This window comes from Armatimonadota bacterium (assembly GCA_017303935.1).
In the GTDB taxonomy this organism is placed as follows: Bacteria; Armatimonadota; Fimbriimonadia; order Fimbriimonadales; family Fimbriimonadaceae; genus JAFLBD01.
Genome location: JAFLBD010000002.1, coordinates 1 through 230,686 on the forward strand (window position 1 = coordinate 1; position 230,686 = coordinate 230,686).

225 protein-coding genes, 7 tRNA genes, 1 rRNA gene and 1 pseudogene (1 of these 234 cut by a window edge) are annotated in these 230,686 nt (G+C 52.7%); 127 read left to right on the top strand and 107 right to left on the bottom strand.

The genetic code is table 11. The annotated features are described in order from the left end of the window. The 5 genes from J0L72_04560 to J0L72_04580 all read right to left on the bottom strand — a co-directional run. Window positions 1–168 (bottom strand): S-layer homology domain-containing protein (locus tag J0L72_04560; GenBank protein ID MBN8690050.1); only part of this gene is annotated, 168 nt, incomplete at its 3' end. Window positions 169–414: 246 nt separating this feature from the next. Next, window positions 415–1,653, bottom strand: coding sequence for a DNA polymerase (locus tag J0L72_04565; protein ID MBN8690051.1), 1,239 nt, complete (start codon window positions 1,651–1,653; stop codon window positions 415–417). A 39-nt stretch (window positions 1,654–1,692) separates the two neighbouring features. Next, window positions 1,693–3,963, bottom strand: a complete 2,271-nt coding sequence (locus J0L72_04570; protein MBN8690052.1) for a hypothetical protein — start codon at window positions 3,961–3,963, stop codon at window positions 1,693–1,695. A gap of 33 nt (window positions 3,964–3,996) precedes the next feature. Next, window positions 3,997–4,806, bottom strand: a complete 810-nt coding sequence (locus tag J0L72_04575) for a GTP cyclohydrolase I FolE2 (protein ID MBN8690053.1) — start codon at window positions 4,804–4,806, stop codon at window positions 3,997–3,999. Window positions 4,807–4,940: 134 nt separating this feature from the next. Then, complete coding sequence (locus tag J0L72_04580) at window positions 4,941–5,084, bottom strand: hypothetical protein (GenBank protein MBN8690054.1); 144 nt, start codon at window positions 5,082–5,084, stop codon at window positions 4,941–4,943. Between the two features lie 164 nt (window positions 5,085–5,248). On the opposite strand from J0L72_04580, the gene J0L72_04585 reads away from it, so the two are divergent. From J0L72_04585 to J0L72_04605, 5 genes are read left to right on the top strand one after another with little or no spacing between them, the layout of a single operon-like run. After that, the gene (locus J0L72_04585) at window positions 5,249–5,956 is read left to right on the top strand and encodes a M50 family metallopeptidase (GenBank protein ID MBN8690055.1); all 708 of its coding nucleotides are present in this window, start codon (window positions 5,249–5,251) and stop codon (window positions 5,954–5,956) included. Window positions 5,957–5,970: 14 nt separating this feature from the next. Continuing rightward, complete coding sequence (locus J0L72_04590; GenBank protein MBN8690056.1) at window positions 5,971–6,909, top strand: ABC transporter ATP-binding protein; 939 nt, start codon at window positions 5,971–5,973, stop codon at window positions 6,907–6,909. Then, complete coding sequence (locus J0L72_04595) at window positions 6,906–7,910, top strand: ABC transporter permease subunit (GenBank protein ID MBN8690057.1); 1,005 nt, start codon at window positions 6,906–6,908, stop codon at window positions 7,908–7,910. Before J0L72_04590 ends, J0L72_04595 begins: the two co-directional genes overlap by 4 nt. Then, on the top strand, window positions 7,907–8,818 hold the full coding sequence (locus J0L72_04600; GenBank protein MBN8690058.1) for an ABC transporter ATP-binding protein: 912 nt from the start codon (window positions 7,907–7,909) through the stop codon (window positions 8,816–8,818). The genes J0L72_04595 and J0L72_04600 overlap by 4 nt, the downstream gene beginning before the upstream one ends. A 5-nt stretch (window positions 8,819–8,823) precedes the next feature. Further along, on the top strand, window positions 8,824–9,585 hold the full coding sequence (locus tag J0L72_04605; GenBank protein ID MBN8690059.1) for an ABC transporter permease subunit: 762 nt from the start codon (window positions 8,824–8,826) through the stop codon (window positions 9,583–9,585). Between the two features lie 8 nt (window positions 9,586–9,593). On the opposite strand, the gene J0L72_04610 is transcribed toward J0L72_04605, so the two are convergent. The 3 genes from J0L72_04610 to J0L72_04620 form a co-directional block, all read right to left on the bottom strand. Continuing rightward, on the bottom strand, window positions 9,594–10,250 hold the full coding sequence (locus J0L72_04610; GenBank protein ID MBN8690060.1) for a CoA transferase subunit B: 657 nt from the start codon (window positions 10,248–10,250) through the stop codon (window positions 9,594–9,596). A 94-nt stretch (window positions 10,251–10,344) separates the two neighbouring features. Continuing rightward, complete coding sequence (locus tag J0L72_04615; GenBank protein ID MBN8690061.1) at window positions 10,345–11,067, bottom strand: 50S ribosomal protein L1; 723 nt, start codon at window positions 11,065–11,067, stop codon at window positions 10,345–10,347. Window positions 11,068–11,129: 62 nt separating this feature from the next. After that, on the bottom strand, window positions 11,130–11,291 hold the full coding sequence (locus tag J0L72_04620) for a hypothetical protein (protein MBN8690062.1): 162 nt from the start codon (window positions 11,289–11,291) through the stop codon (window positions 11,130–11,132). A gap of 150 nt (window positions 11,292–11,441) precedes the next feature. Here J0L72_04620 and J0L72_04625 point away from each other — a divergent pair, with 150 nt between their 5' ends. Further along, window positions 11,442–12,617 (top strand): saccharopine dehydrogenase NADP-binding domain-containing protein, encoded by a 1,176-nt coding sequence (locus J0L72_04625; GenBank protein MBN8690063.1) that lies wholly within the window; start codon window positions 11,442–11,444, stop codon window positions 12,615–12,617. Between the two features lie 56 nt (window positions 12,618–12,673). On the opposite strand, the gene J0L72_04630 is transcribed toward J0L72_04625, so the two are convergent. The 3 genes from J0L72_04630 to mtnA all read right to left on the bottom strand — a co-directional run bounded on the left by J0L72_04630 (window position 12,674) and on the right by mtnA (window position 16,257). Continuing rightward, a complete protein-coding gene (locus J0L72_04630; protein ID MBN8690064.1) occupies window positions 12,674–13,324 on the bottom strand; it encodes a hypothetical protein in 651 nt (216 codons plus the stop codon). Beyond that, window positions 13,321–15,213, bottom strand: coding sequence for a hypothetical protein (locus J0L72_04635; protein MBN8690065.1), 1,893 nt, complete (start codon window positions 15,211–15,213; stop codon window positions 13,321–13,323). The genes J0L72_04630 and J0L72_04635 overlap by 4 nt, the downstream gene beginning before the upstream one ends. Before the next feature lie 81 nt (window positions 15,214–15,294). Further along, window positions 15,295–16,257: an S-methyl-5-thioribose-1-phosphate isomerase gene (gene mtnA, locus J0L72_04640; protein ID MBN8690066.1), complete on the bottom strand. Its 963-nt coding sequence runs from the start codon at window positions 16,255–16,257 to the stop codon at window positions 15,295–15,297. 66 nt (window positions 16,258–16,323) lie between these two features. Here mtnA and J0L72_04645 point away from each other — a divergent pair, with 66 nt between their 5' ends. Then, complete coding sequence (locus J0L72_04645) at window positions 16,324–16,668, top strand: hypothetical protein (GenBank protein MBN8690067.1); 345 nt, start codon at window positions 16,324–16,326, stop codon at window positions 16,666–16,668. 176 nt (window positions 16,669–16,844) lie between these two features. Further along, a complete protein-coding gene (locus J0L72_04650; GenBank protein ID MBN8690068.1) occupies window positions 16,845–17,546 on the top strand; it encodes a CoA transferase subunit A in 702 nt (233 codons plus the stop codon). A 62-nt stretch (window positions 17,547–17,608) separates the two neighbouring features. Here the strand turns inward: J0L72_04650 and J0L72_04655 are convergent, their stop codons facing one another. Together J0L72_04655 and J0L72_04660 are read right to left on the bottom strand one after the other, a co-directional pair. Continuing rightward, on the bottom strand, window positions 17,609–18,148 hold the full coding sequence (locus J0L72_04655) for a peptidylprolyl isomerase (GenBank protein ID MBN8690069.1): 540 nt from the start codon (window positions 18,146–18,148) through the stop codon (window positions 17,609–17,611). Between the two features lie 210 nt (window positions 18,149–18,358). Then, complete coding sequence (locus J0L72_04660) at window positions 18,359–19,648, bottom strand: hypothetical protein (GenBank protein ID MBN8690070.1); 1,290 nt, start codon at window positions 19,646–19,648, stop codon at window positions 18,359–18,361. Between the two features lie 219 nt (window positions 19,649–19,867). Here J0L72_04660 and J0L72_04665 point away from each other — a divergent pair, with 219 nt between their 5' ends. Further along, entirely contained in the window at window positions 19,868–21,472 is a 1,605-nt protein-coding gene (locus tag J0L72_04665; GenBank protein ID MBN8690071.1) for a menaquinone biosynthesis decarboxylase, read from the top strand. Here the strand turns inward: J0L72_04665 and J0L72_04670 are convergent. The 3 genes from J0L72_04670 to J0L72_04680 all read right to left on the bottom strand — a co-directional run bounded on the left by J0L72_04670 (window position 21,469) and on the right by J0L72_04680 (window position 23,867). Next, window positions 21,469–21,831 (bottom strand): hypothetical protein, encoded by a 363-nt coding sequence (locus J0L72_04670; GenBank protein MBN8690072.1) that lies wholly within the window; start codon window positions 21,829–21,831, stop codon window positions 21,469–21,471. The two genes, J0L72_04665 and J0L72_04670, sit on opposite strands and share 4 nt — an antisense overlap. A 143-nt stretch (window positions 21,832–21,974) precedes the next feature. Next, on the bottom strand, window positions 21,975–22,814 hold the full coding sequence (locus tag J0L72_04675; protein ID MBN8690073.1) for a hypothetical protein: 840 nt from the start codon (window positions 22,812–22,814) through the stop codon (window positions 21,975–21,977). Between the two features lie 27 nt (window positions 22,815–22,841). Next, window positions 22,842–23,867, bottom strand: a complete 1,026-nt coding sequence (locus tag J0L72_04680) for a hypothetical protein (protein MBN8690074.1) — start codon at window positions 23,865–23,867, stop codon at window positions 22,842–22,844. Between the two features lie 132 nt (window positions 23,868–23,999). Here J0L72_04680 and prfA point away from each other — a divergent pair, with 132 nt between their 5' ends. Together prfA and maf are read left to right on the top strand one after the other, a co-directional pair. Further along, entirely contained in the window at window positions 24,000–25,064 is a 1,065-nt protein-coding gene (gene prfA, locus J0L72_04685) for a peptide chain release factor 1 (GenBank protein ID MBN8690075.1), read from the top strand. Then, on the top strand, window positions 25,054–25,620 hold the full coding sequence (maf, locus tag J0L72_04690; GenBank protein ID MBN8690076.1) for a septum formation protein Maf: 567 nt from the start codon (window positions 25,054–25,056) through the stop codon (window positions 25,618–25,620). The genes prfA and maf overlap by 11 nt, the downstream gene beginning before the upstream one ends. A 6-nt stretch (window positions 25,621–25,626) precedes the next feature. On the opposite strand, the gene sdhA is transcribed toward maf, so the two are convergent. Continuing rightward, complete coding sequence (sdhA, locus tag J0L72_04695) at window positions 25,627–27,573, bottom strand: succinate dehydrogenase (quinone) flavoprotein subunit (protein MBN8690077.1); 1,947 nt, start codon at window positions 27,571–27,573, stop codon at window positions 25,627–25,629. A gap of 80 nt (window positions 27,574–27,653) precedes the next feature. Between sdhA and J0L72_04700 the strand changes: the two genes are divergently transcribed. Beyond that, window positions 27,654–28,280: a GNAT family N-acetyltransferase gene (locus J0L72_04700; protein MBN8690078.1), complete on the top strand. Its 627-nt coding sequence runs from the start codon at window positions 27,654–27,656 to the stop codon at window positions 28,278–28,280. On the opposite strand, the gene J0L72_04705 is transcribed toward J0L72_04700, so the two are convergent. Next, entirely contained in the window at window positions 28,277–29,041 is a 765-nt protein-coding gene (locus J0L72_04705) for a Bax inhibitor-1/YccA family protein (GenBank protein MBN8690079.1), read from the bottom strand. The genes J0L72_04700 and J0L72_04705 overlap by 4 nt on opposite strands. A gap of 77 nt (window positions 29,042–29,118) precedes the next feature. Here J0L72_04705 and J0L72_04710 point away from each other — a divergent pair, with 77 nt between their 5' ends. Continuing rightward, window positions 29,119–29,859 carry a methyltransferase domain-containing protein gene (locus J0L72_04710; protein MBN8690080.1) on the top strand — a complete coding sequence of 247 codons (741 nt, stop codon included), beginning with the start codon at window positions 29,119–29,121 and terminating at the stop codon, window positions 29,857–29,859. On the opposite strand, the gene J0L72_04715 is transcribed toward J0L72_04710, so the two are convergent. Both J0L72_04715 and J0L72_04720 read right to left on the bottom strand, forming a co-directional pair. Further along, window positions 29,834–30,613 (bottom strand): NTP transferase domain-containing protein, encoded by a 780-nt coding sequence (locus J0L72_04715; GenBank protein ID MBN8690081.1) that lies wholly within the window; start codon window positions 30,611–30,613, stop codon window positions 29,834–29,836. The two genes, J0L72_04710 and J0L72_04715, sit on opposite strands and share 26 nt — an antisense overlap. An 11-nt stretch (window positions 30,614–30,624) precedes the next feature. Then, window positions 30,625–31,089, bottom strand: coding sequence for a 6,7-dimethyl-8-ribityllumazine synthase (locus J0L72_04720; protein ID MBN8690082.1), 465 nt, complete (start codon window positions 31,087–31,089; stop codon window positions 30,625–30,627). Window positions 31,090–31,123: 34 nt separating this feature from the next. Here J0L72_04720 and J0L72_04725 point away from each other — a divergent pair, with 34 nt between their 5' ends. The 20 genes from J0L72_04725 to rpsI all read left to right on the top strand — a co-directional run bounded on the left by J0L72_04725 (window position 31,124) and on the right by rpsI (window position 43,104). Continuing rightward, window positions 31,124–32,722 carry a transporter gene (locus J0L72_04725; GenBank protein ID MBN8690083.1) on the top strand — a complete coding sequence of 533 codons (1,599 nt, stop codon included), beginning with the start codon at window positions 31,124–31,126 and terminating at the stop codon, window positions 32,720–32,722. Between the two features lie 165 nt (window positions 32,723–32,887). Further along, window positions 32,888–33,181 carry a 30S ribosomal protein S14 gene (gene rpsN, locus J0L72_04730; protein MBN8690084.1) on the top strand — a complete coding sequence of 98 codons (294 nt, stop codon included), beginning with the start codon at window positions 32,888–32,890 and terminating at the stop codon, window positions 33,179–33,181. 22 nt (window positions 33,182–33,203) lie between these two features. Next, a complete protein-coding gene (gene rpsH, locus J0L72_04735) occupies window positions 33,204–33,599 on the top strand; it encodes a 30S ribosomal protein S8 (protein MBN8690085.1) in 396 nt (131 codons plus the stop codon). Between the two features lie 3 nt (window positions 33,600–33,602). Continuing rightward, on the top strand, window positions 33,603–34,166 hold the full coding sequence (gene rplF, locus J0L72_04740; protein MBN8690086.1) for a 50S ribosomal protein L6: 564 nt from the start codon (window positions 33,603–33,605) through the stop codon (window positions 34,164–34,166). Window positions 34,167–34,182: 16 nt separating this feature from the next. Next, a complete protein-coding gene (gene rplR / locus J0L72_04745) occupies window positions 34,183–34,536 on the top strand; it encodes a 50S ribosomal protein L18 (GenBank protein ID MBN8690087.1) in 354 nt (117 codons plus the stop codon). Between the two features lie 5 nt (window positions 34,537–34,541). Then, window positions 34,542–35,117, top strand: coding sequence for a 30S ribosomal protein S5 (rpsE, locus tag J0L72_04750; GenBank protein MBN8690088.1), 576 nt, complete (start codon window positions 34,542–34,544; stop codon window positions 35,115–35,117). Beyond that, window positions 35,104–35,286, top strand: coding sequence for a 50S ribosomal protein L30 (rpmD, locus tag J0L72_04755; GenBank protein MBN8690089.1), 183 nt, complete (start codon window positions 35,104–35,106; stop codon window positions 35,284–35,286). Before rpsE ends, rpmD begins: the two co-directional genes overlap by 14 nt. Further along, the gene (gene rplO / locus J0L72_04760) at window positions 35,286–35,726 is read left to right on the top strand and encodes a 50S ribosomal protein L15 (GenBank protein MBN8690090.1); all 441 of its coding nucleotides are present in this window, start codon (window positions 35,286–35,288) and stop codon (window positions 35,724–35,726) included. Before rpmD ends, rplO begins: the two co-directional genes overlap by 1 nt. Beyond that, window positions 35,723–37,090 carry a preprotein translocase subunit SecY gene (gene secY, locus J0L72_04765; protein MBN8690091.1) on the top strand — a complete coding sequence of 456 codons (1,368 nt, stop codon included), beginning with the start codon at window positions 35,723–35,725 and terminating at the stop codon, window positions 37,088–37,090. Before rplO ends, secY begins: the two co-directional genes overlap by 4 nt. 35 nt (window positions 37,091–37,125) lie before the next feature. Next, window positions 37,126–37,776 (top strand): adenylate kinase, encoded by a 651-nt coding sequence (locus tag J0L72_04770; GenBank protein MBN8690092.1) that lies wholly within the window; start codon window positions 37,126–37,128, stop codon window positions 37,774–37,776. Beyond that, window positions 37,773–38,519 (top strand): type I methionyl aminopeptidase, encoded by a 747-nt coding sequence (gene map / locus J0L72_04775; protein ID MBN8690093.1) that lies wholly within the window; start codon window positions 37,773–37,775, stop codon window positions 38,517–38,519. The genes J0L72_04770 and map overlap by 4 nt, the downstream gene beginning before the upstream one ends. Window positions 38,520–38,574: 55 nt before the next feature. After that, window positions 38,575–38,835, top strand: a complete 261-nt coding sequence (gene infA / locus J0L72_04780; GenBank protein ID MBN8690094.1) for a translation initiation factor IF-1 — start codon at window positions 38,575–38,577, stop codon at window positions 38,833–38,835. 243 nt (window positions 38,836–39,078) lie between these two features. Next, on the top strand, window positions 39,079–39,192 hold the full coding sequence (gene rpmJ / locus J0L72_04785) for a 50S ribosomal protein L36 (protein ID MBN8690095.1): 114 nt from the start codon (window positions 39,079–39,081) through the stop codon (window positions 39,190–39,192). Window positions 39,193–39,208: 16 nt separating this feature from the next. Continuing rightward, window positions 39,209–39,586, top strand: coding sequence for a 30S ribosomal protein S13 (gene rpsM, locus J0L72_04790; GenBank protein MBN8690096.1), 378 nt, complete (start codon window positions 39,209–39,211; stop codon window positions 39,584–39,586). Window positions 39,587–39,596: 10 nt separating this feature from the next. Then, window positions 39,597–39,989, top strand: coding sequence for a 30S ribosomal protein S11 (rpsK, locus tag J0L72_04795; protein MBN8690097.1), 393 nt, complete (start codon window positions 39,597–39,599; stop codon window positions 39,987–39,989). An 18-nt stretch (window positions 39,990–40,007) separates the two neighbouring features. Further along, entirely contained in the window at window positions 40,008–40,997 is a 990-nt protein-coding gene (locus J0L72_04800; protein ID MBN8690098.1) for a DNA-directed RNA polymerase subunit alpha, read from the top strand. Window positions 40,998–41,008: 11 nt separating this feature from the next. Next, window positions 41,009–41,458: a 50S ribosomal protein L17 gene (rplQ, locus tag J0L72_04805; GenBank protein MBN8690099.1), complete on the top strand. Its 450-nt coding sequence runs from the start codon at window positions 41,009–41,011 to the stop codon at window positions 41,456–41,458. Between the two features lie 7 nt (window positions 41,459–41,465). Continuing rightward, window positions 41,466–42,281: a tRNA pseudouridine(38-40) synthase TruA gene (gene truA / locus J0L72_04810; protein MBN8690100.1), complete on the top strand. Its 816-nt coding sequence runs from the start codon at window positions 41,466–41,468 to the stop codon at window positions 42,279–42,281. Next, window positions 42,278–42,715: a 50S ribosomal protein L13 gene (gene rplM, locus J0L72_04815; protein ID MBN8690101.1), complete on the top strand. Its 438-nt coding sequence runs from the start codon at window positions 42,278–42,280 to the stop codon at window positions 42,713–42,715. The genes truA and rplM overlap by 4 nt, the downstream gene beginning before the upstream one ends. Beyond that, window positions 42,715–43,104, top strand: coding sequence for a 30S ribosomal protein S9 (gene rpsI / locus J0L72_04820; protein MBN8690102.1), 390 nt, complete (start codon window positions 42,715–42,717; stop codon window positions 43,102–43,104). Before rplM ends, rpsI begins: the two co-directional genes overlap by 1 nt. An 85-nt stretch (window positions 43,105–43,189) precedes the next feature. On the opposite strand, the gene J0L72_04825 is transcribed toward rpsI, so the two are convergent. The 3 genes from J0L72_04825 to J0L72_04835 form a co-directional block, all read right to left on the bottom strand. Next, window positions 43,190–43,275: transfer RNA gene (locus J0L72_04825), tRNA-Leu, on the bottom strand. An 11-nt stretch (window positions 43,276–43,286) separates the two neighbouring features. Continuing rightward, complete coding sequence (locus J0L72_04830; protein MBN8690103.1) at window positions 43,287–44,252, bottom strand: polysaccharide deacetylase family protein; 966 nt, start codon at window positions 44,250–44,252, stop codon at window positions 43,287–43,289. A 22-nt stretch (window positions 44,253–44,274) separates the two neighbouring features. Next, window positions 44,275–46,779: an NTP transferase domain-containing protein gene (locus J0L72_04835; protein ID MBN8690104.1), complete on the bottom strand. Its 2,505-nt coding sequence runs from the start codon at window positions 46,777–46,779 to the stop codon at window positions 44,275–44,277. Window positions 46,780–47,048: 269 nt separating this feature from the next. Here J0L72_04835 and J0L72_04840 point away from each other — a divergent pair, with 269 nt between their 5' ends. From J0L72_04840 to J0L72_04850, 3 genes are all read left to right on the top strand, one after another. Beyond that, a complete protein-coding gene (locus J0L72_04840; GenBank protein MBN8690105.1) occupies window positions 47,049–47,693 on the top strand; it encodes a PEP-CTERM sorting domain-containing protein in 645 nt (214 codons plus the stop codon). 243 nt (window positions 47,694–47,936) lie between these two features. Then, window positions 47,937–48,551, top strand: a complete 615-nt coding sequence (locus J0L72_04845) for a PEP-CTERM sorting domain-containing protein (GenBank protein MBN8690106.1) — start codon at window positions 47,937–47,939, stop codon at window positions 48,549–48,551. Window positions 48,552–48,728: 177 nt separating this feature from the next. Then, entirely contained in the window at window positions 48,729–49,352 is a 624-nt protein-coding gene (locus J0L72_04850; GenBank protein MBN8690107.1) for a PEP-CTERM sorting domain-containing protein, read from the top strand. 67 nt (window positions 49,353–49,419) lie between these two features. On the opposite strand, the gene J0L72_04855 is transcribed toward J0L72_04850, so the two are convergent. Next, the gene (locus J0L72_04855; GenBank protein MBN8690108.1) at window positions 49,420–50,811 is read right to left on the bottom strand and encodes a DUF1800 domain-containing protein; all 1,392 of its coding nucleotides are present in this window, start codon (window positions 50,809–50,811) and stop codon (window positions 49,420–49,422) included. 114 nt (window positions 50,812–50,925) lie between these two features. Beyond that, window positions 50,926–51,150, bottom strand: a complete 225-nt coding sequence (locus J0L72_04860; protein ID MBN8690109.1) for a hypothetical protein — start codon at window positions 51,148–51,150, stop codon at window positions 50,926–50,928. 176 nt (window positions 51,151–51,326) lie between these two features. Here J0L72_04860 and J0L72_04865 point away from each other — a divergent pair, with 176 nt between their 5' ends. Further along, window positions 51,327–51,770: a transcriptional repressor gene (locus J0L72_04865; protein ID MBN8690110.1), complete on the top strand. Its 444-nt coding sequence runs from the start codon at window positions 51,327–51,329 to the stop codon at window positions 51,768–51,770. 60 nt (window positions 51,771–51,830) lie between these two features. Here the strand turns inward: J0L72_04865 and J0L72_04870 are convergent, their stop codons facing one another. The 10 genes from J0L72_04870 to J0L72_04915 form a co-directional block, all read right to left on the bottom strand. After that, on the bottom strand, window positions 51,831–53,444 hold the full coding sequence (locus J0L72_04870; GenBank protein MBN8690111.1) for a PDZ domain-containing protein: 1,614 nt from the start codon (window positions 53,442–53,444) through the stop codon (window positions 51,831–51,833). A gap of 94 nt (window positions 53,445–53,538) precedes the next feature. Continuing rightward, a complete protein-coding gene (locus tag J0L72_04875) occupies window positions 53,539–54,480 on the bottom strand; it encodes a hypothetical protein (protein ID MBN8690112.1) in 942 nt (313 codons plus the stop codon). Beyond that, the gene (locus tag J0L72_04880) at window positions 54,470–54,928 is read right to left on the bottom strand and encodes a zf-HC2 domain-containing protein (protein MBN8690113.1); all 459 of its coding nucleotides are present in this window, start codon (window positions 54,926–54,928) and stop codon (window positions 54,470–54,472) included. The genes J0L72_04875 and J0L72_04880 overlap by 11 nt, the downstream gene beginning before the upstream one ends. After that, window positions 54,925–55,446 carry a sigma-70 family RNA polymerase sigma factor gene (locus J0L72_04885; protein MBN8690114.1) on the bottom strand — a complete coding sequence of 174 codons (522 nt, stop codon included), beginning with the start codon at window positions 55,444–55,446 and terminating at the stop codon, window positions 54,925–54,927. The genes J0L72_04880 and J0L72_04885 overlap by 4 nt, the downstream gene beginning before the upstream one ends. A 92-nt stretch (window positions 55,447–55,538) precedes the next feature. Beyond that, window positions 55,539–56,516 (bottom strand): hypothetical protein, encoded by a 978-nt coding sequence (locus J0L72_04890; protein ID MBN8690115.1) that lies wholly within the window; start codon window positions 56,514–56,516, stop codon window positions 55,539–55,541. Next, a complete protein-coding gene (locus J0L72_04895; GenBank protein ID MBN8690116.1) occupies window positions 56,503–56,832 on the bottom strand; it encodes a cyclic-di-AMP receptor in 330 nt (109 codons plus the stop codon). The genes J0L72_04890 and J0L72_04895 overlap by 14 nt, the downstream gene beginning before the upstream one ends. Before the next feature lie 80 nt (window positions 56,833–56,912). After that, a complete protein-coding gene (locus J0L72_04900; GenBank protein ID MBN8690117.1) occupies window positions 56,913–57,092 on the bottom strand; it encodes a hypothetical protein in 180 nt (59 codons plus the stop codon). Beyond that, window positions 57,089–58,030 carry a prepilin-type N-terminal cleavage/methylation domain-containing protein gene (locus tag J0L72_04905; protein MBN8690118.1) on the bottom strand — a complete coding sequence of 314 codons (942 nt, stop codon included), beginning with the start codon at window positions 58,028–58,030 and terminating at the stop codon, window positions 57,089–57,091. The genes J0L72_04900 and J0L72_04905 overlap by 4 nt, the downstream gene beginning before the upstream one ends. Window positions 58,031–58,155: 125 nt before the next feature. Beyond that, complete coding sequence (locus tag J0L72_04910; protein MBN8690119.1) at window positions 58,156–59,334, bottom strand: DUF1343 domain-containing protein; 1,179 nt, start codon at window positions 59,332–59,334, stop codon at window positions 58,156–58,158. Window positions 59,335–59,356: 22 nt separating this feature from the next. Further along, a complete protein-coding gene (locus J0L72_04915) occupies window positions 59,357–60,112 on the bottom strand; it encodes a PIG-L family deacetylase (GenBank protein ID MBN8690120.1) in 756 nt (251 codons plus the stop codon). Between J0L72_04915 and waaF the strand changes: the two genes are divergently transcribed. The 3 genes from waaF to J0L72_04930 all read left to right on the top strand — a co-directional run bounded on the left by waaF (window position 60,099) and on the right by J0L72_04930 (window position 62,663). Continuing rightward, on the top strand, window positions 60,099–61,109 hold the full coding sequence (gene waaF / locus J0L72_04920; protein MBN8690121.1) for a lipopolysaccharide heptosyltransferase II: 1,011 nt from the start codon (window positions 60,099–60,101) through the stop codon (window positions 61,107–61,109). The two genes, J0L72_04915 and waaF, sit on opposite strands and share 14 nt — an antisense overlap. Beyond that, window positions 61,109–61,786, top strand: a complete 678-nt coding sequence (locus J0L72_04925) for a prepilin-type N-terminal cleavage/methylation domain-containing protein (GenBank protein ID MBN8690122.1) — start codon at window positions 61,109–61,111, stop codon at window positions 61,784–61,786. The genes waaF and J0L72_04925 overlap by 1 nt, the downstream gene beginning before the upstream one ends. Window positions 61,787–61,883: 97 nt before the next feature. Beyond that, entirely contained in the window at window positions 61,884–62,663 is a 780-nt protein-coding gene (locus tag J0L72_04930; protein MBN8690123.1) for a prepilin-type cleavage/methylation domain-containing protein, read from the top strand. Window positions 62,664–62,736: 73 nt separating this feature from the next. On the opposite strand, the gene J0L72_04935 is transcribed toward J0L72_04930, so the two are convergent. The 7 genes from J0L72_04935 to J0L72_04965 form a co-directional block, all read right to left on the bottom strand. Continuing rightward, window positions 62,737–63,513: a hypothetical protein gene (locus tag J0L72_04935; GenBank protein MBN8690124.1), complete on the bottom strand. Its 777-nt coding sequence runs from the start codon at window positions 63,511–63,513 to the stop codon at window positions 62,737–62,739. Window positions 63,514–63,601: 88 nt separating this feature from the next. Further along, window positions 63,602–64,147, bottom strand: coding sequence for a DinB family protein (locus tag J0L72_04940; protein ID MBN8690125.1), 546 nt, complete (start codon window positions 64,145–64,147; stop codon window positions 63,602–63,604). 1 nt (window position 64,148) lies between these two features. Continuing rightward, entirely contained in the window at window positions 64,149–65,639 is a 1,491-nt protein-coding gene (locus J0L72_04945) for a cysteine--tRNA ligase (protein ID MBN8690126.1), read from the bottom strand. A 47-nt stretch (window positions 65,640–65,686) separates the two neighbouring features. Next, window positions 65,687–66,697, bottom strand: coding sequence for a type I glyceraldehyde-3-phosphate dehydrogenase (gap, locus tag J0L72_04950; protein MBN8690127.1), 1,011 nt, complete (start codon window positions 66,695–66,697; stop codon window positions 65,687–65,689). A 103-nt stretch (window positions 66,698–66,800) separates the two neighbouring features. Further along, window positions 66,801–67,961 carry a homogentisate 1,2-dioxygenase gene (locus tag J0L72_04955; protein MBN8690128.1) on the bottom strand — a complete coding sequence of 387 codons (1,161 nt, stop codon included), beginning with the start codon at window positions 67,959–67,961 and terminating at the stop codon, window positions 66,801–66,803. A gap of 47 nt (window positions 67,962–68,008) precedes the next feature. Beyond that, window positions 68,009–70,018, bottom strand: a complete 2,010-nt coding sequence (locus tag J0L72_04960) for a S9 family peptidase (GenBank protein MBN8690129.1) — start codon at window positions 70,016–70,018, stop codon at window positions 68,009–68,011. 24 nt (window positions 70,019–70,042) lie between these two features. Further along, window positions 70,043–71,341 (bottom strand): GGDEF domain-containing protein, encoded by a 1,299-nt coding sequence (locus J0L72_04965; protein MBN8690130.1) that lies wholly within the window; start codon window positions 71,339–71,341, stop codon window positions 70,043–70,045. A 133-nt stretch (window positions 71,342–71,474) separates the two neighbouring features. Between J0L72_04965 and lepA the strand changes: the two genes are divergently transcribed. Continuing rightward, the gene (gene lepA / locus J0L72_04970) at window positions 71,475–73,271 is read left to right on the top strand and encodes an elongation factor 4 (protein MBN8690131.1); all 1,797 of its coding nucleotides are present in this window, start codon (window positions 71,475–71,477) and stop codon (window positions 73,269–73,271) included. A gap of 33 nt (window positions 73,272–73,304) precedes the next feature. On the opposite strand, the gene J0L72_04975 is transcribed toward lepA, so the two are convergent. The 3 genes from J0L72_04975 to J0L72_04985 are packed head-to-tail and all read right to left on the bottom strand — an operon-like array spanning window position 73,305 to window position 76,985. Beyond that, window positions 73,305–74,273: a hypothetical protein gene (locus J0L72_04975; GenBank protein ID MBN8690132.1), complete on the bottom strand. Its 969-nt coding sequence runs from the start codon at window positions 74,271–74,273 to the stop codon at window positions 73,305–73,307. 58 nt (window positions 74,274–74,331) lie between these two features. After that, entirely contained in the window at window positions 74,332–75,273 is a 942-nt protein-coding gene (locus tag J0L72_04980; protein MBN8690133.1) for a hypothetical protein, read from the bottom strand. Next, window positions 75,270–76,985 (bottom strand): DUF1957 domain-containing protein, encoded by a 1,716-nt coding sequence (locus tag J0L72_04985; GenBank protein MBN8690134.1) that lies wholly within the window; start codon window positions 76,983–76,985, stop codon window positions 75,270–75,272. Before J0L72_04985 ends, J0L72_04980 begins: the two co-directional genes overlap by 4 nt. A gap of 144 nt (window positions 76,986–77,129) precedes the next feature. Here J0L72_04985 and J0L72_04990 point away from each other — a divergent pair, with 144 nt between their 5' ends. The 15 genes from J0L72_04990 to J0L72_05060 all read left to right on the top strand — a co-directional run bounded on the left by J0L72_04990 (window position 77,130) and on the right by J0L72_05060 (window position 96,400). Further along, window positions 77,130–78,371 (top strand): HD domain-containing protein, encoded by a 1,242-nt coding sequence (locus J0L72_04990; protein ID MBN8690135.1) that lies wholly within the window; start codon window positions 77,130–77,132, stop codon window positions 78,369–78,371. Further along, entirely contained in the window at window positions 78,368–79,498 is a 1,131-nt protein-coding gene (gene pilM, locus J0L72_04995) for a pilus assembly protein PilM (protein MBN8690136.1), read from the top strand. The genes J0L72_04990 and pilM (J0L72_04995) overlap by 4 nt, the downstream gene beginning before the upstream one ends. Then, window positions 79,464–80,117, top strand: coding sequence for a hypothetical protein (locus J0L72_05000; GenBank protein ID MBN8690137.1), 654 nt, complete (start codon window positions 79,464–79,466; stop codon window positions 80,115–80,117). The genes pilM (J0L72_04995) and J0L72_05000 overlap by 35 nt, the downstream gene beginning before the upstream one ends. Beyond that, complete coding sequence (locus tag J0L72_05005; protein MBN8690138.1) at window positions 80,098–80,646, top strand: hypothetical protein; 549 nt, start codon at window positions 80,098–80,100, stop codon at window positions 80,644–80,646. Before J0L72_05000 ends, J0L72_05005 begins: the two co-directional genes overlap by 20 nt. Next, a complete protein-coding gene (locus tag J0L72_05010; protein MBN8690139.1) occupies window positions 80,643–81,293 on the top strand; it encodes a hypothetical protein in 651 nt (216 codons plus the stop codon). Before J0L72_05005 ends, J0L72_05010 begins: the two co-directional genes overlap by 4 nt. Then, complete coding sequence (locus J0L72_05015; GenBank protein ID MBN8690140.1) at window positions 81,290–83,032, top strand: hypothetical protein; 1,743 nt, start codon at window positions 81,290–81,292, stop codon at window positions 83,030–83,032. The genes J0L72_05010 and J0L72_05015 overlap by 4 nt, the downstream gene beginning before the upstream one ends. A 6-nt stretch (window positions 83,033–83,038) precedes the next feature. After that, window positions 83,039–84,751, top strand: a complete 1,713-nt coding sequence (locus tag J0L72_05020) for a type II/IV secretion system protein (GenBank protein MBN8690141.1) — start codon at window positions 83,039–83,041, stop codon at window positions 84,749–84,751. Between the two features lie 4 nt (window positions 84,752–84,755). After that, window positions 84,756–86,003, top strand: a complete 1,248-nt coding sequence (locus J0L72_05025) for a type II secretion system F family protein (protein MBN8690142.1) — start codon at window positions 84,756–84,758, stop codon at window positions 86,001–86,003. Between the two features lie 4 nt (window positions 86,004–86,007). Beyond that, entirely contained in the window at window positions 86,008–86,436 is a 429-nt protein-coding gene (locus J0L72_05030) for a type II secretion system protein GspG (protein MBN8690143.1), read from the top strand. Window positions 86,437–86,503: 67 nt separating this feature from the next. Next, the gene (locus tag J0L72_05035; protein MBN8690144.1) at window positions 86,504–91,021 is read left to right on the top strand and encodes a hypothetical protein; all 4,518 of its coding nucleotides are present in this window, start codon (window positions 86,504–86,506) and stop codon (window positions 91,019–91,021) included. Window positions 91,022–91,174: 153 nt separating this feature from the next. Then, window positions 91,175–92,881: a BamA/TamA family outer membrane protein gene (locus tag J0L72_05040; GenBank protein MBN8690145.1), complete on the top strand. Its 1,707-nt coding sequence runs from the start codon at window positions 91,175–91,177 to the stop codon at window positions 92,879–92,881. A gap of 10 nt (window positions 92,882–92,891) precedes the next feature. After that, window positions 92,892–93,536, top strand: a complete 645-nt coding sequence (locus tag J0L72_05045; GenBank protein ID MBN8690146.1) for an OmpH family outer membrane protein — start codon at window positions 92,892–92,894, stop codon at window positions 93,534–93,536. A 52-nt stretch (window positions 93,537–93,588) separates the two neighbouring features. Continuing rightward, window positions 93,589–94,575, top strand: coding sequence for a hypothetical protein (locus tag J0L72_05050; GenBank protein MBN8690147.1), 987 nt, complete (start codon window positions 93,589–93,591; stop codon window positions 94,573–94,575). Then, on the top strand, window positions 94,545–95,582 hold the full coding sequence (lpxD, locus tag J0L72_05055) for a UDP-3-O-(3-hydroxymyristoyl)glucosamine N-acyltransferase (GenBank protein ID MBN8690148.1): 1,038 nt from the start codon (window positions 94,545–94,547) through the stop codon (window positions 95,580–95,582). The genes J0L72_05050 and lpxD overlap by 31 nt, the downstream gene beginning before the upstream one ends. Then, complete coding sequence (locus J0L72_05060) at window positions 95,579–96,400, top strand: UDP-3-O-acyl-N-acetylglucosamine deacetylase (GenBank protein ID MBN8690149.1); 822 nt, start codon at window positions 95,579–95,581, stop codon at window positions 96,398–96,400. The genes lpxD and J0L72_05060 overlap by 4 nt, the downstream gene beginning before the upstream one ends. Here J0L72_05060 and J0L72_05065 read toward each other — a convergent pair. The 7 genes from J0L72_05065 to pilM (J0L72_05095) form a co-directional block, all read right to left on the bottom strand. After that, complete coding sequence (locus tag J0L72_05065) at window positions 96,397–97,059, bottom strand: nitroreductase family protein (GenBank protein ID MBN8690150.1); 663 nt, start codon at window positions 97,057–97,059, stop codon at window positions 96,397–96,399. The two genes, J0L72_05060 and J0L72_05065, sit on opposite strands and share 4 nt — an antisense overlap. Before the next feature lie 136 nt (window positions 97,060–97,195). Then, a complete protein-coding gene (locus J0L72_05070) occupies window positions 97,196–97,612 on the bottom strand; it encodes a hypothetical protein (protein ID MBN8690151.1) in 417 nt (138 codons plus the stop codon). Further along, window positions 97,609–100,119 carry an AMIN domain-containing protein gene (locus J0L72_05075; protein MBN8690152.1) on the bottom strand — a complete coding sequence of 837 codons (2,511 nt, stop codon included), beginning with the start codon at window positions 100,117–100,119 and terminating at the stop codon, window positions 97,609–97,611. Before J0L72_05075 ends, J0L72_05070 begins: the two co-directional genes overlap by 4 nt. A gap of 34 nt (window positions 100,120–100,153) precedes the next feature. Continuing rightward, window positions 100,154–100,828, bottom strand: coding sequence for a hypothetical protein (locus J0L72_05080; GenBank protein ID MBN8690153.1), 675 nt, complete (start codon window positions 100,826–100,828; stop codon window positions 100,154–100,156). Continuing rightward, complete coding sequence (gene pilO, locus J0L72_05085) at window positions 100,815–101,474, bottom strand: type 4a pilus biogenesis protein PilO (protein MBN8690154.1); 660 nt, start codon at window positions 101,472–101,474, stop codon at window positions 100,815–100,817. Before pilO ends, J0L72_05080 begins: the two co-directional genes overlap by 14 nt. Beyond that, a complete protein-coding gene (locus J0L72_05090; GenBank protein MBN8690155.1) occupies window positions 101,471–102,085 on the bottom strand; it encodes a PilN domain-containing protein in 615 nt (204 codons plus the stop codon). The genes pilO and J0L72_05090 overlap by 4 nt, the downstream gene beginning before the upstream one ends. Before the next feature lie 11 nt (window positions 102,086–102,096). After that, entirely contained in the window at window positions 102,097–103,173 is a 1,077-nt protein-coding gene (pilM, locus tag J0L72_05095) for a type IV pilus assembly protein PilM (GenBank protein MBN8690156.1), read from the bottom strand. A 324-nt stretch (window positions 103,174–103,497) separates the two neighbouring features. Between pilM (J0L72_05095) and J0L72_05100 the strand changes: the two genes are divergently transcribed. Both J0L72_05100 and mutS read left to right on the top strand, forming a co-directional pair. Next, the gene (locus J0L72_05100) at window positions 103,498–105,423 is read left to right on the top strand and encodes an ABC-F family ATP-binding cassette domain-containing protein (GenBank protein MBN8690157.1); all 1,926 of its coding nucleotides are present in this window, start codon (window positions 103,498–103,500) and stop codon (window positions 105,421–105,423) included. Window positions 105,424–105,434: 11 nt separating this feature from the next. After that, the gene (gene mutS / locus J0L72_05105; GenBank protein MBN8690158.1) at window positions 105,435–108,002 is read left to right on the top strand and encodes a DNA mismatch repair protein MutS; all 2,568 of its coding nucleotides are present in this window, start codon (window positions 105,435–105,437) and stop codon (window positions 108,000–108,002) included. 20 nt (window positions 108,003–108,022) lie between these two features. Here mutS and J0L72_05110 read toward each other — a convergent pair. From J0L72_05110 to J0L72_05120, 3 genes are all read right to left on the bottom strand, one after another. Beyond that, a tRNA-Leu gene (locus J0L72_05110) sits at window positions 108,023–108,108 on the bottom strand. Window positions 108,109–108,137: 29 nt separating this feature from the next. Continuing rightward, the gene (locus tag J0L72_05115; protein MBN8690159.1) at window positions 108,138–111,206 is read right to left on the bottom strand and encodes a hypothetical protein; all 3,069 of its coding nucleotides are present in this window, start codon (window positions 111,204–111,206) and stop codon (window positions 108,138–108,140) included. Between the two features lie 145 nt (window positions 111,207–111,351). Further along, a complete protein-coding gene (locus J0L72_05120; protein MBN8690160.1) occupies window positions 111,352–112,461 on the bottom strand; it encodes a DegT/DnrJ/EryC1/StrS family aminotransferase in 1,110 nt (369 codons plus the stop codon). A gap of 84 nt (window positions 112,462–112,545) precedes the next feature. Between J0L72_05120 and J0L72_05125 the strand changes: the two genes are divergently transcribed. From J0L72_05125 to rimO, 4 genes are read left to right on the top strand one after another with little or no spacing between them, the layout of a single operon-like run. After that, on the top strand, window positions 112,546–114,075 hold the full coding sequence (locus J0L72_05125) for a carbohydrate ABC transporter permease (protein MBN8690161.1): 1,530 nt from the start codon (window positions 112,546–112,548) through the stop codon (window positions 114,073–114,075). A gap of 3 nt (window positions 114,076–114,078) precedes the next feature. Next, a complete protein-coding gene (locus tag J0L72_05130) occupies window positions 114,079–115,413 on the top strand; it encodes a thymidine phosphorylase (protein ID MBN8690162.1) in 1,335 nt (444 codons plus the stop codon). Window positions 115,414–115,420: 7 nt separating this feature from the next. Then, entirely contained in the window at window positions 115,421–116,329 is a 909-nt protein-coding gene (locus J0L72_05135; GenBank protein ID MBN8690163.1) for a glycosyltransferase, read from the top strand. 15 nt (window positions 116,330–116,344) lie between these two features. Then, a complete protein-coding gene (rimO, locus tag J0L72_05140; GenBank protein ID MBN8690164.1) occupies window positions 116,345–117,730 on the top strand; it encodes a 30S ribosomal protein S12 methylthiotransferase RimO in 1,386 nt (461 codons plus the stop codon). Window positions 117,731–117,935: 205 nt separating this feature from the next. Here the strand turns inward: rimO and J0L72_05145 are convergent, their stop codons facing one another. Beyond that, window positions 117,936–119,381, bottom strand: coding sequence for a hypothetical protein (locus J0L72_05145; GenBank protein ID MBN8690165.1), 1,446 nt, complete (start codon window positions 119,379–119,381; stop codon window positions 117,936–117,938). Between the two features lie 340 nt (window positions 119,382–119,721). Between J0L72_05145 and rpmH the strand changes: the two genes are divergently transcribed. Genes rpmH through J0L72_05170 form a run of 5 tightly spaced genes read left to right on the top strand, consistent with a single transcriptional unit; the run spans window position 119,722 to window position 122,575 of the window. Then, on the top strand, window positions 119,722–119,859 hold the full coding sequence (gene rpmH / locus J0L72_05150) for a 50S ribosomal protein L34 (protein ID MBN8690166.1): 138 nt from the start codon (window positions 119,722–119,724) through the stop codon (window positions 119,857–119,859). Between the two features lie 47 nt (window positions 119,860–119,906). After that, on the top strand, window positions 119,907–120,188 hold the full coding sequence (locus J0L72_05155; GenBank protein ID MBN8690167.1) for a ribonuclease P protein component: 282 nt from the start codon (window positions 119,907–119,909) through the stop codon (window positions 120,186–120,188). After that, window positions 120,161–120,370: a membrane protein insertion efficiency factor YidD gene (gene yidD / locus J0L72_05160; protein MBN8690168.1), complete on the top strand. Its 210-nt coding sequence runs from the start codon at window positions 120,161–120,163 to the stop codon at window positions 120,368–120,370. Before J0L72_05155 ends, yidD begins: the two co-directional genes overlap by 28 nt. Window positions 120,371–120,373: 3 nt before the next feature. After that, complete coding sequence (locus tag J0L72_05165; GenBank protein MBN8690169.1) at window positions 120,374–121,696, top strand: membrane protein insertase YidC; 1,323 nt, start codon at window positions 120,374–120,376, stop codon at window positions 121,694–121,696. A gap of 36 nt (window positions 121,697–121,732) precedes the next feature. Beyond that, window positions 121,733–122,575 (top strand): KH domain-containing protein, encoded by an 843-nt coding sequence (locus J0L72_05170; GenBank protein ID MBN8690170.1) that lies wholly within the window; start codon window positions 121,733–121,735, stop codon window positions 122,573–122,575. A gap of 61 nt (window positions 122,576–122,636) precedes the next feature. Here the strand turns inward: J0L72_05170 and J0L72_05175 are convergent, their stop codons facing one another. Both J0L72_05175 and J0L72_05180 read right to left on the bottom strand, forming a co-directional pair. Further along, on the bottom strand, window positions 122,637–123,755 hold the full coding sequence (locus J0L72_05175) for an FAD-binding oxidoreductase (protein MBN8690171.1): 1,119 nt from the start codon (window positions 123,753–123,755) through the stop codon (window positions 122,637–122,639). A 25-nt stretch (window positions 123,756–123,780) separates the two neighbouring features. Continuing rightward, window positions 123,781–123,855 (bottom strand) — tRNA-Gly (locus tag J0L72_05180). 58 nt (window positions 123,856–123,913) lie between these two features. Between J0L72_05180 and J0L72_05185 the strand changes: the two genes are divergently transcribed. After that, entirely contained in the window at window positions 123,914–124,657 is a 744-nt protein-coding gene (locus J0L72_05185) for a 1-acyl-sn-glycerol-3-phosphate acyltransferase (protein MBN8690172.1), read from the top strand. Here J0L72_05185 and J0L72_05190 read toward each other — a convergent pair. Next, the gene (locus J0L72_05190) at window positions 124,554–125,183 is read right to left on the bottom strand and encodes a hypothetical protein (GenBank protein MBN8690173.1); all 630 of its coding nucleotides are present in this window, start codon (window positions 125,181–125,183) and stop codon (window positions 124,554–124,556) included. The two genes, J0L72_05185 and J0L72_05190, sit on opposite strands and share 104 nt — an antisense overlap. Window positions 125,184–125,206: 23 nt before the next feature. Here J0L72_05190 and J0L72_05195 point away from each other — a divergent pair, with 23 nt between their 5' ends. After that, window positions 125,207–126,295, top strand: coding sequence for an acyltransferase (locus tag J0L72_05195; GenBank protein MBN8690174.1), 1,089 nt, complete (start codon window positions 125,207–125,209; stop codon window positions 126,293–126,295). Here the strand turns inward: J0L72_05195 and J0L72_05200 are convergent. After that, window positions 126,209–126,871, bottom strand: a complete 663-nt coding sequence (locus J0L72_05200) for a polysaccharide deacetylase family protein (protein MBN8690175.1) — start codon at window positions 126,869–126,871, stop codon at window positions 126,209–126,211. The two genes, J0L72_05195 and J0L72_05200, sit on opposite strands and share 87 nt — an antisense overlap. Further along, window positions 126,871–127,701 (bottom strand): 7-carboxy-7-deazaguanine synthase QueE, encoded by an 831-nt coding sequence (locus J0L72_05205; GenBank protein MBN8690176.1) that lies wholly within the window; start codon window positions 127,699–127,701, stop codon window positions 126,871–126,873. The genes J0L72_05200 and J0L72_05205 overlap by 1 nt, the downstream gene beginning before the upstream one ends. On the opposite strand from J0L72_05205, the gene J0L72_05210 reads away from it, so the two are divergent. Next, a complete protein-coding gene (locus J0L72_05210; protein MBN8690177.1) occupies window positions 127,700–128,452 on the top strand; it encodes a ChaN family lipoprotein in 753 nt (250 codons plus the stop codon). The genes J0L72_05205 and J0L72_05210 overlap by 2 nt on opposite strands. Here J0L72_05210 and J0L72_05215 read toward each other — a convergent pair. Both J0L72_05215 and queC read right to left on the bottom strand, forming a co-directional pair. Further along, a complete protein-coding gene (locus J0L72_05215; GenBank protein ID MBN8690178.1) occupies window positions 128,449–128,874 on the bottom strand; it encodes a 6-carboxytetrahydropterin synthase in 426 nt (141 codons plus the stop codon). The two genes, J0L72_05210 and J0L72_05215, sit on opposite strands and share 4 nt — an antisense overlap. A 64-nt stretch (window positions 128,875–128,938) precedes the next feature. Beyond that, window positions 128,939–129,628, bottom strand: a complete 690-nt coding sequence (gene queC, locus J0L72_05220) for a 7-cyano-7-deazaguanine synthase QueC (protein ID MBN8690179.1) — start codon at window positions 129,626–129,628, stop codon at window positions 128,939–128,941. Window positions 129,629–129,663: 35 nt separating this feature from the next. Here queC and J0L72_05225 point away from each other — a divergent pair, with 35 nt between their 5' ends. Next, window positions 129,664–129,999, top strand: a complete 336-nt coding sequence (locus tag J0L72_05225) for a hypothetical protein (protein MBN8690180.1) — start codon at window positions 129,664–129,666, stop codon at window positions 129,997–129,999. A gap of 46 nt (window positions 130,000–130,045) precedes the next feature. Here J0L72_05225 and J0L72_05230 read toward each other — a convergent pair whose 3' ends face one another. After that, a complete protein-coding gene (locus J0L72_05230) occupies window positions 130,046–131,515 on the bottom strand; it encodes a hypothetical protein (protein ID MBN8690181.1) in 1,470 nt (489 codons plus the stop codon). Between the two features lie 124 nt (window positions 131,516–131,639). Between J0L72_05230 and uvrA the strand changes: the two genes are divergently transcribed. Then, window positions 131,640–133,508, top strand: a complete 1,869-nt coding sequence (gene uvrA / locus J0L72_05235) for an excinuclease ABC subunit UvrA (protein ID MBN8690182.1) — start codon at window positions 131,640–131,642, stop codon at window positions 133,506–133,508. A gap of 3 nt (window positions 133,509–133,511) precedes the next feature. On the opposite strand, the gene pdxH is transcribed toward uvrA, so the two are convergent. Next, entirely contained in the window at window positions 133,512–134,123 is a 612-nt protein-coding gene (pdxH, locus tag J0L72_05240) for a pyridoxamine 5'-phosphate oxidase (protein MBN8690183.1), read from the bottom strand. Between the two features lie 129 nt (window positions 134,124–134,252). On the opposite strand from pdxH, the pseudogene J0L72_05245 reads away from it, so the two are divergent. Both J0L72_05245 and J0L72_05250 read left to right on the top strand, forming a co-directional pair. Beyond that, window positions 134,253–135,263, top strand: a pseudogene (locus J0L72_05245) (excinuclease ABC subunit UvrA). 104 nt (window positions 135,264–135,367) lie between these two features. Continuing rightward, entirely contained in the window at window positions 135,368–136,999 is a 1,632-nt protein-coding gene (locus tag J0L72_05250; protein MBN8690184.1) for a CTP synthase, read from the top strand. Here J0L72_05250 and J0L72_05255 read toward each other — a convergent pair. After that, window positions 136,985–137,641, bottom strand: a complete 657-nt coding sequence (locus J0L72_05255) for an HAD-IA family hydrolase (protein MBN8690185.1) — start codon at window positions 137,639–137,641, stop codon at window positions 136,985–136,987. The genes J0L72_05250 and J0L72_05255 overlap by 15 nt on opposite strands. Between J0L72_05255 and J0L72_05260 the strand changes: the two genes are divergently transcribed. Continuing rightward, the gene (locus J0L72_05260; GenBank protein MBN8690186.1) at window positions 137,641–139,458 is read left to right on the top strand and encodes a bifunctional homocysteine S-methyltransferase/methylenetetrahydrofolate reductase; all 1,818 of its coding nucleotides are present in this window, start codon (window positions 137,641–137,643) and stop codon (window positions 139,456–139,458) included. The genes J0L72_05255 and J0L72_05260 overlap by 1 nt on opposite strands. A gap of 1 nt (window position 139,459) precedes the next feature. Here J0L72_05260 and J0L72_05265 read toward each other — a convergent pair whose 3' ends face one another. Further along, window positions 139,460–141,082 (bottom strand): family 20 glycosylhydrolase, encoded by a 1,623-nt coding sequence (locus J0L72_05265; protein ID MBN8690187.1) that lies wholly within the window; start codon window positions 141,080–141,082, stop codon window positions 139,460–139,462. 102 nt (window positions 141,083–141,184) lie between these two features. On the opposite strand from J0L72_05265, the gene J0L72_05270 reads away from it, so the two are divergent. The 6 genes from J0L72_05270 (at window position 141,185) to J0L72_05295 (ending at window position 145,771) form a co-directional block, all read left to right on the top strand. Further along, on the top strand, window positions 141,185–141,958 hold the full coding sequence (locus J0L72_05270; protein MBN8690188.1) for a PspA/IM30 family protein: 774 nt from the start codon (window positions 141,185–141,187) through the stop codon (window positions 141,956–141,958). Window positions 141,959–142,008: 50 nt separating this feature from the next. After that, window positions 142,009–142,581 (top strand): response regulator, encoded by a 573-nt coding sequence (locus tag J0L72_05275; protein ID MBN8690189.1) that lies wholly within the window; start codon window positions 142,009–142,011, stop codon window positions 142,579–142,581. Between the two features lie 2 nt (window positions 142,582–142,583). Continuing rightward, entirely contained in the window at window positions 142,584–143,081 is a 498-nt protein-coding gene (locus J0L72_05280; protein ID MBN8690190.1) for an HIT domain-containing protein, read from the top strand. Then, a complete protein-coding gene (locus tag J0L72_05285) occupies window positions 143,078–143,683 on the top strand; it encodes a uracil-DNA glycosylase (GenBank protein ID MBN8690191.1) in 606 nt (201 codons plus the stop codon). The genes J0L72_05280 and J0L72_05285 overlap by 4 nt, the downstream gene beginning before the upstream one ends. Window positions 143,684–143,707: 24 nt before the next feature. Then, window positions 143,708–144,385 carry a hypothetical protein gene (locus J0L72_05290; protein MBN8690192.1) on the top strand — a complete coding sequence of 226 codons (678 nt, stop codon included), beginning with the start codon at window positions 143,708–143,710 and terminating at the stop codon, window positions 144,383–144,385. Window positions 144,386–144,484: 99 nt separating this feature from the next. Then, window positions 144,485–145,771 (top strand): phytase, encoded by a 1,287-nt coding sequence (locus J0L72_05295; protein ID MBN8690193.1) that lies wholly within the window; start codon window positions 144,485–144,487, stop codon window positions 145,769–145,771. Here the strand turns inward: J0L72_05295 and J0L72_05300 are convergent. After that, window positions 145,752–146,015 (bottom strand): DUF1232 domain-containing protein, encoded by a 264-nt coding sequence (locus J0L72_05300; GenBank protein ID MBN8690194.1) that lies wholly within the window; start codon window positions 146,013–146,015, stop codon window positions 145,752–145,754. The genes J0L72_05295 and J0L72_05300 overlap by 20 nt on opposite strands. 73 nt (window positions 146,016–146,088) lie before the next feature. Here J0L72_05300 and J0L72_05305 point away from each other — a divergent pair, with 73 nt between their 5' ends. The 4 genes from J0L72_05305 (at window position 146,089) to prfB (ending at window position 148,472) form a co-directional block, all read left to right on the top strand. After that, window positions 146,089–146,574 (top strand): hypothetical protein, encoded by a 486-nt coding sequence (locus J0L72_05305; GenBank protein ID MBN8690195.1) that lies wholly within the window; start codon window positions 146,089–146,091, stop codon window positions 146,572–146,574. 20 nt (window positions 146,575–146,594) lie between these two features. Further along, window positions 146,595–147,002: a flagellar export chaperone FliS gene (fliS, locus tag J0L72_05310; protein ID MBN8690196.1), complete on the top strand. Its 408-nt coding sequence runs from the start codon at window positions 146,595–146,597 to the stop codon at window positions 147,000–147,002. Continuing rightward, window positions 146,992–147,333, top strand: coding sequence for a hypothetical protein (locus J0L72_05315; protein ID MBN8690197.1), 342 nt, complete (start codon window positions 146,992–146,994; stop codon window positions 147,331–147,333). The genes fliS and J0L72_05315 overlap by 11 nt, the downstream gene beginning before the upstream one ends. Before the next feature lie 92 nt (window positions 147,334–147,425). Beyond that, the gene (prfB, locus tag J0L72_05320; protein ID MBN8690198.1) at window positions 147,426–148,472 is read left to right on the top strand and encodes a peptide chain release factor 2; all 1,047 of its coding nucleotides are present in this window, start codon (window positions 147,426–147,428) and stop codon (window positions 148,470–148,472) included. 8 nt (window positions 148,473–148,480) lie between these two features. Here prfB and J0L72_05325 read toward each other — a convergent pair whose 3' ends face one another. Continuing rightward, window positions 148,481–149,302, bottom strand: a complete 822-nt coding sequence (locus J0L72_05325; GenBank protein MBN8690199.1) for an alpha/beta hydrolase — start codon at window positions 149,300–149,302, stop codon at window positions 148,481–148,483. A 130-nt stretch (window positions 149,303–149,432) separates the two neighbouring features. Here J0L72_05325 and J0L72_05330 point away from each other — a divergent pair, with 130 nt between their 5' ends. Both J0L72_05330 and J0L72_05335 read left to right on the top strand, forming a co-directional pair. Further along, window positions 149,433–150,041: a hypothetical protein gene (locus J0L72_05330; GenBank protein ID MBN8690200.1), complete on the top strand. Its 609-nt coding sequence runs from the start codon at window positions 149,433–149,435 to the stop codon at window positions 150,039–150,041. Window positions 150,042–150,045: 4 nt separating this feature from the next. Further along, window positions 150,046–150,834, top strand: a complete 789-nt coding sequence (locus J0L72_05335; GenBank protein ID MBN8690201.1) for an MBL fold metallo-hydrolase — start codon at window positions 150,046–150,048, stop codon at window positions 150,832–150,834. On the opposite strand, the gene rfbC is transcribed toward J0L72_05335, so the two are convergent. The 7 genes from rfbC to J0L72_05370 form a co-directional block, all read right to left on the bottom strand. Next, complete coding sequence (gene rfbC, locus J0L72_05340; GenBank protein ID MBN8690202.1) at window positions 150,812–151,348, bottom strand: dTDP-4-dehydrorhamnose 3,5-epimerase; 537 nt, start codon at window positions 151,346–151,348, stop codon at window positions 150,812–150,814. The genes J0L72_05335 and rfbC overlap by 23 nt on opposite strands. A 10-nt stretch (window positions 151,349–151,358) precedes the next feature. After that, window positions 151,359–151,958, bottom strand: coding sequence for a nitroreductase family protein (locus tag J0L72_05345; GenBank protein ID MBN8690203.1), 600 nt, complete (start codon window positions 151,956–151,958; stop codon window positions 151,359–151,361). 199 nt (window positions 151,959–152,157) lie between these two features. Then, window positions 152,158–153,669: ribosomal RNA gene (locus J0L72_05350) — 16S ribosomal RNA — on the bottom strand. Window positions 153,670–154,014: 345 nt separating this feature from the next. Beyond that, complete coding sequence (locus tag J0L72_05355; GenBank protein MBN8690204.1) at window positions 154,015–155,676, bottom strand: AAA family ATPase; 1,662 nt, start codon at window positions 155,674–155,676, stop codon at window positions 154,015–154,017. Window positions 155,677–155,735: 59 nt separating this feature from the next. Further along, a complete protein-coding gene (priA, locus tag J0L72_05360) occupies window positions 155,736–158,144 on the bottom strand; it encodes a primosomal protein N' (GenBank protein ID MBN8690205.1) in 2,409 nt (802 codons plus the stop codon). Continuing rightward, window positions 158,145–159,245 (bottom strand): 3-phosphoserine/phosphohydroxythreonine transaminase, encoded by a 1,101-nt coding sequence (serC, locus tag J0L72_05365; protein ID MBN8690206.1) that lies wholly within the window; start codon window positions 159,243–159,245, stop codon window positions 158,145–158,147. Between the two features lie 29 nt (window positions 159,246–159,274). Next, a complete protein-coding gene (locus tag J0L72_05370; protein ID MBN8690207.1) occupies window positions 159,275–160,312 on the bottom strand; it encodes a phosphoribosylformylglycinamidine cyclo-ligase in 1,038 nt (345 codons plus the stop codon). 38 nt (window positions 160,313–160,350) lie between these two features. On the opposite strand from J0L72_05370, the gene J0L72_05375 reads away from it, so the two are divergent. Then, window positions 160,351–160,423, top strand: a tRNA-Lys gene (locus J0L72_05375). Window positions 160,424–160,585: 162 nt separating this feature from the next. Here J0L72_05375 and J0L72_05380 read toward each other — a convergent pair. The 6 genes from J0L72_05380 to motA form a co-directional block, all read right to left on the bottom strand. Then, window positions 160,586–161,215: a hypothetical protein gene (locus J0L72_05380; protein ID MBN8690208.1), complete on the bottom strand. Its 630-nt coding sequence runs from the start codon at window positions 161,213–161,215 to the stop codon at window positions 160,586–160,588. Window positions 161,216–161,275: 60 nt separating this feature from the next. Further along, window positions 161,276–161,569: a hypothetical protein gene (locus tag J0L72_05385; GenBank protein MBN8690209.1), complete on the bottom strand. Its 294-nt coding sequence runs from the start codon at window positions 161,567–161,569 to the stop codon at window positions 161,276–161,278. A 145-nt stretch (window positions 161,570–161,714) separates the two neighbouring features. Further along, window positions 161,715–161,900 carry a hypothetical protein gene (locus tag J0L72_05390; GenBank protein MBN8690210.1) on the bottom strand — a complete coding sequence of 62 codons (186 nt, stop codon included), beginning with the start codon at window positions 161,898–161,900 and terminating at the stop codon, window positions 161,715–161,717. A 6-nt stretch (window positions 161,901–161,906) separates the two neighbouring features. Further along, entirely contained in the window at window positions 161,907–162,890 is a 984-nt protein-coding gene (locus tag J0L72_05395; protein MBN8690211.1) for a prepilin-type N-terminal cleavage/methylation domain-containing protein, read from the bottom strand. 57 nt (window positions 162,891–162,947) lie between these two features. Continuing rightward, the gene (locus J0L72_05400) at window positions 162,948–163,877 is read right to left on the bottom strand and encodes an OmpA family protein (GenBank protein ID MBN8690212.1); all 930 of its coding nucleotides are present in this window, start codon (window positions 163,875–163,877) and stop codon (window positions 162,948–162,950) included. A 16-nt stretch (window positions 163,878–163,893) separates the two neighbouring features. After that, a complete protein-coding gene (motA, locus tag J0L72_05405; GenBank protein MBN8690213.1) occupies window positions 163,894–164,754 on the bottom strand; it encodes a flagellar motor stator protein MotA in 861 nt (286 codons plus the stop codon). A 155-nt stretch (window positions 164,755–164,909) separates the two neighbouring features. Between motA and mutL the strand changes: the two genes are divergently transcribed. From mutL to J0L72_05430, 5 genes are read left to right on the top strand one after another with little or no spacing between them, the layout of a single operon-like run. Then, window positions 164,910–166,676 (top strand): DNA mismatch repair endonuclease MutL, encoded by a 1,767-nt coding sequence (mutL, locus tag J0L72_05410; GenBank protein MBN8690214.1) that lies wholly within the window; start codon window positions 164,910–164,912, stop codon window positions 166,674–166,676. Beyond that, window positions 166,673–167,164: a crossover junction endodeoxyribonuclease RuvC gene (ruvC, locus tag J0L72_05415; GenBank protein ID MBN8690215.1), complete on the top strand. Its 492-nt coding sequence runs from the start codon at window positions 166,673–166,675 to the stop codon at window positions 167,162–167,164. The genes mutL and ruvC overlap by 4 nt, the downstream gene beginning before the upstream one ends. 22 nt (window positions 167,165–167,186) lie before the next feature. Further along, on the top strand, window positions 167,187–168,077 hold the full coding sequence (locus tag J0L72_05420; protein ID MBN8690216.1) for a hypothetical protein: 891 nt from the start codon (window positions 167,187–167,189) through the stop codon (window positions 168,075–168,077). Between the two features lie 2 nt (window positions 168,078–168,079). Next, window positions 168,080–169,342 carry a fumarylacetoacetase gene (gene fahA / locus J0L72_05425; GenBank protein ID MBN8690217.1) on the top strand — a complete coding sequence of 421 codons (1,263 nt, stop codon included), beginning with the start codon at window positions 168,080–168,082 and terminating at the stop codon, window positions 169,340–169,342. A gap of 34 nt (window positions 169,343–169,376) precedes the next feature. Then, complete coding sequence (locus J0L72_05430) at window positions 169,377–169,838, top strand: DUF1579 family protein (protein ID MBN8690218.1); 462 nt, start codon at window positions 169,377–169,379, stop codon at window positions 169,836–169,838. Here the strand turns inward: J0L72_05430 and J0L72_05435 are convergent. Next, window positions 169,835–171,223, bottom strand: coding sequence for a hypothetical protein (locus tag J0L72_05435; GenBank protein ID MBN8690219.1), 1,389 nt, complete (start codon window positions 171,221–171,223; stop codon window positions 169,835–169,837). The genes J0L72_05430 and J0L72_05435 overlap by 4 nt on opposite strands. A gap of 69 nt (window positions 171,224–171,292) precedes the next feature. Then, on the bottom strand, window positions 171,293–171,940 hold the full coding sequence (locus J0L72_05440) for an aquaporin (GenBank protein MBN8690220.1): 648 nt from the start codon (window positions 171,938–171,940) through the stop codon (window positions 171,293–171,295). Between the two features lie 120 nt (window positions 171,941–172,060). Between J0L72_05440 and J0L72_05445 the strand changes: the two genes are divergently transcribed. After that, a complete protein-coding gene (locus J0L72_05445; GenBank protein MBN8690221.1) occupies window positions 172,061–173,281 on the top strand; it encodes an ATP-grasp domain-containing protein in 1,221 nt (406 codons plus the stop codon). Here J0L72_05445 and J0L72_05450 read toward each other — a convergent pair. Beyond that, the gene (locus J0L72_05450) at window positions 173,269–173,916 is read right to left on the bottom strand and encodes an ankyrin repeat domain-containing protein (GenBank protein MBN8690222.1); all 648 of its coding nucleotides are present in this window, start codon (window positions 173,914–173,916) and stop codon (window positions 173,269–173,271) included. The two genes, J0L72_05445 and J0L72_05450, sit on opposite strands and share 13 nt — an antisense overlap. Window positions 173,917–173,996: 80 nt before the next feature. On the opposite strand from J0L72_05450, the gene J0L72_05455 reads away from it, so the two are divergent. Continuing rightward, on the top strand, window positions 173,997–175,733 hold the full coding sequence (locus tag J0L72_05455; GenBank protein MBN8690223.1) for a type II/IV secretion system protein: 1,737 nt from the start codon (window positions 173,997–173,999) through the stop codon (window positions 175,731–175,733). Here the strand turns inward: J0L72_05455 and J0L72_05460 are convergent. Next, entirely contained in the window at window positions 175,730–176,737 is a 1,008-nt protein-coding gene (locus J0L72_05460) for an iron ABC transporter permease (GenBank protein MBN8690224.1), read from the bottom strand. The two genes, J0L72_05455 and J0L72_05460, sit on opposite strands and share 4 nt — an antisense overlap. 51 nt (window positions 176,738–176,788) lie before the next feature. Here J0L72_05460 and J0L72_05465 point away from each other — a divergent pair, with 51 nt between their 5' ends. The 3 genes from J0L72_05465 to J0L72_05475 all read left to right on the top strand — a co-directional run bounded on the left by J0L72_05465 (window position 176,789) and on the right by J0L72_05475 (window position 179,493). Continuing rightward, window positions 176,789–177,946 carry a pyridoxal phosphate-dependent aminotransferase gene (locus J0L72_05465; GenBank protein MBN8690225.1) on the top strand — a complete coding sequence of 386 codons (1,158 nt, stop codon included), beginning with the start codon at window positions 176,789–176,791 and terminating at the stop codon, window positions 177,944–177,946. After that, a complete protein-coding gene (gene rnc, locus J0L72_05470; GenBank protein MBN8690226.1) occupies window positions 177,943–178,644 on the top strand; it encodes a ribonuclease III in 702 nt (233 codons plus the stop codon). Before J0L72_05465 ends, rnc begins: the two co-directional genes overlap by 4 nt. Before the next feature lie 132 nt (window positions 178,645–178,776). After that, the gene (locus J0L72_05475; GenBank protein MBN8690227.1) at window positions 178,777–179,493 is read left to right on the top strand and encodes a PEP-CTERM sorting domain-containing protein; all 717 of its coding nucleotides are present in this window, start codon (window positions 178,777–178,779) and stop codon (window positions 179,491–179,493) included. Window positions 179,494–179,519: 26 nt separating this feature from the next. Here the strand turns inward: J0L72_05475 and J0L72_05480 are convergent, their stop codons facing one another. Continuing rightward, window positions 179,520–180,608, bottom strand: coding sequence for an aminopeptidase P family protein (locus J0L72_05480; protein ID MBN8690228.1), 1,089 nt, complete (start codon window positions 180,606–180,608; stop codon window positions 179,520–179,522). Between the two features lie 52 nt (window positions 180,609–180,660). Between J0L72_05480 and J0L72_05485 the strand changes: the two genes are divergently transcribed. Further along, window positions 180,661–180,734, top strand: a tRNA-Gln gene (locus J0L72_05485). 266 nt (window positions 180,735–181,000) lie between these two features. Then, on the top strand, window positions 181,001–181,804 hold the full coding sequence (locus J0L72_05490) for a WecB/TagA/CpsF family glycosyltransferase (GenBank protein ID MBN8690229.1): 804 nt from the start codon (window positions 181,001–181,003) through the stop codon (window positions 181,802–181,804). Here J0L72_05490 and J0L72_05495 read toward each other — a convergent pair. Genes J0L72_05495 through J0L72_05505 form a run of 3 tightly spaced genes read right to left on the bottom strand, consistent with a single transcriptional unit; the run spans window position 181,794 to window position 184,602 of the window. Then, window positions 181,794–182,990, bottom strand: coding sequence for an HAD-IIIA family hydrolase (locus J0L72_05495; GenBank protein MBN8690230.1), 1,197 nt, complete (start codon window positions 182,988–182,990; stop codon window positions 181,794–181,796). The genes J0L72_05490 and J0L72_05495 overlap by 11 nt on opposite strands. After that, entirely contained in the window at window positions 182,977–183,555 is a 579-nt protein-coding gene (locus J0L72_05500; GenBank protein ID MBN8690231.1) for a D-sedoheptulose 7-phosphate isomerase, read from the bottom strand. The genes J0L72_05495 and J0L72_05500 overlap by 14 nt, the downstream gene beginning before the upstream one ends. 12 nt (window positions 183,556–183,567) lie before the next feature. Continuing rightward, on the bottom strand, window positions 183,568–184,602 hold the full coding sequence (locus J0L72_05505) for a GHMP kinase (GenBank protein MBN8690232.1): 1,035 nt from the start codon (window positions 184,600–184,602) through the stop codon (window positions 183,568–183,570). 180 nt (window positions 184,603–184,782) lie between these two features. Between J0L72_05505 and alaS the strand changes: the two genes are divergently transcribed. Continuing rightward, window positions 184,783–187,587, top strand: a complete 2,805-nt coding sequence (gene alaS, locus J0L72_05510; protein MBN8690233.1) for an alanine--tRNA ligase — start codon at window positions 184,783–184,785, stop codon at window positions 187,585–187,587. On the opposite strand, the gene J0L72_05515 is transcribed toward alaS, so the two are convergent. Next, a complete protein-coding gene (locus tag J0L72_05515) occupies window positions 187,584–188,996 on the bottom strand; it encodes a phosphodiester glycosidase family protein (GenBank protein ID MBN8690234.1) in 1,413 nt (470 codons plus the stop codon). The two genes, alaS and J0L72_05515, sit on opposite strands and share 4 nt — an antisense overlap. Next, the gene (locus J0L72_05520) at window positions 188,984–189,907 is read right to left on the bottom strand and encodes an LD-carboxypeptidase (GenBank protein MBN8690235.1); all 924 of its coding nucleotides are present in this window, start codon (window positions 189,905–189,907) and stop codon (window positions 188,984–188,986) included. The genes J0L72_05515 and J0L72_05520 overlap by 13 nt, the downstream gene beginning before the upstream one ends. A gap of 76 nt (window positions 189,908–189,983) precedes the next feature. Here J0L72_05520 and J0L72_05525 point away from each other — a divergent pair, with 76 nt between their 5' ends. The 3 genes from J0L72_05525 to J0L72_05535 all read left to right on the top strand — a co-directional run bounded on the left by J0L72_05525 (window position 189,984) and on the right by J0L72_05535 (window position 192,143). Beyond that, a complete protein-coding gene (locus tag J0L72_05525; protein ID MBN8690236.1) occupies window positions 189,984–190,793 on the top strand; it encodes a metallophosphoesterase in 810 nt (269 codons plus the stop codon). A gap of 29 nt (window positions 190,794–190,822) precedes the next feature. Further along, window positions 190,823–190,898: transfer RNA gene (locus J0L72_05530), tRNA-Arg, on the top strand. 21 nt (window positions 190,899–190,919) lie between these two features. Then, window positions 190,920–192,143 (top strand): hypothetical protein, encoded by a 1,224-nt coding sequence (locus J0L72_05535; protein MBN8690237.1) that lies wholly within the window; start codon window positions 190,920–190,922, stop codon window positions 192,141–192,143. Here J0L72_05535 and J0L72_05540 read toward each other — a convergent pair. After that, on the bottom strand, window positions 192,105–193,358 hold the full coding sequence (locus J0L72_05540) for a glycosyltransferase (protein MBN8690238.1): 1,254 nt from the start codon (window positions 193,356–193,358) through the stop codon (window positions 192,105–192,107). The genes J0L72_05535 and J0L72_05540 overlap by 39 nt on opposite strands. Before the next feature lie 43 nt (window positions 193,359–193,401). On the opposite strand from J0L72_05540, the gene J0L72_05545 reads away from it, so the two are divergent. The 4 genes from J0L72_05545 to J0L72_05560 all read left to right on the top strand — a co-directional run bounded on the left by J0L72_05545 (window position 193,402) and on the right by J0L72_05560 (window position 196,631). Further along, window positions 193,402–194,109: a sugar transferase gene (locus tag J0L72_05545; protein MBN8690239.1), complete on the top strand. Its 708-nt coding sequence runs from the start codon at window positions 193,402–193,404 to the stop codon at window positions 194,107–194,109. Between the two features lie 27 nt (window positions 194,110–194,136). Next, window positions 194,137–195,249: a histidinol-phosphate transaminase gene (locus tag J0L72_05550; GenBank protein ID MBN8690240.1), complete on the top strand. Its 1,113-nt coding sequence runs from the start codon at window positions 194,137–194,139 to the stop codon at window positions 195,247–195,249. Continuing rightward, window positions 195,246–196,271 (top strand): 3-deoxy-7-phosphoheptulonate synthase, encoded by a 1,026-nt coding sequence (gene aroF, locus J0L72_05555; protein MBN8690241.1) that lies wholly within the window; start codon window positions 195,246–195,248, stop codon window positions 196,269–196,271. The genes J0L72_05550 and aroF overlap by 4 nt, the downstream gene beginning before the upstream one ends. A 72-nt stretch (window positions 196,272–196,343) precedes the next feature. Beyond that, window positions 196,344–196,631, top strand: coding sequence for a hypothetical protein (locus tag J0L72_05560; protein MBN8690242.1), 288 nt, complete (start codon window positions 196,344–196,346; stop codon window positions 196,629–196,631). A 25-nt stretch (window positions 196,632–196,656) separates the two neighbouring features. On the opposite strand, the gene J0L72_05565 is transcribed toward J0L72_05560, so the two are convergent. From J0L72_05565 to J0L72_05580, 4 genes are all read right to left on the bottom strand, one after another. Next, window positions 196,657–197,274 carry an NYN domain-containing protein gene (locus tag J0L72_05565; protein ID MBN8690243.1) on the bottom strand — a complete coding sequence of 206 codons (618 nt, stop codon included), beginning with the start codon at window positions 197,272–197,274 and terminating at the stop codon, window positions 196,657–196,659. A gap of 547 nt (window positions 197,275–197,821) precedes the next feature. Beyond that, a tRNA-Thr gene (locus J0L72_05570) sits at window positions 197,822–197,896 on the bottom strand. A gap of 55 nt (window positions 197,897–197,951) precedes the next feature. Continuing rightward, window positions 197,952–199,256, bottom strand: coding sequence for a family 1 glycosylhydrolase (locus J0L72_05575; GenBank protein ID MBN8690244.1), 1,305 nt, complete (start codon window positions 199,254–199,256; stop codon window positions 197,952–197,954). After that, window positions 199,253–200,482 (bottom strand): hypothetical protein, encoded by a 1,230-nt coding sequence (locus J0L72_05580; protein ID MBN8690245.1) that lies wholly within the window; start codon window positions 200,480–200,482, stop codon window positions 199,253–199,255. The genes J0L72_05575 and J0L72_05580 overlap by 4 nt, the downstream gene beginning before the upstream one ends. A gap of 55 nt (window positions 200,483–200,537) precedes the next feature. Here J0L72_05580 and J0L72_05585 point away from each other — a divergent pair, with 55 nt between their 5' ends. Beyond that, complete coding sequence (locus J0L72_05585) at window positions 200,538–201,470, top strand: NTP transferase domain-containing protein (protein ID MBN8690246.1); 933 nt, start codon at window positions 200,538–200,540, stop codon at window positions 201,468–201,470. Here the strand turns inward: J0L72_05585 and J0L72_05590 are convergent. The 6 genes from J0L72_05590 to J0L72_05615 form a co-directional block, all read right to left on the bottom strand. Then, window positions 201,467–203,497: a prolyl oligopeptidase family serine peptidase gene (locus J0L72_05590; protein MBN8690247.1), complete on the bottom strand. Its 2,031-nt coding sequence runs from the start codon at window positions 203,495–203,497 to the stop codon at window positions 201,467–201,469. The genes J0L72_05585 and J0L72_05590 overlap by 4 nt on opposite strands. Continuing rightward, window positions 203,494–204,561, bottom strand: a complete 1,068-nt coding sequence (locus J0L72_05595; GenBank protein ID MBN8690248.1) for a mechanosensitive ion channel — start codon at window positions 204,559–204,561, stop codon at window positions 203,494–203,496. The genes J0L72_05590 and J0L72_05595 overlap by 4 nt, the downstream gene beginning before the upstream one ends. After that, on the bottom strand, window positions 204,533–205,294 hold the full coding sequence (locus J0L72_05600) for a DUF554 domain-containing protein (GenBank protein MBN8690249.1): 762 nt from the start codon (window positions 205,292–205,294) through the stop codon (window positions 204,533–204,535). The genes J0L72_05595 and J0L72_05600 overlap by 29 nt, the downstream gene beginning before the upstream one ends. Further along, window positions 205,291–207,699, bottom strand: a complete 2,409-nt coding sequence (locus J0L72_05605; protein ID MBN8690250.1) for an extracellular solute-binding protein — start codon at window positions 207,697–207,699, stop codon at window positions 205,291–205,293. Before J0L72_05605 ends, J0L72_05600 begins: the two co-directional genes overlap by 4 nt. Window positions 207,700–207,788: 89 nt before the next feature. Further along, window positions 207,789–208,376 carry a PEP-CTERM sorting domain-containing protein gene (locus J0L72_05610; GenBank protein ID MBN8690251.1) on the bottom strand — a complete coding sequence of 196 codons (588 nt, stop codon included), beginning with the start codon at window positions 208,374–208,376 and terminating at the stop codon, window positions 207,789–207,791. Between the two features lie 4 nt (window positions 208,377–208,380). Further along, complete coding sequence (locus J0L72_05615; GenBank protein MBN8690252.1) at window positions 208,381–208,950, bottom strand: PEP-CTERM sorting domain-containing protein; 570 nt, start codon at window positions 208,948–208,950, stop codon at window positions 208,381–208,383. Between the two features lie 218 nt (window positions 208,951–209,168). On the opposite strand from J0L72_05615, the gene recA reads away from it, so the two are divergent. The 9 genes from recA to J0L72_05660 all read left to right on the top strand — a co-directional run bounded on the left by recA (window position 209,169) and on the right by J0L72_05660 (window position 219,117). Then, complete coding sequence (gene recA / locus J0L72_05620) at window positions 209,169–210,266, top strand: recombinase RecA (protein ID MBN8690253.1); 1,098 nt, start codon at window positions 209,169–209,171, stop codon at window positions 210,264–210,266. Beyond that, a complete protein-coding gene (locus tag J0L72_05625; GenBank protein MBN8690254.1) occupies window positions 210,263–210,721 on the top strand; it encodes a RecX family transcriptional regulator in 459 nt (152 codons plus the stop codon). The genes recA and J0L72_05625 overlap by 4 nt, the downstream gene beginning before the upstream one ends. Beyond that, window positions 210,721–212,025, top strand: a complete 1,305-nt coding sequence (gene rny, locus J0L72_05630; GenBank protein MBN8690255.1) for a ribonuclease Y — start codon at window positions 210,721–210,723, stop codon at window positions 212,023–212,025. The genes J0L72_05625 and rny overlap by 1 nt, the downstream gene beginning before the upstream one ends. Further along, window positions 212,022–212,807 (top strand): TIGR00282 family metallophosphoesterase, encoded by a 786-nt coding sequence (locus J0L72_05635; protein ID MBN8690256.1) that lies wholly within the window; start codon window positions 212,022–212,024, stop codon window positions 212,805–212,807. Before rny ends, J0L72_05635 begins: the two co-directional genes overlap by 4 nt. A 23-nt stretch (window positions 212,808–212,830) precedes the next feature. Next, entirely contained in the window at window positions 212,831–213,814 is a 984-nt protein-coding gene (locus J0L72_05640; GenBank protein ID MBN8690257.1) for a hypothetical protein, read from the top strand. A gap of 151 nt (window positions 213,815–213,965) precedes the next feature. Next, complete coding sequence (gene sigH / locus J0L72_05645; GenBank protein ID MBN8690258.1) at window positions 213,966–214,595, top strand: RNA polymerase sporulation sigma factor SigH; 630 nt, start codon at window positions 213,966–213,968, stop codon at window positions 214,593–214,595. Between the two features lie 57 nt (window positions 214,596–214,652). Next, a complete protein-coding gene (locus J0L72_05650) occupies window positions 214,653–215,456 on the top strand; it encodes a phosphatidate cytidylyltransferase (protein MBN8690259.1) in 804 nt (267 codons plus the stop codon). A 7-nt stretch (window positions 215,457–215,463) separates the two neighbouring features. After that, window positions 215,464–216,483 carry an ATP-binding cassette domain-containing protein gene (locus J0L72_05655; protein MBN8690260.1) on the top strand — a complete coding sequence of 340 codons (1,020 nt, stop codon included), beginning with the start codon at window positions 215,464–215,466 and terminating at the stop codon, window positions 216,481–216,483. 24 nt (window positions 216,484–216,507) lie between these two features. Next, on the top strand, window positions 216,508–219,117 hold the full coding sequence (locus J0L72_05660; GenBank protein MBN8690261.1) for a valine--tRNA ligase: 2,610 nt from the start codon (window positions 216,508–216,510) through the stop codon (window positions 219,115–219,117). On the opposite strand, the gene J0L72_05665 is transcribed toward J0L72_05660, so the two are convergent. The 4 genes from J0L72_05665 to J0L72_05680 form a co-directional block, all read right to left on the bottom strand. Beyond that, on the bottom strand, window positions 219,114–220,538 hold the full coding sequence (locus J0L72_05665; protein ID MBN8690262.1) for a ComEC/Rec2 family competence protein: 1,425 nt from the start codon (window positions 220,536–220,538) through the stop codon (window positions 219,114–219,116). The two genes, J0L72_05660 and J0L72_05665, sit on opposite strands and share 4 nt — an antisense overlap. Window positions 220,539–220,542: 4 nt before the next feature. Beyond that, window positions 220,543–220,857, bottom strand: a complete 315-nt coding sequence (locus J0L72_05670; protein MBN8690263.1) for a DUF721 domain-containing protein — start codon at window positions 220,855–220,857, stop codon at window positions 220,543–220,545. Further along, window positions 220,854–221,924, bottom strand: coding sequence for a DNA replication/repair protein RecF (gene recF, locus J0L72_05675; GenBank protein ID MBN8690264.1), 1,071 nt, complete (start codon window positions 221,922–221,924; stop codon window positions 220,854–220,856). The genes J0L72_05670 and recF overlap by 4 nt, the downstream gene beginning before the upstream one ends. Before the next feature lie 237 nt (window positions 221,925–222,161). Continuing rightward, window positions 222,162–222,905, bottom strand: coding sequence for an RDD family protein (locus tag J0L72_05680; protein MBN8690265.1), 744 nt, complete (start codon window positions 222,903–222,905; stop codon window positions 222,162–222,164). Window positions 222,906–223,007: 102 nt separating this feature from the next. Between J0L72_05680 and J0L72_05685 the strand changes: the two genes are divergently transcribed. The 9 genes in view from J0L72_05685 to J0L72_05725 are tightly spaced (at most 32 nt apart) and all read left to right on the top strand, a layout consistent with a single transcriptional unit that may run on beyond the window. Beyond that, entirely contained in the window at window positions 223,008–224,318 is a 1,311-nt protein-coding gene (locus J0L72_05685) for a DUF58 domain-containing protein (protein ID MBN8690266.1), read from the top strand. Window positions 224,319–224,340: 22 nt separating this feature from the next. Continuing rightward, window positions 224,341–224,718, top strand: coding sequence for a hypothetical protein (locus J0L72_05690; protein MBN8690267.1), 378 nt, complete (start codon window positions 224,341–224,343; stop codon window positions 224,716–224,718). Next, a complete protein-coding gene (locus J0L72_05695; protein ID MBN8690268.1) occupies window positions 224,715–226,442 on the top strand; it encodes a long-chain fatty acid--CoA ligase in 1,728 nt (575 codons plus the stop codon). Before J0L72_05690 ends, J0L72_05695 begins: the two co-directional genes overlap by 4 nt. Window positions 226,443–226,457: 15 nt before the next feature. Continuing rightward, window positions 226,458–227,507 (top strand): dipeptide epimerase, encoded by a 1,050-nt coding sequence (locus tag J0L72_05700; GenBank protein ID MBN8690269.1) that lies wholly within the window; start codon window positions 226,458–226,460, stop codon window positions 227,505–227,507. 22 nt (window positions 227,508–227,529) lie between these two features. Further along, entirely contained in the window at window positions 227,530–228,534 is a 1,005-nt protein-coding gene (locus tag J0L72_05705) for a DUF1611 domain-containing protein (GenBank protein ID MBN8690270.1), read from the top strand. Between the two features lie 3 nt (window positions 228,535–228,537). Further along, entirely contained in the window at window positions 228,538–229,452 is a 915-nt protein-coding gene (locus J0L72_05710; protein ID MBN8690271.1) for a bifunctional riboflavin kinase/FAD synthetase, read from the top strand. Between the two features lie 18 nt (window positions 229,453–229,470). Further along, window positions 229,471–229,704, top strand: coding sequence for a phosphoribosylformylglycinamidine synthase subunit PurS (gene purS / locus J0L72_05715; protein ID MBN8690272.1), 234 nt, complete (start codon window positions 229,471–229,473; stop codon window positions 229,702–229,704). Continuing rightward, window positions 229,701–230,384 (top strand): phosphoribosylformylglycinamidine synthase subunit PurQ, encoded by a 684-nt coding sequence (gene purQ, locus J0L72_05720; GenBank protein ID MBN8690273.1) that lies wholly within the window; start codon window positions 229,701–229,703, stop codon window positions 230,382–230,384. Before purS ends, purQ begins: the two co-directional genes overlap by 4 nt. Before the next feature lie 32 nt (window positions 230,385–230,416). Continuing rightward, window positions 230,417–230,686 carry the 5' end (the start) of a C40 family peptidase gene (locus J0L72_05725; protein ID MBN8690274.1) on the top strand. Its footprint extends 465 nt past the window's final position, so only the first 270 of its 735 coding nucleotides appear in the window; the start codon lies at window positions 230,417–230,419; its stop codon lies off the right edge, out of view.

Below are 230,686 nucleotides of genomic sequence, written 5' to 3' on the forward strand. Positions count from 1 at the left end.
GCCATCTGGGTAACCCACGAGAATTCCTTCTCGCTTCAGGTTCTCAATGGCTTCAAATGCCCAGTGATTTTCCGGTACGTCCGGGAAGTTATCTTGTGCCATTGCAGGTACGACAAACAGTGTCGTCGTGGCAACAGCCAATGCTAGTTTAAGTGTTCGAGTCTTCATTACTGATTTCTCCAGACAACCAGTCTTGGTTCCTGGGAAATCCTTCACACCTGCGCCTTCCGAATGGCTCGCGCTGCAACTTTCCTTAAGTTCCCTACAGCGCGTTTCGCTACTCAAATCACGCGGCCTGAATTCATTCCTTGGTCAAGACCGAGAGCCACCTAGGGTGCCTCTATCTAGTATTATGGCGAGTTCTTGATTTTTTTGCAAGTTTTGCATCAACTGAAGTCAAAAACATGGAACAAATTAGTCCTTTTGTCCCCATTCGTGGTCACCTGAACCCTCAACAAAAAGCTCGGTCTTTTGGAATGCGATCTTTTCGCTAGCCATCCACTTGGCACGCTGAACTCCTGCCAGGTACACCGTTTGCTTGCCGAATTTCTGATTGACTTTATCCAGAGCCTCGCTGAAAGCCACCGTGCTCCGGTCTGTAAACAAACTTGGTGTTGCCATCCCAGCCGGTTCGAGATCGCCGAAATTCACCGCAACCAAATTCGGATTCACAAAGTTGCTGGATTCCCACAGTTTCAGCGCGATGTCTGTCAGGTGAACCGTATCGCTCGTCGAATCGATCCGAAGTGACGCATCCCAAGATCTGGTGCGGCCCTTCACTGAGATAGAAATGTGCCCCGCAACGAGACCCTCTGCACGCAACCGAGAAGCAGCCTTGTGCAATAGCCTAAGCATCACTTGCTTGGCTCCTTGCTCCGTGCGCATTTTGGGCGGCAGAACATGACTATTGCTCATGCCCTTACGTTCAGTCTCTGGAAGTGAGAGCCGTTCGCCCCTAAGCAGATGCCACCATCGCTCACCGACGATGGAGCCCCAAGCTGCTTTTAGCTCCGATGCGGAAGCGCGGCACAAATCTTCGACCGTGAAAATTCCATGAGCTTGCATCCGAGCCAACATCGCGCGATTGATTCCTGGCAGATCGGTGAGTTTTAGCCCGAACAGAGCGTGCGGGAGTTTGTCATCGCTCAGAATGACCAGGCCATCCCGTTTGACGAGTTCCGTACCCACTTTTGCGAGAAAGGAGTTCGGAGCAATTCCAATACTGCACTGCATTTGGCTACCCACCTCGCTCCAAATCGCTTGCTTGATCTCCATAGCCAAGCGCTCGGCTTCTTGCGGCGCGCACTCCTTACCGAACAGATGACATTCAAATTCATCGATACTGTGCACCTTTTCGATCGGAAGCACTTTTTCAGCTGCCGCGATCACGAGTTTATGATAGTGAACATATTTGGCCGGAGTGGCATCCACCAAGGTCAAATTGGGGCATCGGAGCATGGCATCGCTCACGCGCATCACAGTCTTGACACCCGCCGCTTTTGCCTCTGCGCTCGCCGCGATGACGAACGTCGAATCCGCGATCATCGGTACCACCGCGATCGGCTTGTTGCGCAGTTCTGGGCGATCCTGTTGCTCGACCGAAGCGAAAAACGAATTCAGATCAAGAAACAGAACGCGGAGTGGGTGGGCCAATTCCACTCCTCCATAATACAAACTTTAATAGACTTTCGTCTACTGTTTTAGGCCAAAAACTCTAACTTCTCTGATCTGACCAGTGCGCCCCGCCAAAAAGTCGATTCGGATGAATCTCGCTAGCCGTGCGGGTCCGTGATAGGCGATCTCCTCGCCAGTCCCTCGGTTTGCGATCATCCACAATCCGGCTATCTCCGTAGCCCACGGGCGGGCAGAATCGATGCGTTGCCCAGTTTGATAAGTCGAAATCCTGAACTTCTCCGGCAGATTTCCGCCAGCGGCGTTGAGAACGATCTCACCGATGGTTCGGTCTTTTTGAAGATCAATTTCAATCCAACTTCCACTCTCACCAGTGATCGGGACGCTCGTTGAATTGTCCTCGTCGGTCAGAGACGCTAGGAGAGCCGGAGGACGATTGGCACTATCGCTCACAAACCGGCCTTTTGCGATATTGGAATTTCGCAAAATCGGACCATCCGGCAGCGAAACCTTAAGCGCCACCATTGCAGAATCCGTGTTGCCTCTAGCGAAGGCATCGATCAATTGCCATCGCTTAATGAAGGTCACTGCGGATTCGCCGTCGCGGGTGATTTTCACCATCACGACCGGTGAATCCCCGATCAGCGACTTCAATTGTGGCACCTGTGCAACGCCCGCCTTAGCATCGAGCGAAAGTGCCGGTGTCTCCGAGAACTGGCCCGATTCCGACGACGGATAGAGGTCGATCTTGATCGCGCGCAACAGTTGATTGTTCTCGCTTAACACACGGATCATGGCGGAATCCGGAATCATCGACTTATTCGACAGATTTGGATTGACGAGCTTCGCCTGAATAAAACCGAGTTCCGTTGCGGAAAGTAGTCCGGAAGGTTGCGGCATTACTAGGGCAAAGCTTGGATCAAGCCATGGCTCCGCCACCACTCCCAGCACGGTCGGTAATCCGGTCTCATCTCGAGTATCTCCACCACCCATGATTCCGGGGAACGGATCTTTGCTCGACCGTCCGGTGGTGGACGTTCGCGGAATCTGCTGGACGCTGAGGTCTGAACATCCAAGTGAGGATAAGAGCAATCGGCTCGCGGTTCTCAGATCAAATGTACTGATCTTTGGTGCGGAATCAGATTCAATGATGCGTTGCAAGCGGACTGATGTCGTGCAGCCGTCTAAAGCAAAACTGAATCGACTCTGGGGTAATCCGGTGTCATTCAAGAACCGGACCCCTGACGATAGCCAAGCTCCAGCTCCGCCCTGAGAATCGAGCTTTGCCTTGTCTTCTGGCCGCAGAGCGACGGTGATCGGGAAAGACATTTCTGGTCCGGCCCAACTGTTGTTCGCCGGGTTGAGATCGGATGCTGTGCCTTTCGCAACGACTGACACGAGACGCTTTCGAGGATCGGCAACTCGTTCGAAAGCGATGGTTGCGTCTGCGGTGGCGCTTCCCTTTGGCGAGATTGCCGGGACCGATACCACCATCGGAGTTCCCATCACATCAAAGTTCACTTCGACTGGACCGGTTGTCGCATCACCGTGATTCTTGAGTCCGACCGTCCATTTGACGGGTGTGCCGTTCGCCGGGAATCCTGCAGAAAAATCGATATCCGTGCTCAAAGTTTCAATTGCAAGATCTGAGCCTGTTGCTAGCAGATTTTCTGTCGATATTTCGAGCGTCGGTCGTGCGCCCAAAGCTTCTGAACTCGAAAAATCGACTTGGTTCTTGAAGATCACCGCAAAGCCGTAATTCTCCCACGGACGTGAAAGCATTTCCTGAACGGCTTCTCCGAGCCCGGAAATCGCGAATCTTCCGTTCTCATAAGAAGTAGTCACATCTCGAATGAGCGACGTATCTTGAGTTCCTTTTAGCCCAGCAGATTGCCAACGTTGCGGCTTGAGGCCCCCAAGGCGGTCTTCCCAGGTCACGGCAGAAGAAGGCGATTTTGCTCCGGCCTCAATCGGCACAGTGTATAGCCCGACTCCGCGGCGATCTGGCCCTTCGCCCCAGCGCTGATTGATTCGATAGATCCCTTCGAGCCGAGGCTCTTCTCCAATTTCCTGATTGAGCACGAGGCTCGCGTCGGCGACCCTTTTGGCGGCTCCTAATGCTGCTCCCAGACCTGAAAATCGGATCAGGATGACCTTGCCTGGACCTCCAGAGAGCAGTGGGTCTCGGCCAAAGTTTTTGGAAGGAGCCGATGCGTCGACAAATGAATCTGAAACTGCCCAGTATCCAAACTCCGATCCGTCCATCGCCCCGCGAGAAAGCGAGTGTGAACCTGAAAGCGCCAAAAGGGAAACCAAGCTAGCCGAAAGCATATTGGTATTTTAGACGCTCATCTCCCAGTGAATTTACGGAGATTTGGTTCGCTCGATGAACGCATAGGCGTTGTGAGCGTGGATCGACTCATGGTTTTCGACCTCAATCGAGTACCACACGATCCGCTCGTCAGCATCGAATCCGCGCGCGACCTCTCGAATCATGTCTTCAACAAATCTCGGATTATCGTAAGCGAGTTCGGTTACGTGCTTTTCGTCTGGACGCTTCAAAACAGGATACAGAGGTGCCGAGGCTCTCTCTTCAATCATCTGGATCACTTCCTCGATCCAAACATGATTGTTTGTTCGGACGCGAACAGTGACATAACCACGTTGATTGTGCGCGCCGTAAGCGCTGATCTCCTTGCTGCACGGGCAGAGCGTTGTCACCGGCACGACAATCTGCATCACAAAATCAGTCTCTGCGCCACCCACCGATTCGAACCGGCAATCGTAACCCATGACGCCGACCTTCTGAGTGACTGGCGCCGGCTTATTGATAAAGTAAGTGAAATCGACCGTGAGGTGGGACCGCTCCGATTGAAGCCGATGCCGCAAGTCTTCGAGAATCTTCGGGATTCGATGGACGCTGACTTCGCCTCGATGCTCGTTCAGAACCTCGAGGAATCGGCTCATGTGGGTGCCTTTGAAGTGGTGAGGCAGATCAACCGTCAAGGTGAAAACGCCAACGGAATGCTGCATCTGATTCGACCGATCCATCACCTGAATGGGGTACGTGATGTTTCGCACACCGACGCGATCGATCGGGATGTTCCGCTCGTCGCGGCTGTTTTGCATATCCGCCAGGGTCACTGCGCTTGAAGTGCTCTTCTCAGAATCCATATTTCTTCTCGTAATTGCCTTACGATAGTTCGCTTGGAATGGTTCGCTGGACCAAAAACCAGCCGTTCAAACATACCTGCGGCCAACTATCCCCATTTGGAGACAATTGGCCGCGTTTAATTTATTAGTTTGGTTTACTCAGTTTTGGCTTCGCCGCCTTCAGCAGCGCCACCAGCGGTTTCACCCGCAGGCTTTTCCTCTGTAGGAGCCGACGAACAACCTGCCACCACGGCACCCAAAACCAACGAAACCATAAAAATACTCATGAACTTCTTCATATACTTCTAAACACCTCCGGTAATTTTTAGCTCACGAAGCCATCTGACCAAGCGAACTAACAGCATTTAAGCAGATTTCTGCATTTAGTGCTTGAAGTTGATACGAGGGTGACGCACCATTGGATTCAACCAGGACGAAAGTCATAGCTCAAAACCGGCTTTGCTTGACGTCCGTACACCTAGACATGGCCGCCAAAAAGTTGCATCCGGGGACAATCGTGCTGATCACCAGCGCGGTGTCTTTGGCACTTTGGTTTGTGCCGTTCACTCGTCACTTTTTGCTGCCACTGGTCTACCTCAACACACATTTTCACGAGAGTTGTCACGCGCTAGTTTCGATGGCGACTGGCGGTCAAGTTGAACGAATTGAGGTCTATGCGAGCGGTGCCGGAGTCACTCTAAGCCGGGGAGGAATTCTGGCGCTTTCGGCCAGCGCGGGGTATTTCGGTGCATCGGTAATCGGGGGAGTATTAATAGCCTGCGCGAGGTCCGTCAAGGCGAGCCGAATCGCGCTGATGACTTCTGGAATCGGGCTCGCAATCATGCTCGGGCTTTTCATTCGAGCAGATCTCATCGGAATCATTTCTGCTTCCGTTTGGAGCTTCGCTTTGATCTTCTCCAGCCAGAAACTGCCCGAAAAAGCGGTACCGATCTTCACCGGTTTTCTTGGCTTTCAGCAATGCCTCACGAGTATTCAAGCGCTGACAACCCTGTACCTGATCTCTAGCACGACAAACGGACATAGCGATGCCAAGATCATGGAGCAGCTCACATACATTCCGGCCACCGTCTGGTCACTCTTCTGGATTTTGGCCAGCGTTTTTGCCATCGGTTTTGGCTACCGCCATGCATTGCGCGGGAGCTTGAAGTAAAGTCAACAAATCCTATGATTGCCCCACCGAGCCTCGCAGCAGTTGCGTCAGTACAGAATCTCACGGTTCGGTATGGGCGGTTTACCGCTCTTAACGACTTCAGCGTTCAGATTCCAACTGGTTGTGTTGGCCTGCTTGGGCCGAACGGAGCGGGAAAAACCACTCTGATCAAATCTCTGCTCGGATTCTTGACACCGAGTTCAGGCAGCGCAACCGTTCTAGGTTCAAACACTCTGAAAGAAGGGGCAAAAATTCGGCAATTGGTCGGATTGATGCCAGAACAAGACTGCCATCTTCCCGGAATGCCGGCGGTCGCGTTTGTGGCGTATGCCGGAGAACTCGCCGGAATGCCACGCGCTCAGGCTATTCGGCGCGCACACGAAGTGCTCGAATACTCTGGTCTAGGCGAAGCGCGCTACCGAAACATCGAGACATTTTCGACCGGGATGAAGCAGCGAATCAAGCTAGCCCAGGCTCTGGTCCACGGTCCGAAACTGCTGTTCCTGGACGAGCCAACCAACGGCCTTGATCCAAAGGGCCGAGAGGACATGCTCGATCTCATTAGAAGTATCAGCCATGGCAAGGATGTCAACGTCATTGTCAGCAGCCACCTACTCAAAGACATCGAAAGAACCTGCGATCAAGTCGTGGTAGTCGTCGGTGGGCAACTGAAAATGCAAGGTTCGATCAGCGAGCTCACCAAGATAGAAGGTGAACCGGTGGATGTTGAGTTGCTTGAACCCAGCGAGGCATGGGCTCAGCAGATGATCAACCACGGGGCAAAAATCCTCTATGCCGAACGCTATTCTTACCGAATTCAATTGAACAAACCGATGCCTGAAGTTTCAAAAGCCGTTTTCGATGTGGCGAGAGCCACCAATTCTCAAGTTCGGGGCATCCAAGTAGCTCGCCGATCGCTCGAAGAGGCGTTCCTGGAGGTCGTCCAGAAATGAGCCAAATCAACCCGATTGCAGACCTCACGTATCGCAGTTATGACGGACCTCTAAATCCACCAACTCGAATCTGGTGGGTCATTGCGCGGACGATGACCTTGCAGGTTTTCAAGCGAAAACCGTACTGGATCGGCACCGTTCTCAGTGGCTGGTACTTCCTCGTCATGCTGACCATCATTTTTGTGCTCGAAACCTTGGGTGGCACTGCGGGCGAACAGGGTGGTTCAGAGCTGAATCGGTTCATCTCCACCATCAATTGGCGGGACACGATGTTGATCGGCTTCTCGTTTGGGCAGCTGATTTACATGCTGATCGCGCTCCTTATCGGTGCAGGAAGTATCGCCAACGATAACCGTGCAAACGCACTGCTGGTGTACTTGAGCAAGCCGTGTACTCGGCTCGATTACGTTGTTGGGAAGTTTGTCGGCATGCTCATTCCTCTGTTCATCTCGATGGCGCTACCGACGACAATCTTCTTCTTGTACGGTTCGTTGAGTTATCGAGGCTACGGCTTCCTAAAGGAACCCCTCGCCTACCCATCGTTGCTGTTCGGAATCCTGATCAGCGCCATTTTGCATACTGCACTAGTCCTCGGAATCAGCTCGTTGTTTAAGCAAGGCAGACTCGCGGGGGTGCTGTACGCTGGCATTTACCTGGTCGCCAATTTGTTTACCCAGCTGATGAAGGCGGTCTACATCTCGGATCAAAACCTCGTTTATGTGGCTTCCAGAGCGCTCTTTGGTGGAATGATCGAGAGCGAAATCGCAATGCGAAATCCGATTGTCAAGCTCCTCTTCTACGGTTCAATCGACGGGTTGTCGATCGGCATTTCGAAAGCGATCATGGGAACAGATGGGTCAGCACCGTTTGACGGCCAGTCTCGGATTCCGCAAGTCCCCGCACCTCCCACTTTTCCGATGATACTGATCATCGGCGGGCTGGTTGTGGCTGGAGTCGCGATTTTCTATCGCAAGGTCAAAGCAGTGGAGGTGATCGGTTGATCGAACTCACAAATGTTTCGCGGTGGTACGGGCTGGTCATCGGTCTCAACGATATCACGACCACCATTGGGCCTGGAATCACGGCGCTTATCGGCCAGAATGGCGCGGGAAAATCGACGCTACTCAAGATCATCACCGGACAGATCCGCCCAACAACAGGCGATGTCAAAGTGTTTGGGCACGAGCCGTTCGCCAACCCAGAGGTCTACAAACACCTGGGTTACTGCCCAGAGATCGATCAGTTCTACGAACGATCGACCGGGCGAGAATTCGTGACCAAAATGGCGCGGCTTCAAGGACTTGGTGCCGGCGAAGCGAAGCGACGGACCGGTGAAACGCTCGAAATGGTAGGCATGGCGGATCGCTGTGACAAGCCGATCGCCGGGTATTCGAAAGGGATGCGGCAACGGATCAAGCTGGCACAAGCGATGTTGCATGAGCCGGAGATCATCCTACTTGACGAGCCTCTGAACGGTCTGGACCCGGTTGGTCGACACGAGTTTATGGGCGTGATCGGCGATCTTGCCGACCGAGGGAAATCCATCATCGTCAGCAGTCACATTCTTTTCGAGGTGGAGCAAATGACCCGCAACATCCTTTTGCTACATCGCGGACGATTGATGGCGACGGGTAACTTGCGAGCGATTCGTGCGCTAATCGACAAGCATCCACACCGGATAAGGATCGATACTCCAGACCCCAGGAAAGTCTCCTCGCACATGGCATCGCTTGACAACATCATCAGCCTAGATATCGACCGCGACGGGGTGACGATGGAAGTCCGGAATGCGGACACATTCTATTCCGCGTTCGGACAAATCGTTCTCGATCATCAACTAGAGATCACTGGATTTTCGAGTCCAGACAACAACTTGGAAGCTGTGTTTGGCTACCTGGTGGGAGGCTAAGCGCAATGTTGGGATACATCTTTTCGAGCACATTAAAGGAGATGCTCAGCTTCCGCAAGCTCGCGGGCTGGCTCCTCGTTATCTTGATCGTCGGCGGTCTGGGTTATGGCTGGATCACATTGAGGCAGACCCAAGTTAGTCCGCTCGCCACATTCTCCGGCTTGATGGAAATCATGGGATTCCGCCTCGTGGGTCTGTTTGCGGCGGTTTTTAGCACGACGGTGATTGCCGCCGAGGTCGAGCAACGCACCATTGTCTATCTGCTAACACGACCGATTCCAAGGTGGCAATTGCTAGTGGGAAGGACGCTCGCGGCGATGGTTGCCGTAGGCTTGCTCTCCTCTTTACTCGTTCTGGTCATTTATGCCGTTTCGACAAAAGGGGCTTCCAACACAAGTGCGTTGATCCAGGATTTGGGCGTCGTTTGGCTTGGTGGCGCGGCAAACTGCGCCTTGTTCGTGTTCTTCTCGTTGATCCTCAATAGATCGCTGATTTACTGTCTGCTGTTTACATTCGGGTGGGAAGTTTTCGTGCCCAACATGCCCGGCGAGTTGTTCTATGCATCGATCTACAGCCACATGAAGGCGCTATCGGCATACGAAGTTGGCTCATCGGTCGACACCGGAGCGATCGTCAACGCCGCCGCTGCGCCGATTCAACATCCGGTAGCGATCGCCGTACTTTCCGGAATTGCCGTTGTCGGGCTGATTTTGAGCGCGTTTTGGTTCACTCAGTTCGAATACGTTCCGCGCGAAGACGCGGAGTGAAGTATCGCTTAAACTGAAACGGGCTTTACCGACTCCGAAACGGTGAAGCTCGCTTCGGTCTTCTGGCGAATCTCGTCGACATCTACATCGCTCGCGTGTTCAATCAACACGAGACCCGAAGAAGTGACTTCGAACACAGCGAGATCGGTGATAATCATGTTCACGCAGTGCTTACCAGTCAGGGGCAGTTTGCACTCCTTGAGCACTTTGGATTCGCCGGCTTTGTTGGTGTGCTCCATGACGACTACCACGCGCTTTGCTCCCGCTACGAGATCCATGGCACCACCCATGCCTTTCACCATTTTGCCTGGGATCATCCAATTGGCCAAATCGCCATTCTCGCTGACTTCCATCGCCCCAAGAACGGTCAGGTCGATATGCCCGCCTCGGATCATCGCGAAGCTTTCGGCGGAGTTAAAGTAGCTGGATCCCGGGATCTCTGAAATCGTCTGCTTACCTGCATTGATCAAGTCAGCATCGACTTCATCTTCGAACGGAAACGGACCCATTCCCAGCATGCCGTTTTCGCTCTGTAGAAGAACATGCATACCGTCCGGAATATGGTTGGCAACCAGTGTCGGGATACCAATGCCCAAATTAACGTTAAACCCATCTTTGAGTTCGGCAGCGGCGCGCATCGCGAGTTGATCACGGCTCAGTGGCATGGCACTATGATACCGGGCAAATGGGCAACCTGAAAAAAATTCAGCCCCTGGAGCCAAGCCCAGGAGCTGAATTTGGGATGATCGATTACTAAGACTATTCGGAGAACTTGGTTACGTCCGAGACGTCCAGCGGGAAGCCTGGGCCCATCGTGCTCGAGAGAGTGCACGAGACCAAGTATTTGCCCTTGGTGCTCGAAGGCTTTGCCTTGATCACTGCATGAACGGCTGCCTTGAAGTTCTCTTGAATCTGCGCGGAGGTGAAGTTCACCTTGCCAAGAGGCACGCTGACCACGCCGCCCTTGTCAGCTCGGTACTCGATACGAGTTGCAGCTTTGATTTCCTTAACTGCATTGCCGATTTGGTTGGTGACGGTGCCATTTCGCTTGTTCGGAGTCTTGGGGCCGAGGGCCTTACCAATCTTTCCGATCTGTGGCGCCATTTCTTCTGTGGCCAAAATGACGTCGAATTCCTTGAATCCACCTTGAATCTTGGTGATGAGGTCGTCGGAGCCCACGAAGTCGGCGCCGGCATCCTCAGCTTCCTTCACGTGATCGCCCTTTGCCAGAACGGCAACGGTTTTCTTCTTTCCAGTTCCGTGAGGGATGTTTGTGGTACCTCGGACGTTTTGATCGCTCTTCTTAGGATCAATTCCGAGCTTGATGCTGACGTCGATGCTCTCGACAAACTTGGTGCTGGCTGCTGCCTGAACCTTCTCAATCGCCTCTACTACGGAATAGAGCTTGTCGGCTTCGACATGCTGAGCGGCGGAGATGAATCGGTTCGAATGGGGTTGCTTTCTCTTGTTTTTTACTGGCACTGTGTCCTCCGTGGTGATATCGGCTCGCCAACAGGCTCACCTCCCACAAGCGCGGATTGTACCTAGTTCTGACGCGAAACGTCAACTTTGGCGGGCTGAGTTTGTGCCACCACGGACTTGATGATTGATCCAGAAATCACCAAAATCGCCAAGACTCCAAGAAACCATCCTTCCCAAGCCTTTGGTCCTTTACCCTCGGGTTTGTGCCCGCAACAAGACTTCATTGTTGTGAAACATTATGCCAGCAATAAGGCGCATGAATAGACCTCCTCGTATCAATGCTAGGGGAGGAATAAGGGGATGGGCCGGGTAAACTGGCAGATACGGAGTATGGCCATCCTAGATGAGCCGAACCAACGGAGCTTCGATCACCTATGAGTAAAACTTACGCAATTATTGGCTCGGGCATGCAGGGCACTGCTGCTGCCTACGACCTGGCAAAGTTCGCCAACCCAGCCAAAATCTTGATGGGCGATGTCAGCCTAGAACAAGCACAGAAGAACACTGACCGAGTTAACCATTTGGTTAATAGCAATATCTGCCACCCACAAAAGGTCGATGCCTTGAACGAAGCAGAGCTCTTCGCATTTTTGAGCGATGTTGATGTTTTGATCAGCTGCGTTCCTTACTGGATGCATCCGCGAATCGCGAAGGTCGCCATCAAAGCTGGCACCCACATGTGCGATTTGGGTGGTAACACCGAAGTCACCATGGAGACACTCGAGCTCGACTTCGCTGCGAAGGAAGCTGGCGTTTCTCTGGTTCCAGATTGCGGCTTGGCACCAGGACTGGTCAACAGCCTCGGCATGTATCTGATGGAGCAAATGGACGAGCCGGATACTATCAAGATGTATTGCGGTGTCCTGCCCCAAAATCCGAAGCCACCATTCAACTACAAGCTGACCTTCAACGTTGAAGGATTGGTCACCGAATACGACTATGAAGCGGTTGTTCTCAAGGACGGCAAAATCGCCCATGTCGACACCCTCGCTGACCTCGAAGACCTTCAAGTAGATGGTCTTGGCAAGATGGAAGCTTTCAACACATCGGGTGGCACCAGCACTGCGCCGTTCACCTTTGAGGGCAAAGTCAAGAATTACGTTTACAAGACGATTCGCTTCCCAGGCCACTGCGAGCGAATGCGAATCTTTAAGGACTTTGGATTCTGGAACGAAGAAAAGGTCAATGTTCGCGGCACAGAAATCGTGCCTAAGGATGTTTTCAATGCCGTTTTCGGTCCAGCGCTAGACAAGTTTGTGGATCGCGACATGTGCGCAGTTCGAGCTGTCGGTACGGGCACCAAGGGCGGCAAGCCTGTCAGCCTCCAGATCGACATTCTGGATAAGGAAGACGAAGCTACCGGATTCACTAGCATGGAACGATTGACCGGTTTTAGCGTCGCAATCTACGCGATTGAAGCAGCCGAAGGTCGCATTCCAAATGGCGCCATTCGATATGAAGAAGCCGTCACTGGCACCAAGTTCGTCGAAGAGATTCAAAAGCGAGGAATTAATCTCACTTTCTCGGACAACCTGGTCGGCGCAAACTAACCTACTAGTTCCGAAAATAAAGAAGGGCGAACCCATATCGGTTCGCCCTTCTTTTGTCATTTAACTCGAACTCGTATTCGCTCAGAAAGCCCGGTTCCTGCCCCAGTGGTCACTTCGAGGGTGTGTGAACCACGTTCCATATCAATATTGAATCGCCAATAGCCTTCTTCATTCGCGGTGGTCTTGAACGGCCGTCCACCGTCGATCGTCAGGTAGACGCGAACTCCCGGTGGAGCTTGTCCGCGAAGCAAGACAGGTCCCTTTTCCATCTCGCCGCCATCATCGTGCGAGGTGATCTTCAAAGTGGTGTCGTCAAGCTTGGAGAGCACATCTTTTACGGTGAACTTGACTGGCGCCGATTTTGGTCCCGATGCACCAGAATCGAGTTCGTACCGAACCGTCACTTCATGCCGGCCTGGGTCAAAATACGAGGTCAATTTCCAATTGCCTTTCTCATCAGCGATTGCGCGATTGACGAACGTGTCGCCTTCGTACAACAACACGATCCCGTCCTTCTTGGCTGTGCCAGAAAAGGTCACCACCGTATCATCAAACTGTGCGCCGCCTTTCGGGACAGTGATCTTTGGTGAGCCGGATTCTTGTGCAACGGATTGGAGTCCAAGTCCTGCGATCATGCAGAGCATGGCGACCAAGATTCGGACAATCGCCCATCCCTTAAAAATGTCGTTCCGTTCGCCCGGCATCATGATAACTCACCCAGTTCAGACGACCGGATAACGCTTTCGCGCAGATGACTGATCTCGCGGTTCGCCGCGGCAAGGGCTTCTCTAGCCTCCAGTGCGTCCGCCTGAGTCTGGCTCAATTGAACTGTTACTTCGCCGATTCGAGTTCGGAGTTCGTCAACGTTTGCATCACCGCCCCCACGCATGGATCGCAGTCGCTCGTTCTCTTCTCGAATCTGACTCAGCTCAGCGATTTCACCACGCAAGGACCGCAAGTGCTCTGTAGTTTTCTGCAATTCTGTGCGGTTCAATTCGTTTTCGCGCTTGTACTGTTCCATAGCGTGTACAAGGCTTTCGACCTTCTCGCGCAGTGGATCAATTTCGGCCACCGTGTCCTCCTTTCGAGCGATCTCATCGATCAGTCGGAGGTTTTCGGATCGAACTTCTTCCAATTGCTCAGCCGCCACTCGAAGGACTTCAGATTCAGCCTGGACTTTGACCAGCGACTGCCGAATACCTTCAGATTCAGACTTGGACTGATCGAGCTCTCGTCGCATCGAATCCAGTTGTCCTAGGTGGGCTTCTGTTTGAATCAGCTTCGCGCTGAGTGCTTCCACTTCCCCATTCTTCTGGGCGAGCAATTGCTCTAATGCCTCCACCTTTTCGGAGATTGCATTCGAGTTTTCGACCTGCTCCTGCAGACTCAATGCGGCAGACTTGGCTTGGTTGAGTTCCTGAATTCGATTTTCGAGTTCAGATTCGAGCGCTCGGACTTGTTGATTCAACAAATCGACTTGTCCCGATTTGAAATCCGCATCAACCAATTGGTTAGAAAGTCGTTGAAATTCACCGCGCATTTCATCGGCTTCGTTCATCTGAGACTTCAACTCTTCGACATAATTTTGTAACCGGACGAGTTCGCTCTCGGCTGCTCGCCGTGAGTTCTCGGATTGATCCAATTCGGATTGAAGTCGATTGACGTCTTCAGTCGATGAACTAACTGCGAAGTTGACCGCACGGAGCTGCTCCAGCTCCTGCTTTGTCGCATGGAATTGCTGCACATATTCTGCGAGTAGTTCGTTTTCTTTCTTCGAAGTAGCCAGAGCGGAAGCGGTCGTTTCGAGCTGCTTTTGAAGCAATGCGAACTCGCCGATATTAGCCACTGCTCCAGCACCCGACTGCTTGATCTCTTTGAGTTCTTCGCGAAGAGCTGCAATTTCTTCGTCTTTCGACTGGAGCGAAAGTTGCAATTCTTGGGCCGATGTCTGCTTCGATCGCAGTTCGGAAATTTGTTGGTTAAGAAGTTCGTTTTGGAGTCGGAGTTTCTCTTGCGATGCCAATTCGGCATTGACCTGGCTAGCCTGTGAAGATTCTGAAGCCCGGAACCGCTCGTATTCCTCTTTGAGTTCCTTGAGTGCCGATTGAGCTTCTTCATTTTCGGCGTTAGCCGTGTTTAACCGGTTGGTTAAATCGTCGATCTTCGCCAGATAAGGCGATACATCTGGAGCGGCCACAGGAGGAGCCGCTTTGAATTCTTCCATTTCGGACTTTGCCGTTTCCAAGTCCTTTTGCAACTCGCTTCGCTGGTTTGAAACTTTCTCCAGCTCAGCGGCGAGCAACCGGATTTTCTCTTCATATGGGGCAACATCAACTGCACCCGAACTGGCCATTCCATCGCGCTCTCGGGAAACAGTTTCAAGAGAAGATTGCAGTTGAAGGATCGTCTGTTCGGCGTCTTGCAGCTTCACCTGAGTGCTTTCTAACATCCGTGAGCGCTCTTGCAACGACTTGATTGCGCGATCGTCCACGCCGCCCGCCATGATTCGCTTGCGGAAGTAGACCCAGTCAATCCCGAAGGTCAACAGCATGGCACCGGCGATGGCCAGCAACAACGTTCCAATGTTCAGATCCATAGATTACGAAGCTCCGATCATTTCTACAGCGGGACAGTGCCACACGTAAAAATGCTTAGTGGAATTATCGGCACCTAAGTTCTAAAACCTAAAGGGTTTTGTGAAAATTCCCGCTTCGGTGACAATCCCCGAAATGAGATCGCAAGGAGTCACGTCAAACCCTGGATTCCAAACCGGGCAGTTCTCTGGAGCGATTCGCACGCCTTCAATCTCGGTGATCTCGGAGCTCTCACGCTCTTCGATAGGAATATGGCTTCCGTCAGGGATTTGGGCATCAATCGTGCTGCTTGGAGCGGCAACATAGAATGGGATGCCGTAGTGGTTTGCTGCAACTGCAAGGCTTAACGTCCCGATCTTGTTCGCAGAGTCGCCGTTCGCCGCGATCCGGTCTGCTCCGACTATGACCAAGTCGGCCATCCCTTGCGAAAGCAGGCTTGCCGCGGCTCCATCAACGATGGACTTGAACGGAATTCCTTCCTTCATGAGTTCCCAAGCGGTCAGTCGCAAGCCCTGCTGACGGGGCCGTGTTTCGCACGAATACACGAAAATATCGCCGTCATGAGCTTCAAACGCGGTCCGGATGATCCCCAAAGCCGTGCCGTGGCCTGCAGTTGCCAAAGCTCCGGTATTGCAAATGGTGAGGATTCGTGCGCCCTTCTTGATCAAGCTAAGTCCATGGTTTCCCATCGCTTGGTTCATCGCAAGATCTTCTTCGTCAATGGCGATCGCTTCTTTCAGGATGGCCTCGAACGTAAATTCTTGGACATTGGCGATCCTATCGAGCGCCCAAAACAGATTGACTGCGGTGGGTCGGCTCGCGCGCAAGCCAGCATCGGCTTCTGCGCGGTCTGCACCTTGTTTCGCCGCCAGCGCCATTCCATAAGCCGCCACGACTCCGATGGCTGGTGCACCTCGCACGACCATGGTCTTGATGGCATCAACAACATCTCGCCAATCGGTATAGAGAATCCAATTCTCTTGGGCAGGTAACAGCCTCTGGTCCAACAAGTACAACGAATCAGATTTGAACTCGATTGCGCGCAAATTCACGAGTCAAAAGGTACCCGACGCCAAGAATTGCCAATGAATCGCGCTCAGTCCGCGTAAATCATGGTGATCATGAAAGTGCTGGTGTTTGAAGACAATCTGGTATGGAGTAGCAGACTTCTGCAGACTTTGAGGCACCTTGGGCACGAGCCCACTTTAATGAAGTGCGAAGAATTTGAACCTAACGGTGCGGAAGTAGCGATCGTAAACTTAGGTTCAGGAACTCTACCAGCCGCCCAAATCGTGCCGAAGCTGAAAGCGTTTGGGGTTCATGTCATCGGCCATTCGGGTCACAAGGAAAAAGGTCTTCAAGCGTCCGGTGCCGAACTCGGCTGCGATCAAGTGGTTTCGAATAGTCAACTGACATTCAAACTAGATCAACTTCTGGCCAACATTTCCGGCTCATAACCCCGCGTAAATACTAGTTTTTGCAGTCAACGTTGATATTTTCCGGTGCATTTTCCATACTACTCGTGACTGCAATCAAAAAAGGAGAATTTCCTTATCCATTATTCGGGACGCTTTTTCAGCGTCCCATTTCTTTTTGTCCCAAGCGACTTCCGGCTCTCAAGTAAAATAGGCCCATGGCAACCGTATTCGGTTCGGCGAAAGAAGCGCTTGAGGGCCTCTTGTTTGATGAGATGACCATCATGAGTGGCGGCTTTGGCCTCTGCGGTATCCCGGAGCATTTGATTCTGGCGATTCGCGACTCTGGGGTCAAGGACATCACCGTCATCAGCAATAACTGCGGCGTGGATGATTTTGGGCTCGGGCTATTGCTCCAAACCAAGCAGATAAAGAAGATGCTGAGCAGTTATGTTGGCGAAAACGCCGAATTCGAGCGGCAGTACCTCAGTGGCGAATTGGAACTTGAGTTTAATCCGCAAGGCACATTGGCAGAAAGAATCCGCGCCGGTGGTGCTGGGATTCCCGCGTTTTACACTAAGACGGGCTACGGCACGTTGGTCGCCGAAGGCAAAGAAACTAGGCAATTCAATGGCGAATGGTACGTGATGGAAACGGGGCTGGTGGCAGACCTTTCAATCGTCAAGGCGTACAAGGCCGATAAGCTGGGCAACCTTGTCTATCGCAAAACGGCTCGCAACTTTAACCCAATGATGGCGACCGCAGGCAAAGTGACCATCGCTGAGGTCGAGCAGGTTGTCGAAGCTGGAGAACTCGACCCGGACGGCATTCACACCCCCGCGGCGTTTGTCAACCGAATCGTATTAGGCGTTCCGTTTGAAAAGCGAATCGAGCGCGTTACCACGACCAGCCGAGCCTGAGATTCCGGCAAGAAGAAGCCCCCGATCACTTGGTGATCGGGGGCTTTGTTTTTACCAAATGGTTAGTTCTTTGGAGCCTGGTACTTTTCCAGCTTGCAGTCGATGATCCGTGCATCATCGCTATTCTTTGGATTGTCGTTTCGATCTCGATCCAGCATCACAATCTTTTCAATCACTTCCAAGCCCTTGATAACCTGACCGTAGATGGTGTACTGGTTATCGAGGTGTGGAGAAGTCTTGTGCATCAAGAAGAATTGACTTTGCGCCGAGTTCGGGTCAGCGGTTCGAGCTGCGCTCAAAATCCCAGGAACGTGCTTGAGACTGTTGAACTCTTGCTTGAGCATTGATCCATATCCGCCCATGCCGTCGTTGCTCTTGTCGCCATCCTTCGTATTTGGATCGCCGCCCTGAATCATGAATCCAGGAATCACTCGGTGGAAAAACGTCCCCTTGTAGATGCCTTTGGTCACGCACTCTTTGAATCGAGCGACGTGATTTGGAGCGACGTCAGGGAAGAATTGGATTGTAATGTCGCCTTGTGCTGTCTTGAGTACGGCGACTTCTTCCCCATCTTTTGGCACTCGGCCAGTGGGGGTCTGCATTGTTTCGTTCATGGTTTCAGGAGCTGACGACTCCGTGGATGAAGTGTCCTTGCTCTCCTCAGTCTTAGCGACGTCCGACCCTGAAGTCTGGGAAGCTGTGGTGCCGGTATCAGTACTGGCCACCGGAGATGAAGAATCGCTGCAGCCCACCATCAGGAAGGCTGCAACGATTGCGAAGGGCACAAACTTTGCCGTCATAACGGCAATAGTTTACTGCCCGCGACCGGTAAGTGCGTACTTTGAACTTACAATTTTTAGATCTAGGTTCGTTACATAACCATCGCCGTCCAAGTCGGCACGTGCATCCCACGTGGGGAGGGACGCCCAAGTGCCAACTTTTGACTGGACGAGACGGTAGTCGGCAGCATCAATCGTATTGGAGCCATCTGCGTCGCCATTGACGAGAATGAACTCCGCAGTCGATTTGCTCGCATCGCGGGAGTCGATGCGAACGGTGCGCTGCAGGAATGTTCCGATTTTGACCCGAAGGTCATACTCCCCGAGGAACTGTGGAGAGAGCACGCTGAAGGTGCCATCGGAGTTGAGTGGAACGGTACGGCTTTGAATGGTCACTCCAGATCCTGGCCAGCCGATTTCGACGGTGACGCTGGACACTGGAGGCACGGGGTTGGTGCGATCTCCGAACGTGATTTTGCAATCAATGCTCGGATTCACGCGTTCGATATACCAGGGTTGAGTGAGACTCACTGTTGATGGCAAGAGGTTGCCGAGTACGGTTAAGGATGGGACTTGCAGTTTGGCCACATTGGTTTGGGCCCAGACGGTGGAGAGCAGCTCTCCTTTAGAGTTGAATTTGATGCCAAGCGGCTGACCGGGGACAGCTACGAAGCCCAAAAAGTCACCATTTGGTGAATAACGATAGATGCGCTGATTGTTTGAACTGGTGACGTACCAATTGTTATCTGGTCCCCAAGCAAAACCTTGGATGTCCCAAATGCCTCGGCCAGGTGCGATCACATCACCCATCGTGGTGCCAGAAGCAGGATCGAACTCCTCGATTCCGCCTCCGATGTTGGAGTTGAAGCTAGCATATATGCGTCCAGCGCGCACCACGACCGCTTGATAAAGTCGAGCAGTGTTCGGCGGGCTGACCCATGACACGAGTCCAAAACGGCTCAACGTGCCCATGTTTCGATTCGCAACAACAAGGTCGCGATCATAAAAGGCAAGTCCGTGTGGCTTCGGCGTAGTCTGAAAATTGTCGACAAAGACGCCGGCTTCCGTATACCGTTTGATCTGGTTCGTGCCGTAGCTACTTACATAGAGCAGGCCATCAGGGCCATATGAAAAGCCCATCGGGTTGGTGAGACCGCCTCCGCTCGCCATCGTTCCCATAAAGGCCCCCGTCAAGTCATCCGCTAGGATCACACGGTTTCCTGAATAGTCTCCAATAGCAACACGTCCGGCGTGAGCAGAGCCGACTGCGCTCACTAGTAGCGCAACGCTCAAAATCTTGCGAATCTTCCCCAAGTTCGTCATGTTTCCGAGCATCCTCTTCCATCGCTTTCATCAGAATTCACCAGCAATTGGCGTTTTCCTAGCAAGGGTAATGGCTTAATCCCGAATCGTTTCTAGTAGCGATTTCACTGGCTGGTCAGGATGCTGACGGCGAACCTACTGGCGTGAGTTTTGCGGGGACTCTGAACCTCGTCGCCCAAGACATTACGAGGGTTTTAAACGTAGACTAGTCAGAGATTCATGGCATATCAAGATTTCCAGCATTTTCTTGAAGTTCTGACCCAAAAACGAGAGCTGAAAACCGTTTCGCTTCCGATCAGCCCGTATCTGGAGATCACAGAAATCGCTGATCGTGCCATGAAATCCGCAGGCCCCGCGTTGTTTTTCAACAACGTCGTTGGCCCAAAACACCGCATGGGCACTCCGAATCCCAAGAGTGCAGTGATGAATTACCCCTCGATTCACGATTCTGCGTCACAGTTTTTCGGAGCAAGTTTCGTCAGCGGCAATCCGAGCCCTTCTCCAGATTCTGACCAAATGGTGAATTACAAATACCCGGTTGCGATCAACACCATGGGATCTCGAAAGCGCATGAGTCTCGCTCTAAGCTGCGACGATTTTGAGGAGCATGCCGACCGGATTCGCAAGCTTTTGAAGGCGCCCAGCGACATGCCAAAGTCTCTCACAGAGAAGCTGAAAATGGCCTTTGAGCTGGGTGGTGAAGTCAAGACCACTGCCCCCAAGCTGGTCGGCTCCGGACTTTGCCAGGAAGTTGTGATGATGGGGGATGAGGTCGATCTCACCCAGTTCCCAATTCTCACTTGCTGGCCAGAGGATGGCGGCCCTTATGTCACGCTTCCGCTCGTTTTCACTCACGATCCTTCTACCGGCAAGCGAAACGTGGGGATGTACCGAGTGCAGCTTTACGATAAGAACACTTGCGGTATGCACTGGCAGATGCACAAAACCGGCATGCGCCAAATGGAGGATGCGGGCGCGGCTGGTAAGAACAGATTTGAAGTCGCGGTGGTTCTCGGCGGCGATCCTGTTTACAATTTCTGCGCGATCTCCCCGCTTCCCCCTGGGATCGACGAGATGGTTTTTGCCGGATTTTTGCGCCGAGAGAACGTGCGTACGGTCAAATGCAAGACGGTGGATGTCGAAGTCCCTGCCGATGCGGAAATTGTGATCGAAGGGTATGTCGATCCGTCCGAACGGCGTATCGAAGGGCCTTTTGGCGACCATACCGGCTACTACTCTTTGGCAGGCGATTTCCCAGTTTTGCATGTCACAGCGGTCACGATGCGCAAGCAGCCTGTTTGGCCCGCAACGATCGTTGGCATTCCTCCGATGGAAGATGGCTGGATGGGCAAGGCTGTCGAAAGGATCTTCATGCCGATGATTCAACTCACGGTTCCGGAGATTGTAGATATGAACCTACCGGTGGACGCCTGCTTCCACAACGTCGCCTTCATCAGCATCAAAAAGAAGTATCCAGGGCACGCTTATAAGATCATGAATGCGGTTTGGGGCCTCGGGCAGCTTGCGTTCACGAAGATGGTCTTTGTGTTCGACGAAGATACGAACGTGCAAGACATCGGCGAGGTGCTGTTCAGGTTGGGCGCAAACTGCGATCCAATGCGGGACGTGATGATCTCTCGTGGCCCGGTTGATCAACTCGACCACGCCTCTGTGGCTGAAGGATTTGGCGGAAAAATCGGATTCGACTGTACCCACAAGTGGCCAGGCGAGAATGGATTTAGCAGGGATTACCCGAAGCTCATCAAGATGTCCTCTGACGTTAAGTCAAAGATAGATTCGATCTGGGACCAATTGGGGATCTAATCCGGAATCCATTTGACGTGGCCGTCCGCATAGATGATCGCTCGCCCACCTGGACCCTCGACGTATCCCAACCGTGTCTGAGCAGGGTCTTCGATCTCACTCATATTTGCTCGGGGCATCGTTAGAACCAGTCGGCTTGCGATCGACGAGTCTTTGAGATACGGCAGGATCGCCTCCCGAACTCCAGCCGAATCTGGCAAAACATCATCATTGTCGCTGGCATACATGATCAATGCAAGTCCACACTGTTTTGCCTGGTGAATCGCGAGCTTTCGCGCACTGCTCAATTCTGCATATTCCAAGACCTTGATATCGATCGGCACGATTTCAAACCACGAAATCTGGCCACGCCGAATCATCAGTCCAAACGGAAGATCTGGCGCAAGTTGAATCTTATCTACCGATTGAATTCGGGCAACTTTGCTCCTTTTCTGGGGCTCAACATTAGTTTGATAATTGAGAACGGACTCGATCGTAGCATTGCCGTTCAAGTCAGCTCTTGCTAAGAATTCTGCCCTCTGCACATAAAATTGTCCAGGAATGCGAGTTCATAAACACTTTTCTTATCGACGGAACTGTACTTGGCCGAAACTGGATCCCAGACAATCCAGCTTCCTATCGTGTACTGAACGCCCTTAAAGCCCAGGTACCACTCTCCCGTCGCGGGGTCTGGTGATTTAACGCCCAGAATTTGGTTTGTAAGAGATGGGCCAGATGCTTTAACCAATTGGTTAGTTTCAGGGTTTATGCCGTAAAGCTCCTGTTGTAGCCCTGTCGCGATGCTTCCCCTGCCTATGAGCAAACCAACGTATTCGGAACCCGGACCAATCAAGGGTGTCACAAGCTCATCGGGATTTTCGAGACGCAAAATACTGCCGCCGCGCTTCGTATTCCCAAAAATCACTCCAATCGAATTCCCTTCCGGATCGGTAGTGAACGAAATAGCTATCACGGACCCTGACTTGTTTGTTTCAGCGCCCAAAAACAATTGGCCGGGCGCCAAAGTTGAGATTTCCACCAACTTCCTTGTCACTCGATTGAACACAGAAAATGACTCTCGGAGGTTACTTGGTGGCTTTGCTTCACCTACCAAGAATGGAGCCGTTTTTGCACTGAGTTCTGTGTTCAGTTTCCGGACAAAGATCAGATCATCGTTGAGCCAATTGGCATCCAGCACGATCCCGGGCCCGGCATCAATTGAACGGAATTCCGACAGCATCCAAGCTTTTGTGTCGTAGCGAATGAACGCATCCGGGTCATCGAAAGGACTCTGAGCCAAACCAAGCCGAGTGAAGAGGCAAAGGCCTACCGCCATCAAAATCCGAATCGCGCCTACATTCATCTTCCGAATCCTTTTGGCGCCGAGCACTCAGATTTGCCCTGCAGATTTCGCCGCCTCAGCTTGACGACGCTTTTCCACAAAAAACTCGTTCACCCAATGCGCTCGAACGGCATTATTTAGTGTCAATTCGGGCAACAATTCTGCGCGGTAAACCGTGTTCGGCACAAAGCTGCGATAGGCCAAGACCCCACCATGGCAAGACCAAGAACCAAGCATGTGGGTTCGTTTCCAGTTATCGCGCTCGTACTGATTCAGTTCGAGTGCCATGTGTGAGACACGCTCTGGGCTCATGACGAGCGGCACAGAAAGTGTGAAATGCAACCCATTTCCGAGAATCGGATGTGGTTCCCGCGTGGTGACATCAAGCACGATCCCACGCGAAGATTGGCTTGCACTCCAGATGAATTCTGCTTGGAGATGAGTGTGATGATCGCTGGTGAACTTCTCTGATTCACGCTCCACTGCGCGTTCGGTATCCGCCCATTCTGGCGCACCATGCCAACGACTTTGCTGCGCCCCTTGAGGTTTGAAGAATGTCTCCATCGCATGGCACATGTTGTCTGCCTGAGTCCGGATTCCCATTGTCGGATGCGCAGATGATGCAGGAATCGCGCCGAGTGACGACACTAATTTCTGTGCGACCATTTGGGCCTCGACGATCTGCAGAATGACCGCAGAAAAAGCCGTTCTCTTCAAATGGACGATGTTTTCTTCGGTGGCAAAGACGCTTGAATGAAGCTTGTATGTATCGTTCGGAGCGTCGTAAACAAGCGCATTGAGAGTCGTGTGGTCCATTTCCCGCTCGAGCGCCAATTCAAACGCGGTTGCTCTGCCACGCCCTCGGATCAAGTCGGTTTCGCAGTGCATGCGATAAGTCGTCGTCGCGTGCTGATAGATTCCTTCTTCACACCAGACTCTTTGGGCGAGATCATTCGCCCACCAGGTGAACCCCTCGTGATCGTCTTCAACGTACCGTTGATCGCTGATCAGTGTTTTGCTGAGCTCCAGTAGCAACTGGTGCCCAAATTTGTCTCCAAGTCTCCAACTCATCATGGCAAGCCTGACTCCTGCTCAAATCGCTCATAGACTCTTTTCGCCCGCCAGCAGCCGTTTTCCTGCCAACCGGTAAAGATACTTACGTCCCGGTCTATGGGTCGTTGCGGCATAAAGTAAAATGGCCTCTATATGAGGGAGAAGCTGTTAGAGATTCGATCGAAATATGACGCCATCGAAGCTCAATTGATGGACCCCGAAATCACCAAGGATCCCGCAGAAATCCAGCGACTCGGCAAGGCTCGCGCCGAGCTTTCAGATTTTGCAGCTGTTATCTCCGAATACTTCCGTGCTGAGGAAGAACTCAAAGGGGCCGAGCAAATGCTCCAAGACCCTGAAATGAAAGAGCTCGCCTACGAGGAGATTCCTGTCCTCAAGGAGAAGCTGGCTCAGTTCGAAGATCAGCTCAAACTGATGCTGATCCCAAAGGACCCAAACGACTCGAAGGACGTGATCGTCGAAATTCGTCCCGCTGCTGGGGGCGACGAAGCCGGATTGTTTGCAAACGAGATGTTCCGGTTGTACTTGCGCTACGCAGAACGGCGACGATGGAAAACAGAGGTGATCGATCTCGAGGAAGATGGCATGGGTTCCATCAACCGAGTCACGTTCAAAATTGATGGGCAAGGCGCCTACAGCCAACTGAAGTTCGAGAGTGGAGTCCACCGAGTTCAGCGTGTGCCTGCCACCGAATCCAGCGGACGCACGCACACTTCAACAGTCACCGTCGCCGTTTTGCCCGAGGTGGATGATGTCGATGTTGAAGTCCGCGATGAAGACCTCGAGATTTCGACTTTTCGGTCGAGTAGCGCCGGCGGTCAGCACGTTCAAAAGAACGAAACCGCGATCCGTATCATCCACAAGCCTACCGGAGTAGTCGTCACCTGCCAAGACGAGCGCAGTCAGCAGCAAAACAAGCTCCGCGCATTATCCGTGTTGCGCGCCAAGCTTTACCAAGCCGAACAAGAGCGGATCGCAAAAGAACGCGGCGATCTGCGACGAGGGCAAATCGGCTCGGGTGATCGAAGCGAGAAGATTCGGACATACAATTTCAATCAGAACCGAATCACCGATCATCGAATCGGCAAGGACGTTCACAACATGATCGGGTTCATGGACGGCGATATTCAAGACATGCTGGACGCCTTGATCCAGGACGACCAGGCGCGACTGCTCGCTGAAAGCAATGCGAATTAAGTACCCCGTTGTGCTTGCGAGCCAATCTCCCAGGAGGCAGGAACTGCTCAAAGCACTCGTGCCCGAATTCACGATCGATGTCCCGGATGTGGACGAAGACGCTTTGACCCTGAGTGATCCAGCACAAACCGCACAGAGGCTGGCGAAAGAGAAGGCACTCGTCGTCTTTGAGCGGCACCCAGACTCACTCGTCATTGCCGGGGATACCGTTGTTTGTCTGGACAACACACAACTCGCCAAGCCAGTCGATCAGGCGGACGCTTGCCGGATGCTCGGGCTCCTTTCAGGGCGCACCCATACGGTAATCACCGGTTTAGCACTGCGATGGCCAGGCGGTTTGATCGCGATCACCGATTCGACCGAAGTCACTTTTCGCACGCTTTCAGCATCAGAAATCGAGGATTACGTCGCGACGGGAGAACCAATGGACAAAGCTGGCGCGTATGGGATTCAGGCCGGTGGAGGCACATTTATCGAATCTGTCAAAGGCTCGGTCAACAATGTAATCGGGCTCCCCACAGAAAAACTGCAGGAAGCCCTTCAACAGGTTAAATAGCCGAAACTAGACTCCAGCTTTGTCCGCTGGCTGCCCCATTTTTGAGGAGGGCTTGCCTGTTGCTAAGTAATCCTCGCCCATGACTTGATGCACAACCTTGATCTGGTTGATCTTGTACTTTCGTGGCCGCGGATCGATGTAGCTGCATTCGACCTTTTCGCTAAAGTCGAGATTGACTTTGCCGGTGTCGTAAGTTGCTTTGGTAGTCACCAGCCACTTGTTGTCATCGCGCTCTGGCGTATCCATCTTGAAGTGCGCCCCGCGGGATTCCTGTCGGTGAATCGCACCTTCGACGATCGCTTGCGACTGGATGATCATGTGCTTGAGACTCCTTGCAAACGGGATCGCTTGGTTGGACCAACCGGCATCGTCGATCAGGTTGCAGCGAGTCGCGCGATCTGCGATTTCAACCAACTTCTCACGCGCAGATTCCAAGTCCTTTTGAGTTCGCCAGATGCCGCAGTTGTTCCACACGACATCGTTGAGGTCGGCGGCAACCGCATATGCATTCTCTGAGCCATTCGACCGGGCAAAACCATCGTACTCGGCTTGCTTCTCGGCACGGTGCGCCTCAATAACGCTGGAATCTAGATCAGCGTGCGAAACATCCATGCTCTTGAGATAGGCGGAGACGCCGTGAGCTGTGAGTTCACCACCTGTCAAGCAACTCAACAATGCGTTTGCGCCCAATCGGTTTGCGCCGTGGTACTGGTATTCACATTCGCCAGCGGCATAAAGGCCCGGGATATTGGTCATCTGGTTTCGGTGGCTGTTGATATCCAGCGCCCCTTCGTGACCCTTTTCATAGTCGACCCAAAGACCGCCCATCGTGTAGTGCTGCGCCGGGTAGATCTTCATCGGGTTGTTGATCGGGTCCACACGCATGAACTTCTCATAGATTTCCAGCACGCCTTCGAGCTTGTCGTTGATGATCTCGCGCGACCATGGCCCGCCTCGGCTCGTGTGAAGTTGCGTGATGTCCAAATAGACCTGTTCTCGGCCCTGAATTCCCTTTCCGATTCGGCAGATGCAGTAAATGATGAAGCTGACGAGGTCCCGGCTGAGAAGGTTGCCGTAGACCGGATCGAGTTCTTCGCAGAAATACCACCGATCTGGCTCGGGAATGTCGACAGGATTTCTGGCATCCATCGGGTCGCGAGGTACCCATAGCCGGCCGCCTTCACCACGAACCGATTCAGACATCAATCGGCACTTGTCTTCGCCTGGAATGGCCGTCGGGTGAATCTGCACCATTTCCGGATTTCCGTAAACTGCGCCTTGCTGATAGCAAATCGAAACTGGCGAGCCAGTGTTGATCACCGAGTTGGTGGTCTTGCCGAAAATCACACCGTTGCCACCGCTTGCAATCACCACGGCATCAGCTGCGAACGCTTCGACAGCCATGGTTTTCAGATTCTGCGCAGTGATTCCACGGCACTTGCCTTGACCATCCTTGATCACGCCCAGGAATTCGTAGCCCTCGCGCTTTTCGACCAAATTCATGGCCTCGTATCGGCGCACCTGCTCATCCAAGGCGTACAGCAACTGCTGACCCGTCGTCGCGCCTGCGTGCGCCGTGCGGTGCTTCAAGGTGCCGCCGAATCGCCGGAACGAGAGCAGACCCTCAGCCGTACGATTGAATGGAACCCCCATTCGGTCGAGCAAAAAGATGATTGCGGGGGCGCGCTCAGCCATGTACATTACAGGAGGCTGGTGATTCAAAAAGTCGCCGCCGGTGATCGTGTCCTCGAAATGGAGGTAGGGCGAATCGCCTTCTCCGCGAAGGTTCACGGCGCCATTGATACCGCCTTGCGCACAAACGCTATGACTACGTTTTACGGGCACAATAGAAAAAAGCTGGACTTTTACGCCAGCTTCGGCAAGCTTGAGAGTCGTCATCAGGCCTGCAAGCCCTCCGCCAACAACGATGACCTTTCGCGGTGCTCCACTCATGGTTAATCACATTCTACTGAATGTCGCTATCATTAGTCTTAACAGAACTTGGTTTTCATCGACCTTTACCCACTAACCATATGGTCAAACTTCACGAACTCACCAGCAGAAATGATCCTCACGAGGCAGTCGCCTGGAAGATATTGGAATCCAATTTCCCTCGCGAGGAGTTAGAGGAGCGCGATGTAGTGCTGGGTGAGATCGGCACTGCACACGGACATCGAATCTGGTTGGTCCACTCGCTGGAAGGAAAGATTGCTGGGGTCGTTCGAGGCAAGCTGCTTCCCAAATTAGGCTGCGGTTGGATTGTCCATATGGCGCTGACACCCGATTACCGAGGCATGAATCTCGGCACATCGATGGTTCAGGCCGCCATCGATAGCCTAAGGCGACTCGCCGAGAACCAAAATTCTGTTTATGCTGGCACGCTCTTTGAAGTAGAAATCATCGACGACACCATCCCTTTGGCGGTGGTTCCGATCCGTAAAAAGCGCCTTGAGTTCTTTGAGAAGCTCGGTACGACGATCCTCACCGATCATTACTGGCAACCGCCAACACGGCCAGATACCGATTGGATCCGAATGAACCTGATCTTAAAAGCAGAACCGCGCCTCACGCTTTCGCGTGAGACGCTGATTCGGGGATTCTATCAAGAGGCTTTTGCCGTCGCTGAGAATCACCCAAAAGTGATTCAAGCGCTCGCTTAGCGCTTGCTAAGCTTGCTCAGCAGGCGAAGGATTTCGAGGTACAGCCATACGATGGTGACCAGGATTCCGAATCCGGCGTACCATTCGAATTGCTTCGGCATTCCACGTTCGACGCCGCGTTCGATGAAGTCAAAATCCAGCAAAAAGTTGAACGCAGCCAGTCCGATCACGAACACCGAGAAGCCGATGCCGATCGGGCCAGATCCGTGCATCGCCCAAGTCTGCGGTACTCCCGGCATCAACAGCGAAGCAACAAGGCTAATGAGATAGAAAATCGCTACCGCGCACGTCAAACCGATCACGACACCGCGCAGCGTTTCGGTGACCTTGATCACGCGAGTCGTGTACAGCAGCAACATGATGCCCAGAGTGACCATTGTTCCTGCGGACGCGATTGGCACCGCGTTGGCGTACTGTGACTTTGCCATCGCCACGGTGTACATGAACGAGACAGCACCAACGAAATATCCTTCGAGAACAGCATATGCAGGTGCCAAAGAAGGGGCGAGATTTGGCTTGAATGCGATTGCAATCGCCAGTCCAAATGCCACTAAAGCAGCGGCAATCGCGGCCAACATGTTCGGAAAAATGAAGCCGACAACAGCACAAGGAATCAGAAGGGCCAGCAAAATTCCGGTCTTTTGAATCGCGCCTCGAACCGTCATCGGCTCGGAGCTCACAGCCTCCATTCGATCAAAGGCTCGTTCGTTTGTCGTCGGATTGCTACTGCGAATCCAGGGGTTTTGTCGTTGATCGCTCATATCGCTACCTCTAACAATACAACGATTTGACACCCGAATGCGATCCAATTTTAGGTAGTTTCTATGCCATGAACCCCATCGAACCCCGCTCTTGGCGCGAATTCTTCGAGAGCCACGCCCCGCATTACGATCAAAATCCGTTCACAAAGAACACTTTGGTCGAGTGCCAATTCCTCATCGAAAAGATGAAACTGAAGCCAAAAATGCGACTCCTTGATGTCGGATGTGGAACGGGCAGGCACGCGATCGAACTCGCGAAGGCCGGTGTAGAAGTAACTGGGATCGACATTAGTCCGGCGATGCTTTCGGTCGCTCGGGAAAAGGCTGCCGAAGCTGGCGTCAACGTCGAGTGGATTGAAGCCGATGCAACCGCCTGGCAAAGTCCAGGCAGTTTTGACGCCGCGATTTGTCTTTGTGAAGGCGGATTCGGCCTCGTCAACCACAACGAGGATCCAGTCACTCACGATCTCAATATTCTAAGGAACATATCTGCGAGCTTGAAGCCAGGATCGCCGTTCATCCTAACCGCCTTAAACGGATATTCGATCATCCGCCGAGTGACCGATGAGCATGTCGAACAACAGAGCTTTGATCCAGCGACGATGGACATGATCTACATCGACGAAATGAATCTCCCAGAAGGCCCGACCCCCATGCTCATCCGAGAACGACTTTTCATTCCACCTGAAGTCAAGTCCATGATGTTTCACGCCGGATTCGAAGTTTCGAATGTCTGGGGCGGAACGGCAGGAAATTGGGGCGAGAGGCCGTTGTTGATGGATGAAATTGAAGCTATGTACTTTGCGACGAAGCGCTAACCATTTGGTTAAATATCACCTTGATTTCTTCATACTCCTGGATGTTGTCGAAGTCGAGCACGGTACTCGGGTGGCAGTCCGAAATGAGAATACACTGATGCCGCATCAACCGTTCTAAGCGGGATTCGGCCTCGGCAAGGGTTACACGTCTGAAGACAAATCGTATCAAGACATCGAGTCCAACCCTGGCCACCATCTTGATTTGCGACTTGCGGCTCTTTCTGAATTCCGCAACAAGGTTTTCGCAAGAAAAGATGGCTTCTAGCGTCCCAGCGAACAATCCGCCGGAAAGAAAGGCCCCGTCACGGAGGCGTATCGGAGTCGCCGTTGCGGTTGGGTACATCTTTCGGAAATCGGTAAGCCTGGCCAGGCCAGCGGCGTAGAATTCGCCAAGAATCGTTCGAGAATCAAGCCGATCTACGAAATCTCGAATCGCCGCCCCAGTCATCAGCGGCTGATCGGCCGGAAGGATTAATAACCTTGAGACTCCAAACTCAGCTAAGGCACGTGCGCCTGCGACAGCGTTTTTGGCAGCAGTGCCGTGGTCGGGCATGTTTCCAGAAATCTGCAAGTCACATTCACAGCCCACAACTACAATCTGGGTGATTCCGGCGTCTCTGACCGATTCGATGGTCCGCTCCAAACTTGAACGTCCGCCAAATTTCGCAAGGGCCTTTTGCGGTGTGCCGAGCGCTGAGGCCAACGGGTCCTTGACTAACCCGCCTGCCAAGATCACAACACCCCACTGGGTCATATCGCCTCTGCTCAATCTTCTGGGCGGATCATTTCGAGCAACGTTGCCATCTCAATGGTGGACGCTGCTGCTTCTCGACCCTTGTTACCCAGCTTTAGACCTGAACGATCAAGCGCTTGATCTTGATCTTCGGGGGTCAAGATGCCGTATCCAATCGGAATTCCGGTTTGGGTTTGCAAGTTCATCAGTGACTTGCTTACATCCGAAGCAAGCAACTGTGCATGGGTGGTTTGACCTTGCAAAATGCATCCGAGAGCGATTACGCCGCTGATATCGCCGCGCTCGATCAATGCCTGACAAGCGATCGGAATTTCCCAGCTTCCAGGAACTTGGACCACGATCGACTCTTCAGCGCCGGAAGCTTCGAGGGTCTCGAGTGCACCCTCCAGGAGTTGCTTGGTCACAAGCTCATTCCAGCGCCCCACAACAATTCCAAATCGCTTGCCCGAAGCGTCAACCTTCCCAACCAGTTTCATGACTCTAGTATGATTGAATTTGAACAGGCGATTTATGCAATTTGTGATCCAGCTGTTTTCGGCGAACCCTCTGCTTACGCTGTTCTTTGTCGCTGGGGTTGGATTCGTTCTAGGCAAAATCAAACTACTATCGGTCCAATTGGGCGTAGCCGCAGTGCTATTCACCGGACTTGCTGTTGGCGCACTAGATCCTTCCATCAAGCTCCCGGATGTCTTGCAGAACCTAGGCCTTGTGCTGTTTGTGTACACACTCGGCCTGAGTTCTGGACCTGGTTTCTTTCGGTCGTTCAAGCGCAGAGGAATCCAGACGACAGTTCTAACGCTTGGCTCTCTGCTGCTGACCGCCTTCATTTGGGTGGCAATGGCACGAACGCTGAACCTCTCTCCTGGCACCGCCGCTGGAGGATTCACCGGCAGTTTGACCAACACTGCCGCTCTCGCCGCGGTCATGGAAATTTCGGGCGGTAGTTCTGAGCCAGCGGTGGGATATGCCATCACTTATCCGGCTGGCGTGGTCGGATTGATCTTGGTACTGATCGGATTAGCGGCCTGGTCTCGCAAGAAAGGCAATCTCGCACCACCTCCTAAAGAGGATTTGATTAACCGGACTTTGGTTGTCAAGCAACCTGGCGCGATTGGCAAAACTATTTCGGAAGTCGTCGATGAGCACAACCTCACGATCATTTTTGGACGAATTTTGCGTGGTGGCAACCTTCATCTAGCCAATAGCCATGAGAAGCTCGAATTGGGCGACTTGATCACCACCGTGGGCACCCCCGAGGAGACGTTTCGAACCGCAGAAATCCTCGGGGAAGTCAGCAAAGAACGGCTTGAATTTGATCGACGTGAGTTCGACTATCGCCGAATATTCGTCAGCAATCCGGACGTGTTCGGGAAGTCGCTAGCAGAACTTGACCTCCCAACTCGTTTCAACGCAACTGTGACTCGCCTCAGCCGCGGAGATATCGAGATTCTCCCTGACGGTCACACCGTGCTCGAACCTGGCGACCGTGTGCGCGTTTTGACCCGTCGCGAGAACTTGTCACTCATCAGCAAGGAACTCGGAGATTCGTACAAAGCGCTCAGTGAAGTCGATGTAATGAGCTTCGCACTCGGGATCGCGATCGGTCTGTTAATCGGATTAATCGAGGTCCCACTGCCAGGGGGCATCTCGTTCAAATTGGGTGTCGCAGGCGGTCCGCTCGTCGCGTCGCTCGTGCTTGGAGCGCTACACCGCACCGGGCCGATTCATTGGGGCTTGAGCTTCAACGCCAATCTGACGCTGCGGCAGATTGGGCTCATTTTGTTCTTGGCAGGAGTCGGAATCCGTTCCGGCTACGCCTTTCGAGATTCTATGGCGGCCGGCACTGGCCTCCCAGTGTTTTTGGTGGGATGCGCCGCGACAGTCATATCTGCGGCAATCTACCTTTTGATCGCGAACAAACTTTTTGGACTCAGTGGCGCAACGCTCATGGGGATGGCCTCGGCGATTCACACGCAGCCTGCCGCGCTGAGCTTCTCCGCCGAACAAACCAACAGCGACGCTCCTAATGTGGGCTATGCGACGGTTTTTCCGATTGCCAGCGTCAGCAAGATCATCCTTGCTCAGCTCATCTACCAATTCTTGAAGTAGATCTCACGTGACGAAAAACCTGTCAATTTCGATTCATAATGCCTTGAATTTTTTGCCGAGTGCGGGTACCATCCAAGGTTCTGGCGCAGTGCGTCTGAATTCAAAACCAGGCCACGAGTTGTGTGCGGCAAGTTCGCAGACTGGCTCGGGAACGGCGAAAAATCTATGGCAAAAGAATGTCTCATCCAAAAGCAAAAGAAGCTTTCCGCTAAGTGGGAAAAGCTTCATGCGGAAGAAATGCAGATTCTAGCGTTGCCTGCTGATAAGCGTGAAGAAGCGCTGAAGGCATTTAACGAGCGACGAATCAAGAATCGCATGTATCGAACGCGCAACTACAATCGATGCTCAATCACCGGCCGACCAAAGGGGTACTCACGTTATTTCGGCGTGTGCCGCCAGGTCTTGCGAGAAATGGCACACCAGGGCATGTTGCCCGGCGTGACAAAGTCGAGCTGGTAAGCAGGTCTAACAGGAAAGAACTATGCATAGTGATCCCATTGCAGACCTATTGACGCGCATCCGAAACGGCGCGCAGGCACGAAAGCAGTTCGTCGAGATCCCAATGAGCAAGATCAAGGTTGAAATCGTAAAGATCCTTGAGCAAGAAGGCTTCATTTCGGGACACGAAATTACGACGGAATCCAAGTTTCCGAGCCTAAAAATTCATTTGAAATATGACGCAAAGCGAAAGCCGGTGATCCAAGTCATCAAGCGCGTTTCGAAGCCTGGTCTTCGAGTTTATCGCGCAAACGATGATCTTCGACCGATCCGAAGCGGCCTCGCAACGCGGATTTTGACGACCAACCAGGGCGTGATGACCGACCGAGAAGCGCGAAAGCGACACATCGGCGGCGAAGTCCTTTGTGAGGTGTATTAATCCATGTCTCGAATTGGACGACAACCGATTGAAATTCCAGCTGGTGTGGAACTGCAGATTGATGCTGACAATCGCGTGACCGTGAAGGGTCCTAAGGGCACCTTGATGGAGAACATTGCACGCGAATTGGAGATCAAGCAGGAAGGCGCCACGCTGACGATCGAGCGACCGAACAACAGCTACCGAATCCGCGGTCAGCATGGTCTCGCTCGAACCTTGATCAATAATATGGTCGAGGGTGTGACCAAGGGTCACCAAAAGCAACTTGACATCATCGGCGTGGGTTACCGTGTTGCTGCAGACGGCAAGGGTCTTCTGTTCAACATCGGTTATTCGCACCCAGTGAAAGTGGCTGCCATTGACGGCATCGACTTCACACTGTCAGCCGATGAAAAAACTCGTGTCCAGCGCGTCACGGTTCAAGGCATCAACAAGGCTCTGGTGGGCCAGATCGCAGCGGACATCCGCAAGATCCGAAAACCAGATCCGTACAAGGGTAAGGGTATCCGCTACGTGGGCGAAGTCATTCGACTTAAGGCCGGTAAGCGCGCATCCGCTAAGAAGTAAGGAGGACTGATTAAAGATGGCAAACAAATCTCGTTCTGACCTTCGCGTCGTCCGCCATGCGCGGGTGCGTAAGAAGTTGTCGGGAACCGCGGAACGACCGCGACTCGCAGTATTTCGAAGCTTGAAGCACATTAGTGCGCAAGTCATCGACGATCTTTCAGGCAAGACGCTGGCTAGCGCCAGCAGCTTAGAAAAGGATCTCAAGGCCGCTGGCAACATTGATGGTGCCAAGAAAGTCGGTGTTGAGCTCGCTAAGCGCGCCAAGAAAGCAGGCATCGAATCCGTGATCTTTGATCGCGGCGGATTCAAGTATCACGGCCGTGTGGCGAGCCTCGCCGATGGCGCACGTGAAGGAGGTCTTAAGTTCTAATGAGAATGGCTCAAAGACAAACTGGACGACGGGATAACCGCAATCCAGCACAAGAAGGACCTCAATACGACGTCCGCGTGATTCGAACCAACAAGGTTTTCAAGACCCACAAGGGTGGTAAGACCGCTTCTTGGTCCGTCTTGGTCGTTGTTGGAGACAACAAGGGCAAAGTCGGCGTTGGCTTGGGCAAGGCCCGAGGCGTTCCAGACGCTATCCGAAAGGCTGAAGAAACTGCACGAAAGTGCATGATCCGAGTGCCAATGATCGGCGAAACCATTCCACACGAAGTCATTGCCAAGTGCGGCACCGCGCAAGTTATGTTGCGCCCTGCTTCTCCTGGTACTGGCGTCAAGGCTGGTAGCGCTGTTCGAGCTTGCCTCGAAGCGTGCGGAATCCACAACGTGCTTGCAAAGGCGCTTGGTAGCCGAAACCCGGTGAACATGGCCTACGCCACCTTTGAAGCTTTTAAGGCTCTTCAGATTCCAGAAGATCGCGCAGCAACTCGCGGCGCCGATACCAATGAACTGATTCCTTGGCTGGCTAAGGCTCGAAAGGAGGAAGAAGACAATGCTTCGCATTAAGCTCGTCAAGAGCCTGATCGGTCAAAAGCCGACCAACAAGGCTACGCTATTTTCGATGGGACTTCGCCGAGTTGGCGCGTCCGTCGATCTGCCAAACAACGACTGCACCAAGGGCATGATCCACAAGGTCAAGCACATGGTCACCGTCGAAGAGGTGAAATCTAAGTAATGAGTTTGCACAAACTGACCCCAAATGATGGGTCGACGAAGCGACGACGACGCGTTTGCCGAGGTATCGGCAGCGGCCTCGGAAAAACCGGCGGCCGAGGTACCAAAGGCCAAAAGGCTCGTCGACAAATTCCTGCCTGGTTTGAAGGCGGACAAACCCCAATTCATCGCCGACTTCCGGTCAAGAAGGGTTTCCGAAACATCAACCACAAGGAATACGCAATCATCAACCTGGATGACCTCGAAAAGCACTTTAGTGCCGGAGACTCGGTCACCCCAGAAAAGCTGATCAAGCTCGGCGTTATTCCTGGCATCAAGGACGGATTGAAGGTTTTGGCCTTTGGTTCGCTCTCCAAGAAGCTCACTGTCTCGGCACACAAGCTAAGCGCGGTTGCATCTGACAAGATCAAAGCTGCTGGCGGCGAGGTCGTCGTCCTGTGAGCCTCGGCGCAGGGTTCGGGCAAGTTGGACCGGGCGGCGGCGATAAGTCGCTGAAGTTCACGCTGGCGGATACGTTCCGACTCGCGTGGGCGGACCCAGATCTCAAAGCGCGCATTCTCTATATCTTAGGAATGTTCGCCGTCTACGCCCTGTGCGTTCACGTGCCGGTACCCATCCCTGGTGTATCGACCGCAGAGATTGAAGAGTTGGTGAAAAGCAACCAACTCTTCAATCTCCTCAACGTTTTTGGTGGTCGCGCGCTACAACGCATTTCGATCCTGGCACTAGGACTTAACCCCTACATCACTGCCAGCATTATCATGCAGATCATGACCGCGGCTACTCCTGCTTGGAAGAAAGAACTCCAAGAAGGTGGAGAGTACGCTCGAAAAGCTCAAAACAAGCGAACGAGACTGCTTTCTATCGGCCTGTGCATCGCTCAAGGATGGGGCCTGCTCTCCGTCCTGAAGGCAGCTCCGACGATCGCTACTGCGATGACACCGATGGTGCAATTCACGACTATCTTGTTCTGGACCACCGGCTCCATGTTCCTGATGTGGATCGGCGAAAGGCTTAGCGAAAAGGGCATCGGAAACGGTATGTCCTTGTTGATCTTTGCCGGCATCGTCATTGCATTCCCGGGCACGATCCAGCTCGTTTACGAAGCTTCGTTCGTCAACAAGACAAGTAACCCGATCAACCTTTTCTTGGTGCTCGGACTGTTCGTTTTGGCAACCTACTTCGTGACTTACTTCACGATCGCTCAGCGACGTATTCCGATTCAGCACGTTCGACGGCAGTTCGGCACGAAAGCAATGGGAGGCGGCTCGAGCTACCTACCATTTAGCGTGGTGATGGTCGGTGTTATCCCAATCATCTTCGCGTTCTCGCTGCTCACCTTGCCGCAGATGTTTGCGAATATGTTCCCGAAGGATAGTAGCGCACACAATGCACTGCTCAAGGTGTCGGAGTTCATTTATCCGAACTTCCAGAAGCCAGAGGGGTACATCGGCATTGTGTTCTTCATGCTGCTGATCTTCTTCTTCACCTACTTCTACACGGCGATTCAGTTCAACGTGGAAGACATTGCGAACAACCTAAAGAGAGCCGGATCGTTCATCCCTGGTGTACGACCTGGAAAGCAAACGAAGGACTTTTTGGACGCTGTAATTTCGAGGATCACCATTCTCGGCGCATTCTTCCTGTCCGTGGTTTCACTCAGCCAGTTCTTGGTTCCGGTGTTCATTAACGTGGCTAGCGTCGGCTGGCTGTTCGGGACGTCATTGCTCATTATGGTGAGCGTGGCTCTTGAGACCATGCGCCAGATTGAAGCGAATCTCTTGATGAAGCAATACGGTCAATAACAGGATTCGGCACGACATTTGCAGAAATAGTTACTGTGCGAATCGTACTCATCGGACCTCCAGGAGTTGGAAAAGGAACTCAAAGCGAACTGCTCACCGCAAGGCGGGGAGCAGTTCCGCTTTCTTCGGGGGCCATCTTCCGCTCCGAGATTGAAGCGCAAACCGACCTCGGAAATCTCGCCAAGCGCTACATCGACCAAGGTCGCCTCGTTCCAAACGGAGTGACCATCGAAATGATGGCTAAGCGGATGCGCTCACCAGAAGTCATCAAGAAGGGATACATCCTGGACGGATTTCCTCGCACGGTTGATCAGGCCAAGGCGCTCGATCTGATGCTCGAAGAACTTGACCAGCCACTGGATGGAGTGGTGAGTATCGAAGTTGATGACGAAGAAGTAGTCACCAGACTCAGCGGCCGGATGGGATGCACCAAATGTGGCGCGATCTACCACCAGCTTTCGAAACCTCCAAAACGAGACTGGATCTGCGATAACTGCAACAGCCCACTTTTCGTCCGAAACGACGACAAGCCAGAAACCATTCGAGAAAGGCTGAACATCTTCCATGAAAACACTAAGCCCGTGATTGACTACTATGTTGAGCACGGATTAGTGCGCCACATTGACGGCTCTCAAGAACCTGACAAGGTGTATCAAGATATTGAAAAGGCACTTGGGCTCGAATGATCATTCTTAAGACCCGCGCCGAAATCGCGAAAATGCGAGAAGCGGGCCGGATATTGGCGCGTGCGCAACGAATCGCGGGCGAAATGTTGCGTCCCGGCATCACCACAGAAGAACTTGATGCCGAAATCCATCGAGTTATCACCGAAGCTGGCGCAAGTCCGAGCTTCTTGGGCTATAACGGATTCCCAAAGTCGGCATGTATTTCGGTCAACGAAGAGGTTGTGCATGGGATCCCCGGCAAGCGCAAAGTGAAAGAAGGCGACATCGTCGGCATCGATATCGGTGTATATCTCGATGAGTACCACGCCGATGCCGCTCGGACTTTTGCCGTCGGTGAAGTCACGCCAGAAGTCGCGAAGCTCTTGAAGGTAACCGAGGACGCCTTGATGCTCGCGATCAACATGATCAAACCCGGAAAGAGGCTCGGCGATATTTGCGCTGCTATCCAAAAGCATGCCGAAAGTCACGGCTTTTCTGTTGTCCGCGAGTTGTCTGGACATGGGATCGGACAAAGCCTACATGAAGAACCGAGCGTTCCGAATTTTGGCCGCATGGGAACGGGGCCAAAGCTCAAAGAAGGCATGACGCTAGCCATCGAGCCGATGGTCAATATCGGAACTCCAAAAGTAAAGATTTTGAGCGATGATTGGACAGTGGTGACCGCGGACGGTAAATGTTCAGCTCAGTTCGAACACACCATCGCAATCGGCAAGAATTCAGCTGAAATCTTAACTTTGGAATAGCTGGGTTTCGCAGAACTGGCGCAATGGGCTACAATAGCCGCGAGGTAACGAATACTTGCGTAAAGGTTTTCAACCAAGAAAGAAAAAAGAAAATTCAGATAAGGAAGAAGGCATTGAGCTTGATGGCGTGGTCATTGAGAATTTGCCAAATGTGAAGTTTCGGGTTCAGTTGGATGAGGGTGATATGGTCATTCTCGCTCACATTAGCGGCAATATGCGCCGCCACTGGATTCGTATTTTGCCCGGTGATCGTGTAAAAGTTGAAGTATCACCGTACGACCTTACAAAGGGTCGCATCACCTACCGCTACAAGTAAGGTGCATTTTCGTTCTGTCCCGTAACACGCTTGTATTGCGGGGCAGAACTTTTCCACAAAATAGTGCAACAAATCCCGGCAGAAGATCGTCTGGGGCAGTTGCATTTCTCCCGCGCTGGCGGGTATCTTTTCAAATCGCGCTCGGCTTCGCGTGCCTTAATCTGCACGCCTTCGTCGAAGGGACTTTTTTAGAAATGACGAAAGTTCTGGACGGGAAGATGCCGAGACTGACGAGGATTTCAAATGAAAGTCAGGGCTAGTGTAAAGAAGATTTGCGAAAAGTGCAAGATCATCAAGCGTTCCGGTGTGGTGCGCGTGATCTGCGAGAACCCAAAGCACAAGCAGCGACAAGGTTAAGGAGAAACAAAGCAGAGTGGCTCGTATAGCTGGTGTAGATTTACCGCGCGACAAGGCAATTGCCTATGCCTTGCCGTTGATTTATGGTCTTGGAATGAAGACCGCCGCGGAAGTGATTGAAAAGGCGGGACTAGATCCAACTACCCGTGTTCGTGATTTGAACGAGCACGAGATTGGAAAGCTCCGCGAAATCATTGACGCAGATTATCAAGTCGAGGGCGACCTTCGACGAGAGGTCTACGCCAACATTCGCCGACTGATCGAAATCGGTTCCTACCGAGGGCTTCGACACCGACGTGGACTGCCAACTCGGGGCCAACGCACCCGAAGCAATGCCCGAACTCGAAAGGGTAAGGCCAAGACCGTTGCCGGCAAGAAGAAGGTCAAAAAGTAAGGTTTAAGCTATGGCTAGAAAGCAAAACGTACGCGGAAAGGTTAAGGAAAAACGCCAAGTTGCCCAAGGCATGGCCTATATCCAAAGCACTTTCAACAACACCATCGTTTCGATCACTGACCCGCAAGGCAATGTCCTTTGCTGGGCAAGTGCTGGCAATGTTGGATTCAAGGGAAGCCGAAAAGGCACTCCATTCGCCGCTCAAATGGCTGCAGAAACCTGCGCTAAGAAGGCTGCCGAGCACGGCATGCGAAAGGTGGATGTCCGTGTTTGTGGCCCTGGTGGCGGACGCGAAACAGCGATTCGATCACTCCAGGCTAACGGACTCGAAGTCCAAACCATTCAGGATGTCACTCCATTGCCACACAATGGTTGCCGACCTCCAAAGAAGCGACGCGTCTAATTCTCCCTGCATAAACTCATGCCTCACATTACGACACAAGAACTGACAAACGACTACGGAAAGTTCGTTTTTGAACCGCTGGAACGCGGATACGGACACACTGTAGGTAACTCGTTGCGCCGAGTGCTGCTTAGCAGCATTCAAGGTGCAGCCGTGGCTGCAGTCAAGGTCGGCAAGGTCTTCCACGAATTCGCTCCAATTCCAGGAGTGAAAGAAGACACCACCGAGCTCTTGCTGAACCTGAAGGATTTGGCGATTGCCGTCGAATTCGAAGGCGCTGCTCCGGATGAGTTGGTTCTTTCCATCAATGTGAAAGGCCCAGGCCGCGTGACCGGTGCAGATATTGTCTGCCCAGAAGGCGTGACCATCGTTAACCCAGAGGTTTACATTGCGACCGTGAGTGACGCTAAAGTCACCCTCGATATCGAACTGTTTGTGAACTGGGGCAGCGGATACACCCTCCCAGAAAAGCAAGAGCGATACCGAGGCATCATTGGCATCTTGCCGACCGGGTCGCAGTTCACTCCTGTAAAGAAGGTCAATTATACTGTCGAGCCGACTCGTGTAGGAAGCCGAACTGACTTTGAGCGACTCGTCTTGGATGTTTGGACAAACGGTGCTGTACCGCCAAACGATGCTGTCACTCAAGCTGCACAAATTCTTGTTCGATCGTTGCAGATGTTCTTTGAACTTGGCAAGGGCAACTTTGATCTGGACTTCGCTGACGAAGAAAGCGAATTGCCAGAACTCTCAAACGTTCCTGAAATAAAGATCGAAGAGATGGATTTCTCGCAGCGAACCTTCAACTGCTTGCGACGCGCTGGATTGCTGACATTGCGACATCTGGCCGCCACAACCGAGAGCGACCTTACCAGCATTCGTGGCTTCGGTAAGAAATCGCTGAACGAAGTGCGCGACAAACTCGCTGAGCACGGCCTGGCGATCAAGCCACCAAAGGCAGGCTACCGAGTAGTTGATTTTGACGACGACGAAGAAGATTTCGATTAAGGACCAAACCGATGAATCATAAGATTGACCGACGTAAACTTGGACTGCCTAGCGATCAACGCCGCGCGCTGTTGACAAACTTGACGCGCCAGTTCATCCGACATGGCTATGTCCGAACAACCTTGGGCCGAGCAAAGGAACTTCGACGTATCGTCGAAAAGCTCATCACCTTGGCGAAGGATGATTCATTGCAGTCACGACGAGAAGCTCGAAAGATCCTCGTCGGACACAGCAGCAGCTCCAAGAAGCCAGAAAAATTGCTGGCCGGCAAAACCGAGCTCGAAAAGATGCTCATCTTGCAAGAGCGCAGCCTGATCAACGGCGAAGACCTCGTCGCTCACCTGTTCGACGTCGTGGCTCCTCGCTTCCGCGATCGAAAGGGTGGCTACACCAGGCTCACCAAGACCGGTTTGCGACGCGGCGATGCTGCAGTGACTGCCGTTCTCGAACTCGTAGACTAAGTTTGCTCTGAAAAGACTTCAACTCATCGTCGCCTATGATGGCACTGACTTCTGTGGATGGGCCCCGCAGAAAGATCAACGAACGGTCCAAAGTACATTGACAGATATCGTGCGCCAGGTCTCGGGCGAAGATTGCGAGATCATCGGAGCAAGCCGCACCGATTCAGGAGCTCATGCTGATTACCAGGTGTGTCATTTCGACACGAACTGGAAAGCAGATCCTGTTCAGATTCCCAGAATCTTGAACAACATGCTCCCGCAAGATATCGGGATTCAAAAAGCAAAGTTCGTCCCGGACTCGTTCCATTCGAGATTTAGTGCGGTTGATCGAACATATCGCTATCGAATTCGGCAATCTCCTCGAAATCCAAATATCTCGCGGTTTACCCACGACTACTGGAAAAAGCTAGACCTAAAAGCTATGCAGGAAGCATCGAAGTGCTTGGTTGGAGTTCATGACTTCAGAGCATTTAGCGAGGAAGTCGAACCAGAAGCAAACGCAATTCGAGAGATTTTTGAGATCAATGTCCGAGGCGCCGGGAGAGAAATCTGGATCGACATTCGAGGAAACGCATTCATGCGAGGAATGATGCGCAGAATCAGTGGAGGACTCTTCGAAGTCGGCCGAGGTCGACGTCCAGGAAGCGACATCGCAGGATTGCTCGATTTGGAAAGGCGGGAAACCATCCATTGGCCGGTTGTCCTACCCGCGAAAGGACTTTGCCTCAAAAACATCCGCTATGGACGGCATCCTAGAGATTTCCGATCACGATATCAACAAACAGATTTGACGGGAGAAATCCCTCACTTGGAGAACAAATGAACAGAACGTATAGTGCGTCAAAAGAGAATATTGAGCGCAATTGGCACGTGGTTGACGCCACAGGTGTGCCAGTAGGCCGATTGGCCGCGCAAGTTGCTCAAGTGCTTCGCGGTAAGCACAAGGCAACGTTTACTTACAACCAAGATTGTGGCGACTTTGTAGTCATCATCAATGCAGATCGAGCGGTGCTCACCGGTACCAAGGGTGACGAACTCATCTATTGGCACTCGGGATGGCCAGGCGGACTTAAGAATGTTTCGCGCTCGAAGATGCTCGCTGACAACCCAGAAAAGCTCGTCTCGAAGGCTGTTTGGGGCATGTTGCCAAAGACCAAGCTTGGCCACCAGATTTTTACAAAGCTGAAGGTGTACTCCGGGCCAAATCACCCCCACACCGCACAAGATCCTAAGCCATTGGAGATCGGTAAGAACTAATGAAAAACGCTAATTACGGCACTGGCCGACGAAAATGCGCAATCGCTCGAGTTTGGGTCACCAAGGGCGAAGGCAAGATCACCATCAATGGTCGAGAAGCCAGCGAATATTTGGGACGACCTGTTCTGGACATCTTGATTAAGAGCCCAGCTGTCGCTCTCGGAATGGAAAGTCAAATTGACGTCGTTGCGAGCACCAAGGGTGGCGGAATTACCGGTCAAGCCGGCGCCATTCGACTTGGAATTTCACGAGCACTCATCGAAATGGATGAGAATTTGCGAAAGCCGTTGAAGGACGAAGGATTCCTGACTCGAGATTCGCGAGTCAAGGAACGAAAGAAGTACGGTCGAAAGAAGGCACGACGCGGCTTCCAGTTCGTCAAACGATAAGAACCACTATCGTTGTTCATCTCCAAAATGGGGCGAATTCCAAATACGGAATTCGCCCCATTTTTGTGAAAAAAGAAAGAAGGATTGGTGCGCGGGAGAGGACTCGAACCTCCATGCCTTGTGAGCACTACCACCTCAAGGTAGCGTGTATACCAATTTCACCACCCGCGCGTGGAACTCAGTTATACCTTAGGCTTTGCAGGCTCGGCAACCCGAGGCGCAACATACATCTTGACTTCGCCCTTCTTATAAATCTGAAGCCAGTGTCGCAGCCCCCAAGGTAACGAGATTCCTTGAATTCGGCCCAATCCCCAGCGATTGATGTTCTCAGATGAAGGTGATGGCATCGGGACGGCACCCACACGAACCGCACCATCGAGCTTATAGCGCTTTCCATTCCATTTGAATTCTTTCAGCAAGGACTTGTTCTTTGGATAGATTCCGTATGGCATAGCCATTGTTTTGGGTTCAATTCCCCACGATCTCACCCAGTCGATTGAACCACCGATCTCCTTTTTGACTTGCTCATCGGTAAGAGTATCGAGCCGGTGATGACTCAGGGTGTGAACGCCGATTTCGCTACCTTGAGATTTCAAGAAGGCCAACTTTTCTCTTGCCGTATCCATCTTGACAAAGGGAACCGGAGGAAGCACGAAGAAAGTAGCCCTCACAGGGAAGTCCGGTCGAGTTTCTGCAAATTTCTTCCAGATGCCCACCGCGCAATTTGGATCGACTTCCCCGTTCGGAAGAATCCGATATTGGCTTTCGTGGCCATCGTCAAAAGTAAAGACCACCGGCGTGGCACCTGGCGGGACTTCAAATTTATTCTGCAGGTACTGAGATAAGGTAATCGGCCGAAAGCCCACCGCGTACAACAACTCCAAATCTCTGCGAAAACTCGCTGGCGTTCGACCCCACCGCGTCTCTTTCTCCTCAAACTTATGATATTCGAGGATGAAGACCTTCCCGTTTGTATTCGGTTCTCGATTGGTGACCGGCTTGTTACTTTGCTTCTTTGGTGCGGTCACGTTCTGCTTTGGCGGGGGCACCGCGGCAACACCGGAAACCACCCTATTCGCAGGTGCAGATTGGCAACCGATCAGAGGCGCAGACGCAACAAGGCAGAGCAAGAGGAAGGGGGGCTTCACTGCCAAATATTATGAATCAGATTCAGTCATTTTCCAACTGTAATCGGTTGACTTCGTCGGCAAATTCTTGAACCATTTGGCGGCTTACCGCATCGTCGTCCGATTCCGCATGAATATGGAAGGTTGGTTCAACCGAATCGGGGATCACCAACACCCATTTATCACCGTCAAAAATCTTGATTCCGTCCAGAAGTTCAACCTGATCATCACTCTGGTATCGCTCGGCGAGTTTGCGCATCACCGTTCCCTTGATTTCCCACGGGCAGCGCACTGTTTCGCTGGCGATATGGAATTCAGGCAGCGATTCGAGCACCTGGCTGAGCGTCATCTCCTGGAGTTGGAGCATCTTCACCAGCATCGAAAGACCAAACATGGCATCAAATCCGCTGTGGAATTTCGGGAAAACAAAGCCCCCGTTCTGGTCGCCAGCGAGCAGAACTTCTTCTGCGTCCGCGGTCGCCAACAATGATCGAGTGTCAGCTTTCGAGCGCACGATGTTGCCGCCCATGGCTGTCAATGTCCGCTCTAACGCGCTTGGTGCCGTGACCGACAGGGCAATTTTTGCGCCTGGAGAACATTTCTGAACGAGCCAACTCATGGCGGCGAGCAGAACTGTACCGTTGATGATTCGGCCACGTTCATCCACCAGCGCCAGCCTTTCGCCTTCGTTGATGAACAGCACGCCCATCTCGTATCCGAGGGTGCTCACGATCTGAGTGAGCTGACTGAGGTGCCGCGTGATGTCCTCCTCGTTTCGAGGAGCGAGCCTTGCGTCGTTGAAGCTGTTGGTATTGATCGCGTCGATGCCACTGCGCGACATCATCTGAGGAAAGATCGAGCTCATCGAGCTGTAGCCAAAGTCGCAGACCATTTTCGTGCGCTTGGCCTTTGGCAATTCTCCAAGAAATCGGAAGTAATCCGCTTGATATTCCTCGATCGCTCGGCTGGCGAACTCGATGTACCCAAGATCGTCCGGATCGACTCGGTGGAAGTCCTCGCGGAAGAAAGCGGATTCGACTTTGCGCTCCTGATTCCGCCCCATGTACATCCCTTTCTCATCGAAAAATTCGATGAGAGTCACCCGACTATTTCCGGGGAGCTTTCGTACGTTCACCGCGCCCGCTGCTCCGCTAGCCCGTACAAAGTGCCGCATGATTGGGACCGCCGTACTGCGCATGTCGACGACTTCGCAGCCGACGCTGAGCAGCGACGACATGATTGCGCGCTTGATCATTCGACTCGAGCGGCTGCTATCTCGTCCAGTGACCACAGTGGAGCCTTTGCGCAATGTTGTCCCGTAGGCTGAGCCTAATCGAGTCGCGAAGTCCGGAGTGATTTCGATATTCGAAAGTCCTGCAACGCCAAGTTCTCGGAAAAGGGCTCCTCGCCACTTGTTGCCCCAAACCAGAGACATCGTGACCGTCGAGCCGCGCTCGATTACCTTATCTGGCCAGAGTTTGATTCTCGGCCGGATCGTACACCCAACGTCAATCAAGCAACGATCGCCAACAACCGCGTCTTCCCGCACAACGGTATCCCGCTTGATCGTCACCCGCGAACCGAGAATTGCGGAGTGGATTCCGACCCCAGGGCCAATGTAGGCGTTATCCCAAATGACGCTCCGTTCGATGACGGAACCTTCTTCGACCAGCGCATGATCACCGATGACCGTATAAGGTCCGATTCGGGCGCCACGCTTGATTTTGCAATTCCTTCCGATACAGACCGGCGGGATGATCTGGGCGTCGTCCTCGATCGTTGTGCCCTGCCCCAGCCAGATTCCAGGTTGCTCCTGTTCGCCAGGTACATCGAGCGAAGTCCGGCCGCTCAGTAGATGCTCTTGAGCTTCGCGGTACTGCCCCAACGTGCCGACATCGCACCAATACTCTTCCATGATGTAGCCATAAATCGGCTTGCCGTCACGCAGCAGCTGGGGGAAGATGTCTTGCGACCAGTCGTATTGCTTTCCCTGCTCCATAAGATCAAAGATCTCTGGCTCAAGGATGTACATTCCCGTGTTGACCGTATCGCTGAAGACCTCAGACCAGCTCGGCTTTTCGAGAAACCGAATGACTCTGCCGTCTGGGTCTGTGATGACCACGCCGAACTCGAGCGGAGATGGCACTCTATATAGAATAAGTGTTGCCAGCGAACCTTTGGCTTTATGAAATTCGATCGCCTTTGTCAGGTCGCAATCGGTCATAGCATCGCCGCTGACGATGATAAAGGTTCCGTCGTTGAGCTGATCTTCGGCCTTTTTGACGCTACCCGCGGTTCCAAGTGGGGTGTCTTCGATGCTGTATGACATCTCACAACCGAAATCGGAGCCATCATCAAAATAGCTCGTGATTTCGTCGGCGAGGTAGTGCAAGGTTGAGACGACTTCTGTAATTCCGTGTCGCTTGAGGAGCTCAAGAATGTGCTCCATGATCGGGCGGTTGCCCACGGGGACGAGGGGCTTCGGTCGATTTGCCGTAATGGGTCGGAGTCTCGACCCTTCACCACCTGCCATCACCACTGCTTTCATTTTTTAGCCCTTGCCTCGAAACTTCTACACTACTAACATTATGTTCTCAGGAACGAGATTGCGCTTGAACACTGCCCGCAATCTTACTAGGTTGTGCAAGTATTCTGTCCGGTCGTGCCCAAATGGCATGAAAAAAGATTAGGAATTTGCAGGAACCCATGCTATACTCGTAACGGTCCAAGGTGTAGGTTGTGGTGTATGCCCAGCTTACATGAGAGTATTTGGACCGGGCATCCAAAGTCCTAGATGAATAGTTAGAGGTTAGACTTATGAAGAAATTTGCTTTATTGATTGGCGCCTTGGTAGCAGCTGCATCTTCGCAGGCAGTTACTTGGACCATTTTGCAATTCCCAACTGGATCGTATGGTGCAGGTTCCACCGTCACTTCCAGCACTTTGAGTGGTGTGGTCAACATGACTTCGACCAACACTCCTTACGTTGGCAGCAACGCGATCACGATCATGATGCCAAATGCCAACCTTCTCGGTGCTGGCGGTCCTCACTCGATCGTTTTCGAATACGTTGCAAACAACTTCGGCGGAAATGCTGTTGCTGTTGACTGGTCGATCTCCGGCTCGGTCTTCGGTACTGGCATTGTTCAGTTCGTTGAGCAGGTATACGAACAAACCAACACCGGTGAGTTCTTGGTCGGTTCGCTTACTAAGCAGTGGACCACGAGTAACACTCCTGGAAACACCTTCGCAGAAGCTGGCTTGATCAACCTTTCCCGACCTGTCGGACAAATCCGAGTCAAGAAGGAAATCATTCTTGCTGCTGGTACAGGCGGAACCTCGTTTGATGCCGCTGCTGTGAGCATCATGAACCAGAGCGTTCACGTTGTTCCAGAGCCAGGCACCATGACCGCTCTCGGCCTTGGCGTTGCCGCACTGCTGCGACGTCGCCGAAAGAGCTAACTTTAGCTCCAGAACAACTACTCATCTGGACAAACAGGGATGGCAAGTGCAAACTTGCCATCCCTTCTTACTTTTCCACCCGGCTTAAATACCAGGTTGTCTCCGAAATCCTGGTTATTTACAGGTTTTCTTCAACAACTCCTTTGAATTTGGACCGACCTATGCTAGAATGATCGTGTTGACATCCGACCTGGTTGCACTTGAAGGGCAATCACCGATGATGTCGGTTTGAAGAGGTTTACTATGAAGAAAGTATTTTCCGTTCTCGTGATTGCTGTTGCTGCTGTTGCTTCGCAAGCTGTGACGTTCACGAACTTTGTTTACTCTGGCGGTCAATTGGGATCAGGCATCACCTCGACGGTCTTTGGCACAGGCGTTACATTCACTACTCCAAATGCTAAAGTCGGCGACACCGTGATCGTTTCTGGCAACCCATACCGAAGCGGCAACTTCAGCATTCAATACGATGCCGAATCAACCGCGTCGATGACGGCTGACAATGTGAGCATCAACCTTGGTGGTGGACTCTCCGGTAGCGGCACGATCGCTTTCAAGGAGCAGATCTTTAAGCTCGACAGTTTGGGCAATGAAGTCGCTTTCTTGGGTGAAGTCGAGCACGTATTCACTGGCGGCGGCCCAATCAACTGGAGCAACGTCATCAGCTGGTCAGACACTTCGGTTACTCGAATCCGAGCAAAGAAGACGTTCGAAATGTTCGCACCTGATACCGCAGCTCTCGACTTCGCAGTGGTTGGATTTGTGAATCAATCGTTGCAAGTGGTTCCAGAGCCAGGTCCGTTCATCGCTATGGGTCTTGGATTGGTCGGATTGGTCGCTCGACGACGACGCTCGAAGTAATCCCTAATTCCTAGACCTCTTCAACTCAAACCAATAGGGTCGTGCCAATGCACGACCCTATTTTTACTAGTATTGGTTAAATTTGCGTTTTTGTCGCATTTTGCCCTACCAGAATCAGAAATCCTGTTCTATAATTAAAGGACTAGGTTCTGCAGAACCTGGAAAGGACTGGTTATTATGAAATTGAATAGAATTGGAGTTGTAAGTGCTCTGGCTGTCGCAGCGTCGATGGCAAATGCACAGTATTTCGTCAACAACCTTACTGTTAGCGCTTCGGCTAACGTGAGCAGCGGATTGGTTTCCAACGCTACAGGTAACTCGGTTACCGTCGGTACCCCAGGTGCCGTCGTTGGCGACAGCGTCCCAGGACCACGAGTTGGTCAAATCTTCATCACTTACGATGCACAGCCTTTGGGTGGACCAAGCTCGACAGCATTGTTCGGCGGCATTAGCCTCAACATCCGAGGATTCGCTTTCGGCAACGCTTCGGTCACCGTAACTGAAGAAGTTTTTGAACTCAACCAAGCTAACAACGAAATTGGCGGACCATTGACCTCGTTCACCCGAACGTACACCAATGGCGACTTCCTCGATTTCGCTACGATCACTGTCAACCGAGTTGCTTACGGCCTTCGAATCAAGAAGACCGTGTTCCTCGAAGCATTGCCAGATGCCCCAACCGGACTCGACCTCGCTGGTGTTTCGTACATCAACCAGGCCGTCGTTCCAGAGCCAGCTACTATGACAGCACTGGCCCTCGGTGTAGGCGCACTCTTGCGACGACGACGATCAGCTAAGTAATAACCAGTAAGTACAAAATTGCCCAGGTGGTAATCCACCTGGGCAATTTTGTTTCCGAGGCTTGGAATCAGCAGAATTGAAACTCGGGGCTGCTGAAGACGAGTCGGCTGGCGAGAACAACCACCGACTGCTTTGTCTTTGTGAGATCGCGGCCAGCTTGCTTTGTTGCCGCCGCTACAATAGGGTCCATTTTGGAGATTGGCAGCTGAATGTCCAGAATCCGAACGAGTTTGTCGACAATTTGTCGTGCATCCTCACTTTCTCCAAAACTGGCTTCAACCAATGCCTTCCCTTGACCACCAAAGAGCCGATCAGCCCATTTGATCCGCTCGACCATAGTTGCGCTGCTAATCCAGGCGGCGCCCCAATCCCATCCGGCCACATCGGGCGGAAAGAGCACTTCCATCCCCATAGACTTTGTCGCCCGAAGACAATTCAAGATTCCGGCGATTTTGCGGCCGATGTTGTCGCCATCTGTGTCGGCCTCATCAATTCTGGAGCGCAAGATTGCACCCGCCCCAGTTTGCCGAAGCGTGGGGATACAGAAGTCGATCGGGCTCTTGTACAGCTTTCGCATTGCCTTGTCAGAATAGAATTCCGGTGATTCCATGATTGCTCGTAGGAGCACTTTCATTTCGAATCCGTTGGACCTCCAAAGCGTTGCCAACCGCTTGATCAGTGCCTCATCGGGCTTTTCGTAGGCAAAGAACTCCCAAATCTTCTTGGTGATGGCGAGCGCAGTCTGCGGATGCCCGACCAGAATCCCACAAATTTCTTCGCCATTCCAAGGCCCCTTGTTATTCAGCACTACCTTGATCCCGTCATCGTGTTGAGCAGGGTTGAAGAGAAACTTGTTTTGCCGATTTGGGACGCGTTCGACCTGCCGGTTGCCGTTGCCGTATCCCCAGCCAGTAAACGCCCGTGCAGCCTCCTGGACATCCTTTTCGGTGTAGTGGCCAATCCCGAGGGTGAACAACTCCATCACTTCGCGTGCGAAGTTCTCATTCGGCTTCCCTTTCTTGTTCAGCTGATTATCTAGCCAATAGAGCATAGCCGGGTCTTTACTAACGTTCAAGAGCAGAGATTCAAATCGGCCCAATCCCTCGGATAGAAAGATCTCAAGCTGATTTTGCATGGCGGTCGGAGAGTCGACCTTCTGCGCGCTGGTGGCAAAATGATCGTGCCAAAACAGCGCCATTTTCTCTTTCAGCGGGTTCTTTGTGAGCACCATTCGGCAGAGCCAGTACAGTTGCACGCTCTGGAGTTTGATTGCGCCGTTCTTTGAAGCGAACTTTGAGACATCCAAATTGATGCCGTCATCGCGCTGATCATCTAAGAGGAGGTCTATGGCACCTTTGACGCCGTTCTGACCGTAAAACTCCACCTCTTGGACACTGGCACCTAGGCCGAAGCGGCGGAGTAAGTGCGCAACCCGATCAGATTCTTTTAAGGGGCCCATTGGTGTAAAGACGCTCTAGCATGCCAGGGGTTCGCCGGACACTGGTGCTAAATAGCAAAAAACGGCGGGTACAACTTGTGTCCCGCCGCTATGATTGATTATATCAGCCGTTGATTACTTGGCATCAGGAGCATTAGTGCTCTTGTAAACAGCTTCGCTCACGAACTTAAAGAGTTCGCGGCCATCGTGCTTTCCAACGAGGGCGTAGCGGGTTTGCTCACCAGACTTGGTCTTTCGGACCATTTTCTTCTTCATGATGTTGCCTTCGGCGACTTCAACGTGCTGTCGAGTTTTCAGATCGTAGAACTTCATTTTTCCCTCCGTAATCAGGAATTGCATAGGTTAGACAATTTCTCGTAAATCCTATTCAAATGCCTTCGGATATCTAGATTCAAATGAACCTGATGTATCCCTAGACGATTATGCTTCAAAACTTGATTCAAATGAACCTGTTTTTGAGCAAGAAATTTTCGAATAAAATGAAAACGTCCTGATATCGTAACCGAACCGCAGAAATGAAGCCGCTTGAACCTAATTTTGAATCTGTCGCAACCGAGAAGCTGCGTGAAGCGGGATTTCGCATTACCAAGCCTCGTCTATTGGTGGTTCGAGCTCTCAGCGAGTCAAATCGCGCCCTCGGCGCCTATGCCATCCATGAGTTGCTGGTCCAGCAAGGCGATCGCACCGACGTCGTGAGCGTTTACCGCACGCTGTCGGTTTTGGTTGAACTGGGCCTAGCGCACCATCTAGGGATTGTTGACGGATTTCGAGCGTGTTGCTTTAACGGCGATCATGGCACCGTCAGTCAGCATTTCATCTGTAACAAGTGCGGCAACGTGAATGAGATTCATCCCAGTGCGGGCGTCCGTTCACTCACCGATGATGCAGCCGCAGAGATCGGGTTTGAGAGCCAAGAAACCCGGATTGAGGTTCTTGGACATTGCGCCCAGTGCAAGTAAGAAGTAAGCCCGCCGAGGATGGTCGCCTGGCGGGCTTGATCTCGATCACTTTTTCTGGGATTAGAACTCAAAGTCCGTCGTAAACGAAAGCTGTGAGTTCTCACTGAACCTTCGATACGTGATTTGGGACCGATCTCCAGTTTTGAAGTTGTTGACGGCGTCGATAAGATCTTGGCTGGACTTAACCGCTCGATCACCGAGGCGTGTAATCACATCACCCGATTTCAAGCCAAGCTTAGCCGCTGGCGATCCTGGTTGGACGTCCATCACGATCACTCCCGAGACTCCTTCTGGAATCGAATATGCCTTGCGATTTCCGTCATTGATCTCGTTGAAGCTCACGCCTAGTCGGGCCTTTTCGCCCTTGACGGACGGAGTTTCATCAGCTCGTTGGTCCTGTTGACGATTGTTATCGCTTGGCGCCTCGTCGTTAAAGAACTCTCGCCATTGGTCAGGCACTTGGAACCGGAATCCGTTTCGATCTTCTTGACCGTCTGGAATCTGATTTCGTCGCGATTGATCCGGAGCAGGAATACCCATTGTCTTGCTATCCGGCTTGATGTCCACCGTTTTGGCGGCACCGTTGCGGACATAGGTGAGTTCCGTCGTTTCGCCCGGCTTGTAGGTCAATAGAGCATTCAGCAGGTCTTGGTCATTATCCACTGCTTCGCTGCCCAGCCTAGTGATGATATCGCCTTTCTTGAGGCCTGCCTTGGCCGCTGAGCCGCCCGGGAGTACTTCCATGACTCGAACACCACCTGTCAACTTGAGCTCTTCCAGCTCATAAGGCTTCAAGCTCTCCATCTGGACATTGAGATAGCTTCGGGTGATCTTCTTCTCACCGATCAAAATGTTGGAGATCAGTCGTGCCTGATTGCTCGGAATCGCAAAGCCGATTCCCGCATTCGAGCCGCCGCCCATCACGCTCATCCCTGAATAAATCGAAGTGTTAATACCGACCAATTCCCCACGGATGTTCAACAACGGCCCGCCCGAGTTGCCCGGATTGATCGGAGCATCGGTTTGAATCATGTTGTTGTAGGTGCGAATCTCGGTCGCGTCGCCGGCTTGATTCATTCGCCCGACGGCACTAATGTGACCGATTGTCACCGTGTTTTCGAGTCCAAATGGCGCGCCGACAGCGATGGCGTATTGACCAGGTCGCACATGATCGCTATCTGCGAACCGTGCAGCCTGCAAGTTGTTGGCGTCGATCTTGACGACCGCGAGGTCATTGCGATCATCGTTCGACTCGATGACGGTGCCCTTATATTCCTTGCCGTTCCACAAGATAATCGTGACCGTCTTTTGACCGCGCACGACGTGGTCGTTAGTCAGAATCCAACCGTCGTTGCGAATGATCACACCCGATCCCTGGGACATTGGAACGGTGCCATTCGCAGATTCGGTTTCTGTTCGAACGTGAACCACCGATGGAGCAATTTCATCCACGAGGTTGGCGAACGTTTCGTCAGCTGCTTCTAAAGAAAATCCTGTGCCAGTTCCCGTCGAGTTCGATTCAAAACTAGCCGGCTTTGTAATCATCGGTTTGGGCTTTGAAGCAAACATTGGGGCAGCATTCGCCCGGCCCGATTGGAACGCGACGGCGCTCACCACAAGCAAGCCGCAAATCCAAGTTGCGGGATGGCGTACGATTGTGTTGACTTTGTTCATTTCGATCATCTTCTCTCAGTCGAATTTTCTCTTGGTATGCGAAATAACTAATTCAAATGGTTGGATGGTTCCCTGAGGGTCGTTAGTCCCGATTCTATCGACGGATAGCTTCAAAAATACGGGTCCCGATCACTTCTGGAGGCTCGGAAACGACTGCGTAACCGACTCCTTGCCGCTCGCCGGTTTGGACCTCCATGGCTCCAAAGCTAGGCGCACGGCTGCTCGCGCTCCATTGGTACAGCGTGGCTACTGCCAAACCGTCCGAAAGCCGGACTGAAAGCACTTTTTGCCTTCCAATCGTAACGACCTCCACTGCCTCAACGATAAATCCATAAGGCATTTTTGCTGGCTGAAATGGTTCGAAACCGAGCGACTTCTCCGCATCGGAAACGGTTTCAAACTTTGGTGATCCGGAATTGACGACTCGCTTGTAGCCTTCTGGTAGTTCGAGTTGGAAAAGCTCCCGAGGTAGCGACCTTGGAAACTCGACACTCAGCGTATCGAGCAGCACTTCGAATTGAGACCCATTCTGATATTCGGTCCGGAGTGGTAGTGTCGTTTTCTCGTCTAGATACAGCCTTCGTGTCGGAATCCCGCGTGACTTCGCGCGGCAAACAAGGGTGATCGTGTCTCTTCCGGCTATCTTGATGGACTTATCTTCACTTACCCGGTAATTCTTGTTGATGAGTTCAACGCGCACCTTAACCGTCATCGCACGTGTTTGTGGCGAGGGCATCGAGAGCAGAACTTTTTGATCGGGAACTTGTACTTGCCAGGTTCGGCCATCATCGACCGACGTTAACCCTTGCAATCGAAGGGGTTGCATGACTGTCCGGCGGACCTTGCCGTGCCCGTCCATCTCTACTTTGGTGACGACCTTCGTAGGCTCACCAAATGCGGACTGAACAACGAGCAAACTCGCGGGCGTTGTCTTTCGCGATTCGTACGACCTCGTCAGGATCTCCAAAGGAGTCTGAGCCAGCCCAAAGCAACAAAGCGTCGCAAGAGCGATCGTGGAGTAGATCCTACCGGCCATTATCTGTGTTTGAGACGCTAAACACAGGAGCGGTGCCGCCGAACGAGTCGGATGCGGCGATCCTTGCTTGGTCGTCGGCGACGCTCATTGTCGGCGCCTGAACATAAACTTCCTTTGTTTGCGGCTGGTCTGGCTGACCGAAAAAGTAGAGTGCGCCGTAGACAATCGTTGCCGCCACCATTGCGGTAGAAAAACCTAGCAGCCAAGGACGATCCGCTCGCTTGGGCTTTGACGACATCACCGCGCTTACCAACCGATCTTCGAGGCCTTCTGGAATTTCGACATTCATCGGAGAACCCACGATCGCCTTGAGGTCTCGAAGCTCATCAAGCACGACTTGGCATTTCGAGCATCGATCGAGATGGCGACGGATTTCAAGCATTTCGGCGCCCGAAAGCTCACGATCAATGAATTCCGAAAGCCGGGGTTCGACTTGATTGCAGTTCAAACGGTCACCTCTTCTCGGTACTTGTCTGGATTTGCAGCGACCAAGTACTTCCTGAGTTGGTTTCGTCCACGGTGGATTCGAGATCGAACGGTACCGATCGATGTATTCATCAATTCCGCAATCTCTTCGTAAGCCATACCTTCAACATCGGCCAAGACAACCGCGGTTCGGAATTCAGCGCTCATCGCGAGCAGTCCGAGTTGCAGATGCTCATCTAGCAAGTTCTCATTGATCTCACGATCTGGGCTGAGACGCTCGTCGGCGACTTCCCACGAAGTCTCGCCGTCCGCACCGGTGCTGTCCAAACTGAACGATTTGATTTTGATTTTTCGCCTGGAGTCGATATGTACGTTGGTGACAATGCGATACATCCAACTCGTGAACGGTAGTGATCGGTCGTAGCGATAGAAAAATCGAAACGCTCGAACGTAGGCTTCTTGCATCAAGTCTTCTGCATCTGATGCTTGCCCCGTCAGTCGGAGCGCGAGAGCAAAGACTTGCTTATACGATTGACGCATGCATGCTTCAAATTCCTGTTTGGAATTCTCGTTTGCATTCGATGAGGCTCGTGTCCAGACGTTTAGCATGATTTGCAATCAAAGTTGATTACCTATTTTATCGTTAGTCTGGTTCCCGGTCGGTGGATTTGACCAAGAAGTCCCGAAAAAAGTGCATCAAATTCGAGCCCAGCGTTGACGTTGCCTGCAATTCTGCGGTGACACTTGGCGATTCGACTCAGTGTTTCCGGAGAATCTGCGAGCGTAACCCGCGCCCAGGTTCCGATATGCTGGATGAATTCGAGTTGTCCTTGCCGAGCGGGAAAATTGCGGACCTTTCCAATTTCTTCGCCAAACTCCCGCGCTTCTTCGGAGAGCTTGAACGCTTCGATTGCCTTCCGTTTAGGCAAGGAGTTCGCAAAATCCCAGATGCGTCGATATAGGTCTTGATGCTCCAGCATGAAGCTCAACTCGCCTGGAACTCCGGCAGAAAGTACCGCCGCAAACTCCTGCGACGAATCCGAACTGTTTTCGCCTAGTTCGTACCCGCACATTACAACCAGGCAGCGCGACAAGATCGTGGGCAAAATTCTGCTCGGAGAGTCCGTAGTGAGCACAAACTTGGCGTGCAGAGGAGGCTCTTCGATTGTTTTGAGAACTGCGTTCGCACTCGCAGAGTTGAGTTTCTCTGCCTGATCAAAGTGGATCACCTTTACCCTTGCCGCGAGAGGTCTCGTTCGAATGAAAGTGAGTACCGGAATACCTGTGGGAGGGTTCGAACTGTCCGCGGTCTCCAGGATGTCGGCGATTCTAATGGATTGCCCTTTTCCGCTCGGACCGATGGTTTGGAAGTCCGGATTTGTGCCAGATGCGAGCGTGCGGCAAGAATAGCATTCTCCGCAAGGACGAGTAGAGTCCGTTGCTGTACACATCCATCCGGATACCAGCAGTTGCTTGAGTTCAGCGACCCCGCTCCCGCTCGCACCGCATAGAAGTACTGAGTGGAATGCATGATCTGCCGAGATTAGACGTTTAACAGTCTTCAGCGCCGTTGGACTGGCTACTGATTCCGCGAGGTCAGAACCGCTCAAACTGATCGACAGGCATGACAAACATGACTGCGCCTCCAACTGGGACCTTGATCGGGGAAGGCACAAAGGCTCCTTGCGTGCCAGCTTCCATTGAGCCGAAATTGATGACTTGTTCCCTGGCTTGACAATGGTCTTTGAGAACTTGGCGTAGCACGTCGACCTCGGACTCTTCAGTTCCGATTAAAAAAGTCGTGTTGCCTTCTCGGAGGAAGCCGCCAGTAGAGCCGATGATCGTGAACTTAAACCCCGCACGAACAAGCTCGTCGGTTACCCGATTCTTGTCTCGGTTATGAATAATGACGACGCAAAGTTTCACAAACTGGCTCCATTGAAGCGATCAGGGAGCCAAGACGTGGATTCGCCTTGACTCCCTGCATCTTAACCTGATTTTACGCCTTAGCGATCTGGCTGGGTTCCAGCAGTTCCGCCTTCAGCAGGAGTCTGTTGGGTTCCCGCATTTCCAGCAGTTGCTGAAGTATCGTCGAACTTCGCCGCGTCGCTGGCGGACACTTCACCCTGACTGCAACCGGCAAGAACAAGACCTGCGACCACAGTCAAAAGAAGTGCTCGGATCACTGACCAAGCCCCCAGAACGGATAGTTGATGGTGGTGTTAGGCACCGATCCGACAGGCAACAAGTAAGCGTTAGTGGCTACGCGGCAGTTAGAAGCAAATGCGCTTCCTGCAGGGAAAGCCTGAGTCAAGTACTCGTTGTTTCGAGGAGTGAGGCCCAAGAACCGCTCGACAGTGATGAACTTTGCGCTACCGTCAGCCATTCCGCAGACCACACCACCGGCTGGAGCCGCGACCTTTTCGATCGTAAGCGGGGTGGAGTTAGTGCAGTTGTTTCCGCCAGTAGTCTTGTAGAAAATCTTCTCCCAATACTCGCGGATAGCCATGGTGTAGCCAGTCTGCGCGACAGGTGAAGTGGACGACGTGACCTGAGGAACAACCTGAGGTACGGCATAAGTGTTTGGCATTTCCATCAGCAACATGGCGGCCGATGGGTTTGGCAATCCACCTTGGTTACCACCCGTCCATGGAGTAGTCACAAATCCGGTTCCCGATTCAACTGCAGCACCGGTCAATCCGAGATTCATCACGAAGCTGTTCAAGAATTGGCCATTTCGATTCCAATCTGTCTGATCGTTCTGTCGCAATGGGTGCTTGAAGAGATCGATATTCTTGACATAAGGATAAATGTACTTTTGCCAAGATTGCCAAGTCATGCTGTGACCAAAGCCAGTTGCGTTCGAGCACTTAACCACGGCACCAACGTTGAGCGCAGGGTTCAGCGAGGAACCAGCTTCGCAACCGGCGCGCATTGGATAGCGGTCTTCGTTGTCGCCGAGGTACATCATGAAGCCAAGGCTGATCTGCTTTTGATTGCTGATCGCCGCAGTCTTCTTGGCAGCAACGCGAGCTTGCGCAAAGACGGGGAAAAGAATTGCGGCGAGAATCGCAATAATCGCGATTACCACCAATAGTTCTATAAGCGTGAATGCTTTTTTCATTGTTTTCGATCCTGATCCAGCCAACAGGGAAGGAAATTTAGTTTCCTACACATTGTGGACCAATAAGGGCCAAAAAGTGTTAAATTTCAATGGTGATTTGCCGGAAAACTGGTGAATAGCCTTGTTTATCGACTGTAGATCATCGCTGCCCGCCGAGTTGGCTCGAACACGCTGCACTGTGCCTTCATCCGCTCTTGAAGTCGTTCCAAGCTCACTCCTGATTCGAGGTCGGCGCGCAGCCACTCACATCCCGCCAGGATATCAAACGGCAACTTCACATACTCATATTCGTAAGGTGGATCCTGCCATTGGAATTGATCACGCCAATTTTCGAGCACCAATCGCAGCAGGGCGAGTGTAGTCAAAACTGGAAGATAGCTCTTTGGATCGATCACGTGTACTTGGACTCCGTTGCACGGTATTCCAGCGAACTTTTGGAACGTCGGCTGGAAGGAGACTCGCCGAAATTTGACACCAGGCAGCCCGCTTGAATTCAGCTCCCGCGCTAAGAATTCGCCATCGATGTACGGCGCACCGACGATCTCGAATGGACGCGTCGTGCCTCTTCCCTCAGACATCTTGGTGCCTTCCAAAAGGCACATCCCGGGATAAACAATCGCAGTCTGCGGCGTAGGCATGTTTGGCGAGGGCATCACCCACGGCAGCCCAGTTCCGCCCCAGAACTCAGATGGGTTGTAATTAACCATTTGATGAATGGTCAATTTGCAATCAGGATAGAACTTGTTTTTGAGATAGTTTCCGATTTCGCCGATTGTCAGCCCGTGGCGAAGTGGCATCGGACGCAAGCCAACAAAGCTCTCCCAACCTTCTTCAAGCACAGTGCCCTCGACATCGACGCAGTTCACTGGGTTTGGCCGGTCCAGCACCATGATCTCGATCCCGGCTTCTTCTGCGGCCTCCATGCAGTACATCAAGGTCCACATGAAGGTGTAATAGCGCGCTCCGACATCTTGCACGTCAAACAAGATCAAGTCGGTACCTTCAAGCAGGCTCTGTGCAGGTTTTCGATGCGCGCCATACAGCGAGTTGAAGATCAAACCAGTGTCGGGATCGACGTAGTCCTCCCACTCGATCATGTTGTCTTGGGTATGCCCCCAAACGCCGTGTTGTGGTCCGAAAATGCGCGTGATGTTGAACTTTCCGGCAGACGCACTCACCATTAGGTTAATGATGTGTTCGTAGTTCGAGTCAATGGTTGCCTGATTGCAAACGATCGCGACGTTGCGACCATGCAGTTCTTTGAACTGGCTTTGCACCAATCGATCTAGTCCAGAGTTCACCATGAATTTGATTTGCCTACTAATACTATTTTGGTTGGATCGCATCCAGCCAGATCTTCCATTTTGCGGAACGACGCAGCCGAACGCGCCTTTTATCATCGCCAACTGGCTCGGAATAGGAGTGATTCGCGACTCTCAATTTCTCGAAGCGGATCACATCGGAATCGATCCAGCGATCATAGAAGTTCAAGATCTTACCAATTCTTTGGCTTTTGTAGAATTTTAGGACTGCTCGCCTGAGCTTGCGATCTTCCTCTGTAAGTAATCTAGCTTCGCCGCTTAATGGTTCCACAAATCGATTTACTGTTTGCAACTTTCGATCGTAAGAATGGTACATCGGGAATTCGAGAGTGGCGTAATCCCCCACCAGCGATGCCACGTAGTTCGTCGCATCATGGTCCAGGTGGCCCTGCTCGAATGCCGTGGTCACGATCCGGTCTGGCTCAAATTCTGAAACTACATCGGTGATGGAGCTCAACATTTTTGGAATCGCCTTGACGAATCCGCCATCTTCAAAGTTGAGAAAACTGAATTGCTCAACCCCTAACAGCTTCATCGCGGCCTCGCTTTCGGCTCGGCGGACAGGGGTTGAGTGTAGCCATACACACCGCACCGCCACACCAGATTTAACCAAATGGTTAATCCACGCAGCCAGAGCGATTTCGTCATCGGGATGCGGGAACAGAAACAGCCATCGCAAAGCTTGCGAATCATCAAACAACTTCAAGTCAGTTGGGTTGTACCCGGCATCGGCTAAACTACACCCAATGAAGATCCTCATCGTCAAATTGAGCGCGATTGGCGATTGTCTTCATGCAACACCCGTGGCCCGAGCATTGCGCCAGACGTTTCCCGATGCAAAAATTGGATGGGCGGTACATCCCCACTGCGCTCCAATTCTGGAGGGAAACCCGGACCTCGACGAGATCCACCTGATTCCACGAAAAAAGTTCTTCCGGGAATTTCCGCGAGCAATTTTGCCCGTTCGCCGGGAGAAGTACGACATCGCCATCGACTTACAAGGATTGATGAAATCAGGACTGGTCACCAAGCTTTCGAGCGCACCGAAGCGTATTGGGCCGGTTGAAGCTAAAGAGGGCGCACGAATGATGTACAACTTTCGCGTCGCTCGGGACAATGCGAACCTGCATGTGGTCGATGGGTACCTAAAATTGGCCGAAGCCGCTGGAGCAAAAGTTGTCCCAGCACCTCAAATGGTATTGCCGGACCGCACGGAGGACAAGCTTCAAATTGACAATCTCCTATCTGAGATTGGTATCGTCCCTGCCGATCGCTTGATCGTTTTGAATCCTAGCGCGGGCAGAGACATCAAACAGTGGCCGGCAGAGAGATTTGGAGAGCTTGCCCATCAAATTCGGTCCAAATTTGATGCCAAGTTTCTGATCACAGGTGCTCCAGCAGATGCTCATCTCGCAGAGAGAATTCTATCGGCGTTTCCCGATGCCATCAACCTCACTGGCAAAACGAGCCTCACTGGCATGGGTGAATTGCTTCGAAGAGTTGAGCTATTTGTTGGCGGCGACACCGGCCCAATGCACATGGCTCAAGCCGCTAGCACTCGGGTGGTCGCGATTTTTGGGCCAACAAATCCAAAAACGCTTGGTCCGACCTTACCGATTCATCGCGTCGCCTATAACCGACAACCTTGCTCACCTTGCCGACACCGGGAATGCCCGATCGGCCGCCCTTGCCTGAATGATCTGGGCGTACAAGACGTCTATCAGTTGTGCGCCGAGATTTTACAAGAACTGGACTGATGCAGCGGCGCGCATTCACTTTGATCGAGTTGCTTGTGGTCATCGCGATCATCGCGATCTTGGCGGCGATCCTCTTCCCGGTCTTTGCCCGTGCGCGGGAATCAGCAAACAAGACCGTCTGCCTTAGCAACCTACGACAATTTGGACTGGCATTTGCGATGTATCAGGACGATTCAGACGGCAACATGCCAGATCGTCGAGACCTGAAATCGACACTCGGATACCGGCCCTGGACCTCGTGGCCACCAAGCGACCCGAGAGTGGGTTGGGCATGGTCGATTCTCGGCCCCTATGCGAAATGGGGCTATCTCACGTGCCCCGCGTCTCGTTCGCGATTTACCGAAGTACCCCAGGTCAAACAAACCGTGGCTGAAAATGTCTACACCTACTATTGGATGTGGCGATTCGACCGAGTCGACGACCCAGTTCCGCTCGATAACTTTTGGGGGAAAACCGTGGATCAAGCTGTGACGGATTTGCAGGCAAGCGGCAACACGACGGTGGGTAATCCAGACGGCCCTTCGCAAGTCGAACTCGTCGTCGATCCGTATTTCCCAAAGACTATTCCAACCGTGCCAGCAGCATTGAAAGGCAAGACCTCGCATTTGAACGGCAGAAACCGGCTGTTCTTGGACCTTTCGGCAAAGTTCGTCGCCGACTCAAGAACAACAAACTAAGAACCCCTTTGTATTTTACGAACTAGGCGAAGTTCAACAGAGTTTTGGGCGTTCGCCATTTCATCAACGATTCGGAAAGTCGTAGCGTCTAACAGATATGCGCCGCTCCGATTATCTTGATGAAGTAAGTTATCGGCGAAAGATCTCGTTATGGGACGTTGTTGTCGTCACTGCAATCTGCATGGTTTTGGCGGCAGTACTTTCACCTGTATTCCCCATCGAATCTGGACAAGCCCGTAATTCAGTCTGCGTCAGTAACCTCAAGTATTTTGGAACGGCACTTACCATGTATGTCGATGACTGCGACGGTCGAATGCCTGACCGTCGTGACCTAAAAACTGAGCTTGGATTTCGACCGTGGACTTCGTGGCCGCCTACAGACCCAAGGGTTGGTTGGGCGTGGTCGATACTTGGCGTTTATGAACATCGGTACGGCCTCAATTGCATCCTTTCAAGAGAAATGTTCGCCGATGTGCCACAAGTTAAGCAAGCCGTCAAAAAGAGCGAATTCACTTACGATTTGAGGCGGAAGTTGAATGGTGTTAGCTCAATTGGTAAGCCAGTCAGCACTGAAGAATCGTTCACCTATTTTTGGATGTGGGGGTTCGATCGCATCGAGTATCCAGTTCCGAGTAATAATTTTTGGGGGAAAACCATCGACCAAGCCGTGATGGACTTGCAAGCAACCACAAAAATTGGTGTCAATAATTCGGACGCCTTATCACAAGTTGAACTGATTTCAGACCCATACTTTCCATCAGATATCCCGACAGTGCTGCCGGAGCTCAGAGGGAAGACTCCACACACGAAGGGCATAAGCACCTTGTTTCTAGACCTCCGAGCAAAGTTTGTTCCTGTCCCTAAAACAACAAACTAAAATGCCCTGGACCAAAGTCGGCCCAGGGCACTTCGTATTTTGCGAAAGGTTAGTTAGGCTGAGTTCCGCCTGATCACGGGCGTCCGCCGCCTGGTCGACCAGTACCGGTTCCGTTACCTTGACCGTTTGCACCCGCGGTTGCCTTGAAAGGCGCGCCACCGAGCTTCTTGAGGTTTTCGAGGTCAGTTTCTGTCAGAAGTGACTTCAACTTTTCGTCCAGACTCTTGTTCGCGGCCTCCATCTTGGCTTGCATATCTTCTCGGGACATGCCTTGACCACCATTTTGTCGAGCAGCCCGCATTTCGTCCATCATCGCTTGATTTGCGTTCTTGGCATCTCGGAATGCGTTGTTGATCTTCGTTCGAACAGCAGGATCCAGGTTCAACGCCTTTTGAACGTCTGCACTTTGAACCGCTCGGATTCCAGCGATTTGGACTCGGATTTCGAAGAATCGGGATTCTTGTTCGTCAGTCAAGACCTTCTTAATTTCGCTAGCTACTTCTTTGTCGAGTTGAGCAGCGATCTCTTGTGGATTCTCGCCATTTTGACGAGCAGCCATCAATCGCTCGCGCATCACCGACATGTAGTCTTGCTGCAGCTTGTCGAGCTTGCCGATTTGCTCTTCAGTGAGCTTCAGATCAGCGCGAACATCCGCTCGGTTCAGCAGTTGGAAACCACTGCCTTCCATCACGTTGTTCTGCATCATGCCCATTCGACCGCCACCTTGCTGGCGACCGTTCTGGCCATTTCCTCGTTGTGGTGGAGCGGTTTGACCGCTGTCTTGAGCGAATGCCGATCCAACCAAAATCACGCCCATGGCGAGCACGAAAAATGTTCTTAAAGCCTTCATATCTTTATCTACCTCTCCTCAAAACTGGAGAACTGTATGGCTCAGACGCACAACAGTTTCACTTGTTCTGTAAAAAGAACTCGAATTCTTAAACCTTTGTTCCCGAAAGTACTCGGTGAACGGCCTCGGCCTGATTCAAGTGGCGGTTTCCATGCTTACAAACGATCATCAGGACGTCAAATCCATTCCACTTGATGAACTTGGCCCCATCGCTTTGCACGCGGACCTTTGCCAAATCGGCGGTCATCGCTCGTGGCAGCATCGCCTTTACCTTTCGAAGGTTCGCTACATATTGCTCGACCACCGAATGATCGTATTGCCGCTTCTCCGGTTCAAACGCGGGCGGGACCGGAACATTGGGCCGCAACATGCCGCCAAGAATGAACTTCGCCAACATCGTGTGCCGTGCGTCCGAGTCATTAACTCCGCTGCCTGAAGCTAACGCCGTCTCTAGTCGCTGGGTCGCGTTCAAATCAGCTTTAACCAAGTGGTTAAATATCTGTCCGAGGCTCCAATCGTGAGCTGGCGTAACCTTGTTGATCGCAGCCGAATCGAGTCCAACAAACGCCTCAGCGCGGGCGATCAAGTTATCGACTTCTGCGGAAACTTCTTCGAAAAACAACTTCCGATCCATCTTATTGCTTCCTCCAGACGGTGCCCGTTGGCGTGTCGCGGAGTTCGTACCCTTTCGCTTCCCACTTGAGCCGGATTTCGTCCGCTTCAGCGAACTTCTTGTCCTTTTTCAACTGGATTCTGAGTTCGATGTCGGCTTGCAACTCCGCTTCCACCGAACCGCCTTCCTCTTTCTGAAGCTTTGGCGCGATTCCGAGCAGCGCATCGATCTTGTCCAAGAATGCCTTACCAGCTGAGGCGTCTTCTGCCGTCATCTCAGCCGATTTTCGGAAGAGGACCGCCGTGCCTTCTAAAGCTTTCGCCAATGCCACACTTGTGTTCAAGTCTTCGCACATAGCGCCCAAGCATTCGTCGTAGATTCGCTCGAGTTCCTCGGACACATGATCCTCGCCAGAGGGGTACTCGGTTTCTTCCACCAGTCGACGGCATTCTTGTATGCGATCTACGTTCTTTTTAGCATCGTCGAGCCCTTGCAAGGTGAAATTGAGTGGCTTGCCGTAAGGCACCGCAATCAGTGAATACCGCAACGCAGTAGGATCGGCTCCCCTACCCTCGATCAAATCGCGAACGGTGTAGTAATTCCCTTTGCTCTTGCTCATCTTCTCGCCGTTCACCAGCAAGAATCGAACGTGCATCCAGTGATTTGAAAACGCCTTGCCTGTCAAGCATTCGCTCTGAGCGATCTCCGACTCGTGGTGAGGGAACACGAGGTCTTCTCCGCCCGCGTGGAGGTCAATCGTGCTTCCTAGGTATTTCATCGCCATCGCAGAGCATTCGATGTGCCATCCCGGGAAACCCCATCCCCACGGCGAGAACCATTGCATCAAGTGCTTGTCGTCCTTCTTCCAAAGAGCGAAATCTCCAGGATGCTCCTTATTGTCATCCACGACGACGTCTCGGACTGCGACTTGGAGCTGATCCTTATCCCGGTTACCGCTCAATTTTCCGTGCTCGGGGAAGCTGCTCAGACGGAAGTAAACGCCAGTATCGGTGACATAGGCATGCCCCTTTTCGATGAGGTCTTGCACGGCGATGATCTGTTCACGCATGTGCTCAGTCGCACGTGGACGAACCGTCGGCTCGTTGAGATACAGCCTAGCCCAATCTTCCTCAAAGGCATCTCCGTAATATCGGGCCAGATCCCATACGTTCTGGAAATTTGCGCCTTCCTTGCTCTTGAGCGCCTTTTCCATCTTGTCTTCGCCAGCGGCATCAGCAACGTCATCTTGAGTCAAGTGTCCAACGTCGGTGATGTTGCTGACATACATCACCTGCCAACCGAGCGCGGTCGCAGTTCGAACAACCAGATCCGCGCACAAAAACGTTCGGAAGTTGCCAATGTGGGCAAAGCTATAGACCGTCGGTCCGCAGCTATAAAATTTGAGGACCCCAGGCGTTACCGTCTCGATCGGTTTTACTGTTCTCGAGAGGGTGTCATACAGTTTGAACGGTCGATTACTCACTTCGAAGTAAGGATACCCGTCGACAAAAATGGTCCTAGCGAATCGCTCGCCAGGACCATACCGAGGTTTAGTTGAATTTACAGTCCCTTATCAGAAAGGAACTTGACCAAGTCTGCGATTCTGCAGCTGTAGCCCCATTCGTTGTCGTACCAGGCGACGACTTTCATAAGGTTGCCGAGCCCGACTGTGTCGACAGAACTGAAGATTGAACTGTATTCGTTGCCCTTCAGGTCGGTGCTCACCAACGCTTCATCGCTGTACTGCAGAATTCCCTTCATCGGGCCTTCGGCGTATTCCTTCATCGCAGCGTTGACTTCTTCCACGGTTACGTCTCGCGATAGCAAGGCAGTGAAGTCGACTACGGAAACCGTTGGGGTTGGGACTCGGAAGGCCATGCCGGTGAATTTGCCCTTGAGTTCTGGGATGACCAGTCCGACTGCCTTTGCGGCTCCGGTGCTGCTAGGAACGATGTTCTCGGCTGCGGCTCGGCTATCGCGCAAGTCCTTCTTAGCGGTATCGACTGTCGACTGAGAATTCGTGTAGGCGTGGACGGTTGTCAGAAGGCCTTTCTCGATTCCAAATCGCTCGTGAAGAACCTTCGCCACCGGTGCAAGACCGTTTGTGGTGCAGCTCGCGTTCGAAACGATGTGATGCTTGGAAGGGTCGTACATGCCTTCGTTCACACCCAAAACCATCGTCAAGTCTTCATTCTTTGCAGGTGCGCTGATAATGACCTTCTTGGCTCCAGCAGCGCGGTGTGCTGCGGCCAAAGTTGCATCTGTGAATCGGCCCGTAGCTTCAATCACGATATCGCAACCCATGTCTCCCCAAGGAATCAGTGCTGGGTCTGTCTGGGCAAAAACCTTGATCGCATCGCCATCAACAGTGATTTCCGAGTCCGAACTCGTCACCGAACCTTTGAATGGACCGTAAGTAGAGTCGTACTTAAAGAGGTACGCGTTGGTCCTCGTGTCGGTTAAGTCGTTGATCGCAACCACGTCAAATTGACCCTTGTACTTTTCTTGAAGGGTGCGAAGAGAAAGGCGACCAATGCGCCCAAAGCCGTTAATTCCTACGCGTACTGCCATTGATGAATTGCCTCCTAAGCAATATCACTAGTTTACCGGGAAGAAGAAAAACGCCGGGGAAGATTTGATCTCGCCCCGGCGTTCACCATTTGGTTAGGTCGCTTTAGTTACGCGGCTGCCAGGATTTCCAGTAATCGGCGTCTTCGATTTCCAACGCTTCTTTGGTCATAAAGAGCGGCTTCGTCGTGTCTAACATCACTGCAAGCTCCTCGGTCTTTGTGTGACCGAATGAGGCTTCAACTGCGCCTGGCTGTGGTCCGTGCGGAATTCCGAGCGGGTGCATCGTGATCGAACCTTCTTGGATTCCTTTACGCGAGCCAAATTTGTCGTTGCAGTAATACAGCACCTCGTCCGAATCGACGTTTGAGTGGACGTATGGAACCACAACTGCTTCCGGATGGAAGTCAAGCATTCTCGGACAGAACGAGCAGATCACAAAACCGGGCGAATGGAATGTCTGGTGAATCGGCGGCGGCATGTGCAGTTTTCCGACGATTGGGCAGAACGCATGAATGCTAAATGCCCACGGGTAGACATAGCCATCCCAACCTACGATATCGAACGGATGATAATTGTAGGTGTACTTCGTCAGCCGTTCGCGAGCCTTCACGACGACATGATAAGTTCCTTTTTCATCATGAGTCTTGAGCTCGTGTGGCGGGCGAATATCGCGCTCGTGGTACGGCGCGTGCTCTTGGAGCTGGCCAATGTTGTTCTTGTACCGTTTCGGAATCGTGACTTCCCCATGGCTTTCGAACGTGAGCATTCGGACCGGGAACGACTCAAATCGAATCCGCCAAATGGTTCCTCGCGGGACGATGATGTAATCCCCAGGATGGACGTCGATGTCTCCGTACATGGATTCGAAAACGCCTTTGCCGTCATGAACAAACAGAACTTCATCCGCTTCGGCGTTCTTGAAGTAATCCTCCATCTGTTCATTCGCTACGATCGAATTCCAGATGACGTCGGAGTTACCCATAAGCGGCACACGCCCGGTCACCGCATTCCCCTTCGGACTCATTTTCGCAGTCAGAAGATGTCGGTGGCGCAAGGGCTCTTCTGTCAAGAGATTGGGCTTGCATGGCCCCATATCCTCCCAACTGGCCACTTCCGTGGGTTGATTGATGTGATACAGCAAACTCATCGGTCCGCTGAATCCAAAAGTCGAGAACAACTGTTCCGTGTACAGTCCTCCGTCAGGCTTTTGGAATCGAATGTGCCGCTGTGGCGGTAAGTTTCCTAATCGGTGATATCGTGGCATCGTCGCCTATTCCTCTACTCTCGATTTTAGCTGTTTTGGACACCCGACTAGCGCAGGGTTTCCTCCCACCAATCGAGAATTTGTTGCAATCTGTGCCGCTTCATGTCCGCTGGGCCGTTACGGCTCATCCCGTGGCTTGTTGACGCAGGGTACCGAATGAAGCGAGTCTTCACTCCCATATGCTGGAGCGCGGCAAAGACTTGTTCGCTCTGCTCGATATTGCATCGCAAGTCTCCTTCGCTATGGATCACGAGCGTCGGTGTAACCACTTGGTTAAAATAGGCGATCGGCGATTGGTTCCAGAGCACTTTGATGCTATCGAGATCGCCAAACGCTTCCCCAGGCCAGTAACCGTTCGGCCGCCAGATATAGTCGCTATTGCCGGCTTTGCTGACCAGATTGCTCACGCATCGATCCGTAATCGCTGATTTGAACTCCTTAGTGTGGCCTACGGCCCAGTTGGTCATGTAACCGCCATAGCTTCCGCCCATGATCCCGATTCGGCTAGCATCACACCAAGACTGCTGCATGGTCCATTCGAGCACGGTTTGAATATCCTGCCAGTCCTCGACGCCCCACGAGCCGCGGATGGCTTTCGTGTGAGCTTCGCCGTATCCCTTGCTTCCCCTTGGATTGCTGTACACCACGTGATAGCCTGCCGCCGCAAGTAGCTGGAACTCATGCATGAAGGTGTAGCCATACATCATGTGCGGCCCGCCGTGAACCTCGATCACAGTTGGACAGTTCGGCTTGCTGCTCTGGATGTACCACGCCTGAAGTGGAGTACCTTCTTCGGTTTTTAACCAAATGGTTGAAGGCTGAAACACTTCTATTTCACCCAACAATTCATCATTGAAGTGGGATATGACTTTGGGTTGGTGGTTGGCGTCGTCAAGGTCAAGAACGGCTACTTCCATCAGCCTCGTGGAGCTTCCGACAACGCAGGCAAACTTAGATCCATCAGCGGAAATGTTCCCGTTGAGAAGCACTTGTTCGCCTTCGGTCAACAGGTGATACTCCCCAGTTTCAACGTTAACAAACGATAGGTTGACCGCCCCATGCTCGGCGTGCTGGAGATAAATTGCTTTTGAGTCAGGACTCCACATCAATCCACGGCCATCGTCGGATTTGGTGTCGCTATTCACCCCGGTACTGAAGCAAACATCCACGTTTTCGGTGAGACAGCGGACGCCAGAACCATCTTTCTGCATCAAGAACACCCGCCGGTTCAGGTCCCCTCGATCGTCTGAATCGTCGGCATATCCGATGTATGCGATCCACTCACCATTTGGTGAAACTTCAACTTCGTCTTTCGAACCGATCGGTAATGATGTTAACTCGTGGAATTCACCAGTTAGCCTGACCCGCACGGCCACATCGTTAGCAGGCTCTCGCGAATATATTTTCTCGAACTTGGAATGGGTCAGCACGAGCGATTCCGAGCCCGGCTCCCAGCTAAATGCATAGTGTCCGAAAGGACATTGGGTGTAGAGCTCGTTCGTCGATCCGCTTGCCAAATCAACGATCCAAACCGTGTAGCGGTCGTCACAGAAATAGCCATCGCCATCCATGCGAAAGCTGATCGAATTGATCACCTTCGGAGGTTCGCTTTCGCCAGATTCTGCCCTCGCCTTGGCAGCCGCTTGCGTTCGATCTTCGCCTAGTTTTCGGAAAACCACCGCAAGTTTTTGACCATCTGGTGAAAGCTTCACACCACCGATGGAGCCTTCTGGAAAGTTCGATACCTTGCTTGCTTCGCCTCCTAAAAGTGAGAGCTGATAGATTTGGGACGATTCTTCGGGCTCGCGCTTTGAAACAAAGAAGATGCGCTCTCCATCTCTACTCCAGATTGGATTTGAGTTAGAACTCCCTGAACTGGTGATTTGGCGCTGCTCACCAGTCGCCAAATCGGTCAAGTAGAGGTGAGTGATATATTTGTTCTTGGGGCCAAGTTTCTTGGCAGCAAATACTACATGCTCACCATTTGGTGAAATGCGTGGTTGCTGAACAAAAATGAACCGGTCGAGGTCAGAAACAGTGATCGGGCGAGCACTCATGTGCCCAGCTTACCTAGCTCCGGATTACGCGGCTTTAGGCTGATCAGATTCGAGCCCAGGGTGCCAAATGGTGCACTGGTTTCGGCCGTTATGCTTGGAGGCATAAAGCGCCTTATCTGCCTGCTCGATAAGTTCTGCGGTCGTGATTGTGCCCGGAATTGCACTCGATACACCAAAGCTCGCAGTCGCTCCGTGGAGGTCAAGCGTATACGCTTCGATGCACTTTCGAACTTCGTCGGCGAACTCGAATGCCTCTTCTGCATTGTGCTCAGGCAAGAGCATGATGAATTCCTCTCCGCCGTATCGCCCTGGGGTAACGGATTCACCGCAGTTTTGTGAAATCAGTTCACCCACACGTCGCAACAATGCGTCGCCTGCCGGGTGCCCATAAGTGTCGTTATAAACTTTGAACTTGTCGACGTCCATCAGCACCACCGAAATGTTGCTGTCTGGCGTGCAGTCCCATTGGTCTTGAAGTGTGTTCAAGAACGCTCGTTGATTAAAGAGACCGGTCAGTGCGTCTTTGAACGCCATATCGCGCAATCTCAGCTCTTGCTGGACGCGCTCAGTGATGTCAACCGCCGTCATCAAAATGCTGGTGACTTCGCCCTTTGCACTGCGCATCGGCATGACGTTCCATTCAATGGTGACGCGGTTGCCAATCTTGGTTTCGCATGGAAGCGCAAAGGTGTTCGCTTGATCCTCGTAAATCGCTTGTTGCAGACGACTGACGAACTCCTCGCGGTCCTCGAGACCAACGATGAATTCGTGGACGGGCTGCTCAAAAACTTCGAATTGGTTGTAGCCGAAGGTCTTTTGGGCAGCATCATTCCATTCATAAACATTGCCGCTCGTATCCACGCCGATGTATGCGATGGGGATCGTAGAGAGCACTTTTTGAAGCCGAGTCGTGGCGATCTGCAAGTTTTCGGCGATCAGCTGATTATCACGAAGACTGTCTTCAAGCTGAACCTGTTTGGCCTCCAAAACATGCTCACGATCCAAAAATTCAGTTTCCTTTGCACGAAAGGTCTCTTGAATGATCTTGATTCGGGCCTTTTGGTCCGTCACCAAAGTGCGCAGAGGCTTATGGACGAACCGATATTGTAGGAACGAGTTGGTCCACAAACCAAGCAGCGAAAGCCACATGAACGCCGATTTTGCGCTGATCTCTCGGTAATCCGCGACATAAAGCGCTTCAAAACTGAGTGAAATCGAGCAACAAAGGGCTAGGCCTGCCAAAAGAAGCCAGTTTCTAAATGCCGCGTCAGGGCAAATGGTCTTTGCCCTACGCTCTATCTGAGTCGATTCCAATTTCGGCATCCTGCTTAGTTTTCATTGTCGGCAACACGATTCCCGAATCGCAGTTGCCTACGGTGTGATTCCACACTTTTGGATAAAACTCGCTTAATTCTAAGCCAAAAGGGTACATTCTTCAGGTTCCCCAACGGCTCTTATGGATCAATCGCATATCCGAAATTTTTGTATCATTGCCCACATTGATCACGGCAAGTCCACGCTGGCAGACCGGATCATCGAAAAGTGCGGGCTGATTCGTGGCACCGCCCAAGAGCAGATGCTGGACAGCATGGATATCGAACGGGAACGCGGTATCACCATCAAAATGGCCGCTGTTCGGCTGGACTACAAGGCTAAAGATGGTCAGGACTATCAGTTGAACCTGATCGATACTCCGGGCCACGTCGACTTCACTTACGAAGTTTCGAGGGCATTGGCTGCTTGCGAAGGCGCACTCTTGATCGTCGATGCGAGCCAGGGCGTCGAAGCACAGACTATCGCCAATGCCAATATGGCGATGAACCAGAACTTGGAGATCGTCCCGGTGATCAACAAGATCGACCTACCTCACGCCGACGTGACCCGAGCAAGAGAAGAGATCGAATCCTCGGTTGTGATTCCAGCGGACGACGCCGTTCTCGCGAGCGCAAAGTCAGGCATCGGAATTGAGGACATTCTAGAGGCGGTCGTCACCAGAATGCCATCGCCGCGTGGCAACCCGGAAGCTCCGCTCCAAGCTCTGATCTACGACTCTCATTTTGATTCCTACCAAGGCGCCGTAGCTTATATTCGAGTCGTTGATGGTTCCGTCAAGCCGGGAGATCGGATCAAGATGATGTCCACCGGCAACGAATTCGTCGTTGACACGGTCGGGGTTTTTCGCCCGCAATTAGATCGCACACAAGTGCTGAATCCTGGCGAAGTTGGATTCATTACGGCGGCGATGAAGACGATCGGCGACGCGCGCGTTGGCGACACCGTGACCAGCGCGGAAAATCCTGCTCCAACAGCTCTGCCGGGATATCGCGAGGCCAAACCGATGGTTTTCTGCGGTCTTTATCCGAGCGACGGGGATCAATACGAGGAACTTCGCGATGCGATCGAGAAGCTCCGTTTGAACGACGCATCGCTCAGCTTTGAACCTGAAACCTCAGCGGCCCTTGGCTTTGGATTCCGTTGCGGATTCTTAGGGCTACTCCACATGGAAATCGCCCGTGAGCGGCTGGAGCGCGAATTCGGATTGGATCTGATCTTGACTGCTCCGTCGGTAGATTACGTGGTCCACAAGACCAACATGGATGCCGAACACATCAGCAATCCAAGCGAGTTTCCATCACCCAACGAGATTCGGTACATCGAGGAACCAACCGTCAAGGCAACGATCATGGCCCCGCAAGAATACGTCGGCGCGGTGATGACCCTTTGCCAAGAACGCCGCGGAGTTTACGAAAAGAGCGAGTATCCGTCCCAAACGCGCGTCATGTTGCACTACTCGTTGCCGCTGGCAGAGATTCTGCTCGACTTTTTTGACAAGCTCAAGTCTGGCACTCGCGGCTATGCCTCTTTCGATTACGAATTGGGTGAATACGCTCAGTCCGACTTGGTCAAAGTGGATGTGCTGCTCAATGGCGATATCGTCGACGCGCTCTCCTTCATTGTCAACAAACAATTCGCCTACCAACGTGGTCGAGCAATGGTGGAGCAGCTTCGTAAAGTCGTTCCACGGCAACAATACGAAGTCCGTATTCAAGCTGCGATTGGCTCGAAGGTGATTGCCGCCGATACCGTCAAGCCATTCCGAAAGAACGTGATTGCCAAATGCTACGGCGGTGACGTAACCCGAAAGCGAAAGTTGCTTGAAAAGCAGAAAGAAGGCAAGAAGCGAATGAAGCAGATCGGAAGCGTCGAACTTCCGCAAGAGGCCTTCCTTTCCGTGCTGAAAGTTGTGGAGTAACGCAAAGTTAGCGTTACTCCAACATTTGTTGCTTTAGCGTCGGCGAGTAGAAACGACTGCTGCTTGGCTCGGAGTAACCGAGTTGATTTGCAATCCATCGTTGATCGACACGGTGACCACGTATTTTCCATCGCCAGTGAATGCAATCGGCGAACCTATTGCGGACGCATCGTTCAGAATCGCGACCTGTTTGTTAGAATTCAGATCCCAGAAGCGAACGGTACGATCATTGGCGCTACTGGCTGCCAACTTACCATTTGGTGAAATTGCAACTCGCTGAACCCAATCTTGGTGGCCGCCAAGCTTGGCACTTAGCGTCTTCTTCGCGACGTCCCAAACTCCAACAAAGTTATCTCGCCCAGCAGTGATGACCCGTGTTCCTGCTGCGTTTGCAACCAAATCATTGACTCCTGTTCCTCCCGTGAAGTCCTTGCGGAACGAGATCCCGTAACTGGGTAGCCCTCGATAGTGAATTCCCTCGGTGAGGGTAGCAGCGATCAGATTGGATTTTACGAGCACCGCACTGGCGAAGACCACGCCATTTCCTGCGATTCGATATTTGGGCTTCGCGTCCGCGAAATTCCAAACGATGATCACATCATCCTTGCCAGTTGAGTACATCGTTTTACCATCTGGTGAAAAACTGATTGATTGGATGCCGCGGGCGTGGCTTTGGACGCCGCGAGGAAACTCGCGGAGCTTCTTTCCAGTCTTCACGTCCCAAACGTACATCCTTGAAGTTTCATCACCGGAGACGATCTGTTGACCATTTGGTGTAAAACTCAGCGCGTAGCAAGCCTGAGGATGCCCTGTTAGGGTCTGGGTGGTGGCTTTTGTTGCGGCATTCATCAATCGGACTTGTCCGTTTTCTAATGCTGCCGCAAACATTGCTGACTTCGGCCCAGTCGCAAAAGCGACGGGCTTGAGCGAATCAAAAGTCTGAATTCTGGTTACTGCAATAGGTTGTGCGCTGATGACAGCCGCAAGTGCGATCGATAACATGGTTGGTTCTCCTAAAGCTAAGGACGCACCATGCCCTGAAAGAATTACGGTGTAATTTCTATTGCATCAACTCTGCGATCTGTTTTTCATTAACCTTTTGGTCAAATCCCCATAATCCACGCCATTCGGAGCTTCGATTTTGCCCTTTGGAATCAATGCCCGTCGTACGAATCGTCAAGGGGACGAATCGACCGCCATCGATCACGATTTCAAGGCCAGTCAAACCTTTGCCTTTACGAGTGCCAATGATTCGGTAAAACGGCCGCTTTTCTCCCCAAACTTCCATCTCCTTGGTATCGGATTTGAAAGTCATGCCTTCCTTGCTCAAAGCTTGTAGAGCAGGGCTCCAGAATCCTGTTCCGCGATAGAGTGGAGCAAAGATTTCCCGTGAATACACTTCTTCGAAATCGAGTGCGGTCAATTTGGGCTGGGATGGAGTCGCAGCAGGCTCAGATTGACCCCACTTGCCAAGTTCCATCTTGCGTTTCTTATCCCCATAGCGCACAAGACGGCAAATGATCGTCGGATCCGAAGTCAGGAAATAATCCACCGAAAACTTATCCTTCGACAGGATGTTGATCGTACCGTTCGTCATGCCTGAGATCGAGGAGTTTTTAACCAAAAGGTCAAATTTCCCGCCGACCTTCGTCATTTTTGCAATGGACCCGTCGACCTTACTTGCCAGTTCGATGATGTCCTGATCCACGGTTTTCCATCCGTCGGTTCCAGGCTTTCGAATAGCAATGGCTTCGGCCTTTTTGCCCGCTTCCTTTGCGGCATCAAACTGCTTCTTGATCTCGTCCGGGGTAGGGTTCTCTGCGCTCGTCGAAGAGTTCTGTGCCGGATTTTGACCATCTACCTTTGGATCGGCTGCCGGTTTGGACCCATCCACTTTAGTATCGGATGGACGACTGCCGTCTTCGACTTTCGTTTGCTGGGTGCTGTTGCACCCGAGAACGACTAGCCCTGCGGCCAAAACTAACCAATTGGTAAATTTCATTTTTCAGGAATTAGCATTTGCTGTAGCGGATATTCCAACTTCGCCCAGTCCGAAAGGTCGATGGTCTTAGAAAACGGCGCATCCTTTTGCTTGCAATCTTCAAGGTAAGACCGCTCCTCCGCCGTGATCGTTCCCTTGGCCAATGCAGATTCGGCCATTTCTGCGAGCTTGAAAAATCTATCCATATGGTCAGCAATGCGGATTTCAGCGTAGTCTCGTGCGGCCCAAGTAGAGATCAAGAACTGCCAGTCCGACGCTTCAGCCAAAAGCAACTCGCGCGCAGCCTGCTCGGCAATCTCTTTACAAAGCCCTTCTTGGCAAGAGTTTGCAAGCTCGATCATCTTTCGCTGAGCAGGATACAGCCGTTGCCAAGTCCAGAGGTTGTCGTTGTTCAGCCAAATAAAGTGATACCCACCTTCGCCCCACGACCCTTCAGGAAGGTGAATCATGTGCCGGGCAGGTTCCTCGTCAATCACATCGCCCCCAGAAACGGATTCCAATTCAGGTTCTGCGGCCATGGCTCGCCCCATTTCGTAAAGGAATTCCGGACCTTCCCACCACCAATGACCAAAGAGCTCGGTGTCATACATCGCCACAAGCGTTCCTGTTCGACCCGCAACATCCTTATAGTTCTGCATTGTGGATTTAACCAATTGGACAAAATCCTCGGCGTGACTCTGAATGTTTTCGTATGCGTTCCACGGGTTGTACTGTTGTTTCTGCCCGAGGTCCGCCTTATTCGGGCTGATGCGCCAATAGCGCAGCCTGCCTGGATAGAACTGCTTGTGAAACTCTAAGTACCACTCGTTTCCGGGATAACCCACCTCACCGCTCCACACTTTCACCGTCGTGTGCGGATCGCGAGCAAAACAGATCACACCATTGGGCAGAGCGTAATGTTCATACTCGCTCCGATATTCGTCGGGAGGCGTGAACATCTTCTTGGATCGTTCAAAAAGATCGGCGAGTTGTGGAAACTGAGTACCGTAAGTTCCGAGCGGTTCTCCACCTCGAATCATGTGGCTATCGACGAAGAAATACTCGATCCCATTCTCGTACAGAAAGTCTTCTACCGATTTTCGAGGCCACGGCTCGACATCATCCACCGGGCCAACCCAATCATATCCGGGGCGATAGGCGCATTCCGGAAGCCAAATTCCGCGAGGGTTCTTGCCGAATCGCTCAACGTGAGATCGAACGGCTAGCTTAACCTGAGCTTGGATCGAATGATCCGTGTTGGCCAGTGGGAAATAACCATGTGTCGCACCACATGTGATGAGCTCGATTGAGCCTTCATCTTGAAAATAGCGAAATCCCTCGTTGATTGAGCGTCCCCATTGATGCTTAAAAGCAACCAGCGCCCTAGTGTAGTAGCGCTGCCACATGGCAGCAAGACCTTCCATCCCTTCCGGGCCTTCTTTTCGGAACAGCTCGCCATCAGCAATTGCGGCATCGATTTTCTCCTGGCAATACTCCTCAAACCCAGCCTTGAACGACGGATCATCCAGTTGCTCCGCCAAGATCGGAGTCATGTTGATCGTCCAGCGTGGCTTGATTCCTTGACCATTGAGTCGGTCGAGCGCATCCAAGATCGGCAAGTAGCACTCCGCGGCGGATTCATTCAGCCAGTCGGTACCGTGCGGCGATTTTCCGTGCGAGAGCACATACGGCATGTGCGAGTGCAAACAAAGGAGAAATCGGCCAACTGCCATGGCCTTATTATAACGTTGGATTTGACCGTCCCGGATAATCGCTCGATTTGAGGGGGCTAATCTTTTTGTCAATTGCTCCCGAATATTCAATTTGAATACCCGGCAACCTTGCTGGGCATTGCGAATTGAGGATTTATTGAAGCCATGAACACTGGCGAATGGAGTAATTACGGCAATTGGGCGATTTTGGCGACAGGCATTTTGCTTATCGCTTGGTCGGGGATTTTGTTCGCTAAGTCAAAGAATCGTTCAAAGTCTGAATTGATCGACTTTTTGCAAGATGCCGACCACTACACAGAGATTGGTCGTGCTATTGGAAAGGCGATTGAATTTGGATTAAAGGAAACCGGCGCAGATGCAGGTTATCTACTGTTAACAGGCAACCGAAACTCGACCGAACTTGCATTGGTCGCAGATCGTTCGACCGATCCGGGATTTATCGCTCCAACGATGTTGACGATTGGCGACGGAATTTCAGGACGAGCGTTCAATGGGAGGCAACCATTACTAGTCCGATCGAAGAAGCAGGCTGAGGCACTCGCACAAGAGTTTGCGCATCCGCCTCATTCGGTCCTTTCGATCCCAATCGAAGTCGTTGATAGCTCTTCGCCCGAAGGCCATTCGGTACGTCGCCCCGTCGGCGTGCTGACATTTGTGGTGACTAAGCCTAAATCGAGGCTTACAAAGAACGCCATGTCGGTTGGAGCAGCCTATTCCAGCATCGTCTCGCTCTTGGTCAACAATCTCATGATGATGCAGTTTGCCCATGAAACGATCATGGATTCGCTGCAAGAAATTTCTCACCTTATCGAGGCTAAAGATCCGCTTTCTGTGGGCCACGCAAGGCGTACGGGCGAATTGGCCTTGGTGATCGCGGAACACATGGGGCTCGATAACGGAATTCAAAACGACATTCGAAATGCTGCAGCACTGATCGACCTCGGCAAGGTAGCGATTCCAGATTACATCCTGCGAAAGGATGGCCAGCTTACCGATGAAGAACTCGCAGTCGTGAAGGAACACCCGCTGGTTAGCTACAACATCTGCAACAAACTTCGGCTTCCCGAATCTGTTTTGATGCTTGTTCGGAACCACCACGAACGACTTGATGGCAGTGGATATCCAGATGGACTGAAGGCCGGCGAGTTGCCGTTGCCTCTTCGCGTGCTGAGTATCGCCGACACGTTCGATGCGATGAAGTGCAACCGGTATCACCGCCAGGGCATGTCAAACCCCGAAATCATCACGACTCTGGTTCGCGAATCGGGCACCAAATTTGATCCAGCGGTCGTCCAGGCAGTCCAGCAATTGCTTGAGTCCGGCGCAATTGACCAGATTTACAGCGGATTCGCTGAACAGAACGGCACTTTCCTGAGGGCAGCATGAAGAACCAGGTCGTCGGTGTAGAGATTGGTAGCGGAGCGGTACGAATTGTGACCGCGATTCCCGATCGATTCCCGATCGTGACCGGAGTCCATCACTTGCCTTTTCATGGATTGCGGCACGGCGCACTGGAAGAACAGCAGGTTCTTGTCGCGACGTTGCTGAAGGACTTCGTCAAACAGCACGATTTGGTTGGACTGCCCACTGTTTTCAGCGTCCCTTCTGAATTTGCAAGCTTGTATTGGACCAAGCTCCCGAAAGTGCGCCGCGAAGAACTCGCGGAACTTGCGATTTATAAGCTCAAAGACCAGCTGGTCGGTGATTCGTCGGACCTTTCGGTCGGCGTCGTTCCCGTCAGTGTGGACGAGCACGACAACTACGAGTCTTTGGTGATTTCTATCCCCAAGGGCCTCGTACGCGAGCGAGCTGACGCCATCATCGAGTCCGGACTCGTTCCTGCAGGATGCGAGCTTGAAGCACAGTCGCTCCTTCGCCTGATGCAACACGACCTCGAGTCGATGAGCAGCCTGGCACGACAGATGTCCATGACCCTGGTCGATATCGGTTTGGAACGAACTCGATTCTTGGTGATGCAGAACCTCAGGCTGCAATTTGTCCGTGGAATTCGATTTGGCGCACGCCGAGTCCTTGAAGCCATCGCCGAGCAAGGTGGGTTTTCTGAAGTCGAAGCGGCTGAAATTTTGGATTCAGGCAAGGCAAAGTTGACCCTGACTGCTCAGCTTGAAGTCGAGCACAACGGAAACCACGTCACTTATGACCTGAAGGAACCGATGGAATCGCTCATTCGCGAACTCCAAAGACTGTCTAGCTACTTCCGCACGCTGAAGTCCGACCGGAGCTATTCAGGCATTCTTGAGCGCTTGGTTCTAGCCGGAGAATTGGTGTCAGTCGAAGGTTTTGCCGAATTCATTGGCAAGATGATGCACACCCGAATCCAGCTCATCAACCCGTTTGATGCTGCCCGACTGGAAATCGATATTGACCAATTGGACAGCGTGAGCAAGACGCCGCACCGATTCGCCGTTGCCACAGGATTGGCACTTAGCCCCTACACCCTCGAAAAGGAGAATTCTCATGGTCGCCGAGCGACAGACGCAATCGCTGCCTAAACAAGAGATCGTCGATATTTCGGTGAATCTGCTTCACCAGATCTTTTCTGATCAAGCTGCCACGCGCGCGAAGAAGACCCGCGAAACGCTGATTTCGATCGGCGCAATGTTGGTTGCTAGCCTCTTTGTCGGGGGACTCGCGATCGAGTTTTTGGGCGAGCGCGAACATTCTGCTTCATTGGCCACAGAACTCGACAAGGAGAAATCCAAGCTCAAACAGCTCGGAGGCGTCCCCGTCGAAGAGATCAGCGAAGAAGTGAAGCGACTTCCTGGGCAGTACAAGGATCACAACTCCAATCTTGTGCTGTGGATGGGGTCGGTGCTTGCTAATGTCGAAGGCCCGATGAATCTTCTCAACATGAAGTTCTCGACCTCTGAGACAGGCTCCTTGAGCTTGACCGGTTCGGCCAAAACAAACGACATCACAGCGGTTCGAACCATGCTGGACAAAGTTCAAGGAGACGTTCCAACCGTGCTTGGAATGATCTCCGGAGTCACCCACGACTCGACCGAACAAGTCGGGATCGTCACCGTTCAATTTGAGATTCAACAAAAGCCTTCTGAGTTGAAGGCTGCAACACCACCATCGGAGGATACAAATGCCAAAACTACCAACTAACCCTTTGGTTAAATTCGCGTTAGGAATTGGAGTCATCGGCTCGATCGCCCTAGGCGGGTTGATCTACCTCGAGAAGGGTAACCAAGACGGAATTTCTGCCGAGATCGCTAAGAACAAGCTAGCTGTTGATGCTGCTGAGAACCACCAATCAAGCGTGGCCAGCATCGGAATCACACAGCAAGGCCCGAGGATGCGAGTACTCGGAGAATTTGGAACCAAGATCGAATCGACGGTTTTGGATTCCGGCGCGACGCTGACGCAAATGCAGTTTCAGCCGAACGCAGTGCCTCTAACGATCGGGTCGCGACGAAAGAAGACGCCCACCGGCTGGGAGCAAAACTCCCTAGGCTTCGTTGTCGAAGGAACGACGATGCAAGTTTTCCTTGCTCTTCGAGCCATATCACAAATCGATGCCCCGTTCAGAATGAACGAAGTTGGATTTAACCGTTTGGTTAAACCTTCTGGTCAATCGGTTTTGACAGCGAATGTTTCACTCACTCTTCTAGCCCGAAAGGAAGGCTCAGTATGAAGAACAATCAACGCACTCTGCTCATTGCGATGGGCGTAGTTTTTGTTGGAGCGATCGGCTACATGCTCACCACCATGGGCTCTGGTCCGGCTCCGGCCCAATCAGCGACGAAGGATGGAAAAGGATCCGGCAAATCGGCTTCTGGTCATTCTGAGCCGGTCGTTCGGATCGCACCATTCGAGAAAGACCCGTTTGCAGATTGGCAAGCCTCAACGGCTTCGGTCGAGACGGTCACTCAACAGCCTACTGGCGAAATTCAGCAACCTGCACCAAGTGCAAGCGGAGTTTCACCAAATGGTCAATCTGGCCCGGCGAACGAAATCGTGCCGATCTCACCTGGACAAATCCAAGGCAGCTTGCCAAGCAATTTGCCAAATCTGCCCAATGCAACGAACCCCGCAACCGGAGCGCCAAATGGTCCTGACTTAGGGGACTATCCGAAGCTTGCGGTTCGAGGAGTGATGGGCTCAAAGAATGAAACCAAGGTGTACATCAGCATCGACGGTGGAACCGCCGAAGCTTTTGTTCTGAATGCTGCCGTGGAAGACCTCGGAAGAATCGTTGCGATCACCGAAAACGCTATCGAATTTACTTACAAGAATAAGACAATCCGGATCAAGGTTGGTCAGGAGATTGAACTGAAATGAAAAACCTGCGATTATTGATGTTGGCGACCTGGACCTTGCTTTCTGCAACGGCTGCCGTTTCGCAAGCTGACCAAGTTTCAACAAGCACCGGCGAGACGATTCAAACCGTCACGACGGTGACCGCGCTTGAACCAGAAGTGAGCCACACCGTGGTTCGAAAACACTCGACTTCATCGCGACGAACTCGATCTAACCATTCGGTTAAATCGGCTAGCGTGCGAAGTAGTGCTCCACAAGAAGCTGTTGTCAAACCGCTTTCTTATACAAAGGGCGAGCTTGTCGGACCGATTGGCAACTCTAACCAATTGGTTAGCGATGTCGTGAATTCAGCTGTTGTTGAGCTCAACATCGCAGGCGATTCCTCCGAAAAGCCAGCATCAAAATCTGACAACAAGTCCGATGCTGATAAGCCAAAGGAGATCGCAATTCACGTGGTGGATTGGTCGCTGGCAGAGGTCGTCGCAAGCATCACACACGAAACAGGTGTGAATATTGTTTTGGCATCTCCTGCGAATCCGAAGGTCACTCTTCGATTGGAAATGATGCCAGTAGGAGATGTAGTCCGAGTCTTGGCTTCAGTTGCTGCAATGCAAAGTGTGCAACTCAAGAGTGGCGGATATGTAATCGCGCCGACCGAGATTCTGAAGAATTCATTCCCTGCGGAATATGAAGAGCAAATCGGATCGCTAAATCCAACTGCAGCACCCAATGGTGGAACGAAGCCTGCTGTCAAGGCGGAAGATATGGCAATCGAGATCTACGAGGTCCAGCATGTCAAACCTTCCGAATTGGCCGAAGCCATTCAAAGCGTCTTCCCAGATACCGGTCTCATCATCCGCGTCGGGCCAGGCAAGCGATTGCCTTCCGCGATTGATGGAACAAAATCGGGCTCTGGTTCTGGATCAGGCGGTTCGGGTTCTGGCAGCGGCTCTGCACCAACGCCAACCGGAATCACCACTAGCACATCTGGCAATGGTGGACGCACGCTCATCTTCCGAGGTCCAAAAGGGATCGTTCAATCGGCATCTCAGCTTGCCAAACAGCTCGATGTCAAGTTGCCGCAAGTTGGTCTGAAGGTCCAGATCCACGACATTACTGATGACTCTTTACGAGATCTCGGCGTGTCTTGGCAAGATTCGACCGGTACAAAAATCACGGAAGACAACTCGACGCGAAGCGACATCAACTTCGGAAGTTTCGCGCGATCGCCACTCGCTTTCAATGCGACTTTGCGACACCTCGAAAAGACGAACAAGGCCAAGCTTCTTGCCCAACCAAACGTCACCGCTTTGGATGGCGAGAACGCCTACATTCTGATCGGTGATCGACTCAACTATCCAGTTGTGACCAGCTTCACCGATGCCGGACAACCAATTTTTGACGTCCGCGAAGAGCGTGTGGGTATCTACCTTCAGTTCAGCGCGACGGTGAATGACGGTAACTTGATCACTCTCAATCTGTACCCACAGGTTTCGACTGTCACCGGGTTCTTGGAAGTCGGCAATCAAGGCAGCTATCCACAAATCTCAACTCGAGAAGCTAAGACTTCGGTCCGGGTGAAGAACGGTGAAACAGTGGTCATTGGCGGACTCTTGCGCGACGAAGAAATTCGATCAATCGAACGAGTTCCTGTCCTTGGCAAGATTCCAATCTTGGGCGAGCTCTTTACCCGCCGAAAGAACACAAAAGAGAAGTCACAGGTTGTGATCTCGATCACACCGACGATCATCGGAGACTAACAAAAGATGCTCTCAGAGCGAACTCTAGAAGATATCTTGATTGACGAGGGCTTGGTTCAGCCCTCCGAAATCCACTCGCTGCTCGATTCTCGGTTAACCACCGATGAATCGATCATCGATGTACTTGCGCGTACCAACCGCATCACTGATTTTCAACGGATCAAGTGTCTCGGGTTAGCGACGGGCATTCCGGTATGCGATATCAAGAATATCGAGCTTGATTCGGGCCTCGTCAAGATGATTCCAAAGCGGCTGGCGACACGTCGGATGTGCGTCGTCTTGGACGCCACCGATTCGGCAGCAACCGTTGCAATGGCGAATCCGCTTGATTTGAGCGCGATTGACGAACTCAGCAAGGAACTTGATCTCGACGTTGACCCGATGTGGGCGGTCGAGGCCGATTTGTTGGAGATTCTCGCGAATGTCCACGGAGGCACCAGCGACGTTCAAGAGATCATCTTGGAGGCTAGCCGAGACCTAGAAGCGTCCGGCATCGAGCTCAATAAGGGCGAGCAGGAAGAAGAAGCGGTTAACCTGGTTGAGCTGCGCGAGGTGGCCGAAGGTGGCCCTGTCGTCCAGTTGGCCAACGCCCTCTTTGCCCAGGCAATCAAGTACCGCGCTAGCGATATTCATGTGGAACCCTCAAAGGGCAATGTCCGAGTTCGATTCCGAATCGACGGCGTGCTCAAAGAGATCATGGAGTTTCCAAGGGAAGTCCACCGAGCGGTGGTTTCTCGCGTCAAGATCGTAAGCGGCCTCGATATTGCAGAGCGACGCGTGCCACAAGACGGTCGCTGTTCGCTGGTCACTGCAGAAGGCGAGTTCGACTTCCGTGTCGCGACATACCCGAGTGTCAACGGCGAAAAAATTTGTATTCGCGTACTCGATAAGCGAAAGAGCAATCAGGACGTTGAACTATTAGGAATTCACCCGACGGTCGTCCAACAAATCAAGCAATGCGCCGAGTCTTCGCAAGGTTTGATCCTGGTGAACGGCCCGACGGGAAGCGGTAAGACAACCACGCTCTATTCGTTGTTGAATTACCTGAACAACTCTCAGCGGCACATCATCACGGTCGAAGATCCTGTGGAGTACCAACTCGACGGCATCATTCAAGGCAATGTCAACAAGGCGGCCGGGATGACGTTTGCCACCGGACTCAGGGCGATGCTGCGGCAAGACCCAGACGTTATTCTCGTCGGTGAAAGTCGTGACCCCGAAACAGCAAAAACGGCTATCGAAGCCGCGCTCACTGGGCACATGGTTTTGACCAGTCTTCACGCCAACGATTCCGCGGCAGCGGTCACCCGATTGCTAGAAATGGGAATCGAAGACTTTTTGCTGAGCGCTTCACTTACTTGTTCGATGGCACAGCGACTTGTGCGGACTATTTGTCCAAAGTGCACCGCAACTTATAAGCCAGACCCGACTCTGATTTCACGTCTTAAGCTGGACCCTGATCGGGAGCATGTACACGGTGCTGGATGCGATTTCTGCGCTGGAACTGGCTACAAGGGCCGAATGGGTGTCTACGAGCTTTTGATCGCGGACAATGAGGTTCGGCAGATGATCTCTGATCATAAAACCAGCACCGAAATCATGCAACGGATGATTGCCAGGGGCATGAGAACGATGCTGGACGATGCCAAAGACAAACTGCTCCAGGGCAAGACCACTGTCGAAGAAGTTCTGAGAGTTGTCGCGGTGGAGGTCGAGTAAGTCGATGCACGCCTACAAGTACACCGCGATCAACCCTAGCGGCAAGCGAGTCACGGGTGAAATCACCTCGGCTTCATCCGCTGAGGCAGAACGAACTTTGGCTGAGCAACAAGTGTTTGTCACCAAAATTGAACCTGCGGGTCCAAACTTGGTGGTGAAAGAAGGCGGCGCAGACAAAGAACGCTCTGGGATCAATCGTCAAATCGGCAAAACCAAGCCACCGAAAATTGACGACGTGTGCGAGATGCTGCGTGCGCTATCAGTGATGGTCGAATCCGGTGTTCCCGTTGTCGAAGGGCTCCAGTCCATTGTCGAGAATGGCAGCACCAAGGGCATTCAGGATGTCGCGAAAGCGGTTCGATCCGATGTCATGGGCGGTCTAACTCTCAGCCAGGCGCTTTCCAAACACCCGCGTGTGTTTCCGCAAGTTGTGGTGGATATGATCGCCGTTTCGGACGAAAACGGCAAGATGGTCGAAACGTTCAACAACGTGATCGCCTATCTCGACCGCAACAGCGCTGTCAAAAAGAACATCATCGCTTCGTTGACCTACCCAGGAATCTTGATCGGCGCATCCGGCACCGCTTTCATGGTGTTGATCGTGGTCATTTTGCCGACCTTCCATGAGGCATTTGGCTCTCTCGGTGTCCAGCTTCCGTGGTTTACGGTGCGGCTGATGGAACTCGGAATTTTCATCAAGTCCAAGCCATTGTATATCCTTGCTGGGATGGTCGGTGGCTACTTTGGCATCAAAAAAGCGCTACGCGTCCCGAAGGTGGGCCGCTATGTAGCGCTAGTTTTATACAAACTTCCGATCGTTGGCGCAATTATCACTGATATCGCCCGAAATCGATCTCTTCGAACGCTGGGGTCATTGCTATCCACAAGTGTTCCGATTATTGATGCGATTCGATACGCGAGCCGCGTTTCTGGGCACCTGTTGCTGCAGAACGCATGGGACCATGTCGCGATCTCAGTAGGTAATGGCGGAACAGTTTCCGAATCCATGGCGGCCACCAAGATGTTCCCCAAAATGGTGATCCAAATGGTTGCCGTTGGCGAGCGGTCTGGGCGCGTCGCTGAAATGATCACCACCCTCACCGAGCACAGCGAAAATCAAACCGAGCGCAAGATCAAATCTGCAGTTTCAATGCTCGAACCGTTGGTCATCATCGGAATGGGAATTTTGGTCGGAATGATCACGATGTCCATCTTGATGCCACTGTTCTCGATCAGTAACAACGTTCAATAAACTCATGAAACGACTTCGAAAAGGATTTACACTCACCGAAATCATGACCGTCGTGTCGATCATTGGATTGCTTTCTGCGATGGCAGTGCCGCAATACATGACATCAGTTCGACGGTCTCGTGAAAATTCGCTTCGAGCCACCTTGGCCGTCGTTAGGAGCGCTGTAGATGCGTATCGAAACGATACTGGAGCATTCCCAGCCGCGATCTCGGACCTGTCATCGACATCGGCGCCTGCATCAGGTCTCAGCAGCACCGCCGCGACCGTCACGATCACTTCGTCAGACTGGCGCGGGCCGTACCTGCGCGCAGTTCCGACCGATCCCGTTTCTGGAAGCGCATTCACCTACTCGACTACCTCTGGAACCGTCGGGAACGTGAGCTCTTCTGCCAGCGGGAACGATTCGCGGGGTACCGCATTTTCAACGTACTGAACCCGTAAACTCGGAACGAGTCTCGCGAGCCAAACGTCTCTTGTTTGCTCGCGAGATTTGTGCATTTATGGGCCCTCTCAATAGGATCACCAAAAGGCTTGCGGGGCTGAGCGCCAACACACTGGTTCTGCCCCCGCTGCTCCTCGGTGCCTGGGCCGCGATCTACTTTTTCGAAACCTATAACTTCATTTCCGCTCCTGGTTTGGGCGCAAATTTCGAATATGAAAGCGCTAAAGGCAAGGTCAAAGTACGCGCAAAATCCTATTCCTTCGACGCGAAAGCGCAACGGCTAGAGGCTCTGGGGCTGCGAATTGAAGATCCTGCGGGCAAAATTATTGCTTCTGCCAGGCGAGTCGTCGTTTTGCGCGAGACAACAGGGAACGTCCACGTTGAAGCGTTTGGCGTCCTCGGAGACATCACCCGATTCAAAGACGGCAGTTTCTCATTTGACTCAATTCTGCCAAAGCCCACAGAGGAGAAGGGTCCCGAGAATGCGGTTACGGTCGTCGTTCACGAAGCAAATTTAAAGTACACCGACGAATCTAGAAGCAAAGTTCTTCGGATGAATATCAGCGTGGATGAACTCGAGGCTCTTGGTGCGGGCAACAACTGGCTGGCCAAAGGCAAAGTGAGCATCCCAGGGTCAGGTACATTCCCCGCCCGATTCTTAGTGGCCGACGACCAGTCGGCTCAAGCGGACCTGTTTCTCAAAAACACCACCATTGATCCGATCCTTCCATTGATTGAACGATACTTACCAAATGGTGAAACTCTGCCGTTCTCAGGCAAAGGGATCACGGCAAGCGGGAAATTGCAGGTCGACGCGGCAGCCAGGCTTGCCCCGAAGTTCTATGGTTCTATCAGTTTGGTTGCTAACCAATTGGTTAATAATGAGATCATCGCGCAGTCAGTTCGGTCGAATTTGAATCTGTATGGTCAACGAACAGTGTTCCGGGGAGACGCGATCTTGAACCGGGCAAAAGTTCAAGTCGAGCAAGGTTCGCTGGATTGGACAAAGCAAATGCGTGTCGTGGCTCAACTGAAATCAGAGTTCGGTTCCTTAAACGACCTTCCAGAGATTGCTAAGCGAAGAATCCCCAAAGAAGTTAAGGGGAACCGATTTTCTGCTCGCGTACTGGTCGGTTACGACCCAACATCATGGTCCATCGACGGCGATCTTTCCGCCACTGACATCGGTTACGGGACCACAACGATCACTAACCCTTTGGTGAAATTTGCTGGTGGGGCTAGCGGTGTAAGCGCGACACTTATCAAGGGCAAACTGAACAATTCGGCGGTGACGGCCGCCGTACAGTTCGAGCCTAGAACCCAGAAATACAGAGGATTGGCGAACCTCAAGAGAGCAAATTTGCAGCAACTCGCTCGAAATTCCAGGCTACCGTTATCGGGGAGTGGCGACGTCCATCTCATTTTCGAAGGGAGCCCAAAATCAACCCAACTTTGGGCTGGTAGTAACGGCGAAGCACGCTACAAATTGGACAGCGGCAAAACGATTTCAGGCAAGTACATCGCTCGCTTGCAGGGCACCCCGAATCAACTCGACCTCAATCGCCTTGTGATTTCCTCACCAAATGGTGAAATCGCCGCAAAGGGCAAGATCAGCCTCAGTAAGCAGTCGCTCGATTTGACGGTCATTGGAACCGGCATCAACATTGCGGCTTTCGCGCCGGACATTGAGGGCAAGGGCTACCTCTCCGGAGAACTCAAAGGAAAGTTCACCGACCCAACATTTGAGTCCAAAGTCGAGTTGATCAATATACAATCGGGTGAAACGGCGCTACCTTGGGTTCGCTTTGTTGCCTCTGGGAATCAGCACCGGATCGCATTTGAAGGACTTTCCGCGCAATACGGATTCACGCAATTCACTGGCAAAGGCACCTATGATCCAAAGTCGAGCCGGATTGCAGGAACGTTTGAAGCGCCGGCCATCCAAATTGCCGAGTTTTCACAGGGCCAAGCAGCTGGGCTGGTCAAACTTTCGGAAGGCAAGTTCTCGGGAACGCTAAAAAGTCCGTCCGCCACCGCCAAGCTCACGGGTGGCCCACTGGCATTTTACGGCGCGTCGCTACAAGGACTCTCTGCCGACCTCAGCTTCCAAAAAGACACCGTTAGCATCCAGGGAGGGCGAGTGACTGTTGCTGATGGAGACCAGGAAGGTGCCTTGTCCCTCAACGGAAAGTACTCGCTAGCCAATCGAGACGGCAATCTCAACGCTTGGTGGAAAGACATCCCGATTCGCCCAATCGCCCAATTTGATGATCGGTTTGCATTTAAGGGTCAGTCCAGTGGCGAGTCGAAATTGACAATTCAAAACGGCAATATCGCATCCGGCAACGTGAAGACCGGATTCAAAGACCTGTTTGTGAATGGTCAGGCGACTGGCTCTGGAAGCTTCGAGGCGAATGTCAACAACGGTGAGTGGCTCGCAAGCGGTTCGGTGGGCTCGATCGAGCGATTCTTGATGCTCAATCAAGTCCAAGTTGACAAGAATGCAAACGTCAAAGGCAACCTTGTCGCCTTCAACATCGATGGTCGCAACCTCCTTCAATTGGCAAAGCCGCTGTGGGAGGACGCCGATCCAGACGCAAAGCGAATTCTCAACGATCTCAGTGGCAACTTCTCGGGAGGTGGCACATTTGAGTGGAAGAATGACGACCTTGGAATCGCGTTTAACGAAGTCACTTTGAGCGAGATTCAATTAGGCACTCGCGCTGCAGGCCAGATTCAAGGCGACTTTTCTCGGTCGGACAAAGCTTGGCAAATCGCGAACCTCGCTTGGAAAACCGATGAGCAAATCGTGAAGGGCGGAGCGAAGATCGCTGACAATGGCCAGCTCACCGCATCGTTGGAAGCAAGCAATTTTGACCTGAACTGGCTTAATGCGATCAACAGCAAAGTGCCGCCGATCGCTGCAAAATTGGACACATCCATCGAAATCGGTGGTTCGATCGAAAGCCCTACTGGCCGCGGCTCTGCAAAGATCACGAGCATTTTGAAGGGCACAGACACGGCCGAGCCACCGACACTGGATCTGTTCGACGTTTCGCTTGAAAAGGATGCCTTCTCTGTCGAAGGGCGGTTCCAAGCGCGAGGATTCACGGGCCAGATTCGCGGCAGTGGCCCAGTGGAAGCTCTGTCGACTCAAGAGAAAGCGAATTCAAACAACTCGCTTCGGCTACAGGCCAATCTCGACGCCCGGCCGATTGCAGACTTCAAGGATCTTCTCGGGGCGATTGATCTGGAGAAAAGCCGCGGTGTCGTCGGAGGCGGACTCACCCTCCAAGGCACTCTTTCGGACTACACACTTGATGGGGGCGTGACTTTCGGTGGAACGCCGACCGAATCGGCCAAGATCGCGTTTCGCAATGCAGCGACAGAGATTCTTGACCCCAGTTTTAGCCTGAACGCCAGTAAAGACACGATTTCGATCACGGGTAGAGCCACCAGTAGTCGCGGCGGCGATGTATCGCTCGCGGCGAGCACGCCATTCCGATTGCCAGAAGACAATGCGAGTTCGGATTGGTACAAAAATCTTCCAATTCTTGGCTCGATACGGATCAACAATTTTAGAGTCTCGGAGGGCGAAGCCATCAAGAACAACTTGATCGAATCCACCATCGCTTCTCAGAATTTAGAAATTCGTGGCTCCATCGGCGAGCCTGAAATCTCAGGGGACCTTGCAGTGGCAGGCACCCAGTTCGATATCCCCGAATTTAAATCAAACGGTGATCCATTCTCTCCACCGGTGAATCCAAAGTTCGCGCTCAGCCTCACCTCGGTCGATCCACTCATCATTCGCACCGGAACTGCGATGATTGCGGCTAATGGCAGCGGAAGGCTGGACGGCACGTTGATGACCCCGATCGCAACCGGAACACTAACCGTTAAGAACGGAGTGCTAAAGCTTCCCAATGCGCGGATCAATCTTGAAGAAGGGGGCTCTATTGGAGTCAACTACCGCGGAATGTCGAACGGCGAAAGCGACATGTCTGTTCCGGTCAGCATCAGCGGGCGCACCAACGTCACCGCTCGGCGCGGTACACAGAGTTACGAACGATACGACGTCACGATCTATGTGACTGGTGACCTGCTAAAGACAGGTGATCTCAACCTGATTGGTCAAAGCGATCCGCCAGATCTTTCCAGCGCTGAAATTCTCGCGCTCCTCGGGCAGAAGGACCTACTGGAAGCTCTTGCGACTGGCGCGAGGGACACACGTTCAAGCGAATTCCGCGACGCCTTGATAGGACTCGTGGTGCCAAGCCTCACCGACCAATTCACCAGTTCGCTAGCCCAAGCGTTCAAGCTGGACTACTTTGCGGTGGAATACAACCCGTTCGAAGGCGTGGTGGTTAGCGGTGCGAAGTCGATCAATCGCTTCCTTACATTGCAGGGCCGGCGGCAGGTCACTGCGAAGAACGCATTTGAAAAGACAAAGTACGAACTCAAGCTCGTTTATCGAATTCCTTCGAAGAACGTGCTGCTGAGTCGGGCGAGATTCGGTCTCAGTACCGACCAAGACCGTCCTTGGCGCATCACGATTGAATACTCCTTCCGTCCATAATGCAGGTACACCGTACAAATATCGGCAGTGCATGATAACGTCCTTTGGTGGCGGCCGTCTAAACTACCGTAATCGGAGGGATTAGTTTTGACAAAAGGAGTTGGTTCTTTTCTGTTTTTAGCTTTGGCCGTCGCTACTTATGGCCAAAGTGCAGTGATTAAGGAAATCGTCGTTCGAGGGAACGAGCGAGTTCAATCGGAGGCGATTCGCGCGGCAATGCGTTCCGCCGAAGGTCGCCCGTATATTGAAAGCGAACTCGAGCGCGATCGGCAAAGCCTTTACAATTTGGGTGTTTTCAAGGATGTTAAGATCTTTGGCCGACCTCTCAATGACACTGAAGTTCAAGTGATCGTTGATGTCGCCGAAAACCCAGTGATCAAGGAGATCAGCGTCATTGGAAACTCGGTCATCAAAACCGAAGACATCTTGAAAGTGGTCACTCAGCAAAAGGATCAATTGCTGAATCTGAACTCTCGCCGACCGACGGCAGACGCCATCCGGGCGCTTTACGATTCGAAGGGGTACTTCGCTGAAGTTGACTTCCCAACAAATCCGGATCAGCCTGGCTCGATGGTCATTATGGTGATCGAGACCACCGTCAACGACATCGTCATCACCGGACTTACACGAACTCGAAAGCGAGTACTTGACCGACTCATCAAGACGGAAATTGGCAAGCCGCTCAACGAAGTCACCTGGGCAAACGATTTCCGACGCGTGAACAGCACTCAGTGGTTTGAGCGCGTCCAACCGGGCATTCGGCCCGCGCAAGAAATCGGTAAGGTCGATCTGCTGCTGGACTTGAAAGAAACGCGTACCGCACGGTTTGACGTAGGTGTCGCGTTGGACCCTCGGAGCAAGCTCGCTGGCACGTTCCGAATTAGCGATACCAACTTCCGCGGTCAAGGTCAAACCTTCGGTGCCAGCCTCCAGCAGGATACTTTTGGAAGTGGTGCGAGCGCTACGCTCGACTTCACAGACCCGTTTTACGACCGGTTTGACACCACGATGACGGCGCAGGTTTACAGCCGCGTCAACAACTACTTTGCCGATTTCGGTACTGGAAGCTCACTGAACTCGGACGAGCGATTCGACGAACGACGAACCGGCGCGTCGCTCAGCTTTACTCGGCCGATCAAAGGGATCGACTTCACCCTAGGCACCCAATTTGATACGGTCGAAGCCGTCAACCTCAGCCTTAGGAATCCGACCTACGTTCGCCAAGATGGTCAGGTCACCAAGTTCTTGATTCAGGCCTCTCGAGATCGCCGAGACGTTCCGCTCGATCCGTTCGAGGGTGATTATTTCCGTGCGAGCATCGAACCTGGCATTAGCAAGATCAACAAGATTGGCGGCGAGGTAGCCAGCTACACCGATGCTCTCGGTACGAATTCGTTCATGCGAACTACCGTCGAGTACAAGGCGTTTTTCAGCAAGCGACCCGCAGATCGGCGCAAGCTGAGCGACCCACGCCCAGTCCTCGCCACCCGAGCTCGGTTTGGCACCATCACCGGCACCGTTCCGTTCTACGAGCAACTGTTCGTGGGAGGATCGGATTCATTGCGCGGGTATCCGGATCAGCGATTCTGGGGCAAAACCGCGCTTTCTGGATCGCTCGAAATGCGCATCCCAGCGCCAGGCACAGACGCACTGACCATGGTCGGGTTTATCGACTATGGCGGAGCATGGGGCGGCTATTCCGGAATTTCAACATTTGATCAGAGTTCTGCGTTCAAAATGCATTTGGGCTACGGCGCGGGGCTCGGATTCCGTACTCCTCTCGGGCTTATCCGAGTTGACTTTGGTTTCACGCCAGAAGGCAAATCTCGAACTCACTTCACCGTAGGTGGCACGTTCTAAACTCATCAACATGAAAAACACATCAAACTTCTTCAAAACGTACATGGGCTGGGTTGTCGCCGCCTCCATGATGGTCTTCTTCGTCGGTTCTGGTTTCCAGCCTGCACAAGAAAAGACGGGCGTCGTTGACCTTAACAAGGTCATCCAAGAATCCAATCTCGGCAAGCAAAATTCAACCAAGTTGAACAATGCACTCGCCGTCCGCCGTGGACTGCTGGACTTCGTTACCACTTACCCGGTGGTCACGATGGAGCAAGCCAACCGGCTCAAAACACTGACGCTCAAGGATCCTCAAACCGACGCTGACAAGAAAGAAATCGACAAAATTAAGGCGGATGTTCTGGATTCGGATAAGCGACGAGCCGAACTGATGACACGGCAAAACCTCACCGAAGCTGATCGACGACAAATCGCCGAGTACTCTCAGCGAGCAGATGCAGCAGAACAGCTGGCAGCTGCGTGGGATCGTGAATTCAGCAGCGACTTGAGCAATCTGCGCGAAGAACTGCAACAGCAGACCATCGATCAAGCCAAGGCCTCGCTCGCCGCTGTCGCCAAGCAACAAGGTTTCACTACCGTGCTAGAAACCACCGTGGCTCCATACGGCGCAAACGACTTGACGACCCCAACGATCGCCGCGCTCAACAAGCGCTGAATCCGTTTAATGCCACCGAGTCCATTCAAACTCGGTGGCATTTTCTTGAACCATGTCCCGAAAATGGACACTTTTGATCTGCGCCTGCATCTCGTTGGGCGGGTGCCTCAGTCATAAACCAGAAGCGGTTTATGTCGATATCAACGCGCTAAAGAAGAACTTGCCAGGAACCTCGGCTGTCGCCGCTACGAACTCAAATCAACCCGGTTCGTCATCTGGCTCCATCCCCGGGACGTCTTCAACAACCATCTTCCTGGGTCTTTCCGAAACACAGATTGGCGATCAGCTGGAACAGCTCAAGCAAAATCAAGACAAGGCCATCCAGATCATTTTCAAGCAGCGCTTGCTCGTGCTGAATCAAGAAATCGACTCGGCCATCGCCGCGTTCGAAAAGCAAGCGGAACCCACCCACAAAGCACTGCTTGACGATGCCGTCGAACGGACCCGAATTCCATTTGATAAATACGCGCCCCAAATCGGCAAGCGGGCGATTGAATTGACAACCCTGGTTGGATTTCCCGATCCAAAAACGAATCCGCCCGAAGGAGATGATCCACAATCCAACCGCATTCGAACCAGAACCCAGGCTCTCCGGGCAGAGATTCAAGACCTCAACCGAAGCTATGAACTTGAGAGGCAGGCAATTTTAGAAAGCGCGTTCCAAGCGATCTCTGATGATTTGCGAAAGATTCGAAACAACGCCGCCACGGTTCGCCAGCAGGAATCCATCAAGCTCCTTGCCGAACTCAGGAAGATCGCAAAGTCGACCACAGAATCCATCTCCACGAGCAGCTTAAGCGGAAAATCCGATCGATTCCAATCCGTACCGCCGAAATCGATCGAGATCAAAGGCAAAGCGGGCGAGCCAATCACAATCCCCGAATTGCCAAAGTCGACAAGCTCGGACTGGTCAGCTGAGAGAATGGCGAAACTGTTCGCAACGTCCAAAGGGTACATCTTGGTAGACTCCCCATCGAAAGGGCGCGATGCGACCGCCGAATGTCGCGAATGGATGACCGTGCAATGGAGTGGACGCTAGCACAGATCGCCGAGATCATCGGCGGAGAATTGAATGGACCGCCTGACCTCAAGGTTGCGCGCCTTGTCCCCGTGCATCAGGCGTTTCCAGAAGGAATTTCATTCGCAGAAGACGATAGCTTTCTAGAAAAGGCGATCCAAAACGGGATTGGCGCGATCCTCATCAAGCCTGATATGGATGCACGTGGCATCCCTTCCATAAAGGTCGGTTCGCCTCGCCTAGCATTCGCAAAACTCCTCGCGATCTCTCAGCGGCCAGTTCCATTCGAAATCGGAATTCATCCCCAAGCAACCGTTCACCCCTCGGCAAACGTCAGTCCGACTGCCAGCATCGGCGCAGGTGCCAGAGTCGGCGCAAATTCAAGCGTGGGCGCAGGCTGCATTCTGTACCCAAATTCGGTCATCGGCGACAATTGCCACTTGGGCGAATCTGTGATTCTCCACCCAGGGGTCGTCCTGGTCCAAGATGTCACGATCGGAGATCGCACGATCATTCACGCCAATTCAGTAATCGGCGCCGACGGATTTGGCTACTATCATGATGGCACTAGGCGGGTCAAAATCCCGCAGGTCGGCGGTGTACGAATTGGAGCAGATGTCGAAATCGGCGCTTGCACCTGTGTGGACCGCGCGATGTGCGGAGACACGATCATCGGAGATGGCACCAAACTCGATAACTTGGTCCAAATCGCCCACAACGATGTGGTGGGGAGCCATACCGTCATTGCTGGTCACACTTCACTAGCCGGATCTGTAACCGTGGGGGACCATGTCACTATCGGCGGTCAGGCGGCGATCAAAGAACAAGTCAAGATCACAGACCGCGTCGCAATGGGCGGTCGAACTGGCGTGATGCAAGACATCGATCAGCCAGGAGAGTATTTCGGTACTCCTGCAGTTCCGGTCCGCGAAGAACTTCGTCGTATGGCCGCGCTTCGCCAACTGCCGGATTTGCTCAAGCGCGTCAAGGACCTCGAGCGTGAACTGGAGAAGCTCAAACAGCCATGAAGCCACGGGAGTTTGAGCGGCTTTCGCCACGGGTGGAAATTGAACTTGAAGGACCCGGGCTCCACACCGGTGCGAGTTGCAGCGTGCTCATCGCTCCAGGCAAGAACGGAATTCGGTTTTCGGATGGTGAGCGGTGGTTTAAGGCATCACCAGAGAACGTGACTGACACCCGAAGGAGTACGATGCTCGGCACGATCTCCACGATCGAGCACCTGATGAGCGCCTTTGCAGGGTTGGGGGTCACCGACGCCGATGTGTTGGTGAAAGGCGGTGAGTTGCCAGCCGCTGATGGATGCTCACAGCCCTATACACGTGCATTACTTGAAGTCGGAATGACCTACCAAGGCGTCCTTGTGGCTACTCCACCTTTTTCGCGCGTGTACGACAAGACTGAAGATCACAGCATTGCCGTCGCGGTCGGCAATGGCCACTGGCGGTACGACTACATCAACGGCACGGAATGGCCCAGACTCCAGAGCTTCGAAATCGAACTGAGCCCCGAATCCTACATGCGTGAAGTCGCGCCCGCTCGAACCTTTGGCCTCGAAGAAGAATTGCCCATCATCCGGCAAGCAGGTTTGGCACGTGGACTCGATGAGAACTCCGCCCTCGTGATCGGGACTTCGGGCTATCTCAATGCAAGCCGCTTTGACGATGAACCTGCACGCCACAAATTACTAGATCTGATCGGCGATCTGTACCTCTCTGGGTTTCCGATTCTCGGGCTAGATGTTATCGGCGAGAAGAGTGGACACCGTGCGCATGTCGGAGCAGCGGCAAAGCTCGTCCAGCATTGTAAAGTCGAGCTGTTGAGCTAGCGGACGCCAAATCCGATCGAAATCAGAAATTCCTTTAGGGTTTCTCGTCCTTCCAGATTTGGACTACTGATCCGCTTTGAAGAGTGAGTGCGCCAGCTGGTTCCGAGTCCGCGCCTGGCATAAAAAGGCTCCATTCGCTGGTCATAGTCCCCGATCCCAGCTTCTGGATCATAGCTTTCCTTGAACCAGACCACTTTTTGGCTCAGTCGAGGCTTGACGCTTGGCAATCGGTCTAGATCGGGATATCCCAGGCAGAGGCCAAATGGGGAAAATGTTCCTTCTGGGAGTCCCAGCAACGCCCTAATTTCCGACGGATGGTTCCGCATTGCGCCGATATAACAAACGCCCAATCCGGCCGATTCAGCCGCGCAGACAAACCGTTCTGCCGCCAATGCGACATCGATGTACGCCATCAGCGCAAATTCTGTGTAGTCCAGTGATTCGGCTGTTCCATCGACTTGCCATGAGGCTTGGCGGATTCGATGATGGTCTGCAATAAAGGCAAAAAACCATGGCGCGTGATGCACCTGATCCTGGTCTGAACAAAATTCGGCGATCTTCTTGCGCCGCGCGGCATCTTGTACGGAGACAATCGACCAAAGCTGTAAATTGCTGCTTGTCGATGCCGATTGCGCAGCAGCAACTAATCCGGAGATCAGAGATTCTGGTACCGGCTCATCCGAGAACTTACGAACCGATCGATGCGACCAGAATGCTGAGAAATCTGGGACATCTTCTGGAAGAGTGGCTCATAGCGGCTACTCCAGATTTCAGCCGCAGATTCCTGCCCTGGCATTACGGCCTTCCGGAAGGAACCGATAAAGTGAAGTTGGCAGTGCCAGAAACGGCTCCACCGCTATAGTTAAAGACTCCTATGATCCCGCTCGAGGTCTTCGTCATTGTGCCGTGGACAGACGTGTAATCTTGCCCGGTGGTGAAGTCCACGGTTACGTTGAACGTGCCTTCCCGATCTACCGTGCCAGTGACGGTTCCACTCACGCCGTCCGAGATTCTGGAAGTCGTTCCAGTGATCACACCGAGCCGCGAAACGTTAATGTCAAACGAGCCACCTTCGGTCGTGCTAGTGTCGTCCCACGGTCCGACCCACGAACCCATGTAGGCGCTATCGACGTTGGCATTGAACAGTTCGCCGCCGCAACCAGATAGGGATGCGGCAACGAACAATGGAGCTAAGAACCGAGCCGCTTTCATGGCTTTGGCCTTTCTGGTGTAGCTCGCTCATCCATTGCGGAAGTGAGCGGCCCGGTCAACGATTTCGCAGAAACAAAGATCACCAGCTCTCGGCGAACCTTGGTTGTCGTTGTTCTTCGGAAGAGTTGCCCCACCAGTGGAAGGTCCATCAGAATCGGCACGCCGCTCATTTGCTTTGTGTCTTGATCTTGGATCAATCCGCTGATAGCAAATGTCTCACCACTCTTCATGGTGATTGTTTGCTGGGTGATGCGTTCGCTGGTTTGCGGCAGTTCTGCAGCAAATCCCTGAACGCTGACCTTGTTAAATCCGCGCAGGAAGCTGACCACAGGTCGCATGTCCAGAGTGACCGTTCCGTCGTCAGAAATCCGCGGCAGAACCGCCAAGTTGATTCCAACGCGGACCGTTCCGATTTGAACCGAAGGACCATTTGTGCTCGACGTGATCGACTCGACATATCGAATCGCGTCACCGATAAACAGTTCTGATTCTCGGCCATCCGGCGCGATCATGTTTGGCCGCGCGATCAGATTCGAATCGTTGGCAACTCGGTCCAATGTTCCAATGACGTCACCTTGGAAGTTCTTGTCGTTGATGTTCACACCAACCGAGTTCTTTGGATTATCGTAGGTGTTGCTCAACTTAATGAACTTCACCGCGCCGCCAGTAAAGATGCTCCAGTCGAGTCCGATGTTGTTCGCATCGTCCTTGCTGAGTTCCATAATGCGCACCTCGAGCGCCACCATTTTCGGCGGAATATCGAGTTGCTTCAGCACCTTCATTGCGTTGCTGATCTGCTCATCGCTACCGCGCAAAATCAATCGCATTGGCTGGGCATTCGGCTCCATTTTATTGAATGGCTGACCTAAGCCACCATTGAAACCGTCAGTTCCCTTTGGACCGCCCTTGTCTTCGTTCGTCGTTGATCCAGAGCCGCCGCCATTCTCCTTGACTTGAGGCGAATTGACGGTATTACCGACTGATACACTGGCTCCGCGATTATTGTAGAGCCGTGGAGTACCGACCGTGCCCGGAGCGATGCTGGCTCGTACACCTGGTACGAGGCTGACGATTTCATCGCGCAGTGATCGAGGCTCGGTGTAGCTGATTTCGTAAACGGTGAACTTGTCTGTAGCGAGGCCGGTGCCATCGAGTTCTTCGAGGGCTTCCACCAAGCGATTGACTTCATGCTCGCGACCAACGAGAACAACCATTTGAGGGCTGTTGCTCTCAGCAGGAGTTGCGCGCACTTGAACGTCGCCTACCTTTCCTTCTTTTGCTCCGAGAGCGTTCACCAATGAAAGCGCATTAACGCCCTTTACTGCGTAAGTCTTCTGAACGATGGCCGTGCTAGTTGGGACTTCAATCCCGAGTGCATCGCAAAGTTGGTTGTCGATCTCTCGCACAATTCGTTCGACTTCATCGAGTCGTGCGCGCTGACCAACCACCATCACGTAGTCTTCGGGCTTAGCTTCAGACGAAGCAGCCGATTTTGTATCTGCTGGTTTCGTCTCTTCACCCTTTGTTGCACCATCAGTTGGCGCGCCTTGCAATCCTGGGATAGGATTCGGGACATTCTCGGACGGAAGGATGATCTCATATCGTCCGGTCTTCGTGACTTGGTTGACCTGGCGATAAGCCAGATTCTTGACCTGCTTGGCCTGCTTGCTATAAATCGGAATGACGCGAGTTTCCGTGGCGATGTCGAGCGAAGGATCGCTCTTGCTAATCGCGCTCAAAATCTCGCCGATGCGATCTGGAGTCGCGACCACGATGGTCTTTCCGACGCGTCCATAGCGCAGTCCAGAAACTGCAGTGATCACGCTCAAAGCCTCATCCACTGAAACGCGGTCGAGCTTGATCGTGACTTCACCCTTTACTCCAGGCGCGGTGACAATGTTCAAACCAGCCTGGATTGCGAGCGCCTTGAGCACTTGATTGACGTCCGCATTATCGAATTCGAGAATGACGGTCTTATCGGTCGCTCCGGTGATTGTGTTCAGGAATGGATTGACCGGCGTGACAACCGAGCCACCTTTGACCACTTTGCCAGGGTTGTTGGCGACAGGACCTTCGTCGATGGACGGCAGATTGTTGCCGTTCGAAACCGGAGTTACTGAAGATCGGGAATTCGAATTTGGATTGGCGATCGGATTGTTGACCGTGTTTGCGGGGTCCACGGTGATCTTCCAACCATCATCGGTTTGAGACAGAACAGGCTTGTCGGTAGGGCGTAATCGAAGTACGACTCGGCATACCGGTGGCTTGGTGGTGAACTGCACCCACTGCACATTGGTCACACCGCCATGATTAAGCTTGACGGTCTGAGCCGGTGCCTTCAATACGCCGCGATAGGACGAGATGAAAACGGTGCCTTTGTTTGCGCGGGTCAAGGTTGGCTGGGCCAGTCCTTCTCCTCGAACAAATACTTCAACACCCGCTTCCGTCTTTCGAACATCAACTCCGGTTAAAACGCCTTGAGCTGCAGCAACAGAAGCTGCAGCCAAAAGGCTGATCCCAAACAAATTCTTGAAAAGAACGTTATTCTTTTGCATCGCTATTGATGGCGAGCGTCACGCGCTCACCGCTCCCGCTTAGTACAACCTTGTTCTTGGTGATCGAAACAACCCGGTGACCCGAGACCGTATCGCCCACTCGAAGAACTCGCTGCTTACCGCTTTCATCCTGAATAACTGCGAGCGCAGTATCCCCAAGGACAACACCGGTTAATTTGAGAGACGGAGCTTCAGGTTGATTCGAATCGCCAAGACCGGTATTTTCGCCTGGATTTCCACCATGGACGTTTGGCATCGGCTGAATATCCCCTGGCATCGGCGGCATCGGCGGGTTTTCAGTGGGCTGATATCCCACCGGCTGATTGCTCGCGGTAGTCGTCGGATTTGCTGAAGGCATGGTCGGCGTACCCGTTGTTGCACCTGTTGGTGAGTTCGATTGGACCGCACCTGGTGCCAAGAAAGGATCGCGCTGTGGCAATTTTCCAGCGATCAAATCGCCTTCGCCAGTATCTTCGGCATTGCCCGGATCAGATTCCGTGCCTGTGCCAGCCGCGACCGAAGGCTTATCCTTTTTGGCTTCTGGCGCAGGAGCACTGCCACCGCCACCAATGATCTGGAATGCACCGACGCCCAAGAGCAGAAGCCCCAAAACGCCGATGATCGCTAATTTCTTCTTTTCATTTGCATTAGACGCCTTCATGTTGATTGCCTCCAAATGTCACAGGTTTGCTTGATCCCTGCTGAGTTTCAGGGAAGAGGAATGCTTTGATTTCAATCGTGATTTCCAACGAGGAATCCACAGCCGCGCCAGTCTGGCTACCGTCCTTGATCGGCTTCAACGTGACCGAGGTCACAGCAACAATCTTCGGAAACTTCTCGAGTTCGGTAAGGAATGCCAAGACACGCAAGTAGTATCCGGTTCCCTTGACTTCGACATACTGTTCTTCGTAAGTCTTAGCGACAGGAGCCGATTTCCCACCTTCTTCATCCGTTTTTGGCGGCGGAGTTGGGAACTTGTTTGGCAGCGGTCGAACACCAGTCACAACGATGCCATTCTGCTTACCAAGGGTTTCCAATTCGGTCATCAGAGTCGGCATATAGGCACGTGGCGGGACACCTTGCTCCAAGTGATCCAGCTTTTCTCGCGATTCCGAAACCTTGAGTGTGATCTGGTCCAACTCGGTGCGAAGATCATCTTGGCGATCGACTTGCGCCTTAAGCTCCTTGATCTTTGCGACTTGGTCGTTCATAGTTCCGAACTGCAAGTACGATGCACCGGACGCCAAGACGAACGTGAGTGCGCTCATCGCGACATATAGCTTTGTGTTTACGCGTTTGATGTTCATGCGCCATTCTCCTTAGTGTCGCCTTCCTTCTTTTCGGTGATCGGAGGCAACTTGGCCGATCCTGCGATCTGTGCAGCCACTTCGAATCGAATGCTCTTGTTTTCAGCAGCGACGTCGCCCTGGGTGTACTTGAGCATCACGTTCTCAAGGTCCTTAGTTCCTTGTAAACGAAGAATCAGTTCTGAAACGAGTTCTTGAGTCGGGCCAAATCCTTGAACCTCGACGGTCACCGGATCTTGCTCCGAAGGCTGGTTGCAACGCATCGAGATCAGCCAGATACCCTCTGGGACCGATCTTGAAATGTGATCGAGAACTCGTGCCCATCGCTGGGTAGTGATTCCCGCATCTTCCAAGGTGGTCAATCGCGGCGAGAGCACAGCAAACTGTTGCTCGTTCGCCTCGATGGCGTCCACCAACGGCTTCATCTTGTCAACCTTGGACTGATAATCAGCTCTTTGGCCCAAAAGCGATTCGGTCTGCAAAAAGAGGCCACTGTAGATGCCCCCGCCAACCAAGAATGTGCTCATAAATGTTGTGAGCAAAACGCGTCGCTTCTTCAGCTCATTGCTGACCAGGTTCCGTTGTTCTTGAATTAAGTTGATTTTTGGCATGATCGGTCTCCTTATGCGGCAGGCATCAACGGCCGGATGGCCAGCCCTCCTGCAACGCTAAGGTCGAGCCCCGCTCCAAATTCATGAGGCGTGCAATTGGCAAAATGTGGTGAGCTGAAAATGCCCAAATTGGTCACTGGCAAACCAAGCTTCTCGCTCAGATATCGATCGATTCCTTGCAGTTTCGCACCGCCACCCGTCAACACAATCGAGGTCACTGGCATCGGCTGTTGGCCATCTACTTGCTGCGATTCGTAATAGTTGATCGATCGTCGAATTTCGCGGACCAACTCTTCTAGTCGTGGGTGCAAAACTCGAAGCGGCGGGTTGTCCGTCGGTTTCGAATCAAGCAGTTCGGCGACGTTCAAAAGACTCTTGCCGGTTTCTGCGTCTTCTTCAGAAAGGTCAAAGAACGTCCTCAGCGCTTCTGTGAATTCGCTACCGTTTCCTTGTGAAATCGTACGAGTCATCACAAAGATGCTCTTGCTGATGATCGAAACGTTGTTGCCACCGGCGCCGAGATCGATCAGCGCGAAGGTCTCGTCGCCCCAAGCTCGGCTGTAGTCAGCTTCGATGAGTGAACGGTACGAAGAGAATGGGCTGACGTCCACAACCTGGACTTCCATTCCGAGTTCTTCGCAAACCTTAACGCGTGATTCCACAACGTCGCGCGGTGCGGCAACGATCAAGACTTCCATCTGAGTTTCGTCAACGTCACCCAGAATTTCAAATTCAACAAAACTATCTTCGACCGAAGTGGGGATGTACCGACCAGCTTCAAATCGAATGGACTTTCTCAAGATTGCCTCGGACATCTTCGGCATTCGGACAGACCGCACGACGACGGTACTGCCTTGCACGCTGATGATCGCGTCCTTGCAAGTGACTCCCGCATGGCGCAAAACCGATTTGGTCACTGCCGCAATCGCCTCGACATTGGTGACGATGCCGTCCCGAATGCAGTCCTTGGGGGTTGGTGCCCAGCCTGCTTTGACGACTTTGAATCCGCCAGGGGTCCGCTCCGCTTGGACCACCTTGATGGTGTGATGTCCAAAGTCTAGGCCAACAAAACTCTTTTTTCCAAACATGAGATTCTCGATTGGATGATGTGATCCGGGCGAATTACGCCGAATGAACCCTCTGAACGGTGCTCCTCAACCGTCGAAATAGCCACTCAATAGAGTCAATCGCGACCCGCTCTGAGGTCTGCAAGCTATCAAGCTGAACTTCCCATCTTTCCAAGATGGTCCGCGTTGCAGGTGTTTCCATTTGTTGTTGATTCATGGCGCACATCCAAAACCCATAGGGGCTCTAATCCAATCTTCGGAAAGCCCCAGTAAAAACCACAGGGAATTTGTGATGTTTTCTAGTTCAATCGTTTGGCGCAAGGTCGGCAAAGTAAAATGGGAGGGTTGCTGCTCAACGTTTCCAAACTCTCCAAACATTTCGGGGCCGATATCGTGCTCGACGAAGTCTCATTTCGGTTGGACCGGAAAGAAAAAGTCGCGCTTGTTGGTCGAAATGGAACGGGCAAGACAACGCTCCTAAAAATCATCACTGGGGATTACGAACCGGATGGCGGTTCCGCGACTTTAGAGCGTGGCGTTACGGTCGGCTATCTGTCGCAGGTGAGTCTTCCGGACAGTTCGCGGACCGTGCTACAGGTTGCCACTGAGGCGCGAGCGCACTTGGTCGAAACGCAAGCCCGCATCAACCAGCTTGAGGCTCAAATGGAACAAGAGGTCACAACCGAAGACCTCGATGAATATAGTCTGCTCCTCGAGCACTTCAACGCTCAAGGCGGCTACAGCATTGAGAACGATCTCAAGGTTGTCCTCAAAAAACTCGGCTTTCTCGAATCGGAGTTTGACAAGCCGGTCAGTGCTTTAAGCGGCGGAGAGCGAACCCGACTTCTCCTGGCAAAGCTCCTGCTCGAAGAGCCAGAAATTTTGATCCTCGACGAACCCACCAACCACCTCGATATCGATGCGATTGAGTGGCTAGAAGGCTGGATTCGAGGCTATGGTGGGGCGGTATTGGTCGTGAGCCACGACCGTGTATTCCTCAACAATGTTTGTCAGCGAGTGCTTGAGTTACGCCACCAGAAAATTGAGTCGTTTCCCGGCCCGTTCGATACCTATTTGAACCTGCAAAAAGAGCAAGACGCCCGGACAGAAGTGATGGCCGAGCGGCAGGCGGCAGAGATGGCCAAGCTCGATGAGTTTGTGCGCAGATTCATGAATAGCCAGCGCACCGCACAAGCGCGAGGGAGGCTCAAGATGCTTGAGCGAATGGAAGCGCAGCGGATCATCCCGCCTTCAGGCGAGCGAAATCTAGGTGCCACGCTGAAAGTTAAGAAGCGTGCCGGCGATCTTGTCTTCGAAGCCAAAAAGCTCACGATGGCTTTCGAGACTCAGAAGCTCTTTCAGGACTTGAATTGGCTGGCCCAATGGGGAGATCGATGGGGGATCATCGGCGCCAATGGGAGTGGTAAATCCACCTTGATGAAGCTGATTTTGGGAGAACTTGAACCAATTTCTGGCACAACTCGAATTGGGGCGAATGTCGATTTGGGCTGGTTTCGGCAGGACGCCACTTTCCTCGATCCAGAACTCACTCCGCTCCAAACAATCAACGAGATTCTTGGTCTCGAACATGGTCCAGCGCGCAACCTGTTAGGTCAATTCCTGATCTCCGGCGATGACTCTTTGCGCCCAATCAAGACTTTGAGCGGAGGCGAGAGAGTGAAAGTCGCCCTCGCCGTGATCACCGGCATGAGCCCAAATGTACTGGTGCTCGACGAACCCACAAACCACCTCGACATCGCCAGCCGTGAAGCACTCGCGGAGGTTCTGAGCACGTTCAACGGCACCTTAGTAGTCATCAGCCACGACCGGTGGTTCCTCGACCAGGTCACCCAAAAGACTCTAGACATTCGGCCAGAAGGAGTCGTTACGTTCGATGGTCCGGTGGGAGAATATCGACGGTGGAAGTCAGCTAGCAGCTCTCAGAACGTGCCTTCCGTCGCTCCGGCTGCTTCGCATCAACCCGAATTGCCGAAACTCAGTCCGCGCGATCTCAGCAAGGAGATCGGAAGACTCACCAAAGAAATCTCAAGTCAAGAATCCTTGATCGAGAAGCTGGAATCCGAACTCGATCAACATGAGAAAGTCATGTCGGTGCCCGATCCGAATGCGGACCACTACGCTCTCAGCGTGAAACACGCCGAGCTTTCTGGCAAGGTCAACGCCGCGCTCGAGCATTGGACCGAACTTAGCGAACAGCTCGAATCCTACAAAGCTCAACAAGGGGCTGGAGACCCTGCCCAATCAAGGTGAGAGACTAGCTTATGCGTGGCCGCACCCCGATGATGCAGCAATATATGGCCGCAAAGGATGCCCATCCTGGCGTCCTGATCGCCATGCGTGTCGGGGACTTTTACGAGTTCTATTTTGAAGATGCGGAGGTTGCAGCATCCGTCCTCCAGATCACTTTGACCGGCCGCGAAGATGCAGAGAATGGTCGTATCGCCATGGCCGGAGTTCCGTACCACTCCGTCGAAAAGTACCTCGCGCGCCTGATTCAATCGGGTTATAAGGTTGCGCTGTGCGATCAAATCGAAGACCCCAAACAAGCCAAAGGGCTCGTCCGCCGCGCAGTTACTCGGGTCCTCACTCCTGGCACTGTCGTCGAGGAATCCATGGTGCCCGCGGGAGCGAACAATTACCTTTCTGCCATCTGCGTGTTGGATGGAAAAGTTGGGCTTGCAACGCTCGATTCGTCCACCGGAGAGTTCCTCGTTACCGAAATCGAGGGCGACGCAATCAAGGATTCCATCCTGCAGGAACTCGCACGAATCCGCCCAGCCGAACTCCTGCTGGACGATCAGACCGCTGACTTGGGCGAACTCGTCGGGAACGCTTTCGGAACGAGTGTCACCACGCTCGAACCGGAAGATTCTCGCCGCGCCGAAAAGAAAATCCTCCTTCGGTTCAACATTAATAACCTGTCGAGCTTTGGATTAGATGCAAAGCCGGTAGCCGTGATGGCCGCGAATATGGTGCTCCAGTACGCCGAGAAGGGCGGGCTAAAGCTCGAGCATCTGGAAACGATCGGAACCTATTCCATTGACAGCTTCATGGCGCTGGATCCTTCGACACGGCGTTCGCTTGAACTCACGACTAATCTCTCGGACGGTAGTCGCAAATTTACGCTGCTCAGCGTTCTCGACCAAACCGTGACTTCTATGGGGGCGCGACTCCTTCGAAAGTGGATTGAACAACCGCTGCTCGATGGGACTGCGATTCGGCAGCGGCTCGACTCAGTCCAACTTCTTTCCAAAGTGAATCTTGATCGCGCTGACCTTCGGGACGCTCTCAAAAAGGTGGGCGATATCGAACGGCTCGTTGGAAGGTGTGCGACTGGTGTCGCTACGCCGCGCGACCTTGTCGCCCTTCAAATCACGATCGGCAGTTTGCCCGAACTCCATGCTCCGCTCCAAAAAGTAGCCCAGGGCCGGATAGCCGAGTTAATGCCAATGCTGGGAAATCACAGTGACTTGGCAACTCTGTTGGCAAGGGCTCTTGCGCCAAATCCGCCAAACGCGCTTCGAGATGGGGGAGTTATCGCCGATGGCTATGATCCCGGACTAGACCAACTTCGCGCACTCAGTCGCGATGGTCGAAAGTTCATCGCGGAACTCGAAGCTAAGGAACGAGAATCAACGGGCATACCGAACCTAAAGGTCGGCTACAACAACGTTTTTGGTTACTTCCTCGAGGTCAACAAGCTCGCGGCCGATCGGGTGCCAGAACATTACATCCGCAAGCAAACAGTCGCCAATGCTGAGCGGTATATCACCGCCGAACTAAAAGAATTTGAGTCTGCCGTACTCAGCGCATCGGAAAAAGCGCAGAACCTCGAGGCCGAAATCTTTGTTCGCATCCGCACCAGGATCAGCGAGAACAGTGCGAGTTTGCTCCAAGCCGCCAAAGCCATCGCCGAACTTGACACACTTTGCTCGCTTGCTGAAGTGGCGGTTCGGCGCGATTACCGAAAACCAGAAGTGGTTGAGGACGAAGTTCTCGAGATTCAGCAAGGTCGGCACCCTGTTGTTGAGGCCAATGGCGCGAGCTTCGTTCCCAACGACCTTTGCATCAACAACGATCAGCGGATGATGATCCTGACCGGCCCAAACATGAGCGGAAAATCCACCTACTTACGGCAATCCGCGTTGATTGTGCTGATGGCTCAGATCGGATCGTTTGTACCAGCGCGCTCTTGCCGACTCGGGATTTGCGATCGTATCTTCGCGCGAATCGGAGCGAAAGACGAAATCGCGGTAGGACAGTCCACATTCATGGTGGAGATGGTCGAGAGCGCATTTATCCTGAACCACGCTTCATCAAGTTCGCTCGTGATTTTGGACGAAGTCGGGCGAGGAACAAGCACCTACGATGGCCTGGCCATCGCCTGGGCAATGCTAGAGCACCTTCACTTACTCGGTGCGAAGACGATGTTCGCGACCCATTACCATCAGCTCAATGTGCTGGCCGATCAGCTCAAGGGAGTCGCCAATTTCCGGGCCAGTGTCAAAGAAGTTGGGGACGAAATTGTTTGGACCCACCGGATTCTCCCCGGCGGTACCGATAAGAGCTACGGTGTTCATGTCGCCAAAAAAGCCGGCGTACCCAAATCCGTACTTGTCCGCGCGAATGAAATCTTAGCCAGTCTCGAAAGCCGAGAAGCGCTTCCAACGGTCGTCGCGACCTCAAACAATAAGCTCCAGCTCGCTCTGTTTGAGCCTGAGGAACCTTGGCTTGCCAAAGAACTCAAAGAACTGGACGTGGACGACATGACCCCATTGCAGGCGATCACTCTCTTGGGTGAATGGAAGAAGTTGATCCAAACCAACTAAGTCATCGTGCTTGAATCAATTGGTGCCGGGGGAGGGACTCGAACCCTCACGAGTTTTAGCTCAACGGTGTTTGAGACCGCCGCGTCTACCATTCCGCCACCCCGGCGAAGAACTCAGAGAATACCCAATTTCAGCTCACAGGGCGACGCTAGGCGTCACCCCGTTCGTCGAAGTCGTGTATTCAATCCTCACAGAGGTCACCGAATTTGGTGCTGTTGCCAACGCCGAATTGATCGTGACTTGATTGCTCAGTGAGTTCGTCGTGAATGTCACCGGAGTTCCGTTCACCGTCGCTCGAATCGGAGACTTTCCAGGCGGGACCTTCATGGTCACCGAGAAGTTGAGCGGCCCACCAGTTCGATTCTTGATCGAGGTCTGTTGCCATTTCAACGCTTCCTTCACCTGGATGTCAAACCGCTTGCCACTTTGTCGGAGGCCAGTATAGGTCATTTGCGTCCATCCCGTCGGCAGTTTCGGCGAGAGGTTCAAGCTGTTTTCGGCAGGTTCGTAGTCGAGGAAGGCCATCACCGAATCCATGTAAGTTGACATTGATTCCCAAGCATTTGGCCACGCGGTTTGGATTCGGAAATCGGGATAGACCTGGCTGAAACTCGCTGCGATCTGCTCTGAGCCTAGCCCAAGTGGTCCAACATAGTTGAACAGTCGATCCACTTTGTCCTTGAGAATGTTGATCGTCGCTGGACCCTGCTCGTAATCGGCCTTCTCGCTGTAAAACAGTCCGTACCAGAGCGTGCTTAGGAACCATGGTCCGCCATTCCAATAGTTGTCACCCCAATACCGATTGACCAATCCGTCCCAATCGCCGCCCGAAATCAACAAGGGATGATTGTTGCCGTTTGCATCGTTTTGGGTGCCGTTGATTCGTCGCTCGACGACGCCCGCGCGATTATCGATGGGCGAAATTACCTGGAACGGGTAGACGATCCCCATTTGGCTGATGTCTGTGTTCTCCAGATTCCAATCGAGCCGAGCATTTACGCCTGATCGGACCAAAGAAGCACGGCCGTTGAAGTTGCTCTGATCTGCGAAATATCCGCCTCCAGAACCTCCGGCATTCAGCCCCATCCTTTGCGCGATCTTCGCAGCATCTTCCAGCCCGCGAACGACGTTCGCGTTGGAATAGATGAACGTGTCGAAACTATCTTCCCAAACACTCATGGAGTACAGCAGGTTGTACGCTTCTTCGAATCGCAGACGGTTGTCCAAAGTCGAATCGGAACTCATCGCGAATGCCGAATCACGCACCATCGCATAGTTCGTGCTGAGTAGCGAGAAGTCGCCGGTTGCGCGGTAGATATACCAAAGTGCCCACGGCAAAACGGCAGTTTCGTCCACTTGCGGCGAATTCCAAACGATGTAACCATCGGTCGTGTACTTCTGATAGAAGAAGCCCTTGCCCCAAGGTTCATTTCCGCGATACGCCGTTGTGCGCATCCAGTTGATGCAGTTGATCGCTTCTTGAATGTGCCCAGCTTTTGCCAAGCTGACCGCAGCATACATCGCGTCTCGTGGCCAAACAAACGGGTACGCGCCATTGTGCATGCCAGCAATCACAGAACCGGTTGCGCCATCGATATGCAACGCGGTAGCCAGCTTTGAGCGGGTCCAGAGTGTGTCATAGCGATTGTCAGGCAAGTCAACCATGACGCCGTCGTTGAGCCAGGTCTGCCAATACGTATTGGTCTGGGATTGAAGTGCAGAGGTGTTCGACGATGCAAACCAATCCATGACCGGAGTGAGGTAGTAAGCGTACGTTCCGGTTTGGTTGGCTGGACGCTCCATGGCTCCCGCCACGATCATGTTGACCTCGCGCGGCACCCCTGGCTGCAGAGTGATCCGTGATCCGATCCACCCTCGATCTTGGTCTGAGCTGGAGTCGCTCCATGCGTCGGTCGCCCAAGTTCCGCCAGCAGATCCTGGCGTCCCAACAGTCTTCAATCCGACTGCCAGATAGAGTGAAACGTCCTTGTTATATCCTCCAAAACTGGTGGGGTTATATTCGCTTGGCGGTTGGATGTTGTTTCCGCCACCCGTCACGTTTCGCTGGGTTCGGTCGTAGGCGACCATCACTTTGCGCACTGTATCGGTGGTTGCTCCGTCGTAGGAATCTCCACCGTTGAGTGCCCAGTCACCGTAGGCATAAAAGTTGATGGTCTTCGCGGTCGCTCCGTTGTTGGTCAGGATAAACCGCTTGATATAGATCGAACGCTGTTGACCGTTGCTTGGATCGTTCGGGAAGGTGATGCCTGCCGGGACAAAATCGAACTGATCGACCTTGATATTGTTTCCGCCGTAAGTTAGCGTGGCCGAACCTTGCAGTACGTTTGAATTCGGGACATAACTTTGGGTGACCGACGAGTAGCTGACGCCTGACGGATTACTGAGCCAGTGAGTCAATCCGTCGACGCGAATCCCAGCCATGATCTGGTTCACGTGCATCTGACCGCGATGGTCAAGAGGCAGTCCTGGAGGGAAAGTATCGTTGCCGCCGCTATAACCTTCGTTACGTGTACCGACGCCATTGACTGCTCCAGCACCAGGGTAATAAAGATCAAAAACAGTGCCGTTTTGGTCCAGCATCACGTTCATGAATCCATTGCCAGTGACACCTTCTTCTTTCCAAAAATTGACGCCGGGATAGCCTGCATTGGGCGAACCCGAACCAGCACCTGCGCCGGGCCATGCCAATTTGTTGATGTATGAATACTCGCCGGCGGTACCTGGGTAAGTGCTGAATCGCTCAATGTTCTCGCCAGCGGTCCAAGCTGAGATCTTGTACTTAATTATCTGACCGTAGGTTCGAGTGCTGACTGGAAGAGTGACCTTCCACCAATCGTCGTTGCCTCCACCAGAACGTGGCTCATTACGAACAAATTGCATCGTTCCCGGGAATCCAACGACTTGGGTCGTGCCCGTGCCGACACCGAGCGATCCTGTTGGAGACGAGCCGTCAATGGTGTAGTACACCGCTACCCGGTCGTAGGTGAAGGATGGGCCGAGTTTGGCCCAGATGACAACGGACTCTTCTTCGCGTGGAGCATCAGGCTCGCGCTGAGTGATGTTCGAAGGTTCACCATAGACTCCGTTGGTCGGGTTGTGAAACACGGTGGATGGTGCCGCGCCCGCAATTGCAACCATGCCCAACGTCAGTGGAATCAACGACAGAAGTACTCGCGCCTTCATAAACTTAACCTGGTAAACGAATCAACAAATCTCAGGCACACCAACTGTGCTGAGAATACGAATTCAGCGTACCAAACAAGGTTCAAAAATACAAGAGTGAGAATGCTAGATTCTCACTCTTGAAGCGGGATTTTTTGATGAATGATTAGGCTGTGACAGCGGAGAATTCTCGAACCGAACTCACCACATGGTTAATCTCTTCATCTGTCAGATATTGATGCACTGGCAAGCTCAAAACCTCGTTGCTTGTCTGCTCCGTGATCGGAAGGCTGCCCTTCGCGGCGAGGTGCTGGTACGGCTTGTGATAGTGCAGCGGCACCGGATAATAAATCATGGAGTCGATTTCCCGTTCCTTTAGATAGGCTTGCAACTCGTCCCGCCGACTAGATCGAATGGTGAACTGGTGCCAGGTGTGGTTGTTGCCATTGAGAGTGACCGGCACCTCAACACCCGAACCTTGCAGCCCCGCAATGAGCTTAGCGGCAACGGCTTGACGTGCTGTATTCCAACTTTCGAGCTGGGTCAACTTATGCCGGAGGATCGCTGCTTGAAGCTCTGCCATTCGGCTCGTGTAGCCAATGTGATCGTAGTAATATCGTTCGCGGCCCATTCCATGCACACGCATCGACCGGCAAGTTTCCGCGACACCGTCGTGATCAGTGATAATCATTCCGCCATCACCAGCCGCGCCGAGATTCTTGGTGACATAGAAACTGATTCCGGCAGAGTGCCCGTATCGTCCGGCGTACTTGCCGTTGCAGTGGCTTCCAATGGCTTGAGCGGCATCTTCGAGCACCAAAATTCCGTGCTTCTCGGCCACCGCATTGATGGCTGCCATATCAGCCAGCTGACCCCAAAGGTGCACCGGCACGATCGCCTTAGTTCGCGAAGTGATCGCCGCTTCAATCTTTGTAGGGTCGATCATCTGATCTTCAGCGCGGATGTCGACGAAAACAGGAGTTGCGCCGGTCTGGATGATCGCCTCAATCGTTGCGACGAACGTGAAGGAAACAGTTATGACCTCATCACCAGGACCGATTCCGGCAGCGTCCATCATGATCCGCAGGGCATCCGTACCGCTGTTCACGGCAATCGCATGCTTCGCTCCGTGATACTTGGCGACCTCTTCTTCCAGCCCTTTGTTGTGCTTGCCCAGTACGTACGCGCCGGTCGACAAAATTTCTTTGAGGTCGGCATCGATCTTGTCTTGAAGGTCAATGTACTGGCGCTTAATGTCTAAGAATGGAACTCGCATCGGTTTCTCCGCACAACATTGTGTGATTGTCTCAATTGTACTTCAACGCGCCATGCACCCCGACGTGTTAAACTGGTTTCTAGCATGCCACTAGTAGGAAAGGTCGGCCGAAAACGAGCTCGGGCTCGAATCGCGATGGGAGTGATTTACACCATCTTGATTTTGGGCGCCTTGACGACGATCTACCCTTTCCTTCTCATGGTCACCACCGGATTCACCGGCCCCACTGACCAAAACGAGAACAAGCTCATTCCAGCGTTTTGGAGCGATGCACAGAAAGTTGAAGACAAGTTCTTCGACGACAAATATGCTGGTAACGCAAGTTATTTGGCGATGGTAAAAGCTAGGCCAGAAGACGGAAAGCAACTCGCCGAATACGAGAAATTCCTAACAGAGTTGGATCCGATGCAGTGGCACGCAGGATTTCGAACCGCGCCGAACCAGGTGACCTCAAAACTATCCCTGAAATATCAATCTTGGTTGCGCGATAAATTTTCTTCAATTGACAAGCTCAACGTCGCCTACATCGAAGAGAACATCGCGTTTCAAACTGTCCAGCCGCCAATAGAACAGCTCGACAAGAAAGGGTGGAAACCGCGCGTGGGGCAAAAATGGGCTGACTGGTTGGAATTCAAGAAGTCGCTCGGTCCCGAATTCCGAATCCCAATGCTCCGGTCCAGAATGGTCCAGGAGTACATTCGGGCCAAGTACCAGAACCAGATTGGACAAGTTCCGCCCGAAATCGCGGGTCCTGCCAAGACCTTTGAGGAACTGCGAATTGATCCCCAATCGGAAATTTTCAAAGAATTCGAGGCGAAGGCACTGCCAGATGGCCTGAAAGACGGTGGTCCGGAAGCTAGATGGGATGCCAAATTTGGAACGGTCATGCCGGTCCGGTCTTTCGATCAGCAATTCGTCGTCGCCCACAGTAGCGAGATCAAATCAGAATTCACCTCACGTAACTATCGCTACGTTCTGGACTACATGCTTATCAACGGGCGTGCGATCGCGAACACAGCGCTATTTTGTTGCCTTGTCATCCTCACCCACCTCATCGTAAACCCTTTAGCGGCGTACGCGCTGAGCCGGTACCCGCTCCCCTCTTCTGGGAAGATTCTCATTTTCTTGCTCGCGACAATGGCCTTTCCAGCAGAAGTGGCGATGATCCCCTCGTTCCTTTTGCTAAAGGACCTGCATTTGCTGAATACCTTTGCCGCGTTAGTTCTGCCCGGAGCGGCAAGCGGCTATATGATTTTCTTGCTCAAAGGGTTCTTTGACAGCTTGCCGCAGGAACTCTATGAGAGCGGTCAGCTTGATGGCGCTAAGGAGTGGACAATGCTGCGCAAGATCGCCTTGCCGTTGAGCAAGCCCGTATTGGGCTACCTCGCGTTGCTCAGCTTCATGGGTGCTTACGGTGCCTTCATGTATGCGTTTTTGGTCTGCCAAGACCGTTCGATGTGGACGATCATGGTGTTCATTTATCAACTCCAGAACACTGCACCAAAGGCCGTGATGATGGCCGCGGTCACCATCGCCGCTATTCCAACTTTGATCGTGTTCTTGCTTTGCCAGCGCGTGATCATGCGTGGCATCGTTTTGCCGGGTGAACGCTGATTTATGAACATTGTTAGGCTCATCGAGAAGAAGCGTGACGGTGGAGAGCACACCAGAGAAGAGATTCAATTTATCGTCGAAGCGGCCGCCGCTTATGAAACGCGCCCAGACTATGAAGGATCGCCGAATGGTGTCAGCAAAGCTCAACTCGCGGCATGGCTGATGGCCGTAGTTTGGCGTGGAATGACTCTCGACGAGACCGCGCTGCTCACCCAAGCGATGGCAGAGTCGGGCGATCAGCTCAATCTCGATGGGCTTCCAAAACCGTGGGCCGATAAGCACAGCACTGGCGGAGTCGGTGACAAAACCACTTTGGTGGTGCTCCCAATGATGGCCGCGTGCGGTTTGACCTCCGTGAAAATGAGTGGTCGCGGACTTGGCAAAACCGGTGGAACCATCGACAAACTCGAGTCGATCCCAGGTTTTAGAACCAACTTGTCGCTTGAGGAAATGAAGTCACAGGCTGCAAAAATCGGGATTGCTTTGACGGGCCAGAGCGGGCAATTGACTCCTGCCGATAAAACCCTGTATGCATTGCGCGATGTGACGGGGACCGTTGCCAGCATCCCGCTCATCGCGAGTAGTGTCATCAGCAAGAAAATCGCTGGCGGGGCGGAAGTGATCTCAATCGACCTCAAATGCGGTTCTGGAGCCTTCATGGCGGACATCGAATCGGCCAGAAACTTAGGGCAGACGATGATCGAAATCGGGAAGCGGCTCGGACGAAAAGTGGGGGTCGAAATCACCGATATGGACCAGCCATTGGGGCGCGCCGCCGGAAATTTGAATGAAGTTCAGGAAGCAATTTGGACGCTTTCGAACGACGGGCCGAAGCGGTTTACAGAGCTTTGTATCGAACTTTGCGCGGGCGCGCTGCTCGCCGCTGGAAAAGCAAACAACCCTGATGACGCTCGGGAGAAATCGGAACAATCGCTGATCAGCGGCCGAGCTCTTGCCTTGTGTGCAGAGTGGTTCAAAACTCAAGGGTCGACGCTTTCTCTAGAGGAGATTTGTGCCCTGCCGCTAGCGGCGCATGAGGTCAATGTTTGCGCGCCAAGAGCAGGTTGGATTTCGCGAATTTCAGCGGATGCTGTCGGTCAGGCAGTGGTAGATCTCGGAGGAGGACGCCATGGTCTCGACGACCAAATTAACCATTTGGTTGGAATCAGCACCCTCAATGAGATCGGTGAGGAAGTAGAGTGTGGTCAGCCGATCTTTGAGATTCGTGCCGCGACTGAAGAAAGTGCTCAATCCGCCGAATTGGCACTATCCGCCGCGATCGAAATCTCCGATAATCCGGTTGAACGTCGCCCGGTTGTGATCGAAAAGCTGAGTTAAGACCTGCATGAACCTTCCAAAAATTACCGTTATCACACCGAGTTTCAACCAGGGCCAGTATCTGGAGGAAACACTTTTTTCTATCATTTCCCAGCGATATCCGAATCTCGAATTGATTGTGATTGATGGCGGTTCCACGGACAATTCCGTTGAAGTCATCAAGAAATTTGCTGATCAAATCACCTTTTGGGTCAGCGAAAAGGACTCGGGGCAGACGAATGCGATCAACAAGGGGCTCGCCAAAGCAACTGGTGATATCGTCGCGATCTTGAACTCCGATGACACCTACCTTCCAGGAGCTTTGGACTTTGTTGGAGAGCAGTTTGCCGCTGATCCGAGCCTGAAATGGATGACCGCGCCAAGTTTGTACTTTGGCCCAAGTCGTGGCGAGCAAAAGACGGAAGTCATGATTCCGGAAGTACCGGATTCTCCGGGGAGGTGGTTGGTTCGACAGACGGTGGCGCACCCGTCGACTTTCCTAAGAAAAGAATTGCACGATAAATATGGTCCGTTTGACGAGAGCTTCTACTTTGGAATGGACTACGAGTATTGGTGCCGACTCGCTTTTGGCGGAGAAAAGTGCCGAACATTTGGGCGACCGCTCTCGGGATACCGAATGCACGGAGATAGCAAATCGGTTTCGGCTGTCGAGCGAAAGACCGCCGATATGGCGCGCATTTTGGAAATGTACGGGGCAAAATTGTCGCCACTGGAGCGAGCCAAGATCGAGCGGCAGCATCAACGGCAAAACGCTTCGAATGAACTGTACCAAGCTGTCTGGTTGTTGATTGACGGAAACCGACCGGGTGCTATGCAAAAGTGGATGAATGCGGTCAAACGTCACCCGGATGTGCGGTTCACAAAGGCGTACTGGACAACGGGATTGCGCATTCTTTTGAATAAGCCGCCGAAGTAGATTCATAATAGGGGGATGTCCAAACCCCAGAACGTGCGCATCATCACGCTTGGATGCGCCAAAAATGAAGTGGACTCCGAAGAAATCGCCGGAGTCTTGCAAGGTTCTGGATATTCCGTGGACGGTGGAGCTCCCCACGCAGACGTCACCATCATCAACACTTGCGGCTTCTTGGAAGCAGCAAAAGCCGAGTCGATTGAGGCGATTAAGAAAGCTGTTCGATCAAAGGGGCAAGGAAAAGTCATCGTCGCTGGATGCCTTGCTCAACGTATGGGTGAAGAGCTGGCACGTTTGGCACCAGGCGCCGACGCCTACATTGGTGTTGGACAGATGGGCCGATTTGACCAGATTGTCAAGACAACCCTAAACAGTTCCGAGCGGTTGATGGAAGTCGGTCCGCCGCACCATATCTGGGCTGAAGTGGAGACGCGCACGCGGCCCGGCAATCCGTGGTCTGCATACCTAAAGCTCAGCGAAGGGTGCGATCATCGCTGCACTTTTTGCACAATTCCAAGCTTCAGAGGCAATCACCAAAGCAAACCGATAGAGAGAGTTCTGCAGGAGGCTAACCATTTGGTTAGAACCGGCGTTCAGGAACTCAACCTCATCGCGCAAGATGTCACGCAGTACGGGTTTGATCTCTACAAAGAATTTACGCTGCCGAAGCTGCTCAAAGAGCTTAACAAGATTGAGGGCCTGCGGTGGATTCGATTGCTGTACTTCTATCCGAATCGACTGACGCCTGAAGTCATTGATGCAATGGCGACCCTGGACAAGGTGTTGCATTACATCGACATCCCTCTCCAGCACACCCATCCAGAAACGCTCAGGCGAATGAAGCGACCGTGGGACGGTGATCGCTACCTGAAACTGTTTGAAGACCTCCGATCGGCGATGCCAAACGCGGCGATTCGAACGACGTTCATCGTTGGATTTTTTGGAGAAACCGAAGAAGAATTCAACCATATGGTGAAATTTGTCCAGCAGGCTCAATTGGACCGTGTTGGCGCATTCCTGTTTAGCAAAGAACCTGGAACCCCTAGTTTTGACATGCCGAACCAGGTTCCGCATCGCACCAAAACAAAGCGATACGACAAACTCATGCGCGTGCAACAAGGCATCAGCCTTCGAAAGAACCGTGATTGGGTCGGCAAAGAGATCGACGTGCTGGTCGAGGAAGTGAAGGATGGATGGAGTGCTGGAAGAAGCTTTAGAGACGCTCCAGAAATCGACGGCCTGACTTACGTCCGGGGCGAACATCCGCTAGGCACTTTCCAACGCGTACGGATCGTCGATGGCGCCGAATATGATCTCTACGGTGAACTTGCATCAGAGCCTACGGGACCAGTTCAGAGGCAATTGAGGCCTTTGCGAATGGCATCACCCAACCGACCGCTATAGGTTCAAATGCAAAGAGGCCCGGCCAAAATTGGCCGGGCACTGCTTTTTGTCTGTTGCGTCACGAACGGAAAAAAACCGAAATCAAAAGCTGGCGGCAAACGAAACGACTGAGCTCACGTTCAATCTTGCAACACAAAAATCGAATCAAACTGGTTGGACCCCTTCGACGAGATTCGGGCTCGGAAGGGATCCTTCAGTCTATAAATTAACCTCTAAGTAGCGAGAGAACGCTTTGTGGAGCCTGGTTCGCTTGAGCAAGCATCGCCACACCACTCTGCTGGAGGATTTGATACTTGGTCAAGGTCGTCATTTCTGCTGCAACATCAACGTCTCGGATAGTTGACTCAGTTGCTGCGAGATTCTCTCGTTGGATTCCCAAAGATCGGACGTTGGATTCCAGGATGTTTCGCATGAAGTTACCGATTCCGCCTCGGGCCGTTGCGATGTCCTGAATCGCCTTATCGATCACCTGAATGGCTTCTTGGGCACCGGCAGCGCTCATGATGTTGATGCTGCTCAAGTTCTTGCTGCTGACCACGCCTTTGCCGAGTTCCGATGCAGTGTAGTTGCCGAGCGACAAACTCGTTGTCTCGTTAGCATTTCCACCGATTTGGAATGTAGCGCTACCCGCCGTGACCGTGCCACGTGCTGCCGCAGCCATGCTGAGGTTGCCGTTTTCAGTCATTCGGATGACGTTGTTGTAGATGTCTCGAAGCTCCAATCCTTGACCCGAATTAAAGGTCACAGTGGTCAATCCACCTGCTGTGGAACCATTGATATCAACGGTGACATCAGCCACAGCATCGACACCTGTGTCAGACACGGCGCCTGGCGATGTCAAGAGAATTCCAGTAGAGTCGACAAGATCCACTCGGGCGTTCGAACCAAAGGCATTCGAAGAAAGAGTTACCGCACCGGATGGAGCCCAAGTTGCTGTAACACCGGTCTGTGCCGATGCTGTATTCACTCGGCTGACGATGTCAGCGATCGTGTCAGAACCGTTTGCAGTGAATGTCACGCCATTGATCGTGAACGATCCTGCGCTAACCACCGAAGTTGCCAAGGCATAGGTCGCGGTTGCAGCAACGCTTGCTCGCTCAGCCGAGGTGACCATATCTACAGTCACGGTCGTGTTCTGGTTCAGAGCATAGCCACCAAACACGCCGCTGAAGCTCATATTTTCCACGTTGGCGCCGCTCGTGCTGATTGCCACGGTTCCACTAGATCCGTCGAGCAACTTCTTCTTTCCGAAAGCGGTGCTTTGCGAAATTCGAGTGATCGACTGGATGATCGAGTTAAGCTGGGTTTGGTTGGCTTGGCGTTGAGCTTCGTCCAAAGTCGCGGTGTTACCACTAGCAACCGAGAGCGAACGGGCATCTCGAAGAAGTCGGTTGACTTCGTCCAAGGACGCTTCAGCCGTCTTTGAATAGTTGATGGCGTCTTGATTGTTGCGGATCGCTTGATCAATGCCAGAAATCTGTGCTCGGAACGATTCCGAGAGAATCAAACCGGCTGGATCATCACCAGCGTTGTTGATTCGAAGACCTGTCGAAAGACGGGTCATGCTGTTACCATAGTTGTCGCCGGTCTGCTGCAGAATACGCAGCGAGGTCATAGCGAGAGTGTTCGTATTTACGCGAAATGCAGACATGTTTTTTGTTCCTCCGTGATCGCAACGTTCAACCATCCTTGGTTGGCTTCTGGGCACTGGTTGGGGGCCAGAAGTGCTGCGCTCGAAAGGTGTATTCCAGGTAAACCTATCAGGTTAACCTAGTAAAAATACTGGTATTAACGCATTTTTACCAGTATTCGCAAAAAACAGTATTTTGATGGGGCATTTTGAACCTAATCCCTCTCTTTTGGACACTTGCAAAAAGTCAAAAAAGTTGAATCGTTTCCAGAAATTGACCCATCGGTTGAGAACGCTAGATTCACTGAGGTATCCTTTCGGTTCCTTATACAACTGGCCCTAAGTTGGCCCGGACAGATTTATGAAGCGCACTTATCAGCCTAACAACCGCCACAAGTTCACCACGCACGGATTTCGAGTGCGAATGCGAACCACTGACGGACAAAACATCCTCAAGCGACGACGACTGAAGGGTCGACACCGACTGGCAGCACGATAAAGCAAAGCCTCAGCCCCAAACGATTCGACCAAGTCTTCCGTTCCTCATTGACCGCAAAGGGAGACTACATTCGGGTTGTTGCCACATCAGGGCAGGGCTATTTTGGTTTTGCCATCGCGCGCACCATTGGTTGCCACGCCCGAAGAAACAGACTCAGAAGGCGACTCCGATCCATCGTTGTATCCACGCCCACCCCAGCTCACCTCGACTTTTGTGTGGTGGGACTTCGAAACGCAGATCGCGCACCGCACGCAGTACTTAAGGAGGAATTCACCCAGCTCATTGCTAGGATCGAACAGGAATGGGAAGAAAGATCGGCATCTGGCTAATTCGGCTCTACCAAAAATCAACCCGTTGGAGGCCCGCTACTTGTCGCTACTCACCTACTTGCTCGGAATACACTCTTCAAGCGATTGAAAAATATGGCCTTATCAAAGGATCATGGATGGGTTTCAAGCGGATTTGCCGCTGCAATCCATTCTTCCCAGGAGGCCATGACCCTGTCCCATAAATCATGAGTCAACCTCAAAAACCCGGTTCAAATATCATGACGGCGTTGTTGCTTGCAGCAACCATCTTCTTGGGCATGAACATGCTCACTGGCGGCATGAACAAGCCGGCGGATGTCCGAAAGGCATCGGAGATTTACGCCAATCTACAAAAGATGAATGCTGAAGGGCGCGAGGTCAGCATCCAATCCGAGCTTCACGCCTACCAAGGCCGTTTGAATGAAGAAGCCCGGAATTCCAAGGAGGAAAAGGCTGTCACCGATTCAAAGCAGCTCAAAGCACTCTTGCTCGCTGCTCATGCCCAAACAAAGGCAGGACTCGATTTCAACAAAATTGATCGCTTGCAAAACGCGTTCAACGCTCTTGATGGTGCCCGAAAGACGTACGGGTCAATGCCGATCTGGGAAAACTTGGAAGTGGGGGTGACGCCTGGAAAGAATTACCCAGACTCCCGAATCACTGCCTCTTCGCTGTACGAAAAGACGGTCACCGAACTAAGCGCCAGAAATAAGGTGGACTTGGTTTGGGGATTCTTCCCAGGCTATGCCGCGATTGACGGATTGGTCAAGCTCACCGGCAGCGCACCAAGTTTCAGCTACGCCTTCGCCGCATTTCTTCTCGCACTGGTGGTCCGTGCAATCGTTTATCCACTCGCTCAAAAACAGCTGATGTGGTCTAAGCAGATGATGCAGCTGCAGCCGCTGGTAAAAGAGATCAAGGAAAAGTACACCAACAAGCAAGGCCAAGTCACGGATTCTGTCGCGATGCAGAAAGACACGATGGGCCTATACAGCGACTACGGGATCAACCCAGCCGCTGGATGTGGCCCCGCTCTGTTGCAGCTTCCATTGTTCCTATTGGTGTTCCAGTCGATGCTTCACTACCGATTTGAATTCCTTAAGGGCACCTTCCTCTGGATCAATCCAGGAACCCACGCGGCAATGGGCAATTTTGTCGCCCCAAATTTAGGGCAGTCGGACACTTTGCTACTCGTGATCTACGGCGTCTCGATGGTTGTTGCAACCTATCTTCAGCCTGTTAACGATCCCAGCAATGCCAAACAGCAACGCATCATGGGTGTGGCGGTTTCGGTCGCTGTCACCGTGATGATGTTCTTCTATCCTCTCCCAAGCGCGTTCGTGCTGTATTGGATTTTCTTAAACTTGTTCTCGACCGCGCAATCGCTCCGAGCGGCCAAGCTGCCTGTTCCACCACTGACCAAGGTGGCAACATCGGCTGGTGGCGCAAGAGCTAAGAGCGGCTTCTTCCAAAAGCTTATGGAAGAGTCCGAACGCCAAATGAACGAGAAGAACAAGAACAAAAAATAACAATCGACAATTTGTAATCGCAAGGAAACAAAAAACATGGAAACATTGGAGCTTCAAGCCAAGACCATCGACGAAGCAAAGCAAGCTGCTGCAAAGCAACTTGGAGTAGCCGTCGATCAAATTGACCTCAAGGTCATCGAAGAAACCGCCGGGCTTTTCGGCAAGAAGAAAATGAAGGTCGAAGTGACCGTCATCGACAAAGACGCCAAGGCACCTGCCAAGCCTGCCCGCGCAAAGAAATCCCCCGCCAAAGCAGAGCCAGAACCAGAGCCCGCGCCAGAAAAGGCTGTTGTGGAGTCTGCTGCGCCAGCAGAGAAGCCAAAACGCACCTCCAGAGCTTCGAGCAAGAGTGCTAAGGAAGAAAAGCCAGCTAAGGCAGAAGAGCCAAAGTCAGATGCGCCAGCTGAACCAGAAGTCATAGCTACAGAAGCTGATGCCGACGAAATCATGGAAATCGTTGGCGAAATTCTGGACTTTGCTGACTTCGATGTCGACATCACCCTCAAGAGCCTAACGGGTAAGTACGTGAATCTCGAACTCGCGGGCAAAGACGCCGCTCACGTGATCGGCAAGCACGGCGAAGTTATTAACTCGTTGCAATACCTTTCTAACCTCGTGATCTCCAAGAAGGTCGCCTCTGGTGCACGTGTGTCGATCGACGGCAACAACTATCGCCAGCGACGAGAAGAGACGCTCACCAAGCTTGCTCAGGAAGTCGCCGAAGAAGTTCTAAAGCGCGGCGAAGAAGCTGTGTTCGATTCGCTGCCAGCTTTCGAGCGACGCATCGTCCACAAGGCGCTCTCTGAATATGAAGGAGTTACAACGTACAGCGAAGGCGAAGAGCCAAATCGTCACGTTGTGATCGCACCGACAAAGTAACCTCGAATCCTTGCGAGCGAAATGGGCCGAGAAGCTTGTCTTCTCGGCCTAATTTCGTTTCTCAGCAAAGTTTTTCTGCGACAAGTTCGCCCACGATTGGCAAGAGGGCAACTCCCATCCCATTGCATCCAGCAACCGAAAGAACGCCACCCGCAATCTCTGTCAATTCGATTGTCTTCGACGGAGTAAAGCCCATCATCCCTGCCCAGCGATGTTCGATTTCGAATGCTTCGCCCTGGACAAAATGCCGCGTGAGAAACTCCTCTAACCAGTTCTGAATTCGATCCGAGGTCTCCATCGCAGTAGTGCGCTCTTCGTCGAACGCTTGATTGCGCCCGCCACCTAGCAGGACTCGTCCGCCGGGCAAGTGCCGCCAGTAGACAAAGCCTTCATCCATGTGAAATGTGCCATTGAGCTGCAAGCCTGCTATTGGCTTCGTCACCATAACCTGGCCGCGAGCGGGTTCGATCTGGAGTTCTGGCACGATCAACGGTCCAAACGCATTCGTGCAGAGCAAAACTATCCGTCCACGGATTGAATGACCGTTCTTCAGAGAAGCTCGGTCCTTCTCCACTGCCTGTGCTTCGGCATTAAGCAGGATACGTGCGCCCATGCCTTGGATCAATTGGTGTAGTTTGCTCAAGGCCCGACCGCTGTGAATCGCACCATCGAGCCGGTTTTTGACCATTAGGTCAAACTTCTTCATGCCCTGCGATGCGATCTCATGGGTCGCATCCGAGAACACTTCCTCTTCTCCGAGGGCTCGCACTAGGTTAGAATTCAGGGCAGATATATTCGCCTTCACCGAATCGAAGAACGGCAGTTCTTGGGTCAATAGCTCGTATCCAAAGCACGGTTCGTATCCGACCGATTCAGGTCCGAGAACGTCTACGATTTTGCGAATCCCGCGCAGGCGCATTGCAGCATTTTTGAGCGTATCCGCCTCGCCGATGCGTTCAAAATCGCTGATCATCTCGCTTGGACTGCCCATGCAAGCAAATCCAGCGTTCCTGATCGATGCACCAAAAGGCCGGCAATCTCGGTCGAGAATGACCAATTTGCAGCTTGGGAAGCGCTTGAGGATTTCGTACGCGCACCAGGACCCAGCAAAACCGGCACCGACGATGACAAAGTCCCATTCGGTCTGAAACGGCTCCAGCTCCCACCAGCTCAGGTTCATTGTGATTGGCACCGATCGGTAGGGATGGAGCGGGTGACGAGATTCGAACTCGCAACATCAACCTTGGGAAGGTCGCGCTCTACCATTGAACTACACCCGCATCCTTACGGATTCATTGTGCACCGTGGAGAGTTCGTTGTCAAGCTATACTGTTTGGCGTGGGAGATAGAGGCACAGCCTGGTACCGGTTCATTCGAGCGCTCGTTCGGACGCTGGTCTACCCTGCTTTAGGTGGCTTTCGCGTTCTTCGCCGTGAGCACGAACCCCTGGAGGGCCCGATTATTGTCGCACCAGTCCACTTCAGCTTCTTGGATCCGCCCATTGTTGCGTGTTCGATGAAGCGCGCCATCACCTTCATGGCCAAGGAAGAACTGTTTAAGCCGTTTCTATTTGGCCCTCTGATCAAGAGCCTGGGAGCGTTTAAGGTTCGCCGCGGTTCGGGGGATACCGAAGCAATCAAGCTGGCGATCAAATTGTTGAAGGAAGGCCGCGCAGTCCTCATGTTCCCAGAAGGGACCCGTGGCAACGGCGAGACCCTTGGCCAGATCACCGCGGGCGCAGCGATGCTCGCGAAGCGTACAGGAGCCAAAGTCCTGCCGGTGGGGATTCACGGAACCTACAACGTACTACCGAAGGGCCAGTCGAAACCCAAGCGACACCGGATGGTCGTAGCTTTCGGAGAACCATTTACCTATGCCGACTGCGAAATTGAGGGCGACGACAAGGCAACTCGCGAGAAATTTAATCAACTCCTGGAGGATTGGCTTCTAGAAGCGACAAGAGCGGCTGGGCTAGAACTTAAAAGGCCACTTTCGCAGAAAAGCCCAGAAAAGTCTCTCGATCCCGCACCGTCCAACGAAGCAGTTGATCCCGCGAAATCTGAATCTCCATCCCACCCATGAGCTGGTGCGAGTCATGTTCGGCGATTAGCCTCACATCGTTGGTGAATGGATATCGAAACGCTAAAAAGAATCCGTCAAACCTTCCCGTTCCGGCACCGATCGTAACATCCGTGGGAGTCATCCCATTGATATCCTGATCGTTGTTGAAACGCAACGTAGCCGCGCCATAAAAACCTCTGCCTCGAACCGTATTCCCGACGGTATCCACCACACCCAACGTGAACCCGAACCCGTAATCTGGAATCGCAGGGACAAGGTTTATCGCTAAATCTAGGCTGGCATCACCTCGATCTTTACCTCTCAACTTTTCGTAGGTGAACCCGAACTCATACATGTTCCCGAAACTACCGATCAACGAGAGATTTCTGTTGTTGATGCTGGCACCTTCAGCAAGAAAATCGAGGCGCAAAGTACCGAGTTGGGGGCGTACTGCGGTGGGCACAAACACCAATTTCTCAGCGCGAACCGACCCCACCAAGAAAATCGAAACCGCAAAACAAAGCAATTGGCGCATCTTGCAGACCATACCAGAGTGTCTACACTAGGAGCATGGCAAAAGAGTTGCCTAAACGACTGGAATTTATCGAAGGGATGCGCGGGATTGCTGCCCTTTATGTCGTGCTGCAACATATCGTTACACTCACCGACCCCTACGGCAAGCTGCCTTTGCCTGGTGCGATCAAAGCGGTCATGGGGAGTCTGCTATACGGCCATTTCGCCGTCTCAGCGTTTATTGTGTTGTCAGGTTTTTGCCTTCAAATGGCACTATTCCAGCGAGGAGACGGCACCCTGACCGATGTCGAGTCGTTCCTGATCCGGCGGTGCCGCAGAATTCTTCCGCCGTACTACGCTTGCCTCGCGTTCTCAGTGCTGGTCGTCCTCACGGTGACGACCAAGCAATCTGGAATGCCGTGGGAGCAGTACTTGCCGCTCACCACAGAGAACTTGATGGCTCATGTGCTGATGATTCATAACTTCAGCCGCGACTGGATGTATAAGATTAACGGTGTACTTTGGTCGATTTCAATCGAGTTTCAGCTGTACTTTTTGTTCCCACTGATCTGCGCCGCGATGGTGAAATTCGGAATTTTGCGCAGCCTGATCTGTTCAGGTTTGATCGCAACCGGTTGTCTTTTGTTATTCCCGGTCACCGAGAAGTTGTACATTTGGTATTTCGGCCTCTTTGTGCTAGGCATGGCTTCGGCACGTTGGACATTTGATCAACAATTCCAGGGCTTAGGACTGCGCAGATTTGGATTTGGGTCCTTCGGATTGTTCTTACTGGCCTGCCTTTCGACGCAATGGACCAAAGAACTCGCAATCCGAGATCTTCTGATGGGGGGATCGATTGCACTGATGCTGGTGTATTGCAGCAAGGACATTGCAGGTTGGCTACCTAGGCTTTTGAGCAATCGAATGCTCGCCGTCTTGGGGACCTTTAGCTACAGCCTCTATTTGATCCACCACCCGATTTTACAAATCGTCTACGTCTCCCGGCCTGTGATCATGCAAACCCCGCTGCGATCGGTAGGCTATATGTTTAGCATCGGGCTATTGATGGCCATCGCTTGCTCGTTCGTCTTCTTCTGGTTCTTCGAGCGGCCATTCCTGCGCTCCAAGAGCTCTCAGCCGAGCTAGTTCACTAAACGTCGCGACTTGGTGTGGCGACTGCGCCAGGTAGCTCAGCAACTGTTGATGGGCCGACAGGTCAATGGAAGGCTCACCTTCACCGACGCCCATGAAAGCAAATACCAGCCAAGAGTTTGGCGGAGCGTGCTCGATAAATCCGATCAACTCCGGCCCTGAATAGTTATCACAGTAGAGAGCCCTGATTGGGAGCCCGGACCCAATTCGATTGATTCCTTCTACTCCTGTTCGAGTGAATAGAACAGGATTTTGGAGCGGTTGATCGAAAGCTCTTTGAGCAATGCTCTGGCAACGTTCGCCAAAGAACTCGAAAACAAACTCGTTCGTTTCTCGAATTAATTGATCTGAATGTGTTGAAAATTCTGAGAGCACTCCGCCGTTGCCAATCTCGTGTCCAGCAGCATGAGCTTCGCGCCAAACTCTTGGTCTAGCCAAAACTTCGCTAGGATCGATGAAGAATGTGCCCTTGAACCCAAAGGCATCTAGCGCCGGTAACACGATCTCGGCATGCCCGATCGTAGAGCCATCGTAGGTCAAACTCACGTACGTCAGGCCTGTGGTCAGCATTATGTGGCTCGCGTATCACCAAACAGGTCGATCTGCAACCTCGGACCAAGCCGCCATCCCTTCTCCACACAAACTTTAACGAGAAGCCTGGCTGTCTCCCATATTCGCGACACGTCTCGTCCTTCGGGCATGAGAAATACTGGAGCATCTCCAATTTGTAGTTGAGTCAGGATTTGTTCGATTTCCGAAACATCTCGATCAATTGATTCCGCGGCGACGACAAATTTCAGCTGGCTCGGATAGCTTGAAAGCAACGAATTGAGTGCCTCAAAGTTCAAGCGCGTAGTCTCATGACGATCCGCCCATACCGCGTCATCCGTCGGCGTCGAATGTGAGAGTTTCGGGCTGATCGACATCAAGTCGCACTCAAGTTCTCGGAAAACTGTTCCAGCGGTTTCAATTGTGATGTGGTGCCCAGCATCCTTTAGCCGACGACATAAATCCGATGTAGCATCAAAAATCATCGGCTCTCCACCAGTGATCACAATGTTTCGGTTTCCGAAAGATTTAGCTTGCTCCATGATCGCGTCAATCGACAAAACAGGCCCCTCGGGATTCCAGCTCGCATACGGTGTATCGCACCAAACACACCTCAAATTGCATCCAGAAATGCGCACGAAAGTGCTCGGTGCGCCAGCGAGCAATCCTTCACCTTGAAGGCTCGAAAAACTCTCTGAAATTCTTAGGTTTGCCACCGCTATTAAAGGATAGAATAATCTTATGCTTCCAGTTTGGATCGCCGTTCTTGCCGCATCACAAGAGGTGAATGTGTACCAACTCGATATTGGGCCAAACCGCAGTTTTGTGGCAAAAAGTGGGTTCACCAGCATGTCGGACGGTACTTCAGCGACAGCCGCCGCCATCGCTCAGGCTGCCGATGGATACACCTACTTACTGTTCGGCGAGCAGCACGATAACCAAAACCATAAGGAAGCCGTGGCCCAGATCATTCAGGCCCTTGTCGATCGTGGCCGAATTGTCTCGGTGGGCTTAGAAATGTTCACCCGCCCCAACCAAGGCAACCTTTACAATTGGTCGCTAGGAAAATGGGATGAGTCCACCTTTATCGAGCAATCGAATTGGAAGAGCCAATGGGGATTTGATTATTCGATCTACCGACCGATGTTTGAAGCAGTGAAGCAGAACCGGCTTCCGCTAGTCGCGCTGAACATTCCTCGGGAATGGGTCCGAACAGTCAGCCGCAACGGTCCAGAGTCTCTTCCCGCCGAAGCCCGCGAACAAGTGCCGCCAATCGATACGAACAACAAGGACCACCAGGCTGTCTTTGGCGCATTAATGGGAGGGCATCCACCCAGCGACGGGATGAAGAACATCTATGCCGCTCAAGTACTTTGGGATGTCGCAATGGCCGATTCCGCACTTAAAGCCATGAATCGCTGGCCGCACAATCCAAAGCGGATCATGGTCATCCTTGCTGGATCGGGGCACGTCATGTATGGCCAAGGAATAAACTATCGACTGCATCAGCAGGCAGGAGTGAATTCACTCAGCGTGATTGGCGTCGATTCCAGCCAATCGGTTCGTTCGGGAATTGGTGACTACACCTACGTTGGCGGCTAGTCAATACCGAATTCGGCCCAACTGCTCGGCGTTTCCCAAACTCGGACGCGCTCGACTTGCGTGCGTCCTGCAGGGATGCTAAACGTCAAGCCGTCTTTGTTTTTGCCTTTCCACCCTGTACGCAGGATTTCGGCGACCGCTTCGAAGATGTCCCGAGCGATGACCTCTGTGGTGGGGTCTTGATCTTCATACACGATCATCGCGTCGCCATACGCTTTGACCAAACTTTTCATCATCGGGTCATTTGAGTTGATTGCCATCGAATGATCAAACATATCGATGAAATCCTTCATGGCTAGTTTGAGCGCTGAGAAGTCGACCACCATATCGTTCGCATCCAGCTGTTTGGCGACCAAGACAATCTCAATTCGGCGGGTGTGACCATGCGGAAATCGGCAGCTTCCAGGATGCTTACTGAGCATGTGCCCAGACTCCACTGTGAAACTCTTACAAATTCGGTAAACGCCCTGACTCAAAACATCCCTATTATGATGCGCCCAACACAGGATCTGACATTCCGAGCTCTTCAAACGCTCGCTTCCGGATCAGGCAAGAGTCGCAATGGCCACACGCCTTCCCGGTTGGCGACGGGTCATAGCAAGAGTGGGTCTTTCCATAATCCACCCCTAATCTCAGCCCTTCTTCGATGATCTCGCGCTTGGTCAGGTGGATGAGCGGCGTATGGATTTTGAGCAAATTGCCCTCCACCGCCGCCTTAGTGGAGAGATTTGCCATGGCTTCAAACGCTGAAATGAACTCTGGTCGGCAATCAGGATAGCCGCTGTAGTCCACAACATTCACCCCGATTCCGATGTCGTTTGCGCCGATAACCTCAGCGTACGCGAGGCCGTAGCTCAGGAATATGGTGTTCCGTGCAGGCACATAAGTGATTGGAATTTCATCCGCTACGAGATGATCTTTGGGCACCTCAATGTCAGCAGTGAGAGCACTACCTCCAAAATTGCGAAGGTCAATTTCGATGATCTTATGGTCGCGCACCTTCAGAAACTCAGCGGCTTCTTTCGCAGCTTGCAATTCCGCATGGTGCCGCTGGCCGTACATGAAGCTGAGTGCGTAAAGCTCATACCCAGCCTCGCGAAGCATTGCTCCCGCGGTCACCGAGTCCAGTCCACCACTCAGCAACAAAATTAGCTTTGGCACATCCACAAACACCATTATGAATCAGCAGCAAATTGAACTAAAATAGCGGCATGAATCAGCTCATGGACAGTCCTCTCATCGCGAGCTTGCTGGAATCAGATTTTCCCGAAGAAGTGGTCGTGATCCAGCTAGACCGGGATCCGAATAAGCATCTCTGTCTCCGGGCCGAAAACGTGCCCGGTTACGATGTGGTTCATGGACTCGGATGCACCAAGTCCATCGAAGATGCCCATGCGATGATGCAGTTTTATGGATTTCCGGGCCACCCGACGACAATTCGATTTGAAGATGCACGTCAACTCGCCAAGACGAAGCAAGATCCTGTGGCGGGTTTGCTGCTCGAAGATGGCCTGGGCAACTGCATCGCCTTCCACTTTGTGAAATAAAAAACGCCCAGCCGGATTGGCTGGGCGTTCTTGATTCTGACTGAACTTACAGGACTCTTCGATAGCTGAAATTCAGCGTTCGCTTCTCGTTTGGCTTCAATCGCACCGTCCATTTCGCAGATGTGTACGGATTGAGCTGATTGATCCGTTGGTTCATCTTTCGAGATTCGCCGCCGCCATCGAGCGAAAGCAACTCGCCATTGAATCCAGTTTCGATTTCGATGAGGGCATCTTCTTTCTTCATGTTCTGAATGTCGATTTTGCCGTTGCGCACCACCCGCTGGTGGGTAACGTTGTCGATCACGACCGTATCACTGGAAGTCTCCGTGCCTGTAAACCGAGCTGGAATGTCCATTGCCCGGGCGAGTCGCAGAGTGCCATCCGCTCCTGCCGGCGTGTACTTGAGCATATCTTGCCCAACAAGATTGTTGTTCTTGTAGGCTGTAGCTGGCGCGGTGGTCAGTGGCACACCACTGGTATTTTTGAACTTGATCGTCTGCCAAGTATCCGGAACAGAGTCCCCGATTTCCTCAGCGGGAATATCAAGTGTGTAGAGCGTCGAATAGGTCGTCGCGTTCTCAAACAGAACGAAATAGCCTTTCTCTCCACGCTTCAGTTCAACCTTCTTGCTGCGATAGTAGAAAAGTTCGCCGACAGCATCGCCATCAGCTGGACCTGCTTCGAACGCCTTCTCCATCGAAAATCCCGCATCTGCGGCTGGTGCTCGATTTTGCATCGCTCCACCACCTGCAAATCCTCCTGGCATACCGGCAGATCCGCGAGCGTTCATCTGGGCTGTAAACAGTGTAAACGGATCGTTTTCGTACAAGAACGGGATGTTTGGTGCGCCGGCCACGAACGATAAGTCGGCATCCTTCAGATCTCCAATTTCATTTGTCACCGAGGTTCGCATCGTGAGCTTTAACCGAGAATCGTCCAAGATGTCCACCCAGTACATCGGCGTCCAGTCTAGGCCAGGTTCGACGCTGAGCAAATACAGGGATCCCGGGCCATTCGCTTTTACGCGCAATCCACCAGTGCTCGTCGCCACCTCAGTGGTCGTCTTCACATTGCCCTTGATCAAAGCTTGAGTGATATCGTTGACATTGACGATCTCCAAGCCCTTATCCGTCTGCACCATCGCCACGCTATTGATGTCGATGAGCTTGCCAACCAGCTTGACGTTTCGGCTAGTGGTCAATTCGACTTCGGCCCCTTTGTTGAGGGCAAGAAGCACCGGAATCGACTGGGCGACTGCTTGAACTTTATCGGTCACCGTGGTGTTGACCATTGATTCTAACTTGAGACCTGGCGAGCCATAAACCCAGAACGTTCCCATCACCGATGGGGTTATGCTGCCGATCATCGTGTCGCCGTCAGCGTCCAATTCCACTTTTCGAATCACGGCGGTGTATCCGTTTTTGTACAGCGCGCCTTGAACGATCTGCGGAACTTTTACATCACTGGCACCGGGTGCCATAACGGCCGATAAAGCCAAAGCATAAATAGATAGCATTTGTTTGAAGTTTCCTCCGATTCAGTTATGAAACGCCTGACTAGCACGCGGTGGTTCGCCAAATGAGAATTTTTTGCGAGCGGCATCTCAATCATAGTGGTATTCTTTCGTCTACCTTTTAGCTATGGCTCAGGATAAAATCGTCGTCGTTGGAGCTCGCGAAAACAATCTCAAAAACGTCACCGTTGAGATTCCTCGCGATCAGTTGGTGGTGATCACCGGGCTTTCTGGTTCCGGAAAATCCAGCCTGGCGTTTGATACCATTTACGCCGAAGGTCAACGTCGCTACGTGGAGTCACTCAGCGCCTACGCACGTCAGTTCCTCGGTCAGATGGACAAACCAGACGTGGACCACATCGACGGGTTGTCCCCCGCTGTGAGCATCGATCAGAAAAGCAGTAGCAAGAATCCGCGCTCCACGGTGGGGACTGTCACCGAAGTCTATGATTACCTTCGAATTCTCTTCGCCCGTGCAGGCGTGCCGTTTTGTCCAAACGGACATGGCCCGATCGAACGGCAATCTACGGACCAGATCGTCGACCGAGTCCTCGGATTCGCAGACGGAACGAAGATCCAAGTCCTGTCACCAGTGGTCCAAGGGCGCAAGGGCGAGTACAAAAAAGAAATCCAGGAAGTCGCTAAGGCAGGATTTGTCCGCGTTCGAGTAGATGGACAGATGTATGAAGTTACGGACGACATCCCGATGGATCGATACAAGCAGCACACCATCGAAGTTGTTGTTGACCGTTTGGTTAAAAAAGAGGGGCAGGAACGTCGTCTTGCCGATTCCGTCGAAAGTGCGCTGAAGATGGGTAAGGGACTGGTCAATATCAGTTGGCAAGCTCCCGATGAATCCGGAGACGACTGGAAGGACGAGCTCTTTAGTGAGTCGTATTCATGCGCCCAATGCGGCTTCAGCATGCCTGAACCGGAGCCTCGCATGTTCTCATTCAACTCCCCGTACGGAGCATGCCCAGAATGCACCGGATTGGGAACGAAGACCGAATTTGACCCGCAATTGGTCATCCCGAATTGGTCGGTCCCACTGAAAGATGGAGCGATTGCGCCATTTGTTTATAAGAGCGGTGAGACCAAAGATTGGTGGCCCGACGTTCTGACAGCCGTGGGGGAAGCGGCCGGATTTGATGCTTCTTTGCCCGTAAATGAAATCAGCGACGAACACATGCAGGTCGTTTGGAATGGCCTCAAAGACCCGGTCACAGTCCGTATGAAGATTGGCCGCGGTGAACGAAAATTCAATACGCAATGGGACGGCGTCTTTGGCACATTAAGAAAGAAATATGAGCAGACCGAAAGTGAGTGGGTGAAGAAAGACCTGGAGCAGTACATGAGCACCAAGCCATGTCCTGTTTGTGCGGGTCAACGCCTAAAACCGGAAACTCTCAGCGTGCGCGTGGCCGAGCGCAACGTCGCCGATATCACCCAGATGCCAGTTTCGAAGGCAGTCGAGTTCTTTCGTGAGCTCCCGTCGAAGCTCAGCTCACGACAATTGGCGATTGCTGACCGTGCAGTCAAAGAGATCATCGAGAGGCTCAGCTTCCTCAATGATGTTGGGCTTGGGTATCTGACACTTGACCGAAACGCGCGAACTTTGGCCGGGGGTGAAGCTCAGCGAATTCGCCTCGCGACCCAAATCGGAAGCGGCTTGATGGGATGTCTTTACGTGCTCGACGAACCGAGCATCGGCCTTCATCAACGCGACAATCGCAAGCTGATCCAAACATTACGCAAACTCAAAAACCTTGGAAACACAGTGATTATCGTCGAACACGACGAGGAGACAATGATGGAAGCAGACTGGTTGATCGACATCGGACCGGGTGCCGGAGAACGCGGTGGCGAGATCATCAATCAAGGCACCGTCGAGCAGTTCCTCAAGCACGACGAGGGAACCGCAGCGTGGCTCAAAGGGATTAAGCAGATCGACATTCCGGCAGAAAGACGCAAGCCAAAGTCGCCCTGCCCGATCTGACGATTACGGCGCCAACCGTTGTCTTTTCCAAGCTCCGCTCTCTAGCCGGAGTTCGAATCGGTCGTGAATCCGGGCTGTCCTGCCTTGCCAAAACTCAAACATGTTCGGGACAATTCGGTATCCACCCCAATGGCCTGGCCGACTAACGACGCCATTTTCAACCATTTGGTTTATTAGCTCTTCAAGCGTGTCCCGGCTCTGAATCGGCCGAGATTGAGGGCTGCTGGCACTCGCGGCACGGCTTTCGACCGGGCGAGATTCCCAATATTGGTCCGACTCTTCATCAGATACCTTTACGATGGAACCTTCAATTCTAACTTGGCGATGAAATTCTGGCCACCAAAAGGTTGCTGCAACCACTGGATTCTCGCTGATTTGAACTCCTTTTCGGCTCTCATAATTCGTGAAGAACGTCACTCCTTGAGAAGAAACATCGCGGGCGAGCACCATACGACAACTTGGCGTATGATCCGCGCCACACGTCGCCAGGGCCATCGCGGTGGGCTCCGGATGCCCTAAAACTCTGGCGGCCGCAATCCAATCTGCGAGCAACCGCCAAGGCTCATCCGGGATGTCTTCAATATTTAGCTCTGAATTGCCGTAATCAGACCGCATCGCTATTCTCTCTTAGGTGATCAAAAACCATCACGCGAAAGTTCTGCTTCATAGATCAAATCCTACCGCACAAGCTGGAATTCCGGAAACAAATATAGTAGACTCCTGACTAGCATGTCGAACTCGGACTGGATAGTCTTGCGAAACGCCCGTGGCAACAACCTGAAGGGCGTGGATTTAGCTATTCCGAAGGGTCTGTTGACTTGTATCACTGGCGTAAGCGGTAGTGGCAAATCAACTCTGATTCAGGACACCTTGTTTCCGAGGCTGATGTTCGAAACGTACGGCACACGAGGAGCTTGGGAACCACACGACAGCATCGAAGGGCTCGACGGAATCGACAAAATTATTGACATCGATCAGTCGCCCATCGGCAGAACGCCGCGAAGTAATCCGGCCACCTACACAGGAACCTTCGATATGATCCGCGAGCTCATGGCCATGACGCCCGACGCCAAAGTTCGCGGATACAAGAACGGTCGATTTAGTTTTAATGTCAAGGGCGGGCGATGTGAAGCCTGCAAGGGCGACGGCATTCTGAAGATCGAAATGGTCTTCTTGCCAGACGTGTATGTTCCTTGCGAGGTCTGCAAGGGCAAGCGATACAACCGCGAAACACTGGAGGTCAAGTACAAGGGGAAGTCGATTGCCGACATTCTCGCGATGACCCTTGAAGAGGCATGCGAATTCTTCCAGCCAATCCCCAAGATCTACCGCAAGCTTCAAACACTGCTCGACGTCGGGCTGGGATACATCCGCATGGGACAACCCGCGACGACTCTGAGTGGCGGAGAAGCTCAGCGAGTCAAGCTAGCCGCAGAATTGAGTAAGCGCGATACCGGTTCGACGGTTTACATCCTTGACGAGCCGACGACCGGACTGCACTTCGAAGATGTTCAAAAGTTGCTCGAAGTTCTTCACCAATTGGTTAACCGTGGTAACACGGTGATCATTATCGAACACAACTTGGACGTGATCAAGACCGCCGATTACCTTGTCGATCTTGGTCCGGAGGGCGGAACTGGTGGCGGCACGATCGTGGCTATGGGCACACCCGAAGAGGTCGCCGCGAACCAAAACTCACACACTGGGCAGTTTCTGAGAGAAATCTTCGCCAAGCAACAAGTCAAAGTTCGATAATCGAGCCCTTTTCCGGTAGAATTCTACAAACCTCCCGCATTACTGTTCGTAAAAGCGTCTTATTGCCTGGGGTTCCACTTTTTCTGTTTCGGGGGAGATTGCGTATGACGAAGTACATTTTTGTGACGGGTGGTGTGGTGAGTTCGATCGGAAAGGGGATCGCCACCGCCAGTATTGGAAGGTTGCTTCGAAACCGCGGCTACACCGTCGCACCAGTCAAACTCGACCCATACATCAACGTCGACGCAGGCACGATGAACCCGTTTCAGCACGGCGAAGTGTTTGTCACCGAAGATGGCGCCGAAACTGATCTTGACCTGGGCCATTACGAACGATTCATGGATGTCAGCTGTTCGGCGGGATCCAGCATCACCACAGGAAAAGTCTATCGCAACGTGATCGAAGCCGAGCGCCGAGGCGATTATCTTGGCGGGACAGTTCAAGTCATTCCCCATGTCACCAACGAAATCAAGCGACTGATCCAAGATGCCGGCAAGCAACAAGAAGCCGATGTCGTCATCGCCGAAGTCGGAGGGACGGTCGGTGACATCGAAAGCCTCCCATTCCTTGAAGCGATCCGGCAAATGAAGAAGGATGCCGGACCAGAAAACGTGCTCTATGTTCACGTGAGCTTCGTTCCGACCGTCGGCCCATGGCACGAAGTCAAAACAAAGCCCACCCAACATAGCGTTATCAAGCTCCGCGAAATCGGTATCTCCCCAGATGTTCTGGTCTGCCGCAGCGAGGTCCCGATCGGTCAGGATGTGAAGGAGAAAATCTCGCTGTTCTGCGATGTGCCTTCTGAAGCCGTCATCGAATCGCTGAATGCGGCGACGATCTACGAAGTACCGCTCAATTACGAGGAGCTCGGACTTGGAAGATATATTTCGGGGCGACTGGGACTGGATACAACCGAACCAAATCTCAGCGAATGGGGCAAGATCGTTGACACCCTCAAACACCCGCGAAACAAGTGCAAGATCGCTGTTGTCGGGAAGTACACCGGCAACGGAGATAGCTACAAATCCATCGCCGAAGCTCTGATCCATGCCGGTATTCCGAACGATTCTCGAGTGGATATCGAATGGATCGAGAGCGATGTGCTCGAAGGTGAAATGAACCCAGAAGAGCTGCTCAAAGGCGTCGATGGTCTCATCGTTGCTCCTGGATTCGGGATGCGAGGGATTGAAGGAAAAATCCGCGCCGTTAAGTTCGCCCGAGAGACCGGATTGCCTTTCCTCGGAATCTGCCTCGGCATGCAAGTCGCAGTCATTGAATTTGCTCGAAATGCTTGCGGTCTCGAAAACGCAAGCAGCGAAGAATTCAGCGACGTCGCTCCTTACAAGGTAATCCACTTGCTGCCTGACCAGAAAGGAGTCACATCAAAGGGTGGAACGATGCGCCTCGGAAGCTACCCATGCAATATCGTAGGCGGGTCGTTATCGCACGAGCTTTACGGTTCGAACCGCATCACAGAACGACATCGCCACCGATTTGAAGTTAACAATGACTTCAGAGAGAAGTTGAACGAGCACGGAATGTCGATCAGTGGCGTTTCTCCAGACTATCGACTTGTTGAAATGGTCGAAGTTCCAAACCATCCGTTCTTCGTTGCGACACAGGCACACCCAGAGTTTAAGAGCCGTCCGAATCGTCCGCATCCACTCTTCGTTGGGTTGGTCAAGGCGGCCTTGAAAGGTGCGAAGCCTGCGGCGTCAGAGTCAACTCAAGCCTAGGAATTCTCGCATCTGCGAGATCGTGTCGCCGGCGTGATCCACACAGAAGGCAGTCCAGCCGGCGTTGATGCCGGCTTCGACGTTTGACTCAAGGTCGTCGAAGAATACGATTTGATCGGCAGACGCGCCCGTATTCTCCATAAACCACTCGTAAAACCTCGAATCGGGCTTGCCCAACCTGGCTTCATAACTGAATCCTCGGAAGTCTAGGGCGCATACAGATGGGTACTTTTCAGGGCGGGCCATTTCGATACAGTGCGCTTCGTTGGTATTGCTCAGGCATGCGCAACGATAACCCAATGACTGTAAAGATTTAACCAAATGGTGAGCACCTTGGTATTCCCCAAGCAGGATCGAATCGTGGACTTCCTTGGCCTCTGGCGCGGAGCAGCCTAACCATTCTCCGAGTTGAATGCAGTACTCCTGAAAATCAATCTGCTCGCGTTGAAACGGCTCAAAGCAAGGTGCTTCCCACAGGGGTACTGATTTCGTGGAAGGGTTTGTGGCGACGATACCTGCTCCTGCACAGGCCTCACCCCAATTCCGGGCAACCTTTACCAGCACTCCACCTAGGTCAAACACGATCCAACGCATCTTGAACGTGATTGAACCCGAGATTTGGTACACTTGGCCCCAGTTCAATGAAATCGCGATTGCTCGAATTTTTGGATCACTCGGTAATGCTGGGGGATGGTGCAAACGGCACTTTGCTCGCCGCGCACGGATTCGAGCGAGTTCCTTACGACCTCGCGAACGTACTTTCCCCGGAAATCGTGCGTGCCGTCCACAAAGAGTATTTTGATGCTGGCGCGGACTTTGTTGAGACCAATACTTTCTGTGCTAACGCAATCAAAATGGGTGAACTCAATTTTGATCTTGCTGAAATAAACAGGCGCGGGGCACAACTCGCACGCGAAGCTGCTGGTTCAGAAAAATTTGTTTTAGGTGCGATCGGGCCATGCGGCAAGCCGCTCGAACCGATTGGGAGCCTCACCTCCGCAGAAGCATTTCGCGCATTCGCCGACCAAGCCCAAGCCTTGCAAGAAGGCGGCATCGACGGGTTCATTCTCGAAACGTTCATCGATCTTGAAGAGCTGGCGGTAGCGGTCAAGGCTGTTCGGAGCGTGAGCGAACTGCCAATCCTTGCAAGTCGAGCGTTCATTGAAGATGGCGATGCACTTGCTGAAGGGCTACCCGGAAGGTGCGCGACCGAGATGTGCCTCGAAGGCGTGGTCGCCATCGGTGCGAACTGCGTCGTTGGCCCTCAACGGATGATCGACATCGTTCGGCAACTCAGCGAGTCGTCCGAACTGCCGATTATCGCCATGCCGACCCCGGGGCTTCCGCAACTCGTTAAGGGCAAGGTGGTCTACGACATCGCACCGGACTATTTTGCCAAGGCCTCCGTCAGGCTGGTGGAAGAAGGCGCCCGCATCATCGGCGGGTGTTGCGGAACCACACCCAACCACATCGCGAAAATGCGCGAGGCGCTGGACTCGGGGAGCTACAAACCGAAAGTCCCAGCTCGCCATTTTGCGGCGCAAACCGAAAAGAAACCACTCGAGGAGTCGCAACCTACTGAGCTCGCCGAGAAGCTCAAGAAGGGCAAGTTTATTGTCACGGTGGAGGTCGATCTCCCCCGAGGACTCGCGTTCGACAAAGTCCTTGCCAGCTCTCGCCAGCTCAAGATAAAAGGCGCGGACCTGATCGACATTAGCGACGGCGCACGAGCGCGTCTTCGCATGAATCCGCTCAGCGTTTGCACCCTGATCCAAGAGCAAATCGGCATCGAAACGATGATGCACTTTGCATGCAGAGATCGGAACTTGCTGGCGGTTCAAGCAGACCTCCTTGGCGCCCACGCGCTCGGCGTACGCAACATTCTCGCCGTTACTGGGGACCCTGCAAACATCGGCGACTATCCAAGTGCGACCAGCGTGTATGACATCGATGCCATAGGGCTGGTGCGCGTGCTAAACCGATTCAACGAAGGTCTGGACCTCGCCGGATACAGCGTGGGAATGAAGTGCGCGTTCACGATTGCGATTGCGTTCAATCCTCTCGCATTCGATCTGGACACCGAGATCGATCGCCTGATGCGCAAAGTCGACGCGGGCGCGCATGTGGTTTACACTCAACCGCTGTTTGAGCCGAAGCAAGTCGATCTCGCGCTCGAGATTTTGCATCGAACCAAACTCCCGTTGTTCGTCGGTGTTCTACCGCTCAAACATTCACGCCACGCTGAATTTATGCACAATGAGGTTCCAGGAATCGAAATCCCAGACTGGCTTCGCGAGAAGTTGAGCGGCGCCGAAACCGAACTGGACGGGCAGGCGATTGGCATCGAAGCGGCGCAAGCCCTGGCCGCGCACGTGCGATCCGGAGCGCAAGGCATGTACCTAATGCCGCCGTTTGGATCGGCTGCGATTGCCGAACAAGTGATCGACGCGGTTCTCTGACCTACTGGTTAGCCCACCGGTTGATCAGCCACCAACAAGCTTGATCGTGCGGCACGAACTTCGGGTGGGAAATCACCTCGAACGCGGGCAGATAACCCAATTGCCCGTCCCCATACACGCGGATGCGCTGCATGACGGTCATCACCCACTCTTTAGCGATTCGGCAACGTTCGATGTCCGCCAGCGAACCCCCGATTCGCTGATGATTCCAGCGCGCAATCTTGGCAAGATCATCAAAAATCTGCCTCGATGAAGCCAGTTTCGCAACGCATGCCTCTGACCTTCTTGCGCGATATTCCTGTCGTGCTTCCTCGGCGATAGTCACGAATTCGACCGCGCTTCGCAAGAATAAAGAAGGTCCCTTGTAGGCTTCTTCGGGAGCGATTGCCAACGCTTCGGTCGCCAAGTCGATGGCCTTCTTGCCCTTTTCTGTGCCCGCCAACTCTTCGTGATGGTGCATCCAGCACAAAAACGGATTGGACATCAGCAGCAATCGAACCTTGAGTGATGATCGTATTCGGCCTTGATCAAACATGCCGCCAAGTCCCGTCAATGATTCACTCATGAGCCGTGCCCACCGTTCGTGCGCGGGACTTTCCGCGCCGTACTCCGCATAGAAGCTCGTGTCAATTCCGTTCAGAAGCTTGCCGCAGGCTCGAATCGCCGGGAAAACCGTGTCATACGCTCCGAAGAGGCCGCATTCCCAGGTCGTCACACACACGCCGTAAAGGGATTGATCCATCACATCGCGCGTGACCTCGGTCACATTTCGCTCGGAAGCTTCGACATGCATCCAAGTCGCATTGTAAGTCTGCAATGCAGGTGAACCTACAACTTCGAAACCCTTTTGGGTGAATTGGGGCGCGGTCGCGGCAACACCTTTGAAGTACTGCCAGTCGAAGATTAGGGTGTCCTTCGGCATGAATTCTAGAGCAAGCGGGTGATCGTAATACATGTCACCCCAGACTGCAGGGCGACGCCCTTTTGCCTTGACGTATTCCGCGAGAGGACCAAAGTGCGCACCGTAGAGCAAAGCCTTTCCGTCCAGCCCTTCTTCCGCATTTGCTTTCGTGACACCGTAATTCTCCGCGTCGGACTCCGATTCCACGCGCTCGCTGACTATGCCTGCGAACCGATCTTGAAATTCTGCCTTAAGGGTTTCGATCCGGTCCTTGCTCGCCTGATTCGCCCCAAGCTGCCAAGTCTCGTCGCCTCCGATATGGATGATGTCGCTGTTGAACGCCTCGCACGTATCGTCGATGAGCTTCTTGCAGAGTTCGACAAATGCTGGATTGGCGGGTGAAGCCTGCAATCCGCTGAACAGCTCTTCTCGGTACTGCTTGCCTTCCTCGGTGTAAAGGAAGCCTTCAAAATGCCCCAAGAGATTGATGAAGGGGATGATTTTCAGTTCAGGAAACTCGTTGACCAGCTGTTTGACCATTTCTGGCGTGACGCATTCTTTACCGTGCACCCATGGCGCGCTGGGGTAGGCGAATCGATGCTCTAGATACAGGCCGAGGGCGTTGTATCCAGAATCCAAAGAGAGTTTGGCGTACCGGCGTAAATGATCAAGGTTTGGAGCCTGCTCACGGGCGATATCAAGCATCCACATCTTCAGCTGCATAGGTTCAATTTACTGCTGATTCGACCTGGTTTGCTTGGCATTGACCTATCAATAGACAGGACCTTGCAACCGAACGTGTATAATTTGCGAAGGAAACCAAAGATGTTTGAGCGATTTTTTCGATGGGTGAAGGCGATGTTCAATCGCGGGATGGACAAGCTGGAAGATCCAGAAATCATGCTGGATCAAGCTCGCCGCGAAATGAGCGAGGCGATGGCCGCCAACAAAGAGCGTGCGGTTCAAGCTATTACGCAAAAAAATAAGCTCCAATCGATGCTGGAAGATCAGATCAAACGATCCCAGTCATTGGACGCAAATGCAGCGATGGCACTCAAGCAAGGCAACCGAGATGCCGCTCGAAGCTTCATTCGCGAAAAACAAACCGTCGATGTCACGATCGAGCAACTCAAGGGCAGCCATGCCGCCGCTGTTGAAACGATCGAGCAAGTTAAGCTCGCCCTTCGACGACAAGAAGAAGAAATTCGCCGAAAGACAAGCGAGGCGCTCGCGCTCAAGGCTCAATGGAAGCAAGCCCAGATTCAAAATGCGGTGAGCAAGAGCCTCGAAGGTCTTACCTTTGAAAACGAATTCGAAAGCACTTACGGCGCTGCCAAGGAAAAGATCAAGGACAAGATGGCAGAAGCCCAAGCCAGACAGGAAATGTTTGGTTCCAGCTTGGCTGGCAAGACCATGAGCATGGAAGACATGGCCATGGATGCTCAAGCTGAAGAAGAATTGAAGAAGATGGAAGAGCGACTCGGAATGGCCGCACCCCAAACTTCGACAACATCAACAGAAACCACCGTCGCCACCGACGTCGACGCTCAACTCGCAGAACTCGAAAAGCGGATCAGCAACCAACAAGAATCTTCTTGATTTGAGTTGTCCGCTGCTCGTGGAATGCGTTCAACCATGAAAGGAGCAGTATGCGTGTATTAATTGCGGACGACGATCCGATTATTCGTTTGGACCTGCGGCAGATGCTGGAGGCCTTGGACTATGAAATTGTGGGCGAAGCGGGCGATGGTAAGGAAGCGCTCTCCCTTGCCGAATCCGAAAAGCCCGATGTGTGCATTTTGGACGTCAAAATGCCCGTGATGGACGGCATCGAGGCGGCAACTTACCTTTCGGAAAACTCCGTCGCGCCAGCCATTTTGCTCACCGCATTTTGCGATCGAGAGTTGATCGAGCGTGCAAAAGACGCCGGCGTTTTTGGATACCTCGTGAAGCCGTTCAAGCCGAACGATCTCCTCCCAGCTATCGAAGTGGCGCGGTCTCGCTATGAGGAAAACATCCAGCTCACCAAAGAAGTGGAAAGCGTGACCGAAAAACTAGAAGTGCGCAAGTTGCTCGACCGAGCAAAGGGGATTTTGATGGAGGATCTCTCGGTCAATGAGGCGGAAGCCTACCGCCGCATCCAAACTCAGAGCATGAATAATCGGAAGTCGATGCGAGAAGTGGCCGAAGCGATTATCTTGGCGAAATCGGTACAGTCCTAAACATGGCCGAGCGACTATGGGCCCCTTGGCGGCTGAAGTACATCGAGAAGGAAAATTACGGACGACCTCAGTCTTCCGGGTGCATCTTTGTCGAGTTACCTAGCCAAGACAACGACGAGGAGAATCTCATCCTCTTTCGCGGCAAAACCGCGTTTGTCATCCTCAATCGGTTCCCGTACACCAATGGTCATTTGATGGTCGCGCCGTACAAACACACCGGAGAAATCTCGGAATTGGACGATGCCGAATTACTCGAGATTAACCAATTGGTTAGTGCGTGTACTCGGTGGATCAAGGCATGTTACGGTGCACAAGGATTCAATATCGGCGTCAATCTCGGCGCTGCTGGAGGTGCTGGAATTCCAGATCACATCCATTGGCACATCGTCCCGCGGTGGCTTGGAGACACTAACTTCATGACTTCAGTTGGCGATGTCCGGGTGATGCCGCAAAGCCTTCAGGATAGTTACCAACGCCTAAAATCTGCCGTCGACCTATGATTGAGCTCTCGGTTCTTCAGGAAGAAGTGGCACAGTGCCACAAGTGCGAAATCGCCGCCAAACGTAGGAACACCGTTTTTGGAGAAGGCAATCCAGACTCGCCGCTGATGATTATCGGCGAGGGCCCTGGAGATCAGGAAGATGCTACAGGACGACCGTTCGTCGGCAAGGCCGGCAAACTGCTCGACTTAGCTCTCGCAGACAACCAGTTGGATCGGACCCACGTTTACATCTGCAATACGGTCAAATGCCGCGCATGTGATTGGCGAAACGACAAGCCGTACAATCGGCCACCGACAGACGAAGAAACCGCCAATTGTCGAAACTGGCTGATGCAACAAATCGAAATCATCAAGCCAAAAGTCATTCTGTGCGTCGGCGCACCCAGCGCAAAGAACCTTATTCGAAAGGACTTCAAGATCACCAAAGATCGTGGAATTCTGAACAAGTCTGAGCATTGCAACGCGATTCTGGCCGCGCTCCACCCCTCCTATATTCTAAGGCAGCAATCGATCGGAGGCGACGGCGGATATTCCACGCTGGTTGCGGACATCAAAAAGGCTTATGAAACCGCGATCAAGCTGAAAGAGGCAGGCAAGTAGCCGCAAAATCGCGTATACAGAGATATGATCACTCCGTTCGACTGGCAAGAAAGCATGGGGCACCGAGCCTCGTTTGTGCAGACGCGCCTTCAATCGGGCACCCCAGTACTGATGGCTTCCGTCACCGAAGGGATTCTGGCGTTCACGATGCGACGCAACGCTCGGAAGCTCTTTGAAATCTACGATCGATTGATGTTCTCCGCGATCGGACAGCAGTCCGATATGGAGCAAATCCGAGTCGCCAGCATCGATTTTGCTCATCAAGAAGGGTTTAACCGAAGCGAAGAAGATGTCACTATCCAGCGCGTTGTGAGCGCAATCTCTGCGCCACTCAAACGAGCCTTCGCCGACTTCAATACTGCTCCATTTGTTGTCCAAGGCTTGTTCGCGGAAGTCGCGGATTCGCCTGAAGGTGACCAGTATTACCTCCTCGATTTCGATGGCGATTTCACCACGCTCAAAGCGCGGGGGTACCTTTGCGGATCGACAGAAGGTGATGCGGCTATCCACGCTGAATTGAAGAAAATCGACTTCTTAAAGCTCGACCTCAAGAGCGCGATTGCCGAACTTCAACGGGTTTGGGCACTTGCATTGAGCCCCGATGGCAAACAATCGTTCGAAAAGCTAAGTCAAAACCTTGTACCGGAAGTAGCCCTTCTCGAGAGGGCTCCGAAGGGCGAACAGCGGTTTAAGTTGCTGTAATCCCAGCAAAAACGTAAACTAATACTAGCAAGTATTTTTCGGATTGTTCGGAATAATGTTTTCGTGGGGCGCGGCCTTTGGGCCCGCAATTTGTACGAAATGCGGCGAACTTTAGAATTTGGGGCGGTCTTGCTAGCGCTGTTGCTGGCAGGATGTACCGCGCCCCCATCCAAACGCCGCGCGGGCAATCTTTGGGACATCGGCTACCTCAATTCGCTCCCACCACCACTCGATCCTGAGCCTGTCGAACCGCTATTGCACTCCGAATCGTTTCCACACATGGTCGGAGATGTCGCCATTTGGGGACATCCGTCTGATCCCAACCAGAGTTTGGTGATCGCTACTGATTTGAGCCGCAAAGGCGCGATTCTCGTTTTTGATACCGAGGGTAAACCCGTTCAAACGCTGGACGGGATCGCGATGCCGTATGGAGTTGAGGTTCAAACCCAGTTCAACTTCGGCCGCAGAGAGATTGACATCGTCGCAACCATCGAGCGCGAAACGAACCGGCTCCGAATTTTTGGAATCAATCCGACCAAGCGAAAGCTGTGGGAAATTTCCGGCGATACCAAGCTGTTTAGCGAGAACTTTCCGCCGGATACATCGGCGCAAGGGCTTGCCCTGTATCGAAGTCAGACCGATGAGCGGACATACGCCTTTGTCAGCCGAAAGCGAAACAACGACGAAGGCGGGATTATCTTGCAGTACGAACTGGTGGCGAAAGACGGCCGAATCAGCCTGAAGTTCATCAGAGATTTCGGCGATTTCTCTCACCGTGGCATCGTGAAAGTCTTGCTTGCTGACGACTACCTGGGATATTTGTACTATGTCGATCGCAGCGCGGGAATTCGAAAGTATTCCGCTGAGCCGCACCTCTACGGTGTCAACCACGAATTAGCGCAATTCGGCGCGGCAGGTTGGCGCGACTACCCAACGGGCCTCGCACTTTGGAACAGCCGTGTGGTTGGAAAGGGCTACATCATGTCGGTCGAAAAGCTGATTGACCGCACCGCTCTGCGGACCTTCAAGCGCGAAGGCGAAGTCGACGAGCCGAACCGACACAACATCGAAGGGATTTACCGAACGATTTCTTCCAGCGACATCTCTGGAATCGATATATGCCTGTTGCCGATGAAGATGTTCCCTGAAGGTCTCATCGTGGTTGCGAACCAGAATTCCAGCACGCTCGATTATTACAGTTGGCGCAGCATCAGGTCCCAGAATCTCTCGGTCAGACAGCGTCAAACGCTCCGAGACAATTCTGTGAATTGGGACTCAAATTCTGCGCCAACAAACGAATCGGGTAGTGGTGCAAAAGCCCCACGGAGTGAAGAGTCAGGCGAAGGAACAAATTCTGACGAGTTGACTAGAAACTCGATTCAATGATCCTTGGTGGAATCTTTGCTGGAATTCGCTCCAGCCCTTTGAGCGCTTGGCTGAGAAGTCCCAGAACGATCACAATATCGTCAATCCAACCGAGAATCGGAAGGACATCGGGCACAAAGTCAATCGGAGAAATCAAGTAGAGGCCAGCCACGATAGGCAAAACCTTGATCCAAATCGGTACCGATGGATCTTTAAAGGAACCAATCAACCGAACTACTGATTTCATTCGTCGAAACGCGTTCATCAATGGTAAAACGCTCATCGAGAAGGGTCGAAATGCCCGCTGGGTCCAAAGTCTGTGGTAGCTTGAAATCACTGTGGCATTTGAGCCTCTTCAAACCGACGAGAAATTAGAAAAACCGATCAAGGCGGGGCCGAATTTTGAGGCCCAAATCCTGTCCGGTTGCTCGTTTTTCGTTGTCACCTCGCTTCTCACTTATCTCATAGGGGTGTGGCCATTTTTCACATTTCCGGATCAGCACCTGATCGCGAAATTCCTGATTGCGTGCGCCTTTGGACTACTTCCAAGTGCAATTTTGGGCGTGTTCGCTGGAATCAAGGGCGGGGTTCCTGGTGCATGCGGATTCTTGGGCGGGACGATCGCCATCGCCATGTTCATGTACCTGCGAATCGGCCAAATCATGTTGGGAGAATCGATGCCCGATCTTCCAAAGCCGGACTATCCTAGAGCGGCATCCTGGATTTTGCCGCTGTTCTGGACCGTAATTGCGATCATCATTGCAGGAATTTCTGCTCAAATCGGCGAGAGAGCCCATTCAAAAAAGCAAGAAAATAGCCGATGATTCCGTTAAGGTGATCGGTTTTGAATAGAGGCCAGTACGTAGACGAATATCGAAAGAACGCCGTGAACTCGGCATCGCCACTTCAGTTGGTGATCATGCTGTATGATGGCGCGATCCATTCTATGGAATTGGCGAAAGCGGCTATCGGCAGCGGAGACCTCTTCACACAGAACGCACAGCTTCAAAAAGCGCAGCGAATCGTCGCCGAATTGACCAGCTGCCTTGACATGAAGGAAGGCGGAGAAATCGCACAAAACCTGTTCGGGCTCTATGGGTACGTCTACAACTGCCTAGTGGAGGCAAATTTGGGCGACGACGCTTCCAAGATCGACGCCAGCCTCACCGTGATGACAAACCTGCGCGAGAGCTGGAGCGAAATCGAGCGAAACCAACGCGAGAATTCCGGAGGACAGCAACTTGCCAGCTAGTGCCAACCCGATTTTTGAGCGATACCTTCTACTCTCCGAAACGCTGATCAACGCGCTTGAGGCCGGCAATATCTCAGAGCTTCGAATTCTGCTGGACGAGCGAGATGTCGCGCTCGATATTCTCATTGAATCTGATTTTGAGGGCATCACCCAACAAGAACTTCATGGCGCCATCGCACTGGAAAAGCAATTTCAGACGATTCTCGCCACAGAAACCAAAGTGGTTCGAGATGCCATGCTCGCCGAGTACAAAGAACGGATCGCCGCGGTCAAATACCGGTTGAACGATACAGATACTGGCGATAGCGGCGAACAATCAATCGCTTGCTGACCCCTTGGCGGGTACAATTCCGGTCGTGCTGAACCTAGACCAGCAAGAATCTTTGTCCAACGCCAAGAAGCGTTTGGACGCGATCAGGGGGCATCTTTGACGTCCCCAACAAGCAACAACACATTGCTCAGATAGAAGAGCAATCAGCCCAACCTGACTTTTGGGACGATCCGGCAGCAGCCAACAAAATTCTTCAGCGACTCGCGAGGTTGAAAGACGTCGTCAATCCATTTTTGGGATTCGTTCGCCGCGAGCAGGATATCGCTGACTTTTACGAACTCCTGAAAGAGGAAGCCAACGAGGAGCTTGAAAAAGAGGCCGACGCCACTGCGCTCGCTTTTCTAAAGGACCTCGATAAGTTCGAGATTCAGACATTGCTTTCGGGCGAACACGATCCCCGAAATGCACTGGTCGAAATCAACGCTGGCGCGGGCGGAAGCGAGGCCTGCGACTGGGCTTCAATCCTATTTCGCATGTACATGCGCTGGGCAGAAGAGCGCGGATACAAGCTTGAAATTCTCAGCGAAACTGAAGGTGACGTCACCGGATATCGAACCGTGCAATTCCAGGTCACGGGCGCTAACGCTTACGGCTATTTGAAGTGCGAAAATGGTGTTCACCGTTTGGTTAGAATCTCGCCATTCGACTCGGCCGCAAGACGTCATACGAGCTTCTGCAAGGTCGAAGTTCTTCCTGAGATCGAAGAGAGCGAAGTTCAAATCAGTCCTGATGACCTCAAGGTAGAAACCTTGCGGGCTGGTGGCGCCGGCGGTCAGCACGTCAACAAAACCGAGTCCGCGGTACGCCTGACCCACATTCCCACTGGAATCGTCGTCCAGTGTCAGAACGAGCGGTCCCAGCACAAGAACCGCGCCGCTGCGATGAGTGTTCTGCTGGCACGACTGGCAGAAGTCGAACGACTTCGACAGGAAGGCAAAATGAGCACGATGAAAGTCTCTGGGCCTGCCGAGTGGGGCCGCCAAATCCGGTCATACGTCCTTCAACCATACACTCTGGTGAAAGACCACCGAACGGGCTTTGAAAATGCAAACGCATCGGGAGTTCTCGATGGTCAGATCGACGGATTTATCGAAGCGTTTCTAAAGCGACCACCTTCCGAAGACTCGTTTATCGAGTAGCGATCGTATTAGGGCAGTATCGGACCAAGTTCGCGATCAAAGAACCGGACGATACTGTCTTCGAACAAGTCGTATTTGGCTTCGTGCGCCAGGTTTGGCACAACTTGCAATTGGTGCCGAACTTTGGCCTTTGCCAGTGAAGCCGCCATGATTCGGCTCTGTTCGACCGGCACTGTTTCATCCTTCAATCCGTGGATGATCCAAGTCGGCGGGTCGTCCGGGGTGATGTAAGTCACAGGACTTGCTGCAGCCGCTAGATCGGGCCGTTGCATCGGATTTGCGCCAAGCAATTGGGCTTCTGGAGAAGCTGCTCCGATCAAATCCGACCGGACATTCTTTTGGTTCAATCGCGACTTAGTGATTTGAACCAGGTCCGTCGTAGGGAAGATCGCGGCAATCGCTCGCACTTTTACCGGAGACTCGCCCTCTCGCAAAAACGCGTCTGGAGCATAAGCGGCCAAGCTCGCGAGATGACCGCCAGCTGACATTCCCCAGATCCCAATTCGGGTGCTGTCGACTCCATATTCACTGCTGTGAGTGGCAATCCACTTCAGCGCGTCACGGACATCCAGGAGCTGAGCAGGGAAGATCGCTTCTTGACTCAGTCGGTAGTCGCAAGTGAAGCAGACATAGCCGCGCAGAGCGAGCTCCCATTGCACCGGGTTTGGCATATCTCGGCGTCCATCTCGCCACGCTCCGCCATGCAAAAACAGGACTGCCGGCTGAGGCTTGTTCGAAAAATTGGGGCGGCGTACGACGTCGATTTTCAGCTCAATTCGCCCCTGATTCGAGAAAACCAAACCAGAAGCGACTTGCAAATTCTCCGGCATTACCAGAGGTTTGCTTGTCCCAAGAACCAACGAAATCAATGCTGCGTTCAGCATAAAGCCATGAAACGTCAATGTACCCGCAATTCCGAGCATCGAACCTAGTTGCGCTTAGGTAGAATTCGAGCTAATTATGTCGGTGGACGTTCACGCCTTGTGGGCCGAAGTGATGCCGGAGGTTCGCAATGCCGTCACTGGCGTGGGCGTCTGGACGGCGCTCAATAGTTGCCGAGCGGTCACTTTAGAAGACGGTCAGTTTGTAATCGGGCTCCCGGGCGAAAGCGGAGACCTGGCTGGACACTTGCGCCTGGGCCAAACGCGCACCTTAATGGAACGGCTCCTTGCCAACAAACTGGGGCAAACCGTCACCGTTCGAGTGATCGACGGCATTGAGCAATCGGATTGGGAGCTAGTCAAGCGGCGCGATGTCGAAGCTCGGAGATTGCAGGATCAAGCCGTTGCCCGGCAAAAGGCGGAGATTCAATCCCGTTCTAGTTGGGACAGCGTTTACGACCAGATTAGCCGCAAGTTCGCTGAGATTCCGAACAAGTCTTTGCCGCAAAACAAAGCGAGATTCTTCACCGAAGCGTTGAATCTAGTTCTCGAAGGCCTGAAGACCATGCCGATCAAAGACGAGCTTTCAGAGCGGAATTTTGCTCGGTGTATTGAGCGTGTCGCCCAGTACTCCGAAATCCCCAGTACCCTCGTCGCCATGATGATCAACGAACGTCAGGGAAGCTGATTCTTTGCAGATCGGAACAGCAATCATCCTCGGTTCAGGGACCAGCAACGGCTGCCCCAGCCTTGGATTTGATTACCCTGATGCGTTCCTAGACAACCCCAAGAACTGGAGAACTCGGCCATCGTTACTCGTCCAGGGACCGGCCGGCAACTTCCTCGTTGATGCTGGGCCCGAGCTTCGCTTGCAGCTTTTGCGAGAACGAATCACTGAAGTCGATTCGGTCCTGATCACACACACACACGCCGACCATATCATGGGAATGGACGACCTGCGCTGCTTCGAACAGCGGATGAACAAGCAGATGGCGATCTATGCTCAACCGCATGATCAAGAAGTGCTGCGGAGAGTGTTTTCATATGCCTTCGGCCAATTTCCGCCTGGAGTTCATGTGCCTCGGTTCGATCTACGAGATGTTCCGCCTGTCCTGGATGTTGTTGGACTCACAGTTGAGACGATGATCGTGATGCACGGCCCAACTCCAGTCGTCGGGATAAGGATCGGGGATTTTGCCTATCTGACCGATGTCAACTTCATCCCGGAGGATGCCAGAGCCAAGCTCCAAAATCTTGATGTTCTCGTGATTGATGCTGTGCGACGGACGCCTCATCCAAATCACTTTCACTTCGAAGCAGCCATAGAAGAAGTGGGGCGGCTCTCTCCTCGCATGGCCTACTTTACGCACCTGAGCCACGACTACGATCATGACATCACTGAGGCGACCGAACTCCCACCTCACATCCGGCTATGCTACGACGGCATAAAGTTGCCGATCAATACCGCTCAATCTCGCTGAGCAAGGGCGCAGCATGGTCTTTTGCGCTCAAGAGTGGGGAACTCGTTTTCCATTGGATCCCGATTGTAGGATCGTCATAACGAATTGCCCGGTCAAACTCTGGGAGATAGACTTCGCTCATCAGATAGGCGAATAGACAAGAATCGCTGAGAACCTCGAATCCGTGAGCAAATCCCGGCGGCACCCATAGCTGATGATGGTTCTCGTCTGTGAGTTCTGCGCACCACCACTGACCGTACGTTGCTGAACCTGGACGGATATCAACGGCGTAATCGACGACTTGCCCTTCAAGGCACATCACGAGTTTGCCTTGCGGCTTGGGTTCTTGGAAGTGTAGGCCACGGACGACTCCTTTGGCGGATCGGCTCACGTTGAGCTGGACCAGATCCTTTGGTAATCCGTGGGCTGAGTAATCGCTAGACCGCCACGCTTCGTGGAACCAACCGCGCGAGTCTCCGAAAGCCTTTGGCTCGAAGCGCAATACACCAGCTGGCCCCACGGGCGTGCAATTCATGAAGCTCAGTTTACTTAAACTGAGCGATGCGATCGACGTTGTGGCGATGGTGCGGGAAGCCTTCTTCTGCGCCCTTGCCCAAAGCGATTAGGGCGGGGATGGTGGCGGTAGCAGGCAAACCGAACATCTCCTTGACCTTTGCCGGATCGAAGCCCAGCATTGCGGACGAATCGTAGCCAAGAGACTTGGCGGCAAGCACGAGGTACCCAACATAGATGTAGGCGATGCTGTGGCCCCACTGGTGCATGTCTGGCATGTTTCGGAACGTCTTGACCATGTTCTCAGCCTCAGCTTCGCGCCGTTCGCCATATCCTGGATGCACAAACTCGATCGCATTGGATACGGCATCCTCCATATCGCTGTAGACCACGAGCACTGCCGCAGCCGCGCCAACTTGCGGCTGACCATAGGCAGCAGCCATCAAGTCTTGCTTAACATCTTTGGATTCCACCACGACTACGCGCCAAGGTTGAACGTTCCAGGGAGAAGGGGCAGTACCCGCGATTCTCAAGATTTCATTGAGAGTTTCTCTTGGGATGGCTTCATCGGTGTACTTTCGAATAGATCGCCGGGAATCTGCGGCTTGTTGAACAGTTAAAGGGTTGCTCATAAAGTGACTCACTTATTTGCGTATGCAAATAGTTGTTACGCCTTCTTGTCCTTGCGTGTTGCAAAAGCGGGAGGAAAATAAAAGAAAAAGTCTCTTACTGAAAATCAGTAAGAGACTCTGAAAGCTCGAGATAGTACGTTTTGTGAGACCGACCTGGATATGTCAGGATTCTGCAGTGCAGGCCTGAGTTCTTATCCTTAAAGGAGGTGATCCACCCACACCTTCCGGTACGGGTACCTTGTTACGACTTAGTCCCCCTTACCCCCCTCACCTTCGGCCGCTCCCTCCTTACGGTTAGGCCACGGACTTCGGGTGAAGACAATTCAGGTGACTTGACGGGCGGTGTGTACAAGACCCGGGAACGTATTCAACGCAGCATAGCTGATCTGCGTTTACTAGCGATTCCGCCTTCATGCAGTCGAGTTGCAGACTGCAATCTGAACTGGGGGCGTATTTTTGGGATTTGCTCCACCTCGCGGTATTGCTGCCCTTTGTTGCGCCCATTGTAGCATGTGTGAAGCCCTAGGCGTAACTGCCATGCTGACTTGACGTCATCCACACCTTCCTCCGGTTTACACCGGCGGTCTCGTGTGAGTCCCCGACATTACTCGCTGGTAACACACGACGTGGGTTGCGCTCGTTGCTGGACTTAACCAAACACCTCACGGCACGAGCTGACGACAGCCATGCAACAAGTGTCTTCGGGCTCTCCTTGTGGGAGAGGGGCTCTCTTTCAAGAGCTTTCCCTCGATGTCAAGCCTAGGTAAGGTTCTTCGGTTAGTATCGAATTAATCCACATGCTCCACCGCTTGTGCGGGTCCCCGTCAATTCATTTGAGTTTCAACCTTGCGGCCGTACTCCCCAGGCGGGATACTTAATGCGTTAGCTGCGGCACAAGAGGGGTCGATACCTCTTACGCCTAGTATCCATCGTTTAGGGCGTGGACTACCAGAGTATCTAATTCTGTTTGCTACCCACGCTTTCGCACCTCAGCGTCAGGAAATGCCCAGTAAGCTGCCTTCGCCATGGGTGTTCCTCCCGATATCAACACATGTCACCGTTACACCGGGAATTCCACTTACCTCTGCATCCCTCAAGCCTGCCAGTATGAGAAGCTATTTCCGCGTTGAGCGCTGGAGATTTCACTACTCACTTAACAGGCCGCCTACGTGCGCTTTACGCCCAGTAAATCCGGACAACGCTTGCTCCCTACGTCTTACCGCGGCTGCTGGCACGTAGTTAGCCGGAGCTTATTCGCACGGTACCGTCCTAAGTCTTTCCGTGCAAAAGGTGTTTACAACCCTAAGGCCTTCATCCACCACGCGGCGTCGCGTGTTCAGGGTTTCCCCCATTGACAACGATTCCCAACTGCTGCCACCCGTAGGTGTGAGGGCCGTGTCTCAGTCCCTCTCGGGGGGATCATCCTCTCAGACCCCCTAGCCGTCGTCGCCTTGGTGAGCCATTACCTCACCAACTAGCTGATAGCCCATAAGCCGCTCTCGAAGCGAAAAACCATTTAATCGGGTGATGATGCCACCTCCCGACCACATTTGGTATTAAACCCAGTTTCCCGGGACTATCCCAATCTTCGAGGCACGTTACATATGTATTACTCCGCCGTTCGCCACTAGGTCCGAAGACCTCGTTCGACTTGCATGTTTTAGGCACGCCGCCAGCGTTCGTCCTGAGCCATGATCAAACTCTCCGAAGAAAGTTTTTTTGATTTTATTCCCGTCGTGAGGACGGGTTTAATTTCATGGTTTTGTTTTTTTATTGACTGCCAACACCGCTTCTACAAGAGAAGCGCTTGTTGGCTACTTTGACTTATGTATTCATCAAAGTGCTGGAACTCACAAAATCGCACTATCCTATATCGAGCTTTCAAAGTTCTTGCTCCCGACCTACTCGGCTGGGCGCAAGGGAAATTGTAGGCCAAGGGGTGGACACTTGTCAAGGGCAAATGAAGACTTTTTTCAAAAAAGGTGCTCCAAATCCAGGATTTTGTTCGTCTCGAATCTTTGGCGTCCAAGATAACGCCAAATCCCTACACCCATTCCTACAAGATATTTTTTTCGAGCCAACCTGTTTTTTTTGCCTGGACCACCGATCGGACTCCCACAACGTGCTCGATTTCGAAATCAATCAACTTTAGCCAGTCTTCAACAACGTCCGATTTCGGGAAGATTTCGCCCTCAGAAAACTCGGACGCGATCGCCACAGACAAATCCTCTGGCCGCAATCCCGCCAATACATCCGGATCAGCGATTGCCCTTTCGATGGCATGCTCCTTGGCACGGTCCACCACAGACTTGATCAAAGCCCCAGTGACTAGGTCCTTGTAATAGAGTGTCTGAGCTGAGCCGTTTCGAAGCATCACCTCCAGAAACTCAGTGGACTTATCCTTTTTCCACAACTGTTCGAGAGCGAATTCAATCAGAGCCTTGCGGGCGCAACTCGGTTCTCCATCGTTCTCAGCGACATAGTCCGGGTCAATCGGAAGACGGTCATTGAGATAGATGCCCAAAATGTCGCGCGCTGAATTCAGGTCTGGGCGAGTGATTTTCACTTTGCGGTCGATCCGCTCAGGACGCAATATCGCGGGATCAATATAGTCCGGACGATTGCTGGTCAAAATCACGACCACATTCTCAAGTCCGATCACCCCATCCATCTCTGCGCAGAATTGCGGAACTACCGTATTGCTGATATTCAAATAGCGGCCACTGGAGCGAGTCCTGAGGATGGATTCAGCTTCGTCAATGAAGATCACCACCAACTGCCCCTCAGCAGATCGTCTCCGAGCAACGTCAAAAATCTCGCGCACCATCCGCTCAGATTCACCCAGCCACATGTTCAGAATCTTGGGGCCGCTGATGCTCATGAAGCACTCCTTCACCTCCACGCCCTTCTTCTCGCTATATTCGCGTGCGAGGTTGCTCGCGGTGGCCTTCCCGATCAATGTCTTGCCACACCCCGGAGGGCCATAAAGCAAAATCCCTTTGACCGGCTTCTTATCGAACCGCTCGAAAATTTCGGGGTGCAGTAGCGGCTTTTCAATAGTGTCTCGAATGAGCTTGATCGCCTCTTCCTGCCCGCCAATCTGGTCCCAGCCGATCGGTGTGATCTCCTCGACGAAAAGATCGCTCTGCGCTTTGTTCACCAGATGCTCGACGACAAACCTTCCAGTTGGCTCGATGCGGACGTCATCGCCCTTCTTTATTGAGGAAGCATCCACCGATTCCGAAATCCATACAATTCGGGACACTGCATCTGGCCCTGTTCCGGCAACTTTCAAGGTTTGGCTGTCGACGACTTCCGCGACTCTCGCAAAACCGCCGCCAGGATGAGGCGGTAAGCAACCCACCACCGCGTAGGCATCGTTTACGAGAATGCGGCACCCACGCTTCAGGTCTTCCAGGCGATCGAATTTTGGATCCAGCATCGCCATGAATTCCGAATCTCCAAGCGCGATTAGGGCTTGTCCGCCATCCTTGACTTCGAGCAAGACTCCGATCCGATTTGCTGGCGCAGTCAGCTTTTCATAAGCCTCAGCAAACTGCTCCAATTGCAAAGCGGCTTCCTGTTGGTCCTTTTCGCTTTGGTCGATCGCTGATTCTAGTTCAGCAATCAGCACTGTGAGTTTTGGATCCGATTCAGGGATTCCGGCCTTGATTCGGGCCAGTATCTCGCGAGCGACCGACCGATTTTCTGGGTTCATGCTTCTATCTACGCAAAATTCATTGGTAGCCGCTTGAACACAATGGCGAGATCAAGAAATTACATCATGGTGTAGGGGTCGACATCGACTGCAATCGACACGCCTTCGAACTCACTCTCCTCGATCACTTTTCCGACCGATCCCAGTGATTCACCGAGCATCGCCTTCACCAAGATATGTCGTCGCCATTGGTTATTGAGGCGCTCGATGCTGCAGTCCACCGGGCCCAGAATCTGCATTTGAGGACATTGTGTTTGCAAGGCCTCGCCAACCTTCGCGCTGGCCGCGCGAACTTTTGAGGTGTTCTCGCCCGAAAAAACGATATTGACCAACCGATTGAAGGGCGGATAACCCACTTCCTCCCTTTCTTCGAGTACCGCATTGTATAGCGGCAAATAGTCGTGGCTCTGAGCCATGAGCACCGCCGGATGCTCGGGCGAAAATGTCTGTATGAACACCCGGCCCGGCTTCGAACCTCTCCCAGCCCGTCCCGCAACTTGGCTCAAAAGTTGAAACGCGCGTTCACTCGCCCTAAAGTCCGGTAGGTGCAGTGCGGTATCCGCGACAATCACCCCAACTAGGGTCACATTTGGGAAGTCCAATCCCTTTGCCACCATTTGGGTCCCAACTAGGATATCAAGTTCGCCCGCCCGCATCTGTGCAATGGTCTCTTCCAGGACACCTTTCTTCTTAGCGACGTCGCGATCGAGCCGCGCCACCCGTGCTTCTGGAAATTCGGCCCGCACCACCTCCTCGACCTTCTCTGTCCCGGCACCAGTCGGGGAAATCCGAGTGCTTTCACAACTCGGGCACGCGTCTGGGGCCGGTTGGCGGTGGTCGCAATAATGGCAGACCAACATTGCGGCCTTCTTATGAAAAGAAAGTGTTACCGCGCAACTGGGGCAAGTCATCACATGTCCGCAATCCCGGCAACTCAGGAACGGGGCGTATGCTCTCCGATTGAGAAGCAGAATGACCTGTTCGTTTCTGGATAGCGTTTGTATGATCGCTTCTTTGAGCGGCAGGCTGATCACCGACGGCTTGCCCTGAGTTTGTTGATATTGCTGAGTCAAATCGAGGATCTCGACGCTTGGCAGCGTTGCCGATGCAGTGCGCTTCTCAAGCTTGAGTAGCTCCAACTCGCCGGTCTGAGCCTGCCAAAAAGTCTCGATGCTCGGCGTTGCGGAGCCCAAAACCAGCGGACAATGATGAAGTCGAGCGAGCTCCTTTGCCAACGTTTTTGCCTGGTACCGCGGATACGATTCTTGTTTAAAGGTCTGTTCGTGCTCTTCGTCGACGATGATCAGCCCTAGCCTTTCGAGCGGTGCGAAAATCGCAGACCTCGCCCCCAGCACGATCGGCGATTTGCCATCCCGGATATTCACCCATGTATCCAGCCGTTCGCTCGCCGTTTGGTTCGAGTGGACCACAGCCACACTCGTCCCGAACCGACTCCGTAACTGACCAATAACCTGAGCGGTCAACGCGATTTCTGGAACAAGATACAGGACTTGGCGGCCTTGCTTGAGTGCCTCCGCTGCAGATCGCAGATAGACCTCCGTTTTCCCAGAGCCAGTGACGCCCCAAAGCAGAAAGCCCTTACTCTTTCCGTCCAAGACCGCCGATCGAATTGCTGCAAAAGCTGCTTCTTGTTCTGCGTTGAGTCGATGTGCCGGTGCCGAAGGTCCGGCTTCACCTTCCACTTTCTCGATCAGATTTGCATTCAACAAAGCACGGATGGTCTGGTCGGTGACGCCGCTGAGCGCTTTAATTTCACTCGGGCTGAATTCTGCGCCATCGGATCCTTGAAGTCGAAGCAAGGTTAATGCTTGAGCTGGTTTCTTCCGCCCCTCAGTGACCAAAAACTGTTCGATCCGCGCCGCATCGGAGTTCAATCTGAGCCGATCGGGAAGGCTCGATTTTTCGATTCTAGCCGCGATAGTCAGTTGCTCATCAGCGATTCCAAGTCGCTTCAGACTTCGAAGAGCACGCATCAAAGCCGCAGTGATCGGCCTCGATTTTGTGGCTGCCAATCCGTCTGGCAACTCACTGAGAACGCGCACAACTTCATCCTGGACCGGAGTGAGTTTGGTTCCTGGCGCGACGGGTCCGGTCAGCAACCAAGTCGAAACCAACCGATCCTTAAGGCCGGGCGGCAAACACAAAGAAATCGCCGCAGAAGGAGAAACCAGAAATTCGTTCGCCAAAAACTTCGCGAGCTCGATATGTGCCGGCGGGATATCTACCCCCCGAACAATCGAAGCAATGGCCTTCATTCGGGACTCGGACACTGGCAGGTCTTCGGGCTTTACCTTCCGATTCGCCACGACGAGCCCTAGGACAGTGCGTGCGCCCAGGGGTGCCAAAACACACTGCCCTGCAACAGCTCGATCCGGGTTCAGATAGGTGAGCAGCGAGACATGCCCTGCGACCCGGCTATCTAGCGCGACATCAACGACGTCGATCAATTAGCCGTTCTTTGCGGCAAATTCGCGCATGTAATCCGACAAAACTTGGCAACCTTCGATTGGAAACGCATTATAAATGCTGGCGCGACAGCCGCCAACTGAGCGGTGACCATTCAATTCGAGCATCTTGGCCTCAATCGCACCCTTCAAAAATTCTTTGGTGAGTTCGTCGCTCGGAAGAGTGAAGGTGATGTTCATTTTCGAACGATTCTTGACCTCAGCATGACCCTTGTAGAAGCCAGTCGAGTCAATCGCATCATAAATCAAATTGGCCTTGGCGTCGTTCCGCTTCTCGGCACCAGCCAGTCCACCCATCTTCAGATAATGCTTGTACACCAATCCGCACATGTAGATGCTCCAGCAAGGAGGGGTGTTGTAAAGACTATTGTTTTGAGCCTGAAGCTTATAGTCCAACATCGGGGGAAGTCCGGCAGGGACAGATTCAAGCAGATCGTCGCGAATGATCACCACAGTCACGCCGGCTGGGCCCATGTTCTTTTGCGCGCCAGCATAGATCATCGCGTATTTGGAAACATCTACCGGGCGACTGAGAATGTTGGAGCTCATATCGCAAACGTAGTTCACGTCTGTTCGCGATGGCTCTTCGAAAAAGTCGACGCCATGAACGGTTTCATTGCTGGTGTAGTGGAGATATTTCGCTCCAGCAGTCGGTGCAAGGTCTGCCAAAACTGGCGCATGGTTATAGTTCGATGCCTTAGCGTCGTAGAGCACTTCTACTTGACCACCATAGAGTCTGGCCGCCTCGACTGCCTTGCTTCCCCATGTTCCAGTGACCACGTAGTCCGCCGAACCTTGAGGCCGGAGGTTCATGGCAAGCATCGAGAATTGCAAGCTGGCGCCGCCACCCAAGAACAAAACCTTATAGTTCGATGGGATTCCCATCAACTCGCGAAGATCGGCGATGGTTTGTTCGAGCATCTGCTCAAACGGCTTGGAGCGGTGGCTGAGTTCCATCATGCTCGCGCCGGTTCCGTTCCAGTTCATCAAGCCATCGCGCGCTTCTTCCAACACTTCGACCGGCAAGGTACACGGCCCAGCCGAGAAGTTAAAAACGCGATCATACGGTTGAGCCGACGTCATGGTACTCATACGGCTATTTTAACCGGTATTCACACGATTTGAACATCGTGCGAGCCGCGTTGTGCGGCCCCGATGATAGCAGCGTGTTCACCTGCAGCGACTAGATCACTCACGACCTCGTCCGCAATGTCTTTATCTACGATCATCACTAGACCGATCCCCATATTGAAAGCGCGGTGCATTTCGAAATCTGAAACCTCACCGGCGCTCTGGATCAGCTTAAAGATCTCAGGAGTTTCCCAACTTCGGCGATCCAGTACAACCTGAATATCTGAGGGCGTCACCCGCGGAATATTGTCGTACAGCCCGCCGCCCGTAATGTGCGCAAGGCTCTTGATTCCCGCATGCTTGTCCAACAGTGGCAAAACCACATTCGCGTAACATTTATGCGGTGCCAGGAGTGCCTGAGCCATAGTCTGACCATCGGACAGGATGTCGCGAACGCTCATCCCTTGCCGGTCAAAAAGCGCTCGGCGAGCCAAAGAATAGCCATTGGTGTGTAGCCCAGAGGAAGCCAAACCAATCACGCAATCGCCCGGCATCACCGTCCCGCGCGGGAGCTTTTGGTCTTCGTCCACGACCCCTACGATGCACCCAACCACATCTACTTCGTCGTCCACATAGACGTCTGGCATCTCTGCGGTTTCGCCTCCGATGAGCGCAATTCCTTGTGCCTCACAAGCAGCGGCAGCCCCGCGCACAACCGCATCAAACGCTTCTGAAGAGAGTTTGCTGCACCCAAAGTAATCGAGGAAAAACAGTCCGCGCGCACCCTGGCAGAGAATATCGTTGACGCAGTGATTGACAATGTCTTGGCCAATGCCAGAATAGTCGCCCGCCATTGCCGCAACTTTGGTCTTTGTTCCCACGCCATCGATGCTGCTAACCAATACCGGTCGGGCCATTTCTCCAAACTGGGCGGAAAACAGTGCGCCAAATCCTCCGACTCCACCCAATACGCGATTGTCGTGCGTGGCACGAATCGCATCGCCCAGATTGTGCAACGTATGCTGGGCTGTATCGATGTCCACGCCTGATCCCGCGTAGGTCAAAGGTTGGTCGGTCATGAATAAATCGTACCTTAGCGGGTATCCTTCTCCAGTCCGAGTTGGTAGCTCAGTCGGTAGAGCAACGCCCTTTTAAGGCGTGGGTCCTGGGTTCGAGTCCCAGCCAGCTCACTTTTCTCCCTCTTCTTTCTTGCCGACAATACGGGAGTTTCACCTTCACGTTCTTCAGAACATGTCTGCCGCACCGAGGCGGAGCTCGGGTCGCGAAGCGAGTTCAGCGAGGGCGTGGCCTCGGGGAGGTGCGGCAGAAAAACCCTGCCTCTCTTCAAGAACTTACCGGTGAAAAACCTGAAGCCGCTTTGCGATCTCAACCGCGTGGTCAGCAACGTGTTCAAGCGCGTGGAAAATTTCGATCGTCCGGAACATTTCGCGCATTGCGGAATCCTCGTTCGCTAATTCCATAATCCGCTTCCGAGCCTTTTTGTAGGCGGAGTCGATCATCTCGTCAGCTTGGACAATCGCAATCGCACGCTCTTCATTGTAATCCTCATACAACTCGACCGCATCGCTGATCATCTGCACGACGCTCTCAGCGAGCGCGCCGAGAGGAGCACGCAAATCATCCCTAAAATTGCCTCCAATCTTCTTCGCCCTGCGGGCCAGCTTGACGGCGTCGTCACCAGCCTGTTCTAGTTCACCGACGATTGAAATCGTCGACGTCAGCAATCGCGCATCGCTGGCAACCGGAGCTTGGAGCACAATGAGCCGAAAAACCTGCTCCATGATGCGGCTCTCCAGGGCGTCAACCTCAAGGTCTTGGGCTGCGACTTGGTCTAGAAGTTCAGGATCATCGCCTACGGCACCTTCGACCGCGTCCAAAGTCATCTTGCACACGGTATCGCCCATCTCTCGCAAGAGATGTCGGACTTCTTCTACTTGGGCATCAAATTCTTTTCGCGTCATCGTGTCGATTCTTTCAGTCTTGTTAGGCCAAGACCATTTGGCAGACTAGATTGTTCCCGATCAGGATTCGTATTGGTTGATCAAGGCGTCTGCCAACTCGCTGCGCACCACTCCAACATACCACGCACTGTGATCTGGGCCGCAGGACTCATGCCAATCGTAAAGATAACCTGGCGCAAATACCTTGTTCGGCAGTATTGTCGGAAGCTGGCTCCGCATCACCCACTTCTCCGCAAGGACAGGATAGCAAACGGCCGGCATCGGATCTCGCATCAACTCGTAATCACTAGAAACATCGAGCACGACGAGCTTCGCAAAATTCAGCTCCCACAGGTTTCCATCAAGTTCTGCCATCCGTTAGCCAACTGCCAGAAAAATTACTGGCACTCCATAGTCTTCGGGACGGATGGCCGCTGACAGTAGACGCGGGAATTGTTTGCGTCAAAGAAATGCGCCTGGCCTCCCACAGAGAAGCCAGGCGCAATGAACTCAAAACAGGTTACTTTTTGTCGCCAAAAGGAGACACGGTGCCATTATCGGCCGGTTGGGCTGTGGCTGAGCCGCCGCCGTCTTCGGCAGGTACTGGCTTGCTATTGTCGAAGTTGCTGGAATCTGCGCCAGGGCCACTTTGACACCCCGCACACCAAATCCCCGCGATGATGCATAGAATGAGAAGTTTCTTCATGATGGTTTAGAGGCCTCCTTGTGGCCAGAATCGGTAGAAAACCCTGTTCGTTGAACCGGTCGGCGTCCGCATTTCATACACCCGCCTTAGGTTCATAGACTTCGCAGAGCCGTCAGCAGCAACGAAGGTCGCCATTCCATTTGGATAGTAGCAACTTGCACCCATGTAGCTGCCGTTACCACCCGCAGCATCCGGACGCTTTCGAGCGTGAGGGCCAGTAATATTTCTGGAGTTCGGCCAAGCGATGGCGCAGTTGTTGGCATCTGTACAGCCACCATAACCCGCATTGCAGTAGGTGGCACGGTTGCCGAGCACTCGCGCGTTCCCGAACCACATGTCGTAGTTCGCCGATGGAGCTGCCAAAACCTGATCCGACACGTTTTCTATTCCGCCCGCCGACAGGCTCGGAGTTGCATTTTCGCCGTCTGCGTTCGTGTATCTCAGGCCGAGATAGCCACCAGGTGCACCCGAAATCCCGATTCCAAAAATGCCGTCGAATTGAACTTGAGGGTCAGCAAACCCCACAATGCCATCCCAACTCGGGCCCGTGATGAAGTAAGGAGTTGGAACGGTATTGGAGCCCATGTAAACGGCAGCAGCGCGAACCGGCACGCCGTAGTGTTGTGAAATCTGAAATTCGCGCAGGTTCTTCGGTTTCGAGCTTGGCGCTGGCATTTTCACATCCATCATGATGTCAAAGTTCTTGACATACGGCTGGATGTACTGTTGCCAGGTCCAAGGCAATCCGGCGTTGCTTCCTGCTGTTCCTGGTGCCCAATAGGCGGCCAACATAAAGTAGTCGTCGTTATCGGCGCAATAGGACATTGAACCGAGACCGATCTGCTTGCAATTCATTAGATTCTGCGTGTCTTTCGCTGAATCTCGCGCTTGGGCAAACACTGGAAACAGAATTCCAGCGAGAATGGCGATGATGGCAATGACCACCAACAGTTCGATGAGTGTGAAAGCTCGTTTGATTCCGTTCGGCATTAGAGAGTGGACTCCCACTTCATTTTATGCCAATACACGCCAAATTTGTTTCTGTATTTAGTGGCCCGAGTGATTTTCTACCGGTTGCTTTTGCCCAGTAGTAAATTTCGCTGGCTTTTCCGGCACGATTTCAGGCTTTGCAAAGATCGCTTGATCCTTTGGATCGATCTGATCGTGCGGAATATCGTTCACAACGCTTTGTTGCATGCGTTTGAACGGCAGCATCACAGTCACCCGGCGATTTCGCGAATCCAATGGGGCGTCGGGGAACTTGAGCCGCGTATCTGCAAAGGCCCGCACGGCAGAAACTTGATTGGCAGGTACACCGCCCTGGCGCAAAACTCTTCGGACCGCAAGAGCACGATCACCCGACAGATCCCAGTTGTCGTACCCCAAGCCTGTATAGTTCCGAGCGTCTGTGTGGCCGTCAATGATCATGATTCGACCAGACTTGGCTAGCAACGGCGCGATTTCCAAAATCAACTTCTTTGCTTGCGGGCGGATGTTTGCGCAACCCACTTCAAAGAACACCATTCCTTTCCCTTCAACAAATTCGATTTCGAGCCCTTCAGTGGTCAGAGTCACTTCGATGTTCTTGATCAATACCGAGATGTCAGCATCGTTGGCACCCTTCGAAAGGACCGCCTTGATGTTTTCTCTGACTTGTTCGACTTCTCGCTCTTCCTGCTCTTCTTCCTTTCTGCGAGTTGCGGCGGCAGAAGCAGAAAGCTGCGATGCCCGATGCCCACCGCTCGGTGTAATGTTCGGCGCGCCCTTCGGGACCGATTTCATAAATCCTTGAGGGTCGTTGAAATAGCCTTGAACCTGCTGGCGCTGATCCGCAGACATACCCATAATCCACATCACCAAGAAGAAAGCCATCATTGCCGTCACAAAGTCAGCATAGGCAACCTTCCAGGCACCGCCGTGATGGCCGTGACCGGAGACCTTTTTCTTCTTAATGATAATAGGTGCGCCTTCGTTCATAAGCTAATCCTTCAGGTTAAGCGGCGTCCTTGTCCTTCACTGCCTTTTCAACTTCAGTGAATCCAGGTCGCAGCGCAGGAGCGATGTTTCGCCGTGCAAACTCGATACAAGTCACTGGCGATTCGCCGCGAGCAAAGCTGAACAGAGCAAATCGGATGCAGTTCATGTACTGCTCTTCCGGGAACAATTTGGCTTCCATTGCCTTGCTGATCGGCATGAAAATACAGTAGGCCAAGAAAATTCCCAAGAACGTACCCACCAGAGCCGCAGCAACTGAGTGGCCGATCGCGGAAGCTTCGCCTCCAATCTTGCCCATCGTGATAATCACACCAAGAACCGCCGCAACAATTCCGACAGCAGGCATCGCGTCTGCAATGGTCTGAACTGCTTCCGCTGGCCGGTGCGCTTCTTTGTGGGCGATTTCGAGGTCCAATTCCATCATCTCGCTCAGGTCGTGAGGACCAACCGCACCCGTCAAAATCACTTTCAACGTATCGCAAAGAAAGTCGCTGGCGTGGTGATTCGAAATGAAGGAAGGAAACTTCTTCATGATGTCGGACTCAGCTGGAGTCTCGATGTGCTTTTCCAGCCCCAAAAGACCTTCTTTTCGGGCCACGTTGAACAGCTGGTACATCATCTTAAGGAGATCGATGAACGCAGACTTTGTGTAGGGATCTGGTTTGAGAACCCCGAGTCCGGCTTTGATCGTGGCTTGAACGCCATCTTTGCCGTTGGAAGCAATAAAAATTCCAAGAGCCGCGCCACCCAAGATGATAAATTCGGTGACTTGGATGAGCACGCCAATCTGGCCGCCGTGCATGGTGTAGCCCACCATAATGCACACAATCCCTAGAACGATTCCGATAATGACAAACATTGGATTTCTCGCGCGATCCTAGCTCTTGGCGCGACGATTTCTCGTCGATAAGGCCTTGCCTCAAGCTACAATGAGAAATATCGGCACATTCCCCGCAAACTTTCAGTGGTCACCCTGTATTTTTGGGTTCAAATACGTCTAACACAATATTGACAATGCGCGTTAAGCTCCTCGATCCACAAACCGTTAACCAGATCGCGGCTGGTGAGGTCGTTGAACGCCCGGCAAGCGTGGTCAAGGAACTGCTCGAGAATGCGCTCGATGCCGGGGCAAAACGGATCACGATAGAGCTGGAAGAAAGCGGTACGCGCCTCATCAAAATTGCCGACGATGGGCATGGGATGTGCGAAGAAGATGCCATTGCCGCTCTTCAAAGGCACGCCACAAGCAAAATCCGCGCCGTCGAAGACCTTCACAAGGTTACGAGCTTGGGATTCCGTGGTGAAGCAATTCCGTCGATCGCGTCCGTTAGCCGGTTCGAATTGAGCACTGCCGAAGAAGACGGCACCAGGTTCATTTTGCCAGTGGAAGGAGGGACGCCCCAAGAATCCAGGCGCGCACCCGGACCTCGTGGTACCACCATCACCGTTGAGGACCTATTTTTTAACACTCCCGCTCGGCTAAGGTTCCTCAAATCACCTGGAACCGAACTCAGCGCGATCACCGAAATCGCCTCCAAGTATGCGGTGGCGTTTCCGGAAGTCGCCATCCGGCTCGTCCATGGGAATAACGTGATCTTCGAGTCCATGGGCGATGGGGACCTTCTTTCCGCGATCTCCGCGGTTTGGGGCCGAGAAACCGCCCGCGGCCTCGCCGAGATCTCAACCTACCGCGATGGAATTCGGGTTCGAGGATACGTTTCTCCGCCGCACTTTACACGCCCCACCCGCTCTCAACAGTGGTTCTACGTCAACGGGAGACCCGTGCGAAATCGCGGGCTATTCGCCGCGATTGATACCGCCTACCGGCAGATCACTCCCGAAAAGCGGTACCCAGTGGTGCTCTTGCTGATCGACGTCGATCCCGCCAAGGTGGATATGAACGTCTCTCCCACCAAAAGCGAGTGTAAGTTCGCCCACGAAGGTGTGGTGTTTGATGCTGTGCGATCCGGAATCAAGGACGCTCTCATTCAAGGCGGAATGATGCCAGACATGAGCGCAGTGATCCGCGCCAATGAGGCCATCGGCGTCGGAACAGGTGTCGCGCCATCGCTCAATTTTGGGATGCCGACCCATTTTGGGACCTTTGAAACTGGCCTCACCGCGAGTCCATTTTCCGGCTCGATCGTCGCCGACCCGACCGAAAACCTTAGCTTCGGACACCAAAGCTTCAAGGAGAAGTTCTTAGACGGCCTGCGCGTCATCGGCCAGACTGCTGACGCATTTTTTATCGTCGCCGAAAACTCTCAAGGCATATTGATCATCGACCAGCACGTCGCTCACGAGAGAATCCTGTTCGAAAAAATCCGTGCTGCCAGAGGCCAAGGAGCGGTAGAACGCCAACGATTGTTGACCCCAATTTTGGTGGAGCTTGACCGGCGTCAGTACGAATTGCTCGCCGAAAAGCAGGAGGAAATCTCTCAAACTGGCTTCGAATTTGAGTTCTTTGGCGCGTCCAGCGTGCTCGTACGCGAGGCTCCTGCTGCCATAAAAGGACAAGACCCCGGCCTGGTCATCCGCGACCTTATGGATGAGATTCTGGATGGTGGGGGGGCTTCGGGCCTGTCTGCCCGCGAGCAAATTTGGGTCATGTGTAGCTGCAAAATGGCGATCAAGGCTGGCGACAAGCTCACCATGGCCGAGATGGAACGACTCCTGATTGACCTCGCTGATTCGGAGAACCCTTACCTTTGCCCACACGGTCGGCCTATCACGATTACTATGGGCAAACATGAGCTTCTGCGCAGGTTCAAACGCGCATGAAAATTCTCGGAATCGACCCGGGACTGGAACGAATCGGTTATGGATTCGTCGAGAAGACCGGCTCCCGGTTGACCCCGATCGAATACGGGTTGATCTCGACTCCGCGGATTCATCTGCCAGACCGCCTGAGGCTGATCCACGATCAGGTCAATGAACTGCTCGATCGAACACGGCCAGATGCTCTTGCCACAGAACGGCTGCTGTTCACCGTCAACAAAACGACCGCGATGGACGTCAGCAAAGCTCTTGGAGTAGTGCTCTTGGCCGCCAGTCAGCGCGGACTAGAGTGGACCGAATACAGTCCGCCGGAAATCAAACAGAGTGTGGTGGGAACCGGAGCAGCCGACAAGAAGCAGATTCAGTTCATGGTCTGCAGGCTACTTAGCTTAGAAAAACCTCCAAAGCCGGACGACGTTGCCGACGCGCTCGCCATTGCGATTTGCCATTCGATGCGGATGAACTTTTTGCGTCCACCAACGCTCCGCTGAGACGATTTGGTACCCTGTACGCGTGGTCAAATCGCTTCGCCTGCTTCTCGATCAAGCTATCGACTACGCTGGATTGTTTCCTCCGGCAGCACTCGATATGGCCAGCGCATGCACCGAGTATGCCGCGATTCGAAATGAGCCTTACGCGTGGCTCGTGCGAAAATTTGTTTGCCCCATCCATTGGTTGCCACAACTTTTGGAGCACGATTCTGCGACCACTGACAACCCTTGGGAAATTTCTGTTATTGGTACGTCGCTCGAGAATTTCTCTCGTGATCTTGACCTGATCGAGCAGTTCGAAGAGTCTGCGGCGGGCAGAGCTTGCGTGACCGGATACGAAGTTAAAGGCGAGCTGGGATCAGGAAGGTCAAAGGTCCTCAAAGCGATGTCGGATTCGTTGCAGGATGACATTTTCGTCGAAGTGCCTCAGAACGATTCCATGCTCGACGCAATTCACCAAATGGTGGAATTTGAAGTCATCGGCGCGAAGCTCCGCACCGGTGGCCTAGAGGCAAGCGCATTTCCAACTATCGAAACAATCACTCAATTTATTCATGAGTGTGTGTCGCTGGATGTGCCTTTCAAGTTCACTGCGGGGTTGCACCATCCTTTCCGAACTGAGGCACCTGAGTATGGAGTCACCATGCACGGATTCATCAATCTGTTGATGGCATCCTGCCTCGCCCAGGTTCATGACCTCACCCGCACCGAAATCTCTAAGATCATCGGAGAACTCGACCTCAAGCAGTTCTGGTTTACCGAAAAGGGCGCAGGTTGGAAAGATTTTGAACTCAGCCTCGACGATATCGAATCTTCACGAGAACTCGTGGTCTCATGGGGATCGTGTTCGGTGACCGAACCGCTCGAAGACTTGATCCACGCCAACTTAGCTCCTGCCAATCTCCTACCATAACCATGTTTATCATCCCTTCTTCCGCCAAATCCTGGGTTCCAGGCGCAAACGACTCCAATTTTCCAATCCAAAACTTGCCGTATTGCAGCTTGGAGGGGGATGAATTCCAGTCCATCTATACGCGGATTGGCGACTTCGTGGTGAGCTTGGAGGCATTGCAAAATGCAGGCTTGCTCCGCCCTGATTTCGCAGTTTGGGAGTCCACCGCATTCGCTTTTTCGAGCCATACCGAACGCGCTGAGCTTCGAGAATCTCTGTACAACCTGTTTATGGAGGGCAACCAAGCTCTAGGTCAAAACCACGCTCTTCAATCAGAGTTGTTAATTCCAGTTGCGGACGTCACCTTCCAGATTCCGTTCTACATCCGGCAGTTTGTAGATTTTTACAGCGGGATCAACCACGCGAGCAATGTCGGCATGATGTTCCGCCCAGATCAGCCGCCACTTCTCCCAAATTATCGTCACATACCGGTGGGATATAACGGCAGAGCATCTTCGGTCGTCATCAGCGGCGAGCCGATAGTCCGGCCGAACGGTCAGACCAAAGGTCCGAATGATGAAATGCCAAGCTGGGGACCGTCTAAAGAACTCGATTTTGAACTCGAAATGGGCTTGTTCACCGGATCTCCAAACCGGATGGGCGAACCCCTGACCATGGATGACGCCGATAAATCCATCATCGGGATCAATATCGTCAACGACTGGTCTGCACGCGACGTCCAGCGATGGGAGTATCAGCCGCTCGGTCCGTTTTTGGCCAAGAGCTTTGCCACAAGCATCAGCCCATATGTCGTCACGTTAGACGCTTTGGAGCCATTCCGAGTCCCGGGCACAGAGCAAGAGCCCGCTCCGCTTCCTTATCTCGCCGAATCGGGCAATCGCGTGTACGACATCCATCTCGAAGTCTGGTTGCAAACCGAAAAGATGGACCAGCCCGAGCGAATTTGTCTTTCAAACGCCAAGCACTTGTACTGGTCATTCCGGCAACAGCTTGTTCACCAATGCAGCAATGGAACCCCCGTCGAACCTGGTGACCTTTACGGCACGGGCACAATCTCCGGCACGGAACCGGATAGTTTCGGCTCGCTCTTGGAACTAACTTGGCGCGGACAGAAGCCAATCACTCTGCATTCAACTGGTGAGACACGCACGTTCTTGCACGATGGCGACGAACTCACGATTCGAGCTTTCTGCCAAGGCGATGGCTTCCGAATTGGGTTTGGCGAAGTCAAGACAAAGATTTTGCCTGCGCCACAATTCCCGTAACCACTTGCGCGATTCCGTGTAATCTTGGCGAGTAATGACGAACAAAGAACTTGTCGCCCTTTTGGCAGGCAAATTTAGCGGCCCGGGTCGATTGAACTTGACCTGGCCAGGCGAGCCGATCAACATCATCGAATACAAGACGACGCTGACCGCAACGGCTGGGGGCGGGGGCGAGTTCGTCAAGATCGACTACACCTGGGAATACGAGGGCGAACAGGGCGGCTCGATGCTTGTTTCAATTGGTGACGGTAAGGTCACGATGGCGTGGGGCGACTCGTTCCACCAACAACCACACTTGATGATTTGCGAAGGGAAGACCACCGAGCACGGATTCGTTGTACAAGGCTCCTATCCTGCTGGCGAGGGCCCAGATTGGGGATGGCGCACCGAACTCAAAAAGGTGAGCCCGACTGAACTTCACCTTTTGATGACAAATATTCACCCGGATGGCCAAGAAGACTGGGCCGTCGAGCACATCTACACTCTAGAGGCTTAGAACCGAATCTGATACCTCAGGGTGGTGACTTGGTAGTTCCTCGATGCGCCAACGATGCCGTTATCGTGGAACCACTCACGGGTCAAAGTGAGAGTCGATCCTGGTGCAAAGCTGTAGCGATAGCCTAAGCCGAATTCTTGGATCGCATTGATCGCTCCCGATCTGGTGCTCGGGTCAAAGATGCCATAGCGAGCGATGATTTGGCCCGAACTGCTCAACGTGTACGCTCCAAAAACGTGGTACGCGCTGACCGGGTTCGCTTCGCGAATAGAATCTGGCGTGGCGGCTGGACCGCTGGCTGGGATGCGATCCTGTCCCATAATCGCTTCTGCCCGAAGTGTCAACTTTGAATCCAAGAGCCCGCTGTAAGAAAGGTCTGCAGAAGTGAATTGACGATGGATTGCCGGGTGATTCACCTGCGTCCCAGTTGTCGAAAATCCGGTTGCTGGTCGGTCTCCTTGGAAGTGTGTAATTCCGGCACTCAGACCTTGCTTTTCATACCGGAGGCTACCAAATCCCGCAGCCGAGCCCGACGGCATGTAATCGCGCGAAACTTGTTCAGGATCGCGGACTGCCATCGAACCTCCCACGCCGAGGATTCCGGTCACTTCCGGGTTCAATTTCCGGCTGATATAAGCACCGCGAATCCGCTCACCTTCAAACATCTTGCGGTGGAAAGTGGTGTGCTCTGGGAATTCTCGCAGTGCTGCCGACCGATCACTTTCATAGCCCATCATCACCTGGAATTGCCCTGCGACGACTTGAGTCAACCTTGCCTTGTTTGGATCGGCGATGTAAGTCAGAACCGCATCGCGCAGTTCGAAGCCGTTTCCACGGGTCGAACCGTTGTTTGTACTTCCGTCGAAAGAGAATTTGAGACTCACCCTAGGGTCTACTGAGTAGGTCCCACCGATCTGGAGTCGTCGGAGGTCGAACGCGTGCCGATTGTTTGGGGAGGAACCGACCCCGCCTTGGTTGGGATTTCGGCTCGAATCGATGTATTGAAACTGGGCGTAGGCACTTGGCTTGAACCTGGAATTGGCTTCAGTTGCCTTGGAGGTTGTGGCTACCTTTTGTTCAAGCTGGTCATTCTTAGCCTTGAGTGAAGCCAGCTCTGCTTCAATCCGCTCCATTCGGTCATTGATTTCTTGGAGTTCATCGAGCATTCCGCGCATGAGTTCGAGGGCTTCGTCATTGGTCGGCATATTCCCAGACTGAGCGAGATCACCCAGTTTCTGAGTCACGGCCCTAGACTTGTTTTTCAAAGCCTTGACCTGCAGCGTGTGGCTGTTCAGAACGAGCTTCTTTTGCTGAGATACAGGAATAGATTGAGCGCAAATTCCAACTGCAACCGCGGCCAAGTAGACCGTTAACAACCTCTTCATCTTGTTAAGAAGTTTTGCATATCTTGTGCGGCCCAACATCGATTGCGCCGCACAATTTTATGGCGGCTACTAAGCTTCCGGTTCGCGCTGCATGTTGTAGACCGCACCGGCCGCGACTGCGCCGATACATGGTCCTACGATGTAGATCCAAATGTGAGAAATCGGAGCCTGGGTGATCATCATGTTCAGCAGATTTGGGCCGATTCCGACCGCAGGGTTGAACGCTCCGCCAGAAATCGGACCGCCAGCATAGGCAGCAGCGACGATTGTCCCGCCGATTGCCAATCCGTAGAAACTATTTCCTTTTGTCTTTTCATGAACTGCGACATTGAACACCACCAACATCAGCATGAAGGTGAACAAAATCTCGACACAAAGTGCTTGAGGGATGCTCGCCGTCTGTGCTGGGGCAGGACCGAACGTCTTGCCGGTTATGAAATAACTCCCGTAGGCACCGGCAAATCCACCCAATAGCTGGGCCACGACATACTGCCCGAACTCAGAAGCGGACATTTTGCCAGACAAGAATAATCCCAAAGAAACGGCCGGGTTGTAGTGTGCGCCCGAGACATGCCCGCCCATGTAGACCAGCACCGCGAGCGCAAATCCGATGGCGATCACCGAAGTCGGTAAAGCACCACCCACAACGACCATCCCGATAGTAAGTACCAGGAAAAACGTGCCAATGAATTCTGTGAGTATTTTTGCCTTTACCATTTCTCGAATGGACGTAGCTTCAAGACCGAACGCCGTTGCGTTTTCCAGCTTTTGGCGACTTAGCGGTACGATAGGAAATTGCTCGCCAGCGTTGTTGAGCGAATGGAGACCGACAAATCCATGGCAGACAAATCCAAATCTAAATCCATTCTTTGCTTGACGAGTTATGAAAAAGGGTTCGAATTCCTAAGAGAATGTCGCCGCCAAGGCTATAGTGTGATGCTGTTGACCGGCGAGAGCTTGCGCCATTCTCCTTGGCCGATGGATGCGATCGACGACATCTTCTTCTTGCCAGATCCGAACAAGGAATGGAACCTTCGCGACATGGTCAAAGCAGTGAGCTACTTGTCCCGATCAGTAAAGATTGATCGCATCGTAGCTCTGGATGATTTTGATGTCGAAAAGGCAGCATTGCTGCGCGAGCACCTTCGAATTCCAGGAATGGGTGAGACCACCGCGCGAAACTTCAGGGACAAGCTAGCGATGCGGGGCCGCGCAAAGGATGCCGGAATCCCTGTTCCCCCATTTAGCGCCGTTTTTAACGATGGCGAAGTCAACGCATTTGCGCAATCTGTACCGGCGCCGTGGGTGATCAAACCCAGGCTGCAGGCGAACGCAATCGGCATCAAAAAGGTCGGGAATATTGATGAGCTGTGGCATGTGCTGCATTCGTTGGGTGATACTCGCGACGAATTCCTGATCGAAAAATATATCCCCGGAAAAATTTGCCACGTCGACAGCGTGATCGTCGAGGGCAAGGTGACTTTCGCCTGTGCAAGCGAATATGGGACTCCTCCGATGGAAGTTTTTCATGGTGGACGTGTATTTACAACACGAACGGTGATGCCGGCATCAGAATTGGAAACGAATCTTCTTGCCGTCAATCAAAAAATCATGACTGGCCTCGGCTTGAAGTATGGGGTTTCTCACACCGAGTTCATCGTCGGAGATGACGGAGTGGTGTACTTCCTCGAAACCTCTGCCAGAGTCGGCGGGGCAAACATCGCCGAACTTGTCGAATTTAGCACTGGCGTCAACCTCTGGGTCGAATGGGCCAAGCTCGAATGCGCGGAAAATCCGAAGAAGGTGAAAACCAAGCGGACCGCAAAGAACCATGGAGCTCTGCTTGCCACCCTAGCGCAACAGACTCATCCGGACATGAGCCGCTACAACGATCCGGAGGTGAAGTGGAAGCTCGATAAGAAGCAACATGCCGGGCTCATCCTCGCATCACCTGACTATGACCGCACGACAGAATTGCTGGATAGCTATCTAAAGCGGTTCTATCAGGACTTCTTTGCATCGCTGCCCGCCGCCGAAAGCGCCAGTCAGATGGGTTGAATCCAGGCGTCGATCACTTTGGAAACTTCATCGTGACCGACTTGTCGCCCCAAGTCGCTTGCCGATAGACCTTCATCGGTAAGCGCTCGTGGGTCCGCGCCCTGTTCAAGGAATTCTGCGGCTAACTGGGCATCCCCAAGTTCGGCGCAATAGTGCAAAACGGAGAATCCTTGTCCTCCCAAGAGATTGACGTCGGCTCCTCTCGATGCCAGTGTGCGAGCAATGCCTACATAACCGCTGGCCAAAGCAGCATGAATTGGCGCGGATCCGATGGCATTTTCTGCCTTCAAGTTGGGATTTGCGCCATGGTCAAGCAGAAAATTCACGGCCTCCTGCTGCCCGAAAAAGGAAGCCAATTGGAGAGCGTTGAACCCGTCACCTTGCGGAGCGTCAATGTTGTCTGCGAAGGTGGAAGCCTTCAACTCATCCAATGCCCCCAAGGCTGCTGATTCGTATATGGATAAGTTGGACTTCTTCACCTGGATTAACCCAGCCAAATCGGCTCGCCGGTAGTACAGCGCCGTCAACAGGCCGCTCACTCCATTCACCATTTGGTTAGCAAGCTCAGGATCGTTCTCTAGAGCAGACTCCAATGCCGCCGGGTCACCTAACCGGATGAGTTCTTCGAGACTCATGCCACCAAGTATGCCAGAACAAGTAATCGCACTAGCCTAGTAACCACCTCATTTCCGGCAAAACAGATACGGGGTTATCAGTGGGGAAATCAGGCGAGAACATCGAGAGCATTTTGCTGGCACACCGGCTTGTCACTAAGTCGCAATTACAGCAAGCGAGGGAAATTCAGCGTTATTCGGACGAATCCATCACCGATCTCATCGTCAAGATGGGCTTTGTGAAGGAGGATCAACTGCTAAAAATGCTTGCTGCGCGAGTTGGTGTTGCTCCTTGGAACCTGCGGACCGACACGCCAGAAGCAAACGCGCTGAACAAACTGCCTAGCGAATTCTGCGTTGATAAGAACATCTTGCCAGTCCAGATTCGTGGCGATCTGTTGCTCTTAGCGATGGCCGATCCCCGCGACTTGGTCACGATCGACCAAGCGAAAGAACTTTCTGGCATGCGGATTGAACCCGTCCTTGCAAGCGAAACCGCGCTTGAAAGAGCAATTCGAGCCATCCATTCTGGGCAACGTGAGGCGACATCGGTCCACGGCTTGATCGAGCAAGCGATGCTCGAGATTCGCGAAAAGGACGAACTCGAATCAGACGAGTTGGAGGCTGCCGAGATCGACACGCGACCAGTCGTTGGTTTGGTCAACCAAATCATTTCGGATGCTGTGCGGATGTTGGCGAGCGATATCCATATCGAACCACGGGCGAACCGAGTCGATGTTCGCTTTCGCCTCGACGGTCAACTTGCCAAATTCCAAGAGTTTCCGCGCGAACTGTTGCCGATGGTCGTCGCCAGAATCAAGATTCTGGCGGAACTTGATATCGTCGAGTTCCGAATGCCGCAAGATGGTCGAATCGCAGCGAGAGTCGATTCAAGAGATATCGATCTTCGCGTCAGTGTGATTCCAAATCACCATGGACAACGGGTGGTCTTGCGAATCATGGACCGCGCTGCTACGCTCAAGAATCTGCAAGAACTCGGATTTTCTGCACACAACTTAAACGCCTTCCGGCGCGTGGTTCATAAGCCGTATGGAATGGTTTTGGTCGCTGGCCCAACTGGAAGCGGTAAGACAACCACGCTATATGCCGCACTCAACGAAGTCAAAGACGACCACCGGAATATCATGACTTGCGAGGATCCGGTCGAGTACGACATCGAAGGAATTAACCAATCCCAAGTCAACACCAAAGTTGGATTGACTTTTGCGACTCAGCTCCGCGCAATCTTGCGTCAAGATCCAGACATCGTTCTTGTGGGTGAAATCCGGGACAAAGAGACGGCCGAGGTGGCCATTTCGGCGAGTATGACCGGGCACCTAGTGCTTTCGACAATCCATACCAATGATTCGGTGAGCGCGATTCCGCGCCTGGGAGATATCGGAGTACCACAATATCTGCTCGGAACTTCGTTGATCGGCGTGCTGGCGCAAAGATTGGTACGTTGCCTCTGCACCCAATGCAGAGTCGATGATGTTCCAGCTGAGGAAGAGTCGGCGGTGCTGTTCTCACATCTTGGCCGAGCCGTCCACCGTGTGTATCGACCAAAAGGATGTAGCCATTGCTTTGGCACGGGCTACCGCGGCCGTATTGCCGTCGGCGAACTCCTGCCGGTGAATTCCGCGATGCAACGGATGATCGCTGCTGGGGCACCGGTGGATCAGCTTCTCGCCGAAGCAACCAAGGTGGGATACGTTCCAATGCAAACTGACGCTCTCGAACGAGTGGCTTCTGGAATGACTTCATTCGACGAAGTCGCTCGAGTGGTGTTCCTGGATGATCTTGGTGAACAGCGTGCAGGGCATCTGCATGTGGCCTAACGCCGATTCTTGAGAATGAAATACAGCATCGGCGCGCCTAAAATCGCGGTGATCGCACCTACGGGGATTTCCTGTCCTTCGATCAGTCGTTGAGACAGGAAATCTGCGAACAAAAGACAAATCGCTCCGATCAACGCGGAAATTGGCACCGATTGCCTGGAATTTGGTCCCACCAACGACCGAGCAAAATGCGGCGAGATTAACCCCAAGAACGCGATAATGCCTGCGGCTCCGACGGTAGCACTCGCCAAGATACTTCCGGTCAAAAGAATACGAGCACGGACACCATTTGGATCGACCCCCAAACTCACTGCGCTTAGGTCACCCATTGCCAGAGTGTTGATGTTTCTTGATTCCCGCATGATCACCCAAAACCCGGCAGCAAGGAGTAGGGCAAGCACCAGATTTCGACTCCAAAATGCTGGCGAGATTGATCCCATAAGCCAGCCTATCACTTGCACCGAGTTCAATCCGCGCAGGTAGATATTGAGCGTCAGGAGGCTAGAAAGCACCGTTCCGACTACGACGCCAGTTAAGATCAAATTGTCTTTACTGGCCCGATCCGACTGGCGATTCAATCCCAGCACCACCATTAGCGCCAAGCACCCTCCAATCACGCAAGTCAGAATTTGCCCGAGTTCGAGGGCAATGCCGGTCGTGAGCCCTACCGAGAATCCTAGCGCGCCAAGCAGCGCCGCGCCACCAGAAACGCCGACGACGAACGGCTCTGCGAGCGGATTTCGAAAAAGTAGCTGGAAGGCGCATCCGCAGATTCCCAGAATCGCCCCAACCAAAACGCATGAGATCGCACGGGGTAGCCGCAAATCCCAAAGAATAGAATAGGCTCCATCTTGTGCCGGCAACCGCAAGAACAGGGCGTTGAAGAACTCTGTGAGGCTCAGAGTGCTGCGGCCAGGTGAAATGATTACGACAACGAACGTTACCAATAGAACTAGCGCGAGCACGCTTGCCCAATATCTAGGTGACTTTGTTCGTAGATTCATCCCCACGGGTAATATGACCCGAACGTGACCAATCTTGCGCTGGCAAACCGAATGCAGGCTATCAAGCCGTCCCCCACTCTTGCGATCACCGCAAAGGCGAAGGCGATGTCCGCAAACGGGATTGACGTCATTTCGTTCGGTGCAGGTGAACCGGATTTCGATACTCCATCTGAAATCTGCGATGCCGCCATACACGCAATCCAATCCGGCGACACTCGATATGGCCCAAGCGCAGGTAGCCCGGCATTACGCCAGGCCATTTCCGAAAAGTTTTATCGCGAAAACAAACTCAAATACGATCCCGCGCAAATCGTGGTGAGTTGCGGCGCAAAGCACTCGATCTATAACGCGCTCCAAGTTCTAGTCAATCCAGGTGATGAAGTCATTCTCATCGCACCGTACTGGATGACCTACGCGGATCAAATTTTGCTCGCCGGCGGCACTCCAGTCGTTGTACAGACGAACGCCGAAAATCAGTTTCGCCCGACGCTGGAGCAATTAGAGGCCGCTGTTTCCTCGAATACCAAGGCGATCATCATCAACAGCCCTTCGAATCCGACCGGCGCGATCCTCGAACGTGATGACCTAAAGACGATTGCTGCCCTGGCGCTTAAGCGCGGATTTTGGATCATCACAGACGAGATCTACGAGCGGCTGACCTACGATGGCAAGCAGCACCAAAGCATCGCCGCCCTCAGCCAAGACGTTTACAATCAGACCATTACCGTGGCCGGATGCAGCAAGACATTTGCCATGACTGGCTGGAGAATCGGGTACATCGGCGCCCCAGAATTCATTGCGAAGGCGATCGGGATGTTGCAGGATCAAGTGACCAGCAATCCAACGAGCTTTGCGCAAGCTGGCGCGATTGCGGCACTCAAAATGCAAGATGAAAAAGTCGTAGCTATGCGCGAAGAGTTCCAGCGACGACGCGACCTGATCGTGAAGTTGATTAATGAAGTGCCAAATCTCTCGGTGAATGTACCGAGCGGTGCATTTTACGCATTCGTCGATGTCCAAAAGTCGCTACTGCCTGGGCAAACGGATGTAGAACTTGCCTCTACGATTCTGGAACACGCTCATGTGGCGACCGTGCCTGGAAGCGTGTTCATGGCGCCGGGCTTTATCCGAATGAGCTACGCGACCAATCAGACCCTCATCGCAGAGGGAGTCGAAAGAATCAAGAATTTTCTGGCGAAGCAAGCATGAAAATCCCAAAGGGAATTCCACTCAAAAGCGAAGAGCTATTCAAACTTGCGATGACCCACCGGTCCGCTGCGACTGATTCCGTTGCAGAAAGTTATGAACGTCTAGAATTCTTTGGCGATTCTGTATTGGGCTTAATCATTGCGCACTATCTCTATGAGCACCATCCTTCCTGGGATCAGGGCATGCTCAGCAAAGCAAAGAGTTATGTTGTGCAAGAAGCTCCGCTTGCCGAAACTGCTACCAAATTGGGATTGGGAGAATTCTTGATCTTGAGTGCAAGCGAGGAATTCACCGGAGGCAGACAACGCCCATCGATCCTTGCGGATGTTTTCGAAGCATTGATCGGAGGCATCTTCTTGGAGTCAGGATTAGAAAAAGCCCGGTGGTTTGTCTTGGAGCAATTGCATCCATTTCTGGAAACTATCTCTGGGGGCGATGTTAATCCAACCGATTTTAAGTCCCGATTGCAAGAAATTGTTCAAAGTCGGTGGCGAACCATGCCTTATTATCGTCTTACTGATGATAGCGGGTCTTCTCACGAACGAAGGTTTGCTGTGAGTGTTATCGTCGATAATGAGGTTTTGGGAATCGGAATTGGGAGGTCAAAGAAGGAAGCTGAACAGTCTGCTGCGAAAGACGCGATCGAACTGATCGAGCGAGCACAGCATAACGAATCGTTTGCTTTTGAAGACTATTGAACTGAAAATCCTTATACTATTCACGTAAACGTACGGGTTTTGGAACAACTTTTTGACGGGTAGTGTCGAATTTGGTATATTCTTTGCAGTGATTGGTTTGTCCTTTGACGGAGCATTAAATTTATGAAAGCGATGAAATTAGGTGTAACGATGATGGTGGCGCTTAGCGTTGCCAGCGCGATGGCGATGCCACGCAACAGTTTCTTGATTCGGCCGGCCAAGAGCAAGGCTGAACTTATTAAGCAGATTTCCAGCGAGCCAGTGGTCATGGACCGATACATGCGCCACTACAGCATGAGCCGCGAAGAAGTTCTTGCTTACGTCGGCAGCCTCAAGCTTGGCCGCGCAAAGAAGACTGGCGTTTACTCGATCTATGGCGTGCCAAAGGATGGCGTTATCCACGCTACTCCTCAATTGGTAAAGCAAAACAGCTTGGTCTGGGAAGACTCGATGGGCGAGCCAATCCTGCTCGAAGTTTGCGGTAACCCATTCGGCCAAGGTCCAAAGCGAGCAACCATGTCGGACATGATTGCTGCAACTCCAGCTCCTGCTAACGATGAACTGGTGGCGATGTCGACTATTCCTTCGCAGCCAATCGTCAGCAGCAACGTGAGCATGGACATGGCACCGATGGTTCCAACCGTAACCCAAACTCCAGAGCCTCCAACGGAAGTCGCTTCACGACGACGCGATAACCTCGGCTGGTTGGCCATCATCCCAGCAGCGGCTGCGATCACTGTTCGAAACGGTGGCAACGATCAGCCAGTGCCAGAACCAGGCACGATGACTGCTCTTGGTCTCGGCACAGCAGCACTCGTTGCCCGCCGACGAAACAAGAAGTCCAACTAATCCAGACCTAATTGGGCCGTCAAAGCTTAGAGTTCGAGGAGTTCTTCCTCGAACTCTTCGTTTTTACTGATCGCACCATTCGCTCCACAACTGTAGATGTTTTCTAAACGGACACCAAACTTCCCGGGCAAATAGATTCCGGGCTCGATGCTAAAGCAATGCCCCAGTTCCAGTAAGGTGGCATTGTCCGCGGAGACGTTTGGCTGTTCGTGCCCTCTGATTCCGATACCGTGCCCCGTTCGGTGCGTAAAGAACTCTCCAAAGCCCGCATCTTCGATCACTTTTCGGGCGGCCTTATCCACTTCGGCCAAAGGCGTCCCGATCGAAACTGCATTCTTTGCCGCTCGATGCGCCTCAAACACGACTCGGTAAACGTGCCGCGCTTCTTCACCACAATTTCCAATGCCCACGACCCGCGTGATATCGGCCTGATAGTGATCGACCTCGCATCCAAAATCGAGCAAGAGCAATTCTCCGACCGCTGTCAGCGAGTCACCGTTCAAATGGTGCGGCTCGGCGCTACCAGCGCCTGTCCCAACAATGCAGAACGTCGGCTTGGCACCTTTGGCGAGAACCTTGTTGCGAATAATGCCTTCAATTGCCACCTCGCTCATTCCGGGCCCGAGTTCTTTAAGAAGTTCACGGTAAACCTCGTCGACGACGGCCCCAGCTCGCCTTAACGCATCCAGTTCTTCGTCATCTTTGGTGGACATGGCAGCCGCAACGCACTTTTCGGCAGAGTGATAGGCCGCGGCCGGCAACACATTTTGAATTCCTAGCAGAATATCCGCGCGCATTTCGGCATCAACTCCGATGACGGCTCGGTCAAGACTCCATTCTTTGGCGAGATTGGCGACAAGTCGCATTGGATCTTCCCCGTCTTTCCAACTTTGAATCTGCTTGATCCCGCACCTCTCTGCCTGAGAATGGCTAAGCGCCGGGCAGATGAGAGCCGTTTCGCCGCTTGATCGAACAGCCAAAACCATCAATCGCTCGTGTCCATCTTCAAAAAATCCGGCCAGATAGCCCATTGATGCTGGCGAGGAAAGAAAAAGAACATCCACATTCGCCGAATTCATGGCATCGGTCACTTTGGACAATCGCGCTTGAATCATTTCACTAGTTTAGCTTGACGTGCGCTAGTTCGGGTATATTTTGCGTTGCGCTTGCGGGATCGTCTAAGGGCAGGACAGCGGTTTTTGGAGCCGTCGGTCTAGGTTCGAATCCTAGTCCCGCAGCCATTCTTTCTTTCCAGGGTTCTGGTAACTCCACGCAACATCAACAGATTTCTTGTGCCTTCGCTCATTGGCCCGAAAAATGCTGTTTGATCCTCGGACCAATATAGACTAAAATATCATTGTCGCAAGGGTGCTCATGTTCGCCGGTGAAGGTGAACGAGAATTTGAATTGAGGAGAGGACGCACCCTTGCACGGATTTAGGCTATTTTTGCGCCTATGTATTGAACCAACGAGGTCGCTCCTCTGTTGTTTTCGGATGAAGCTGAACATGGATCACGAGGTAAGCCAAACTGACCAGCCAAATGGAGTCGCTGAGATTTCATCGGGCGGTTTTTCAGCAGAATCCACTCCCGTTGAAGTCTGTGGCTATCAGATCAATCCATTCAGCCACGATCAACTTGTTCAATATGTCCTCGATCGAGTCGCGCAGAAAAAAGGCGGTTGGATTCTCGCTCTGAACTTGGATTTGGTAGCCAGAGGCATTCGAGAACCTGAATTTGCCACTCTGATCAAACGTGCAACCGTAACTGTTGCCGATGGTCAACCCTTGGTTTGGGGGGCAAAGAAGAAAAACCCTGCGCTTAAAGACCTCGAACGCGCTACTGGTTCCGATCTCACTCAGGCGCTACTCCACAAAGTATCGCCTGCCAACACGGCGATCATCGGTGGGAAGGACCCCAAACTTGCTCTCACTAAAGAAGGGCTCAACCCGAGCGATCCCTGGTTTGTTTTCGATGGATTTGTGAAACTCGATGAAGAATTCATCGAAAGCCTTTACAGCCAGATCAAAGATCGATCTCTAGTGTTTGTTGCACTCGGGGTACCAAAGCAAGAGAAGCTTATCGATGCCCTTATGGCAAAGATGCCTGAAACTACTTTCATTGGCGTCGGTGGCTCGTTCGAATTCCTCGCGGGATATACGAGCCGAGCACCGAAGTGGATGCAGCGCAATGGCCTGGAATGGTTTTACAGGCTGTGCACCGAGCCGAGACGACTCTGGAAGCGATATCTCATTGACTACATTCCCGGCGGGCTCGCGCTCCTGAAAGATATGCGCAATTCTAAGCGCTAATCGCCTTTTTGGCGAGATCGAGCACAGTTCCCTCAGTAAAGAGATAGCCCGGAATTCCGGCAGCTTCCGCCGCTTGGATATCTGTGATTGCATCGCCAATCAAAAAGCTTCCGCTCGGATCAATCTCCCAATCTCGCATCGCCTTTAAGATCATTCCTGGCTTTGGCTTTCGGTCTTCCGAATCCAGCAGGTATTCGCCAATGCCCTCGGTCGGATGATAGGGACAAAAATACGCCGCATCCCAATGCGCACCGTGTTCCCGCATCTCGAGCGCAAGGCGATCCATAAACTGATGATATTGCTCCTCAGTGAACTTGCCTTTGGCGATCCCGGCTTGGTTTGTGACGACAATTACCAAGTATCCGAGGCTGTTGAGGAGCTTCACTGCCTCAAACGCTCCGGGAACAGGTTGAAAATCCTCCCACCGGTGCGTGTGATGGGTGTTGACGTTCAATATTCCGTCACGATCAAAGAAAGCACACTTCTTCTTGCGCCATTGCGGCACAGATTGATTCGCCTCAGCCAGAGTTTCCGGCAATCCGATATCGATAAAGAAGCCATCGGAAGGTACCGCCGCAAGCACCCCTTCACTCGCCAGATCTGGGAAGAGATTCGACTCCAGCGAACACTTGCCTTCGGGCAACCGCGCGACCAATTCTTGATTCAAATTATAGATTCCGGCGTTGATGTACCCCTGTCCGGACCGCGATTTTTCCGCAAATTTGGTCACTCGCTGGCCATCGCAAATCACCTCTCCATAGCGCGAGACATCGTCCACTCTCCGCATCGCGATGCCGGCCTTTGCCCACGGGAGTTTCGCAGCTTGATAGACTTCCCACAGGTTGCAATCGTACAGCGTGTCGGCGTTGAGTACGAAGAACTCTTCCGCCAAACGGGACGCAGCAAACTTCGTGGCCCCACCTGTACCGAGCGGTTGGTCTTCCGCCAAATAATCCAGCTCCAGGCCGAACCTAGAACCGTCACCGAGCGCTTGCTCAACTTTCTCGGCGAGGTATCCGGTCGAAATTAGAATTCGCTTGAGTCCGTGCCGCTTCAGATTCCAAAGCAGATGCTCCAAAAAAGGCACACCCCCGACCGAGAGAATCGGTTTGGGGGTTTCCTTCGTTAGCTCGCCGAGCCTGGTTCCGAACCCGCCGGCGAGCAGGAGAACTTCACTTTGGGCCACAGAGTTGTTTTTCAGCGAGTTCGCAGATGATGTGTCCGATCAAAATATGCATCTCCTGAACACGCGGGGTGACCGGAGAAGGCACTTGCAAGCACAAATCGCACAGCGCCGGGAATGGAGACTGCTTGTTGCCAGTCCATCCAATCACTTTGATCCCCATTTCGCGGGCCTTTTCTGCCGCTCGCAAAATGTTTGGACTGGTTCCGCTGGTGGTGATCGCGATCAACACATCGCCTTGTTTGCCATGGGCTTCCACTTGGCGCGAATAAACGACATCGAAGCTGTAATCGTTGCCGATGGCTGTCATCACTGTGGTGTTTGTGTGTAGTGCCAAAGACGGAAGAGCCCGCCGCTCCATGAAGAACCGGCTGACGAATTCGCCCGCAATATGCTGCGCGTCAGCAGCACTGCCGCCGTTCCCGCAAAGCATAATCGTGCCGCCATTAGCCAAAGATTCGGCCACCATGTCCGCGGCCTTGCCGATCTCTTCTGCGATTGCGAACGTGGCCGCAATGGTTTCCTGGTGATCCTTTAGGATCCGATTAATTTCCTGAATATCTGCCATGACAATTCTCTTTTATGGGACAAACTTTGATTCGGGTGCGTTCCAGGCACTCACGCCGGTGTGCGTAAAGCTGAGGTCCACCAAATTAGCACCTTGCGCACTGAGCGCACTTTGCACATCGTGACGCTTGAATGGGTCACAAATGAAGAACATGAAGCCACCGCCACCCGCGCCTGTGATCTTTCCACCCATCGCGCCAGCAGACCGCGCAGCTTCGTAAATTTCGTCGATGAATGGGTTCGAAATGCCTTCGGCCATCATCTTTTTGTTCTCCCAGCCTTCGTGTAGCGCAGCTGCAAACTCGACCAGATTGCCAAGCAACAACGATCGCTTCATGTCAAAAGCCAACTTTTTGATGTTGTCCATCGCATCGACTGCCGACATCTTCTTATCCTTGAAGTTGTCCATCTGCTTCTTCAAGATGTCGCTGTAAACACGCTTGCCACCGACATAAGCAAAGACCAGTCGGTACTCCAGTTCGGAAATGACATCATCCGGCAATCGAAGCTGATTGACCAATGTGATGTCCTTGTTGAATTCAATGAAGTTAAATCCGCCAAATGCGCTTGCGTATTGATCTTGCTTACCGCCGATGATCCCGACCTCAACGCGTTCGATATCAAATGCCTTTTGGGCGACCTGGTAGCTGTCGAGCGGCATCTTCGCGTAGGCCGCCAGTGCACCGATCATCGCTACAGCAAGCGCGCTCGATGATCCGAGACCCGAGCCAGGAGGTGCGTCGTTGTGCAGGATAATCCGCAATCCTTCTGGGAAATTGGCGATTTTTCGGAAGTGATCGACAACTCCCTTGGCGAGGTCAAGCTGGCCGTCATAGACAAATGGATCGTCGATCCCGTAGCTGATGGAAGCGTCGTAATCGAGGCTCTTGATCTCGATCTTGTCTCCGCCCGGAATCAGAGTGGCGTAGGCATGGCGGTTGATCGTGGCGCTTAGTACCGCACCTCCGCGCTCGTCACAATAAGGAGCGACGTCTGTTCCTCCTCCACCAAAGCTAATTCTTAAAGGTGCCTTCGCACGAATCCACATAATTTCCGATACCTCTCCAAAGACGCGCCCGAAACGAGCCATCCCGTCCATCTTAGTCCATGATTGTGAACATTAAATGAACGCGGTTCACTCCAGATTGTTGGACGATCCGACAAGATTAAACAGGTTCCTTCGCCGGAAAACAACCCTCAACAGGGTACCCTTTAGGTTCAACGCACCATGACCACGCGAGAATTGCGACAAAAGTACCTGGCATTTTTTAAGGAAAAAGGCCATTCCGAATTTCCAAGCGGCTCACTCATCCCATTCGATGTTACGGGCCGATTGGATGAATCCTTGTTGTTCAACGGTGCGGGCATGGTGCAGTTCAAGCCGTTCTTTCGAGGTGCCGCACAACCGCCAAATCCTCGGTTGACCACCGCTCAAAAGTGCGTGCGAACCGGAGACATTGAAGAGGTCGGTGACCTCAGTCACCTCACTTTCTTCGAAATGCTGGGCAATTTCAGCTTCGGCAACTATTTCAAGAAAGAAGCGATCGCCTACTCCTGGGAGTTTTTGACATCGAAGCAATGGTTGGGGCTAGATCCGAATCGGCTATCGTTCACCGTGTTTGAATCCGATGACGAAGCATTCGGATATTGGGCTGAACATATTTCGGCGGCAGGATTGAACCCAGAACACCGCATTTTCAGGCTCGGAGAAGAAACAAACTACTGGCCAGCAGGTGCGTTTAGCGCTGGCCCTCCAGGACCGTGTGGTCCGAATTCGGAGATGTTCTACTGGACCTCCAATGAAGAACCGCCACCTTCTGGCGAGTACACCCGTGCCGATTACATTCGAGATGACAAAGCCGGCAAATGGCTCGAAATCTGGAACGACGTCTTTATTCAGTTTGAGTGGCAAGGATCGTTGCGCAATCCAGATCGTCCGGCAGAAGGCTACATCAAAGAAGGGATGCCGAATCTCCCATTCCAATCGATCGACACTGGAATGGGGCTAGAGCGAACAGCCACAGTCTTGAGCGGTAAGAGATCGGTCTACGACACCGATGCATTCCAGGCAATCATCTTGAAGATTGTTGAAGCTGGTTCGGGCTTCTCTTACGGCGAGAATGAAGTTAAGGACCGTGCAATTCGAATCATCTCGGATCACATTCGAACTGCTTGCTTCTGTATTGCCGACGGAATCCTGCCAGCTAATAACGGTCGCGGTTACGTGCTACGCCGACTGATTCGCCGCGCTGTGCTTAAGGGACAGCGGGTGCTTGGGTTCAATGAGCCGTTCTTCCACTACATCTATGAGGGTGTTGCCGACAGCATGGGTGACCACTACACCGAGCTCGTGGAAAAAGCTGAGGTGATCACGGAAACTCTTAAGAATGAAGAGATTCAGTTCCGGCGCACGATCAAGCAAGGGAGCGAACTCCTTCAGCAATGGATCGCTGGGCTCCAAGAAAACAAAGCCGATCTGTTGGATGGTGAGTCCGCCTTTCGGCTGTATGACACCTACGGATTCCCGCTTGAGGTCACTCAAGAACTTTGCGAAGAGTCCGGAATTTCGGTGGACGTCGACGGCTACGAATCGGCGATGGCCGAAGCCCAAGAGCGGAGCCGATCCGCGGGAGGGATGGACACCGTTTACGGCGGCAGCGAAGAAGGATTCCTGGTGCTCATTCAGCAAGAAGCTCCCTCCAAAACCGAATTTATCGGATACGATTTTGCTGAGGCACCTGCTCGAGTAGTCGCAGCGATTCCTGAAGTCGACGACGAAGGAATGACGACTGGCCGGATCGGCATTGCGCTGGATCGGACACCTTTCTATGCTGAATCTGGCGGACAGGTCAGCGACGAAGGGATCATCGAGGGAGCTGGATTTAGGCTGAAAGTGCTCGATTTGGTGAAGCAAGATGGTGTTTTTGTTCACCTCGCCGAGACCCTATCGACCAGCCATCCGGAAGAGTTCAAAGGTCTTCCTGTCAAGGATCTCCAAGACATTTTGAATCGACAAATCTTTGACCAAATGGTTAAAGCAACTGTCGACCTCGACCGCCGCGCAGATATCACACGCAACCATACAGCAACACACTTGCTGCATGCGGCGCTGCGGAAAACGCTTGGAAAGCACGTGACTCAGGCAGGATCTCTGGTTTCGCCGGAGCACCTTCGATTCGACTTCACTCACGGAAAGGCGATGACTACTGAAGAGATCGCGACCGTCGAGCAACTCGTTAACGAAGAAATTCTTCTCGGACACTTTGTGACCATCCACACCGGCGTTCCTATTCAGGAAGCGAAGGCGATGGGTGCAATGGCACTTTTCGGCGAAAAGTACGGCGAATTCGTTCGGGTTGTCGAGATTCGATCGCATGCCGGTGAGCCAGTGAGCGTCGAACTTTGCGGCGGATGCCACGTCGGCAGCACGGGACAAATCGGATTCTTCAAGATCCTTCACGAAAGTTCGGCTGCTTCCGGCGTTCGACGCATTGAGGCGGTCACTGGAAAAGGTGCTATTGCTTGGGCGAACCATCAGCACGAAACCGTTCGGCAAGTCGCTGAAGTACTCAAATCGACGCCTTCTGACGTGGTTCGCGCCGCGGAAAAGAACGTTGAGCTCCTCAAAGAAGAGCGAAAGAAGCGCGAAAAGTTGCTTCAATCAGGCGGAGGAGGAGCCGATGCGCAATCGCACAAGGTCGGCGATGTCGAGCTGGTCATTCAGATTTTGGAGGATGTTGCGCCCAAAGAAGCGCAGACGGTCGCCGACAAAATCGCAAGCGATGCTCCAAACAGAGCTGCATTGCTCGCGGTCAAGGGCGAGGGCAAGCTGACGTTTATTGCAAAAATCAGCAAAGACGCTCAGGCAAAGGGTGCCCATGCTGGCAACCTCGTCAAAGCACTGGCAAGCTTGACCGGTGGCGGTGGCGGCGGCGGACCAGAGTTCGCAACAGCCGGTGGACGCAACGTCGATGCGCTATCTGCTGCGCTGGCGCAAGCACCGGAAATCCTCAAAGGTCAAGTCGGAGCCTAACGGTTAGGCTCCGAACCCTCATTCGCTGGCTGTGCGGGCTGAGTGGCGGCAACTTTAACGTTGATACTGGCCACACTCCCGCGTGAAAATGCACGAATCGTCGCGGTACCGCCAGCTGGCAAAGGGCGGAAAGTGCCGCTCTGATCGATCCAGCCGCCAGGACCCATCGCACTCCAAAGAACTTCGCGGTTTGGAATCGCATTTCCGTCCGCGCCCAATAGCCGATATGGCGCATTGGCCGTGCCTGTTAGGTTCGCCGCTCCTTCAATGGTGACCGTCTCACCCGGGGATGAGTACGTAGGCCCGAAGATCAAAAGTGCGTTTGAAATCCGTCTCTCGGTGCCGTCTGAGGGCCGATTCAACACCTCGCCAAACAGCGAAAGCGTCGTCGAACCGCCGCCATCGAGATTGATCGCATCGGTGCATCCGAATGTCAGCATCAAATCGGCAATCTCACGTATAGAGCAGCCCGCGCTCATCGGTTGCCGACCATCGACCGTGACCAGCCAGATATCACCTTGTGGCGTACGGCCGATCGCAGTTCGTGGGTGACGATTTTCCAGGAATGTCTTTCCGAAATTGCCTGCAGCGCCATCATCGACGAACTTTCCACCACGAAGCAAGCTAGGACCGCCGCCGATGGCGTTGTCGAATGAAGCCCAATCGAGCCCGCTCGTTCGCATCGTGATCCGGACCGCAGTGCCGACCGTAGTGTTGGTCAGGCTAGCCGAACCTGGCCCCTGCATAGCGATCACATACTGGCCTTTTTTGATTTTGTAGCTGGTTTGACCTCGCAAAACCTCGGTTACCCAACCTCGGTTGACGCTATTTGGAGCGGCCTGAGGATTATCCATTTCCAGAACCAAGTAGGTGGAAGGGCCGTTTGATCTGACCTCGGCAGCTCCGTCGGTGTACAGCACGAGCCTATCGTCTTGAAGGTCCTCATTGATGCCTTGGAGTTGCCTCGGCTGACCGGAATCAAAGCTCACATCGCCTTGCCAATCCAGAGTGACGAATGCTTGAGAACTCGGACCCCATGCAAACGCCGGACGCCCAGGATAAGGCCTGCTGAGCAATTGTCCATCGCGCACCATGGTGCCAAGTGGTTCGCCACTCGCAGGGAAAAAGTCTCCGTTGATCCCTGCAATCGCCTTTGACTTCTTGACGATTGAACTTGTAGTCTCTTTAGCTTCTGCGCCGGGTGCGCCGTAAAGTCGCATTTGAGAGACTTCGGAGCGAGCAAAGAGTGATGGCGCCGTAAACGACCATCGAAGCGCGTGAATCACTCGTGGCGTTTTGGAGTCGATCTCCATTCGATACGTCAGACCCGGCGCAACCAGCTTTTCCCAGCTTTGGCCAAAAGAGAGCGCGCTGGTAGCCAGAACGATGACAGTGGTTAATCGTCGCATAACGGTTCGGTGTATTCAAAGGTAGCCGCTTCGGTATCAACTCGGGCGCGTAAGCCCATCGGCAAAGAAAGCATCGTCGACATGTGCCCAAATGGGAACATTACAGAACTAGGGACGCCCGACCGCACCAAAATATCGCCGACAATATCTTTCCAAGGTTTCGAACCGATGCTTTCATCTGCTCGCTCGTCAGTCCGAGTCATTTCTCCGACGACCACGGCGGCAGCACTTTGGAGCTTGCCTGCATTGAAAAGGTGGGTCATCATCGCGTCAACTCGATGAGGGTTCTCATCAACGTCCTCGATCAACAGGATTTTGCCTTCGGTTTGAATCTCTTCCTTTGTGCCGATCGAATCGCAGATCAGACAAAGGCATCCGCCCACGGTATCCCCTTCAGCAACGCCAGGAACGACCGTTTCCATCTTCGTCGCTGATTTCGGAATTCTGGCATCACCGGACAAGACGTTGAAGAACGATTCGTGCACCCAAGGTGCGCGGTCAAATGCCAATGTGAGAACCATTGGAGCCTGAATCGTGACTGCGCCACGACGTTGTAGCGCCATATGAAGCGTCGTGATGTCGCTGAATCCCAAGAACATTTTGCGGCTTTGTGCCATGAAATCGAGATCGAGGTAAGGAAACAGCCTTGCGCATCCATAGCCACCGCGTGAGCAATAGACAGCGTCCACTTCTGGATCGTGGAACGCGGCCATCAGGTCGTCGGCTCGATGCCGATCCGATCCCGCAAGATAGAACTCGGAATCTAGGGCATGCGGCATCAACTTTGTTTTGTAGCCGTAAGCGTGCATCAGCGCGCGGCCCTTTTCCATTTTGTCCGGCGCGATCGGCGACGACGGCGAAACAATGCCCAAAGTAGAGCCTGGTGGCACGGCGCGTGGCTTAATTTTCATAGAGATTAGGCCCTATTTTATCCGCAGGTGTGACTCTGCTTTGCGGTTACACCATGGCGTGACCTACAATAGTAATGTGAACTTCAAATCTGGATTGGCGCTTGTTGCGGGAGTTTCGGCGGGACTCTTTGGCTATGGCATGCTCGTCGAGGCCAATCGACTGGTGGTTGTTCACAAGTCGATCAAGTTGCCGCGGTGGCCCTCCAGGTTGAACGGGTTCAAAATTGCGGTGCTCGGCGACTTTCACCTTCGTGATGAGTACAGCAGTGCGCTGGCCAAGCGCGCCGTCGACGCCGTTCTCGATGAGCAGCCCGATATGGTAGCTCTGGTCGGCGACATCATCGATTACTGGAAACCCGAGGTCATCCCGATGATCGGCGATGTCTTGGAGGATTTACTTCTTTTGCAAGGAGCGGTTGTGGCCATTCCTGGTAATCACGAATACCGTTGCGGCAACCCAGATTTGATGGAATCGATCCTCAATGAACTGAACATCAAGTATCTTCGGAATTCGAGCTGGGATCACGCCGGAATCCAGTGGGTTGGCGTCGATTCAGCAAACGCTGGTCAATCTGACCCAATCACAGCCTTTGAGAAGATTAATCCTGACGAGCCGTGTATCACTCTTTGGCACGAGCCCGATATGGTGGAATGGCTCCCGGCGCGCACAGACTTGATGCTGAGTGGTCACAGCCACGGCGGGCAGTTTTTGACTCCATGGGGCAAGCCATTCACCGGGAGTCGAAATGGTCGAAGGTACTTGCGCGGTTTTTACGATCTCGATCCAAATCCGCTCTATGTCACTAGCGGCGTAGGAACCACCGGCCCGCCATCCAGGCTTTTCTGCCCACCCGAAGTGGTGATATTGACCCTAAGATCGGCCTAAGCCGGTATCATTCAAGCAGACCAAGGTACGCCTCAGTAGCTCAGTGGATAGAGCAGCAGCCTTCTAAGCTGTTGGTCGGAGGTTCGAATCCTCTCTGGGGCGCCAACACTGGTACTCTTGCCAGAAATGTCCCAGGAAGTCGAGCTCGAAGATCAGTACGTTCAAGCCGTAAAAAATCGTTGGCTTTGGCTTGTTTCGGGCGCGGTGATTTCAAGCGTTTTGGCTGTCACGATCACGTACTTCTTGCGACCGGAATATGTGGGCAACGCCGTCCTCCTGGTTTCGCTCCCGTCCGGCAGCTCTGGCGCCGCTGCAGCTCAACTTTCTGGCGGTCCATCTCCAGTGAACCTTTTGCGAGGAGTTGCACTGAGTTCTGAGGCGGTTCGGCGAACCTCGAAAGACACCGGAATTCCGATGAGCAAGCTCGCGGAGAGGCTCGATGCGAAGGCGGAACTTCAGCGCAATCAACTGATTCTCGCCGTTGTTGATACAGACAAATCAGCGGCGGCTTCGATTGTAACCAAATGGTTAAAAAACACAGACACGCTAGCAAAAGAAACTGGGTTTGGGGTGGCGAGCAAACAAGCGGTTGCGATCAAATCGGCGCTCGATGAAAACATTTCCAAGCTAAAAGATGCCGAAAAGGCTCTCTCCGAATTTCAAAAAAACGCCTCCACTGTCACGAATCCTTCTGATCCGACTTCAGCACTGTTTTATGCAAACCAAGCCCGGAAAATCCAGGCACAGATGGATGTCACAGAGTCGGCACTGCGGTCGAAAATGAGCGAAGTTCGCGCTTCGGGCCGCAATGCAAACTTGCCGAGCGACTTGACTGAATCACTCCCTGCTCGTCGTGAACTGCTGGACGCTGAGTTGGAGTATGAACGCGCTCGCTCGCAATATGGCGACGACAGTCCAAAGCTAAAATCGGCAGCAGAGAAACTCGAATCGAGTCGAACCGCCTTTCGCCAGGAAGTCAGCAATCAGCTGCGAAATGCAGCGGAAGGACTCGACGAGGAAGTGGCCAACTATCAGGCTCAATTGATGGTTTTGAGTGTTCAGGAAAAAATGTGGCGCAACCTGGCCAAGCAAGCACCTGGCGAGGCGATGGAACTCACGAAGCTCGCCTTCGAAGTCGAAACGTACGAAGCGATCGTTGACAGCTTGCGACAAAAGTACGAAAAATCGCTCCTCGACATGGACGTGGATGCGATCACGTACAGCGTTCTCAGCCCACCAAAAGCTCTGCCGGATCCAGTGAACAAAGACTATGTGCTCAATGGATTCTTTGGCGCGCTTGTCGGAGTATTTCTAGCGGGCGGCGTTGCCATCATGCGCACCGGACGATGACGCGACCTCTTCAATGAGTTCAATCCAGTCGCCGTACACTTTATCGGGGTGGAATTTCTCGTTGAACAACCTCAGGCTGGCCTCGGAGCTTGGTTGAGCGATTCCAGCGACAATTTGGTCGGCCAACTCCTTCCCGGAAGCATAACTACTCCCTGCCTGGTACTCCCGTATCAAGTCCACCAAAGTACCGCGTTGAAGCGACGTTAGCACCGTCAGGCCGTTTGCCAGATATTCCACTGGTTTGTTTGTAATTCCGCGCTCAAAGTTCGGTGCCGGGCGGTAAGGGATTAAACCGATTTTGGACAAAGACAACAAAGTCGCCACTTCATCCGAAGTTAACCAATTGGTGAAAACTAGGTTGGGTAAATGAGCAGATCGGGATTGCCAAGCTTCTAAGGCGTCACCGGCTCCACCGATCACGAACCAAGCTTGATCTCCAACGATTTCGGCCGCAGCAATGACCGGCTCCAAGTCAATCGTCTGACCCACCATGCCGGTATACGCCACGATTGGCCGATCAAATCGGACACCTTTTGCCTCAAGCTGTTGCTTCGCAATAGCCAATCGCTCGGGACTCAGGGCCGGCTTTTCGTAGCTCATGAACAAGGTGCGGTCGAGAGCATTTTTCGCCCGGCCAGCGTAGCCCAACCCCCAGGTGACGACCTCAGGCCCATTGGCAGTGATGGCGTCTGCGCCCCGGAGCGCTTTATGGGCCAATCGCTTCATTCCGAACGACAAGAGTCTGATTGCATGCGACTTCAGCCCAGTTTGGTTTTCCCAATACAGATCTGGGTACTGGTCGCGAATGTCGATCAAGAGAGGGATTTTGTGGTTCTCGCAGAATTCGGAAACTTGAGCGCAAATCTCGATGGTGGGATAGCTCGCAACGATCACATCCGGTAGCGGCGAAACTTCGGCCAGCTTTCGGAACTGGTCCGCGACATACCGATGATCGCGCAACCTCCTTGGACTGAGGTGTTTCTGATAGCCGAGGGCTGGGATCAGTCGAATCTCGAAGTTCTCGCCGATAGTGTGACGTTGCTCATTGGAGCGAAACCGCTTGAGATTGTGTGAGAAATTGGAAGCCCACCAGGTGACCTGGTGACCGCGTTTGGCCAGCCTTTGAGCCAGAATTCCTGTTCGCCACGGCCTTCCATTCGGGTCGTCTAGCGGGTTTGGTTCCCAGGTTTGAATTAACCAGATGTTTATTCCCACAAGCCCGGTAAGAGTACCGAAAATTCTGCCGACAATCTAATCTGTGAATCCAAGGCGCGGCTACCAGATCGCTAAACGAGTGTTCGATATTGCATTTGCGTGCATATTGCTCGTCGCGCTTTCGCCCGTCTTGCTGGTCAGCTCGCTGCTGGTGGTGCTTTCGATGGGTTTCCCCGTTCTGTACCGCGCTGAGCGAGTCAAGCAAGGTGGCCAGAGCTTTACCATGCTCAAGTTTCGAACGATGGTTCAAAACGCGGACAAGCTTGGCCCAGTGATCACAGCGGCTTGCGACCCCAGGATTACCCCCCTCGGCGCCCTTCTGCGAAAAACGAAGATCGACGAGCTTCCACAGCTGATCAATGTTCTGAAAGGAGAAATGAGCTTTGTCGGGCCTCGCCCGAATGTGCCGATCATCGTCAGTTGCTATTCTGGCGATGAAATGCAACTTCTGAATGTTCCGCAAGGCATTACCGATCTGAGTTCGCTCTGGCTTCGTGGGCAGGAATTCTTGCTCGAAGGAACAGACGACGTGATGCACGATTACGAAAATCGAGTGGCCCCGATCAAGGTCAGACTCGGACTTTACTACGTGTATCACGCAAACTTCTGGCTCGATCTCAAGATCATCGTGGCTACTGCGACTGCCATCATTTTGCGCCAAGATCCGACTTGGAGCTTCCCGAAAGAAGCCGTGGCGGACACTCTCTACCTGGTTAACCAAATGGTTAACGATAATTCCCGGGCGGCTTAGGTTCGCTCAAGGTAAACTCGCGGCATCATGCCGCTTCCAATTCGCAAGAATATCTTGGCCATGCAGCCATATTCTCCGGGGCGGCCAATCTCGGAAGTCCAACGCGAACTCGGGCTCACAGAAGTCATCAAGATCGCCAGCAACGAGAATCCGTTGGGTCCCAGCCCGAAGGCGTTAGCCGCGATACAATCCGCGATTTCTCAAGTTCACATTTATCCGGACGCAGCGGCCTATGAATTGCGCCAGGCGATTGCCGAGTTCCACGCTGTGCCAATGTCACAAGTCGCAGTTGGAAATGGTTCGGACGAGCTTATTCGCATCATCACCACCTGTCTTTGCGGCGAGCCGAGCGATGAAGTTGTGTGCGGCGATCCATCGTTCGTGCGGTATATCTCCGCTGCACAAGGGGCAAACGCGAAGATCAACCTTGTTCCTCTCGACGATGAACTCCGAATCGATCTGAAGGAAGTCATTTCCCGAGTCACGGCCAATACGAGGGTTGTATTTTTAGCAAATCCAAACAACCCAACTGGCACGATTTTTGATAAATCATCCTTTGAAGAATTTCTTGCGCAAGTCCCTGCGGACTGCGCGGTGGTCATGGATGAAGCCTACTTTGAATTTGCAAAAGACGATCCTTCCTACCCAGACGGGATGGACTACTTCCGAACGAAGGACAATGTTGTCATCCTCCGAACGTTCTCAAAAGCCTACGGCCTCGCGGGGTTGCGGGTGGGCTACGCGATCTGCCCAGACCAGCTGGCGGACGCGATAAACCGAATTCGAGAAGCGTTCAATGTCAACGTTTTGGGGCAAGCTGCCGCTGTTGCGGCTCTGTCCGACGCCGACCACCTTGCGACCTACGTAGAACATAATCGTAAGGAACGGGCACGGCTTTGCGAGTGGCTGACACGGCGAGGTTGCCGGGTGTATTCCAGCTACGCGAATTTTGTTCTTGTCGACTTAGGGATTCCGGGCAAAGAGGCCACGGAAAATTTGCTCCAACGAGGGATCATTGTTCGAGGAGGCCATGTGTTGGGCCTTCCAAAATGCGTGCGAATCAGCATCGGGACGTCCGAAGAAATGGATCGGTTGCTCGTCGCACTAGACCAAATTGTGCCAAGCGGAGTTTCTAAATGATTGTTGTAATGCGTTCGGGATGCACAGAAGAACATGTGCAAGATGTCTACAGTAGGCTCGAAGATCTGGGCTACCTGGTTACCAAAATCGTTGGCGTAGAGAAGTCGATTTTGGCGGCTGTTGGCGGCGACGAGCACATCAAGATCGACGCCCTAGAACAGATTCGTGCGCTGGACTACGTGGACGACGTGATGCTCATCACGAAGTCTTACAAGTTCGTCTCCAGGGAACACAAACCGGAATCGACCGTTATTGACCTCGGCGACGGAGTGACCGTCGGCGGAAACCAGATTTGCATGATGGCTGGCCCGTGCACGATCGAATCTGAGGAGCAACTTTTCACGACAGCCAAGGCGGTAAAGGCCGCCGGAGCATCCGTCCTCCGAGGCGGCGCCTACAAGCCGTCAACCTCACCATACAGCTTCCAAGGCATGGGAATTCCGGCTCTCAAACTCCTGAAAGAAGCGAGTAAGCAGTTCGGTTTGAAGGTGATCACGGAGGTCATGGACCTTCGGAAAATCGACCTCGTCAGCGAATATAGCGACATTTTGCAGATCGGAACCCGGAACATGCAGAACTACGACCTGCTTCGTGAACTTGGCAAGGCAAACAAGCCTGTCATGCTGAAGCGTGGAATGAGTGCCAAATACGAAGAATGGCTTTTGGCCGCCGAGTACATCCACTCCAACGGAAACGAGCAGATCATCTTCTGTGAGCGCGGCGTTCGGACCTTTGAAACCGGCACACGCAATATGCTCGACCTCGCCGCGGTGCCCGTGATGAAGGGGTTATCGCACTTGCCGATCGTTATCGATCCAAGCCAAGGCACCGGTAAACGCGAACTCGTCGCGCCAATGTCGCTCGCTGCTGTTGCCTGTGGCGCCGATGGCTTGCTGATCGAAGTGCATCCGAATCCTGACCATGCGGTGAAAGACGGTTCGCAAAGCATGACGATCAACCAGTTCGAACAGATGATGCCAACGCTCCGTAGCGTCGCTTCAGCAATCGGCCGATCGTTCTGAGAACTCGATTCCTTTTTGGGGCCTTGGATCGAACATTGCATCCTAAAACTCCGAGCGCCGTATTAAAGTGTGATGGACTACTTAAACGGATTTGATATCACCATTGGAAGGGAGAACGATCCAAGGAAACCGAATCTCGATCCTGGCGAGGTAGAAGCTGAGATAGAGCGATTGGCCGGGATTCTAGGCTCGACTACAAGCGCTTTGCGCGAGGCTGGATACAAAGTACACAGCATCTTTGAAATGGATGGACGCTATTTCCAATGGCAAGATCCAGAAGGAAATCTTGTTGGCGAGCAAGCGATGCTCAAATTTCACTCGAACCTCTATAACCCGTTCGTAAACGAGAACCTAGACTAATCCTGGTAGCTCAGAATTTTGGGGGTCAAGGAGCAGGATCGTATTTCTTTGGCCTAATGGCGACAACGTTACCCTCAACATCAAGTACACGCTTTGGCATCAAACATTGTGCCAACAATTCAGGCTGAATTTTTCTGCGGGAAGTAGTTTCTGAGAGGATTTCCCTTGAGTGCGTTCGATTTGGAGTTGCGACAGTTATCACTTCAACCGATGTTTTTGCCCTAACCATTCTAACTGCGGGAGCCAAATCAGAGTCAGTCGTCACCAAATATGCTATGTCAATCAGCCCGCACATTGAATCTGAAAGAAGGTGAATAGCAAGATTGACATCGGACTCCTTTTCTTCATGGCCTTTCCACTTTGCTTGGCATTTTTTGCACTTCAGCCCCTTCTCCTTGAATGCGCCAAGCACAACTTCAACACCTCTTGCTCTTGAAGCATTGATGAATTCTTGGTGGCGCTTTAGCGGGTCAGGCAGCCATGTGGGCAACGCAGTAAATAACTTGACGTGCTCCAAATTATGTCCATGCAATAGAACCCTGGACGCAATTTCCCGATAGCACACCCACTTTAAGTTCGGAGCCTTCAATTCGTCAATCGCATGGTACAGGTTAAACCCGTCAATATAGAACCCGGCTCTCATAAAAAGAAAAACCCCAGGCGCATATGTCCTGGGGGGCCTTCGAACCACCCCTTTCGAGATGCAATCCTCCGGCGGAGATAATATATTATACGTACAAAGGCCTATTAGTCATATAGGTAAGGAAATCAGATAAGACAAAACTGTCCTATATCAAGTAAAAATACTAGCTAACTTAGTCTACTATTTAAGGACATACCCTAACCTACGACCGCAACGGGGCAACGCTGGTTCTTTCCGTACTTCAACTCGACTGCTCCAAGCGGAGTAGATTCCATCTTCATTTCACCGCGAGTTCAGTCGTTAAAGGCTACCCATGTAACATTCTTGTGTTACTTTCAAAAGGCTGTGCTTCGCCGCTTAGTTAAACGCTCGGGCAATTGCGTCAACCCTGTCATCGTATATTTGATTCGGAAATCCCGCGAACTCCGCTTACCAATCGACAAGCTATCGTAAATCCAATATGGATACATATCAAGCGATGAAGCATGGGATTTCAGCGTCAGAGAATGGCCGAAAAGGAGCAAATCTCTTAGGTTCAAATTGAACCTGGAGCCCAGGAGCAGGATCGAACTGCCGACCTCCTCTTTACCAAAGAGGTGCTCTACCACTGAGCTACCTGGGCGCGGACACAAAATGATACTCAAATTCCATGCCACCGCGCCACTCCTAGCTACGAATTACAACCCAATACCGTTCGATTTTATCAATTTTGCTAGCTCGAAGAACGACGCTTTCGGGGTCCGCTTGAAGGTTTCGTAGTCCACGTGTACAAGCCCAAACCGCTTGCGATATCCCTCTTGCCATTCAAAGTTATCTAGGAGGCTCCAATGGTGATATCCGATCACGTTCACGCCCTCGTCAACGGCCCGCTTGAGTTCGATCAAATGTCGGCGAATGAAATCGATCCGTTGATGATCTGGAACGTCGCCATCGAGCGTGACCCAGTCCATGGACGCCAGGCCGTTCTCACCGATCAGAATAGGTTTGCCGTACCGCCTTTCAAAAAACTTCGGTCCCCAATAGAGAATCTCGGGGACAACCGGCCATTCGACGGCGCTTGCCGGAGCACCAGGGACGGCAGAGACAGGTCCCTCCTGGGTGCGCCGCGTGCCTGAATATAGGTTCAAAGTGGTGAAATCTGGGATAGATTCTTCGCTCCATCGAGTCTGTGGAGGATCGAACCCGAACGCTTGAGAAAAGCTGGCAGGAAACGCTCCGGTGTAGATCGGGTCCGCGTAGAGCGAGAAGCTCCAATGCGTCGGACAGTCGAGCGCAAATGTGGCCTGGTAAGCAGATTCCTCCGCAGATGGATCCACTGGGCAAACAACTGTTCCCGCCAGCGCAACCGTGATCTGCGCGCCCGAGCAGCACGTCCGGATCGCACTACTAGAAAGATGATGTGCATCCAACAACCCTGCCTGGGCATGCATTAGCTTCTGTCCAGTCCATCCGTAACCAGGCGCGTGGACGGTGCCTCCGAATCCATCGCCAATCAGGCAATTGGGTTCGTTCATCGTCATCCAGTGCTTGACTCGGTCCCCAAGTTTGCCGGCAATAACGCCAGCGTAGTCACCAAAGTGCTTGGCAAATTCGCCATTCATGATCGATTCTTCGGGCTTCATCCAAAGTGGAATTTCCCAATGAAAGAGGTTGACTAACGGTTCAATGCCTCTCTCCAACAATCCATCGACCAGGCGATCATAGAACTCCAATCCTCCTGCACTGACTTCCGAGGCACCATATGGGAAGATGCGCGGCCAACTGACGCTAAATCGGTAGCTGTTCGCGCCAAGAAGGCGGAGAAGGTCTAGGTCATCGCGCCAAAATTCGAAGTGCCTCGCCGCATGATCTCCGTTGTGGCCACCCGCGATTTTGCCTGGCGTTTCGGAAAACTGATCCCAAGTGGAGTCTCCCCGAGAGTCCCTTGCGCCTTCAATCTGGAACGCGCTGGTAGCTGCGCCCCACCAGAATCCCGGCTTCATAGCGGACGCTCGATCACTATATCCGGCTCGCTATACTCGGGGTCGGTCTTTCCTCCGCTATCCCGAAAATCCGCGCCGAGGCTATAAATCTTAAACACCGGACCTTCAGATTCGTATCCGAACGTGGAACCCGTGTACGGATCGGTCACCAGAGCAGGCGCGAATGTCGCCAAATCCGCTGGAGCAACTCCGCTCGAGCGCACCATCGCACGAATTCTACAGTCGAGAATGAACAATCGCGTCCGAGTTAATGTGTTCGTGTACTTGGCTAGGAGCGGCCGTAGTGTCCGGTAATAGTGTTTTACAAACCGCTTCCAAGGCCGTGATCCGTCTGGAATCGTCCATTTTTCGCGCTCCTTGACAGGGAGCTTGATGGCAGCTTCAAATTGTGAAATCTCGCCTTTGATTTCGCCTGCCATCCCTTTGAAATAGGCCGCTTGAGTGCTTCCGTCAGCTGATTCCATTTGCTTGAGGTATTCCACCGCTTCACGAACTTCTTTGCCTAGTAACTCGCTTAATTTGTCGTAGCTGCGCTTTTGGAAGGAATCTTGGGTGAACTGCACTGCGGCCAAGTAGTTCTGCTCTTCGTTCTTCGCAGTGATCGTCAACGCTTCTGAGCTTGCCATGTTTGCTTCGACTTCGTCCGCAATTCGGTTCAGAACCTCTGGCGGGAACTGATCGCTGGCGGTCACCAAGAGTTTGCGCAAATCGTCCTGGATGGATAACCCTAAATCCGCTTCAGTCGCGGAGCCTGAAAGAAGATCTGAGCTGAATTCGCAGAGCATCGCTACGGTAGAAAGGAATCGTTCTGACCCACCCGCTTGTAGCGCATCTTCGATCTCCCAGAGTGCTACCCGCGCAAGGTGTCGCCATGCAGCATGGTATGGGTTCAATTGATCGGGGTATTGGGGGACAAACTGGACCTCACCCTCCCGGCTCGTACCGCGCATCAGCTCTTGCAGGGCCGTTCGACATTTAGTCATCGACTCGCCGCGTTGCCCAGGAGTGAAGCTCACCTTTCCGATGCCGATTTCGTCGCTTTCGATCGCAGACTTCGCGGCTTTTACATAGCTCCCATAAGCGCTTCCATCGTCCTCTGAGATCGACGCCACCGGTGGGGGCGTAAACCATGTCTCAAAGCTGACCGGCGCCGATTTTTTGCATCCTGCAAGCATTGCCGCGGCGAACATCGCTCCGACAACATAGGTTTTCACCCTGGAATCCATACCAGCATCATGCTACCGCAAGGTACCCTTTGCCTCCAAGGATCTTTCCAAATTTATGAAAGGCGTCATTCTTGTTGCAGGCAAAGGCACTCGTCTCTATCCGATCACTCGGCACATCGCCAAACCGCTGATGCCGCTGGCCAACCGAATGACCTTGGAGTTTGCGTTCGACCAATTCCGGGAAATCGGGGTCACCGATCTTTGCGTGATCGTCGGTGAAAATGAGCCGGCCATGAGAGAGACTTTGGGTGATGGCTCAAACTTCGGGTTGAACCTGACTTTCGTGAGGCAAACCGAACCAAAAGGTCTTGCCCACGCCATCAGTTTCGCCAAAGAGTTCGTCGGCGATGATGACTTTGCGGTGTTCCTCGGTGATGCCGTTTATGACCGATCGCTAAAGCCTTTCTTTGAACAGTTTGCCCAAGCAAAATGCGCCAACCTGAATCTCGTCATGTGGGTAGAAGACCCGCGACGGTTTGGCGTGGCCAATCTTGATGGGGATCGCATCGTAAAGTTGGTCGAGAAGCCAGCCAACCCCGAATCGAACTACGCGATGGCGGGAATGTACATTTTCAGCAAGGCTCTTTGGGGAGTGTTGCCCGATCTTCAACCGAGCGCACGCGGCGAGTACGAGATCACCGACGCGATTCAAATGATGATCGATCGCGGTGAATCTGTGGTTGCTGGCATCTATGAAGGCAACTGGTTCGACACTGGTACGCTGGATTCGTACCTCCACGCAAGCCAGTTCTTGGTCGGAGAAACCGCTCGAATCGGCGAAAACGTTTCCCTCAACTCACCATTTGGTCAACATGTGGTGATCGGCGATGGCAGCGAAGTTTCGGCAGAGTTCATCGAAGATTCCGTCGTCCTTCCAGGCGCAAAGGTCAACGTCAAGGGCACGATTCGGCATTGCATCTTGGCAGGAGAGGTCAATTCTGACTCTTCGCTTGATTCCACCATTCGGTGGAATTCAGAAGATGCCTAATCCGCCTGGAATCGGTTGATAAAGAACTCTAGCATTTGCTTTTCACCGACAAAGGTATGACCTCGATCCGGCCCAACGCGTAGCTCGTAATCTCGCTTGGCGCGGTTCATAGCCTCTATGAATTGCAAGCTGTTATTCGGATGAACATTATCGTCCGCGGTTCCGAAATACAGTAGTAGCCCTCCGGTCAGATCTTTTGCATATGTGTTTGCGCTGGAAGCTTTGTATCCCGCCGAATTTGCCGCGGGCAAACCCATGTACCTCTCGGTGTAGATGGTGTCGTAGTTCGCCCAATCGGTAACCGGCGAGCTGCTCACCCCAACTGTAAATGTCTGAGGGTGGCGCACCAACGCCATCAAGGTTGCATAGCCTCCATACGAAGTACCGTAGATGCCGATCTTCGTCGGTTCGATGTCGGCACGTAGCTTGAGAGCTTCAGCGCACGCGGCGAGATCGTCAATCTCGACCACGCCGAGCTTGAGGTAGTTCGCATTCCGGAAGTCGCGACCTCGTCCTAGCCCGCCCCTAACTTCGGCCTGAGCGACGATGAATCCCAACTCAGTCATCGGATCGATGGGCATGAATCCAGGCCGATAATCGCCCATTTCTGGTCCCGAGTAAACATCAAAGATGACCGGAAATCGATCACCAGGTTTCGCATAACTTGGGAACTTGAGGACTGCGTGCAAATCAGTCTTTCCGTCGGCAGCCTTGAAGGTCAACATTTCAGGGGATCGAAACTGCGTGGCTGTTTCTGCTGGCAATCGAATATCGATCTCCCGCATTGTCTTCAACCCATTTGTGCTGATTTCGCTAAGCGTTGCGGTAGGAGCTGTGTTCGGCAGTGAGGCCAAGCCGATCACTCTTTGACCATTTGGTGAAATGACAAAGGTATGGTGCTTTGCTGTATCAGTGAGCAGCTTAGACTTGTTCGACTTGAGATCGTGAACCCAAAACTGCTTCGCCAGCGGAATTGTGCCTCCATAACTTTCGAACACCATTTTCTGATCGTCGAGCCACAGAATTCCGTCCAGATCGACCTCCGATTTCAAGCTAGTCAGTTGGCGTTGCTTCATGGTTATGAGATCAATCTCAACCCAATTGAAAAACCCTGTCGATTCAGAGGCTAGGATTAGCTTGTCTTTGACGTCTTGCAGCGCTCGGCTTGCATGAATTCTCCAGAAGCTTGATTGATAACCATTTGGACAAATTTCTTTGAGGGCCGTGACCCGCTTACCGGTCTCTCGGAAGAAGACTTGAACGGTTCGGACCTGCTGTAATCGATCCGCGAGTTGGTAGACCAATTGCCCTCCTGGAAGCCACTTGAGGTCATACACGTACTCGATGTTCTCGTCAGAATTTGGAACGGTCAACAACGGGATCGACCTTTCAGTGGCGAGGTCGTAGACGAAAAGGCTGGCTTTTGGATTGGCGCCACCTGCCTTCGGATAGTCCAAAGTCGCTAGATCGTTGCTTATCGAAAGTTGATCGTCCAGCAGATAGAACGGCTTTACGGGGGAGGAGTCGAACTTGAGATACCAAAACTGCTTGCCAGAAGGTGACCATCCAAATCCGCGCGGAAGGCCGAGCTCTTCGCGGTACACCCAAGGCACCACTCCGTTCCGAATCAAATTCGCATCCGACCCATCGTTCGTCACTTGGACTCGCTCGCCGTTCTCTTGGACCAAGAAAAGATCTTTGCCGTCTAACCGAATGGTTAAATTTCCATTTGGTTGCTTTTCAGCACTGGTATTCGTGCGAGTGCCTGGGCCGCTCGGAGCCCTCATCTCGGTCTCTTGGCCGGATTTGACCAAATGGTGAATAGTTTTTCCAGCTTTGTAGTATGTAAATCCTTCACTATCAGCATCCCACCTGAAATCGGGTCGCGTAGCTCGAAGTATCTGCGCTGAAGTTCGCTGGGCGTTCAGGTAATCCTGATAATGCGGGTGCGATTCCAAGGTCATCTTCGGACCGGCAAATCCGACTGATGCCAATGTAAATAGTGAAAGTGAGAACAAGAGCTTCATTTCGATTCCTGGAAATTAGCGAGGTTGCTAAGCACTACGGACAAAACGGATTGGCGCATCGCCATTTCTTGGGTGTATGAATCAACTTCGAACCGGACTGCGACTTGCATGATCGGTCCCGTGTCGACGACTTCTGTGATCGCCACGACAACTGAACCTTCTTGAATTCGATCCAGTTCTCGCAAGTTCGCCGCGGTCAGTTCGGAGAAATTAACCAATTGGTCAAACGGCACGTGCTCCTTTAGCGGAATCTTTGCAGAAAACCGCCGTGAGCGCCGCTGCCCCAGGTTCTCCACAGAGGCCTTGATGAAGTTGCTGTTCGGCATCGTGAGGATAGAATCTTCTACGGTTCGAATTCGAGTACTTCGTAGATTGATCTGTTCGACAATCCCTTCCTGGCCGTTGATCTTGACCCAGTCGCCGATCGTGAACGGCATGTCCAGCATCACCGTCACTGAGCCAAACACGTTCTCGACGCTGTCCTTTGCCGCAAAAGCGATCGCTACACCGCCAATCCCCAGTCCGGCGACCATTCCCCAAACGTTCGTACCGACTTCTGCGAGAGCCGCGACAAACGTCACGATGACGATACTGACTAACCCGATTTTTTGTAAGAACGGGAAGAGGATCTTGTGCTCGCGCTGGACGTGGCCCGCCGAGCGATGGAGGGCTGCCTCCACCAAGATCGCGTAGATGTTCGCTGCGAGCCAACCGATGGCCAGAATCCGCACGAAGACGATCCAAACGACGAGGCCCCTCAGCACTCCTTGCTCAAGGTTGAGATTCGACGCACCTGCCTCAAAGAGGAGTGAAGCGGCAGCGATGGCAAAGGTGATCTTGATGCCTCGACCATGTGTGGCGGAATACACCAAGTCGCGCACCTTTGGATTCCGCGCGCCCAAAAGGACAACGGTCCAATACACGATCCAGCCGCCGACCAATGCGGCGAGGAGCGCAACGATCAGCCCGACCCACTGCCATTCTTCGATCCCGATGAACGTGAATTGAGTTCGCGACCGGACCCAATTCGCCCAATCAGGCACTTGGCAGAGCAGGATTTCCACGATTCACCACCTTTCTATAGATCAACATTGCGATGGGCAGGAGTACCAGCGCTGGCAAAAAGTTTGCGCTGGAAACTTCCTTGATTTCAGCCAGGCCGATCCCAGTCACCATCAACACCGCACCACCTACGGCGCTCCATTCGACCATGAGGGGTTCGTCTTCTGCTAGCCGCTTCAACCGAGTTGCCAGTAGAGTAATCAGCCCTTGAAGGATGAGGACGACAAACGCGGTGACCACCAATCCAGTGCCGAATGCCGCCGCGAAGAAAACGGCCACGATTCCATCCATCACGGACTTCACTTGGAGCAATCTTGAATCTCCTTGAATCCCATCCTGGATACAACCAAGAAGTGTCATTGGCCCAACACAAAAGAGCACCGATGAGACGACCAAACCGTACACGAAGTCCTTTTTGCTCCCGGTCGCGCCGCCAGACGCTTCTAAGGCTGACTGGACCGATTTCGCCAGCAAATTAATCTGATCTTCGAGGCCAATCATCGCTCCGATCAGCCCACCGAAAACAAAACAGCTGAGCACGATCAGTAGTTGCTTCGTTCCTAAGAACATCTTGATGCTGATACCTATGGTGATGATCCCTAGTCCGAGGCGAACGGTTTCGAGCAAGCTTCCAGCGATCCACGGCTTCAGCGCGATCCCGATCAGGGCGCCAACGAGCACCGTGAGGAAGTTGAGGATCGTTCCCCAACCGCGGAGTTTGATGATGGACTTCATACCTTTGCGGCGCTGAACCTCATCTGCAGCAATCGCCGAATCTGGATGAGAGTAAATCCGATCAAGATTGCGCCCATTACCCAAGCGGCTGCCGTCGCATAGCCGAACTTGAGATACATGAACGCGTTCATCCAGACCTCAAGTCCCATCGTGTGCGTCGAGTAGAGCGGTCCGCCCATCGTGAGCACAAAGATGTTCTCTGTCGCCTTGAACCCTCCGATAAACACACCAAGTAGATTGATCAGCACCAGAGGCTTCAATCCTGGCAACACGATTGAACGTATCTTGTTCCACCACGATGCACCATCGATGTCTGCGGCTTCATAGCGCTCTTCTGGGATGTTCTTGAGTGCAGCAAGGTACAAAATGCTCCCTGGGCCCGCAGCGGCCCATACGCCCGGCAAGACGACCGCAAACATGGCTAGCTGTGGGTTACCCAGCCAATCGTAAGACTTCGGCCAAAAGTGTGCCGGATCCCGGATAAGAACTCCGTTGATGAAGTCGATGAACGGAGCGAGGATCGAATTCAACAATCCTGTCTCGGCTTTATCATAGAACTGCCGCCATAGGAATGCAATCACGATCGGGCTCGTCATCGCAGGAAGGTAGAAGATCGTCCGGAAGAGGACCTTGCCACGTGGAATCTCGTTTAGGGCTATCGCGAGGAAAATCGGCAAGAGAAACCCTATCGCAATCGTCAACCCAACAAAGGTGAAACTGTTGACCAGCGCTTTATAAAAAATCGGCTGGGTGAATACGGCGATGAAGTTATCGAGCCCAACCCAGCTCGTCCCTTTCACGATGCGGTAGTCCTGAAAGGCGATAACAAGTCCTCGAGTCAGCGGATAATAGCTCCACAAGAGGAGCGTCGCAACCGCAGGCAGCAAGCAGATTGCCATGAACCGTAGGACTCGCCCTCGGTTTTCTCCTGCCACAAGCCCAGAAGACACTGCAAACTTAGGCTGATTGCGCGCTTTTTTGACAAAGTATCCAATCAGCGCGGAAATGAAAATGGCCAGGCTGACAAGAATCCCGAGTGCCCAGGCACGTTGGACCTTCAATAACTCGGGCGGCGTGTATCCCAGCAACTTTTGGTCCATCTCGATCTTTGTGTTTGCGAGAATCTCCGTTGCGGGCGTATTCGGTTCTAAGATCGCGCGGTCGAGTGCTGAGTCCAATACTGTATAAACTTGCTGAGTGTTGCGGCCATACGGCTCGGGATGACCCTCGCTGAAAAGCTGTTCGTTGGCGCGCACATATTCCTGGTCAACCGAAGCGAGTTCATCGTTGAACCCATATTTTTTCAACCAGATCGGGTTAACCAAGCTGCCCATTCCTAGCGAAACGAATGCCTGTGTATTGACTCGGGCTGCATCTTCGCCGGCAAAGAACCGGATAAATCTCCAACAAGCATCAATCTTCTTTGGATCTTTGATCGTTGCATTGATCGCCCACATTCCAGCATTGATCTCGTTGGAGGTGCTTGATGGGCCGCTCGGCATCGCAGCGATTCCAACCACCGAAGGCGGGAGATCCTGCATGTTCATCATCACGTCGCCGGTATAGGCGAACCACATGCTTGCTTTTCCGGTGCGAAGATCATCGCCAAAATTCGATGAAACTCCTCCAGCGGGACCAACTTGTTTGCCGCTCGCGTCTTGCCACTTTTCGACCGTGAGCTTTCTGAAAAAATCGAGCGCCTTTGCGGCTTCTGGCGTGTCTATCGCGCTTTTCCAACGACCATTTTCGCCGGGTTCAACGATCTTGCCGCCCGCTTGATAGACAAAGTTGGACCAATGATAACCCGATGGCTTGCTGAAGATGAACCCGATGCGACCAGGGGCAGACTGGCTCAATTTTCGCGAATAGGCTAGCAACTCATCCCAGGTTCGAGGTGGCTTTGTTGGATCGAGTCCAGCTTCTAAAAAGTGATCTCGGCGATAGTAAAGACCAAGGGCGACTTGGAACCATGGAATCGCGTAGGTCTTCCCGTCGTAGCTCTTGAGCACATCCATTGTGATCGGATTCACGCGGGCAATTACTTCGGGGTTTTGCTGGATCAGATCGTCCAACGGGCGGCAAAATCCCTGATCGATGTAATTGTAGTACTGGCGAAAGTTGACATAAAAAACGTCAGGAGACGAATCGCCAGCCATCGACATGAGGAACATCGACTCCGCGCGGTCTCCAGTCATTTCGAGGCCGCCAGCGTTGACTACACGTACATCAGGGTTCTGCCGGCGGAACTCTTCGAACACGGCTCGCCGTGCAAGCGAGCGAGGATTTGTGTCTTCCTTCGGAGGGATTCCTTGCCCAGCACCCGCCATCATGCGAATTTGAATCTCTTCGGCGGCACCGAATGCCGACAAAGTACCAAGGATCAATAGGGCGAGAAGCCGCTTCACAAGGGTCATTTTGACCAAGGTCTAAGGCAAAAACAACAAAGGCCAGCCAATTTGGCTGACCTTTGTGAGAAAAGGAGAATCAAAAAGAGTTACTTTCGTCGCTTTCGAGCAAGTGCTACGAGCCCAACGCCCATTGCAATCATCGATGTAGGCTCTGGAACAGCTTCGTAAACCTGCTCCACGGAATCGATTCGGAAGCCTTGGCCACCGTTCAATGCTCGGAACGACATGTCCTTGCTGATGAATCCCTTGGTGCTTGGTTGCGAGAACGGAATCACTAGAGTTGCAACGAAGTTCACGTCTGGACCGCTCGAAACGACATCTTGAGCCAAAAGCCCCGAACCGATCAAAGTCGAAGCTCCTGTGGTGTCGAAAACGTTCTCAGTGCCTCGAATTCGAAGTGTGGTGCCAGAAAATACTGCGCCCTTGATGATCAACTTGGCTACGTTGAGTGGTGGTTGAGTACCTCGATCGTAGTCCAGTGTCCAGGCGATATTGCCACGGCCACCAGGCCCGACAATGAAGCCGTTGAGCATTCGGGAAATATTCAATGGTCCTTGCGATTCAGATGAAGTCGCGGTTGGCACCGACATGATGAACGACGTAGTCGTATAAGCCGCGTGGGCTCCAGCAACACAAATAACGAGCGCAACAACGCCCAATGATTTCATTTTCATAGGATTACTTCTTCCTTCGCTTCAGGAGAGCCAGCAAGCCAGAACCCAGCGCCAGCATCGTGGCAGGCTCTGGAACGGCCTGTTCTCGGTAAATAAATTGCATCACGCTGACTTTGCCGTAGCTGTCAACACTGTTTCCCGAAAGAGTCAGACTCATCGTCACGTTCAGACTTGTGTTCTGGCCGGAAAGCGCGGTGGCGTTTCCTACCAACAAGGCTGGCGTCAGGCTTGGCTCGGTCTGATTCAATGTGGCGGTCGTGCTGCTAACGTGTACGGCGGAAATGGCGAGAGACGCCCCACCTTCCAGCGATCCATTTGGTTGCATCAAGATTTCGCTGAGGTACTTGCCCGCACTTGCAGTGACTGTGTAAGAAATCGTCGCCGTGTTGCTTCCGACACCAGCTTGATCAAAAAGCGGCATCGAAACAGCTCGTCCATCCGTTCCAACATTAGTTACAGAGGATGGGCCACCCACCACAACCGTAACAGCCGAGAAGGAAATGGCTTGCGCAAAACTTGTGGCAAGAATTCCTAGCACGACACCTACAAACATTCGTTGCAAAAGCGATTTCATGATCCAACCTTTATCTTACACCCGCAAAATGCAGGGGCATCCCCTTAAATATACATGAATTCGGCATTGGAAGAAATTAAGAAGGTGATAACTAGCAAATCTACTTGCTACAACTCTTACCAGTTGTGATACGCTATATTATGTAGACACATCAGTAGACGATTGACGAGCATTTGTGATATATTGCATGTGAAATTGAGTAGAGGACATCGGAAATGATGAAGAAAAAGACCAATACCAGCGAATCTGCCCCGGTTGAAAGGAGTGCAAACAACAGTGATCGAGAACGAAAGCTAGAAGCGGCCTTGAGCCAAATCGAAAAATCGTTCGGCAAAGGCGCGATCATGCGATTGGGCTCCAACGATCGAGAGCCAATTGAGGCTATCCCCACTGGCGCACTCAGTCTTGATATGGCACTGGGTATCGGTGGACTACCACGTGGACGGATTGCAGAAATCTACGGCGGTGAATCTTGCGGTAAGACGACTCTCGCCCTCCATATCATCGCCGAAGCTCAAAAGATGGGCGGGCTTGCCCTCTTTGTAGATGCTGAGCACGCCCTGGATGTCGAATACGCAAAGGCCCTCGGAGTCGATATTGAAAAGCTCTACATCAGCCAACCAACGAGCGGAGAAGAGGCCCTAGAAATCATGGACACCTTTGTTCGATCTGGCGCGGTGGATGTCGTCGTTCTGGACTCGGTCGCCGCTCTTGTCCCGCGCGCTGAAATCGAAGGTGAAATGGGAGATAGTTTTGTTGGTGTTCAGGCTCGAATGATGAGTCAAGCGCTCCGAAAACTCGGCGGCAATATCAGCAAGTCCAAGACGATCGCGATTTTCATCAATCAACTTCGCGAAAAGATTGGGGTGATGTACGGCAACCCTGAAACGACGCCTGGCGGTCGCGCGCTCAAGTTCTGGGCGAGCGTTCGTCTCGAAGTTCGAAAGGGTGAAGCGATCAAGGTGGGTACCGATCAGATTGGCGCCCGAACCAAGGTCAAAGTCGTTAAAAACAAGGTGGCTCCACCGTTCCGAAATGCGGAGTTCGATACGATCTTTGGTGAAGGGATTAGCAGGGCCGGTGACCTTCTCGATATCGCGGTCCTGCGAAATATGATCACCAAGAGCGGTACGTTCTACAACTACGGGGAAACACGGCTGGGGCAAGGTCGCGATAATGCCCGCAACTTCCTCAACGAACACCCTGAGATTTTCAACGAGCTGGATCAAAAAGTGCGCGAAGCTTTCAAGGTCGAGCGCGCTTCGGCAGTGGTTGAAGTCCAAGACGACGACGAAGAAGAACCACCTGAAGATTGAACTCCTCTTCAAACTTCGTTGATGTCATGCGGATCGCCTTAGAACTTCTAGGGCGGTCCGAACTGTTTTCGCACCAGCTCGAAGAGAAACTCGTGCGAAAAGGAATTGACACTGAATCGGCACAGCAAGCTATTAACCAATTGGTTAAATGGGGCTATATCGACGATGCTCAAGTTCAAGAATCGATTTCCGATCGACTCTGGCGACGCAGTAACACCGGGCCAGCCGACCTGTATGCTGCACTTGTCAGGCGAGGAGTCTCTGAAGAAGACTCCGAGCAGCTCGCCGAATCTTGGATGCCGCTGGATGTCCAGCGCGCTCGCGCCGAAGCGATCTTAACCAAAAGGTTAGAATCCGGCGATAAACCTTCCGCCATAATTCAATATCTAGGAAGGAAAGGTTTCTCAGTAGAAATCTTAGAATCCATTTCGGATCGCTTCCTGGATACGGACTAATGCCACCCGAACTCATACGCTGGATTGCGGAATTTCTCATCATCGCTGCTGCGATCGGTGCCGCGTTCTGGCGACTGAATACTCACCATAAGGTTAGGGTCGCACAACTTGATGCTGAACGCGAACAAATCCAGAAGGATCGTGAGGCATTCGCCCATGAGGCTGCTGAACTTGAGCGCTCACGGAAAGAGATCGCGTCAATCACACCAGAAGACGCAGATAAAAAGGTTCTTGACGCCGCGGAAAAGCGAACTCGGTCCACCATTAACCAAATGGTGAGTGAGGCAACCGCCGAAGCAAAAGAACGTTCTGCTGCGATTCTTGTGGCCTCGATGGGACGGATCGCAGCGGCGACTGCAGCGGAAAGCGCTGCGCTCATCATCCAACTCCCGAACGAAGAGATGAAGGGTCGCCTTATTGGCCGCGAAGGACGAAATATCAAGGCCTTCGAGCAAGTTACCGGTGTCGATTTACTCATCGACGAAACCCCCGAATCGGTGACGATCAGTTCGTTCGATCCCCTACGCAGAGAAACTGCGCGATTAACTCTACTGAATCTAATGCTTGATGGCCGGATACACCCGGGACGTATCGAGGAGATCTACGAAAAAGCAAAAGAAGAACTGAACATCGCCGCGCTAGAACTTGGCCAAGAGGCCGCGATCAAAGCTCAAGTCAACGATTTGAGTCCACCGATTCTCAAGCAGATGGGACTGCTGAGATTTCGCACGAGTGTTGCGCAAAACGTTTTGGATCACAGCATTGAAACCGCCCAGCTCTGCACCATGATCAGCGCCGAGCTGGGATTGGATCCTAACCATGCGAAAACCGCAGGTTTCCTTCACGACATCGGCAAGTCTCTTCCTCCAGAATACGGTGATACGCATGCGCTTGCAGGTATGAAGTTCCTAATCGAAAACGGATTACCGCTCGAAGTCACCAAGGCTGTCGGCGCGCATCATCATGAAATCGAACCCGACTCGCTGGTGGCTCAAATCGTGATCATTGCGGACACTTTGAGCGCCGCAAGACCAGGAGCACGGCGAGAAAGCACGGATAACTTCATCAAGCGAATGGCTGAACTTGAAAAAATCGCTGACCGTTTCGACGGTGTAGAAAAGTCGTACGCCATTCAATCGGGCCGTGAGATTCGAGTCGTCGTCAATTCCAGCCATGTGGACGACTCTAATGCAGTCGAATTGGCCAATCAGATCGCCGAAAAGATTCAATCCGACATCAAGTATCCCGGGCAAATCAAAGTGACCGTGATCCGAGAATTCCGAACCCAGAGTATCGCGAAATGAGTGGCAGCTATAGGATTTTGTTTTTAGGGGACGTGATGGGGAAGCCTGGCCGAGTGGCTGTGCGCGATGGATTGCCAGCGCTCCAAGATATACATCAGCCACTTTTCACGATTATCAACGGCGAAAATTCGGCAGCCGGAGTTGGGATCACGCCCGATATCTGTGAAGAGCTTTACCGATACGGCGCGGATGCGATAACACTCGGGAACCACGCCTTTAATAAGAGGGAAATCGGAGATTATCTGAACTCAAACAAACCGATTGTTCGACCGATCAATATGCCCGAAGGTACACCGGGTCGGGGTCACATTCAGGTTCAAAAAGATGAAATTACTATAAATATCGCGAACATCTGCGGGAGAGTTTTTTTGGACTCCTACGACGACCCCTTCGCTGCATTTAACCGTTTGGTTAAACAGGGTGGCGATCATTGGTTCATCGACTTTCATGCCGAAGCAACGAGTGAAAAAGTCGCCTTTGGTTACCACGCCGAGGGAAGAGCGTCGGCTGTCGTTGGTACCCACACGCATATTCAAACCGCAGACGAGAAGGTTCTGCCAGGCGGCACGGCATACATCACCGATGTCGGCATGACCGGACCTCAAAATGGGGTGATCGGTATGGATCGCGACATCGTTCTTCGAAAATTTATCACCGGAATGCCAGCAAGATTTGAGGTTGCAGATGGTCCTGGAGTAATCTACGGCGTAGTCATCGAAATCGAAAGGGAAAGTGGGCGCGCGCTAGATATTGAACGTATCCGCTTTGCACCTCAGTCGTAATCTATAATCAGGAACGCTTCGTTATGAACAAGTTTTTCGGCTTTGCAATTCTGCTCGTGTCCAGCGCGTCTAGTGCCCTGGCTCAAAGCGAGCTATACAATCCAACCCGGTCGATCAAGGATCAAGGGATCAGCGTTTTCGGCTGGGGTAGCGGCACCATCAATGAAACCGATGAGCTCGCTTACGAAGGCGCGAATTCGATTCGCGTGAGCACCCGAAACTTCTTCCAGGGCGGGATCATGACATTCAAGGATGTCTTGAATCTGTCCGGCGCATCTGCCGATCCAAACAACCTGTTGATGCTCACGGTCCGAGTCCTCGACGATAAGGCGACCATGGGAACTGGTGGAGGATCACGAGGCCCAGGCGCGGGTTCTGCCGGAAGCGGATCGGGCACAACTGGATTAGGTGATGACGGTGGTCGAGAAGGCGGAGGTCAACCCGGCGGCTCTCGAGGCAACGGCGGCGGTCAACCGACGTCAACTGCAACTGTTGAAACTCCTGAATTCAACATGATTCGCCTCATCGTTGGCACGTCGGATAACAAGAACAGCGAGATCTATCTTCCGATCACGACAAGCCGGCCAAATGAGAAGGGTTGGCGACAGGTGGGCGTGCCGCTTCAAGCGATCACCGGATTCAATGCAACCAACAAGATGGTTTCTCGAATCGCAATGTCGGGTTCCACAACGGCAACGTTTTACGTTGGCGAAATCAAGCTGATGAATGATGCGACTCCAATTTTTGGTGAAGTCATCACTAGTGATATGAACATCGGGACCGACCAAGTGGTGCCGCTGCAAGCCAACGGCTTCGCAGGAGCTACTGTTCTGAAATACACCTGGACGATCACAGCGGGTGACGGTTCAAAGAGCGAAGCAGAAGGTCAAGGCGTCAATCGACGATTCCGCGTCCCAGGCACCTACTCCGTCACTTGCACGATCGCCGATGTTTATGGCCTAAAGAAGCCATTCACCACCAATCCGATCAAGATCATCGTGAACTAATAATTAAGTTCAAATCTTTACAAAAAAGCCCGAATTATTCCTTTCTGAGGATATTCGGGCTTTCTTAATTAAAGTGGCACGCTCTTGCCAATTTTGTCCTTGACAGATTCTGTGGATCGTCTTACAATGAAAGTAAGGGTGAGACCCTTCCATGAGCTACCACTACACTGGATGTGAACAGAGGGGCTACAGAAGCCTCCAGGACGAAGAAGTCGTCCATCTCTCAAACATGGGTGACCCATACGCTACCGAAACGCTGGTAGACCGATATCGGGTTCTTGTTGAATCCAAAGCAAAGACCTACTTTGTTCAAGGCGCGGAACGGGACGACGTTATCCAGGAAGGAATGATCGGCCTGTGTAAAGCCATCCGGGATTACCGAGAGGATCGGGAGAACCGATTCCGTTCCTTCGCAGAACTGTGTGTGACCCGACAGATCATCTCTGCCGTCAAAGCTGCCACCAGAAACAAGCATCTGCCGCTGAATATGAGCGCGGCCATCCTGATCAACGGCGATGAAGGTCTCGAAGAGTTTTCAGTCGAGCAGATCGCGGACATTCCAAGCCATAGCCCAGAGACGATTGTTCTTGGCGACCAGATCCCTGCTGACTTTATGGCTCAGGCAAGCGAACGCCTCTCCGATCTAGAACTGCACGTGCTCAGCAGTTACCTGGACGGAAAGACTTATCAGGAAATCAGCTCGGAGTTGCATTGCCACACAAAGTCGATCGACAACGCGTTGCAACGAGTCAAACGCAAAATGCACGGCGTTATTAACTAAGCTCGTTTTGCGTCATACTAGGTTCATTGGGCGCGGTGCGGCGCTCGCGTGGACCCTATGAAGCAGCGAATCCTGACGGCGCTAATCCTTGCCCCGACTGTGCTGACCCTTGTCTTCTCCACCTCATCCATCCCCGTTTTCATTCTCGCGATTATTTGTGCATTTTTTGGCACTCGCGAAGTCCTCATTCTGCAAGACAAAAAGAGCCTGTTGATCCCTGGCCTCTCAGCCACCGCACTTCTAGCTGCAGGGTACTTTTTGAAAGATCATTATGATTACGCTTACGATAAGGTGATTTTTTGGCTTTCCTTGTTGTTTTTTGGCTCCGTTTTCCTAATTTTATTTTTCTTGAGAAAAGAGGGTGATAAGCGCATTTTGGTGCCGGGATTGCTGTGGGTGCTCTGTCCATTGCTATCGTTAGTGCTGCTTCACTACTCAATTCCAAAGGTCCAAGCGGTCTGGTGGGCACCAAACCCTCTGCTCATGGCTCTGATCCCCGTTTGGGCGGGAGATAGTGCTGCTATCTTTGTTGGAAAGAAGTTTGGCAAGAGACTGCTTGCCCCAAAAATTTCTCCGAGCAAAACGGTTGAGGGTTCTATCGGATACCTGCTAGCGTGTGTGGTTTTCGCCTATGCGGTGGCTACATCGATCGGAATAACACCAAAGCAAGGACTCTTGGTAGGCTTAGTCGCCGGAATATTGGGCCAAGCTGGTGATCTCTTCGAAAGTGCAATCAAAAGGAGCTTCCATGCCAAAGACTCCGGGGATATTCTTCCTGGGCACGGCGGCATTTTAGATCGAATCGATTCTATGCTCATGTCAGCACTCCCAATCACCGCACTGATTCTGCTTTACAGGTAATCCAAAAATGTCCACTATTGAAATCCAAAACCTGTGCAAGACCTATTATTCTGTCAAGAAGCAGCCTGGGGTGTCTGGAGCGCTAAAGAGCCTCTTTAGCCGGGAGAAGGAAGCCAAAGTTGCGGTCTCTGATGTTAGCTTCACCATTGAGGAAGGTGAGTTAGTCGGATTTCTGGGCCCAAACGGCGCCGGAAAGACAACTGTGCTCAAGATGCTGAGCGGCATATTGCATCCGACCTCTGGTCAAATCAGAATCCTTGGATTCGAACCCTGGAAGCGCAATACCGAGTACCTCCGACAGATTTCGCTGGTAATGGGGAACAAGAATCAACTTTGGTGGGATCTTCCTGCGATGGAGAGTTTCATAGTCCTCAAAGAACTCTATGATGTACCGCAGGCAGACTTTGACAAGCGGATCGAATTTCTTCTTGATGAGCTCCAACTGAAAGACAAAGTGAACACCCAGGTGCGCAAAATGAGTCTTGGCGAGCGAATGAAGTGCGAGCTCGTGGCCAGTCTAATCCATCTTCCACGCGTGATCTTCCTCGATGAGCCCACGATTGGGCTCGATCTCGTAAGCCAGCAACGCATTCGAGACTTCCTCGCAGAATTCAATCGAAACCAGAAGAGCACCATCCTCTTGACCAGCCATTACATGCAAGATGTGAAGGAGCTTTGTGAACGAGTGATCCTCATCGATCACGGGCAAATCATGTTCGATGGCACGCTGAACCGATTGATGCAAGACTATTCTGATCAAAAGATGCTTCGACTTCGGTTTAGTGCGCAGGTCGACAACGCCGACCTCGCCAAATTCGGAAAGATCATCGAAGCGGGCGAAGATGAGACCGAAGAGAACACGGTGCTCCTCAGCATTCCTCGGGCCGACACTCCTCAGATCACCGCGGCAGTCCTTGGCAGCCTTCCCGTTGCTGACATCGCCTTGGAAGACATCACCCTAGACGAGGTTATCCGCAACCTGTTCGATTCACGGTCGGGTGTTTCACGTGAAACAAGTTCAAACTAGGTAAAATCATCCTGTTTTCAGGACATGAAAACAGGATACAACATGGAACTTACACCTAAGTACGATGCAGCCATCGTAGAGTCAAAGTGGTATTCCCAATGGGAATCGGCCGGATTGTTTAAGGAAACGAACGATCCTAAAAAGGCCAAGTACACGATCACTATTCCGCCCCCAAACATCACTGGTAGCCTCCACATGGGGCACAGCCTCTGCTATCCAACGCAGGACGCCATCGGTCGATACAAACAGCTCAAGGGCTATGACGTCCTTATCGTGCCTGGTCAAGACCACGCAGGGATTGCAACCCAGAGCGTCGTGACAAAGCAACTCAAGGCGCAAGGCATTTCACCCTCTGATATTGGACGCGATGCCTTTGTAGAGAAGACTTGGGAGTGGCGCAAGGTCAGCGGTGACACCATTTTGAACCAGTTTAGGCTCCTCGGATGCGGATTTGATTGGTCAAAGAGCCGATTTACCCTTGATCCAGATTACGCCGGGGCAGTATTACAGATCTTTATTGATTGGTTCAATCGAGGTCTGATTTATCGCGGAAAGCGCGTGGTGAACTGGGACCCGGTTCTAAAAACCAGCGTGAGCGACATCGAAACCCTGCGAAAAGACACGCAAGGAAAGCTCTATCACATCCGATACCCTTACGCTGACGGATCGGGTGAAGTCATCGTCGCCACAACCCGGCCAGAAACTATGCTTGGCGACGTAGCCGTTGCCGTTCACCCCACGGACAAACGGTACACGGACAAGATCGGAAAGATGGTTATCCTCCCGCTTTCCAACCGACAGATTCCTATTATCGCGGATCAGTACCCCGATCCTGAATTTGGTACAGGTGCGGTCAAGATTACGCCGGCACATGATCCCAACGACTACGAAGTTGGCGCGCGGCACGGGCTAGAAATGCCAGTGATTCTTGATGAGTCCGCCAATGTGTGCCTGGAAGGTCCCTATTTTGGATTGAACCGCTACGAAGCCAGAAAGCGCATCGTACAAGACCTTGAAGACGGTGGATTCCTCGTCAAGATCGAAGATCATGCGATCGCGCTCATCGTTAGCGACCGAAGCGGTGAAGTCGTGGAACCCCTTCTCAGTGAACAGTGGTTTGTGAAGCAAACCGAACTCGCCAAGGACGCCATTGCCGTGGTGAAAGAGGGCAAAATCACTTTCACCCCAGAGCGCTACACCAAGGTTTACCTTGACTGGATGGAGAACATTCGCGACTGGTGCATCAGCCGTCAGCTTTGGTGGGGCCACCGAATTCCGGTTTATTACACACAATCCGGTGCCGCTGTTGCCGCTCTGAGCTGGGATGAGGCGCAAAAGCAAGCTGGCGATGACAAAATCGTGCGACAGGACGACGACGTCTTGGACACTTGGTTCAGTAGCGGCTTATGGCCGTTTGCCACTCTTGGCTGGCCCAAAAAGACGGAACTCCTGGAAGAACGGTACCCAACTTCCGTCCTCGTGACCGACAGGAACATCATTTATCTCTGGGTCGCGCGGATGATCATGATGGGGATGGATGTCTGCAAGCAGATTCCGTTCGACAAGGTCTGCATCCATGCCACGGTGATGGCAGCTGATGGACGCCGGATGTCGAAATCTCTTGGCACCGGAGTCGATCCGACTGAAGTCATCGAGAAAGTAGGCGCGGATGCGTTAAGATTCACTTTGCTAAGTCAAGCAGGTTCAAACCAAGAGATTCGTTACAGCGAAAAGAAGACCGAGGACGCCCGAAACTTCTGCAACAAGATCTGGAATGCTTCTAGGTTCCTGATCATGCAACCTGGTTTCGAGACCGCGAAGCAACCTCTTCGCCTCGAAACTATCGACAAATGGCTTCTGACTAGGCTCCATCTCACGATCGAACTGGTCACCGAAGCCTATGAAGAGTTCGACTTCCAGCGCGCATGCCAAGCGATGTATCAGTTCTTCTGGTCAGAGTACTGCGATTGGTATATCGAGGTCGCCAAGCCAAGGATCAACGATCCAGAGCAGCGCGATACTCCGATTTTTGTGATGCGCTACTGCTTGGACGCCTTCCTAAAGCTCATGCATCCGATCATGCCGCACATCACGGAGGAAATCTATCAATTTGTCGCGCAAAAGCCCGGATTCATCTCCCAATCCCACTGGCCAGAAGTCGATGCCGCGTTCATCGATGAGAAAATCGAGCGACAAGTCCAGAGTTGGTTCAACATCGTTCGGGCTGTACGTGCGCTCCGCGCTGATCTAGAAATCGATCCAAGAAAGCCGGTTCCGTATGCAGTCGTGAGTTCCGATCTCGGAGAGGGCAATGAGATTCTGCGCTCACAAGCCTGGATCACCGAGCTTATCACTTCGCCGGGTCAAGAAACGATCATCAAGACGACAGAAGAAGGAGTCGAGATCGGCATTCCAATTACGGACATGATCGACCTCAACAAACTCGGGATAAAGGTCAACTCTGAGGTCAAGAAGCTATCCGAAGAGATTGCTAAGCTCGAGCAACGACTGAGCAACCCTCAATTCGTCGAAAGGGCCAAGCCAGAGATCGTTGAAAGAGAGCAAGAAACCCTTGCCGAACTCAAGCGAAAGTTGGAAGCCGCTGCGAGCAAGAAGCAGACTCTCGGACTCTAAGTCGACGTTGCCCGCTCCGATGTTTCACGTGAAACAGCCTCCGGAGCGGGCGATCTTTTGAACTCAACCAACATTCCAAGGAAGCAGTACAGCAGCAACACAAAAACCGGATGGAATGAAGGCACAGAAACTGAGGCAAAAGGCACCGCAGCTGCGATATCCACGATTCGCTCGAGTATCCAAAGCAGCGGTTGTACTAAGCGGGTGAATATCAAATCGGCCATTGCCGGGCTCAATCCGACAACACCCGCAGCGATAAACCCAAGAGAAACTATCCAAGGAATCAGCGGGATAATCAATACATTAGTGAGGCACCCAATGATCGAAACCGAGCCAAAATGGTAGGCCAAAAGTGGTGCCGCACCAAGCGTAGCAAACAGACTAGTTTTAAAGTTATTGATCGAATGATCCTTGAATCGATCGATAAGCTTTAGGCTTGGCTGCTGATCACTATTCAGCGAGAAAAGTAGCGCGATCGTTGTGACAAAGGATAGCTGGAATCCTAAATCGTAAAGTGCGCTCGGAACTAGCAACAATACGATCATCGCACTGATGGCAATTGCGTTCAGGGTGTCGCTTTCCCTTTTCCACAGGTAGGCACTATAGAACAGCATCGCCATGACCACCGACCGAATCATCGGCGGTCGGAATCCAGCCCCTGCCGCCATGATTATCAGCGCAGAAAACAGCAAAATGAGTTGAATTCCACGAGGAATTGGGAGCCGGGCCAGAATCCAAGTGATAAATCCCGCGATCAAAGAAACGTGCAATCCACTGGTGGAAATAATGTGGATAACTCCTGCCCTGCTGAGGTTTGACCGCGCCTCCTTGTCCAAACTGCCATCATCATTAAAGCACAACGCTCGCAAAAGGCTGGCCTCTTGGCTGGGTAGTCGATTGATACAGATATTGGCAAAATTATGCCTTAGATCATCACCCAATTTGGCAATCGTTAATCCATTAGAAATATGTACAATCTTTCCGCGTGGGGAAAGGGTGCCTCTTACTCCCTGAAAGCGATAAGTTTCCCACTGTTTGCTACTAAATGGCTTCGCATAACCGTTAATAAGTAGCTTACTTCCTAGCTCGATTCCATCGCCTGGCTGATGATAAAGTATATAGGTGCCGCTGGCACCAGTGACGGTGCACTTCTCGCCATAGGGGGTCGGTTTTGGTGACTGAACTACCCAAAAAGTCTCATTGATGAGTTGTGTCGATTGGATCGGTGAGGGTGCTCTTGGTCCAAAGATGAAGCCAAATCCTACACAGAGCAGAGCGAGAGATTTGTATAAGTTCTTGCTTGGAAACAGACATAGAGCAAAGGCAATGAACCCAATCCACCAGATTTGGGCGGTGGCGATTCCGAGGGCAAGCGCAAGCGTTAGGATCAGTGCGGGCCTGGAATCAAATTCCTTTAACAAACTGTTACTCCTCCGGCTGGACGGGCCTGGCTTTTTTCATGGCTCGCGAAACCTTGATTTCTGTGATCAGTTCTTCGTCAGCCATCTCGTTAAACCGTGCGACAATCATTGGCGCCCGGAATAGCAACTCTTGGCCCCAAGCACTGCCAGAAGCCGTCACCCAAAGAACCCCCTTCTCATATCGATCAGGCTTTGTCTTTTGGGCGAATTTTTCGCCGACAATCTCGTGCCAGCGAGGAAAGAGCATTTGGGCACGCGCAGCGCGAAGGGCTTGACGCTGGGTCAATGCCTCTCCAAGAACTCCATCCAGTCGCTTCATGCTTCGCTTACCGATCCGTGATCTACTCGAAATATCTTGGCTGTTTTAGCAAGCTGATCACCAGCCTGATTTTCCTCGGTACAAGTCAGAAATGTCTGAGAAGCTGTACCAGAAACCCATTCGAGCAACTTCGATCGCCGGTTCTCGTCCAGTTCTGAAAACACATCATCGAGCAGAGCAACGGGCGGCTCGCCGAGAATGTTTACCGCGAAATAGAGAACGGTGAGTTTCATCGAAAGAGCGGCAGTCCGCTGTTGTCCCTGAGATCCAAAATGCCGTGCTCCGCGACCATCGATGGTGATTTCAAGATCGTCTCTATGCGGCCCGACCGTGGTCGTCCTCCGCGCCAAATCTTGGGATCGATTTGAAAGCGAAGTCAGAAGGTCGCCTTCGTCTTTCGCTTGATACGCTATCGAGAGCGTTTCACCTTCAGCAATCTGATGATGAATCTCGCTGCCACGACGATCAAGTTCTTTGGCAAACTCGCTTCGGTAACGGCGCAATGCGGTGCCGTGCTCGGCCATTTGCGCCTCCCATGGCTCGAACAGGTCCAATATTGGCATCCTGCCCTCAATGTCTCTCAGAAGGGCGTTGCGCTGCTCTAGCGCGCGTTTGTAGTGGGAGAGGTGACGCAGATATGCTGGATAAATCTGCGAAAGCTCGTGATCCATGAAAAGACGTCGGCAGGAAGAATCTCCACGAACAATATCGAGATCGAAATTACTGAACGAAACCGAAGGAAATCGGCCCAAGAGGTCGCTGGCACGAATCGAAGAAACCGAATTGATGAAAACGCGCTTGCGAACGCCTTGCTCGATCACAACCTTTAGCTCGGTACCTGAACCTGCAAGTTCCCCCGCAACTTCAGATTTTGATTCTCCGTCCAAGATGGCCTCAACGTCACGGTGTCCTCGAAGGAGCCTGCCAGAAGACAAAAGATGGATCGACTCCAAGAGATTTGTCTTCCCTTGGGCATTCTCTCCAACGATCAGATTCACACCAGACTCAAACCGCAAGGTCTGCTCACGGTAGTTTCTAAAATTGGAGAGCTGGAGCAGATCGAGCATGGCACTTCCGGAAAGAAAGAGAGAATATAAAGATAAATTATGATGATTACTGAAGGGCGGGAAAAGTGGATAACTCTACAACCACCGCTTCAAATGATCAAATTCTAGGTTCAAAGGCACAGGTGGGAAACTGGTGGTGCTTCTCCACATCACTTCTTGCTTTTTGGGTGATTGTCAGAAGGGCTGAATTTCTCAAATGGGTTTCAACGAGTTTTCCCCACAGCTTTCCATCGGTTTTTAGATCAACTGTTTCTGTCGCCCATACTTCATGACCACAGCTTCGATCTGATACACCGGATGGAGGTCCTCTCTCGGTTCGATGCGCATTTTGGCAGCGAACGGTTCCCAGATCTCCTTGAGCAATTGTTGCCGAGTCTCCTCAGTCAGTACAGGGTACCGGTCGGCGATCATTTTCAGCACGATGTAGTCCGTCATTTCCATACCGCGCAGATTGCCTACTTGGGATTCGATGGCATGAACGCCAACCTTGTACGGAGCAGGAGAATAATTCGACGTGTTCTTGGGGCAATCCACCACGATAGTGCCTGCGAGCATGTCCCCGATGCGTTGATGCCTGGAACTGGCAAACACGGCAGCCATCCCCACTGCGTAGCAGAACGGGAATGAATCCGCCGGACGCAGGAGGTTTCGAACAAAAGCAGCACCGAGCGTGGTTGGTGTCCCATCGAGCATACAGACTTTGATACTGGCGGACTTCTTTCCAGGCGTCTGACCATTCGCCAGACCCTCAAAGAGCGTGAAATAGATCACCGGGGCCATCGCCGCGAGGATCACTAGCAAGACCGTCGCCAATCCACCTGTAAACAGCGAGAGCTGGCCAGCGATGAAACCACCGACGATAAAGATCGCGAGGATCACCAAAAAATCGATGAATTGCGCCGACATGCGGCTACCGATGCTGGCGAGAGGATACGCCACCACCACCTTTTCGGGAATCAAAAGTGCAACTCGATCTTTCAATGCTTACTCGTTTTTACCGCCTAACAACCCGTTTCGTTTCGAGTTTAGTGGCAAAAAGGCTCATCCTTCCGCTGTCAATCCGCGTATAGTCCATTTGACGCGATGATCATTCCTACCAAACGGTTTTGGTGGCTCCTTTCGGCAGGCATTCTGCTGGCGATTGGAGGTGCGTTCGTGGGAGGTCTCGAGCATTTCGTCCTTGCGTTCAATATCGTGCTCTTTGGCGGACTCTTTGCCACTCGGTTACAAGTACCGAAGCAAAAGCATCTCAAGGTAACGCGAATCATTGACCCCGCGCTTTCGGTGAACAACACCAATGACGTCGAGCTGATGATCGCGAATGAGAGTGCGCTTCCGATTTCTGGCCGGTTTGTTGACGAAGCGCCTTTCCAGTTTGCCAAGTCGGTCCAGGAGCAGTCGTTCACCCTTCGTCCGGGCGAACAGAAGATCTACAAGTACCAGGTCGTTCCGGAATTTAGAGGCACTGACTATTTCGAGGGAACCTATTTCCGGCTGAAGGCTCCACTCGGACTCTGTGAAGTTCAATACGCGGTCAACGAACCGACGGAAGTGCTCACATATCCGAATGTCAAAGCAGTTCGCGAGTTTCCGCTTTTCAACCGCAAGGGCTCTTCGCCAATGGAAGGCGTGCGCAGAACAAGATACAAGGGCACCGGATCCGAGTTCGAATCTCTGCGCGAATACCACGATGACGACTACCGCCGAATCGACTGGAAATCGACGGCTCGGCGCGGAAAGCTGGTCGTCCGAGACTACGAAATTGAACACAATCAGGCGGTCATGATCCTGATCGACCTCGGCCGATTGATGCTCAGCGAAGCCAATGGTCGCACCAAGCTGGACCATGTTCTAGACACCGCGCTGATCATGATGCACGCTGCCAATCGAACAGGCGATCAAGTCGGGCTTTTCATCTTTGCTGACCGAGTGATCAATTTCATCCCGCCGCGCAAGGGCCGGGCACACCTCGCGCTCTTGCTGGACGCGATCCACGACCTCAAAGCGAAGCCGATTTCAACCAACTTTGTCCCGGCAATGCACTACTTTGCGACACGCTGGAAGCGCAGAGCACTCTGTGTACTTTTCACCGAAGCGGATAATCCTGAGTTTGCGGAGCAGATCGTGCTCGGGATCAAGCCGATTCGAATGCGGCATCATTGGTTTATCGTCCGGGTCTCCGATCCTCAGCTCAAGGAAATCGATTCATCCCCAATTGAGTTCAAGAATGACCTGGCCTATCTCGGGGCATTAGCTTGGAATTTGGGGCAGCGAGAACAAGCTAGCGCGATTTTAAGTCAGCGCGGGATGACCCATATCGACGCCAATCCTGAAATCCTGGCCGATGAATTGGTGCGCGCATATTGGCACGCGAAGCAAACTGCGGCGATTTAAGCGGGTATAAACGCCCTCAATCATGCCAAAGCAGCTATCCGATTTTGTTCAAGAGGCGTTATCTTCGATCGAAGAATGTTCCGTTCACGCCGCCGATGAATTACGAAAGAACGGTTGGACAGTGCTTGACGTAAGGGAAGGAGACGAATTCCAATCGGGTCATATCCCTGGTGCGTATCACGTTCCTAGAGGCTTTTTGGAAGTCCGGGCAGATCTCAGCCATCCAAAGCGAGACGCAAACATGGCAGATCGATCAAAGAAATACTTGTGCATTTGCGGCGGCGGGCATCGAAGCGCTCTGGCAGCTCAGACGCTGGTCGCAATGGGATTTGAGAACGTGAAGAGCGTCGCTGGGGGGATGTCCGCCTGGGAAGCCGCCAAATTGGAGATCACAACATGAGGCCATATTTTCGACAAGCAAAGTCGCTTGGACATCTGCTCCAACTCTCGTGCAAAGAGTGGGGATCGAAAACGAGCCATCTTGTCCCTACAAAAGGTGACTTTCATCCAATTTCTTATACTGAGCTTTGGGCACGAGTTGGGCAATATGCAAAGGCTTTGCAACAGCTTGAACTTAAGAAAGGTGACTCGATCAACATCTACAGCGAGAACTCTTTTGATTGGGCACTCACTGACTGGGCAGCGCAAACGCTTGGCGTCATCACCGTTCCGATTTACCCGACACTGCCCAGTGATCAGGCTCAATATATTGTTAAAGATTCTGGCGCAAAGATTGTATTTTGTGGCAAGGATGAGCTGAAGAATCGAATCGGTGAGATGCCCGGAGTCAAAACGATTCTGCTCTCTGAGCTGAAGGTGATGGCAGAATCTTGCGTACAAGATCAAGCGGAGTGGGATGCTCATATCCAGCAGGTGAGCCTGGAAGACGTCGCCACGATCATCTACACCAGCGGAACGACCGGAAACCCCAAAGGCGCGGTGCTCATTCATGGCGGGATCGTGGACACCATCGCCAATATCCGCGAATCTATCGAGCTTGACGAGAACGACACTTTCTTAGGTTTCTTGCCGCTCAGCCATGTGATGGAGCGAATCAATGGCCACTTCCTGCCGGTAGGACTCGGCGCGACCCTTGCCTACGCTCAGAACTTGGCCAGTATTGGAAACGACATTCTCAAGGTCAAACCCACGGTCATGCTTGCGGTGCCAAGGTTCCTCGAAGCCATGCGTGGGCGAATCTTGGATGGAGTTCAATCGGCTCCTCCAATCCGGCAAAAGCTGTTCAAAGCGGCCTTGGAGCAAGGTACGACCAAGTTCCGGGGTGGCGTCGCTCCACTTTCGGGAATTCTCGATAAGCTGGTTGGTGGCAAGGTGCGCGAAAGACTAGGCGGTCGGTTTAGATTCTTCGTATCTGGCGGCGCAGCGCTGCCCGCACACGTGGCCGAGTTCTTCGGGGCATTCGGTATCCAGATTCTCCAGGGCTATGGTCTCACCGAAACGACAAGCGGAATCTGCGTCAATCGCCCCAAGGATTCGGACTATCGCACAATCGGCACGCCGCTCAAAAACATCGAGATGAAAATTGCGGACGATGGCGAGATTCTCATTCGCGGCAAGTGCAACATGATCTGTTATTACAATTTGCCTGAGGACACTGCCGCTGCGATCGATCCTGAGGGCTGGTTCCACACCGGTGATATCGGCGAACAATTGGCAAACGGGAAATACCAAATCACCGATCGAAAGAAAGATCTACTGGTGCTAGGTAACGGCAAGAATGTCGCGCCGCAAATCATCGAAAACAAGCTCAAGGAATCGATTTACATTGGCGAGGCCGTTCTGTTTGGCGACGGCATGGAATACATCTGTGGTTTGATCGTGCCGGACTTCGACCGGGTCAAGGCGTACGCCGAGAAGGCCGGAATCAAAACTCAAAGTGATGAAGAGCTGATCCTCCACGAGCCGATCAAGAAGCTGATCAAGTCGGAGATCGATAGGATCAACAAGACGCTGGCTCCATTCGAGATGGTCAAGAAACACGTCTTGCTAGCAAAGCCGTTTTCGCTCGAAACAGGCGAGCTGACACCTTCGCTAAAAGTCAAACGGCGCGTCGTCAAAGAGAACTTCAAGAGTGAGATCGCTTCGATGATGCGCGCGCAGTGATACACTAGAGCAGTCATGCAAGTTCGATTTCGCACACTCCGGCTTACCAAAAAGTATCCATTGGTCATCAGTCGGGGCACGAGCACGGGTTCAAACAACCTGTTCGTCGAAGTCGAAGATGCTGCTGGACATGTTGGCCTAGGAGAATGTGCGCCCGGTACAGGGTTTGATGATAGCCTTGCGCCAATCGCGCAAGAACAACTGACCGAACTTGCGAATTCCGGGCTCACGAACATGAGCATCCACCAGATCTGGAACCGAGGATTCGAGATGAAGGTGAATCCTTCAGCGCTTGCCGCCTTCGACATGGCGCTGTGGGACTTGTTGGGCAAAAAGTGCGGGATGCCTCTCTACCGAATCTTTGGACTCTCCTCTAAGTCCGTGCCGACCAGCGTGACCATCGGAATCAATCCAATCGAGATCATCAAGGAACGCGTTCCAGAAATTCTGGCGAGAACCGGCGGCAAGTTCCTCAAGATCAAAATGGGTAGCCCAGATGGAATTCACCGAGATCAAGAAAACTATCTCGCTTGCCTTGAAGTCGCTAAGAAGTTCAACGTAGGATTCCGGGTCGACGCAAATGGAGGCTGGAACGTCGAGGATGCCAAAACCATGATGCGCTGGCTCGCCGACCGAGGCTGTGACTATGTCGAACAGCCCCTAGCTAAGGGGAACGAAGACGGCTTACCACACCTCTTTGCAGGCCGCCCATTACCGATCTATGCCGATGAAAGTTGTCACTTCGCGACCGATGTCCCGAAGCTGGCGGGCTGCGTGGATGGCGTCAACCTAAAACTGATGAAGTGCGGCGGGCTCACCGAAGCGCTTCGAATCGTGGCTGCCGCAAGGGCAAACGGCCTCGGCACGATGATCGGATGTATGGGCGAGTGTAGTTGCGCGATCAGCGCCGGCGCAGCCATCGGTGAGCTTTTCGACCATATCGACCTGGATTCGCAGCTAAATCTCGAATCCGATCCTTGCGACGGAGCACAGATGGTCGGAGGGGTTGTCGTCCCGCCGGAGAGCCCTGGACACGGAGCTTGGTACGCCCCAGATGCTCGCTAAAGACTCCAAAATCGCTCTATTCATGACCGGCGCGCTGGATAAGCCGTACGGAAAAATGGGATTTGGGATGCTCCGGTATTCCCAACAAGAGATCATCTGCGCGATCGACCCAGATTACGCAGGAAAGACCACCGAAGAAGTCACCAAGATCCCGAGGCACTGCCCAGTCGTCGCCACTGTGGATGAAGCAGCCGCGCTCGGTGCCGATGTGCTGGTGGTTGGCATCGCACCTCCTGGAGGGCAGATTCCTCCCGAATATGTCGCAGAAATTGACCGAGCCTGGAACCTCGGCTTGAGTATCGTCAACGGACTCCACCAAGTTCTCGGCCCGACTTACAATGCGCCAAAACGCGATGGGCAGTATGTGTGGGATGTTCGCGTCGAACCGCCAGGATTGACTACTTCAACCGGCGCCGCCTCAACACTTAAAGCAAAGCGAGTCCTGACCGTGGGGTCGGACATGGCGGTTGGCAAGATGACGAGCGGACTCGAACTCCAAAAAGCCGCTCTCAAAATGGGCCTCAATTGCGCATTCGTGGCAACCGGACAAATCGGGATTTGCATCACGGGCAGTGGAGTGCCGCTCGATGGGATTCGGGTTGACTTTGCCTGCGGGGCGATTGAACGCGAATGCCTCAAGTACGCCGATGCCGACTTGATCGTCATTGAAGGGCAAGGGTCGCTCGTCCACCCTTCCAGCACCTCGCCGCTGCCACTCCTGCGAGGCTCCATGCCGACGCATTTGCTCTTTTGCCACCGAGCTGGACAGGAGGGCCTTCTCCGGTTTCCCGAGATTAGAATCCCGCCCATCAAGCAACTCACGGCGCTATTCGAAGATTTAGGAAGCTGCTGTGGAACGTACTCAAGACCAAGAACCGCTGGTGTCGCGCTGAATTGTGGGCACTTGAGCGAAGAAGAAGGCGTCGAGGCTGTTGCCAGATTCGCCACCGAAACTGGATTTTTGACCCTAGATCCGGTCCGGATGGACATGTCACCAATGGTAAAGCGAATCATGGGGGGCGTGTAGAAATTGCTAGTCCATTTCGGGATCGAGAATATTCGGGCCGATTGGAAGTCTTCCACGGTTGTCGTCGGAACGTTTGACGGCGTGCATCTGGGGCACCGCGCTCTCATCCAGAAAACCATCCAGGAAGCGACCGAGCGCGAACAACCTTCGGTCATCGTCACCTTCGACCGGCATCCCGCAACGATTCTCTCGCCGGATCATGTTCCTCTACAAATCGGCACGTTGGAGCAGAATGTCATCCAGATGCGCCAGGCCGGGGCTTCGGTTTGTGTGATCTTGCCGTTTGACGCCGGGCTGAGCCGCACCACCGCACACGAGTTCTTCGATGAAATTCTGGTCGGAAGTCTGCGAGCGAACCAAGTGGTCGTTGGACACGACTTTGGTTTTGGAATGAACCGCGAGGGCAATGCCGACTGGCTTCGATCACGAGTGGATACCGTCGAATTTCCACCATTCGCAGTGAATGGGCAACGGGTGAGCAGTTCACTCATTCGGTGTATGGTCGACGCGGGTCAGGTCGAAGAAGTGCAGCAATACCTAGGGCGACCGTTTAGCATCGCAGGAGTGGTGGTGAGCGGCCACAAACGGGGCAGAGCGCTCGGATTTCCTACTCTAAACATTGCCAGGAGCACACAGGGCTTGCTACCGGCAGACGGAGTCTATGCGGGTGTGTGCCGAGTTAAGACCGTGCCCTACAAGGCGGCAATCAGCATCGGCACCAACGAGACTTTTGGGGAAGGGCCAAGAACAATCGAAGCCTATCTGCTCGATTACCCAGGCACGGAAATCTATGGCTGCCCTGTGGAACTCGGGTTTATTGAGAAGATTCGTGGTCAACAACGATTCGAATCGGTGCAAGAACTCATTGATCAGATGAACCACGATGTCCAGCAAGCCTCTACCATCGCGTTGGGTTGATCTGCCAAAATCTCTGGCATGGTCACCGTCCGCGTCCACATCATGCTGAAGCCGTCGTTGCTCGATTCTGCTGGGCGAACAGTCGCTGATGCACTCAACAAACTATCCTTCGAGGAGGTCAATGAGGTACGAATCGGCAAGGTGATCGAGCTGAAAATGGACTCCGTGGACGAAGCCAGAATCAAGGCGATGTGCGATCAGTTGCTGGCCAATCCAGTGATCGAGGATTACCGCTTCGAGGTCGTGCATTGAAGGTCGCGGTAATCCGGTTTCCGGGCAGCAATTGCGACCAAGACGCATTTCATTCGCTCAGGAATGACCTCGGAATCCAGGCGGAGTATGTGTGGCACGATTACCACGATCTCAACGGATTTGAAGCCGTTTTCCTCCCTGGCGGTTTCAGCTATGGTGACTATCTGCGCTGCGGAGCGATGGCCGCCCATTCGCCGATCATGGACGAAGTGCGCGCTATGGCACAGCGCGGAAATCCCATCATCGGAGCATGCAACGGTTTCCAAATCCTGGCCGAGTCCGGGCTCTTGCCGGGAGCGCTCCTTCGAAACAAGGGCCACAAGTTCATCTGTCAAGACGTGTATCTCACGCGGGATAAAGCAAAGAGCATCTGGCTAGACGGCGTGGACCGAACCCTGATGATCCCGATTGCGCACGGAGAAGGAAGATTCTTCTGTGACGCAGACACCCTGAAGTCGATTGAAGACAACAACCAAGTCGCTTTCCGGTACACAGGGCCGAATGGCGAACTTGGCGACCAATGGAACCCGAATGGTTCGCTGGACTCAATTGCGGGAGTGGTGAACAAGGCTGGAAACGTGCTGGGATTGATGCCCCATCCTGAGCGCGCGACCTCTGCGAACCTCGGAAAGCAGGACGGCCTAGAAATTCTACGAGCCTTAAAACAAGTTTTGGCCTAAAGCGAACCTTTTTTGAACCCGAAAATGTCAATATGCCGAAGTTGGTAAATTTCGCTAAGTCTCCTGCATTAATCGCTGGCACAATCCTATTTGCATTGGCCGGCTTATCATCGTCCGCACAGGCACAACAAAAGGTGCTCGGACGGCTGGGGCAATCGACATCAGCGACCAACATCTACTCCAGTCCTAGCTCACGCTCGAGGGTCTATTACAAGGTCAAGGCTTACGAATATCTGATCGTGCGCACTGGCACCGGGTCCTACACTCGCGTTGTGATGGAGAACGGTAAGTACGGCTACATT

What these genes read in the sequence shown, in the direction of transcription:
- rpsK (MBN8690097.1), top strand. Translation starts at nt 39,597, where the DNA reads ATGGCTAGAAAGCAAAACGTACGCGGAAAGGTTAAGGAAAAACGCCAA.
- J0L72_05295 (MBN8690193.1), top strand. Translation starts at nt 144,485, where the DNA reads ATGCGGCGAACTTTAGAATTTGGGGCGGTCTTGCTAGCGCTGTTGCTG.
- J0L72_04725 (MBN8690083.1), top strand. Translation starts at nt 31,124, where the DNA reads ATGCAATTTGTGATCCAGCTGTTTTCGGCGAACCCTCTGCTTACGCTG.
- J0L72_04675 (MBN8690073.1), bottom strand. Translation starts at nt 22,814, where the DNA reads ATGAATGTAGGCGCGATTCGGATTTTGATGGCGGTAGGCCTTTGCCTC.
- rpsH (MBN8690085.1), top strand. Translation starts at nt 33,204, where the DNA reads ATGCATAGTGATCCCATTGCAGACCTATTGACGCGCATCCGAAACGGC.
- J0L72_04680 (MBN8690074.1), bottom strand. Translation starts at nt 23,867, where the DNA reads ATGATGAGTTGGAGACTTGGAGACAAATTTGGGCACCAGTTGCTACTG.
- J0L72_04955 (MBN8690128.1), bottom strand. Translation starts at nt 67,961, where the DNA reads ATGCCACGATATCACCGATTAGGAAACTTACCGCCACAGCGGCACATT.
- J0L72_05685 (MBN8690266.1), top strand. Translation starts at nt 223,008, where the DNA reads ATGATCATTCCTACCAAACGGTTTTGGTGGCTCCTTTCGGCAGGCATT.
- J0L72_04885 (MBN8690114.1), bottom strand. Translation starts at nt 55,446, where the DNA reads ATGCGTCAATCGTATAAGCAAGTCTTTGCTCTCGCGCTCCGACTGACG.
- J0L72_05690 (MBN8690267.1), top strand. Translation starts at nt 224,341, where the DNA reads ATGCCAAAGCAGCTATCCGATTTTGTTCAAGAGGCGTTATCTTCGATC.
- J0L72_04570 (MBN8690052.1), bottom strand. Translation starts at nt 3,963, where the DNA reads ATGCTTTCGGCTAGCTTGGTTTCCCTTTTGGCGCTTTCAGGTTCACAC.
- J0L72_04665 (MBN8690071.1), top strand. Translation starts at nt 19,868, where the DNA reads ATGGCATATCAAGATTTCCAGCATTTTCTTGAAGTTCTGACCCAAAAA.
- lpxD (MBN8690148.1), top strand. Translation starts at nt 94,545, where the DNA reads ATGGATGACCGTGCAATGGAGTGGACGCTAGCACAGATCGCCGAGATC.
- J0L72_05120 (MBN8690160.1), bottom strand. Translation starts at nt 112,461, where the DNA reads ATGCGAGTTCCATTCTTAGACATTAAGCGCCAGTACATTGACCTTCAA.
- J0L72_04960 (MBN8690129.1), bottom strand. Translation starts at nt 70,018, where the DNA reads ATGAGTGCTCGCCCGATCACTGTTTCTGACCTCGACCGGTTCATTTTT.
- J0L72_04985 (MBN8690134.1), bottom strand. Translation starts at nt 76,985, where the DNA reads ATGGCAGTTGGCCGATTTCTCCTTTGTTTGCACTCGCACATGCCGTAT.
- J0L72_05205 (MBN8690176.1), bottom strand. Translation starts at nt 127,701, where the DNA reads ATGCTGGTGAACCCACTTTTTGCCACAAAACTGCGGTTTGGCCCAATA.
- J0L72_04720 (MBN8690082.1), bottom strand. Translation starts at nt 31,089, where the DNA reads ATGAAACTGGTTGGGAAGGTTGACGCTTCGGGCAAGCGATTTGGAATT.
- J0L72_05125 (MBN8690161.1), top strand. Translation starts at nt 112,546, where the DNA reads ATGCCACTAGTAGGAAAGGTCGGCCGAAAACGAGCTCGGGCTCGAATC.
- J0L72_05445 (MBN8690221.1), top strand. Translation starts at nt 172,061, where the DNA reads ATGGCAGACAAATCCAAATCTAAATCCATTCTTTGCTTGACGAGTTAT.
- rplO (MBN8690090.1), top strand. Translation starts at nt 35,286, where the DNA reads ATGAGTTTGCACAAACTGACCCCAAATGATGGGTCGACGAAGCGACGA.
- uvrA (MBN8690182.1), top strand. Translation starts at nt 131,640, where the DNA reads ATGGCTCAGGATAAAATCGTCGTCGTTGGAGCTCGCGAAAACAATCTC.
- rpsI (MBN8690102.1), top strand. Translation starts at nt 42,715, where the DNA reads ATGAAAAACGCTAATTACGGCACTGGCCGACGAAAATGCGCAATCGCT.
- yidD (MBN8690168.1), top strand. Translation starts at nt 120,161, where the DNA reads ATGGGAAGAAAGATCGGCATCTGGCTAATTCGGCTCTACCAAAAATCA.
- J0L72_05165 (MBN8690169.1), top strand. Translation starts at nt 120,374, where the DNA reads ATGAGTCAACCTCAAAAACCCGGTTCAAATATCATGACGGCGTTGTTG.
- J0L72_05465 (MBN8690225.1), top strand. Translation starts at nt 176,789, where the DNA reads ATGCAGGCTATCAAGCCGTCCCCCACTCTTGCGATCACCGCAAAGGCG.
- gap (MBN8690127.1), bottom strand. Translation starts at nt 66,697, where the DNA reads ATGGCAGTACGCGTAGGAATTAACGGCTTTGGGCGCATTGGTCGCCTT.
- J0L72_05635 (MBN8690256.1), top strand. Translation starts at nt 212,022, where the DNA reads ATGAGTGGCAGCTATAGGATTTTGTTTTTAGGGGACGTGATGGGGAAG.
- J0L72_05550 (MBN8690240.1), top strand. Translation starts at nt 194,137, where the DNA reads ATGCCGCTTCCAATTCGCAAGAATATCTTGGCCATGCAGCCATATTCT.
- J0L72_05275 (MBN8690189.1), top strand. Translation starts at nt 142,009, where the DNA reads ATGCGTGTATTAATTGCGGACGACGATCCGATTATTCGTTTGGACCTG.
- J0L72_05035 (MBN8690144.1), top strand. Translation starts at nt 86,504, where the DNA reads ATGGGCCCTCTCAATAGGATCACCAAAAGGCTTGCGGGGCTGAGCGCC.
- J0L72_04870 (MBN8690111.1), bottom strand. Translation starts at nt 53,444, where the DNA reads ATGAACAAAGTCAACACAATCGTACGCCATCCCGCAACTTGGATTTGC.
- J0L72_05090 (MBN8690155.1), bottom strand. Translation starts at nt 102,085, where the DNA reads ATGCCAAAAATCAACTTAATTCAAGAACAACGGAACCTGGTCAGCAAT.
- pdxH (MBN8690183.1), bottom strand. Translation starts at nt 134,123, where the DNA reads ATGCGGTCTGATTACGGCAATTCAGAGCTAAATATTGAAGACATCCCG.
- J0L72_05435 (MBN8690219.1), bottom strand. Translation starts at nt 171,223, where the DNA reads ATGAAGAGGTTGTTAACGGTCTACTTGGCCGCGGTTGCAGTTGGAATT.
- J0L72_05190 (MBN8690173.1), bottom strand. Translation starts at nt 125,183, where the DNA reads ATGGTCTGCAAGATGCGCCAATTGCTTTGTTTTGCGGTTTCGATTTTC.
- J0L72_04845 (MBN8690106.1), top strand. Translation starts at nt 47,937, where the DNA reads ATGAAGAAAGTATTTTCCGTTCTCGTGATTGCTGTTGCTGCTGTTGCT.
- J0L72_04605 (MBN8690059.1), top strand. Translation starts at nt 8,824, where the DNA reads ATGTTGGGATACATCTTTTCGAGCACATTAAAGGAGATGCTCAGCTTC.
- J0L72_05060 (MBN8690149.1), top strand. Translation starts at nt 95,579, where the DNA reads ATGAAGCCACGGGAGTTTGAGCGGCTTTCGCCACGGGTGGAAATTGAA.
- J0L72_05300 (MBN8690194.1), bottom strand. Translation starts at nt 146,015, where the DNA reads ATGAACGCGTTTCGACGAATGAAATCAGTAGTTCGGTTGATTGGTTCC.
- J0L72_05700 (MBN8690269.1), top strand. Translation starts at nt 226,458, where the DNA reads ATGCAAGTTCGATTTCGCACACTCCGGCTTACCAAAAAGTATCCATTG.
- queC (MBN8690179.1), bottom strand. Translation starts at nt 129,628, where the DNA reads ATGGTGTTTGTGGATGTGCCAAAGCTAATTTTGTTGCTGAGTGGTGGA.
- J0L72_05460 (MBN8690224.1), bottom strand. Translation starts at nt 176,737, where the DNA reads ATGAATCTACGAACAAAGTCACCTAGATATTGGGCAAGCGTGCTCGCG.
- J0L72_05270 (MBN8690188.1), top strand. Translation starts at nt 141,185, where the DNA reads ATGTTTGAGCGATTTTTTCGATGGGTGAAGGCGATGTTCAATCGCGGG.
- J0L72_04915 (MBN8690120.1), bottom strand. Translation starts at nt 60,112, where the DNA reads ATGAGGATCTTCATTGGGTGTAGTTTAGCCGATGCCGGGTACAACCCA.
- rpmJ (MBN8690095.1), top strand. Translation starts at nt 39,079, where the DNA reads ATGAAAGTCAGGGCTAGTGTAAAGAAGATTTGCGAAAAGTGCAAGATC.
- rpmH (MBN8690166.1), top strand. Translation starts at nt 119,722, where the DNA reads ATGAAGCGCACTTATCAGCCTAACAACCGCCACAAGTTCACCACGCAC.
- rplQ (MBN8690099.1), top strand. Translation starts at nt 41,009, where the DNA reads ATGAATCATAAGATTGACCGACGTAAACTTGGACTGCCTAGCGATCAA.
- J0L72_05250 (MBN8690184.1), top strand. Translation starts at nt 135,368, where the DNA reads ATGACGAAGTACATTTTTGTGACGGGTGGTGTGGTGAGTTCGATCGGA.
- recF (MBN8690264.1), bottom strand. Translation starts at nt 221,924, where the DNA reads ATGCTCGATCTGCTCCAGCTCTCCAATTTTAGAAACTACCGTGAGCAG.
- J0L72_05230 (MBN8690181.1), bottom strand. Translation starts at nt 131,515, where the DNA reads ATGCTATCTATTTATGCTTTGGCTTTATCGGCCGTTATGGCACCCGGT.
- J0L72_04670 (MBN8690072.1), bottom strand. Translation starts at nt 21,831, where the DNA reads ATGATTCGGCGTGGCCAGATTTCGTGGTTTGAAATCGTGCCGATCGAT.
- J0L72_05015 (MBN8690140.1), top strand. Translation starts at nt 81,290, where the DNA reads ATGAAAAACCTGCGATTATTGATGTTGGCGACCTGGACCTTGCTTTCT.
- J0L72_05650 (MBN8690259.1), top strand. Translation starts at nt 214,653, where the DNA reads ATGAAGCAGCGAATCCTGACGGCGCTAATCCTTGCCCCGACTGTGCTG.
- J0L72_05290 (MBN8690192.1), top strand. Translation starts at nt 143,708, where the DNA reads ATGATCACTCCGTTCGACTGGCAAGAAAGCATGGGGCACCGAGCCTCG.
- J0L72_04835 (MBN8690104.1), bottom strand. Translation starts at nt 46,779, where the DNA reads ATGAAAGCAGTGGTGATGGCAGGTGGTGAAGGGTCGAGACTCCGACCC.
- J0L72_04655 (MBN8690069.1), bottom strand. Translation starts at nt 18,148, where the DNA reads ATGCAGACCCCCACTGGCCGAGTGCCAAAAGATGGGGAAGAAGTCGCC.
- J0L72_05330 (MBN8690200.1), top strand. Translation starts at nt 149,433, where the DNA reads ATGTCGGTGGACGTTCACGCCTTGTGGGCCGAAGTGATGCCGGAGGTT.
- J0L72_05535 (MBN8690237.1), top strand. Translation starts at nt 190,920, where the DNA reads ATGTCCCAGGAAGTCGAGCTCGAAGATCAGTACGTTCAAGCCGTAAAA.
- J0L72_05560 (MBN8690242.1), top strand. Translation starts at nt 196,344, where the DNA reads ATGGACTACTTAAACGGATTTGATATCACCATTGGAAGGGAGAACGAT.
- J0L72_05520 (MBN8690235.1), bottom strand. Translation starts at nt 189,907, where the DNA reads ATGAAAATTAAGCCACGCGCCGTGCCACCAGGCTCTACTTTGGGCATT.
- J0L72_04610 (MBN8690060.1), bottom strand. Translation starts at nt 10,250, where the DNA reads ATGCCACTGAGCCGTGATCAACTCGCGATGCGCGCCGCTGCCGAACTC.
- J0L72_05500 (MBN8690231.1), bottom strand. Translation starts at nt 183,555, where the DNA reads ATGGCAGATATTCAGGAAATTAATCGGATCCTAAAGGATCACCAGGAA.
- pilO (MBN8690154.1), bottom strand. Translation starts at nt 101,474, where the DNA reads ATGAACATCAAACGCGTAAACACAAAGCTATATGTCGCGATGAGCGCA.
- J0L72_05030 (MBN8690143.1), top strand. Translation starts at nt 86,008, where the DNA reads ATGAAACGACTTCGAAAAGGATTTACACTCACCGAAATCATGACCGTC.
- J0L72_04620 (MBN8690062.1), bottom strand. Translation starts at nt 11,291, where the DNA reads ATGAAGTCTTGTTGCGGGCACAAACCCGAGGGTAAAGGACCAAAGGCT.
- pilM (MBN8690156.1), bottom strand. Translation starts at nt 103,173, where the DNA reads ATGTTTGGAAAAAAGAGTTTTGTTGGCCTAGACTTTGGACATCACACC.
- rny (MBN8690255.1), top strand. Translation starts at nt 210,721, where the DNA reads ATGCCACCCGAACTCATACGCTGGATTGCGGAATTTCTCATCATCGCT.
- J0L72_05115 (MBN8690159.1), bottom strand. Translation starts at nt 111,206, where the DNA reads ATGAAGGCGCGAGTACTTCTGTCGTTGATTCCACTGACGTTGGGCATG.
- rplF (MBN8690086.1), top strand. Translation starts at nt 33,603, where the DNA reads ATGTCTCGAATTGGACGACAACCGATTGAAATTCCAGCTGGTGTGGAA.
- J0L72_04650 (MBN8690068.1), top strand. Translation starts at nt 16,845, where the DNA reads ATGGCAACCGTATTCGGTTCGGCGAAAGAAGCGCTTGAGGGCCTCTTG.
- rpmD (MBN8690089.1), top strand. Translation starts at nt 35,104, where the DNA reads ATGCTTCGCATTAAGCTCGTCAAGAGCCTGATCGGTCAAAAGCCGACC.
- rpsN (MBN8690084.1), top strand. Translation starts at nt 32,888, where the DNA reads ATGGCAAAAGAATGTCTCATCCAAAAGCAAAAGAAGCTTTCCGCTAAG.
- J0L72_05705 (MBN8690270.1), top strand. Translation starts at nt 227,530, where the DNA reads ATGACCGGCGCGCTGGATAAGCCGTACGGAAAAATGGGATTTGGGATG.
- J0L72_04975 (MBN8690132.1), bottom strand. Translation starts at nt 74,273, where the DNA reads ATGTTATCGATCGCACTTGCGGCTGTCATCAGCGCACAACCTATTGCA.
- J0L72_05670 (MBN8690263.1), bottom strand. Translation starts at nt 220,857, where the DNA reads ATGAAGCGACTGGATGGAGTTCTTGGAGAGGCATTGACCCAGCGTCAA.
- J0L72_05080 (MBN8690153.1), bottom strand. Translation starts at nt 100,828, where the DNA reads ATGAAGGCGTCTAATGCAAATGAAAAGAAGAAATTAGCGATCATCGGC.
- J0L72_04595 (MBN8690057.1), top strand. Translation starts at nt 6,906, where the DNA reads ATGAGCCAAATCAACCCGATTGCAGACCTCACGTATCGCAGTTATGAC.
- purS (MBN8690272.1), top strand. Translation starts at nt 229,471, where the DNA reads ATGGTCACCGTCCGCGTCCACATCATGCTGAAGCCGTCGTTGCTCGAT.
- J0L72_04840 (MBN8690105.1), top strand. Translation starts at nt 47,049, where the DNA reads ATGAAGAAATTTGCTTTATTGATTGGCGCCTTGGTAGCAGCTGCATCT.
- J0L72_04930 (MBN8690123.1), top strand. Translation starts at nt 61,884, where the DNA reads ATGCGCCGCTCCGATTATCTTGATGAAGTAAGTTATCGGCGAAAGATC.
- J0L72_05655 (MBN8690260.1), top strand. Translation starts at nt 215,464, where the DNA reads ATGTCCACTATTGAAATCCAAAACCTGTGCAAGACCTATTATTCTGTC.
- mutL (MBN8690214.1), top strand. Translation starts at nt 164,910, where the DNA reads ATGCGCGTTAAGCTCCTCGATCCACAAACCGTTAACCAGATCGCGGCT.
- J0L72_04875 (MBN8690112.1), bottom strand. Translation starts at nt 54,480, where the DNA reads ATGGCCGGTAGGATCTACTCCACGATCGCTCTTGCGACGCTTTGTTGC.
- J0L72_04580 (MBN8690054.1), bottom strand. Translation starts at nt 5,084, where the DNA reads ATGAAGAAGTTCATGAGTATTTTTATGGTTTCGTTGGTTTTGGGTGCC.
- waaF (MBN8690121.1), top strand. Translation starts at nt 60,099, where the DNA reads ATGAAGATCCTCATCGTCAAATTGAGCGCGATTGGCGATTGTCTTCAT.
- J0L72_05325 (MBN8690199.1), bottom strand. Translation starts at nt 149,302, where the DNA reads ATGCCGGAGAATTTGCAAGTCGCTTCTGGTTTGGTTTTCTCGAATCAG.
- rplR (MBN8690087.1), top strand. Translation starts at nt 34,183, where the DNA reads ATGGCAAACAAATCTCGTTCTGACCTTCGCGTCGTCCGCCATGCGCGG.
- J0L72_05610 (MBN8690251.1), bottom strand. Translation starts at nt 208,376, where the DNA reads ATGAAAATGAAATCATTGGGCGTTGTTGCGCTCGTTATTTGTGTTGCT.
- J0L72_04865 (MBN8690110.1), top strand. Translation starts at nt 51,327, where the DNA reads ATGAAGCCGCTTGAACCTAATTTTGAATCTGTCGCAACCGAGAAGCTG.
- motA (MBN8690213.1), bottom strand. Translation starts at nt 164,754, where the DNA reads ATGTTTGTCATTATCGGAATCGTTCTAGGGATTGTGTGCATTATGGTG.
- J0L72_05390 (MBN8690210.1), bottom strand. Translation starts at nt 161,900, where the DNA reads ATGAAGAAACTTCTCATTCTATGCATCATCGCGGGGATTTGGTGTGCG.
- prfA (MBN8690075.1), top strand. Translation starts at nt 24,000, where the DNA reads ATGAGGGAGAAGCTGTTAGAGATTCGATCGAAATATGACGCCATCGAA.
- J0L72_05380 (MBN8690208.1), bottom strand. Translation starts at nt 161,215, where the DNA reads ATGACGCGAAAAGAATTTGATGCCCAAGTAGAAGAAGTCCGACATCTC.
- J0L72_05020 (MBN8690141.1), top strand. Translation starts at nt 83,039, where the DNA reads ATGCTCTCAGAGCGAACTCTAGAAGATATCTTGATTGACGAGGGCTTG.
- J0L72_05475 (MBN8690227.1), top strand. Translation starts at nt 178,777, where the DNA reads ATGAAATTAGGTGTAACGATGATGGTGGCGCTTAGCGTTGCCAGCGCG.
- aroF (MBN8690241.1), top strand. Translation starts at nt 195,246, where the DNA reads ATGATTGTTGTAATGCGTTCGGGATGCACAGAAGAACATGTGCAAGAT.
- pilM (MBN8690136.1), top strand. Translation starts at nt 78,368, where the DNA reads ATGAAGAACCAGGTCGTCGGTGTAGAGATTGGTAGCGGAGCGGTACGA.
- rfbC (MBN8690202.1), bottom strand. Translation starts at nt 151,348, where the DNA reads ATGAATTGCACGCCCGTGGGGCCAGCTGGTGTATTGCGCTTCGAGCCA.
- J0L72_04800 (MBN8690098.1), top strand. Translation starts at nt 40,008, where the DNA reads ATGCCTCACATTACGACACAAGAACTGACAAACGACTACGGAAAGTTC.
- J0L72_04705 (MBN8690079.1), bottom strand. Translation starts at nt 29,041, where the DNA reads ATGAGCGATCAACGACAAAACCCCTGGATTCGCAGTAGCAATCCGACG.
- mutS (MBN8690158.1), top strand. Translation starts at nt 105,435, where the DNA reads ATGCGTGGCCGCACCCCGATGATGCAGCAATATATGGCCGCAAAGGAT.
- J0L72_05440 (MBN8690220.1), bottom strand. Translation starts at nt 171,940, where the DNA reads ATGGTAAAGGCAAAAATACTCACAGAATTCATTGGCACGTTTTTCCTG.
- J0L72_05565 (MBN8690243.1), bottom strand. Translation starts at nt 197,274, where the DNA reads ATGAGAGCCGGGTTCTATATTGACGGGTTTAACCTGTACCATGCGATT.
- sdhA (MBN8690077.1), bottom strand. Translation starts at nt 27,573, where the DNA reads ATGAGTGGAGCACCGCGAAAGGTCATCGTTGTTGGCGGAGGGCTTGCA.
- rpsE (MBN8690088.1), top strand. Translation starts at nt 34,542, where the DNA reads ATGGCTCAAAGACAAACTGGACGACGGGATAACCGCAATCCAGCACAA.
- J0L72_05135 (MBN8690163.1), top strand. Translation starts at nt 115,421, where the DNA reads ATGAACCTTCCAAAAATTACCGTTATCACACCGAGTTTCAACCAGGGC.
- J0L72_05170 (MBN8690170.1), top strand. Translation starts at nt 121,733, where the DNA reads ATGGAAACATTGGAGCTTCAAGCCAAGACCATCGACGAAGCAAAGCAA.
- J0L72_05265 (MBN8690187.1), bottom strand. Translation starts at nt 141,082, where the DNA reads ATGCAGCTGAAGATGTGGATGCTTGATATCGCCCGTGAGCAGGCTCCA.
- J0L72_04630 (MBN8690064.1), bottom strand. Translation starts at nt 13,324, where the DNA reads ATGATGCCGGGCGAACGGAACGACATTTTTAAGGGATGGGCGATTGTC.
- rnc (MBN8690226.1), top strand. Translation starts at nt 177,943, where the DNA reads ATGAAAATCCCAAAGGGAATTCCACTCAAAAGCGAAGAGCTATTCAAA.
- recA (MBN8690253.1), top strand. Translation starts at nt 209,169, where the DNA reads ATGAAGAAAAAGACCAATACCAGCGAATCTGCCCCGGTTGAAAGGAGT.
- J0L72_05000 (MBN8690137.1), top strand. Translation starts at nt 79,464, where the DNA reads ATGGTCGCCGAGCGACAGACGCAATCGCTGCCTAAACAAGAGATCGTC.
- J0L72_04635 (MBN8690065.1), bottom strand. Translation starts at nt 15,213, where the DNA reads ATGGATCTGAACATTGGAACGTTGTTGCTGGCCATCGCCGGTGCCATG.
- J0L72_05285 (MBN8690191.1), top strand. Translation starts at nt 143,078, where the DNA reads ATGATTGAGCTCTCGGTTCTTCAGGAAGAAGTGGCACAGTGCCACAAG.
- J0L72_05130 (MBN8690162.1), top strand. Translation starts at nt 114,079, where the DNA reads ATGAACATTGTTAGGCTCATCGAGAAGAAGCGTGACGGTGGAGAGCAC.
- J0L72_05025 (MBN8690142.1), top strand. Translation starts at nt 84,756, where the DNA reads ATGCACGCCTACAAGTACACCGCGATCAACCCTAGCGGCAAGCGAGTC.
- J0L72_04935 (MBN8690124.1), bottom strand. Translation starts at nt 63,513, where the DNA reads ATGAAGGCTTTAAGAACATTTTTCGTGCTCGCCATGGGCGTGATTTTG.
- J0L72_04905 (MBN8690118.1), bottom strand. Translation starts at nt 58,030, where the DNA reads ATGAAAAAAGCATTCACGCTTATAGAACTATTGGTGGTAATCGCGATT.
- J0L72_05400 (MBN8690212.1), bottom strand. Translation starts at nt 163,877, where the DNA reads ATGAACGAAGGCGCACCTATTATCATTAAGAAGAAAAAGGTCTCCGGT.
- J0L72_04990 (MBN8690135.1), top strand. Translation starts at nt 77,130, where the DNA reads ATGAACACTGGCGAATGGAGTAATTACGGCAATTGGGCGATTTTGGCG.
- J0L72_05200 (MBN8690175.1), bottom strand. Translation starts at nt 126,871, where the DNA reads ATGCTGACCACAGGCCTGACGTACGTGAGTTTGACCTACGATGGCTCT.
- J0L72_04940 (MBN8690125.1), bottom strand. Translation starts at nt 64,147, where the DNA reads ATGGATCGGAAGTTGTTTTTCGAAGAAGTTTCCGCAGAAGTCGATAAC.
- J0L72_04590 (MBN8690056.1), top strand. Translation starts at nt 5,971, where the DNA reads ATGATTGCCCCACCGAGCCTCGCAGCAGTTGCGTCAGTACAGAATCTC.
- J0L72_05260 (MBN8690186.1), top strand. Translation starts at nt 137,641, where the DNA reads ATGAAATCGCGATTGCTCGAATTTTTGGATCACTCGGTAATGCTGGGG.
- J0L72_05575 (MBN8690244.1), bottom strand. Translation starts at nt 199,256, where the DNA reads ATGAAGCCGGGATTCTGGTGGGGCGCAGCTACCAGCGCGTTCCAGATT.
- serC (MBN8690206.1), bottom strand. Translation starts at nt 159,245, where the DNA reads ATGACGTCGGCTCAACCGTATGATCGCGTTTTTAACTTCTCGGCTGGG.
- J0L72_05480 (MBN8690228.1), bottom strand. Translation starts at nt 180,608, where the DNA reads ATGATTCAAGCGCGATTGTCCAAAGTGACCGATGCCATGAATTCGGCG.
- J0L72_05590 (MBN8690247.1), bottom strand. Translation starts at nt 203,497, where the DNA reads ATGAAGCTCTTGTTCTCACTTTCACTATTTACATTGGCATCAGTCGGA.
- J0L72_05050 (MBN8690147.1), top strand. Translation starts at nt 93,589, where the DNA reads ATGTCCCGAAAATGGACACTTTTGATCTGCGCCTGCATCTCGTTGGGC.
- rplM (MBN8690101.1), top strand. Translation starts at nt 42,278, where the DNA reads ATGAACAGAACGTATAGTGCGTCAAAAGAGAATATTGAGCGCAATTGG.
- J0L72_05225 (MBN8690180.1), top strand. Translation starts at nt 129,664, where the DNA reads ATGAATCAGCTCATGGACAGTCCTCTCATCGCGAGCTTGCTGGAATCA.
- J0L72_05070 (MBN8690151.1), bottom strand. Translation starts at nt 97,612, where the DNA reads ATGAAAGCGGCTCGGTTCTTAGCTCCATTGTTCGTTGCCGCATCCCTA.
- J0L72_04910 (MBN8690119.1), bottom strand. Translation starts at nt 59,334, where the DNA reads ATGGTGAACTCTGGACTAGATCGATTGGTGCAAAGCCAGTTCAAAGAA.
- J0L72_05005 (MBN8690138.1), top strand. Translation starts at nt 80,098, where the DNA reads ATGCCAAAACTACCAACTAACCCTTTGGTTAAATTCGCGTTAGGAATT.
- J0L72_04660 (MBN8690070.1), bottom strand. Translation starts at nt 19,648, where the DNA reads ATGACGAACTTGGGGAAGATTCGCAAGATTTTGAGCGTTGCGCTACTA.
- J0L72_05370 (MBN8690207.1), bottom strand. Translation starts at nt 160,312, where the DNA reads ATGACCGACCAACCTTTGACCTACGCGGGATCAGGCGTGGACATCGAT.
- J0L72_04925 (MBN8690122.1), top strand. Translation starts at nt 61,109, where the DNA reads ATGCAGCGGCGCGCATTCACTTTGATCGAGTTGCTTGTGGTCATCGCG.
- J0L72_05515 (MBN8690234.1), bottom strand. Translation starts at nt 188,996, where the DNA reads ATGCGACGATTAACCACTGTCATCGTTCTGGCTACCAGCGCGCTCTCT.
- J0L72_05210 (MBN8690177.1), top strand. Translation starts at nt 127,700, where the DNA reads ATGTCGGACGGTACTTCAGCGACAGCCGCCGCCATCGCTCAGGCTGCC.
- J0L72_04850 (MBN8690107.1), top strand. Translation starts at nt 48,729, where the DNA reads ATGAAATTGAATAGAATTGGAGTTGTAAGTGCTCTGGCTGTCGCAGCG.
- J0L72_05585 (MBN8690246.1), top strand. Translation starts at nt 200,538, where the DNA reads ATGAAAGGCGTCATTCTTGTTGCAGGCAAAGGCACTCGTCTCTATCCG.
- J0L72_04625 (MBN8690063.1), top strand. Translation starts at nt 11,442, where the DNA reads ATGAGTAAAACTTACGCAATTATTGGCTCGGGCATGCAGGGCACTGCT.
- J0L72_05175 (MBN8690171.1), bottom strand. Translation starts at nt 123,755, where the DNA reads ATGAACCTGAGCTGGTGGGAGCTGGAGCCGTTTCAGACCGAATGGGAC.
- alaS (MBN8690233.1), top strand. Translation starts at nt 184,783, where the DNA reads ATGACCACGCGAGAATTGCGACAAAAGTACCTGGCATTTTTTAAGGAA.
- J0L72_04965 (MBN8690130.1), bottom strand. Translation starts at nt 71,341, where the DNA reads ATGCCGAAATTGGAATCGACTCAGATAGAGCGTAGGGCAAAGACCATT.
- J0L72_05490 (MBN8690229.1), top strand. Translation starts at nt 181,001, where the DNA reads ATGGATCACGAGGTAAGCCAAACTGACCAGCCAAATGGAGTCGCTGAG.
- J0L72_04700 (MBN8690078.1), top strand. Translation starts at nt 27,654, where the DNA reads ATGGTCAAACTTCACGAACTCACCAGCAGAAATGATCCTCACGAGGCA.
- J0L72_04645 (MBN8690067.1), top strand. Translation starts at nt 16,324, where the DNA reads ATGGTGATCATGAAAGTGCTGGTGTTTGAAGACAATCTGGTATGGAGT.
- J0L72_05345 (MBN8690203.1), bottom strand. Translation starts at nt 151,958, where the DNA reads ATGAGCAACCCTTTAACTGTTCAACAAGCCGCAGATTCCCGGCGATCT.
- J0L72_05580 (MBN8690245.1), bottom strand. Translation starts at nt 200,482, where the DNA reads ATGGATTCCAGGGTGAAAACCTATGTTGTCGGAGCGATGTTCGCCGCG.
- maf (MBN8690076.1), top strand. Translation starts at nt 25,054, where the DNA reads ATGCGAATTAAGTACCCCGTTGTGCTTGCGAGCCAATCTCCCAGGAGG.
- J0L72_05195 (MBN8690174.1), top strand. Translation starts at nt 125,207, where the DNA reads ATGGCAAAAGAGTTGCCTAAACGACTGGAATTTATCGAAGGGATGCGC.
- ruvC (MBN8690215.1), top strand. Translation starts at nt 166,673, where the DNA reads ATGAAAATTCTCGGAATCGACCCGGGACTGGAACGAATCGGTTATGGA.
- sigH (MBN8690258.1), top strand. Translation starts at nt 213,966, where the DNA reads ATGAGCTACCACTACACTGGATGTGAACAGAGGGGCTACAGAAGCCTC.
- J0L72_05430 (MBN8690218.1), top strand. Translation starts at nt 169,377, where the DNA reads ATGACGAACAAAGAACTTGTCGCCCTTTTGGCAGGCAAATTTAGCGGC.
- J0L72_05600 (MBN8690249.1), bottom strand. Translation starts at nt 205,294, where the DNA reads ATGAAGTCCATCATCAAACTCCGCGGTTGGGGAACGATCCTCAACTTC.
- J0L72_05385 (MBN8690209.1), bottom strand. Translation starts at nt 161,569, where the DNA reads ATGGCAGAACTTGATGGAAACCTGTGGGAGCTGAATTTTGCGAAGCTC.
- J0L72_05010 (MBN8690139.1), top strand. Translation starts at nt 80,643, where the DNA reads ATGAAGAACAATCAACGCACTCTGCTCATTGCGATGGGCGTAGTTTTT.
- lepA (MBN8690131.1), top strand. Translation starts at nt 71,475, where the DNA reads ATGGATCAATCGCATATCCGAAATTTTTGTATCATTGCCCACATTGAT.
- J0L72_05450 (MBN8690222.1), bottom strand. Translation starts at nt 173,916, where the DNA reads ATGAGTCTCGAAGAACTCATCCGGTTAGGTGACCCGGCGGCATTGGAG.
- J0L72_05280 (MBN8690190.1), top strand. Translation starts at nt 142,584, where the DNA reads ATGGCCGAGCGACTATGGGCCCCTTGGCGGCTGAAGTACATCGAGAAG.
- J0L72_04860 (MBN8690109.1), bottom strand. Translation starts at nt 51,150, where the DNA reads ATGCAATTCCTGATTACGGAGGGAAAAATGAAGTTCTACGATCTGAAA.
- J0L72_05660 (MBN8690261.1), top strand. Translation starts at nt 216,508, where the DNA reads ATGAAAACAGGATACAACATGGAACTTACACCTAAGTACGATGCAGCC.
- J0L72_05215 (MBN8690178.1), bottom strand. Translation starts at nt 128,874, where the DNA reads ATGCTCAGTAAGCATCCTGGAAGCTGCCGATTTCCGCATGGTCACACC.
- J0L72_04715 (MBN8690081.1), bottom strand. Translation starts at nt 30,613, where the DNA reads ATGACCCAGTGGGGTGTTGTGATCTTGGCAGGCGGGTTAGTCAAGGAC.
- J0L72_05145 (MBN8690165.1), bottom strand. Translation starts at nt 119,381, where the DNA reads ATGTCTGCATTTCGCGTAAATACGAACACTCTCGCTATGACCTCGCTG.
- J0L72_05045 (MBN8690146.1), top strand. Translation starts at nt 92,892, where the DNA reads ATGAAAAACACATCAAACTTCTTCAAAACGTACATGGGCTGGGTTGTC.
- rimO (MBN8690164.1), top strand. Translation starts at nt 116,345, where the DNA reads ATGTCCAAACCCCAGAACGTGCGCATCATCACGCTTGGATGCGCCAAA.
- J0L72_05640 (MBN8690257.1), top strand. Translation starts at nt 212,831, where the DNA reads ATGAACAAGTTTTTCGGCTTTGCAATTCTGCTCGTGTCCAGCGCGTCT.
- J0L72_05615 (MBN8690252.1), bottom strand. Translation starts at nt 208,950, where the DNA reads ATGAAATCGCTTTTGCAACGAATGTTTGTAGGTGTCGTGCTAGGAATT.
- J0L72_05355 (MBN8690204.1), bottom strand. Translation starts at nt 155,676, where the DNA reads ATGAACCCAGAAAATCGGTCGGTCGCTCGCGAGATACTGGCCCGAATC.
- map (MBN8690093.1), top strand. Translation starts at nt 37,773, where the DNA reads ATGATCATTCTTAAGACCCGCGCCGAAATCGCGAAAATGCGAGAAGCG.
- J0L72_04575 (MBN8690053.1), bottom strand. Translation starts at nt 4,806, where the DNA reads ATGGATTCTGAGAAGAGCACTTCAAGCGCAGTGACCCTGGCGGATATG.
- J0L72_04980 (MBN8690133.1), bottom strand. Translation starts at nt 75,273, where the DNA reads ATGAAATTTACCAATTGGTTAGTTTTGGCCGCAGGGCTAGTCGTTCTC.
- J0L72_05395 (MBN8690211.1), bottom strand. Translation starts at nt 162,890, where the DNA reads ATGCCGAACGGAATCAAACGAGCTTTCACACTCATCGAACTGTTGGTG.
- J0L72_05695 (MBN8690268.1), top strand. Translation starts at nt 224,715, where the DNA reads ATGAGGCCATATTTTCGACAAGCAAAGTCGCTTGGACATCTGCTCCAA.
- J0L72_05505 (MBN8690232.1), bottom strand. Translation starts at nt 184,602, where the DNA reads ATGTGGATTCGTGCGAAGGCACCTTTAAGAATTAGCTTTGGTGGAGGA.
- fahA (MBN8690217.1), top strand. Translation starts at nt 168,080, where the DNA reads ATGTTTATCATCCCTTCTTCCGCCAAATCCTGGGTTCCAGGCGCAAAC.
- J0L72_04855 (MBN8690108.1), bottom strand. Translation starts at nt 50,811, where the DNA reads ATGGGCCCCTTAAAAGAATCTGATCGGGTTGCGCACTTACTCCGCCGC.